Consider the following 230,686-nt stretch of genomic DNA (forward strand, 5'->3'; position numbering starts at 1 on the left):
CAGAACAGGTATTAAAATCTCCGTCAGCAACTGCTGTAGTCTTTGAAGATCAAAAGCTTACTTATGCTGAGCTTGACCAGCTTTCCAATAAACTGGCTCATAAACTGATTGGCTTTAGTATTAAAAGAGGTACACTCATCCCGTTATTTATAGAGCGGTCTCCTGAAATGATTGTGGGGATACTTGGAATCCTGAAAGCTGGTGCGGCTTACGTACCGATTCATCCGGATTATCCTGCTGAACGTACTGCTTTTATCCTTTCGGATATTGCAGCTCCATTAGTACTAAGCAGTCGTTTTAGCTCTGGGTTTTTACCTGAAACTGAGTTGCCTGTTGTATTACTGGATAACAAATTATTATCAGCAGGCAGTTCAAAAGAACCTGTTCTGGAATATTATCCATCAGATCTGGCTTATGTGATCTATACTTCGGGTTCTACAGGGCAGCCGAAAGGGGTACTGGTAGAACATCGCAGTGTCGTTAACCTGATCTGTTACCAGGGAGCTAAATTCGGTATTGATCAGACAGATAAAATTCTCCAGTTCTCGAACTATAATTTTGATGCAGCTGTAGAGCAGATGTTCCTTGCGCTGTTTAATGGGGCAACACTGGTTGTACTGGATGAAACTACCCGTTTAGATCCGTCTGCACTAGAGCATCTATTGTTACAGGAGCAGATTACACACCTTCATGCTACACCGGGTTTCCTTGACACCATAAACGCAGGTAACTACGGAGGTTTAAGGCGTGTAATTTCAGGTGGTGAATACTGCCGTGTTTCACTGGCTGAAAAATGGAAGCCGTTTGCAACGTTTTATAACGAATACGGGCCTACTGAAACTACAGTAACAGCCCTTGAATATCAATATCCCGTGTCTTCTGAAACGACCGGGCAGGATGGCGTGCCAATTGGCCGCCGCGGTCTGGGCAATATACGTACTTACTTATTGGATGCACAATTGCGCCCGGTTGCAGCCGGAGTTGCCGGAGAACTGTATATCGCAGGTGTACAGGTGGCAAGAGGTTATTTAAACCGTCCTGAACAAACAGCTCAGAGTTTCCTTGCAGATCCTTTTGTAAGCGGAGAACGCATGTACAAAACAGGTGATATCTGTAGATTATTACCTGATGGAAATATGACTTATGTAGGTCGTAATGATGAGCAGGTAAAAGTCCGCGGTTACCGTATTGAGCTTGGTGAAATAGAGAATGTGCTGGAACAAAGCAGTCATGTTTCACAAGGTGTAGTCCTGGCAAGAACTGATGAGCAGGGTAATAAACGCCTTGTGGGATATGTTGTGCCGGCTAATGCTGAGCTATTTGAGAAAGAAGAACTGATTACCTTCCTGAAAACCCGTTTACCAGAATATATGGTTCCGGGATGGTGGGTAGTTCTGGACAAACTACCGCTTACGGGTAATGGTAATGGTAAAATTGATAAAAAAGCACTGCCTGATCCTGATGCAGATGATCTGATCACAGAAGAGTATGTTGCTCCGGCAAATCAGCTGGAACAAACGCTGGCTGTGATCTGGCAGGAGTTATTGGGACTAACACAAGTAGGTGTTCATGATAATTTCTTTGAACTGGGAGGTGATTCTATTATTACCATCCAGGTAGTCAGCCGTGCCAGGCGTGCAGGATACGGATTAAATCCCCGTGACTTATTTACCTGTCAAACCATTTCACGTCTTGCGGCGTTCATGGATTTACAACAGGAAGCTAAAGTTGTTGCCGAACAAGGCATTTTAACAGGAAATAGTGGGTTATTGCCTATACAGCAATGGTTCCTGCAAATAGAAACGAACGCGTTATCACATTATAATCAGCATATAGTTTTAACTGTCGCTAAAAACATCAGTGCTGAGCAATTGCAAACTGCACTGGATAAACTGGTAAGTCACCATGATGCGCTGCGTTTGCATATCAGCTAACGGCAGAGGCCTGGGAGCAGACTTACAGTAATAGCCAGTCAAAAATCAGATTATTTGATTATATGCAAAATGCAGATGAATGGCCGGAAGCTATTCAAACCAATCTGGATCTTTTACAGGTTCAGGTAGATCTAACTCAGGGAAACCTTTTACAGGCAGCGTTATTAATTGCTCCGGCTGATGCGCTGGCTAATCAATTACTGCTTGTTGCTCATCACCTTGCAGTAGATGGTGTATCATGGCGTATTCTGACAGACGATCTTGAATTACTGCTTCAACAAAAGGATCAACCTGTTTTAGCCGTATTGGGTAATAAAACAAGTTCCCTCCGTCAATGGTATAACACCATGGCTACCTATGGCAAGCGTACAAATCTGTTGAATCAGGAAGCTTACTGGAAAAAAACGAAACAGGAATTGGTTCCGCTTCGTACCGATCATACATTTAATGAAGCTATTACTATAGCCGACATACAGAGTTATACTGTAAAACTAGGGGAATGATGCAACTTCAAACTTATTGAAGGATGTACCTAAAGCTTATCATACCGAAATTAATGATATTCTACTCAATGCACTGGCACTTACAATTGCATCACACAATAACAACAATAAAGTATTGGTGGGCATGGAAGGACATGGTCGTGAAGATTTAGCAGCAGATGCCGATACCAGCCGTACTGTTGGCTGGCTGACCAGTATGTTCCCTGTTTTACTCGAAGTAGAAACCGGAGCAGGCAAAGGACAGCAGCTTAAAAATATCAAAGAACAATTAAGAAAGGTACCAGGCAAAGGAATTGGCTATGGTTTACTGAAATACATCAATAAAACTGAATCCTTGCAAGGAAAAGATTCGTGGGAAGTGTTATTTAACTACCTCGGACAATCGGGGCATAACACAACTGACGGATTATATACGGTACCGCAATGGGAATTATTTGGTTCATCAGCAGGTAGTAATTTCCCGGTAGAAGGGAAACTGGCTGTGAATAGTATGATCATTGATGATGAGCTGGTCTTATACTGGAGCTATAGTAACCGTCATTTTAATGCAGAAACTATCCATAAACTGGCTGCTGATTATCTAGCCCATCTGGAAGACATTATCAAACATTGCGTTGCCAAAGGGACTGCTTCGTTTACCCCATCTGATTATGGATTGGGTGATGTGATCAGCTATAATGAACTGGATCAGTTCATGGATGATGATTATAACGGTAAACAAAGGAAATTGCAACTGGAAAGTATTTCACGTTTAAGTGGTTTGCAGGAAGGCATGCTGTTCCATAGTCTTTATGATCAGCAGGCAGGAGCATATATTCAGCAATTTACCGGTGAACTGATAGATGCAGATATACTGGCTTTTACAGAGAGCTGGCAACATCTTTTGAAACAACACAGCATTTTAAGAAGTGCATTTTATTATGATGTATTCCAGATCCCGGTTCAATGTGTCTACAAAGAGGCGCAAATCCCTGTGATTAAACTGGATTTACAGCATTTAAGTGTTCAGGAGCAGGAGCTGGCTATTCAGGAATAAAAAAAAGAAGATTTGATCAAAGGATTTGATTTTGTATCTGCTCCACTGATGCGCATTTGTCTGATTCAACTGGATAATAACCGTTATCAGTTCTGTTTAACCCATCACCATATTTTACTGGATGGCTGGTCTATGCCGGTATTGATGGAAGAACTGCTGACTAACTACGAATATCTGGTGAGCAAAAAGGCTATACCAGTTGCTACAGAAGACCGTTACGAAGATTATATCAGTTATATAGAACGTCAGGATAAAGACGAGGCGGTTGCCTACTGGCGTCATTACCTTGACGGATTGGAAGAAGCAACCTTACTTCCTTTTATCAATAACTTATCAGACCGTACCAAAGGTGACGGAAAATATAGTGAAGAAATCTTCCAGCTTGATGCTGAGTTTACAGCACGTTTAACGCGTTATGCGCAGCAAAATCGTGTGACGATCAATACCCTGATGCAGGGAATCTGGTCTTACCTGCTTTATAATTATACAGGAAGGAAAGATGTTTCCTTTGGTATTGTGGTATCGGGTCGTCCGGAGGATTTACCGGGTGTGGAAAGTGCAATTGGTATGTATATCAATACCTTACCGCTTCATGGTCAAGTTGATCTGTCACAAGATATCGCAGCAGGATTACAGAAAATACAGGAGCAGCAACTGGAAAGCAGAGCTTACCAATATACCAGCCTGAGCGAAATACAGAGACTAACTGGTATCACCGGAAACTTGTTTGATACTTTAATGGTCTATGAAAATTACCCGGTTAGCCAGGCTTTGGCCGCACAACCATGGAGTTTACAGATCAATAACCTGGATGTCGGAGAACAGCATACCAATTATCCGTTGAGTATTATTGTAATGGCCGGCAAAGAAATCGCTATCCATTTCAGTTATAATGACCTGTTAGATGAAAGCACTATCAAACTCATAGCTGGTCACTTTAAGCAGGTGCTGAGAGCCAGGTGGTTTCATCAGGAAAGCTGAATTTCGGCGATCTCAACCTGTTGACTATTGCTGAGCAAGAACAATTATTAATTGATTTCAATGCCAAAAGCATTTCACCATTACCTGATCAGACTGTTATTGCCCGTTTTGCTGAACAAGTGATGCTGCAAAATGACCGCCCGGCTATTATCACCGGAGCAGAGTCAATAAGCTACCGTGAACTCGATGAGCAATCATCCCGTCTTGCACACTGCCTTATTGAAAAAGGAGTAAAACATGGCGATTTCGTCCCTGTTTGTCAGGAAAGGTCAGCTAGTATTGTAATCTCTATGCTTGCTATTGTAAAAGCAGGAGGGGTATATGTTCCGATTGATCCGGGGTATCCGGCCGAACGTATTCAGTATATGTTAACAGATACTGGTGCGGGACTGCTGATCACTGACCAAAAAGCATTAGCAGGTTTACCGGCAGTTATTGCTGATCTGGAATTGATTAACCCTGAAAACCTGGGATTGGATTGGATTTTATCCGCCTGCAGCCCCGGTTATTTCTGTTGGTTTAGAAGATCTGGTTTATGTGATTTATACTTCAGGATCTACAGGTAAGCCTAAAGGTGTACAGAATACCCATGCCGGGCTTTCTAACCTGGTGAGCTGGCATCTGGAATGTTTCCAGCTGAACAGCGAAAGTAAAATGACCGCAACAGCGGGAATTGGTTTTGATGTTTTCGGCTGGGAAATATGGCCTGCACTGAATGTGGGTGCTGCATTGTATATGATCAGTGATGAACAAAGATTATCGCCATCAGATTTAGTCACTTATTATTTTGAGGAAGGAATTACACATAGTTTCCTTTCAACCGTCCTAATCCCTGAATTTGTAGCAGCAAGCAGAAATCGTTCATTGGCTTTACAATATTTGCTTGCCGCTGGAGATAAATTAGCAGTTATCAATCTGGATGGTTTAGGCTATCAGGTTGTGAATGCTTATGGACCTACAGAAAATAGCGTCATCACTACCAGCTATGTGCTCTCAGCTGCGGATGGAGAAACTTCTCCTCCAATTGGTATCCCGGTGAGCAATACAGAATTATATATTGTAAACGCAGAAAACAAACTATGTCCGGTTGGTGTAGCCGGAGAATTATGTATAAGTGGTATCGGTGTCTCTACAGGTTATCTGAACCGCCAGTCACTAACCAAAGAGAAATTTACGGTTAATCCATTCAGTAAGAACTGGGGAGCAAGAATGTACCGGAGCGGGGATTTGGCGCGATGGTTACCAGATGGAAATATCGAATTTCTGGGCCGTATAGATGATCAGGTTAAAATCCGTGGTTACCGTATCGAATTAGGTGAGATCGCAAATGTATTGCAGCAAAATACGGCAGTGAAACAGGCTGTAGTACTGGTTAAGACTGATGGCGGAGGCCATAAACAACTAGTAGGTTATATTGTACCAGAACATGTTTTTGAAAAAGAAAGTATCATCAGCTATCTGAAAGACAGATTGCCTGATTATATGGTTCCTGCACTCTGGGTTTCTTTAGAAAAACTGCCATTGAACAGTAATGGTAAGGTGGACAGGAAAAAGTTGCCTGAACCAGATCTGAACAGTATGCGTAGTTTGGACCTTATTGCACCGCGAAATGCAACAGAACAAATACTGGCAGAAATCTGGCAGGACTTGCTGCGTGTAGAGCAGATTGGTATCCACGATAATTTCTTTGAGCTGGGTGGTGATTCAATTATTACTATACAAGCTGTTAGCCGTGCAAAGAGGGCTGGTTTAGAATTTCAGCCTAAAGACTTATTTGTACACCAGACTATTGCCCGTTTAGCAGCACTTTTACAAGTTGCTAAAGTGCAACTGATCAAAGGAGAAGAAGGAACTTTATGTGGAAACAGCGGGATGCTGCCAATACAGGCATGGTTCTTTGAGGATGGTGCTACGGTGACTTCTCATTTCAATCAGCAGATTTTATTAAACATAGATAAAAACACAGATACAATATTACTTGCTGATGCAATTAAACAATTGGTGCAATATCATGATGCCCTGCGTTTTGTTTATCAGCAGACAGCAAATGGCTGGGAACAGCGTTATGGAGATTATGCAGGAGAATTGAAGATCACAGATCTGACGCAAACACCTGCTGATTTATTGGCCGATGCGATTACAACTGAAAGTAACCTTGCACAGCACAGTTTGAATATTGAAGAAGGTATATTGATCAGGGCTGTTTTGATGCAGACACCAGCAAATGAATCTTATAACCGTTTACTGGTTGTGGTGCATCACCTTGCAGTAGATGGCGTGTCATGGAGAGTCTTTTTAGAGGATCTGACCTTATTACTTCAATCGCCGCAACAAGAGTTAACTGCTGCTAAAAGTCATTCTTACAGACAGTGGCATGAATCGCTTGTGGCGTACAGCACCAGCCGTAGTTTGTTAGCTCAGGAAGCTTACTGGAAAACAGCTGCACAGCAGTATATTCCATTAAGAACCGAGAAAAATGATACGGGTGGAATCAGCGCTGCAGATACTGCAAGCCATGTAGTTACTTTAGATGCCAAACAAACACAGCGTTTATTACAGGAGGTTCCAAAAGCCTATCATACCGAAATCAATGATATCCTGTTAAGTGCACTGGCGCTTACTTTATCGGAGTGGAATGCGCAAGGTAAAGTATCGATTGGTTTAGAAGGTCACGGCCGTGAAGACATTGATGCAGATAGTGATACTGTTCGTACTATTGGGTGGTTTACTACGCTTTATCCAGTATTACTGGAAGTTGGGACAACAAGAGAGTCAGCTCACGTAATCAAAAATATTAAAGAACAATTGCGCCGCATCCCGGTAAAAGGTATCGGGTATGGCGTATTGAAATATATCAATAAATCCCCTTTCCTGCAAAGTAAAGACCCATGGGATGTGGTATTCAATTACCTTGGACAATGGGATAATGCTGCGGGTGGAAACGGGCATCTGTCAGCTGCTCAAGAAGATACCGGAGCTTCAGCAGGGGATGACTTCATTTTCCGCGATAAACTGGCGATCAATAGTTCGGTTCGCAATGGCGAGCTGGTTATTGATTTAGGATATAGTGCTAAACACTTTACCGCAGCAGGAATTCAGCAAATGGGTGAGTCTTATCTTTCTCATTTACAAACCCTGATTGATCATTGTGCGGCACAAATTACGGCGGTTTATACACCTTCGGATTATGGATTGGGCGACGCAGTTACTTATAAAGAACTGGATAGCTTCCTGGATGAAACTTATCTTCAAAAAACACGAAGAAACCAGGTAGAACGGATTTATCCTTTGAGCGGTTTGCAGTCTGGTATGTTATTCCATGGTCTTTATGACGGAGAAGCAGGTAATTATGTAGAGCAATTGAACTCAGGACTGAATGCTGTTGATGAAGTGATTTTCAGCAAGAGCTGGGACTGGGTTATGCAAAAACATACAATTCTGCGCAGTGCTTTCTATGCGAATACTTTTAATATCCCGGTGCAATGTGTTTATAAAGAGGTAGCCATGCCGTTAACGGTTTTTGACTATCGTCATATGGATGCTTCGGCACAAGAAACAGCGATTAAGGAATATGCTGCTGCCGATCGTTTAGGAGGTTTTGATTTTACAACAGCTCCGCTGATGCGTGTTTGTCTGTCAAAACTGGACGATAACCGTACGCATCTGCTTTGGACGTTCCACCATATTTTACTGGATGGTTGGTCTATGCCGATTTTATTACAGGAATTGCTGGAAGTATATGAAGCTTTGGCAACCGGACAGGCAACACCTGCATTGACCGAAGACCGTTATGAAGATTATATCCGTTATATCCAGCAGCATGATAATGGAAAGGCAGAAGCGCACTGGAAAAAATACTTACAGCACATTACAGAAGGCAGTTTACTTCCTTTTGTAAGCACTACGGCCGACCGTACCAAAGGAATCGGGGGTTCCAGTTTAAAACAACTGGTTGTCAATGCTGAAACAACGTCGTCGCTGTTAGCTGCTTATGTACAACGCAATCACATTACTTTAAATACCTTAATGCAAGGTGTATGGGCATATTTATTGTCACAGTATACAGGTCGTAACGAAGTTGCTTATGGCGTAACTGTATCAGGCCGTCCGGAAGGATTACCAGGAATAGAACATGCCGTAGGTATGTATATCAATACATTATTATTAACGGCTACGGTAACTGAATCCCCATTGGCAGACTGGTTACAGTCTATACAGCTGGATCAGCTGGACAACCGCGAATATCAGTTCACGCCATTAAACGAGGTGAAACGCTGGGCTGGTGCAGAAGGAGAATTGTTTGATACCTTATTGGTTTTTGAAAATTATCCTGTGAGTGAAGTGCTGACTGCACGTACCTGGAAACTACAATTGGATGATGCTGAAATTACTTCACAAACCAATTATCCTTTATGGCTGGTTATTATGACCGGAGCAGAGATTACAATCCGTTTTGAATACAATACCGGGTTACTGAATGAAAAAAAAACAGGTAAATATGATTGCTGGTCATTTCGATCAGGTCTTATTGCAACTGGCGAATCAGGATGTTGTTACACCAGGAGATCTTGTTTTACTAACGGATAATGAACGTGATGAACTGGCTTTATTTAACAGTAAGACCGTTCCTTATGCTGAGGAAGAAACCTTTGTCAGCTTATTTGCTGCGCAGGTTATCCGTACGCCGGGTGCAACTGCACTGGTTTATGAAAATGATTCAGTTACTTATCAGGAGCTTGATGGACGCACTAATCAGCTGGCTCACTATCTGCAAAGCAAAGGGATAGGAGCAGGATCGTTTGTGCCTTTATGTATTGAGCGTTCTCTGGATATGATTATCGGGCTTATCGGAATCTTAAAAGCAGGTGCTGCTTATGTCCCAGTTGATCCTGATTTTCCGCAAGACAGAATTAACCATATGCTAGCCGATACAGCTGCAAAGATGATCGTAACCAGCAGTACTTGTCTGAATTTGCTGTAGAAAGCAGTGCTGAGGCAATTACACTGGATACAACCAGCTTAGCAGATTATCCGCTTACAGCGATAAACGTAGTAGTTGAAGCTTCCAGCCCGGTATATGTAATTTATACTTCTGGTAGTACAGGTAAATCAAAAGGAGTTATCCTGACGCACCGGAACCTTGCAGATTATTTAGCAGGTTTACAGGATGCGCTTCCGATAGCAGAGTGTCTTTCATTCGGTCTGATGTCCAGTATTGCTACCGATTTGGGAAATACAGTATTGTTCACCGCTTTCTTAAATGGCGGAGCTTTACACGTCTTCTCTAAAGCTGCGATTACTGATCCATATCAGCTGAAAGCTTATCTTTCTGAACATCCGATAGACTGTATCAAAATTGTTCCATCACATTGGAAAGCACTCGCCATGCCTGATTTCCTGTTGTTGCCTGAAAAACTGCTCATTTTCGGAGGAGAGGCGCTTTCAGCAGAATTGATCAATAAAATCAGGGATTATGGAAAGTAATTGTACGGTCGTTAACCATTACGGGCCTACAGAAACTACCATTGGTAAATTATTACATATCGTGAAAGACGGTTATCCATACCAGGAAAACATCCCGGTGGGTAAACCGTTCTCTAATACAACAGTATATGTGGTGAATGCCAGCGGACAATTATGTCCGGTAGGTGTTCCGGGAGAATTACTCATTGGAGGAGATGGTGTTGCTGCCGGATATCTGAACAATACGGAGTTATCTGCAGAGAAGTTCATCAATGATCCATTCTCTGATACGAGTGGTATCCGTTTCTATCGTACTGGAGATACGGTGAAGTATTTAGCTGATGGTAATATCCTGTTTATCGGGCGTGTTGATGATCAGGTTAAAATCAGAGGTTACCGGATAGAACTGGGAGAGATAGAAAGTGCACTGGCCGGATGTATAGAACATGTTCATCAGGCGGTTGTACTGGCAAGACCTGACGATGCAGGCAATAAGCGTTTGGTAGGTTATATCGTTCCTAAAGGTGATTATAACAAAGATGCAATTGTCGCTTATCTGAAAAACAGGTTACCGGATTATATGATTCCACTACTTTTTGTGGAACTGAAAAAAATTCCGCTAACGGCTAACGGAAAGGTTGATAAACGCGGTTTACCAGAGCCTGATGTTAATTCATTATTGACCAATGATTATGTAGCACCGCGTAACGAAACAGAAAATACACTGATTGCGATCTGGCAGGAAGTATTACGTCTGGATAAAATAGGTGTACACGATAACTTCTTTGAACTGGGGGGAGATTCAATTATTACCATTCAGGTAGTAAGCAGAAGCAGGAGAAGCGGTTACGTGTTGTCACCTAAAGATATATTTACCTGTCAGACCGTTGCCCGTTTATCGGCGCAGCTGGCTGTACAGGAAAGCAATAAAGTAAATGCAGAACAGGAAACCCTTTCAGGAACCAGCGGACTGCTGCCCATTCAGCAAAAATTCCTGAATGGCGTTAATCCTGTCAATCATTCATTCTATAACCATCATATTACCTATGCAGTAAATAAAGACGTTGCGATTGAGGCGTTAACAGGAGCAGTCGCTGATCTTGCAGGTTACCATGATGCGATTCGTTTTGCCTATCAGCAGACAGCAGCAGGGTGGGAGCAGGTTTATACTGATCAGGCTGCGGTACTTGACATTGTTGACCTGCAAAAATATGATGAAGAACAATTCAGTCTGGCCCTGGCAGAGCACGCAGCAAGTTATCAGGAAAGCCTTGATCTTGAAAAAGGTATTTTATTCCGTGCGGTGTTATTTTTATCGCCAATGGCAGAACATCAGTTACTGTTTATTATCCATCACCTTGCAGTAGACGGGGTTTCATGGCGTATTCTTTCAGATGACCTTGAATTGCTGTTACAGCATCCGGGACAGCCGGCAGCTACGGTATTAGGGCCTAAAACAAGTTCTTACCGTCAATGGTATACAGCTTTGGCAGCTTATGGCAATAGCCGTGGTTTACAGCGTCAGCAGGATTACTGGGAACAGACTGTCAACGCTTATGTGCCTTTAAAGACTGATCATAAACAGGAAGAACCCGTTCGCATTTCGGATATGGATACCGCGATGGTTCAGCTGGACAGTTTAGCTACCGGCAAACTGCTGCATGAAGTCTCTTCGGTTTACCATACCGAAATCAATGATCTGCTGTTAAGTGCGCTGGCACTTACTTTAGCTGACTGGAACAAAACTTCGAAAGTTTCTATAGGTCTGGAAGGTCATGGGCGTGAAGAAATTACAGAAGAAATTGATACCAGTCGTACTGTGGGTTGGTTTACGACAATTTACCCGGTATTACTGGAAACTGGAAATGAGTATGGTCAGTTAATTAAACAGGTAAAAGAAACATTAAGACAAATTCCTGATAAAGGATTGGGCTATGGTGTATTGAAATATATCAATCAGCATCAACCTTTACAGGCTAATGATCCATGGGATGTGCAATTCAATTACCTGGGGCAAGGTGGTGCGGGTAAGCTTAGAGGGAAGCTTGCGCATCCGAAATGGGAAACATTTGGTTCGGCAATAGGTGATCAGACTCCTGTTTCGCAGCCGCTTTCTGTGTTAGGGATCATTCAGGATGATAAACTAGCGTTATACTGGAGTTACAGCAATAAACATTTCAACAGCGAAAGCGTAGAGGAAATGGCTGCGGCTTATCTGAAAAACCTGGAATCACTGATCAATCATTGCACTGCACAGCAACAAACAAATCATTATACCCCTGCTGATTTTGGATTAGCAGGATCGGTGAGTATTGAAGAATTAGACCAGTTCCTGGATCTGGATTTCGAAGGCAAGCCTCGCAGAACGCAAATAGAAAGTATTTATAGATTAAGTGGTTTACAGGAAGGAATGCTGTTCCACGGCATATTTGACGAGCAGACCAGCTCTTCATATGTAGAGCAGTTTTCAGGAGAGTTAACCGATCTGGATACAGATGCTTTCCTGCAAAGCTGGAATTATTTACTGAAACAGCATGCTATACTCAGAAGTGGTTTCTATGCCAATACTTTTGCAATCCCTGTTCAATGTGTTTACAGGGAAATTGAAATGCCGGTTACGCTGGTTGATTACAGCGATAAGACCGCTAAACAGCAACAGAAGGCAATCAGAGACTATGAAAAAGCCGATCTGAAACAAGGATTTGACTTTACCAGTGCTCCGCTGATGCGCATCTTCCTGATGAAGCTGAGCGAAACTAAATATCAACTTTGCTGGACGTATCACCACATTTTAGTGGATGGATGGTCGATGTCGGTATTGATGGGAGAATTGTTGAAAGCCTATGAATTACTATTAGCAGGTAAACAATTGCCTTTACCAAGAGCTGACCGTTATGAAGACTATATCCGTTATATCGAAAGTCGTGATGCAGATAAAGGAGAAGATTACTGGCGCAATTATTTAGCGAATGTGAGTGAAGGTACTTTGCTGCCATTTATCAGTGCAAATACAGATCGTAATAAAGGAGGAATAGGCGCATACAGTACGCATCATCTGGTGCTGGATACTGAAACGACTTCCCGTTTATCGGGCTATGCACAGCGTCACCGGATCACAATGAATACGTTGGTACAAGGTGTCTGGGCTTATCTTTTATACAGATATACCGGCCGTACTGAAGTAACTTACGGGGTAACTGTATCAGGAAGACCGGACAATTTACCGGGTGTAGAACATGCAGTAGGGATGTATATCAATACGTTGCCGTTCCATGCCCGTATGGATGAATTACAGGCTGTGACCGCATGGCTGCAAACCATCCAGGGAGAGCAGCTGGAAAGTCGTGAATATCAGCATATGGCACTGAATGAAATTCAGCGCAGGGCAGGTATTCCGGGAGATCTTTTTGATAGTTTACTGGTTTACGAAAATTATCCAAGCAACCCGGTTACTGATCAGTCGCTAAGTTTACAGGTTGATCATGGAAGAAAAGAAGAACATACAAATTACCCGCTTAGTGTAGCTGTAATGGTTGCAGAAGAAATCACGGTGTATTTCAGTTATAATACGACATTGCTCGCTGAGGAGTATATGAAGGTGATTTCCGGGCATTTTGAACAAGCTATAACGGGTATGACCAGTGCGGATAACCTCCTGCTGAAAGACATCGAAATACTTTCTGCGGGTGAAAAACAGCAATTGATCCATACTTTCAACGATACTGCTGTAGCTTTCCCTGAAACCAATACCATTATCGATCAGTTCAATGCACAGGTAGCGCGTACACCAAATGCTCCTGCATTCATTACCGATCAGGTTACGATGACTTATCAGGAGCTGGATCAGCAGGCAGGCCGTCTGGCAAATTACCTGCGTGACCAGGGGGTTGGAGCAGAAACACTGGTTCCATTATGTCTGGAAAGATCTCCGGAAATGGTCATCAGTATTATGGCAATCCTCAAAGCAGGTGCAGCTTATGTACCGATTGATCCTGATTATCCACAAGACAGAATCCGTTTATGCTTGAAGATACTACTGTGCTGCTGTCATGATCAGCAGCAGTCAGGTTGCAGGTTCATTACCGGCAGAAGGGCTTCAGGTAATTCAGCCGGATGCAGAATGGGAACAGATCAATAAATATGACACGGTTATTAATATTCCATTAAATGCAGATAACCTGGCTTATGTGATTTATACTTCCGGTTCTACAGGTAAACCAAAAGGTGTGCTGATAGCACATAAAGGTGTGGTTAGTTTGGCTTTAAGTCAGAAAGATACGCTATGTCTAACTGAAGGAACCAGGTGTTTGCAGTTCGCTTCTTTTGGTTTTGATGCCTCCTGCTATGAAGTATTTAATACCCTGCTGAGCGGAGGAATCCTGATTTTACCACAAAAAGAAGACTTGCTTTCTGAGGATAGTTTTGGTGCTTTTGTTCAAAGACATGGCGTAGAGGTGGTTCTTTTACCGCCATCTTATCAGCATATTGTTAAAGACGTTTTAGGGCCAATTACTACGATCATATCGAGGGGAGGGGAAGCATTAAACAGGGAAGATGTACGTTATATTAGTGCGACGGGGGTACGCGTGCTTAATGCTTACGGCCCTACAGAAAACACGGTAGTGACTACGCTGACCGATCAGCCAATACGGGAAGATAATGTAGTGGTGATCGGTAAACCGATAGCCAATGTACAGACTTATATCAGGTCTGAAAACGGACAATTATGTCCGGTAGGTGTTGCCGGTGAACTCTGCGTGGGTGGTATTGGTGTTGCCCGTGGTTATCTGAACCGTCCGGAACTTACAGCCGAAAAATTCATTGCAGATCCTTATTCAGCTGAGCCTGGTGCGCGTTTATACCGTACAGGTGACCTTGCGCGCTTCCTGCCGGATGGTAATATCGAATATCTGGGACGTATTGATGACCAGGTAAAAGTTAGAGGATTCCGTATTGAACTGGGTGAAATTGAATCCGTACTGCAATTGTGCAGTTTGGTTAATGCAGCGGTTGTTGCCGTTAAGCCTGACCTGAATGGAAACAGCAGACTAATTGGTTATATTATTCCTGAGGGTGATTTTGACAAGGAAGCTATTATCGCTTACCTGAAAGAACAGCTGCCGGAATATATGGTGCCTGCTATCTTGTTGCCAATAGCAAAAATACCTTTAACTCCTAACGGGAAGGTCGATAGAAAAGCCCTTCCACAGCCGGATAATAATGCTTTAACAACGGGTAATTATGTCGCTCCGCGAAATACACTGGAAGAAAAACTTGCCTTCATCTGGCAGGATTTACTTTCTGTATCAAAAGTTGGGATATATGATGACTTTTTTGAGCTTGGCGGTCATTCACTGCTTGCTATGCGTGTTATTTCAGCATTGCGTAAGACATTACAGGCCGAGATCACGGTTAAAACCCTGTTTACACATAAAACAATAGCAGAATTAGCTGTCTATATCAGCGGGCAGGCTCCGCATACAGTCAGAACGGCTATTGAGAAAAAAACAAGACCTGAAAATATTCCGCTTTTCTTTTAATCAGGAGAGACTCTGGTTTATCGATCAGTTAGAAGGAAGTATTCATTATCATATTCCGGCTGCACTGAGATTGAAAGGGCAGCTCAACAAGGTAGCTCTGGAACAGGCTATCCGTCAGCTGATCAATCGTCATGAGGTATTGCGTACCGTGATGCTGGAAGAAGATGGGAAAGCCCGTCAGCATGTGCTTGCAGAGTATTTATGGCATTTACAGGTAACAGATCTTACGCATCAGCAACAGGATTCGCTGCATGATGATATCCGTGAACTGGTGATGAAACCATTTAACCTGGCTACAGATCATATGCTTCGTGCAAATCTGATCTTGCTGGATACAGAGGTTTCTGTATTGGTATTGACCATGCACCACATTGCTGCTGATGGCTGGTCAGTGAGTATCCTCGTTAACGAGCTTGCAGCCTGTTATGAAGCCTTTACGTCTGGTAAATTGCTTGAATTACCTGAACTGGCTATCCAGTATGCAGATTTTGCGATCTGGCAAAGAGAGCAGATGACCCCGGTAATACTGGATCAGCAGCTGACTTACTGGAAAAAACAATTGAGTGGTACAGAACCTCTTCAATTGCCGGCAGATTTTCAACGCCCGGCACTGCAGAGTAAAAATGCCGCCCGGTATGCTTTTGTGATTAAACCTGAAATACTGGAGCAGCTTCATTTGCTTTCACGTCAGCAGGATGCCACGTTATTTATGACTTTGCTGGCTGTTTTCAAAGTATTGCTGTCGCGTTACAGCGGACAAGAAGATATTTGTGTAGGTACTTCTATTGCGGGCAGGGTACAGCAGGAAACTGAAAACCTGATTGGATTCTTCGTGAATACGCTGGCTCTTCGCAGTCATACGGATATGAATGTTTCTTTCAAAACATTTATTCAGCAGGTCAGGGAAACTACATTGGATGCTTATGAAAATCAGGAGCTGCCATTTGAAAAAGTAGTGGAAGCAGTCGTGAAAGAAAGAGATCTGAGCCGTACGCCTTTATTCCAGGTGATGTTTGAATTGCATAACACGCCTGAAATGCCTGAATTGATTTTGGGAGAGGTCATCGTTGCGCAAGAAGACATTGATGCAGTTACTGCTCAGTTTGATATGACTGTAAATATGCTGGAAAGCAATGGGGAGTTAAATGGGTATATCACTTATTGTACTGATCTGTATAGCGAAGCTACGATTGAACGCTTAAGTGTACACTTCGAAACTTTACTGAATGCAGTTATTGCCTCTCCAGATAGTCTTTTAGGACAGTTTTCTATGCTGACGCTTGCAGAAGAGCAGCAATTGCTGAATGTGTTTAATGATACGGAAACGGTTTATCCGCATGAGCAAACAGCAATTGGTATTTTTGAAGCACAGGTTTTAAGGTATCCTTCATCACCGGCATTGGTTTTTGAAAACCAGATTTATACTTATCAGGAATTAGATGAACGTTCTAACCAGCTTGCAGGCTATCTGCGCAGCAAAGGGGTTGTAACTGACGTCTTAGTGCCGGTTTGTTTAGAACGTTCGGCAGAAATGGCCGTAGCGATTCTGGGGGTTCTGAAAGCAGGAGGTGCTTATGTTCCGGTTGATCCGGGATATCCGGAAGAAAGGATCAGCTTCATGCTCGAAGATACGAATGCTTCGGTTGTGGTGACTACGAGTGATTTGAAAACAAGTATCGGAGCTTTTGCTTCAATAGATGCAATTTTACTGGATACTGATGTGGAGGAGATTAACAAATGGGCAATTACCCCACCATTGAATCCTGCCGCACCTGGAGATCTGGCTTATGTGATTTATACTTCTGGTTCTACCGGAAAACCGAAAGGAGTAATGGTAGAACATGCAGGTATGCTGAATCACCTGTATGCTAAAATCAATGATTTACAATTAACAGCAGAAACAGTAGTTGCTTTTACTGCTTCTTATACATTTGATATTTCAGTATGGCAGCTGTTCTCCGCTTTGCTTTGCGGAGGTAAAACCGTGATCTATTCTTCAGAAAGAATCCTGGAACCAGCGATGCTGATTGATGCAGTAGAAACAGATGGAATTACCATTTTAGAGTTAGTTCCTTCTTATTTGAATGCTGTATTACAGGAGAATACCTTAGCTCACCTAAACCAATTGTCTTACTTGTTGGTGACAGGTGAAGCGGTAAGCCAGCCTTTACTGGCACAATGGTTTGCGCATCCGCACTATGGCCGTATCCCGGTTGTCAACGCTTACGGACCTACCGAAGCATCAGATGATATCTGTCATCACATCATGTATGAAACGCCTTCAAGAATCAGTGTTCCTGTGGGTAAACCGGTGCAGAATATGCGCATTTATGTGTTGTCTGCCGGTGACCAGCTTTGCCCTGTGGGTGTACCTGGCGAGATCTGTGTATCAGGAATCGGGGTGTCCAGAGGTTATCTGAACAGACCTGATCTGACTGCTTCGCGTTTTGTGGATACCCCATTTGAATCAAGCGGTAAGATGTACCGCACCGGAGATTTGGGCCGCTGGTTACCTGATGGAACGGTTGAATATCTTGGCCGTATCGATGACCAGGTTAAAATCCGTGGTTTCCGTATCGAGCTTGGAGAGATTGAAAACGTGTTACAGCAGAACGATGCGATCGTGCAGGCTGCGGTAATTGTGAAAACTGACGAGAGTGGAAACAAACGTTTGGTTGCCTATGTGGTAGCCGAAGGTGTTTTTGACCGGGAAGCAACAGTGAGCTGGCTTAAAAATCATTTACCGGAGTATATGGTTCCTGGTCTTTTTGTCGCGCTTGATGAGTTGCCGTTAACAGGTAATGGAAAAATAGACCGTAAAGGTTTACCTGATCCTGATATGGGTTCTTTACAGACCGGTACTTATACCGCTCCGCGTAACGAACAGGAAATTGTTCTGGCTGGAATCTGGCAAGACCTCCTGCATATTCCGAAAGTCGGGATCTATGATAACTTCTTTGAACTGGGCGGAGACTCGATTATTACGATTCAGGTAGTGAGCCGTGTACGTCGTGCCGGTTTCAGTCTGCATCCGCGTGATTTGTTTATTCATCAGACCATAGCTGGTTTATCTGCCTGTATGGCAGCAGAAGCGGCAAGTGCTTCATCCGGTGAACAGGGGCTGCTGGAAGGGGAGAGTGGTTTGTTACCAATTCAACAACATTATTTTGAATCCGGAAGCAAGGAGCTTTCTCATTATAACCAGAGCGTATTCCTGAGTATTGATAAAAGCATCACTTCATCCAGGTTAAATGAAATCATCGGTCAGCTGGTCGCTGCACATGATGCCCTGCGGTTCACCTATGAGTACACAGGAGAGGGTTGGAGACAGGTTTATGGTATGTCGGCCGGATCGCTTGAGATAAACGATCTGAGAAGCTTAAAATCGTCAGAACTGGCACAAACTATTGCCGCACATAATGACAGGTACCAGGCAAGTCTGGATATCCTGAAAGGGACACTTTTACGTGCCGTGCTCATCCTGACTCCGGATACCACACCACAAAACCGCTTATTGCTCGTGGTTCACCATCTTGCGGTAGATGGCGTCTCGTGGCGTATCCTGCTCGAAGACTTTGAGCAGTTGCTGACACAAAAAGCACTGCCACAATTTAAGACTGCTTCTTACCGTCAATGGCACCAGGCACTATTGAATTACAGCACGAAAAAAAACAGCGTGCAGCAACAGCGCGGATACTGGGAAAATGTGGTGGCATCGGCTAAGCCAATGCGTACGGTTCATACATGGCCGGGAACGATTACCGGTGCGGAAATAAAGCAGCATACCACGAAACTGGATGCCTTGCATACCCGCCAGTTATTGCAGGATGTACCCCGTGCATACCATACGGTAATCAATGATTTATTACTAACTGCACTAGCACAAACTTTAGCCTCATGGAATAAACATTCCACTATAGTGGTTGGTTTAGAAGGGCATGGCAGGGAAGACTTTATTCGGGTGTTGACATCAGCCGTACCGTTGGCTGTTCACCAGTTTATACCCCGTGATGCTGTCTGTTGTTCCGGGTGCAGATGCTGGTTTACAGCTGAAACATGTTAAAGAACAACTTCGCTTAGTTCCTGATAAGGGTCTGGGTTATGGAGTTTTAAAATATATAGATAAGGTTTATGCCTTGCAGGGAACCGATCCATGGGAAGTTGAGTTCAACTACCTCGGACAAATGGATAATATGGTTAAAGATGAGGACAGTTCACTGCTGTCAGGTGCTTCTGAATCTTCGGGTAAAGCCATGTCGGACAGTCATCCTGTCAGGGAGCTGTTGTCGGTAAACAGTGTGGTACAGGATGGAGAATTGCAGGTGAAATGGAGTTTTAGCAGCCGTCATTTTACGCCGGATGCCATCGCAGAAATGTCATCAGCCTACCTGGAGAATCTGGAAAATCTGATTGCACATTGTATCACCGTAGAGACTCCGGTATTCACTCCGTCAGACTATAATCTGGGTGAAGAAATCACTAACGAAGAGCTGGATGAATTCCTGGATGCAGACCATCATGGCGCACCGCGGAAATTGCAATTGGAAAGTATGTCGCGTCTGAGCGGTTTACAGGAAGGAATGCTTTTCCATAGTCTGTATGATGATCATGCAGGTGCCTATATTGAGCAGTTTACGACAGTCATGACAAATGTTGACCCAGAAATTTTTGCTAAAAGCTGGGATCAGCTGCTGCGTAACCACAGTATTCTGCGTAGCGCATTCTATTACGATGAATTTAAAATACCAGTACAATGTGTTTACCGTGATGTGAAAATACCAATGAATGTGGTGGATTGCAGCGGAATGAGCAAAGAAGAACAGGAGCAGTTTATTCATAATTATGAACAGGCTGACCGTTTAAATTCCTTTGATCTGACAGCTGCACCACTGATGCGTATTTACCTGATCCGTTTAGAAGAGAACCGTTACAGGTTATTCTGGACTTATCATCACGTGCTGCTGGATGGCTGGTCGCTTGCCGTATTGATGATAGAGCTGGTTCGGGTTTATGAGCAACTGATTACCGGAAAAACAGCCTTGTCAGTCTCTGAAGACCGTTATGAAGATTATATCCGGTATGTCGAACGTCAGGATAAGGAAGAAGCAACAGCCTACTGGAAGAAATATCTGAATGGTCTGGATGAGCCTGGCTTACTGCCTTTCATCAGTGTGACCGCAGACCGTACCAAAGGAATTGGGTTGTATAAAAATGAAAAGCTGCACTTTGACCGTGAAGCGACTGCCGAAATTACCCGTTATGTACAGCGTAACCATATTACCGTGAATACGTTAATGCAAGGGGTATGGGCTTACTTGTTATCCCGTTATACCGGAAATAAAGATGTGGTGTATGGGGTGATCGTTTCAGGCCGCCCTGATGATCTGGCTGGAGTAGAACAGCGGGTAGGTATGTATATCAATACTTTGCCGTTACGTGCTTCTACAGAAACCTTACAATCTGTTTCAGGCTGGTTACAAGAGATACAGGCCGATCAGATCAGCAGTCGTAACTATCAGTATACCACGTTAAATGATATCCGCAGATGGTCTGCGGTATCAGGAGAGTTATTTGATACTTTGCTGGTATTTGAGAATTATCCCGTAGATAAAGCACTGTCTTCAGAATCATGGAAGCTTGAAACAGAAGATGTGAGCATGAATGAACAGGGCAATTATCCGCTTGGTTTGATCATAGGAAGTGGTGAAGTAACCAACATTACTTTTAATTACAACAGTACGCTGCTGGATACAACCTATGCAGCAGCTATTGCCGGACATTTTAAAACGGCATTACTATACATTATTGCGCAAGAAAATGCCACGTTAAACGACGTTGAAATACTTTCAGAGGCCGAAAAATCTAAGTTGTTGAAAGGTTCGTCCGGTAATTCATTTGCTTATCCTTCGGATAAAACACTGACTGATATTTTTGAAGAACAGGTAATCAAATTGCCTTCGGCAACTGCGGTAATTTTTTGAAGATAGAAAGCTTACTTACACTTACAGTGAATTGGATGAGCTTTCCAATAAGCTGGCTCATCACCTGATCAGCATGGGGGCAAAACACGAGACGCTGATCCCGCTGTTTATAGAAAGATCTCCTGAAATGCTGGTAGGAATACTTGCTGTGATGAAGGCGGGGGCAGCTTATGTACCGATTCTTCCGGATTCTCCGGCAGAGCGGACCGCTTATATTCTTTCGGATATAGGAGCGAAAATGGTACTGAGCAGTTCAGTAAGTGCAGCGCTGTTGCCAGATACAGATTTACCGGTTATCTTATTGGATCACAGTGAATCAGTATGGTCTGAATATGCCTTAACGGCACCACGGGTTGAACGTTCGCCTGCTGATCTGGCTTATGTGATCTATACTTCCGGTTCAACAGGCCTGCCAAAAGGGGTACTGGTAGAACATGGCGGAGTAGTCAACCTGATAAGTTATCTGAGTGAGATCAATAGTATGGACAGCAGGGATAAAGTTCTGTTGTTCTTTAACTATAATTTTTTTGATGCTTCGGTAGAGCAGATCTTCCTTGCTTTATTCAATGGGGCAGCAGTTGTACAGCTGGATGAAGCTACACGTTTAGATCCGTCAGCACTTGAAAATCTGCTGGTTAATGAAAAAATCACCCAGATTGCTGCGAGTCCCGGATTCCTGGAGACCATGAATGCAGGTAGCTATGGAGGGCTTAAACGTGTCATTTCAGGTGGAGAATACTGTCGTGTTTCACTGGCTGAAAAATGGAAGCCCTATGTAGCGTTCTATAATCACTACGGGCCTACAGAAACTTCAATTGCAGCGATGAGGTATGAGTATCCGAAAAATGATGTACCGCATCAGGAGGGAGTGCCGATTGGCCGTCCTGTAGCCAATACGCGGGCTTATCTGTTAGATGAGCAATTGCGTCTGGTTCCTGCAGGAGTAGCAGGAGAGCTGTATATCGCCGGTGTACAGGTGACCCGGGGTTATCTTAATCTTCCGGAACAAACAGCAGTGAGTTTCATGGCAGACCCTTTTGCAGGCGGAGAACGCATGTATAAAACAGGAGATGTTTGCCGGTTACTGCCCGATGGTAACCTGACTTATGTTGGCCGTAATGACGATCAGGTGAAAATCCGCGGTTTCAGAATTGAACTGGGTGAGATCATTAATGCGCTGGAACAGAGTGGTCTGGTGGCTCAGGGAGTTGTACTGGCAAGACAGGATGATTATGGCAATAAACGCCTTGTTGGTTATGTCGTTCCTAAAAACGGGGCTTTTGATCAGGATGAAGTAATGGCGTTCCTGAAAAGCAGGTTGCCTGAGTACATGGTTCCGTCCATATGGGTTGTATTGGATCAGCTGCCGTTAACCAGCAATGGTAAAATCAACAAAAATGCACTGCCTGACCCTGATATGAATGCGATGGTAGCCAATGAATATGTTGCGCCACGAAATGAACTGGAACAAAGTCTGGCTGTGATCTGGCAGGAATTGCTTGGATTACCACAGGTTTGGCGTTTCATGATCACTTCTTTGAACTGGGCGGACACTCGTTGCAGGTGATGCGTATGATTTCGGCTATCCGTAAAGAAATGCAGGTAGAAGTGTCTGTAAAGACATTATTTGAACTCACAACGATCGATGCACTGGCCAAATATATCCATATTAACAATGATGACCTGGATGATGAAGATTCCACAACAATAGAATTATAAACCTAAGAACCCTTACCTCATAAAAAATATAATTATGCCCAATTTTAATTTAATTGATGTAGTAGAGCTGCTAAATAAAGCGAATAATGTCGGTATCAAGATTACTTTAGATGACGACAAGCTAAAAATTAAGATGCACAAAGATCAGGTGATAGATAGCAGTTTGATGGATGAATTGAAACTGAGGAAAGAACATCTGATTACTTATTTCAAAAAGCATAGCGCCGCCACGGTTATTGCTGATGAAAATAAGATTGTACCCTTTGAAAGGGGTACAATCAAACATATTCCACTTTCATCTGGGTCAGGAACGTCTCTGGTTCCTGGATCAGCTGGAAGGCAGTACGGCCTATCATCTCCAAACGGTATTAAGACTGAAAGGAAAGCTTGATCAGGGGGCACTGGAATTTGCACTGAACGGGATTGTCAACCGTCACGAAGTATTAAGAACCGTAATACTGGGAGAAGATGGAAAACCATATCAGCATATTCTGCCTGAAAACGGCTGGAAACTAACCATTATCGATGATCTGATCCACAAAAATAGTCCGGAAGCCTTGCGTGCAGGGATCAAAGAACTCACAGATGCACCGTTTAACCTGGCTGCTGACCATATGTTACGCGCTTATCTGCTAGTGCTTGGTGAAGAGGAATATGTGTTGCTGGTTACGATGCACCATATTGCCTCAGATGGCTGGTCTATGGGGATTATCGTGAATGAACTGATCGAATTTTATAATGCCAGTACCGAAAAAAGGCAGGCTGAACTGCCTGCGCTTGAAATACAATACGCAGATTACGCAGTATGGCAGCGGGAACTGGTTTCTCCGCAGGTAGAAAAATTCCACCTGGATTACTGGAAAAAGAAATTAAACGGGGTAGCTACTCTACTTTTACCTGCTGATTACCCACGTCCGGCAGTACAAAGCTCAAAAGGAGCAGTGAGTGAGTTCAGTTTTGGCTTAGCACTGTCAGAAAAACTGCAAACGCTGGCACGCAGTCATGATGCGACTTTGTTTATGACCTTGCTGACCGCATTTAAAGTCTTGTTATACCGTTATACTGGTCAGGATGATATCTGTGTAGGTACGCCTACAGCGGGGAGGACACAGCAGGAATTAGAAGGCTTAGTTGGTTTTTTCGTCAATACACTGGCATTGCGCAGTGATCTGGGCGAAAATCCTTCGTTTGAGGCTTTATTGAAACAGGTAAAAGATACCACGCTGAATGCTTATCAGCATCAGGACCTTCCATTAGAAAAGATCGTGGAAGCGGTTGTCAAAGAGCGTGATCTGAGCCGTAATCCATTGTTCCAGGTATGTTTCACTTTGGTGAATACCTCTGGTGGCGGCGATTTGAAACTCCAGGATGTGGAACTTTCTGCAGAACCAATGGAGCTGACTAAAATACAGTTCGATTTTACGCTTACACTCAGGGAAACTGAAGAAGGCCTTTCGGGAGCGGTTGAATACAGTACTGATCTTTACCGGGAAGAAACGATTTCCCGTATGGTCAGTCATTTGGAGCTGTTATTGCAGGGAATAGTGGCTAATCCTGGCACCAGGATCTGCGATCTGGAAATGCTGAGTACAACGGAAGAACAGTTGCTGCTTTCTTTTAATGAAACAGCTGTTGATTATGAGCTTGAACCTGGGACTACTTTGCTGGATGCCTTTGCGATACAGGTTGAATATGCACCTGATGCGATTGCAATCGTGTTTGAAGAGCAGTCTCTGAGTTATAAAGAATTAGATGAGCGGGCTAACCAGCTTGCACATTATCTGACTATTAAAGGGGTGACCACAGAGACCCTTGTTCCTATCTGTTTAGGCAGGTCTCTGGAAATGATTATAGGGATTTTCGGGGTTCTGAAAGCAGGAGCGGCCTATGTACCTATCGATCCGGACTATCCCGCATCAAGAATCAGTTATATTTTGGAGGATACTGCAGCCAGCGTCATTATTACGGATGGGAACAGTAAACCAAAATTACCAGAGCTGGCAGATCACATTGAAGTGATTGCGCTGGATGAAGAATGGCATGAAATAGGTGCACATGCGAAAGGACCGGTTGGTACCTCGCTGACAGACGAAAACCTGGCTTATGTGATCTATACTTCTGGTTCGACCGGGAAACCAAAAGGTGTGCTGATTGAGCATAACGGGGTAGTTAACCTGGCTATGAGTCAGCGAAATGCACTGCGTTTAACCCACGGAACAAGATTCCTGCAGTTTGCTTCTTTTGGTTTCGATGCTTCCTGCTATGAAGTATTTAATACTTTGTTGAGTGGCGGGGTACTGGTATTGCCCAAAAAAGAAGATCTGCTGTCAGCTGAAAGTTTTGGCGTGATGGTCAAAAGGCATCAGGTCGAGGTAGTTACGTTACCACCTTCTTATCAGCACCTGGTTAAAGATGTACTGGGACCGGTTACCACCGTGGTATCCGCCGGAGAGCCATTAAACCGTGAAGATGCCCGTTATATTAAAGCTAAAGGAGTTCGTGTGATTAATGCATACGGGCCTACAGAAAATACAGTTTGTACCAGTTTGACGGACGAACCAATATTAGCAAATAATACAGTTGTTATTGGTAACCCGATAGAAAATGTACAGGTTTATATTCAGAGTGAGCAGGGGAGATTGTGCCCTGTAGGGGTTGCAGGAGAGTTATGTGTGGGTGGCCCGGGTGTAGCCCGTGGTTATCTGAACCGCCCTGAGCTTACTGCTGAGAAATTTATCCCGGATACTTATATCCCTAAACCGGGGGCACGTTTATACCGTACAGGTGACCTTGCCCGCTGGTGCCTGATGGTAATATTGAATATCTGGGCCGTATTGATGACCAGGTGAAAATCAGAGGTTTCCGTATTGAGCCCGGTGAGATTGAAGCAGAATTGCAATTGTGTGAGCTGGTTAATGCAGCTGTTATTGCTGTAAAGTCAGATCAGAATGGAAATAACAGGCTGATTGGTTATGTCATCCCTGAAGGTGCTTTTGACAGAGAAGGAATTGTGGCTTATCTGAAAGATAAATTGCCGGATTATATGATTCCTTCTATCTTGCTTCCGATAGAAAATATCCCACTTACCCCTAATGGTAAAATTGACAGGAAAGCCCTGCCTGAGCCTGGAGATGTAATTGTTTCTGCGAGTGATTATGTTGCTCCGCGTAACCCGATGGAGCAGACTTTAACTGCAATCTGGCAGGATTTATTAGGAGTATCAAAAGTTGGTATTCACGATAATTTCTTTGAACTGGGTGGTGATTCTATTGTGACTATACAGGTTGTAAGCAGATCAAAACGTGCTGGTTATGATCTTCATCCAAAGGATTTGTTTATTTACCAGACTGTAGAGAAACTATCTGCATTATTGCTGGCCAGAAAGAGTAATGAGGTTACTGCAGAGCAGGGACATCTGGTTGGAACAGCAGGTTTATTACCGATTCAGCAATGGTTTTTTGAGGCGCCCGGGCCAAATCCGTCGCACTTCAATCAGCAGGTATTATTGAGCATTGATAAAGATACTGAGCCTGCAACCCTGGTTGCAGCAGTTGAGCAACTGGTAACTTACCATGATGCCTTGCGCTTTGCCTATAAAGCCGGAGTACATGGCTGGGAGCAGCACTATGGTCAGCCTGCCGGTGCCCTGAAAATTTTTGATCTTCAGAAATTACCATCCCATCAATTGCCTGAAGAGATAGAAGCGATTTGCGATCAGACTCAGCGCAGTCTGGATATTGAACAGGGAATACTTTTTAGTGCGGTATTAATCCTGACGCCTGAAACAGATGCGTATCACCTTTTATTTGTTGGTCATCACCTTGCTGTGGACGGTGTATCGTGGCGTATTTTAATGGAAGATATGGGTTTGCTGATTGCACATCCTGATCAGCAGGCAACTATTGTTTTAGGACATAAAAGCAGCTCTTATCGCCAGTGGCATAGCGCATTGGTTAGTTATGGCCAGCGTCGCCGTCTACTGGATCAGCAAGGTTACTGGGAAAAGGTTACGGCTGCATTCCATCCGCTGAAAACTGAAAAAGAAGAAAAAGGAATAGTTACAATCGCAGATACAGTTAACCATATCTCCAAACTGGATAATGAAACTACCCGCAGGTTATTACAAGATGCAAACCGGGCTTATCATACCGAAATCAATGATCTTTTACTCAGTGCACTGGCGCTTACTTTAGCAGAGTGGAATGGTCATGGTCAGGTTTCTATAGGATTGGAAGGGCATGGCCGTGAGGATATTTTAAAAGATATAGATACCAGCCGTACGGTAGGATGGTTTACCAGTCTTTTTTTTCCCGGTATTGCTGGAAGTGAAAGAGAATCAGGATGCAGCTTCGCTGTTAAAAGCCGTTAAAGAGCAGTTGCGTCAGGTTCCTGATAAGGGAATTGGTTATGGCGTATTGAAATACATTAATAAAATAGCCACTTTGCAGGGAGCAGAGCCATGGGATATTGTCTTCAACTATTTAGGACAGATGGATAACCTGGGCAATGCAGAAGAAGCATTGGACGATGCGATCGAAAATACCGGAACTGCGATTGATGAGGCTTATCCGGTAAGAACGAATTTGTCTGTCAACAGTGTGATCCAGGGAGGGGTACTGCTGGTTACCTGGACTTATAGCAATAAACATTTTACAGCGGAAGGAATTGAAAAGTTGTCAGCTGTGTATATGTCTCATCTGGAAAGCCTTATTGAGCATTGTGTTAGCCAGATACACGTTTCTTATACGCCTGCGGATTACAACCTTAGCGGTCAGGTGACCAGCGAAGAACTGGATGCTTTTCTGGAAGAAGATTTTAATGGAATGCCGCGCAGAACGCAACTGGAAAGTATGTACCGGTTAAGCAGTTTACAGGAAGGTATGTTGTTCCATAGTATCTATGACGGTCAGGCAAGTGCTTATGTAGAGCAGTTTACAGGTGAGCTGACGGGGCTGGATGTGCCGGTGTTTTTGCAAAGCTGGCAATTTCTGTTAACTCATCACAGTATTTTGAGAAGTGGATTTTATTATGATGTGTTTTCAGTTCCGGTACAATGTGTGTACCATGAGGTTGAATTGCCGGTGACCATGCTGGATTATCGTCATTTGGATGAAGCTGCACAGCTACTGGCGATTCAGGAGTTTGAAGCGAATGCTAAACTGGATGGATTTGATTTTACAGTAGCTCCGTTAATGCGGATTACGCTGACACGTCTGGATGATAACCGTTACCGTTTACTCTGGAATTTCCACCATATGCTTTTGGACGGATGGTCTTCGCCGGTATTGCTTGAAAAGCTCTCTGCTTGCTTATGAGGCACTTATAGCTGGTAACCCATTGCCGGTAATGGCTAAAGATAATTACGAAGATTATATCCGTTATACGGAGCGTCGTGATAAAGAAGAGGAAGAATTGTACTGGCGCGGTTATCTGAAAGGGATCAGCGAAGGATGTTTGCTTCCGTTTGTCAGTACAACTGTCAACCGGAATAAAGGGATCGGTGAGTACCGTCAAAAGCATTTAAGCTTAAATACTGCTTTCTCTGCACAGCTTTCCCGTTTTGCACAAAGACACCGTGTTACAGTGAATACGCTGATGCAGGGGGTGTGGGCTTATTTATTGTACCGTTATACAGGTCGTCCGGATATAGTTTACGGGGTTACAGTATCTGGTCGTCCGGAAGATTTGCCGGGAGTAGAACGTGCGGTAGGGATGTATATCAATACTTTGCCTTTATATACCCAGGTAGACGGTTCTGCGGGCATTGTACAATGGTTGCAGGAGTTGCAGATCAGCCAGCTGCAAAGCAGAGAGAGAGTATCAGCATACACCTTTGAATATTACGCAGAAATGGGCAATGGCAGAGGGTGATCTTTTTGATAGTATCCTGGTGTTTGAGAATTATCCGGCCAGTAAAGTGGTTTCAGAATCTCAGGACAATGTCGAACTGCAAAATGTAGAGATGCGTGAGCAGACCAATTATCCGCTCAGTCTGATTGTTTCTTCTGGTGCAGTGATTAATGTGGTCCTGAGCTATAACAGTACCTTATTGGAAGATACTTACGCAGCTGCTATTGCTGCACATGTAGAACAGGTATTGAGACAATTGCTGGTACATGAAACAGGTACGCTGGCCGATATTGAATTGCTGACCAGCGCAGAGCAGGAGCTATTGCTGAAAACGTTCAACAATACAGAGACTGCTTATCCGCATGAACAAACAGCAATCGGTATTTTTGAAGCACAGGTTTTAAGGTATCCTGCATCACCGGCATTGGTTTTTGAAAACCAGGTTTATACTTATCAGGGAATTAGATGAACGTTCTAATCAGCTTGCAGGCTATCTGCGCAGCAAAGGGGTTGTAACTGATGTCTTAGTGCCGGTTTGTTTAGAACGTTCGGCAGAAATGGCCGTAGCGATTCTGGGGGTTCTGAAAGCAGGAGGTGCTTATGTTCCGGTTGATCCGGGATATCCGGAAGAAAGAATCAGCTTCATGCTTGAAGATACGAATGCTTCGGTTGTGGTGACTACGAGTAATTTGAAAACAAGTATCGGAGCTTTTGCTTCAATAGATGCAATTTTACTGGATACTGATGTGGAGGAGATTAACAAATGGGCAATTACCTCACCATTGAATCCTGCCGCACCTGGAGATCTGGCTTATGTGATTTATACTTCTGGTTCTACCGGAAAACCGAAAGGAGTAATGGTAGAACATGCAGGTATGCTGAATCACCTGTATGCTAAAATCAATGATTTACAATTAACAGCAGAAACGGTAGTTGCCTTTACTGCTTCTTATACATTTGATATTTCAGTATGGCAGCTGTTCTCCGCTTTGCTTTGCGGAGGTAAAACCGTGATCTATTCTTCAGAAAGAATCCTGGAACCAGCGATGCTGATTGATGCAGTAGAAACAGATGGAATTACCATTTTAGAGTTAGTTCCTTCTTATTTGAATGCTGTATTACAGGAGAATACCTTAGCTCACCTAAACCAATTGTCTTACTTGTTGGTGACAGGTGAAGCGGTAAGCCAGCCTTTACTGGCACAATGGTTTGCGCATCCGCACTATGGCCGTATCCCGGTTGTCAACGCTTACGGACCTACCGAAGCATCAGATGATATCTGTCATCACATCATGTATGAAACGCCTTCAAGAATCAGTGTTCCTGTGGGTAAACCGGTGCAGAATATGCGCATTTATGTGTTGTCTGCCGGTGACCAGCTTTGCCCTGTGGGTGTACCTGGCGAGATCTGTGTATCAGGAATCGGGGTGTCCAGAGGTTATCTGAACAGACCTGATTGACTGCTTCGCGTTTTGTGGATACCCCATTTGAATCAAGCGGTAAGATGTACCGCACCGGAGATTTGGGCCGCTGGTTACCTGATGGAACGGTTGAATATCTTGGCCGTATCGATGACCAGGTTAAAATCCGTGGTTTCCGTATCGAGCTTGGAGAGATTGAAAACGTGTTACAGCAGAACGATGCGATTGTGCAGGCTGCGGTAATTGTGAAAACTGACGAGAGTGGAAACAAACGTTTGGTTGCCTATGTGGTAGCCGAAGGTGTTTTTGACCGGGAAGCAACAGTGAGCTGGCTTAAAAATCATTTACCGGAGTATATGGTTCCTGGTCTTTTTGTCGCGCTTGATGAGTTGCCGTTAACAGGTAATGGAAAAATAGACCGTAAAGGTTTACCTGATCCTGATATGGGTTCTTTACAGACTGGTACTTATACCGCTCCGCGTAACGAACAGGAAGCTATACTGGCTGAAATCTGGCAGGACCTCCTGCATATTCCGAAAGTCGGGATCTATGATAACTTCTTTGAATTGGGTGGAGACTCGATTATTACGATTCAGGTAGTGAGCCGTGCGCGTCGTGCCGGTTTCAGTCTGCATCCTCGTGATTTGTTTGTACATCAGACGATTGCAGGATTATCAGTTTGTCTGTCAACTGAAGCAGAGAGCGGGGCATCCGGTGAACAAGGTTTATTGGAGGGAGAGAGTGGTTTACTGCCTATTCAACAGCATTATTTTGAATCGGGCGCTACCGAAATTTCTCATTACAATCAGGATATACTGCTTTCTATTGATAAAAGTGTGTCAACAGAGACTGTGTCTGCTGCTATCAGTCAGTTAGTTGCAGCACATGATGTATTGCGCTTTACTTATGAGCAAACAGCAGAAGGCTGGAAACAGGCTTATGGCAATTATACAGGGGGACTTGAAATCAGCGATTTGCGTCATGTATCATCCCAGGAGCTGCCAGCTATGATCGCTTTAAACAATGAGCAGTATCAAAGCAGTCTGGATCTGACTGCGGGTGTTGTTTTGCGTACTGTATTGCTGTTAACTCCTGATACCGAATTAAAAAACCGCTTATTACTCATTGTACACCACCTTGCTGTAGATGTGGTTTCGTGGCGTATCCTGCTCGAAGATCTGGAATTACTGTTGTCAAAAGAATCACTTCCACCTTATAAAACTGCTTCTTACCGTCAATGGTATCAGTCGCTGGAAAGCTATAGCCGACGCAAAGCTGTACAGCATCAGCGTCGTTACTGGGAAACAGCAGTCGCAGCGGCTAAACCAATGCGTAAAGTTCATGCCTGGTCAGGAACATTAACCATTGCAGACATTGAGCAGCATACCGCTGTTCTGGATGCTGCGCTTACCCGCCAGTTACTGCAGGATGTACCGCGTGCTTATCATACCGTAATTAATGACGTATTGTTAACTGCACTGGCATTGACTTTAGCTAAATGGAGCGATCATGCGCAGGTGGTTATTGGTCTGGATCATGGCAGGGAAGACTTTATTCCGGGTGTTGATATCAGCCGTACCGTTGGCTGGTTTACCAGCCTGTACCCGGTTATGCTGTCTGTTGCTCCTGATGCTGATTATGGTGCACAATTGAAACATGTTAAAGAACAACTTCGTCAGATACCAGATAAAGGTCTGGGATATGGTGTTTTAAGATATATAGATAAAGCTGATGCTTTACAGGGGGGGGACCCATGGGAAGTCGAATTCAACTATCTGGGCCAGCTGGATAACCTGGTTCAGGAAGAAGGAAATACACTTTTATCGGGTGCTGCTGAAGCTACCGGCCGTTCGACCGCCGAGAGTCATCCGGTTAGAGAATTACTGTCGGTTAACAGTTTTATACAGGGTGGGGAACTGCGGATGAACTGGAGTTTCAGCAACCGTCATTTCACACCGGATGCGCTGACAGAAATAGCTGCATCGTACCTTGAAAATCTGGAAAACCTGATTAAGCATGCAGTCACTGTAGAGGTTCCCTGTGTCTACGCCTTCGGATTATAACCTGGGCGAAGAGATCACGAATGAAGAACTGGACAAATTCCTGGATGCTGATTATAATGGTTCGCCGCGTCGTTTGCAAGTGGAAAGCATGGCACGCTTAAGTGGTCTGCAAGAAGGAATGTTATTTCATAGTATCTACGACGAGCAGGCAGGAGCTTATAGTAAACAATTTTCTTCTGAACTGATAAGGCCGAACATTGATGCATTCGTGCAAAGCTGGTATGGGATCTTAAAGCGTCACAGTATCCTGCGCAGCGGATTCTATTACAATGAATTCAAAATACCTGTGCAATGTGTGTATCATGAGGTGAAAATACCAGTGGAAATACTGGATTGCAGTCAGCTGAACAAAGCCGGACAAGAACAATATATTCGTGATTACGAAGAGGCAGATCTTAAAAAAGGCTTTGATTTTACGGCAGCTCCGTTAATGCGCATTTGTTTTATCAAACTGGATAACGAGCGTTATTACATGTTTATGGAGTCATCACCATGTGTTGCTGGATGGCTGGTCTATGCCAATTGTCATGCAGGAACTGCTGACGAATTACGAAAACCTGGTTAGTGGAAAACCAATGCCTGTGCTTCCGCCGGATCGTTACGAAGATTATATCCGTTATATGGAGCGTCAGGACAAAGAAGAGGCAACTGATTACTGGCGTAAATATCTGGATGGGCTGGATGAAGCTAGTTTACTGCCTTTTATCTCTAACTCAGCAGACCGCACAAAAAGCCATGGAGGATTCGGTGAAGAAGTCTTCCGGCTGGATGCTGAATTTACAGCACGCTTAACGCGTTATGCACAGCAGAACCGTGTCACTATCAATACGCTGATGCAGGGTGTCTGGTCTTATCTGTTGTACAGTTATACAGGCAGAAAAGATGTGGCATTCGGAATTGTTGTCTCCGGGCGTCCTGAGAATCTTGCAGGTGTGGAAAATGCTGTGGGTATGTATATCAACACTTTACCATTACATGGAAAGATAGATTTAGCACAGGATTTTGCCGCAGGATTACAACAGATCCAGACAGAGCAGCTAGAAAGCAGGGCTTACCAGTACAATAGTCTGAGTGAAATACAACGTCTTTCGGGTATAACAGGAGATTTGTTTGATACACTGATGGTTTTTGAAAATTACCCGGTAAGTGAAACGCTTAATGCACAGCCCTGGAAATTAAGGATGGAAAACACATCCTCCGAAGAGCATACCAATTATCCGTTAAGTGTGGTTATCATGGCTGGAAAACAAATAGATGTCCATTTCAGTCATAATAGCCTGATTGAACATCATTATGTAAAAGCAATAGCACATCATTTCAAAACTGTTCTGGAGCAGATTTCCTCATCGGTTAAATCTCTGAAATTTGGAGAGCTGAATTTACTGACTAAAGCAGAAGAGCAACAGATTCTAGTTGATTTTAATGCGAAAAACATCTCTCTTTTACCATCTGAGAATGTTATTGAACTATTTTCGGGAGCTGCGGCAGCACAAATAAACCGTCCTGCGGTTATCTCAGGAGTTGATTCATTAAGTTATCGCGAATTGAATGAGCAGTCTTCAGGTTTTGCGCATTATCTGCGTAAAAAGGGGGTCACTAAAGGTACTCTGGTACCGGTTTGTCTGGAAAGATCAGCTGGTATGATCATTACCATGATGGCTGTGATGAAGGCAGGAGGCGCGTATGTTCCTATCGATCCGGGTTATCCGGTAGACCGGATTCAATATATGCTTGCTGATACGGGAGCCACTTTATTGATCTGTAACGCTAAAATAGCTGCTGATTTAGGTACTGTTGAAGGTCTTGAACTGATTAATCCTGAGCATTTAACTGAAGAACTTAAACAGTATCCTGTAACAGCTCCGTTGATTCATATTGATCTGGAAGATCTGGTTTATGTAATTTATACCTCTGGTTCTACAGGTCAGCCTAAAGGTGTACAAATTACGCATGCCGGGCTCTCCAACCTGATTAACTAACTGGCACCATGAACGTTATCACCTGACCAGAGATAGTAAAACTACTACAGCGGCAGGAGTTGGTTTTGATGCTTTTGGATGGGAAGTCTGGCCAACATTAAGTACTGGAGCAATTCTGTATGTAATTGATGATGAACAAAGGTTGTCGCCATCAGGTCTTGCTGATTATTATATGGAGCAGGGGATCACACACAGTTTCCTTTCTACGATCCTGATTCCTGAGTTTGTTGAAGCGAGCAGAAACCGCGTGTCAGCATTGAAATACCTGCTTGCAGGAGGAGATAAACTGGCTGCTGTCAATCTGGATGGCTTAATTTATAAAATTATTAATAACTACGGCCCGACAGAAAATAGTGTGGTTACGACCAGTTATGAACTTTCGGCCGGATACAGTGAAACTGCACCTCCGATTGGTATCCCGGTAAGTCATACCCAGGTTTATATTCTGAATGCAGAAAACAGGATTAGCCCGGTAGGTGTGCCTGGTGAACTCTGTATCAGTGGAGCGGGGCTCGCAACCGGTTATCTGAACAGGGAGTCACTGACTGCGGAGAAATTTGTATCAAACCCTTTTAGTCCAAATTATGGAGGCCGTATGTACCGGAGCGGGGATCTTGCGCGCTGGTTACCTGATGGCAATATTGAATATCTTGGCCGTATCGATGATCAGGTTAAAATCCGCGGTTACCGTATTGAGTTAGGTGAGATAGAAAATGTATTACAGCAAAATGCTGAGGTGAAACATGCGGTGGTGCTGGTTAAATCTGATGAGCGTGGTCATAAACAACTGGTTGGTTATATTGTACCGGAAGGTTCATTTGACAAAGGGGTGCTGATCGCTTACCTGAAAGACCGTTTACCGGATTATATGGTTCCTGCATTATGGGTATCTCTTGAGCAGCTGCCATTAACCAGCAATGGTAAGGTAGACAAGAAAATGTTACCTGAGCCGGATATCAGTACTTTGCTAACCAATAGTTATGAGTCGCCGCGTACTGCGGCAGAACAGGCTCTGGTAGAAATCTGGCAGGATCTGCTTCGTCTGGAGCAGGTTGGTATCCATGACAACTTCTTTGAATTAGGTGGAGACTCCATCATTACTATTCAGGCGGTGAGCAGGGCGAAAAGAGCTGGTTATGAATTCCAGCCGAAAGACTTATTTGCACATCAGACTATAGCTGGATTATCTAAATTATTACAGGAAAGAGCAAATGTAGTTTCTTATGCTGAGGAGGGTTACCTTACGGGGATGAGTGGGTTATTACCTATTCAGCAATGGTATTTTGATTTGGAAACGCCTTCAGTATCACACTTTAATCAGCATGTGCTTTTAACAGTTTCGAAAAATATAGATCCTGCTGTAATCTCTGATGCTGTATTGCAACTGGCTAATTATCATGATGCTTTAAGATTTACTTATACTAAAAAGGAAGATAAGTGGGAGCAGACATACGGTATCTATACCGGAGCATTGGAAACTGTAGACCTGGGCGAACTGACCACAGCTGACGTACCTGCCACGATCAAACAATTTGGTCAGCAGGCACAATGCAGCCTGGATATTGAACAGGGAATCATCTTCCGGAGCCTGTTGTTTTTAACGCCGGAAGAAGATCAGGATAACCGTTTATTAATGGTTGTTCATCACCTTGCAGTAGACGGTGTTTCGTGGAGAATTTTGCTGGATGACCTTGCACTGCTGATCAGTCAGCCAGGTAAAAATGCAATAGCTGTGCTGGGGCATAAAAGTGCTTCGTACCGTCAATGGTATAACGCACTGGAAGGATATGGACAGACTATTTCCAAACAGCATGTTTACTGGACGGATGTGGTGAAGCATTATGTGGCATTGCCTGAAGACCACAACTATACAGCGCGTTTGACATTTGCAGATATGGGTACAAAAGTGACCAGATTGAATAGTGCAGATACACAGCGTTTATTACAGGAAGTGCCGCAGGCTTATCATACAGAAATCAATGATGTGCTTTTATGTACTGGTACTGGCATTATCGCAGTGGAGCGGTATTTCACGGATTTCCATTGGACTGGAAGGACATGGACGTGAAGATATTATGGCCGGTATTGATACCAGCCGTACCGTAGGCTGGTTCACGAATCTTTATCCGGTATCTCTGGAAACAGAAGCTGGCAGGGATAACGGTTATGCGTTGAGATCAATTAAAGAACAATTAAGAAAAATCCCGGCAAAAGGAATAGGTTATGGGGTATTGAAATACATAGAGAAATTGGCTGCTTTGCAACAGGATGGGGCATGGAATGTCATATTCAACTATCTTGGACAGCTGGATAATATGGTCAGTGAGCAGGGAGAAATAGGAATGGCTAATGAACGGGCTGGTGAAAGTGTTGCAGCTGATTATCCTTTCACGGATAAGTTATCAGTAAATACCATGATTCAGGGTGGAGAGCTGTTGATTGACTGGAGTTATAGTGTCAAACATTATGATGAGGCAAATATTGATGATTTAGCCAGCTTGTATATGGAGCATTTGCAAAACCTGATCAGCCATTGTGCGGAACAGGCTTCACCGGCATTTACTCCGTTTGATTATGGTCTGAATGGTTTGGTGACTGTAAATGAGCTGGACAGGTTCCTGGACGAAGATTATCAGGGTGCGCCAAGAAGGGCACAGCTGGAAAGCATTTATCGTTTAGGTGGTTTACAGGAAGGAATGTTGTTCCATGAGCTGTACAATGAGCAAGGTGCGTTTACAGAGCAGCTTTCCTGCGATCTGATGAGCTTACAAACGGATAAATTCATTCAGTGCTGGGAAATGCTGATTAAACAGCATAGCATTTTAAGAACAGGTTTCCATCATGATGTATTCTCTATACCAGTGCAATGCGTTTATAAAGAGGTATCGCTTTCGGTAACGCTGCAGGATTATCGCGGTATGAGTGTACAGGAGCAGGAACTGGCTATGAAGGCTTATGAAGATGCAGACCGGAGTAGAGGATTTGATCTGAAAGCAGCACCATTGATGCGGATCTGTCTGATTCAGCTTTCAGATGCTCAATACAAAATGTTGTGGAGCTTCCATCATATTCTGCTGGATGGATGGTCAGTACCGGTACTGTTAGCGGAGTTATTTGATAATTATGAACAGCTGGAAGCTGGTAAACCCGTAGAAGAACAGCCAGCAGATCGTTATGAAGACTATATCCGCTTTATCGAAAAGCAGGATAAAGATCAAACAGCAGCTTACTGGCGTAACTATCTGGCATCAGTTGAAGAAGGATGTTTGCTTCCTTTTGTCAGCGCAACAGCTGACCGTACCCGTGGTATTGGGATGAAAGAAAGTATCATCCCGTTTGATGCGGTAATGACCGAACAGATTTCAAACTATGCGAAACAACAGCATTTAACAGTTAACTCACTGATGCAGGGAGTCTGGTCTTATCTTTTATACAGATATACCGGGCGTGCTGATGTTGTTTATGGTGTTACCGTGTCAGGTCGTCCTGAAGATCTGGCAGGCAGGTATTGAAAGAAAAGTAGGAATGTATATCAATACATTACCTCTGTATATTCATGTGGATCAATCCGTTGATATCAGTACCTGGTTACAGCAAATACAGCAGGGACAGCTGGAAAGCAGGGAGTATCAATATACTACCCTGAATGATATTCAACGTTTGACAAGTATCAAAGGCGATCTTTTTGATACTTCTATTGTTTTTCAGAATTACCCTGTGAGCGAATCTGATCTGCAAAAAGGCGGAGAACTTGAAGTCAGTGATATTGTTGTACATCCGCAGACCAATTACCCGCTGACCATTAATGTGATCACAGGCAGAGAAATTACCCTGCTGTTTGTTCATAATGATGTGTTGCTGGATACACAGGCAGTGGAAATGATGATGGGTCATTTCAAACAAGTGCTCTTGCAACTGGTAGACAAAGGCGTGAAAACCTGGAAAGATGTCGAATTGATAACAGCTGAGGAGCAGGAGCAGTTGCTGGTCACTTTTAACAATAAAGTTGTTGTTGCTTATCCTGATGCACAGACATTGGTTGATCTGTTATTACAACAGGCCGTTCTTACGCCTGATGCTCCGGCAATTGTGTTTGAAGATACCACCTGGTCTTATCGCAAACTGGATGAGGCTTCCGGGAAACTGGCTAATTACCTGCGCAGTAAAGGCGTGAAAGCCGATACACTGGTTCCGATTTTCCTGGAAAGATCTGCTGAAATGGTTGTGGCTATTTTGGGTGTGATGAAAGCAGGAGGTGCTTATGTACCATTGGATACCACTTACCCGGCAGAAAGGATCAGTTATATCTTGGGGGATACTACAGCTTCAATCGTGATCACTACGGGAGATATCAGCGATCGGATCTATACAGTATCTGATGTACCATTGGTATTGCTTGATCAGGATATTGCTATAATTAACAGGTATCCATCTGCTATCGAAGCAGGAGCAATAAAACCCGGGGATCTGGCCTATGTAATTTATACTTCCGGTTCTACCGGACAGCCAAAAGGGGTAATGGTAGAACATGCAGGAATGCTGAACCATCTTTATTCAAAAGTGAATGACCTGCATCTGGATGCAGAGAGTGTGGTTGCTTTTACAGCTTCATATACCTTTGATATCTCTGTATGGCAGATCTTCTCGGCATTGTTAAGTGGAGGACATACCATTATTTATCCTTCACAACTGCTGTTACAGCCAGTAGCTCTATTGGAAAAAGTAGACGAAAACGGGGTAACCATTTTAGAACTGGTTCCTTCTTATCTGACTGCTGTGCTGCGTGAAGAGCTGACAACCAAACTGGAGAAACTGCAATATCTGCTGGTAACCGGAGAAGCGGTTAGTCAGCCGCTACTTGCTCAATGGTTCGGACATCCTGATTTTGGCCGTATCCCGGTAGTCAATGCTTATGGGCCTACGGAGGCTTCGGATGATATCTGTCACTATGTGATGTATGAAACTCCTGAGCAGATTAATATACCGCTGGGCAGTCCGATACAGAATTTACAGGTGTATGTACTGAACAATGAGCTGAATCTTTGTCCGGTTGGTGTGATTGGTGAAATCTGCGTAGCAGGTATAGGGGTTTCCAGAGGGTATTTAAACCGTCCTGATCTGACTGCTGCGAAGTTTATTTCTAATCCGTTCAGTGCAGCAGGTAAAATGTACCGCACGGGAGATCTTGGCCGCTGGCTGCCGGATGGAAATATCGAATATTTTGGCCGTATGGATGACCAGGTTAAAGTTCGCGGATTCCGTATCGAGCTTGGGGAGATTGAAAATGTATTGCAGCAATACGAAGAGATCAATCAGGCAGTTGTTCTGGTTAAAGATGATGCCAACGGGAATAAACGCCTGGTAGCTTATCTGACTACGAATACGGCTTACGATAAAGAATCAATGCAGAACTGGTTAAAAGGAGTTTTACCTGAATATATGGTGCCTTCGTTCTTTATCACTCTCAAAGAACTTCCATTGACTCCTAACGGTAAAATAGATAAGAAAGCATTGCCTGATCCGGATACCAATGAATTGCTGACTACAGCTTATGTTGCGCCACGTAATCATTTACAGGGGCAACTGGCAGAGATCTGGCAGAATATGCTGGGGATGTCAAGAATCGGGATCTATGATAATTTCTTTGAGCTTGGAGGACTTTCATTGCTGATCATTGGTCTGGTCTCAGTGATTAAAAAGGAAATTGGCATCAAAGTCCATGTTCGTGATATTTTCAGTTACCCAACCATCCATCAGCTTGCTGAAATTATTAATCAACGTATAGAAGATGTCAGATCAGATCTGGAAATACAACCGGATAACCAGGTTTTGAGTGATCACATTGTGTTATTGAACGATGGCCCGGTTTCATTCCCAGTGTTTATGCTGCCGGGAGCGGCTGGAGTTTGTGAAGTGTATAGTGCTTTAGGACTGGTGCTTAACGAAACCTGTGCCCTTTATGGATTACAGATGCCAGGTGTCTTTGAAGGAGAAACTCCTGAACAGGATCTGATCTGACTGTAATTGCTGCCCGCAATATTGGATGGATGAAAGAAGTACAGCCTGCTGGCCCTTATCGTTTTATCGGACATTCACTGGGAGGGCTCATGATTCACGAAATGACAAAACAGCTGGAAGCTGCGGGAGAAGAGGTCGAAGCAGGGATTGTTCTTGATAAAGATACTTCTACTGAACTTTCGCTTCCTGGAAGTGACGATGATGGAGAAGCACTCTTCAGGCTGGCCATGCTAGTATTTGAATTGGGAAGTATCGTGACTAAACCTTACCCGGAATGGATCTGGAAATTGAAAGAGGCGTTTTCTTTAACAGACAGAGAAAAAATAATGCCTGTAATTACTGCAATTGTCATGGAGAACATTGGAAATAATCAGCATTATGCTAGCTTTATTTTAAGGATCCTGAACCTGGTGATCAGCAATGCTTTTCTGGAATATACAGTTACGGATCAGACTAACGCCAGCCTATTAATTGTAAAAGCAGAACAGACCCCATGGGAAGCTCATAGTGAAAGCCTGGGCTGGGAAGCTTTTGCGGCAGAAACGCAGGGTATTACTGTACCCGGGGATCACGATTCACTGGTAGGGAATGCTCACGTACAGGTATTGGGAGATGAAATAACAGCGTACTTGCGACAATTTAAGGGATAAGAGGAATATAGCCCGCTGTTGCGGGCTTATCTATAAAAAATTATAAAAGCTTTTAAAATGCAGAATTCGACATCCGTTAAAGACAAAGAGAAAAGCAGTAGTTCTCTTAAACCATTATTCCGGTTATTACATTATGTAAAACCATACTGGCTGGAATTCAGTGCAGGTTTGTTCCTGTTACTCATCGCCAGCGTATCCGGCCTGGCTCTGCCTAAATTACTCGGACAATTAATTGATGGGGGTAAACAGGGGTTAGATTCAGGGGCAACAACCTATATTGGTTGGTTGTTAGCTGGTATTCTGCTGATACAGGCAATGTTCTCTTTTTTCAGAATACTGTTTGTGTCAATGTGACCGAAAAAACACTGGGTGCATTGCGTCAGACTGTATATAGCCATCTGGTGAAAATGCCGATGAGTGTTTTTCTCCATAAACGGGTAGGAGAGCTGAGCAGCAGGATTTCGGCAGATATTACCTTGTTACAGGAAATATTTAACAATACACTTGCTGAAATGGTCAGACATTCGGTTATTATCATTGGTGGGTTGGTCTTACTGCTGATCACTTCGTTTCAACTGACTATTTTTATGTTGCTGTTGTTACCCGTGATGGTGGTACTGGCCGAAGTATTTGGGCGGTTCATCAATAAATACTCGATGCAGGTACAGGACAAAGTCGCAGCTTCTAATACTATTGTAGAAGAAACATTACAAGGGATTTTCAGTGTGAAGGCCTTTGTAAGTGAGTTTTTCGAAATGAGCCGTTATCGTGAACAAACTAATGAAATGGCCAGACTGGGCATGAAGGGTGGTAAATACAGAGGTCTTTTCGACTCATTTGTTACCGTTGGGATCTTCGGTACCCTGGTCGCTGTGATCTGGCGTGGTGTGACTACAGGTGTAGCTTCAGGAGAATTGCTTTCCTTTTTATTGTACTCTATATATATTGTCAGTTCAATTACCGGTTTAGCAGCGGTTTATACTTCTTTACAGAAAAGTATTGGTGCCACTACTCATCTTTTTGATTTGCTGGAAGAACCAGTGGAGCCATTAACTGACTTTAAAACCATAGCACCGGAAAATCAGTTGCACGGAAAGATTAATTTCAATAATATTCATTTTCATTATCCGACAAGGGAAAATATTAATGTATTGCAAGGAGTATCATTTGAAGCAGCTTCCAATCAGAAAATCGCTATTGTAGGTTCTAGTGGCGCTGGTAAAAGTACGATTGTGTCTTTATTACTGAGATTATATGATCCTGTCAAAGGAGGATTGTTTTTTGATGGCAGAGATGCTGCGTCTATTCCTTTATCAGAACTCAGGGCACAGATCGCTTGGTTCCACAGGATGTTTTTCTTTTTGGCGGTACGATTGCCGAAAATATTGGTTATGGCAGAAAAGGGGCTTCTAAAGAAGAGATCATTGCGGCAGCAGAGAAAGCTAATGCATGGGAATTTATTCAGCGGTTCCCCTTAGGTTTGGATACGATAGTAGGTGAGCGCGGAATACAGCTTTCCGGCGGACAGCGTCAAAGAATTGCTATTGCACGTGCTGTACTTAAAGCCCCGCGCATTTTAATACTGGATGAAGCTACCTCTGCACTGGATTCAGAGTCAGAAAGACTGGTACAGGACGCATTGGATAGACTGATGGAAGGGCGTACTTCTATTGTGATCGCACATCGCCTGGCTACAGTAAGGCAGGCGGATAAAATTATTGTGCTTCATAAAGGTGAGATTGTAGAAGAGGGAACTCACCACGAATTGATTGGTGTTAGCGGAGGATTATATAAGAATCTGAGTGAAATGCAGTTTACGAATTAAATTTTTGTTTAAACAGGCGCTAAACAGCCTGTTTAAATTAAAATATTTACATTAGACGGAATAAATATCGAGATATAATATGGAGGTGAAAGTCTTTTTTGTTTCTGATGAAAAAATGAAGAATCAATGTTATTTAGTTTATGATCAGCAAACTGGGATTCTAATTGATCCGGCATGGGATTATGAGTTGATCAATGGTTTTTTACTGGAAAATAATATTGTATTAAAAGGGGTACTGTTAACACATTCACATCGTGACCATATCAATCTTGCGCCAGTTTTTGCAGCTGAGTATGGGATTCCGGTTTATATGTCAGCAATTGAGATTGAAGCTTATAATTTTAGCTGCCCGAATTTAATACCGGTACAACATTTAGAGGAAATCGTAATTGGTGACTTTGTGATCAATCCACTGGTGACGCCGGGGCATACCCTGGGCAGTACCTGTTACCAGGTTGGCATTCATTGCTTTACCGGAGATACTGTTTTTATGGAAGGGGTAGGAGAATGTAAAACCGTACAGGAAGCAGAAGCCCTGTTCGATTCTGTCCGGTTTTTTAAGAGTTATTTCCCTAAAAATACGCTGGTCTGGCCTGGACATTCATTTGGAATAACCGCTGGTAAAGACATGGAGTATCTTTTAGCGAATAATCTCTATTTTCAGATCAATGAAAAGGAGATGTTTATAGGTTTCAGAATGCGGAAAAATAGACCAAACCCTTTGGCATTCCATTAGAAAGAGACTAAAATTGAAATAGAAACCCGGTGTAAATCATTTTTACACCGTTTTTTTTTTTATTTAATATTTTTCTAAATAGAGTAGTGAAAATCGGGATCGCTGTACTCTATTAAGAAAAATAATTAAGCTGATGCAGAAAAAATATTTTAACGAATCATTGTTCGACGTAATATTTGTTAATTTTTATTTTAAAAGAAATTCATGTTGTGTTAACATTCAGCTACCTGATATTCTTCCTGGCAGAAGTTCTTAATGATTTACCAGCATCCTTTGCTGGCTATTAACTATTTCCATCTCTCATTTTTAAACTATTATTTATGCTACAGGAACTTGAAAAGTTGTCAGCCTATATTGGCGGGACGCCCCTTATTGAATTAAAAAATAGCAACGCAAACCTTTTTGCGAAACTAGAGTACAATAATTTTTCTGGCAGTTCAAAAGACCGTGCTGCTTACAGTATCATTTACAACGGTATCAAATCGGGAAAAATTACTGAAAATACGACAATTATAGCATCCAGCTCTGGAAATCTTGCTATAGCCGTGGCTTCTATCAGCAAAAGACTGAATTTGAAGTTTATCCCTGTAATCGATCCGAATATCAATTCATCTTACGAAACCCTGTTAAACCTGATGGCTTATAAAGTGGTGAAAGTAACTGAAAGAGATCATACAGGTGGTTATCTGTTGACCAGGATTAACGTTGTTAATGAATTGCACGCTAATACACCTGATTCTTTTATTGCAGATCAGTATGGTGATCCTAATAACTATAAGGGCTATTATATGGGGGAGAAGAAATTGTTTCCTCTTTCAGACAATTGGACTACATTTTTGTTGCCGTAAGCTCTAGCGGAGCAATTACAGGTATTTCTGATTTTATTAAGAAACAGAGACCTGAAGTGAAAATCGTAGGCGTGGATGTAGAAGGGTCAGTTATTTTTAATGCCAAACCGGTTAAACGTTATATCTCAGGAATAGGTGCCAGCCAGATTCCTCCGATTATAGAAAATGCTTTTATTGATGATGTTGTTATCGTTTCTCAACTGAGCATTATTAAAGGTTGCGCTGAACTGCTGAATGAACAGGCAATTTTTGCAGGCGCATCATCAGGTGCAGTTTACCTGGCTGCTAAGAACTATTTCAGGTTCAATGAGAGCACTTCCAAAAGCAATTCATTATTAATCTTCCCGGATAAGGGACACACTTACCTGGATACTATTTACAATCAGGAATGGGGCATTCAGCTTGCCGCCAAATTAAACGAACAAGAAGAAGAAAGTCCTTTCCACTAATTTTTAAGCCGTAAAACAAAAACAAAATCATGTTATATCTGAATGCAAATAATATTAAAGAGATCGGTTTTAACTGGGAGCAATTAACAGCCGTAATTAAAGGTGCTGTAGAACAATTGCACGTCAATAATTACTCACAGCCAATAAAGCCATATTTACGATATGGTGATCCTAAAAACAGGATTATTGCTATGCCAGCCTATATCGGTGGAGATAATCCATGGGCGGGTATCAAGTGGATTGCCAGTTTCCCTGATAATATTTATAAAGAAAAATTAAGGGCACATTCTGTGACCATTCTGAACGAACATGATTCAGGAGTACCCCGCTGTATTATTAATACTGCTACGATCAGTGCAGTGAGAACTGCGGCGGTTTCAGGTTTAATGGTTAAAGAATTTATCAAAGGCCGTCATTCTGACCAGAAACTCCGTGTTGGTATCAACGGTTTTGGCCCTATTGGTCAGATGCACCTGGAAAGATGATCCTTGCAATTCTTGGCGATTCTATAGAACAGGTATTCATACATGATATTAACCCGATTGATATAACTAAAATCAGCGGAGCTGCATATAAAAATGTAATCATTGCCAGGAGCTGGGAAGAATGTTATATCCATGCAGATATCTTTATGACCTGCACGGTATCGGCAGCACCTTACATTAGCATTGCCCCTAAAAAAGGCTCTTTACAATTGAATGTTTCTCTCAGAGACTATACCGCCGAGATGAAAGACTATATGGACACCATCGTAGTCGATAACTGGGAAGAGGTTTTGCCGTCAGAATACGGATATTGAAAATATGCATAAGCTGAAAGGATTACAGGAAAGTGATACCTATTCTATCGCTGATATCGTAGGTAAAGGTATTCTGAATGATCGTGCAGCAACAGACGTCGTGATGTTCAATCCTATGGGGATGGCCATATTTGATATTGCTGTAGCTGGATATTATTATCAGGAAGCCATGCTTGAAAGTGTGTTGCTCTGAAATGCCAGACTAATACCCCTTATTCAATACAAAGAATGACAGGATAACCGTTGTCATTCTTTGTATGTCTAATTTATTTCGTATCCCAATAAATCCAAGATATCAATGTCATACCAAGCTGTACCGCTGCATCCCTCTCAAAAAGATATATATATTGATCAATTAATTAATCTTGAAAGTCCACATTATAATGTTGGCGGTTATCTAAAGATAGCAGGTCCTATAGAGAAAAAAAAAAAATACTACTGCAAGCCATTAATACACTGCCAGAGGTATTTGATGCATTTAAACTGAGATTTGATCTGAACGATGCCGTTCCTACAGGTTACATAGATGATCAGTTTACTCGTCTGCAAGTTTCTGAAATAGAATTTAATGAAGAATTTGCCACAATTGAAGATAAAAGAAAATACTGCGAACAATGGGTGCTCGGGCAATTCTCGCTGACACATCAGTTAAAAAAGGATCTGATGCCAATCAGCATGTATCTGATTCAAATATCTGAGCAAGAACACTGGTTCTTTTTCAGATATCACCATTTGGTGATGGATGGATTTGGAATGTCCGCTGTAAGCCATTACGTAGCAGCTAAATATAAATCCATTATTGAAAATCAGGAAGTTTCTTTCAGTTATGCTTCTTATGCAGAAGATATCACAAAAGCTTCCGAATACCATGCCTCAGAAAGATACCAGGATGAAGGGGCTTACTGGAAAAAGAGATTTGAAGAAGCTCCGGGTAAACTATTACAACGAAAATACAGACAGGAAGGTGCTTCCGCAAATAAAGGAGAAGCAAGCCTGTTTGTCATCACGGGTCTTGCCAGACAAGAACTGGCAGATCTGGTGAGCAGTACCAATGCCAATTATCAGCAATTGACCATGGCTGCACTGATGATTTATTATTCAAGGATCAGCGACGAGTCAACATTTGTTTTTGGGATTCCACAAAGGAGAAGGAGCAAAAATGTTCGGAATATAGCAGGTACAGGTACATTTAGTGGTATTCTGCCTTTTATAGGTAGTTATGACCCCAGTATGAAGCTGGCTGATCTGATCAAAGGGATTGTCTCGGGTCAGCGCCATGACTATCGTTATCAGCATTATTTATTAGGAGACCTGAGCAGAGACCTGAACCTTAACTCAGCAGAAGATGCTTTGTTAGAAATCGTTGTCAATAATGCATCTATTGATTTTGATGTTGATTTCGGACCCGGAATAAAAGCAGCTATAAATCCAAGATTCAGTGGCAGTCTTTCTTTCCCGATCGAATTGTACTGGATGGATGCAGGGCCGCAACAGTCATTGGATATGCGTGTGGATTTCCAGAGCCAGTATTTTAAAAAAGAAGAAATTGAATTATGGGCGCAAAGACTGCTGTTTATTTTAAAGCAGTTCAGGGCAAATCTTGATCAGGATACTGCTGTTATTGAAATCCTGCCGCCTGAAGAAAAAGAACTATTACATAGTTTTAATAATCAGCAATTTGACCTGCCGGTTTTACCGAGAAAAAAGACAAAGGATAGGCCAGAAGGAAAACAATGTGATCGGCTTGTTTGAAAAATGGGCTGTAAAAACAGCAGACACCATAGCCGTGGTGTTTGAAAATCAAAGTTATACTTATCGTGAACTGAATGAAAAGTCCAATCAGCTGGCGCATTACTTGCGTATTAAAGGCGTAAAACCAGATCAGCTGGTTGGTCTTTGTATTGAACGGTCATTAGCAATGGTTACCGGTATACTGGGAATCTGGAAAGCGGGCGGAGCTTATGTTCCTATTGATCCGGCAAACCCAGAAGAACGTATCAGCTATTTACTGGAAGATAGCGGCGTAAATCTGATTGTCAGCAGTAAGCTGAGCAGAACGAGCCTTCCGGATTCCGTACAGGAAACGATAATCTCACTGGATGAATGCGAATTATTGGCGCAGCAACCAGTCACCTCACCAGAAAATATCGCAGCATCAAAGGATTTGTCGTATGTAATTTATACTTCTGGATCTACAGAAAGCCTAAAGGCGTATTGGTAGAACATCGTGGAATGCTGAACCATTTATATGCTAAAATCAATGAATTAAAGTTAGATCAGGATGCTGTAGTCGCTTTTACAGCTTCTTATACTTTTGATATTTCGGTATGGCAGATTTTCTGCGCATTGCTTACCGGAGGACGTACGGTTATTTATTCATCCAGTCTGATCCTTGAACCCAGCAGATTAATTGCACAGGTTGAAGCAGATGAAGTGAATATTCTGGAACTGGTTCCGTCTTATCTGGCTGCTGTATTACAGGAAAAGCCTAAAGAAAACCTGCATAAACTGCGTTATTTGCTGGTTACTGGTGAAGTGGTAAGCCAGGCACTGTTAGCCCAATGGTTTGCGCATCCGGATTACGGACGTATTCCGGTAGTGAATGCTTATGGGCCAACGGAAGCTTCGGATGATATTACACATCACTTTATGTATACGGCTCCTGAGGGAGTAAATGTTCCATTGGGCAGACCTGTGCAGCATTTACGTCTTTATGTATTGAATACCATCGGACAGCTTTGTCCATTAGGTGCGCCTGGAGAAATCTGTGTTTCGGGTGTTGGAGTATCCCGTGGTTATTTGAACAGGGAAGAACTCACCAGGGAAAAATTTATTGCAGATCCGTTTCATGAGGGAGAGCGGATGTATAAGACAGGTGATTTGGGCAGATGGTTGCCAGATGGTACTATTGAATACCTTGGCCGTATAGATGATCAGGTGAAAATCAGAGGTTACCGGATCGAATTGGGAGAGATAGAACATGTTCTGGATCAGCATCCTGATGTGATACAGAATACAGTTATTGCAAAAACGGATATGCATGGTATCCAGCGTCTTGTTGGTTATATCGTAGCTGTACCGGATGCAGACCGTGAAGTAATTACCTCTTATATGAGAGGAAAGTTGCCGGAATATATGGTGCCATTATTGGTCATCCTGGATAAATTACCGCTTACGGCCAATGGAAAAATATAGATAAAATGCTTTACCGGAGCCAGAAGGTGAGTTGTTAAAACACTACGGTTTATACAGCTCCGCGAAATGCAATAGAGCAGGGATTAGCTGATATCTGGCAGGAATTATTGAAAGCAGATCAGATAGGGATTTATGATAACTTTTTTGAACTGGGCGGACATTCTTTGCTCGTGATGAGGATGATTGCCGCAATTCGTAAAACACTGAATGCAGAGCTGGTTGTTAAAGATCTGTTTACGCATCCAACCATTGCCGGTTTATCAGTCTATATGCAGGGGAAAATTCATAAAAATAGTTTACCTGCGATTATGATACAGCCAGAACAAACACATATCCCTTTATCTTTTAGTCAGGAACGTTTGTGGTTTATTGACAGACTGGAAGGAAGTACCCATTACCATTTGCCGGCCGCGTTACGCTTAAAAGGTAAACTGGATAAAAACGCATTGCAATCTGCATTGCAGGAAATTATTAACCGTCACCAGGCACTGCGGACGGTGATGAAAAGAAGAAGAAGGAATTGCTTATCAGCAGGTGTTGCCTATAGATAGCTGGAAACTGTCCGCTATTGAAAAAACGAATGATACAGATGAAGCCATAGCTTCATTTATTCATCATCCGTTTGATCTTTCAGCAGATCATATGCTCAAGGCTGGCCTGATGGAGTTCAATAAAGAAGAAAAATCTGTTGGTGGTGGTCATGCACCATATTGCCTCAGATGGCTGGTCAAGTTCAATTATCATTCAGGAACTTTCTTTACTGTATGCAGCTTATCATTCAGGAAATACAGCGTCATTAAAACCGTTAACGGTTCAATATACTGACTATGCCATATGGCAAAGAACTCATATTGCAGGAGAAATATTACAGCAGCAGCAGGATTACTGGTCAGGTCAGTTAGCGGGCGCAGAAAGCCTGCAGTTACCAACAGATTTTCCAAGACCGGCTATACAAAGTACAGCTGGTGATGTCTTTATGATGAATATGGACCGCGATTTTTAACAGATGCGTTGAATCAGTTTAGCCAGCAGCAGGGGGTAACACTGTTTATGACAATGCTAAGTGCATTCCAGGTGTTATTGTATCGTTACAGTGGTCAGCAGGATATTACGGTTGGTACACTGGTTGCAGGAAGAACGCAGCAGGAAATAGAAGATCTGGTAGGATTTTTCATCAATACACTGGCTATTCGAAGTGATCTGAGTGGAGAACCATCTTTCAGCGCTTTGGTGCAAAAAGTAAAAACAACCTTACTGGAAGGATACGAGCACCAGGATATGCCTTTTGAAAAAGCACTGGAAACTGTAGTGAGCAACCGGGATCCTGGGAAAAATCCTTTATTCCAGGTGATGTTTGTTTTACAGAATATGCCTGAGATGCCTTCTTTTGAATTAGGCGATCTGACTATTGTACAGGAAACAGTAGTCTATAACCCTGCATTACTGGATCTGTATTTCACTGTTTTTGAGAAAAAAGAAGGACTGATCTTAAATATTGGATACTGCACTGATTTGTTCTGTGAAGAGACTATCGCCCGGATGGCAGGTCATTTTGAACAGTTGCTTCGTGCTATTGTGACAGAACCTTCTGCCGGAATCAGCATGTTACCGATGCTCACCACTGCTGAATCGGATTCTTTATTTGCAGAGCTGAGTGGTGAAGAAACGGCTTACCCGAAAGAAAGCAACGTGATTGCACTGTTTGAAGAATGGGCTTTGAAAACACCGGACGCTATAGCCGTTTTGTTTGAAGGACAGTCTTATACCTATTGTGCATTAAATGAGAAAGCGAACCAGCTGGCTCATTGTCTGATGGGTAAAGGTTTGAAAAAAAAGATGAACTGGTTGGTCTTTGTACCGGGCGTTCGCTGGATATGATCACTGGTATATTAGGTGTCTGGAAAGCGGGAGGTGCTTATGTTCCTATTGATCCGCAGTATCCGGCAGAACGTATTGATTACTTATTAAATGATAGTGGTGTAAACCTGGTGATCAGCGATCAGCAGAGTAGTTTAGCGCTTTCAGCTATACAGGCAGAAGTAATTTTACTGGATAAAATTGAAGTTCTGGCCGGATATTCCGTTAGCTCACCAGGAAATGAAATAACAGCTCAGGATCTTTCTTATGTTATTTATACCTCTGGTTCTACAGGTAAACCCAAAGGTGTACTGGTAGAACATGGTGGAATGCTGAACCATTTATATTCAAAAATAAATTCGCTGGAGCTTGATCAGGAGGCTGTGATTGCTTTCACTGCTTCTTATACTTTTGATATTTCTGTATGGCAGATGTTCTGCGCTTTACTGACCGGAGGCTGTACCGTGGTTTATCCGGCAGCACTGATTCTTGAACCATCAGGGCTGATTGCACAGGTAGAAGCTGATCAGGTTAACATTCTGGAGCTGGTTCCTTCTTATCTTGGTGCAGTTTTACAGGAAAATCCGGCGGCAAGACTTGAAAAGTTACGTTATTTACTGGTAACCGGAGAGGCAGTGAGCCAGCCAGTCTGTATTGGAACAATGGTTTGCGCATCCGGAATACGGACGTATTCCGGTGGTGAATGCTTATGGGCCAACAGAGGCTTCGGATGATATTACACATCACTTTATGTATAGTGCACCTGAAGGGGCAAATGTTCCCCTCGGGAAAACTATACAGAACTTACATATTTATATACTGGATGCTCAGGGGCAAATCTGTCCATTAGGTGTACCCGGAGAGATTTGTGTATCTGGTATTGGTGTATCCAGAGGTTATCTGAACCGGGAAGAACTGACCAGAGCGCAGTTTGTTGCAGATCCGTTCCGTAAAGGAAATAGAATGTACAAAACCGGAGATCTTGGCCGGGCATTATCCGGAGGTATCATTGAATACCTTGGGCGCATTGATGACCAGGTGAAAATCCGCGGTTATCGTATCGAACTGGGGGAGATTGAATATGTCCTTAACCAGCATACCGAAGTAGAGCAAAGTGTTGTCGTAGCAAAATCAGATGAGCAGGGAGTAAAACGTTTGATCGCTTATTTTGTGCCTTCAAAAGTAGTTGCTCAAGAAGGAACTACATTGCTTCATCAAGATGTTTTTGCAAACAATGAGGACATTATATCTTATTTGAAAATACAATTGCCAGAATATATGGTTCCTGTATTGATCAGGCTGGATGAGTTACCACTAACCGCTAATGGAAAAGTAGATAAAAAAGCTTTACCGGAACCAGAAGGTGAATTGTTATCCGGTAATGAATATGCTGAGCCCCGTAATGAAACTGAAAAAATACTGGTTAACATCTGGCAGGAATTATTAAAAGCAGGCCAGGTAGGTATTCACGATAATTTCTTTGCACTGGGCGGACATTCCTTATTAGTGATGCGTCTGATAGCGGCTATCCGTAAAAACCTGTCCACAGAACTCGCCGTAAAAGATGTGTTTAGCTATCCTACTATTGCAGAATTGACTGTACATATGCAGGGGCAGGTGAATCAGGTAAGTTTACCGGCTATTACAGTACAACCGTTCAGGCTTACACGCCATTATCATTCAGCCAGGAACGTTTGTGGTTTATTGATAAACTGGAAGGCAGTATACATTATCATATACCGGGAGCATTGCGTTTAAAAGGTAATGTAAACCAGGATACTTTACAATATGCCCTTCAAACAATTATCAGTCGTCATGAAGTACTGCGTACGGTGATCAGAGAGAAAAATGGAATTCCTTATCAGGAGGTATTATCACCTGATAACTGGGAGTTATCAATCATTGATATCACAGGTGACCTGCAAACGGATATGATCGGATTTATTGAGCAGCCATTTGATCTGGCCGCTGATTATATGCTGAGAGCAGGATTAGGTAAAATAGGCCCTGATGAGCATTTATTGGTTATTGCTACGCACCATATCGCCTCTGATGGCTGGTCAGCTACAGTAATGATCAAAGAAGTATCAGAATTATACAGTGCTTATATAGAAGGACATGCTGCTCAGCTTGCGCCATTACCTGTACAATATAGGATTATGCGATCTGGCAAAGAACTCATCTTAAAGATGAAGTTTTGCAAAAGCAACTGGATTACTGGAAAGGGCAATTGTCAGGAGTGGAAACACTGCAATTACCAACTGACTTTTTAAGACCAGTTGTACAGGGAACTCAAGGTGCTGTGATGCATTTCAATATCCCTTACGATTTAAATAAAGATCTTAACGTACTGAGCCAGCAGCATGGAACTACCTTGTATACGACACTTTTGGCTGCATTCCAGGTGTTATTATACCGTTACAGCGGTCAGGAAGATATCTGTATTGGTACACCGGTTGCAGGCAGAACGCAACACGAAATAGAAGATCTGGTTGGATTTTTTGTGAATACACTCGCCATCCGTGGTCAGCTGAATGCATCACTTTCATTTAATGATTTATTACAGCAATTACAGCGCACCTTACTGGAAGGGTATGATTATCAGGATGCGCCATTTGAAAAAGTAGTCGATGCAGTAGTCAAAGGTCGTGATAAAAAGCATAACCCCTTTATTCCAGGTCATGTTTGTTTTACAGAATACACCTGATGCACCAGAATTAGTACTGGGTGATCTGACACTATGTACAGAAAATATCCATCTGCCAGTAGCTAAGTTTGATATCACCTTTACGGTGGAAGAAGGGAAGGATGGATTATCGCTCGCTATAGAATACTGTACTGACCTGTTCCGTGAAGATACAATCGCCCGGATGGCTGGACATTATGAACAATTGCTTCGTTCTATCGTTCTGGAATCTTCAGCTCAGGTTAGTGTATTACCGATGCTGACCAATGGCGAGGCTGATCAATTGCTTTTACAGCTTAGCGGTGAGCAAACCATATATCCTGATTACAGTAATGTGATTGCTCTGTTTGAAGAATGGGTAGTCAAAACACCAGATGCAACAGCTCTTGTTTTTGAAGATCAGCAATATACCTATCAGGAATTAAATGAAAAAGCAAACAGGTTAGCATATTACCTGATCGGTCAGGGCATAAAAGCTGATGATCTGGTTGGTATTTGTATCGGGCGTTCGCTGGATATGATTGCCGGGATTTTAGGTATATGGAAAGCAGGAGGGGCTTATGTTCCGATTGATCCATCTTACCCTCAGGATCGCGTGGACTATATCATAGAAGATAGTGGAATAAGTTTGATGGTCAGCGATCAGCAAAGCCGTTCTGCTCTTCCTGAAAAAATGCAGGTGATCTTGCTGGATGAAACTGAATTTTTGGCTCAGCAACCAGTTTATTCACCGACAAACAGCATTGCTTCGCAAGATCTTTCCTATGTAATTTATACTTCAGGTTCTACGGGTAAGCCAAAAGGTGTCCTTGTAGAACATCGCGGAATGCTCAATCACTTATATGCAAAGATTAATTCGCTGAAAATGGATGAGCAGAGTATAGTTGCTTATATCGCATCTTATACTTTTGATATATCCGTATGGCAGATGTTTTGTGCACTGCTTACTGGTGGACAAACGGTTATCTATCCGTATGATTTGATTTGATTCTGGAACCGGCAGCACTGATTGATCAGGTTGATACCGATGGAGTTAATATCCTGGAACTGGTGCCATCATATCTTGCCACCGTATTACGGGAAAATCCTAAAGCAGATTTACAGAAACTTGATTATCTGCTGGTTACAGGAGAGGCAGTAAGCCAATCTGTGTTAGCACAATGGTTTGCACATCCAAAATACGGACATATTCCAGTAGTTAATGCTTATGGGCCAACAGAGGCTTCGGATGATATTACCCATCACTTTATGGACAGTACTCCCGAAAACAGCAATGTTCCTTTAGGAAAAACTGTACAGAATTTGTCAATCTATATTCTTGATGCCCATGGACAAACCTGTCCGGCGGGCATACCCGGAGAAATTTGTGTATCCGGTATCGGGGTGTCCAGAGGTTATCTGAACAAAGAAGAGCTGACAAAAGAGAAATTTATTGCAGATCAGTTCCGTCCGGGAAATAAAATGTACAAAACCGGAGATCTGGGAAGAAGTCTGGCTGATGGCGTTATAGAATACCTTGGAAGAATTGATGACCAGGTGAAAATCAGGGGTTACCGCATTGAATTGGGAGAAATAGAACATGTATTAAATCAGCATCCGGAGGTACAACAGAGTGTTGTTGTGGCGAAATCTGATGAACAGGGGATTAAACGGCTGGTTGGATATATTGTTGCCGATCTGAATGCTGACCGCGAAGATGTTTTGTCTTATCTGAGAGAACAATTACCAGAATATATGATTCCGGTACTGGTCAGGCTGGATCAGTTGCCATTGACTGCGAATGGAAAAACAGATAAAAAAGCCTTACCTGAACCAGATGGAGATTTACTTTCTAACCAGATTTATGTTGCACCACGGAATGATACAGAACAAAAGCTGGCTCATATCTGGCAGGAACTCCTACAGCTTAAGCAAGTGGGGATTTATGATGATTTCTTTGATCTGGGCGGGCATTCCCTGCTGATCATGCGCGTTTAGCATCAGCCGTGCTGGAACAGTTTAATAGAGTTATTTCTATCAGAGACTTCTTTGATCTGACTACTATTGATGCCCTGGCTCAATATATCGACAGCCGTCAGGCAGAAGAATCAAAAAAACGTAAGAGAGTAAAATTGTAATAACAAATCTTAAAATTATTAGAAATGCTGAGTCAGAATTTAACAGATATAGAAGGATTATTAAATAGAGCAAATGCAATGGGAATTGAAATATTCCTCGAAGACGATGAATTGATTGTCGAAACTTCGGAAGATGAAGAGATAGAGGAAGAGTTTTGGGATGAATTAAAGAACAGTAAAAGTCAGCTGGTTACTTATCTTAAAAATAATAGCCCTGCACAAAAGAGTCATCCTATTATCAAGAATGTAATACCAGTAAGTCAATATGCATCACATATCCCTTTGTCTTATAGTCAGGAGAGTTTGTGGTTTATAGACAGATTGGAAGGAAGTACACATTATCATATTCCTGCGATCCGCGTTTTTACATGGTCAGGTTAACCATGTGGCATTGGAGCTTGCTTTGCAAATGATAGTCAATCGTCATGAGGTATTGAGAAGTGTGATCAGAGAACAAGATGGAATTGCTTATCAGCAGGTACTGAAAGCTGATCAATGGAAATTGTCCATATTTAATAAAGAGGCGGGATTTAATCAGGAGCTATTAGTTAAAGAGTTCATAGATCGCCCTTTTGATCTGTCAGCGGATGCTATGCTGCGTGCTGGTTTGTTTCAGGTTACGGCAGATGAAGCATTGCTGGTTATTGTGATGCACCACATTGCATCAGACGGCTGGTCGTTATCTGTTATTGTGAAAGAACTGTCTGTATTGTATGATGCTTATATCAAGGATACGACCCCTGATTTAGCCCCAATGGCGATACAATTTGCTGATTATGCAATCTGGCAAAAAACATATATTTCAGGAGATTTACTGCACAAACAGCAGGCATACTGGAAGAAAAACAACTTGCAGGGCTGGAACCTTTGCAGCTAACTACGGACTTTACAAGACCAGCAATACAAAGTACCCGTGGTGCTGTTATAGAAAAAGTGTTCAGTAAGGAACTTTCCGGACAGCTGAATGAGCTGAGCCGAAAACAGGATGTAACTTTGTTTATGACCTTATTGGCTGCTTTTCAGGTATTATTACACCGTCACAGTGGTCAGGATGATATTTGTGTAGGTACACCAATTGCAGGAAGGCTGCGTCGTGAAGTTGAAGATTTGGTTGGATATTTTATCAATACACTGGCTATTCGCAGTGATTTGAGTGAAACTCCAACGTTTGCAGCATTACTAAAACAGGTAAAAAACACCTTGCTGGATAGCTATGATCATCAGGATATCCCTTTTGAGAAAATAGTGGATGTAATCGTAAAGGAAAGAGACATGAGCCGCGGACCTTTGTTCCAGGTGATGTTTGTTTTACAAAATACGCCGGATAGTTCTTTAAGTCTGGGCGATTTGCAGGTTTCTATAGAAGACCTGAACTGACTATACTACAGCCAAGTTTGATCTGACTTTTAACCTGCGTCAAAATGAGCAGGGGTTATCTTTATCCGCAGAATACTGCACAGATCTTTTTAAAGAAGAAACGATATTGACATTCATCGCCCATTATGAAGAACTGCTGCATGCGATTATCTCTAATCCAGAAGAGAATATCGGGTCGCTGCGGATGTTGAGAGATCGGGAAGAACAAGTATTGTTAGATGAGTTTAGTGGTCTGGCAGTGGGATATCCGCAGGATACGACCATTACTGATCTGATTGCTGCACAGGTGAAAAGAGTACCGGACGCAATAGCTGTAGTTTATGAAAATGAGCAATTAACTTATCGTGAACTGGATGAAAAATCTAACCAGCTAGGACATTATCTGCGTGGTAAAGGTGTTCAGGCAGAAACACTGGTACCGGTCTGTTTAGAAAGAAGCCTGGATATGATTGTGGCTATATTGGGCATTCTGAAAGCGGGCGGGGCTTATGTTTCCTATGGACCCGTCTTACCCCCCGAAGACCGTGTAAGTTACATGATTGAAGATACAGGTGCATCGCTGGTGATCAGTCATAGCAACACGCTTAGGGTATGTAAAAAGTTTAGCGGTGATGTGATTGAACTGGATACAGATCAGGAACTGATCGGTGCAGAGTCTGTAGCTTCATTTGAGTCAGGACGTTCTCCCGAAAATGCAGCCTATGTGATTTATACCTCAGGTTCAACTGGTCGTCCTAAAGGCGTAATCATCGAAGATTTCAATGTAGTCCGTTTATTTGAGACTGATATACCACTTTATGATTTCAACGGAAATGATGTCTGGACAATGTTCCACTCTTTCTGTTTTGATTTCTCGGTATGGGAAATGTACGGTGCATTGTTTTATGGAGGTAAACTGATTGTGGTGCCCAAAGCTGCCACACAGGACACGACCTTGTTTGGCAAGTTGTTACTGGATGAAAAAGTGACGGTTCTTAATCAGACGCCTTCTTCGTTTTATGTATTGCAGGATTACCTGACAAAAAATGCATCTGAAGTAGCTATCCGCTATGTTATTTTTGGCGGTGAAGCTTTGAACCCGAGTAAACTGAAACCATGGAGTGAGCTTTATAAAGCCTGTCGTTTAATCAATATGTATGGGATTACGGAAACAACCGTTCACGTAACCTTTCAGGAATTATTACCGGTTCATATTCAAAGCAGTCAAAGTGTAATTGGTAAACCGATCCCTACTTTGCAGGCTTATATATTTAACAGTAGCCAGCATCTTTCTCCAATTGGGGTAGTTGGTGAACTTTATATTGGCGGTGCCGGGGTAGCCAGAGGTTACCTGAACCGCGAAACGCTGACCGCAGAGAAATTTATTGAACACCCATTATTACCAGGAAACAGGTTATACCGTACCGGGGATCTTGCCCGCTGGAATGCCGATGGAACCCTTGAGTATCTTGGCCGTATTGATGATCAGGTGAAAATCAGGGGATTCCGGATTGAGCTTGGTGAAATAGAAAGTGTACTGGAACAAAGTGGGTTAGTGCGTCAGAGTGTCGTATTGGCCAAAACTGATAACCAGGGTAATAAACGTTTAGTAGGTTATGTGGTAGCGGAAGGTGTTTTAGATAAGAAAGAAATTCAGGAACACCTGAGAATCCATTTACCTGAATACATGGTACCTGCTTTATGGGTTTCACTGGAAGAAATTCCGCTGACTGTTAATGGTAAAGTAAACCGTAAAGCCCTGCCAGATCCTGATGTGTCAGAATTGAGCAGTAAAGAATATATTGCTCCGCGCAATGAAACAGAAAAGAAACTTGCTGGTATATGGCAGGATCTGTTAGGAATTGAGCAAGTGGGTATAGCTGATAACTTCTTTGAGCTGGGTGGAGATTCTATCCGGGTAATCAGGGTAGTGAGTAAAATAGCTGATGTTTTTGGAAAAGAAGTACGGGTTTTTGATGTTTACAGAGCGAATACGATTTTAGATTTATCGGCCCTGATTGATTGATCAGGACACCGCAGGTAACGCGGCTCAGGTAAAAATCTATAATGAAGTAAAGGAGGAACTGGAACAACTTAAAAACACGGCATTGCTTAATTTTCCTGATGCAGATCAGATCGAAGATATCTATCCAATGAGTGATATTGAGCGTGGAATGGTTTACATTTCTTCATTAAATCCGGAGGAGGCACTTTATCACGATCAGTTTGTGCTGAAAATGCCTAAAGAAATGGATGTTGTTGTGCTTAAACAAGCATTTACCCTGCTTATTCAAAAGCACAATATACTGAGAACTGCTTTTCCCCAGGCGCTGGAAGATTTGCATGTAGTTTATAAAAGCATTGAATTTGATATTGATTATTTCAATATTGAATATATAAACGGACAAAAATTAAAAGATACTATAGAAGAATACCTTGTTGAGGAGCGTAAAAACCCGTTTGATGTAACCAGGGCACCGTTATGGAAAGCCAGTGTTTTCGGACATAAAAAATATACATTCTTATCTTTCAATTTCATCATGCCATTCTGGATGGCTGGAGTGTAGCATCTTTAAATACAGAGTTATATAAGCTGTGTAAGCGCTTGCTTGCTGAGCCAGAAAACGTTAGTCTGGTTCCGCTTCAGGGTAGCTATAAAGATTTTATTATTGAGAGTCTGATCGCAAAGAAAAAGGATGTGGATCAAAACTTCTGGAAACAGGAACTATCCGGTTATAAACGACTGGATATCTTTTCGAAAGAACCAGATCTTCAACGTTGTCAATGGAGCTGTGAACCTGCCTATTTTGAGTTATTACAGGAAAAACTAAAGCAGGACAAGATCTCTCTGAAAGGTCTTTTCTTTGGTGCTTACCTGCTTTCGCTGGGGATGCTGACTTATGATGATGAATTGACGGTAGGATTAATTACCAATAACAGACCGATCCAGGAAGATGGGGATCAGCTTTTAGGCTGCTTTTTAAACAGTATTCCTTTTAGATTCCACAAAGGGGATTTAAAGATAACTGGAAGCAATATTTCGAAAGAATAGAGGATCAGTTATTTCAGCTCAAAGAAAGAGACCGGACAAGTATGATGGAAATTAAGCGGATCACGAGAGAATCATCTGCTGATGAAAACCCTTTCTTTGATGCTGTTTTCAATTTTATTAATTTTCACGTTTATGATCATATAGGTTTTGATGTATCTAAAGAAAATCAATACGAAACAGATGACCAGTCTTTAACTATTGAAGGGTATGAATTAACAAATACTTACCTGGATTGTACCACTAGTATCACTGCAAACACATTGGAAGTTAGTTTTAGTTTGCGGAAAGAATTGAAGTCAGGTAAAAGGCTGGAAGAGTTGCTTACTTATTTCAAAAACGTAGTTAATGCTTATGTGGAGGACTATGAATCGCCAATGGCAAACAGTATTATTTTGCCTGATTACGAGTTAAATAAACAATTAAAGCAGTTTAGTCATGCAGGAGGTAAACGTTTAGTCGAAGATCAGACTTTAGCGCATTTGTTTGAACAGCAGGCTGCATTGACACCGGATGCGATTGCACTGGTCTATGGAAATGAAGATTTAACTTACAAAGAATTGAATGAGCGTTCCAATCAGCTTGGGTATTATCTGAAAAGTAAAGGGGTTAACCCAGAAACGCTGGTACCCATTTGTTTAGACAGAAGTACTGAACTGGTGATCGCTATTCTTGGGATATTAAAAGCGGGTGGTGCCTATGTTCCGATAGATACCAATTATCCGGCAGAACGGATCAGTTTTATGCTGTCTGATTCTGGTTGTTCACTGGTGATTACCGCTGTGCGTTTTGCCGATCTTTGTGAAACGGACAATGCTGGAATTGAATTACTTTGCCTGGATGAACTGGAAATGATTTTACTGGCTTGTCCGGTAGTCAATGTTCCTAATGACGCACATGTTGGAAATCTGGCCTATGTGATCTATACTTCTGGATCTACTGGCCGTCCTAAAGGGACAATGAACGCATAAGGGTGTTCTGAATATGATAGACTGCCATGTTTTTTTTTATCTATAATGTAACCGCAGAGAGCAGTATGACCGTAATGTCAAGTATTGGGTTCGATGCTTCGGTTTGGGAGATATGGCCTTATTTAGGTTCGGGGGCAACTATACATTTATTAGATGATACCATCAGAGTATCACCAGAAGGTTTGGTGAACTACTATATTGATCAGGAAATCACCCATAGTTTTATTGCTACAGGTTTAGTTGTTGATGTGATACATATCCTGCGTAAATCTGTAACCAGCCTGGAATATTTAATGACAGCAGGAGACCGGCTTGGGGCTCTGGATGTAAAAGGTTTACCTTTCATACTGGTTAACAATTACGGGCCGACAGAGAATACAATTGTCGCTACTTATTATCCTTTGACAGATCAGGATGGGGAGACTTTACCGCCGATTGGAAAACCAGTTTCTAATGTAACTGCTTATATTTTAGATGGTTCTCTGAATGTTTCACCACTGGGTGTTGCAGGTGAATTATGTATAGGCGGGGTACAGGTGGCAAGAGGTTATCTTAATCTGCCCGAAATGACGGCAGCGAAATTTATAGCTGATCCTTTTGATTCCGGACAGCGGTTATACCGGAGCGGAGATTTGGTACGCTGGCTTGCGGATGGCAATATGGAGTTTTTGGGCAGGATAGATGATCAGGTCAAAATCCGTGGTTATCGTATCGAATTAGGTGAAATAGAAAATGTATTACAGCAATATCCGGGAATTAGCAATGGGATTGTCCTTGCCAAAGCGGATCATAACAATAACAAAAGGCTGATTGGCTATGTAGTGCCTGAACCGACCTATTCAAAAGCAGCAATTCAGGAATGGCTTAAAGAAAGGTTACCAGAATATATGGTGCCCGGATTATGGATAGAACTGGAAGAAATTCCTTTGACTGACAATGGTAAAATTGATCGTAAGGCTTTACTGGCAATCAACGAAGGAGAGTCAGCAACTGCTGGTTATATAGCACCACGTAATAAAACAGAACATTTACTGGCTGGCATCTGGCAAAATTTGCTGGGTGTAGAGCGGGTAGGAGTTTATGATAATTTCTTTGATCTTGGCGGACACTCGTTACTGGCAATGAGGCTGATGGCTGCAATCCGTAATGAGTTTGCTGTAGAAATGAGTGTACGGGATTTATTTGCACAGACTACAATTTCTGCGCTGGCAGATTATGTAGCAGGTAAAAAAGGGAAAACAGTGTTGCCGGATTTGGTTGTACAACCCAAAGGAGCACATATTCCGCTTTCTTTCAGTCAGGAAAGATTATGGTTTATAGATCAGTTAGAAGGCAGTAAGCATTATCATATTCCAGCTGTATTACGTTTGTATGGAGCGGTAGATCAGGGTGCGTTAACCAGGGCGTTTCAAACCATTATTAACCGTCATGAAGTATTAAGGACGGTGATCAGGGAAGAAAATGGTATCGCATATCAAAAGGTAATGGATACTAATCGTGGGAACTTTCAGCGCAGAGTAAGAGCTGTTGTGCCGAACAGACCGAAGATGTAGTTAAATTTATAGACCATCCTTTTGATTTATCGGCAGATCATATGCTTCGCGCAGCTATATTTCCTGTCGCAGAAAATGAAGAACTACTGGTGATTGTGATGCACCATATCGCATCAGATGGCTGGTCATTATCAGTGATTGTAAAAGAACTGACTGCGCTTTATCATGCTTATACACATGATCAGGTACCAGCATTGTCTATGCTGACTGTTCAGTATGCTGATTATGCGATCTGGCAGAAAACCTATATTTCAGGAGATTTGCTGGCTGACCAGCAAGCTTACTGGAAAAATCAACTGGCAGGACTGGAGCCTTTACAGTTACCAACCGATTATAACAGACCGGTAGTACAAAGTACACGAGGTGCTGTGATCGAAACTGTTTTAAGCCGTGATCTTTCCGAAAAACTGGATGAGCTGAGCCGTCAGCAGGATGTTACTTTGTTATGACATTATTGTCGGCATTCCAGGTTTTATTATACCGCCATACTGGTCAGGATGATATTTGTGTCGGAACACCAATTGCCGGCAGATTACGTCAGGAAGTAGAAGAATTGGTCGGGTTCTTTATCAATACCTTAGCTATTCGCAGTGATCTGAGTGATGCTCCGTCATTTACAGCGTTGCTGAAACAAGTGAAAAACACATTACTGGATAGTTACGATCATCAGGACATTCCTTTTGAAAAAGTAGTTGATGCTGTAGTGAGTGACAGGGACAGAAGCCGCAGTCCTTTATTCCAGGTATTGTTTGCTTTGCAAAATACACCGGATACGTCTTCACTGAACCTGGGAGATATTCCATTTTCAGTAGAAGAACCGGATTATAAAACGTCTAAGTTTGATCTTTCGTTTACCATGCAGGAAGGCGAAAAGGGATTATCTCTGTCTGTAGAATATTGTACAGATCTTTTTGCTAAAGAAAGTATTGCAACACTAATTGCCCATTTCAAGCATTTATTAGCTGCGATTGTAGCCAGTCCTGATGAAAATATTGCTGTATTGCAAATGCTGCAACCGGTGGAAGAACAGCAATTATTAGAAGAATTTAGCGGGATCGCAGCAGATTATGCGCACGATATAACCATTACAGATCTGATTGCTGTACAAGTCAAAAGAGTACCGGATGCAGTGGCTGTTGTTTATGAAGATGAACAATTAACTTATCGTGAACTGGATGAAAAATCAAATCAGTTAGCGGGCTATCTGCGTCGTCAAGGTGTAAAAGCTGAAACTCTTGTTCCGGTTTGCCTGGAAAGAAGCCTGGATATGATTGTTGCTATACTGGGTGTTTTAAAAGCAGGAGGCGCTTATGTACCGATGGACCCGTCTTATCCGGAAGATCGTGTAAGTTATATGCTTGAAGATACAGGCGCCTCATTAGTGATTAGTCATAGTAATTGTAGTGTTGTATGCGGAAAATTCAGTGGTCAGGTAGTAGAGTTGATACCGATCGGGAGTTGATCGGAGCAGAACCAATAACTGGATTTGAGTCAGGGCGTTCTCCTGAAAATGCAGCCTATGTGATCTATACTTCTGGTTCAACCGGTCGTCCTAAAGGCGTGATTATAGAAGATGTCAATGTAGTCCGTTTATTTGAAACTGACCAGCCGTTGTTTGATTTCAACGGAGATGATGTATGGACAATGTTCCACTCTTTCTGTTTTGACTTCTCGGTATGGGAAATGTACGGTGCGCTGTTTTATGGCGGTAAACTGATTGTTGTACCCAAAGCAGCAACTCAGGATACAGCTTTATTTGGCAAATTGTTACTGGATGAAAAAGTAACTGTACTGAATCAGACTCCGTCCTCATTTTATGTTTTGCAGGATTATCTGACTAAAAATGCTGCAACAGTAGCGATCCGCTATGTCATCTTTGGTGGTGAAGCATTAAATCCTGTCAAGTTAAAACCATGGAGTGAGCTTTATACATCCTGCCGTTAATCAATATGTATGGAATTACTGAAACTACTGTCCATGTGACTTACCAGGAATTACTGCCGGTTCATCTGGAAAGCAGTCAAAGTATAATTGGTAAGCCGATCCCTACATTACGTGCTTATATTTTTAATACCAGCCAGCATCTTTCCCCAATTGGAGTAGTTGGTGAACTTTATATTGGCGGGGCAGGAGTTGCCAGAGGTTATCTGAACTTACCAGTACTTACTGCTGAAAAGTTTGTTCAGCATGCATTATTACCGGGTGTAAGCTTATATCGCACGGGTGATCTTGCCCGCTGGAACCCTGATGGAACCCTTGAATATCTTGGTCGTATTGATGATCAGGTGAAAATCAGGGGATTCAGAATAGAACTAGGCGAAATAGAAAGTGTACTGGAACAAAGCGGGCTGGTGCGCCAGAGTGTCGTATTAGCAAAAAAAGATCAGTATGGTAATCAGTATTTAGCGGGTTATGTTGTACCTGAAGGCACTTTAAACAAAGAAGAAATTCAGAACTATCTGAGAATTCATTTACCTGAGTATATGGTACCTGCTTTATGGGTGTCTCTGGAAGAAATTCCATTGACTGTAAATGGCAAAGTAAACCGTAAAGCTTTACCAGATCCCGATGTAACTGCGTTGAGCAGCAAAAAATTTGTTGCCCCGCGTAATGAAACAGAGCAGATTCTGGCTAATATCTGGCAGGAATTATTAGGGATCCCACAAGTAGGAATACATGATAATTTCTTTGAACTGGGCGGACACTCCTTGCTGGTTACCAGGTTAACAGCAGCGATCCGTAAAGAACTTGCAATAGAACTTGCAATTAAGGATGTGTTTGTATATCCTGTAATTGCCGCGCTGGCAGCACATCTGCACACCCAGGTGGCCAGTGCGCTATTGCCGGCGATTGCCTTAAATGTCAGACCAGACTTAATTCCTTTATCATTCAGTCAGGAGCGTTTATGGTTTATTGATCAGTTAGAAGGCAGCTCACATTATCATATTCCTGCTGTGTTAAAACTGAAAGGAACACTGAACCGTGCTGCGCTACAGCAGGCTATACAAAGTATTGTTAATCGTCACGAAGTACTGAGAACAGTAATCAGAGAAGAAGATGGGGTTGGATATCAATTGATATTACCGCCAAATAACTGGCAAATGTCAGCGATGGATATCAAAGGTGATTCAAAAGATACTATAGCTGAATTTATTAATGCGCCTTTTAATCTTTCATCAGATCATATGTTAAGGGCCGGACTTTTAACGTCGGCAGAGGAGCAGCATTTATTGATTATCGTGATGCATCATATCGCATCAGATGGCTGGTCATTATCTGTGATTGTGAAAGAGTTATCAGAATTCTATACTGCTTATGCAGGAGAAGTGGAACCAAATCTTGAGCCATTAGCGGTACAATATGCAGATTATGCACTATGGCAAAGAACTCATATTGCGGGTGAAATATTACAATTGCAGCAGGATTACTGGACCGGTCAGTTAGCTGTGTGAAAGTAGAAAGTTTACAATTGCCAACCGATTTCCCAAGACCGGTTATGCAGAGTACAGCCGGAGATCTTTTATATTATCATATTCCTCAGGATCTTGCTGATGCGCTGAATCAGTACAGCAAAGAACAAAGCGTTACTTTGTTTATGACACTGTTAAGTACTTTCCAGGTATTATTATACCGTTATAGTGGTCAGGAAGATGTTACCGTTGGTACATTGGTGGCAGGCAGGACCAGGCAGGAAATTGAAAATCTGGTCGGGTTCTTTATCAATACGCTGGCTATCCGGAGTGACCTGAGTGGAGAACCATCTTTTGATACTTTGGTGCAAAAGGTGAAAACGACTTTACTGGAAGGCTACGGAAATCAGGATATGCCATTCGAAAAAGCATTGGAAACGGTGGCTGGTAATCGTGATCTGGGAAAAAATCCTTTATTCCAGGTGATGTTTATTTTACAGAATACCCCTGATGATGCAGCACTGGTATTGGTATTGGGAAATCTTACTGTGTCACAAGAACCGGTAACTTATAGTCCTTCGCAATTTGACATCAATTTTGTGGTCACTGAACAAAAAGACGGACTGATGCTGGAAATCGGGTATTGTACAGATCTGTTCCGTGAAGATACCATTTTAAGGATGGCAGGTCATTATGAGCAATTACTTCGTTCTGTTATTGCAGCATCCGCTACTGAGATTAACAGACTGGAAATGCTGGCTTCAGGAGAAGCTGCCGGATTAATCACACAATTCAGCGGGGCAGAAGTAGCTTACCCGAAGGAAAGTAATGTGGTTGCTATATTTGAAGAATGGGTGGTGAAAAGACCGGAGGCTGTAGCATTATTGTTTGAAAACCAATCTTATACTTATCGTGAATTAAATGAGAAAGCAAACAGGTTAGCCCACTATCTTCTGGATAAAGGGATGAAGGCCGATCAGCTGGTTGGTCTTTGTATCGGTCGTTCGCTTGACATGATCACTGGTATATTAGGTGTTTGGAAAGCGGGGTGGTGCTTATGTTCCGATTGATCCTTCTTATCCGGCAGAACGAATTGATTATCTATTGAATGATAGTGGTGTAAGTTTAATTATCAGTGATCAGCAAAGCAGGGGAGTACTTCCTGCTCAATTACAGGCAACAGTGATTTTACTGGGGCAAAGCGGGTTCTTAGCCGGGCAGAGGGTTACCTCACCAGAAAACAGAATCGCTGCACACGATCTTTCTTATATGATTTATACCTCTGGTTCTACAGGTAAACCTAAAGGTGTACTCGTGGAGCATCGCGGGATGCTGAATCATTTGTATTCAAAGGTTAATGAGTTGCAGCTGGATCAGAATTCTGTAATTGCTTATACTGCATCTTATACTTTTGATATCTCGGTATGGCAAATGTTCTGTGCTTTGTTAAACGGTGGCTGTACAGTTATTTATCCAACCGCATTGATTCTTGAACCAGCAAGGCTGATTGCACAGGCAGAAGCTGATCAGGTTAATATTCTGGAACTGGTTCCTTCTTATCTTGCGGCAGTCTTACAAGAAAAAACAGCGGTACGTTTACAAAAATTACGCTATTTGCTGGTAACCGGAGAAGCAGTGAGCCAGTCTGTACTGGCACAATGGTTTGCGCATCCTGATTATGGACGTATTCCTGTTGTGAATGCTTACGGGCCAACAGAGGCTTCGGATGATATTACACATCACTTTATGTATAGTGCACCTGAAAGCAGTAATATCCCACTGGGGAAAACTATCCAGAATTTACACATTTATATTCTGGATGCTTATGGACAGATCTGTCCAATGGGTGTGCCCGGAGAGATTTGTGTATCTGGTATTGGGGTGTCGAGAGGGTATTTAAACAGAGCGGAACTGACCAGAGAGAAATTCGTTGCAGATGCTTTCCGACCAGGAAATCAGTTGTACAAAACAGGAGATCTTGGCAGAACCTTACCCGAAGGTACCATTGAATATCTTGGCAGGATTGATGACCAGGTGAAGATCCGCGGTTACCGTATCGAATTAGGTGAGATAGAGCACGTTCTAAATCAACATCCTGATGTAACGCAAAGTGTTGTTATTGCAAAATCAGATGAGCAGGGGATTAAGCGTTTGATAGCTTATATCGTCACCTCAAAAGGAGAAACAGGTTTGGCTCTTCATGAGCCTGCCAAAACCAATGAAGCTATTATAGCTTATCTCAAAAAACATCTGCCTGAATATATGGTTCCGGTAGTAGTGAAACTGGATCACCTGCCGTTAACTGCTAATGGAAAAGTTGATAAGAAAGCGTTGCCAGAACCAGAAGGCGGATTATTAGCCGGTAAAGTCTATGTGGCCCCCAGAAATATTACTGAGCAGGCATTAGCAGGTATCTGGCAAGAGCTATTACAAATACAAAAGATTGGTATCCACGACAACTTCTTTGAACTGGGTGGTCATTCATTAATTGCTGTAAGATTGCTTTCGCGCATCAGAAATATCGGTTATAGTATACAGCTGATGATTTGATGACTTTCCCAACTATTGCCGGACAATCGGCTGTGCTGAACGGAGAAACAAATGAAGAAGATGCTCAGACTGATGAGTTTAATAAAAAACATATCATTTTATTAAACAAGGCAAAAGAAGGTACGCCATTATTTATTTTACCTGGTGGGGTAGGTCTGGTTGACGGATACGACAAAATGGCCAAAGAAATGGAGACGGTAGCTCCGGTATATGGCTTAAACATGGTGGGATCGCTTCAGGGAGAAACTCCTTTAAAGGATATGAAGGATATTGCTGCACAAAACGTTAAATGGATCAGGAAGATACAACCTAAAGGGCCTTATCGTTTTGCCGGACATTCCTTAGGCGGATGGGTTGTTTTTGAAATGACCAAACTTCTGGAAGCGAGCAATGAAAAGGTAGAGCTGGCAGCAATCATAGATGTATCTCCAAGAAGCATTATGCCTTCAGGTGCGGATGCTTTGATTAAAGATACTGTGGCCTATCTTGAAGTCTTTGAAATCATCAAAGCAGACCAGCCTCATACTGATTGGTTATTGAAATTCAAATCGGACATTAATTTACTGCCTGAACATGAGATGCGTGATTTTATGCTTGATTTTATAGTGACTCAATACCGCGATCTTAAAAAAGGTACTGAGTTTGATTTGAAGCTGGTTTATTTACTGGTTTTTAATTCCACGAACTATAATTATGTCACTTCAGGGAAAGTGAATACGCAATTGACGATTATCAGAGCTGATAATCAGAAATGGGAAAATGATGGATTTGGTGAAGATTTAGGTTGGCTTGCCCACTCAGATCTGATCGCAACCACATTAACTTCCGGAGACCATTTTGATATGACGTTTGGTGAAAACGGAATAGCAATGGGTGGTTATTTGAAAGGGCTTTTAGAAGCGTTAAAACAATAAGATTAAGCAGATCCCCCTCTCTGCTTAATAAGGATTTAGGGTTCGGAATGAACCTTAAATCCTTTTTTATTGGTAATATTATATAAATTTTAGAACCCTGCTGATATTCTGAACCCACTCGTACTTCGGCTACTCTCCATTTTACTCAGGTTCTCGTAATTAAAAGTCTTCACCAAATTCAATCTTAAGCCAAATCGCTGTATTCCGACAAATACTTCTGTGTAGTTTTTGATCACATCCGAGTTCAGATAATTTACACCAATTACTTCTTCCATTTTCAACTTCTTGAACAAGGGGATCTTGCTCAAAAACAGACCGCCAAAATTGTGTTCAAAATGTGCTTCTAAAAATTCTTTTCCAGTACTGAACTCATAAGGGCTCAGCATCATAAAACCATCAGTGAATTGCGTATAGATTACGATATCACTACCCGCAAAATGCTTATAATCCATATAATATATGCTGTTTCTATTGATAAATTTACCCGCAATGATACTATACTTAAATGCACCGAGTAAACCCAGTTTTTTATTGGAATCATAAACTTTTGCCCCGAGATAATCGAAATCCACATCCGAATTCAATACACCTTTTATTCCCTTACGGTAATCCAGCTGAAGTTTTGGATATTTAGAACCCTGTCTTATATTGAAGTCGGGACGTTCAATATAAGTTTGCGCAAAAGCAATATTAAGCGTTAAACCTACTGTAAGGGCTTTATTTGCCATGAAAGCGTAATCATTTCCCGCTGTAGGATAGGGGTTGTTGGCCGTAAACTCTTTATCAGGGAATTCTTTAACTGTTCTGAATGACGTATTTAATAAGGGAGTTCTATTTGCATATTCCAGGTTTCCGGAAAGATACAGTCCATTGCTAAGCTCTCTGCCGGAATTAATGTTGACGAAGTCCTTTTTATACAGCTTTAATATATTGTCCTTATCAAATAAGGTACTGATCGTATTGAAAAAAGCGGGTATTGCATCGAAATTACTGTTAAAGTCGGTATAGCTTGTTCCCCCACGAAGTCCAATATAGGCGTTTCGTTTAGGGTCATACCGATAAGATAAGTTTGCGTTTGCACTCAGTTTTTTGTTTTCGAAACCGTAACGTGGGGTAAGCTGCATAACCAGCGAAGTACTATCTTTTAATATCTTTCTATAACTTAGTTTAGGATTATATACCCAGCCCTCTACCGTATTATAGTTTACACTAAAAAGAGGGCCGGTAATTCCCCAGTATTCTTTGTTTTTGGTGTTTTGATGGGTATAACCTAAAGTTAGAATCTTTAAAGGCTTAATCTTATTCTCTTTTCTATCTATCGAATCACGATATTTATCAGATCCATGTACCAGTTTGATACTATCTTTTTTTACATAATCTCTGCTTTCTTCGGGGGTTAAGACCATCGGGCGGATACCAGCCCAGTAAGTTGAATCTTTTTTATTGGCACCAGCATTCACTTTCAGCACTCTGTTACTAAAGAATTTTGGAGGGAAACCAGGTTCAATATTATAGTTACTGAACACACCTGTATAGTTACCTATAAATTTGAAACCCAATATATCACCAGAATAGAATAGTCATAGCGCTGACTGGCCAGCATCCATTTATCGTTGTTGACTGGGATGAATTGTTGTTTGATATGTAAGGTATCAATACCCTCTATCATCGAATTGTTGGTGATAGTCAGATCTGTGCTATGAATACGCCAGCTATCATCAATGATATAGATATAACCATTAAAGATCTGGTCATATTTACGACGTGAAATCACCTTTATTTTGTTAACCCAGTTATTACCCTCTCTAAAAGTACCAATAAATTTATAGCGGTAAAACAGCATGGCATTATCCGCAATAGGCGAAATAAAACCTACACGGCTCAGCTCACTGATATCGACTGTATTTTGATAGAAACTGACCATAAAACCATTAGCCTGGTTAAAACTGAAACCATTGCTGTTGCCACTCACCTTTGAAGAGATCATTTCTTCATAGACTTTGCCAGGCTCCTGGTAATTGAATTTAGAAACTGATTCAGAAAGATAGAGTATCCCTCGTTTGCCAGAATCCAGTCCTATATTTTTAAGATCATCCTGGATATTTCTACCCAGGATTTTCTTTGGTGCATTTTTAAGTTTGGTTACTCCTTTGATGTAGGCGTCACAGGAATAAGCATTTACTTCGGTTAAGTGTTGTTTACGTCTTTTGATTGCATTTCTGATGATCTCGTAAGCCGGATCTTCACTGTTGGCCCTGATCACTACATCTTTTAACTGATATGCTTCTGCCTCCATGGTTACAGGCAGGTAAGTATCTGCACTGATGTCAACTTCTTTGATCAATTGTTTGTAGCCCACAGCTTTAAAAACTAAAGTATACCGGCCTTTTTCAAGTTTGAGCTGGAATTCTCCACTGGCATTAGCAGAGGTACCTTTACTGGTGCCCTGAATGTAAATACTAGTAAAGGGGAGCGTGCTTTGGTTGTCGGAGGTGACACCTTTGAGAATGAATTGCTGTCCAAAGGTTAGGGTTGCAGTTAACAAGAACAGGAGCGAGAGTAATAGTTTCTTCATGTAAATAGTATCAATGCACTAAGATGTTATATTTTGTGCGTAATATTATATAACAATAAGTTAAAAAAGGTTAAAGGGCTACACGAAAATTTTCTATCTTGATAGGCAGCGTAAATAGAAAGCCAGAGACTAAAGGAGGAAATTGTTAATGCATAACTTAGCTATCATCATTAAGAACAACGAAAAAGAACTCTTACAATCAGGGCTTTCTCCAGTTGATCTGCAACCCATAAATTTCATTTACTTCATTGAGCATGGAAAGACTTTAAGTAACGAGTTCTCCATCCAAAAACTGGCTCTGAGTCAGCAATTGTTTCTGGTGAAATTTATTGATGAACATTTTGCCGGACATCAGGATGTCTTAAAAACACATTTATTAAAGCAACTTAAATATGAAGTGATTTTTTCTTTGTCAGACAAAAAGAGACTTTCTGAGATATTAAATGATAAAATCATAGCTGATCTGCTTGTTACTGTGTTTCTGAAAGACTGTGAATATTTGATTAAGCTGCTGGCTTATGATGAAGAGGGCTTTGGTCAGGAAGAAATCAGGATGATGGTTGATCTGGTCATTGAGATCTTCCAGGTATCTGAAATTTTGTCTTTTGATACAAAAATTACGTTTGAAGATTTGAAAACTGAGTTGAAGAAAGCAATGAAACGTAAAAAATTCAAAGGTTTATTCAGGAATGAATATTTTGCTCTGTCCAATCAAAACAGGAATGAATTTTTAGAGGGAATTATTGGTTAGCGAAGAAGAAATCAATTTTTACAAATGTGTGGGATAACCTCTGCGCTTATGACTATTCTGCTATAGATAACTAAGTGTTTCTTGATAAATTGCAGTACTAATAATCTAAAAAGAGTTATCAATAGCATAAAAAGAAGAGAAATGAAAGATGAAACTGAAAAGCCAGAGTTTTGGGAATTGGCCTTTGACCAAAAACAAGAGATGTGGGGCTTCGAACCAGCTAATTCTGCTGTTTTGGTAAAGGATTTTTTTTTTCGCAGCAATCAGTAAAAAACATCCTGATACCTGGAATCGGTTATGGACGGAATGCGCACATTTTCAAAGAAAGCGGAATAGCTGTAACAGGGATTGAGATTTCAAAAACTGCTATTGAAATGGCGGCAAAACATTACGGAACCGCTATGGTAATCCATCATGGCTCTGTAACTGATATGCCATTCGATAAAAACCAGTATGATGGGGTATTTTGTTATGCTTTAATTCATTTGCTGGACAGTAATGAAAGAGACAAACTAATTCGTGACTGCTATAATCAACTGTCAGCGCATGGCTATATGATCTTTACGGTTATTTCGAAAGAAGCGCATACCTATGGACAAGGCAAGTTTGTCAGCGAGGATCGTTACGAGATATTTGATGGGGTTAAGATGTTTTTCTATGACAGGGAATCAATCAAATCTGAGTTTAGCAAATACGGATTGTTTGAAGTCACAGAAATCAGTGAAAGTCAGCCGTTTTTTTTAATCAAATGTAAAAAAGGAGATAACTACTAGTTAGTATCAGTCTCCAAAGGTATAGTTAATAAAAACGGGCTTCCGATTTTGATTGTAATCAAAGCAGGAAGCCTTTTTTTATTAATATTGAATATAAGAATTATATATTTTGAATGTAAGAACTAGTTCTTAGTCGTATTCAACCACGCTTTTCTCAATGCTTTTTGTTCGTCTGTTTGTTCAGAGAACTCTTTTAAAACATTGTATTTCTTTTCATCCTGAACTTCAACAGGCTGACTTAAGGTAACTTCATTCGCCTTACCAGTTCTGTCTTTTCTTGAGACCACGATAGTCAGTTTATCGCCTTCCTTTAAGTTTTCACGTAAATTATCCAGAAATAGCTTCACCTCAGAAATGTCAGGAATGCTTTTTCCATTGATACTGATAAATTCATCACCTTTCTGATAGCCCATCTTTTTACCAAAATCATTCATCCCGTTTATATCCGCTACGAACAGGTTTTTACCATTATAACCCATTCCCATTTTGCCCATACCTGCTTTTTTAACCGTAACTACTGGTTCAAAATCAACACCTATAGCAGCAAAGATCTCTTTGTAAGGGAGTTTTTTAGTTCCGGCAACATAAGTATTTAAGAACTCGCCAATTTCAGGGTATGTCAATTTGGTAATGGTTGCGAACAGCTCATCGTCTTTAAAAGACCTGGTTTTACCATAGGTTTTTGATAAGTCGGCCATCAGGTTCTGAGTTCCATATTTTCCTTTTGATAACTGTCTGAGTTTAATATCAAGACAAAGTCCAATCAGTGCCCCTTTTTCATAAACGTTTCCATACTGCTTTTCATAAGTATCTAAAACACCTTTAGACATGGTCGTGAAAGCCAGTGTATCATTATAGCGCATGGCATTATCCAGTTTATCGGTCTGAACTTTCAAGTATTCAGCGAAATCTATTAATCCATACTTTACCTGCATATGGTGAGCAGCGTATTCTGTAAGCCCTTCATACATCCACAGGTGTTCGGGATTTTTAGGATGATCATAATCAAATTCTCCAATCTCATGACTATGAATACTTAATGGAGTTACAATATGAAAGAATTCATGTGCACCGGTATTGTTAATCGTTTCGGCCAGTTTTGCGGGAGTGAACATTTCCGGAAGAAAATAGAAAGAAGAGTAAGAATGTTCTAAGGCACCATAACTTCTTATTTTTGGATTATCTGTTAAAGTGATGATAAAAGCATACTTATCAACTGGTAATTTTCCTCCAAGATATTCCTTTTGCGCTTCCACTGTTTTTTGAAGAACTTTCGCAATATCAGCAGATGTAGCCTTGTGGTTAGGTGAATAAAGAGAAACCAGGATTTCAGCACCGCCAATATTTAAAGTGGTCGTATCTGGCTTGTTATACATCATTGGTGCATCTGCCAGGCTATAATAATCAGCAACATTATACTGATCGGTAGTTGCATTTAAATGATGAGCCTTAAGAGATGTTGAACCATAGAATTCGGCTGGTTTAGTATTTGTGATCTCAAAAGGGGCACTTTTCGCGCCATCGAAATAGCCAAAGAAACCAAAATTATTAATCACAAATACTTTATCCTTATCAATATTGGTACCTGCCGGCTGAAATATTTCTGCCCCTTTAATCTCCGGGCTATCCCAGCTGTCATCTACCAGGTAAGTCACTTTTGCCAGTTTATCTGCATCAGCAATTTTCCATGAATTTGAATCTGTTCTTTCGTTTTTTAGAGGATTTCCCTTATGATCAAAAGCTTTCAGGTCGGAGATGTAACGTCCATAATCGGCAATTGCATAAGTACCGGGAACCATTTTAGGAAGATGAAAAATGGTCTCTTTACCTTTTAATTTTGGTGTAAGCAAGGTTACCTGGAGCTTATCATCTACAACATTATTTAAGTTGAGGCTATATTTATAATTTGAGTTGCTGTTCTGCGCAAAAGCTGAGCCAGCAGTTAACAGCAGTAAAAATGGGATAAAATACTTTTTCATAGAGTGTCTTTGAACTTTTGAATAGTGCTGATTAGTTAAGGTGCAGCTTGAATAAGAGTAGCTTAAAGGGAATAAGTTACAAAACTTATTCAAATAAATTAAGACAGGCAGATTACTTCTTCTTACTAAGGTTAAGTACTCCACTATACGTATAAAAGATAGATAATGGAGATTCAACCCTGATTTCTATGGGTTGTTCATATGAAATATTTATCTGGGTTTTTTCCGTATCCATAGGCTTTGTTTGCAAAGTAATTAAAATAATAGGATTACCTTTGAGAAACGGGCGATGACAGAACTTGAAAAATACATTGTAGCTTACTTTGGTAAGGTTGAGGCTGATGAATTGGAAGCAATTGGTTCTCTGTTCAAGCTGAGTACTATTAAAAAAGGCGACTACTTTCTGAAATCAGGTAAACCTGCTGATCAGTTGAGCTTTGTACAATCAGGGATGTTCAGAATCTTTGCTGAAACAGCAGATAAAGAAGTTACCCAATGGATTTCCACGCAAGGATATTTTGTAACAGATCTTTCGGGGTTCATCTTTGAAAAACCTGCCCGGTGGAATATCCAAGCCTTAACAGATGCCATTTTATTTACGATTAACAGGGCAGATTATAAACGGATAGGAGCATTGGTTCCCAGGTGGCAGGAGTTTGAAAAGTTATTTATCACCAGATGTTTTACTACACTGGAGGATCGGATTTTTACCCATCTTTCTATGAGTGCAGAAGAAAGATATAGTTTCTTCTTTGAAAATAATAAGGAGCTTTTTAACCAGGTTCCTCTTCAATATATCGCTTCCATGCTTGGCATGACACCGGAAACATTCAGCCGGATTAGAAAAAAAGCAGCTTTTATAAGAGATTTGAATTCTTGATTTTTATCAAGTGCGGATCTTTCCTGATTACTGACCTTTGTATCGTTAGTTAATAATGAAACCATATGAAGATATCAAAAGCCATTTATTTATTACTCGTATCAGGCTTTTTAATTCTCATTTTAAACGGTCTGCTCATGGCAAAAGAAATTAAAACAGGAATTATAATAAACGCGGCGCCCCAAAAGGTTTGGGTAGCATTGGTTGATTTTGATAATTATCCAAAATGGAACCCCTTTATCAAAATGCTCACAGGCGATGTTAAAGTTGGCCAGCAGATTACTGTACAAATCGCACCTCCGGAAGCGAAAGGCATGACTTTTAAACCAAAAGTTCTTGCTTTTGAACGCAATAAAGAGTTCAGGTGGATTGGTCACTTATTGTTTCCGGGAATCTTTGATGGAGAACATAAATTTGAACTGATCGATAACGGTAACGGAACCACCACATTGATACAGAGTGAAAAATTCAAAGGAATCTTAGTGCCGTTTCTAAAAAAACAACTGGATAACAATACGAAAAGTTTTTTTATACTGATGAATGAGAAGATCAAAGAAGTAGTAGAAAAGAGTTTGTAGAACTGCTGAAAATTTTTGATTAATACAAACGTAGGTGAGTGAGAATCCTGACAGCCTTGTCTATTTTGACAAGGCTGATCTGGTTTTAAGGGGGGTAGATGCAGAGGAAGGAATCGAACCTTCTGGTGCCGCCATCATTCAGCGCCCTGCGTTTGAGAGTAGCACTTGTACTTCGGTGCAAAGATAAGAGTCATATTAAGAAAAATGGGGTTTAAGCGGTTATTTAACAATAACTTAATATAAAAAATTGGAGCTCCGTCTTTTCTGCTTACCGGGCTTCCGGTTCCGAAAACAGAATATAAATTCAGTATTATTGAATTGTTAATTTATTGGATTTTTTGATGTGTTTTTTACATCTTTATTAGATCTAATGCATAACGTTATGTTTAATTTTTGATAATACTATATGCTGAATTTTGACTGCTGTAAACGTTGTTAATCAGCCAGGATGGAGAAGAAGACGGGTACATATGTTCATTCTATTTTATGACAATTGGTTCATGACAAAATAATTCAGCTAAACAGATCAGTAATGGAACAACAACAGATATAGAAGATACGGTAGCGCATATATTTAGTTTATATGAGGCTCATGGTACACAAGAATACGGAGAGCGTGTAAGCATGCTGATGCACATGATGCAATGTGCACAATTGGCACAGGCAGCGGGTGAAGATGACGAAATCATCCTTGCAGCATTCTTTCACGATATAGGACATTTCTTTGAAAATGCCGAACAGATGGATATTTATGGAACACAGAACCATGATGATCTGGGAGGTAAGTGTCTTCTGGATATGGGCTTCCCTCAAAAGATGGCCAATTTGGTTTCCAGCCATGTTGCTGCTAAAAAATACCTCATTTATGCTGAACCGGCATATTATAACGAGCTTTCGGAAGCAAGTAAGATCACGCTCGAATTTCAGGGGGGTAAAATGACAGCCGAAGAGGCAGCCGAATTTGAGAAAGATCCATTAGCACCTGTGTATGTTAAAATACGCAAATGGGACGATCTGGGGAAAGATGCAAATAAACTGGTACTTGCTTCCGAAAACCAGCAAATGAGGAGGGATCTGACGTATAATTATTTGCAGAAGATAAGTTCTTGAAGTTGTAAAATCAATAGCCTGCGAACATTCATTGGGATCATCATACTAAATAAGCAAGACCTTCCACTGTGAAAAAAGCGGAAGGTCTTCTATGAAAAAAAGAAGAATTTCTGGGACAAGAAGGCTTTTCAGAAAAAGAATAACCTAAAAATCACATCCCTCAGCAGGTTTTATGTTTTCTTTATCCTTTTCAAGCCTCGCCACTCCATCTTTAAAAGTCACAATCCAGATGCTGTCATAATCATTATCGGGCCATTTCAGGTTATCATCTTTGATTCCTAAACTCTTTACAATAGGGGCAATCCCTTTGTGTTCCCATAAAATTAACACCGTACCAGTTCTGTTTTTAAGATCGGCAGCTATTGCCAATGAGTCGCGTTCCTGATGGCTGCTATTGATTACTAAATTATATTTGGCAGCCATAGGGATGATTGTTTGAAACATTCTGGAATGTTTAGTTGACTCACCCAGTCCGATAGCAGGGACAAAAGTAAAAGACGGGACCCCGAATTTTTTGAACAGTACTGCTGGCAATTTCATTGACCTGTTTAGTCCCTGGCAATTCAGGTTATCGCCTTTCATGGGTTTTTTCACCATGACGTATAAATACAACTCTCAAGTCATTTGATTGAGCACTGGCAGTGTATGATCCGTACGCTGCGACAGCGATTAGAATGCTTAAGAATCTGATTGTTTTCTTCATTTTATAAGTTTATAAGTGTTGTTTTCTTTAATGCTGGTTTCCTACACCACTAAGCTGATAACATCCAAGATCTGTACCTGGCTGTGTGACTTCAGAAATACCATAGATACTATTTACAGGGACAACAATTAAGGGTTTGATACTTGTATTTCCTTTTCCAATCAGCGGTGAATTTGGCTGAATCCTGAAATTATAATTTCCAACCGCGCTATACTGTGCAAGCGGATGACCTGTAGTTGGCAAAGGAAGAAATTCAAGAACATCGGATTGTTTTTCTGTACCACATCGCTTCCATCATAAATTGCCCCGGGCGTATAATTAGGTGGCAGATAATTTGCAGATGCAGTGATAGAAGGAATATCAGTTGGCTGCGGTTTAGTAATATAGCCAGTAGGATAAAACTGGTTTGCTACACTGACAGAATCTGCCCACTGGTAATTGTTACCATAAGATAAATGGGCTATATCGGCCGTAGGGCTACTCACAACTCTATAGCCATATTTGCAATTGACGGCTACGTTATTGTAATACATGCCCATTGCACCTTCTTCATAATTAATTGTTCCGCCACGGCCGCTTTGTACCTGACGATATCCGCCACTTACAAAAGTGTTATTATACATTACAATATTGGTTTGCGGTGCTCCGGTTGCCTGTCCTTTATTGGATGCTTTCTGCCCATTGGTTGCTGTACCTAAAAATAAGTTATAGGCCAGCGTACCAACCGTACCACCTTTCATATTGATACAATCGCCGCCACCACTGACCCCATTTTTCTCAAATGTATTACGGAAGATTGCGACTTTACCAGCCGAGATCCGTACCGGATCATCCACACCACCATACAACCAGGAATCTTCCATAATAAAGTTTCCATTGTAATTGGCAAACAGGATACTGAACTGATTTCCTAAACCAGAACCCGCGATAGTAGCTGTTGCCTTACCTTCAGTTAAACCTGCATATTCTACATGTGTCCAGCGTAATACCATTAAATTACAGGTAGGGCCACCAATAATACCTTTCCATTTTCCGGCATAAGCAGGATCATTTGCAGGTAATAAGCCACCCGGCTGATCATTCCTGGTTATACCAGGTATGGTAATGAAATTTGGCTGATCTTTAGAACCATTGCTGACCAATGTGCCAAGGGCGATCAGGCTACTGCCAATTCCCATATTCAATTTTACTCCCGGTTGCATTAACAAGGTATCCCCGACATTGATGACCAGATCGCAGCCATCCGAAACCGTATATATTTTTTCCCGAAAGCATTGTTCCCTTGACAGGTACAACAGTACTGCCGCCGCTGCAAGAAAGTGGTTCTTTATCACTTACCGGGTTCGCTGCCGGAGGCGTATAGCTATAAATATCTGTATGTTCTTGTTTCCATTTCTGGCAAGCTGTAAATGATGCCGTTACGATCAGGAGCATCATTAGATTTAGTATTCTTCTCATTTCTCTGATTTTCTATTTATAGTTTATATCTGAACCCACCCATGAACATTGTTTTGTAATAACTGCTCTGCACTAAGGTCTGGTCGTAGATATCCTGCTTTCCTAAAAATTGCTGCTGTTTCGCATCAATACTTCCATGTGGGAATTTCAGATATAGCTTACCGGCAGCATTGGTAATATTGTTTATCTTTCCATAGAATGACAGCCTTTTAGCCAGCTTTTTTTCGAACGAAAAATCCAGCTGGTTGTAAGCTTGCTGATAGAAATCCAGCCCATAATAAGGAGATACCTGGAACAGGCAGGCGTTCTCCAGTGTAAACAAAGGCCAGTTGCAGATCTAAACCTATTCTGCCGCTTTTAAATAATACAGAAGCATTTCCAACATTATTTGCCTGGCCTTGCAATGAACGGGTTTCACTAACTACCGATTGCTGAAAACCTAAAACCGGATCATTGAAGTAAAGCAGTTTATCGGTTGTAATCCTGGAATGGGTATAGGTATAGTTCAGAGAGAAACCAATCTCACCAAAAAATTTAGTCACTAAAGCTTCGAATCCGAAGTTTGTAGCCGGATTGACATCATTCTGCGGTTTGATCACCTGTGAACTTGGCCCGCCATCTCTTACCACAAAGTATTCAATTGGATTGTAGATCTTTTTGTAAAATGAACCGATTAAGAGCTGATCGGAGCCACCCGGAAAAAGTTCATATCTGATATCTGCATTATCAGCAGTGATATGTTTTAACTGCGGATTACCTACCTGGCTGTAATATTCGCCATCCATTTTATAAGGCACTAATTCTCCAAAACCCGGTCTGCTGATTGAAGCAAAATAAGATGCCCGCAGATTCTGGTTATCAGTTAATGCATATTTTAAATGAAGACTCGGGAGTACATCTGTATAACTGATCTTTCCAGATCTCTCGGTCACTGTCAGTGGTGATTCAGTATCGTAACTCATTCTCGTGTTTTCGACTCTTACCCCACCTAAAACCTGTAATTTTGGAAATAAGTTAAACTTGAACTGAAGATATTCAGCATTGTCATCTTCGGTAACTTTATAATTGTTTTGCAGATCAGGATTATTACTTCCAATACCATCAGCAGCAGAATTGAAGGCAAAAGGAACAGTATTGAAATCGCCATTGAATAAAGTAGATTTCCCACCTGTAAGACCATAAGTAATATAATCAGCTTTACGGTTTTTATGGCGGTATAGACCTCCAATAGCAAATTCTACAGGTCTGCCGGCTATGGTATGGGTGAATATTAAGTTTGCATAACCTGCAATATCCTTGTCCGTATTATTTTCCCAGTGATGGGTAAGTTTAGTATTGTTATCAACTTCATTGACTATTTCCAGTTTGCTGTTTAAAGCCTGGTTTGCATCATATGAAAACTCTGTACGGTCTGGCATATGCCGGCTGGCTACCGAATAAACGCCATCCCAGTTGAAACGTAATTGATCACTTAGCAGGTGCTCACCATGAAGTGTTGCGTTGTAAATATCCTGTTTGGTTAAGGTATTTCTTTCGGCAATTGTGATCTGTTTGCTTAGTGCTGTAGAGTTTATACCTAAACCTAAAGTATCAGCACCTTTTCTTGATTCAAATTCATTCTGATGAATGTATAAGTTATACAATGATAATTTGTTCTTATCATCAATGACGTAATCAATTTTATTGTGTATCCCTAAACGCTGTGTCTGTGTCGAATAAGTTCTGTCATAAGCATCAGAGAATTGCGGTGAGTTGGATAAAGGAATCGCAGATGGCTGTGCATTTGGCGTAAGCTGCTTAAAAGTCTGAACCCCGATAAATGTTCTGGTAACTTGCAGAGACAATTACACCAAGTTTGCCATTTAAAAAGCGATCTCCAATGGTCAGTCCGGCTGTAGAACTCAAAGGACTGGACAAGTCTTTCTGACTGCTCAGTGCTTTGTTATTAAAGTCCTGGTACGTTGCAGCATAGCTATTGCCGTTAACACTTGCAGGAGAGTTGTTGCCTGGAGAAGGGTTGAAATGTGAAAAGGGTCTGGAATTAGAAAATAGCGTAGAGAGACCTCCTGAAATATTTGCACTAAATGTAAAGCGGTCTGGTGCACTTTTCATCACCAGGTTCATCGCACCACCAATTGCATCACCTTCCATACTGGGGGTTAAAGCTTTGATGACTTCCAATCGTTCCAGCATTTCTGATGGAAAAATATCCATTGGCACAAATCTGTACTGGTTATCCGGACTCGGAATCTTAATTCCGTTTACCAGGGTGGTATTGTAACGCTGATCCATTCCGCGGATAATCGCGTATCTGCCTTCTCCGCTCGACGAACGCTGGATAGTTACGCCACTTACTCTTTGCAGGGCATTAGCTACAGTAACATCAGGCAAAAGCTGAATTGTATTTGCCGAAAGGATGTTTTGAATCATCCCTGCATTTTTTTCCAGCCCGCGTGCAGAGTGGTCAGTTTCTTTATTGCCATGGCCAACAATGGTTGTCTCATTCATTTGGATACTGGCATCCTGTAAATTAACCACAATGAACCTTGTTTGTCCACTACTAAGTGTTCCTTCAAATACTTCTGAATGTTTGTAACCGACAAAATTTACTGAAAGTTTGTAGGCACCTAATTTCATATGATCAAGCAGGAACTTGCCTTGTAAATTAGTAGAGACTACTCTGGTCGATTTTCCTTGTGTCAGGCTAATGGAAGCTCCCATCAGTGGTTCGTCAGATCTGGAGTCTTTTACCTTTACATCAAGAGTTTGCGCGCTCAAACTGGTTGGGAAGAGCAATCCGGCAAACAGAAATAATAATAATTTGTAGAATAAGTAAGGTTGTTTCATGAAGGGGTGTTTGAAATTTTATGCAAAGAGAGCAGTTGAAATCTGAAGGAAATCTGTGTTAGGTAACCGTTAGGAAATCAGTAACATAATGATAATATTGAATTAATATTAAGCGGGAGATTTCTGTTTTTTATCCAGTGATTTTGCCTTTTTTAAACAGATTGATACGCTGCTGAGTTAACTACAAATTGTATCCAGAATTGACCTGTAACTATGCAGCATTTATAATTTAAATACATGCAGAAACTTTACGTATTCAGTTTTTTATTACTTTTTTCTCTTCCCTTATTTGTATGCGCTCAGCATAGTAGTTCAGTGTCTGGCACAGTAACAGATCTTAAATCCAAAACACCTTTAGAATTTGTCAATGTTGTACTGAGAAGCCAATTGGACAATGCTGTTAAAGGTCATGAGGTAAGCGGCTCCAATGGTTCTTATAGTTTTAAGGGAATTCCCGAAGGCAGTTATTATATACAGGCGAGTTATATAGGTTACGACGATACAAAAACTGTTTTGTTTACTGTGAGTAACCAGCATGTGAAGCAAAATATCGTATTGGATAATAGCAAAAGCACGCTTAAAGAAGTGACAATCAATTCTAAGAAAGCTATTTACGTTAATTCGATTGATAAGAAGGTATATCATGTGGATCAGGATATTATGGCTAAATCAGGATCTGCCAGCGAAGTTCTTCAAAATGTTCCCCTCGTGCAGGTCGATATAGACGGAAATGTGAGCTTAAGAAATTCGGCAGTGACTATTTTAGTGAATGGAAAGATATCACCATTAATGGGTAAAAATGCGGCTGCGGTATTACAGCAGTTACCTGCAAATAGTATCGAAAAGATAGAAGTGATTACAAATCCATCTGCAAAGTATAAACCTGATGGTACCGGGGGGATAATCAATATTATATTAAAGAAAGATGCTAAGCGGGGATTAAATGGTACACAGTGACAGGGAGTATTGGGAACAGGGAGCGTTACAATGCAGGTACTTCTTTGAATTACAATACAGGAAGGTTTAATTTATTTGGCTCTTATAGTGTTAAGCAGGACGATAGATTGCGCACCACGACTAATCAACGTGTGCAGACTGATCAGGTTAATCATGTGCAGAGTTCCTATACTGATCTTTTAACTGCGAAGACGAGGCCGTTTTCTCAGATAGCGAATCTTGGGTTTGATTATACGATTGATAAAAAGAATAGTTTTGGGTTATCAGGTAATTTCTATCTGCGGAATTTACATAAGGACGATGTAACTAATAAAATGGTTACAAGCACTTCCGGTAACCAGGATTACGATAGGTTCAGAAAGAATTTTGAACAGGAGAAATCTACCAGTGGTGCGTTTTACTTTGAGCATGGCTTTGCGAAAGAAGATCATAAAATCCGTTTAGAAGTTAATATTGCGCATTCTCCTGAAACAGAAGATAATCGTTATACAAATGTTTACAGGGTACCTGCAATAGCTAATCAAATGGATAATACGCTGATTATGCAAACCGCTGATACCAGGCAAGTGACTTTATCTTATGAAAACCCGATTTCTGATCAGATCAAACTCGAAGCGGGTTATGACGGACAGTTTAACAAACATGACCTTGATTTTTTCGGTGAAGCATTTAGTCCTGCTGTTCAGCAGTTTGTTCCAGATCTTCAAAAAACTAATCATTTTATATACAATGAAAATGTTCAGGCAGTTTATGGAACTTATACGCAAGCTTTTCAGAAACTGACTTTTATGGCGGGTTTAAGAGGAGAGTACAGTGCAGTTAACTCCAGGCTGATCACTACCGGTGAATCTATTCCCAATCATTATTTTAAGGTTTATCCGACACTGCATTTGAGTTATAAGTTGCAGGACAATAAAGAATTGCAATTGAACTATAGCCGCAGGGTCAGAAGGCCGGAAGCTGATGAGCTTAACCCATTTGCAGAATATGCTGATCCGACTAATATCAGGGTGGGTAATCCTCATCTTTTGCCAGAGCTTATCAACTCTGTGGAAGCTGGTTATTTATGGAGAAAGAACGGAATTAGTTTGATGCCGGGGATTTATTACAGATATACGATGAACAGATTTACGGCAATTACAGAAGCATTAAATGATTCTGTATTGGTTACCCGCCAGCAGAATTTAGCGAATGACAGGGCTTTTGGGGCAGATGTGGTTGTAGGGGTAAATTTACATGATAAGCTGGTGGTTAATTTTACACCTAATATTTTTTATAACGAGATAGATGCAACTAATTTAGGGTATGGCAATAAGAAGTCAACGGTAACCTGGAGCGCGAATTTAAATGCAAGCTATAGCTTAGGGCAATTAGCGGCCTTACAGCTTAATTCTATTTATAAATCAGCAAGGTTAACTCCGCAAGGTAAGTATTTGCCAAGTTTTGTCTTAAATTTAGGGGCAAAACGGGATGTGCTGAAGAAAAAAGGAAGCGTTTTTTTTACGTTACGGTTTCTGTTTTTTTAAAACACAGAGACAGGAAGCTGATTTGCAGGGGCCTTATTTAGTACAGCACGTTAAAACGGTGAGCAATTCGAGGATCTTCTATCTTGGTTTTAGCTATGGGTTTGGAGTGGTTAAGAAAAAGAAAGATCTGCAATTTGATAATGGCGGATAGTTTCTTTTGTAGTCAAACGAAAAAGCTTGTTATTGATTTATATTATAAATCAATAACAAGCTTAATGGCTTTTTTATAAAGCCTGTGTTATCTTGTGAATTTAATAAGCAACAGATCTAGAATCACTTACCCATGGGCTAACTTCTCCAGTACTAAGTTTTGTAATTCTGGCCCTAAATGAGTAGTAACCACCTTGTTGAAGAGATAGCTTAACACTATTCAGTTCATAAACTGTTACAGTCTGATCAGGATTTCTTACTTCTATTTCATATTTAACACCACCAACAGGACCTGCACCGATAAAACTGATAGCTGCAATTACCGTGTTCATGGGGGGGGTAATCTCCATTTTCATCTGGTAAATCCGGACTAGAAAGCGTAATTCTGATTTCAGAGGCACAGCTACCATATATATTTGCATTTTGCTGTCCATTGGCATTTAAGTCAGCGATAGCTAATGCATCTGCGGCTGCCTGAGAAGTAGTTGATGTATATTTATTTGCCGGGACGGTGTAAATAACAGCAGGACCAGGACGACCGTCGGAATTTGTACAGTCATTTTTAATGAAAGAACCCGATTGAACTGAACTATAATATTTTTTTACAGGTGGAGCAGGGTTAATAGTAACTGTGTATTTAAGATTAGTATTATAAGTCGCCGGATCTACTGAATTAGCCATTGTAACGTCCATAAAAGTGATTTTTACATCAATAGGTGCCGAAGAAGAATTCTCCATCTTGTACTTAAATCTACTCGGTACAGTTGGATTATTGCTCTTGAAATACGAGGTATAAGTCAAGCTGTTTGAAACTGTGCTATTGTAAGGCGTATAATCCACAGCGGCCGTTCTAGGCATACTTCCAATGTGGTATGCGGCGGTTTCACCAACAGCAGTGATTTCAAGTTCGTCACCTGAGTTAATTGTTGCCGGCCCGGAAAAGGTTACTTGAGCCCGAAGCTTATTTCCCATCATCATGGAAAATGCCAGGCAAAACATAAACATTAATTTCAATTTCATAATCTATTATTTTTTACTTAAAAGTACTTATTTTGTAATTAATTCCAAATAAAAAATATCGACCTAAGTTATTTGAATTTGAGTATTGTATTCTATCAATGTTTAATGAGGTAAATTGATTAACTTTATTATTGAAAATATTATTTAATTTAGCAAAAATATTATTATTTTTTTGCTTTTAAGTATTTTTTGACTAAGAACTATGTTGAGCAGATTTGAATTACTGTTGGAATTTAAATAGTTATAATATTTGGTTATATTCCAGTCAGCTGATACTTCAAAAAAATCCTTGATATTATACTTTAAATCAGGTTATTATCGACTGTGAGATTATCAGGGTAAATGTGATTGAGGTATTCTGTTTGGTTGAGCCGGACTGTATATTCTACATTTAAATTTTGAGTGGTTTTTTATAAACTAGGGAGAGATTATTATATAGTGAAACTGTATTGTTTGGTATTAGTAAATTTTTCGAAAGATACCCTGATTCATTATATTTTCCGCCTATATAATTGACTAGGATTATTTTGTTCTTAAACAAAGCTATATCGAAAGTTAGACCTGCAGATATGCTTTTCCTGTTTCCTGAATTGATATATTGTATTACCGGAGCCGTCTCTGAGGTGGTTATAAATACATTTTCAATTTTATTCGTATTGTAGTATGTGCCTAAATCAAAAGCCAGGTATTTTCTGAAATTATACTTAAAGTCCATACCGAACTTTTGCTCAGGTTTTATGTCTGAGTTTGGGAGTATTGCTAATATCTGTTGCTGACCAAAAGGGGAGATGCCAGTAATTTGCTGAATGAAGTAGGTAAAGTATAATCGCTATTAAAATTAAAACTAATCTTATGCTTATTCTTAAGCAGATGGCTATAGGTGATATTTGAAACAAAGCCGGGGACATTATATGATGCGTTAATATTAGACGTTAGGTTATAGGTGAAAGCTGATAAATCGACTGAAAATGCAGTCTGCTTCCTGTTTGTTGTGTATCTGAAGCCCAGATTGTTTTGCAGGCTTTTAACATTAGAATTTATTTTTTCAGGATTGATATATTCACCTGCGAAAAACTTAAGATCTGTATTAACATAGGCCTGAATGGATGAATATTTGTCCAGGTGAAAGTTTAGTCTGTATGATAATCCTAAATAATTATTTTCAACTTTTCTGTTTTCCAGGCTATCTCCAGCCATGTCCCTTAAATGATCTTTGTTTTCGCCATTATTACTGCCGGCCCTGAATTCAAAATCATAAAATTGTCTTTTTGTGGATTTCCTTAGTTTATCAAAAGTAAAAACTACTGATGCTCTTCTTTTCCTTTAAATGATCTTTGAGACTCGAATTTGACGGTGTCCACTTTTTCTTGTCTGTTAGCTATAAAGCTGGAAATGTTAATTGCATTGTTATCGGAAATTTGACTTTTAACCCTAATAGACATATTGGTGATGGAATCTATTTTATTTCTTATAATAAGATTCAGCATATGAGCTTTATCAATAGAATTGGAACCACTATTAAGAGCAGATTGCTCTTTTGAAATAAGATCAAGGATATTGCTGTTTTGTTCAATTTTTGACGCTTGTCTGCTGTCCTGATATTTCAAGTCAATTGAAGTGTGTTTACTTAGCTGATAAAAGCCAGATAATTCCAGTTTCCTGGTACTGATTAATCCAGGAAGTTGGTTGCCAGTTATTATAGCGGGTAGATCCCAGGCATCTGAAAGTTGATTAATGCTATTAGACTGCATTCTAATGCCAAGCTGATATAAACTGTCTATCCGGGCACTCGTAAAAGAGTTCCAGTTTGATGATTCAGTTCCTTTGGATAAGTTAGTATCAAACAGAAAAGCCTTTTTCTGGCTATCCCGCAAAACTATATTCAATTTCCTTGTCTTTTTCCCTGATTTATCAGCCTGCTCTATAATCTGTACTTTAGAAATGGTAAAACCGGGCAGGTTTTGCATTAAAAAACGACTATCAAAGACAAAATCTCTTTCGCCCACTTTTACATCTCCGATTTCTTCCCCATTATAAAAGACTTTTGAATCTATAACTTTAAGACCTGGAATGATCTCCAGTGCTTTTTCTGTCATGACGTACCGCTTAAAGTTTTGTTTGGAAAAGTCGGCCTCTAGTGTGTCTTTATTCTTTTTAAGAACCATCGCTGATTTGGCTGTAATGTTTACTTCATTGAGCCTGATAGATTTCTGCATTAGCTCTACGGTACCTAAGTTTACAAAGTTTTTATTTGTTTTGATAGCAATGGACTTATTGAAATAATTGAGATGGCTAAACTTCAGCATTGCTATTTTTGCCTTGATTTTAACAGCTATATCAAACGTACCATCATCATTAACTGTTGTCTGTGTGATCAGACTATCTTTTATATAGAGAGAAACTAACGCATTTTTAATTTTTGCCAGAGAAATCGTGTCGGACAGACGACCTTTTATATTTACATTATTTTGAGCGGAAACCGTACCTATTGAAATAAAAAGACAGAATACTAAATTATAAATCAGGCTTTTATTTTTCATAAAAGAATACCTGATAATAAATTAGAAATTTCATACTTACGATCATTAATCTTTATTTTTTAATCTTTAGTTCCCAATGTATTCAAATAAAGAAAATAAAACAAGAAATAAGGTGAATTATAAACGCAAAGCTAGATTAGTCGGGTAGTCAAATTGAGGTTCATCAGATTAATACTGAAGAGCTTTACTTTATTGTACCCTTTTCTTAAATTTAGCTGAATGCTGATGGGTAAGGTATCTGTATGATTAACCTTGGTTTAGCTATAACTATAACAAATTTGATATACTATATTTATAAGGCAGAGCAGGACAGTTAATAACAGTAGTAAAATTTTAAAGCGGTATAATAGCATAATTATTCTAACCAGATAAATATTATGCAGATCATCTTTGGGGTTATATTCCATTTTATCGGAGGGTTCGCCTCTGGCAGCTTTTACATACCTTATAAAAAAGTTAAAGGATGGGCCTGGGAAAGCTACTGGATTGTTGGAGGTATATTTTCCTGGCTGATAGTCCCTCCATTGGCTGCTTATCTGACCATTCCTGATTTTACTGAAATCATAAAACATACCGATGTTTCAACTATAGCATTAACCTATTTTTTTGGCATACTGTGGGGAATAGGAGGGCTTACCTTCGGTCTTGGTGTACGTTATCTCGGCGTCTCCTTAGGCAGCTCAATCATATTGGGAATGAGTTCAGTATTTGGCGCGTTAATGCCGTCCATCTATTACGATTTTTATCCTAAAACAGGTAAAGACACCTTTACTGACATTATCACCAGTTCATGGGGGCAGTTGGTGATTGCAGGCTTACTAGTCTGTATAATCGGGATTATTCTCTGTGGAAAGGCCGGAATGATGAAAGAAAAAGATCTGGCTACACAAAAAGAGACCAAAGAAAGTGCTGAATTTAAAATAGGATTAGGACTGACCGTTGCTGTTATTTCGGGATTACTAAGCTCCTGCTTCGCCTTTGGTATTGATGCAGGGAAAGATATGGCACACGAAGCTAATAACTTGTGGAAAGCCCTTCATCCCGGACAAGGGGAATTTCTTTTTCAAAATAACGTAACTTATGTCGTGATTTTATGGGGTGGTCTAACCACTAATTTTCTTTGGTGTATGCTGCTGAATGCGCGGAACAAAACATTTAAAGATTATACAAATAAAGAAACACCGTTGCTCTCCAACTATATTTTTGCTGCACTGGCAGGAACCACCTGGTTTCTACAGTTCTTTTTCTACGGAATGGGCGAAAGTAAATTAGGTAACGGAGCAAGCTCATGGATCCTGCATATGGCTTTTATCATTCTTGTAGCCAATGTTTGGGGACTTGTACTGAAAGAATGGAAATCAGTTACAAAGAAAACATTCAGGACAGTGCTGACCGGTATTGCATTTATTATCGCTTCTATCCTCATTGTGGGATATGGAAACTCAATTAAATAGAAACAATAAATATCAAATAATATGTTCGACGAAAGACACCGGTTTAAGCACGTAAGTTATTTATGGGATGAAACAGAGGCGGCTAAGTTAGCAGGAGATGAGGTCGCTTTATTACTTTACCGTTCAAATTTATTAGGTGCAGATTTACGCCTGACAAATTATGGCGGTGGAAATACTTCGTGCAAAGCACATGCAGCAGACCCGCTAACCGGTCAGCCTATCGAAGTCATGTGGATCAAAGGTTCGGGCGGTGATATTGGTACACTCAAGCGTACAGGTTTAGCTTCTTTATATGTAGATCGTCTGAGATCTTTAAAAAACATCTACAATGGTCTTGATCAGGAAGATGAAATGGTAGAGCTGTTTAACCACTGTATTTATGACCTGAACTCTAAAGCACCATCAATTGATACCCCCTTACATGGATTCCTTCCATTTAAACATATTGACCACTTACATCCGGATGCCGCTATAGCGATTGCAGCCGCAAAAGATGGAAAAGAAATTACCCAAAGCCTGTTCAAAGGAAAAATTGGCTGGGTAGACTGGCAAAAACCCGGATTTGACCTGGGGTTACAGCTCAAACAATGTCTTGATGAAAACCCGGGAATCCGGGGGATCATGCTTGGATCTCACGGATTATTTACCTGGGGAGATACCGCCTACGAGAGTTATCTCAATACCCTTGAAGTCATAGAGATCTGTGCCAGCCATCTCGAAGAAAATTACGGTAAAAAAGCACCGGTATTTGGAGGTCAGAAAATATCTGGCTCAGAATTATCCATAAGAAAAAGGCAGGCAGCCACCTTATCACCCATTTTACGTGGATTATGTTCTACTGAACGCCATATGATCGGGCATTTTACCGATGATCCAAGGGTGTTGGAATTTATTAACTCTAATGATCTGAACAGATTGGCACCCTTAGGTACCAGCTGTCCCGATCACTTTCTGCGGACTAAGATCAGCCCATTAGTCTTAACGCTGGATGCAGAAGCAGATTTGAGAGATCCGGAAAAAATTAAAGCAATACTGGAACCCGCATTTGCAGCTTACAGAAAAATGTATGCTGAATATTATCAAACCTGTAAACACGAAAATAGTCCGGCCATGCGTGATGCTAACCCGGTAATCATTCTTTATCCGGGAATCGGACTGTTCTCTTTCTCAAAAGATAAACAAACCGCACGTGTAGCAGCAGAGTTTTATATCAATGCAATCAACGTCATGAAAGGGGCGGAAGCGATTTCTTCCTATACCTCATTACCTCGTCAGGAAGCATTTAATATTGAATACTGGTTGCTCGAAGAAGCAAAGCTGCAAAAAGAATGCCAAAGCCCAAATTATTAACGGGAAAAATTGCCCTCGTTACCGGGAGTGCAGGGGGAATTGGTAAAGCCATTTCCAAAAGATTTGTAGACGAAGGTGCTGTGGTGATTATCAATGATAACGATGCCGGTCGTTTGGTGCAGGCAGATCATGAATTTAAAGCTCTCTACGGAAAAGACGCTTATACCACTGTCTTGCTGGATGTAACCAGTAATGACGATATTCAAAAAGCATTTGATGCCGCTGCACTTGCCTTTGGCGGAGTAGACATTGTGGTAAACTGTGCCGGATTATCAATCTCCAAACCCATAGAAGAACATACCGATAAAGACTGGGACCTTTTATATGACGTACTGGTCAAAGGGCAGTTCAAAATCACGCAAACAGCTGTAGCAACTATGCGCAAGCAAGGAATAGGGGGTGATGTCCTAAATATTGTCAGTAAAAATGCACTCGTTTCAGGGCCTAATAATGCAGGATACGGATCTGCTAAAGCCGCACAGCTTCTTCACCTGAGCAGGCTGAATGCAGCAGAATTAGGGAAAGATCAGATCCGGGTCAATGTAGTTAACCCTGATGCCGTCATCTCAGACAGTAAAATCTGGGAAGGAGACTGGGCTGCGGGCCGTGCAAAAGCATATGGTGTGAAAGTAGAAGATTTACCCGCTTTTTATGCTAAACGGACCTTACTGGATAAGATTATCCTTCCGGAAGATATTGCAAATGCCTGTTTGGTTTTTGTAGGCGGCCTTTTAAACAAGTCTACAGGTAATGTATTAAACGTAGACGGTGGCATAGCCACAGCCTTTGTCAGATAAATTGAAGAAAATGGAAATAGAAAAATATCAGATAGATACACACAATCAGGAGTCAGAAACTGAGCATCAGCGCAGATTCGATTTTGCGGCATCAGAAAACCCGCAGGTTGAAGACCTGATTGCTAAATTGATTAAATTCCAGATAGGAATTCCGAGCTGGGCACTGGGTACAGGCGGAACACGTTTGGACGCTTTTCTGGTGGCGGAGAGCCGCGCAGTCTGGAAGAGAAAATCCAGGACATCGGACTCCTTCATCAATTGAATCAATCAAGCGGAGCAGTTTCGCTTCATATTCCATGGGATAAAACTCAGGATTACGAAGGAATTAAGAAACTCGCCAGCCATCATGGACTTCGCTTTGATGCCATGAACTCCAATACTTTTCAGGATCAGCCCGATCAGGCTCATAGTTATAAATTCGGTTCGTTACAACATGTAGATAAAGCAGTCCGTAAACAAGCTATTGAGCATAATATTGAAGTAATCCGTCAGGGAAACGCTTTAGGCTCCGAGGCATTAACGATCTGGCTGGCAGATGGATCATGTTTCCCGGGACAATTGAATTTCAGAAAAGCCTTCCAGAACACCTTAGAAAGCCTGGAAGAAATTTATGCGGCTATACCAGAAAAATGGAAACTATTCATAGAATACAAGGCCTTCGAGCCTAATTTTTATTCCACTACAGTAGGAGACTGGGGGCAATCCTTGCTGTTTGCCAATAAACTGGGGCCTAAAGCTTATACCTTAGTCGATCTGGGCCATCATTTACCTAATGCCAACATTGAACAGATTGTTTCACTTTTACTGATGGAAGGTAAGCTGGGCGGTTTCCACTTTAACGATTCCAAATATGGAGATGATGATTTAACTGCCGGAAGTATAAAACCTTATCAGCTATTTCTTATTTTTAATGAATTGATAGAAGGTATGGATGCAAAAGGTATAGATCATGCCACAGGATTAGGCTGGATGATTGATGCCTCTCACAACGTAAAAGATCCATTAGAAGATCTGCTGCAATCTGTAGAAGCGATCATGATGGCCTATGCCCAGGCCTTACTGGTTGATAAAGCCGCGCTTACCGTTGCACAGCAGGAAAATGATACAGCACTTTGTCAGGAAATTTTGCAGCATGCTTTCCGTACAGATGTAAGAGCGATTGTGCAAGAAGCAAGACGCAGAAGTGGCGGAGCTGCAAAGCCTTTGGAATTATATCGCCAGCTCAGGGTCAGAGAAAAACTGATTGCAGAAAGAGGAATGAAAACTATAGCTACAGGTTTATAATGAGTGCAATTCCAGTTATTGTAGTTTTTGATGTAGGGAAGACTAATAAAAAGATTTTCCTTTTTGATGAAGACTATAAAATAGTTTTTGAACGCTCTGCCCGTTTTATAGAGATGTATGACGAGGACGGCGATCTGTGTGAAAACCTGGAAAGTTTAAGACTCTCCATTTTTGACTCTTTGCGCGAAATCCTGAAGCGCAAAGAGTTCGAAATTAAAGCAGTTAACTTCTCCACTTATGGAGCCAGTTTCGTATACATTGACGAATATGGAAAACCACTGGCACCCTTATATAACTATTTGAAAGCATATCCCCAGGAGCTTAAAACAAGTTTTTATGATACCTATGGTGATCAGGAAACAATCTCTGCTTCGACCGCATCGCCCGTATTAGGAAGTCTGAATTCAGGCATGCAGCTTTATCGGATTAAAAAAGAAAAGCCCGAACTATACAATCAAATCAAGTATGCGTTGCATTTGCCTCAATACCTTAGCTACCTGGTTTCTGGTGTTGAATATTCAGATCTTACCAGTATTGGCTGTCATACCCAGCTTTGGGATTTTAAACAGAACGATTACCATGAATGGGTGAAGAAAGAAGGGCTGGATCAAAAACTGGCACCCATAGTTGATGCTGATCATGTATTTCCTTCAGAATTTCCAGGTAATCAATACAAAGTAGGAGTTGGTTTACACGATAGTTCGGCAGCATTGATCCCATATCTGATTAATTTTCATGAGCCATTTGTCCTGATTTCTACAGGTACCTGGTGTATAACGATGAACCCATTTAACAATCTGCCATTAACTGCTGAAGAGCTCACAAAAGATTGTCTGAGTTACATGCAGTATAAAGGTAAACCCGTAAAAGCTTCCAGAATTTTTGCCGGGTACGAGCATGAGCAGCAGGTGAAACGGATCGCAGCTCATTTTAAGCAAAATATTGGGAGTTACAGGCATATGAAATACGATGCCAGCCTTACAGAACACCTGCTTCAGAAGATGAAACAAAGAAATGAATTAAACCCGCCAGTCAGTAAAGAATCTGTTTTTATGACAAGAGATCTTTCCGCTTTTCGCTCTGGTAAAGAAGCTTATCACCAGTTTATTCTGGATATCGCCCTGCAACAGCGGGCATCTGCCAGATTAGTCATGGAAGATGATCAGGTGAAAAGGATCTTTGTAGATGGGGGATTTAGCAAGAATATAATTTATATGAATATGCTGGCGATGCTGTTTCCTCAGCTGGAAGTATTCGCCGCCTCAATGGCGCAGGCAACAGCAATTGGAACGGCATTGGCTATACATCAAAGCTGGAACAGAAAGCCGATCCCAAATGATATTATCGAATTAAAGTATTACGCAACACATATGAATATGGAATTATGAAACCCAACCAACTCAAAAGTATTAGCTCCTCCCTGTTATTCATTCTTATTTTCATTTCCAGTCAGGCTATAACAGGCCGGACATTTTCGTTTAATCATACAGTTACGATCAGTCATACAGTCGCGGTGAGTCAAGCCCGCTTACCCGGTGTATCACCAGATAACTTACAGTGCGAACATTTAGTAAACCCGATAGGTATAGATGCGCCAAAACCGCGTCTTTCATGGCAGCTTTCAGACACCCGTCAGGGTGCCCGGCAAACCGCTTACAGTGTAACTATCGGTACAGATTCATCCGCGCTTACCCAACAAAAATCTGTGATCTGGAATACCGGTAAAGTAAACTCATCAGCCTCATTACTGATTTATAGCGGTGAAATGCTAAAACCATTCACCAAATACTTCTGGCAGGTAGAAATCTGGGATAAAGATGGGAAACCCGGCTCTGCTGTTAAAATTGCCAGTTTTGAAACAGGAATGGTAGCCATGTCAAACTGGAAAGGTACATGGATCAGTGACAGAAATGATATCAATCTATTACCTGCCCCATATTTCAGAAAAGTATTTCAAACCCCAAAAAAGATAAAATCTGCCAGAGCATATATTGCAGCAGGCGGATTATACGAACTTTACCTGAACGGTAAAAAAGTAGGGAACCACCGGCTTGATCCCATGTATACCCGCTTTGACAGAAGGAATTTATATGTAAGTTATGACGTGACCAGCAATTTGCAGGACGGTAAAAATGCCATTGGCGTTTTACTCGGAAATGGCTGGTACAATCACCAGTCTTTAGCCGTCTGGAACTTTGATAAAGCCCCATGGAGAGCAAGACCAGCATTTTGCCTCGATCTGCGGATTACTTATCAGGATGGTTCTGTGGAAACTATTACTTCTGATGGCAGCTGGAAAACACATAGCGGGCCACTGATTTTTAACAGTATTTATACTGCCGAACATTATGATGCGCGTTTAGAACAACCCGGATGGAATAACAATGATTTTGATGACAGTAAATGGGGGGAAGTCACACTTCGTGCAGCACCATCCAAAAATATTGTCAGCCAGGTGATGCACCCAATCCGGATTGTGGAAACCATTCCGGCAGTCACCATGAAAAAGTTTAACGATACAACTTACGTGTTTGATCTGGGCAGAAATATCGCAGGTGTATCGAAGATCAGGGTCAAAGGAGAAAGTGGAACTGTAATTCAGATCAAACATGGCGAAAGACTTTATCCGGATGGCAGGCTTGACCTCTCTAATATTGATGTCTATCATCGCCCGGCAGATAAAAAAGACCCTTTTCAAACGGATATCCTCATCTTAAATGGCAAAGGAGAGGAAGAATTTATGGCCAGGTTCAACTATAAAGGATTTCAATATGTAGAAGTGATCAGTAGTAAACCTGTTCAGCTTACTAAAGAAAGCATTACCGGGTATTTCATGCACAGCGATGTTCCGGCAGCTGGAAAAATCAGCTCCTCAAACCCTTTAATAGACAGGTTATGGTGGGCAACCAATAACTCTTATCTGTCAAACTTATACGGCTATCCAACGGATTGTCCGCAAAGAGAAAAGAATGGCTGGACAGGAGATGGACATTTTGCTGTTGAAACCGGCTTGTATAATTTTGACGGCATTACAATTTATGAAAAGTGGCTTGCCGATCATCGGGATGAACAGCAGCCTAACGGTGTATTACCAGATATTATTCCTACTGGTGGGTGGGGTTATGGAACCGCAAATGGCACAGACTGGACTAGTACTATAGCGATTATCCCATGGGATATTTATCAGTTTTACGGAGATCCCAAATTGCTTGCCGCCTGTTATGACAATATAAAAAGTTACGTCAATTACGTTACTCAAATCAGCCCTTCTGGATTAACAAGTTACGGCAGAGGGGACTGGGTTCCTGTAAAGTCATCCTCTCCATTAGAATATACCTCTTCAGTTTATTATTATGCAGACGCTAATATTCTCGCCAAAACAGCAAAAATGTTTGGTAAAACTGATGATGACGCTAAAAACTACGCCGCCCTTGCAGAGAAAATTAAGAAAGCAATCAATGATAAATATCTTAACCAGGCAACAGGGATCTATGGAAGTGGTTTACAAACAGAACTCAGTGTTGCCTTGCAATGGGGGATAGTACCAGAAGAGCTTAAAAGTAAAGTGGCCTCAAATCTGGCAGAAAGAGTAGCTGCAGACGGGATGCATCTTGATGTAGGCGTGTTAGGTGCTAAAGCAATTTTAAACGCCCTGAGTGACAATGGTCAGGCAGAAACAGCTTATCAACTGGCCGCACAGGATACCTATCCCTCATGGGGATGGTGGATTGTCAACGGGGCAACCACACTTTATGAAAACTGGAATATTCAGGCAGAACGCGACATTTCTTTAAACCATATGATGTTCGGAGAAATAGGAGGCTGGTTTTTTAAAGGGCTAGGAGGAATCAAAGTTGACGAAAAACAACCCGGCTTCAAAAATGTAATTCTTGCACCAAATTTGTCACTGGTTTAACTCATTTTGAAGCAAGTCATGATGGGCCTTTTGGAACCATTATCTCTTCGTGGAAAAGAAAAGGCAATGCTGTAATTTACAATGTTACCATCCCCGCAAATAGTACCTCTACGATTCATTTTCCCATATCCCGGACACAGGCTGTTTATTACGCAGGTAAAAAAATAAGCAAGATTTATGAAGCAGGAGCCGGTAAATATCAGTTCGAAATCAGGTAAATACCGATTCGAAATCCAGTAAGTAATTTCAAAACTCAGTATAGAGGGAGGCAATTGATTTTGTCTCCCTTTTTTTTATAAAACGTTTTAAATATAAATAAAAGCTGTTTTACAGGATAGAGCAGGTTGCCGATCAAGAGTGGTTGATCTATTTTAGTTCGACCAAATATAAACACATATGACAATGGAGAGAAATTTACAAAAGTTCTTTTCTGCTGTGCTTTGTGTACTCTTGTTTACATTTTACAATAGTACAACAGCCTACGCAGCAGAAAACTGTGACCGGTAAGGTAACAGATAAAAGTGATGGCAGCCCTTTGCCAGGAGTGACCATCAAGGTGCAAGGCTCAGCTGCCGGTACCTCTACAAACTCAAATGGAGAATATGCCCTAAAGGTTGCAGAAAATGCAATTCTGGTTTTTAGTTATATAGGTTATAACGAGCTCCAGCTAACCTATACAGGTAACGTTAACCTTAATGCACAACTGGTTTCCAACAACCAGAAGCTGGATGAAGTAGTCGTTATCGGATACGGAACAACGACGAAAAAAGATGCTACAGGTTCAGTGGCTACCGTTTCTGCTGCACAAATCAAAGATCTGCCCGTAAGTTCTGTTGATCAGAAACTAAAAGGCCAGATTCCAGGTGTACAGATCAGTACAACAACAGGTACACCAGGCGGTGGCACATCCATTAAAATCAGGGGATCGGGATCTATTGGTGCAGGAGATAACCCCTTATTTGTCGTTGACGGATACCCGATTTCAAACACCTCTCAGGGCAGGTTTCTAACCCCCTGAATGTGATTAATCCGAACGATATTGAGTCAATTACTGTTTTGAAAGATGCCTCTTCAACAGCTATTTACGGTTCCAGAGGTTCTAATGGAGTCATTGTAATTACCACTAAACAAGGCGTAAAAGGAATTCCGGCCGTGAATGTAAGCGCCTATACAGGTATCCAGCAGGTTCCACAAAAAGGAAGACCACAGATGCTTAACGGAACTGAGTTCGCGCAATTCAGAAAAGATATCATTGTAGATGATTTCGCTTCCAGAGGATTAGTTGCTACAGACGCTGATATTCCAGAAGCCTTCCGTAACCCCGCTCAATATGGAACCGGAACCAACTGGTACAACGAAATTATCCATGATGCACCGATGAGTAATCTGGATGCAAGCATTAGCGGAGGTTCTGAAAATACGAAATACGCATTCTCCCTTGGTTACATGAATCAGGAAGGTACAATCCGTTATACCGGGTTTGAACGCTATGCCATCCGGATGAATACAGAGAGTAAAATAGGCAAGAAATTAAGAGTAGGGATTAACCTTGCGCCAACCAACAGTGTTCAGAACCTCAATAATTTTGAGAATGAATTTGTGGATGTGCTGAGCAGAAGTCTTTGGTTAAGCCCATTGGTTCCTGTAACAGATGCTGCCGGGAACCGTACGCCTTATGTGATTTCTCCTAATATGTACGCCGGTCCTAATCCATTAAACAGTTTAGAATTTGGCGGCACAAAGTCGAAAAATTTCAGAGGTCTTGGAACAGCTTTCGCTGAATATCAGATCATTGACGGGCTTAAACTGAAATATAGTTTTAACGTTGATTATACCAATACTTCTTCCTTTGTCTTTAACCCTTCGTTTGTTGGTGGTGTAAATTCACCTCCGCCAACTGTACCAAACTCTACAACAAATAAATCAACAAGCTTTAACTGGTTATCTGAAGCCGTACTGACCTATGATAAAACATTCGGTAAAGACCATCGTATAAATGTTGTTGCGGGTTACAGTGCTCAGAAAGAACGCGCAGAAAGTTTATATCTGTTTGCAGATAACTATCCTGATGATAAGATACAGACCATCAATGCAGCCTCTATTATTAGCGGATATAATTCAGACGTGCAAAAATGGTCTATTATTTCATACCTGGCACGTGCAAATTATTCTTACAAAGACCGATATCTGTTTACCGCTACCGTGCGTATGGACGGTTCATCTCGTTTTGGCGGTAATAAAAGATATGGAACATTCCCTTCTGCTGCTCTTGCCTGGAGAGTTTCAGAAGAAGACTTTATGAAAAAAGCAAGCTGGATCAGCGAAATGAAACTGAGAGCGGCTTATGGTTTATCCGGTAACTTTAATATTGGAAACTATACCTATTTGACTAACATAGGTTCATCAAACTATGTATTTGGCGGACAGCTATCCAGCGGCCGTGTTCCTACTTCTTTGAACAATCCTGATTTAACCTGGGAAGAATCCTCACAACTGGATGCTGGTATTGATCTTGGGATCTTAAACAACCGTTTATCTTTCAATATTGACTACTATAAAAGGATCACTAAAGGAATGTTATATAACAGCGAAATCCCTTTATCATCCGGTTATTCAAACGCGATTATTAACTCCGGTAAAATTCAAAATCAGGGATTTGAATTTGGGGTGAACTCTAAAAATATCCAAGGTACATTTACCTGGAATACCAGTGCTAATATTGCTTTTAACAGGAACAAGGTACTCGCGTTAAATGAAAACAACGACCCTATTTTTAGTGGCCGTAGTGGTGAAGGATCTTATCAGCACATTACGCAAGTTGGCCACCCGGTTGGAGAGTTTTATGGCTACATCCTGGAAGGTATTTATAAAGATCAGGCAGACCTTAACAATTCGCCTAAACATGTGACCTCTGTAGTTGGATCAGTCAAATATAAAGATGTAGACGGTAACGGGATTATTGAGCCAGTCAAAGATTTTTGCGGTGATGGGGGTCACCACAACCTAATTTTACCTGGGGCTTAACCAACACATTTGGTTATAAAGGATTTGACTTAAACATACTATTGGTTGGTTCTCAGGGAGGACAGATCTTAAAAACAGCTAATCAGTACCTGCTTAATATTGATGGTATTTTCAATGTAGACAAAAAGGTGCTGAACAGATGGAGATCACCAGAAAATCCGGGGGATGGGTTTACACCAACCACCAATGGAGCAAGGGTAATTTATCGTGATGTAAACTCCTCATGGGTAGAAAGTGCTAGTTATATGCGTATCCAGAACATCACCCTTGGTTACAGGATAGGTGAAAAACTGCTGCAGGGTACAAGAGTAATCAAAGGAGCAAGAATTTATTCCAGCATTCAGAATCTGGCGACTTTCACCAAATATAGTGGTGCTAACCCAGAAGTCAGCCGAAATACGATTTCAGGAAATGCGGTAAGTAATGCACTGGTTCCAGGAGAAGACTTTACCAATTACCCATTGCAAGAACCTTTATACTAGGTCTTAACCTCACATTTTAATCTTTTCTCAATCATGAAGAATCATACAAAATATATAATAGCCGGGGTTCTGCTGATCAGTTTATCTGTATCAAGCTGTAAAAAGAACTTTTTAGACCAGACTCCCGAAGCCTCTTTGCCAGGCGTTAACTTTTACAAAACAGAAACAGATATTAAACAGGCCGTTAGCGGTGCTTATTCTTCTATAAGTGATATGGGAAGGGTAAATTACTGGGTATTTGGTGAATTGAGGTCTGATAATACTAGTTTTCAATATAATCCAGCAGACAGGGGCTCTGAGCAACGCGAGTTCATGGATCAATTTCTGATTGGAGCAACCGCAGAACCCTTACAGGGCTACTGGCAGCAAAACTATACAGGGATTTTACGCTGTAATGAGATCCTTGCGAGAATAGACAATGTACCGATGTCTGCTGAAATGAAAAATCAGTATACCGGAGAAGCTCTTTTTTTAAGATCTTTTAATTATTTTTCAATCTGGCCAGACAGTTTGGAGGTGTGCCTTTAAGACTTACACCAAGTCAGTCACCAGCAGATGCACGTTCCAAAGGCAGAGCATCTATTGAAGAGGTATATACACAAATCATTGGTGATCTGAATACATCGGCCGCTAAACTACCTGTTAAATATACAAGTCTCGAGGCTGGCAGAGCTACACAAGGTGCAGCATTGTCTTTACTGGCCAAAATATACATGACACAGAAAAAGTTCAGTGAAGCATTAGCTGCCTTGAGGAAAGTACAGCAATTGGGCTATAGCCTTATACCCGTCTATAAGGACATCTTTCTTCCTGCCAGTAAAAACAACAGTGAATCTGTTTTTGAGATTCAGTATCTTGGAGCTCAGCCAGGGTTGTCCAGTGATTTTCTCTATCAATTTGCTCCATGGAGTTCTGGTAGTGTCATAACCGGAGATCCTGCAACCTCTTTGAATGGAAGTAGTGGCTGGAATATCCCAACACAAGATATGATCAACAACGCTTATGAAACTGGTGATTTAAGAAAAGATGCATCCTTAGCAGAGGGCTTTACTGATGCGGGAGGGAAGTTTGTAAATATCCCTTACGTTAAAAAATACAACCATGGTATTGTAGACAGAGGCCGTACAAATGATAATTTTCCGGTGATCAGGTATGCTGATGTGCTGTTGATGATCGCAGAATGTTTAAACGAACAAGGTTTCGCAGCAGGTGGAGAACAATTTACACTACTCAATCAAATTCGTACAAGGGCTGGATTACCAGCTAAAACCCCTGGAAATGCTGTCGCAGCTTTAAGTGTAGATAGTCAGCAAGGTTTCAGAGATGCTATTTTACAAGAAAGAAGAGTAGAGCTGGCCTTTGAAAATCACCGTTGGTATGATCTGGTGCGTTCAGGAAAAGCTGTTGAGGTGATGACTGCACATGGGAAATATGAAATTGCACACCGAACAAACATCCCCTCTGGTTCTTATCTGATCAATGCCAATAAACTTTTTTGTTACCTATCCCTCAAAGAGAGGTGAATCTGGACAATCTAACTCAAAACCCTCAATAATCTATTATGAGAAGCTACTATTTAGGAATTGCACTAAGTTGCACCATCCTTAATTTATCGGCCACTGCCCAACAGTTAAGCGTTACCGATTTAAGAACAGAATACCAGAAAAACCCAATGGGAATAGACGGGTCTGCACCTCGTTTAAGCTGGAAGATTAATTCTTCGAAGCGTAATGTGATGCAGAGTGCTTATCAGATCAGGGTAGGTACCGATTCGGCTGGCTTGTCAGCTGGCAACGCATCAGTATGGGATAGCGGAAACCAGAAAAGTGATGCTTCTGTCTTTTTGCGTTATGCAGGTTCAAAGTTGAAATCTGATACACGTTATTACTGGCAGGTGAAAATAAAAGATAATCAGAATAATGAATCAGGCTGGAGTGCTATTAACTCATGGCATACCGGTCTGCTTAATCCAAATGAATGGTCAGCCCAGTGGATCACAATCACAAGTTCGCCTGCAGATACGGTTGAGGGGCCAAGCCCTATTTTTAGAAAGGTGTTTTCAACTGATGGGAAGGTGAAATCGGCGGTGCTATATATTACTGCACATGGCTTATATGAAGCGCAAATCAATGGAAAACGAGTTGGGCAGGATCATCTGGCACCCGGCTGGACAAGCTATCATAAACGTTTGCTCTATCAAAGCTATGACGTAACTTCTATGCTGAAGAATGGACAAAATGCAATCGGATTCACTTTGGGTGATGGCTGGTATCGTGGTTACCTGGCTTTTGAAGGTAAACGTGGCTTTTATGGTAAACAATTAAGCGGTCTGGTACAATTGGTGGTGGAGTACACTGATGGTACAAAGAAAGTTGTGAATAGTGACGGCAGCTGGAAATACACAACAGGGCCTGTTCGTTTCTCGGATCTGTATAACGGAGAAGTTTATGATGCCAAATTCGAGAAACCAGGTTGGGCAACAGCAAATTACAGCGATGCAGGCTGGAAAAATGCACAGGTTATAGTCGCAGGCAGTGAAGTTCTGGAGAGTAGCATCAGTCCGCTGGCACGCAGACATGAACAGTTTAGTGTAGTTAAAGTAATCAAAACACCAAAAGGTGAAACCGTTCTTGACTTTGGTCAGAATGTGGTAGGCTGGGTGTCATTTAAACTGAGTGGTAAAGCAGGTTCATTTATTCAAATGGAACATGGCGAAGTACTGGATAAAGCAGGGAACTTTTATGATGCCAATCTCAGGAGAGCGAAACAACATGTCAAATATATTTTTAAAGGAAGTGGTTTGGAAAGTTATGAGCCGCATTTTACCTACCAGGGATTCCGTTATGTGAAATTAACAGGAAATACAGCCAATATTGATCCTTCGTCTTTTAAAGCAATCGCGGTCTATTCAGATATGGACCCTACAGGTACATTTAATACCTCAAATCCATTGTTAAACCAATTACAGCATAATATACAGTGGGGGCAGAAAGGTAATTTCATGGATGTGCCAACAGATTGTCCTCAGCGTGATGAACGTTTAGGATGGACAGGAGATGCGCAGGTGTTTTTCCGTACGGCGGCTTTTAATATGAATGTAGCTGGTTTTTTCACCAAGTGGATGAAAGATGTGGCTTCAGATCAGCTGGCTAACGGCAGCGTACCTTTTGTGGTGCCTAATGTATTAGGAGATGATGCAACCGGTTCAACTGGCTGGGCTGATGTGGCCACGATAATTCCATGGAATATGTACGTCGCTTATGGCGATAAAGAAATTCTGTCTGCACAGTATCCAAGTATGAAAGGTTGGGTTGATTATATGACCGGTAAAAGTAAAAATGATCTCTGGAATACAGGTTTTCATTTTGGCGACTGGTTATTTTATCACCCCGAAGATGATAATGATGGCCGGGCAGCAATTACTGATAAATACCTGATTGCACAATCCTTTTACGCACATTCTACTCAATTACTGATTAATACAGCAAAAGTTTTAGGCAAAAAAGCGGACGAAGAAAAGTATACAGAATTACTGGACCGGATTAAGAAAGCATTCCTTAAAGAATATATCACACCAAGTGGCAGAATGGTTTCAGGATCTCAAACTGCCTATGTGCTTGCTTTGAATTTTGATATGCTGCCAGAAAATTTAAGACAGCAAGCTGTAGATTTCCTGGTTACCAATATAGAAAGTTACGGGAATCACCTGACAACAGGTTTTTTGGGTACGCCATATCTTTGCCATGTGTTAACCCGTTTTGGCCGTACAGATGTAGCTTATAAACTGTTATTACAAGAGACCTATCCTTCGTGGCTATATCCTGTAAAAATGGGAGCAACCACAATCTGGGAACGTTGGGATGGGATTAAACCTGATGGCAGCTTTCAAACTACTGGTATGAATTCATTTAATCACTATGCTTATGGCGCAATTGGTGATTGGATGTACAGAGTAATGGCAGGGTTGGATACCGACGAGTCAGAGCCAGGGTATAAGAAAGTAATTATCTCTCCGCAACCTGGTGGGAAAATTACCCATGCTAATGCACAGCTTGAAACCTTGTACGGCTTAACGGTAAGTGACTGGAAGATCGAAAACGGGCTTTTTAAATTAAAAGTTGTTATTCCTCCAAATGCTACTGCACAGATCAAGCTGCCGGGTGCTGCTCAGGCGGCAGTTACTGAAAGCGGAACCGAATTGAAAGATGTTAAAGGGTTTAGTAAGATCTCCAATCAAGGTAATGATGTTGAGTTGAGTGTGGGTTCAGGAACTTATCAATTTGAATACGCGGTGAAATTATAGATTTTAGAATCCTTGTTTTTGCCCGTTTATGGCGCGTGTTTTACGTCATAAACGGGTACATGGATTAGCCGGGAGATTAAATAAATGGGTAAGTGTTTTAATATAGCTAAAAGGGTTTATATTTATTTAATACAATGATGAAGACATCCGATTTTTTAAAGTTCATACATATTGACGAATATTCTGCCACCCAAAATATTTACAGCTTAGTGATTCTATTATTGAAGCGATAGAAGATGGGAAATTAAATAGAAATGATATCCTGCCTTCTATCAATGAGCTTAGCTGTGAGCTGGAAATCTCCAGAGATACCGCAGAAAAAGGGTATAAATATCTGAAGAAACAGGGAGTAATCATATCTGTACCCGGCAAAGGCTTTTATATTGGTAATACAGAGTTCAAGAAAAAGATAAAAATATTTCTGCTCTTTAATAAGCTGTCTTTTCATAAAAAAATTATCTATGATTCTTTTGTGGCTGCTTTAGGTGGGGATGCATTGATTGATTTCTATATTTATAACAATGACTTTTCGATCTTCAAAAAGTTGATCCTGAATAAACGGACCGAATATTCTCATTATGTGATTATTCCGCATTTTGTAGAAGGCGGAGAGGATGCCTATAAAATTATCAATACAATCCCGGCCGAAAAACTAATTATGCTTGATAAAAAAGTACTGGGTGTGACAGGTAATTATTCGGCGGTTTATGAGAATTTTGAAAAGGATATCTACAGGGCATTGGTTCAGGCCAAAGAGCAACTGGAGAAGTATCATACTATTAAGTTGGTCTTTCCTCAAAAGAGCTATTTCCCAGGTGAAATCATTGAAGGGTTCAAAAGGTTTTGTCAGCAGTATGCTTTTAATTATTTTGTAGTTAGTGATATAGCCAGTGAAGTTATTCAATCTGGTGAAGTTTATATCAACCTGATGGAGGATGATCTGGTTGTGCTGATTGAAAAGATCTTTTCTCTGGGCTTGCAAATCGGGAAAGATGTGGGCGTAATCTCTTACAATGAAACTCCACTTAAAAAGATTTTATTAAACGGAATAACGACGATATCAACTGATTTTAAGATGATGGGAACTATGGCAGCAGAAATCATTAAAAGTCAGAACAGGCAGGATATAGAGGCTCCGTTTTATTTGACGCTGAGACCTTCGATTTAGTATTTTTAATGGATATAGTTAGCTGATCCAGGCAGATAGCTATATCCATTCTTTCCATTGGCCGTTTTTCTTTTTATAAACGGATTGGCTCCAATTGCCACATTTATATCCACAATAATAGCCCTATTCAAGTATATCGTTTGATCATTGGAAGGTGCATTTTTAACTTAAAAATTAATCTGTAAACAGCCGAAGTGTTTAAATGCTTTACTTATCATTATAGGTTATAAATGAATTAATTTGTGGATTTTTAATGATAATTGTTTTCTGTTTTTAATTTTAAATAAATATAAAACTATTATTTGGATAATATTAATTGCTATTTTCTTAGTTTTGAAAATATTAAAAATTAATATTAATTAGCTCACTCTCTTCAATGACTACATGTTTACATTGTCTACGGCCCGGTGCAACATATTACTATCCCGTTATCACAGGTGTGTCTAATAACCACTGGCGGGGAAGAAGCTCTTCGGGAGTAAATACCCAAACCTATTATGGAGCAGGATATCTATGTTTTCAGTGTGATTCAAAGCTTAAAATCAAAAAGATAAAGTCTGTTTGCCTGGTTCTCTTCCTGGTTGCTTTGTTTTTTTTAAGTTTTATTTTAATAGGTATACTATGAGTAATCACTATGATACATTACGTATTCCCAGAGATGCAAGCCCTGATGAAATAAAAAAAGCATTCATAAAGCTCAGTAAAGAACTACATCCTGATCTCAATGGGGAAAATAGTAAGAATAAAGAAGAGCATCAGCAAGTTAACCATGCTTACGAAATATTAGGAGATAGTACCAGGCGTGATGAATATAATAAATCACTCTCTGATTTGCTTCCTGTTATAACAGCAGCTGCTAAATCTAAGGAAAAGAAAAGTTATAAGTCATGGGGAAGAAATGGTACTAAAAGCGGAGGTAAAAAGTATACATCCCAGGGAAACCAGCAATTCCGTTACCAGTCTTCAGAAGAACAATTACAAACCAGGAACGGAGACTGGACCGAATCCGAAACAAAAAAGCGGCTAAAGTCTTTGGTATTGGAAAAAAACCATCCTGATCCTGGTTAATATAGTGTTGTTCGCAATGATATTTAATAAGGCTTCTAAACTTTCATGGAAACCACAAAATGTGATAGCTGAAAAGACAGTAGTCAAAGAAAAAAAACATAAGAAGATCAGAAAAAAACGGTGGAACAGGCCAGTCAATAAAAATATTCCTGTTACCAGTCAACCTCAAAAAAATAATTCTGATAGCCTGAGGCTTTTAGAACGTTCAAAATCAATTGAAGGACTTAAAATAGCAGATACTTTACGTATTGAAAATAAGAAAGATAACGACCAAAATCCAGCATATCAATAAGTAATTTTTATTCGGATTTGACAAGGAAAAAAATCATGACAAAAACTCAAAATATATCCTCACAGGCACTTATTGCCCTGAAAGATGCTTTAGCCAAAATCTATTGGAAAAAAACAGATTTAAAGCAGTTCATCGAACTGACCATTGATAATTCGGTCATTGTTTCAACAATAAACTGGAAGGATAACCAAAAATATGATAGTGTCTCAGAACTGATTGACCGGATGGCTGCCAGAAAGGATATATACATGACCGATTTACTGAAATTACTGAAAGAAACTTCAGATTTTAATGATTTCAGCCATCTTGAATATTGGAATGAGAAAGGTGATTTAATTATGAAAGCAGAAGAAGCCGTGACCAAGCTCCGCAATCAGACAAATGGCTATTTTTCAGCGTTAGAAAATTTAGCAAAAGGCCATGAAAACAGGATCAATAACCTCGAAAGATTAAAGAAGACAATCGATTTTTCTGAAAGACTTGAAGGGTTAAACAAGAGATTTTCTGAAATTGCTATCGGGTTAAGTCCGCAAAATAGGGGATTTGCATTTGAAAAGCTGTTGAATTCTTTGTTTGAGCTGTTTGAATTAGATCCTAAGGGACCTTTCAAGACTCAGGGAGAGCAAATTGATGGTTCATTTACTTTTGATAGCCAGGATTTTTTATATTAGAGGCTAAATGGCAGACGCCACTAGTGAATGCCAGTGATCTGTATGCATTTGGTGGCAAGATCTCGGGTAAATTAAAAAACACTTTAGGACTGTTTATTTCTCTGAATGGCTATTCAAAGGACGCTACGGAAACTGGCAGTACGACTCTTAAATCTATGATATTAATGGACGGCCAGGATCTGATGCAAGTACTGGAAGGCAGAATTAGTCTGAGCCAGCTGATCTTTCTCAAGAGAAGACATGCGTCCGATACAGGTGAAATTTATCTCAAGATCAGGGGGTAAGTCATTAGATGTAGGCGGTGAAAAATAACCGCAAATAGTCCTATCATTACGCCGAAGCCTCTATTTCACCGGCCTTAAAAAGCTGGTTTCTTTGCATCGTTTAAAAACAAGATGCATGGAAACAGGTTTCAGAAAATGGATTATCGTAGCTACAATCATCACTTCAACTATCATTGAACTGATTGATACTACCATCGTTAACGTATCCATCAATACGATGAGTGGTAATCTAGGCGCTCCGTTAGAAGATACTGCATGGGTGATTACATCCTATGCGATTGCAAACGTAATCATTATCCCCATGACCAGTTTTTTAGCTGAGAAGATTGGGAGAAAGCAATATTATATAGGTTCAATCATCTTATTTACCGTAGCATCGGCCATGTGCGGGTTCTCGGATAGTTTATGGGAACTGGTAGCGTTCCGGTTCTTTCAGGGGATTGGCGGTGGTGCATTGCTTTCTACATCGCAATCTATTTTGTTTGAAACTTTTCCTGCTAAAGAACGTGCTACAGCAAGTGGGATATTTAGCCTGGGCATCATTATCGGCCCTTCCATTGGACCGGTAATGGGTGGTTTTATTGTAGATAATTTATCCTGGCAATGGATCTTTTATGTCAATATCCCTATCGGAATTCTAGCGGCCCTGTTGTCTTACATCTACCTTAAACCAACTAAAAAATCAGATGATGGGCGAAGTATCGACTGGCTTGGTATTTTTCTGCTTGCAGTAGGGGTAGGCGCGCTACAGGTAGTACTGGAACGCGGCGAAACGGATGACTGGTTCTCGGCCACTTATATTGTTGTGCTCACTATGTTCTCGGTGATTTCATTAGCTACCCTGGTCTGGTGGGAGCTTAAAATCCCTTTTCCGGTGATCAACCTGCGGGTATTGAAAAGTGCAACCTTGTCCATTTCAGCTATTATGACGTTTGTGCTGGGCTTCGGATTGTTCAGCGCAGTATTTGTTTTTCCGCTGTATGCGCAACGGATTATTGGTTATTCAGCTTTCCAAACCGGAACCATGCTCTTGCCGGGTACTTTAATAGCAGCTATGATATCGCCGTTTTTAGGTAAAATGCTGCAAAGTGGCGTTCGCCCGCAATACCTGATCATCCTGGGTTTCGGTATGTCGGCGGTATTCGGTTATATGATGTCGGGGTCGAACCTGGAAACTGGTACCGATTACTTTTTTATCCCTTTAATTTGCAGGGACTCGGCGCTGCGTTATTGATTGTTCCGCTGACAGCACTCGCAGTATCAGAACTCAAGCCTTCTGAGATCCCGCAAGGGGCTGCTTTGAATAATATGATGCGGCAGATGGGCGGATCTTTCGGTATTGCTTTAATTAACACTTATATCGCACATCGCGAGGCCGCTAACCGCACCGCATTAATTACACATGTTACTGCTTCAGACCCACAGACCATGATGCGGCAGGAAATCTTTATCCGCAATTTTATGGCACATGGCTCCACTTACCTGCGCGCGGTACAGCAATCTCTCGGTGCGCTGGAAAATACTGTAGTTAAGCAAAGTTTCTTGCTCAGCTATATGGATGCATTTTTACTGTTAGCCCTGTTAAATGCCTGCTGTATCCCACTGGTTATGATTACGATTAAAAAACGGGCAAAAGTAAAAACCGGGAAAATAGTTTTACCTGATGCCCACTAGTTAACTATTTTAAAATAATCTTAAATACAAAGAACGATGTATACCATCAACTGAAATCAAAAAGCCAGGGTCAGTATGTATGAATGCACTGGTTTGTGCTATTCAGGATACAACACCTCATTTAAGGCGGATTAGCCTAAAACACGAATTACTCAAAGAGATTGGCCCGCTGATTCCGGGCGGCCACTTTAAAATTTTCATTCCGTCTGTTCAAGGTGCACAAGCAACTTTGCCGGAATTGTTAAGTGGCAGACCATTCTTGCCCGATGAAAAAACTAAGCCCTATGTTCGTACCTATACAATAAGAAGTATAGATCAGGTCGCAGGGATTTTGGATGTCGAATTTGTTCTTCATGGAGATAGCGGCCCTGCATCTGCCTGGGCAGAAAATGTTTCGATCGGTAATCATGTGGGGATAGGTTTGAAAAAGTCGGGTAGAATACCTATACAGGCCGATTGGCATTTATTTGCAGGCGATGAAACGGCTACACCCGCTATCACAGCTATGTTAGAGGCATTGCCGGCAACAACAACGGGAATCGCTTTTATTAGAAGTGGGAGGTTCAGCAGAAACTTTTCAGATCAAAACTGAAAGTGCTGTTGAAATACGCTGGTTAATCAGGAATGGGAAACCAGCTGAACAATCGGATCTGATATTGAATGCTGTAAAAGAAGTAACGTTGCCCGATGTTTTGTTCAAATCGCGGTTTGTCTGGATTGCCGGAGAGGAAAAAATGGTGAGGGCGATGCGCAAATATGCATCAGAACAGCTTGAATTGAACCGCGAAGAGCTACGCGCTACGGTATACTGGACGGCTGGACTGAGTGAAGATGATTATCAACAAATCAGAGTAAACATAAATGATTAATTTTGAGTAATGAAGAATATCCCTTTACATATATTACAGGATAACACAAGCCTGGGTTTGCAGATTGAAAAATTTGTGGAGGATGAGCCTTATGTTGATATGGTGGGGCCTCTTGGTGCACACCGTGATGATCATTATATTTTCTTTTTGCTGAAGAAAGGTTCGGGGATGTTGATGATCGATCGATTTCAATGAAATTCAATTATTGGAAGGGATGCTTTATTATGTTTTGCCAACGCAGGTACACCACCGGCTCCGTAATGTGGGGGTAGATGGCTGGTTCGTTGCCGTTGATGTCGCACTGATTCCTCAGCAATGCAGAGATGTATTTGAAAGCGGCTTATTGCTTCAGCGGCCTTATGAACTCAATGAGGTACAACTTGAACAATACCATAATCTGATGCTGCTGTTCTATGAAAAATATAAAGAGACCGATACCAATTCGTTTTATGTACCAGTTATCCACGCATTACTGCAATCGTTTTTAGCAATTGCTGCGGGTTTTTTCAACGAACACTCTGGTCTTAATTTAAAAGTATCAAGACGCGCCGAAATCTCTGGTCAATTCAAAAATCTGTTAAAAGCAGAATTGCGCACTATGAAAAGCCCTAAAGACTATGCAGCCAGGTTAAATGTTTCAGAATCTTATCTGAACGAAGTGCTCAAAAAAACTACAGGATTTCCTGTAAGCTACTGGATACAACAGGAAGTGGTGACCGAAGCGAAACGCCTGTTGTATTATAGTCAGCTTACCGTTAAAGAGATTGCCCATGATCTGGGTTATGCCGATCATTCTTATTTTTCCCGTTTATTTCGCAAACTGAGCGGCGCTTCTGCGATCGCTTTCCGTGATCAGTACCGTAAGTAGTCCTATTCTTACCGCGATGCAGCTATTTTATATGGGTAAGAAAGGCGGTTTCTTTGTGTCAGTCAAATATACGCTACATCAGCGAGCTTTCCTGTTGGCTCAAAGAACATGGCTATTGCAATACACATACCTGGTTTTATGTGGCTGGAAATCAAGAGCGGGTTGCTGAGCTGTGCAGATTGTTAAAAAGTATGGGATTACTGAACATGCAGGTAAAGGGTTTTTGGTCATGAGTATTGCAGGTATAGAAGAGAACCTTTATTACATAACTCAGAATCCGTAGTAACGATGCCACGGATTCTGAGTTTATCAAAAAGGGATTTTGTAATTTTAAAGAGTGATTTCTTCAGTGTAAGCTGAACCGAAGCGATCAGTAGCTACTACTTTAAACTGGCGGGTTCCAGGAGCAGGGGTAGCAAAAAACAGATGATCTGTTAAGGTCGGTTCCACCCATTTATGTTTTTTAGGAACTAACGGGCCACCATATAGTTTGTAAGCGATCGGGTCCATTGCTGTTCGCTGTTTCATTTCTCCTTTATTTACTCCGTCTTCGAAGTATTCCACTTTCCATTTTGGGTCCCAGTTCCAGATGTTGACACCGATTTCTTGTTGGTTGGCAGGGGTGGTTTCTGGTGAATTGCCTGAAGTAGTTCCTGAGGCAATTTCTGAGAAAGAACCTTTAGGATAAATCCTGAACTGATGATCTTTAGCTTTTCCAGTAGACTTGTAAAACCACTTGATTTCACTGCCGTTTACCTCGTAAACACCGTATCCGTTAGGGCAGCCGTCACTGCAAACCGGCCCTGTCCACCATGCATGCGCCACATACCGTACCATGTACGTGTTCGATCATGTTGCGGTCTTCCCATTTCTCATTCATGTGTGTATGTCCGGATAGGATATGAACCTGATAACCTTCCAGTAATTTGTATAAACGTTCTCTGTTTGATAACACACCACCCAGTTCATCATCTTTCAGTTTATTCCTTCTGGAAGTACCCGTATTGGTAGGGATATGTACAGAAACTACAACTGTGCTTCCCGGTTTAACGGTCTTCAAATCCTGTTCTACCCATTGCAACTGGGTTTCTGTTAAATAACCAATGTATTTTTTTGCGACGCCTAAAAAGAATACATTATCTAATGATATGTAATGGATCTCACCCCGGTTATAAGAATAATAAGCAGGGCCGAATTCGTCTTTAAAAGTACGGGTTGATAATTCATCAGATCTTGCATCCAGATCCATATCATGGTTACCTGGCAGGTTGAAAAATGGGATACCTGTTTCTGCTACTGCATCTTTATAATCAGCTATCAGCTCAAAATGATCCCAAACCAAATCGCCACAGCCAATTCCATGAAACAAGGTTCCCTGAGGATAAGATTTTACTAATTCCTGTACATCAGGAACGGTCTGAGCTTTTAACAAAGCCGCGTCTTTTTTAGAGATTATCTGGGGATCAGCCCAGACTAAAAAGTTATGTTTCTGATCAGATACATTCAGTTTTTCCAATACAAAATCAGCTTTGAAACCAGCACTGTCTTTTGGTATAGCTTTATAAAAAGCGGTAATGCCTCTCTTTTGATTAAACTGATAACCAGCCGGAGAACTGATATAAACATAGTCGGCAGTGTGGTTACTCAGCAGTTCGTAATTACCACGTTGATCAGTCAGGGTAATATTGATCCCATCTGTTACCGCAACACCAGCAATGGGGTTACCTCCCGCACTGATATTGCCTTTTAAATTAACTGTAGTCAGGTCAGTTGGTTTTGCCGGGAGTGGCAGGATTGCTGCCTCGATTAAACTAGCAGGGGGCTACAATTAAAGTACCTGATAACCCTAAGTTTCTTAAAAAATGTCTTCTGTTTAACATCAGTATATTATTTAGTTTGCGTAAATAGCAAAGTCTTCAATGCTTAGTCTTCCGTTGTTAATGGATGTATTATTTGTTGTTCCCAAGCCTAGTTTTTTAACTCTAAATCGTACAGGCCCGGTAATGTCCATCAGGAATGTTGCTGTTTTGGCAACGGCCGATGCATCATTAATTACCTTTCCGGTTTGTACCCATGTTAAACCGTCATTTTTCGAATATTCTAATACAAAAGAACTGGTCGCATCATTGTAGTAAGCACCATATAACAAGGAAACTTTTGATGCCCCGTTAGGCACATTAAAGTTCATTTGCACATAACCCGGTACAGCCAGGTTTTGTTGCATCCTGATACATTGAAATCCAGTAGGATTAAAACGGTCACGGCCAGATGTATTAGCCAGAATAGCCTGATCCAACAACCAATTGCCCGTTTTTAAGCCAGCAACTGCCGCTGCATAAGAAGCCTTTAAACTCTGATCCGGAAACTCAAAAGTTTCGGGGAAACCCGTATAAATTGGCCCGCTTGCATCCAGCATGTCGAGTATATTACGAGGCCACAAACTAGGTACAGCATCGCTTTTTCCGTCAGCCTGATACATTAGCGGGATACCTGTAAAAGTAGCACTTGCTGGTAATCCCCTGCCCGCAAAAGAAGCACCCTTTTCTGTGTGTAAAACCATTGTTCCACCATTGTCTGCTAAACTTTTATCGCCTGCATATAACTCTCCGGCAACAGGAACAGGAGTAATGCTTCCAGAAAATACTCTGACCAGACAGCCTTCATAATCATCTGGTTTGGCTTTAAATAAAGCCGTAGTTACGGTAATTGGGTTTCTTGCATTTCCACTGGAAACCTTTGTCACTGAAGCTGCGTTTAAACCAGTAACCTGCAAACTTCCATTCACTTTTTTAAGTGTTGTCCCGTTCAGGTCTACGACAATAGAATCTCCCGTTTTCAAAGCTGCAGCGTTTTCTACGGCTAGTAAAATCCCCCTGGTTTTATTCCTTCTGTTATTCTGCATCGCTACAGTTCCAGCGGGCATATTCCCAGACTGGACATCAGAAACCACGATTCCGATAAGCTGATGTGCGCCGGCTAAATTGCCTGTGTTTAAGTCAACAGCTGCACCCTGATAGATTGCACGCAGATCTTCTATGGCGATAATCGGACTTGGATCGCCCAAAGCAGAATCATGCTTTTTACATCCGGCCAGGCCGATTAATAAGAACCAGCAACCTAGAAATTGAAATATATATTTGTTCATGATTATTGAGTGATTAAGGTTTTTGCCACCATACTTTAGTGTATAAATCATCTGCGCCCTGTATCGCTACAGCAGCAGAATAATTTGCACCATTTGTAGATTGCAGATAGACAGGGTAATTTAAGCGGGAAGGCATCTGACCGCTATTAGGTAAACCAAGACCTTTAGGTAACTGAGGATGATGACCTGTCCGGCGATATTCAAACCATTGTTCCAGATCAGTCATAAACAGACTGTAATATTTCTGCACATGGATCAGCTCCAGTTTATCCTCCAAAGCTAAATTGTCAGCCCATTTTATATCTGCACCCAGCAGATAGTTTTCAGGAACTGCATAACCCCAGTAAGTAATCCCGTTAGTTACCCCGTTTTCATAATAACCTTTAGCTGTTCCGGTAGTAATCCAGCCTTTCGAAGACGCTTCAGCTAGCAGAAACTGGAGTTCTGCATAGTTCAGGATATTACCTAATAAAGGCTCGGACTGTAAGGCAACGGGCAAAGTGGACTTTCCTTCAGGGGCTTGCCCTACAGGATAACCACTTGGAATTCCCTCATATTTTCCATTGTAAATCGTAGCCCATTTCGCGATTCGCGGATCGCCCCATTCCTTTAAATTGTTGACAAAGAAATCAGCCAGTTTGGGTGTGTACCAATCGGCAGGTCGCCAGGTGGAAAAGGTGAAACATAAGGTGCAGTACCTGACCATCTCAAAGCTGCCGACTCTGCGTTACTGCTGATAATCGGGTAATTCGAACTGTTTACATCTACAATATCCTTAATTTTTGCTACTGCTACAGCTGGAGATTTAGCAGAAATCCGCATCAGCAATCTCAAATAAAGCGTATTGCCAAACTTGCGCCAGTTAGCTGCATTTCCTGCATAGAGCGGATCACTTGAAGAAGGGATATTGGTGCCAGTTTTTAACAGCTCATTAGCCATTTCCAGCTTTTTAAACAGCTCCGGATAAATTACTTCCTGACGATCAAATTCAGGCATGAAAATACCTTCTTTGGCTTTTGTCGCATTGAAATAGGGGATGTCGCCATAGGTATCGGTCAGTAACGAAAACACATAAGCCTGGCAGATCAGCGAGATCCCTTTGAAACTATTGCTGCTCAATTGTTCAGCACCTTTATAAATATCATTGAAATTGGAAAGTTCCAGATACCAGCTGTTCCAGAGGTAATCACCCTCAGATTTACGGATGTCGTAACGGAAAACTTTCCCGTCTGTATCACCCATATCTACGGTTACCTGCATCAGTTCGTTAGCGAGCCTCTGGCTGCGGCTCATATTCGCTTTCACAATATTTGTAATTGCAGGAGCAAGCAAAGCCTGCGGTAAAGCCTTTTCACTCGTATTAGGATTCACATTCAGCTCCTGAAAACCTTTTTTACAAGAGGTCAGCGCTAAACATAAAATCAAACAGATTGTATACTTTGTAAGTCTCATATTCTTTAAATACCTATGTTTAAATTGATTCCAAAAGTTCGGGTAGAAGGGAACTGACCCAGTTCAAAACCCTGGTTAATGGTACCATCGTTTAGTGTTCCAAACTCAGGATCAAAGCCCGGCCATTTTGTGATTGTCATCAAATCACGGCCATAAATACCAATTGTAGCTCTTTGTAAACCAAGTCTTCTCAGTGTTTTTGGTTTAAAGGTGTAGTCAACCGGGCTTCGCGGAGTTTGATGAAATCAGTAGAATAGGTAGCTCCTTCAATATTATCCCGGCCATAATGGGTGGTATAATAGGTGGTCATATCCTGCGCGATTACCGTGTTTGGGCTATAGCTGCCATCCGGATTTTGAACTACGCCTTTACCAATAATCCCGTTGTATCGTCCCGGAAGGGTGTTTGTTGTTTTTCCTTGTTCAGCTAAAACGGCTGCGGTGAGCGAATAACCTACGGCACCATATTGGGCATCCACCAGGAAACTCATTCCGAAATTCTTATAACGGAACTGGTTACCCAAACTCGCTTTCCATTTAGGGTTGGTATTGCCGATATAAAGCTGATCATCAGGAATGACCGGGTAACCGTTGTTATAGACAATCTGCCCGTCTGGTGACCGCTTGTAACCACGACCATACAGATCGCCCATACTCCCTCCAATTTTAGCTACAATTGCACCACGGCTGGCAGGCCCGGATTGTAAAATCAGGTTATCCAGACTATCTGTTAAAGCGATTATCTTATTTCTGTTAGCGGTAAAAGTTCCGAAAACTGTCCATTTGAATCCGTCTTTCTGGTCTATCGGTGTACCATTCAATTCTACTTCTATCCCTTTGTTACGCACTTTTCCGGCGTTTACATAAGCGTAGCTTACGCCCGAAGAACGGTCTACGGTAGTTTTCAGGATCTGATCTTTGGTGTCACTTTTATACAGGGCAATGTTGATCCCCAGGCGGTTTTTTAAGAATCTCAAATCGGTACCGACCTCATAACTCGTGGTATATAAAGGTTTCAGATTGGTATTGGTTAATACGGTTGGATTTTGGAGTCCGCCGGGATAATTATCGGCTACATCATAAGTGAAAGAAGTGATATAAGGGGTTTGCTGACCACTACCCACACCTGCTACCGAAGCTCTTAATTTGGCATAAGAGATAAATTTTGGCAGTTTAAACATTTCAGAAAGGATGCCACTCAGGTTTACCGAAGGATAGAAAAAGGAAACATTATCGGTAGATTTTGCAGTCGCGAGTACGCTGTTCCAGTCGTTACGGCCTGTAACATCTATAAATAAGTAATCTTTATAACTTGCTGTCGCGACACCATAAAAGCTGTTAATCCCATATTTACCACGGTAAGGTTTTGGCGTTAATACCCCTGCACTGTTAGCCAGGCTGTAAATACCCGGGTAGGTAAGCGAATCTGCACGCAGTTCGTCTTTGTTATAAGTATTTCTTAACATGCTGCCTCCGGCAGAAACCGAGATTTTAAGATCTTTGTTCAGGTCTTTGTTGTAGCGGACTAAAAAGTCGTTGGAAATCTCCTGAGAGAAGATGTTTTGGGTTCTGAACATTCCTTTTTTGAACTTCTCGGTATCAAATGGGCGTTGCTGAGAACGGGCATCGTAAGAGAAGTCCATCGCACTGCGAATCATCAGACTTAAATTCTTAGAAAAATTATAAGTGGCCTGTACGTTTCCGGTTAGTGCATTGCGGTTAGATTTGTTGAGCATTTCCTGGGCAATCAGGTAAGGATTGTCAGGATAACTGCTAAAAGGATAGCTCTGCGCCACATTTTCTTTTCCGGGAGCCCAATAGTCTTTTAACCATCCGGCATCCGCGCTGGGTAACCAGAACATGTTCCAGTACATGATAGACTGGTTATTGTAGCCGGTAGAAGGCAGGTTATCGCTAAACTTGTTGGTATAGTTAACTTTGGTCGCGACCTGAAGTTTCTCGTTTACTTTATGAGTGGCAGACAGGGCGACGGTGTTTCGGCCGTAACCTGTATTGGGAATGATCCATTTGTTATCTACATTGGTCAGCGAAAGACGGAAAGTGGTCTGGTCATTTCCACCATCCAGGGTTACACTGTTGGTGAAAGTACGGCCGCTTTGAAAGAAATCTTTTCTTGAGTTTTTATAGGGAAGCCATGGGGTTCTCTCTTTGCCTGTGGTTTTAGTGATCGGGTCATACTGGAAAAAGGATTGTCCGTTAATTTAGGCCCCCAGGCAGAACTTGTACTTCTGGTACTTGGGCCATCTTCTGTTGCGCCAAAGGAGTAAAAGTTGGCGCCATCGTTTCCTTGTCCGTATTCGTACTGGTAATCGGGCCAGCGGGAAATAGTTTCCATAGCGGTATTGGAATTGACAGTTACCCCGATACCGTTTCTTTTTTTACCGGATTTAGTGGTAATGATGATTGCACCATTTGCACCTCGCTGTCCGTATAAAGCGGCTGCTCCGGGACCTTTTAAGACGGTTACATTTTCTATGTCGTCTGGGTTGATATCGTTTAAACCACTGCCAAAGTCAATAGGGGACTCGCCTTGTAAATAAGCAGAGCTGCCACTTCCTGTTGTCCGGCCGCTGCCGTGGTTGATCACGACACCATCTACGACAATTAAGGCATCGTTTTCGCCGGTCAGGTTACTTTCTCCACGGAGGATGATTTTGTTTGAACCAGCCGGGCCACCGTTAGATCTGATCAGGTTTAAACCGGCAACTTTACCGGAGAGGGCGTCTGTCCAGTTGTTGGACATGGCATCGGTCAGCTGTTCGGTTTTTAAGACTTTGGTTGAATAGCCAAGTGCTTTTTCTTCTCTTTTGATACCGAGGGCTGTGACTACGACTTCATTTAAGGCGTTTGTGGATTCCTGCAGATGAAGGTTTAATAAGGTGTTATGATTCGCTGTGATCTTTACCTTTTCGGTACGGGTATCATCAAAAGAGATGTATTTGGTGATGATGGTATAGGTGCCCGGATCAAGGTTGATACTGTAGTTTCCGTCGTTGCTGGATTGGATAGTTTGTGCAGTTTCGAGTATTTTGATGGATACACCGGGAATTGGTTCTGCATTTTGATCGGTTACTTTTCCTGTCAGTTTCCCTTTTACACTGTTTACGAGCAGGATGTTTTTAGCATCTGTTTGTTTGACGGTTAAGGGTTGGTTGCGGAGTAACAGGCGCAATGTTTCCGCTACTGTTCTTTCTGCTTTTGGCAGGCTGACTTTTTGCTGGTCGTCTAACTGGCTGTTGTTATAGCTGATGGTCATGCCACTCAGTTTTTCGAGCTCGTTAAAGGCTTTTTTTAAGGTAATACTGGTTGCGCCAAAGGTAATCACCTGGTTTGTTTGTGCGTTTGCTGTACTGATAAACAGGTTTAACCACAACAAAATTGCTGTACAGCTAAGCCATCGAATAGTATTATTCATATCTTTACTAAGTTTTGTACTTTTTTAATCGGGAGTTTAAAACATTATCTAAGGGCCGGGAACGTTACAGCGTTTTCCGGCTTCTTTGTTTTTTATGGGAGCGTAAATTTTTAGTTCATCGTGGTTTCCTTTTTATTTATAAAATATAATGGTGTTGTTTGATTTGGTGTAATGTGATCCGGTGAGGGTAGCCAGTGTTTTGAGCATCTGGTCTATGGGTGTTTTATTGAATGACGTGGTTACTTTGATGGCTGCCAGTGTTGGGTCTTCAAGTTCTATGTCGAGTTTATAGGTTCTTTCTATGGTAGAGGTGATTTCTTTGAGTGAGGCATTGTAGAAAACCATTCTGTAGTTTCTCCAATCGCAAATGGCTTCTGCGTTGATCTCGTTTTTATTCGTTTTCCCGGTTTTGGTGTCTATCTGGAGCTGCTGATCGGGTAAAAGGAAGTTGGTAATAGCGGGGTGGTTTTTTTCTTTGAATACGACACCTACTTTTCCTGTTTTTACGGTTACGGCTATGTGGCTTTCTTTAGGGAAGGCTTTGACATTGAAGGATGTGCCGAGAACGGTTGTACTTACTTTTCCTGTTTGGATAATGAAGGGCTGGGTGGTTTTGTGTTTGACGTCGAAAAAGGCTTCTCCTTCGAGTGTGACCAGTCTTTTGTTAGTGGCAAAGTGTTTTGGGTATTTGAGTTTACTGCCTGCGTTGAGGTAGACGATAGAGCTGTCGGGAAGGATGAAACTGCTTTGCTGGCCGTATGGGTTGGTGATTTCGGTGAGCTTTTTTGAGGGTTGGATTTGTGGCTTTTGTAATGGGTAACTCCAATGGCCATGATGATGATTAGCGAGGCTGCCATGGCCAGTTTGGCAAATGGAAATTTACGCTTGACAGGTTGTTTGTTTTGATTGATGTGGGCGGTGATTTTAGCCCAGTTGTTTTGTTGGTTGACCGGATCTTTGTAATAGAGTTTTGAAGCATCCAGGATCAGGATGACTTCTCTGAACTCTGTTTCGTGTGCAGGGTTGCTGGCTACCCATTTTTGCAGGATAGTCAGATCTCTTTCTGTAATCGTTTGATGATAGTATTCAGTAATCAGCTGATAGTATAGTTCTTCCATTTCGTTCTTATCTGTAAGACAAGATTGATGGGGTGGTTTACGTAGTGTGAAAGGTTAAGGTTATGTTATTAGTGTGTTAACTAGATTTTCTTTCCTGAAGTGGATAGGAGGGTACGCAGGGATTTTATAGCCTGGTAAAGGGTAGTTTCTACGGTGCGGACAGTAATGCCCAGGAGAGGGGCGATATTGGTTTTATCGATTTGCTCAATACGGCTCATCAAAAGGACTTCGCGCTGTCTTTCAGGGAGCAGGTTGATGAGGGACAGGATGCGTTGTTGCGATTCGCGGTTGGTCAGGATTTCAAATGGGGTAAGATGCTCGGAAAGGAGTGTTTCGTGGTTTTCAAGGGGTTCAAGAAGGGGTTTGTGTTTTTTCAGGTGGTTTAAGGACAGGTTTTTAGCGGACTGGAACAGGTAGGGTTTGAGTAAACGGATTTCCAGTTGCTTGCGGTTGTCCCAGAGTTTGATGAACAGGTCTGAGATGAGGACTTCACTGATGGTGATATCTTTGGTGAATATGGTTGAGAATTGGGTCAGTGAGGTATAGTAACGGTCAAAAATAGTTTGTAAGGATAAGGTGTTGTCCTGGTGGAGCAGGGCAAGGAGTTCTTCGTCAGAAAAAACGTTGTAGTTCTGTGTTTTCATCGCGAGGCAAAGGTACAGGTCTAGTGTTGTTACGGGGGTGTTAAGTTTGAAGGGGAAGGTAAGTGTAAAATATTTGTAGTCGGAAATCTGTCTTAGAGCATAAGGTTTTTATGAAGGATTTGGGGTAGACCGACTTTCTGTCTATATTAGATGTCTAAAGAATAGGATCTGGTTTAGTATAATGTACAAGGGAGAAGATAATATTTACTGGACTTTTAGTTCTTCAGCGCAGGCCATTGCCGCGCTAATAGGCTTTCTGGCAGCGGGGTTTTTCTTTATCCATGAAAGAATGGACAGAGAAGTAGAAAAAGATGAAACCCTTATTGAAATTTATGCCGATATTAAAAAGCAATATTTTTCACGGTTAACCTTTTTATTATGGCTTACCGGTCTTTCCATAACCTTTAGTTTGATTCTAGTCTATCTTAATGGATTTGATTTAGGCGTGTTTTCAATATTGCTGGTAATAACCGTAGGAGCCCTTAATATTTTTACAATTTTCCATGCAATGTTATTTGTAATCTTTATTGTAAATCCTTCAAAAATTGAAAACACAGCGGATAAATTAATTGAAACTGATAAAGAATCATTTGATGTTAAAAATTCTCGTACGGTATCAAGAGAAGAGTTCCTGGAAAAATTTATGCTATTGGAAAAAACAGTGCAAAACATTTTGGCCAAAAATCAAGGTTTTGGTGTTGACGCTGGCCGTGCTCAACAATTTATGCCTTTTCAACGGGCCGTCAGTGAGCTTCTTCAAAGAGGAATATTAACCCGGGAGCAGGTTATGAAATTGAATCGGGTAACCAAAATAAGAAATCTGATTTCCCATGGAGACGTTAAGGTTGTTGATTCGAGGGCCCAAATGATTGTCGATGACCTAAATAATCAGCTGAGAAATAAGGCTTAATGAAACTGCTTTGCTGTCCGTATGGGTTGGTAATTTCGGTGAGCTGGTTTTGAGGGTTGGATTTGTGGCCTATGTAATAGAGTTTTGAAGCATCCAGGATCAGAATCACTTCTCTGAATTCTGTTTCGTGTGCAGGGTTGCTGGCTACCCATTCTTGCAGGATAGTCAGATCTCTTTCTGTAATCGTTTGATGATAGTATTTAATAATCAGATGATAGTATAGTTCTTCCATTTCGTTCTTATCTGTAAGACAAGATTGATGGGGTGGTTTACGTTGCGGGAATGGTTAAGGTTATGGTATTAGTGTGTTAACTAGATTTATAGCAGCATACGTAGTGATTTTATGGCTTGGTAAAGGGTAGTTTTCTACGGTACGGACAGTAATGCCCAGGAGCGTGGCGATATTGGTTTTATCGATTTGCTCGATACGGCTCATTAAAAGGACTTCGCGCTGTCTTTCAGGGAGCAGGTTGATGAGGGACAGGATGCGTTGTTGCGATTCGCGGTTGGTCAGAATTTCAAATGGGGTAAGGTGCTCGGGAAGGATTGTTTCGTGGTTTTCGAGAGGTTCAAGAAGGGGTTTGTTTTTTTTAGGTGGTTTAAGGACAGATTTAGCGTACTGGAACAGGTAGGGTTTGAGTAAGCGGATTTCCAGTTGCTTGCGGTTGTCCCAGAGTTTGATGAACAGGTCTGAGATGAGGACTTCACTGATGGTGATATCTTTGGTGAATATGGTTGAGAATTAGGTCAGTGAGGTATAGTAGGTCAAAAATAGTTTGTAAGGATAAGGTGTTGTCCTGGTGGAGCAGGGCAAGGAGTTCTTAGTCAGAAAAACGTTGTAATTCTGTGTTTTCATCACGAGGCAAAGGTCTAGCGTTACGCGGGTATTAAGTTTGAAGAGGGAAGGTAACCAACAGCAATTATTGAAATTTCTGTTGGTTCTTATGTTAAATTACGTGTTTATATGAATTGTGTTTTTTTTTTGGTAATTTACCTCTTTTAATAGCTCTGCAATTTTTCTATAGGTATTACTCTCTTTATTTGTATGATCAGTATAAATAGGTTTAAATAAAAACCACATAATAGATGAAAAGATGATAGTGAGTGCTATATTAATTATGTACTTTAAAATTTCATCTTTATGAATTGGAAGTATTATTGCCATAAATAAACTTGCTAGCGCGATTATGACTGCTAAAAATGCGAGGAATGAAAGTTTTGTAGCTTGTATATTTCCTTTTTTTTCACATTCTTCTGTTAAGTCCCGAATGCCATTATAATCCAGTTGTAGAACATTTTTACAGTATAAAATGAGTCTTTCACTTCTGCTATAATCTAAGGTCTTTCCATTTAGTGATTCAGCTTTTTTAAATAAATTTGTAATTTCCCGTCCTACTATTCCAAGCGTTATAAATAAAATAAATAATATTGTAAAAGGGAGATAGTTAAAATTTGCTGTAATTCCAGTTCCGATAATAATTATGCACGGGGAAGATAATATGGCTAAACAAAATAAGTATTTGGTTAGACGTTTGTATTTCTTTAAAATACTTGTATCCTCAGGGTGATCCATGAACTCGTAAATCATTGCTTTAGTTGATACTGAGTTTTCATAGTAGTATTCTTTAATATCTTTAATGGTCATTTTTTTCATAATTGTTTTTGTGTACAATTACGATATTATTTATCTTTTAAAAGGTGTAGGAGTCGTTTTTATTTTAACTATTATAGTTTTTATTTAAGTAACGGCCTGGTAAAAAAAAAGCGAGTCAAGAATATAACGAATGCTAAAATGATACAAATAAAAACTAAAATTAAACCTTGTTAAAAAAATGTTCTTAACTTTCTCTAAAACAATGGTTAAAGTATTATATGTAGACATTGTTAAATTTCCATGTGAATAATCTCTTAGCTTTAAAATTGGCGTTATGATGGAGTTAAATAAAAAAGTCGATGAATATATTGCAAAGTCAGAAGGTTTTGCAAAGCCAATCCTGGAACATTTGCGACAAATAATTCACGACACTTGCCCAGAGGCAGGAGAAGATATTAAATGGGGGATACCTCATTATTCTTACAAGGGCGATCATTTAGTAATGATGGCCGGTTTCAAAAATCATTGTTCATTTAGCCTGTATAAAGCAGAATTTATGAAAGATAAAGCCATTCAGGATAGTGTGAAGTCGGGAAAAAAGTTTGGCTATATGGATAAACTTAAAGACATATCAGAATTGCCTGCAAAGGAGATTTTAGTTTCGTACGTTAAAGAAGCAATGACGATAAATGAAAAGGGAATAAAAAAAGAAATTCCAAAATCTGACAAACCAAAAGTTATTGAAACGCCTGACTATTTTAAAACAATGCTGGCGACAAACCCAAAGGCGAAAGATGTTTTTGAAAACAAGTCAGACTCTTATCGTAAAGATTACTTAGTTTGGATAACAGACGCAAAAACCGAAGCCACAAGACAAAAGCGAATGGAACAATCATTGGAATGGATAGCAGACGGAAAAGGTAGGTTTTGGCAGTATGACAAGAAATAATTGACATACATAAACGCCCCGAAACGAAGGCCACCGATCAGGTCTGTATTAGCTCATCCATCCTTCGATTAATATCCATGCATGCTTTCCATTCTCCGTTTTCCTTTTTATAGATGTAAGTTGTTCCATTGCCACATAAATCAAAGCAATGGTATTCTTCCTCAAAAATACAGAGCGTGTTGTTCCTGAAAAAAATCGGTTTTTTAAAACTGTAGTAACGGTGGATGCCCATCTTGTGAAGGGGACCCCACCCGTTAGACCGGTTTAAGAAAAGAAGATCTATTGTTTTCCTTTTTATAGCGCTGTGATGTCGTAATAATTTCCTGGGTATATTTTGGATTTTTGATTCTTCTAATTGTTCGTTAATGATTTTTTTGTCTTCTTCAGTTAAAATAGCAAAACGAATGCTGCCTTTTTGGTATGAGGAGAGTTGTTGATCAAAGATAGTATCAGCTTTAAGTGTAGTTTTTAATTCCTGTGATTCGTATTGTCTATAGCTATCTATATATGCTGTTTGCTTTTCCGTTTTGTCTTGTCGTTTAGTAAGATACCATGTCATGAATTCAGTCTCAACTTTTGAACTTTGTGCCTTGGTTGTGTTAAAGAGACATAAGATGCAAAACGAAATGATGTATGTTTTAATCATTTTGTAAGATTTCTTTATAATTATAAATTTGTTGGTAAAAGGTAGGGATAAACTTAGAAATAAATCGAGGGATGTATTGAGGAGATATATTTGTTGAGGTACTGCATGTTAATTTTTATATAAGATCGAACTCTAAAATTATTCTAGTAAAAAGACTATTTGCAGAATGAATTAGTAATTTGTGAATGATTAATAATTAATTATGCTTTTAGAGCAATTTAGACGTAGTTTCTCCTCTTATCAGAATAAAACTCTATCTGGAGGGATAATTGGTAAGAATTTAAGAATAATTGATAACGGTTCTGGTCAGCTCACGCTTACAGGTGATATATCTTTACATTAAAAGTTTTGGATCTCACTTTGGCAGGAGCACCACGGATAAATAGCTTAATGCGGTTATCTGAACAAGCGATTATGAGCAAACTAAGGGGGGTGCATACGGTGATCAGGCAATTTTTTATGAATTCAACTCTGCGAAAAATGCCTTTACAAATAAGCAGCATACATATAGCCTCAGATATAATTTTAATTATACAGCCAATCTTGTTCAGGTCAATAGTATAAGCCAAATTGCGGGTAATGATTTTGTCCTCGCATTGGTTGACGAGATTGGGCATCGCTTTACTGATATTTATGGGCGAAAGCATGTTTCAGGTGGTTTGGCACAAAAGACCGGTGGGCCTGCAACTGTAATTTACAGTGAATGGGAAAAGGACTATCTAATTGGCGTACATGAATTTTTTCATACTTTGGGTCTTCCTGATTTGGAAGCTAACGGCTTTGAAAATCGGTTAATGTATCATCTTGGTAAGGTAGGGAGTAACGTTACGAATAGTGAAAGGGCTATAATGAACAAGTTTATTATGTACGACCTTAGGGATATGACCAAAGGATCTTATTCAAATCCGGGTAATAATATGGTTAATCAAATTGAGAACCTTTTTAAATGATAAATCCAATGGTTTCAAATATAATAAGGCTAAGTTTAGGTAGTTTCATAATTTGTTTGTTTTTGTCTTCTTGTAATAGTCAAGAACCAAAGCATATCGACGATGTCACATATACTAAAAATGATACTTGTAAATTAGATTTATCAGGAGGGGAAGCTGTTATACTAAAGCTTGGTGAATGCCGTTACTGCCATTTGATCAATGACGTTCCAAGATTTAAGAAGAATATCCCGATTTTTAAAGAATTGGCTACTCTCGACAGTCTAAAGTTGAGTAATTTTATATTTGTTGGTAAACACAATGGCATGTACAAAAAAGTGTTTCCACAAGTTGTTAAAAGAATTGACAGTTTAGATGATTGCCAGAAGAGAAACCTGATTCATTTCATTAAGAATGCCGGTCGGAATCAAGTAATGCACTAATGTAATACGAAGATCTTATATAGCTTAATTTTCATGACCGTTTTTCCTTGTATTCTCTATATACAGCCGATCCTTTAGTTTGAATGCCTCCAGTTTTTCTTTCAAAGCATTAACCTTCTGAGAATATTGAATGGCCTCATTCATGATTTGTTTTTCTCCAGCTGCAATACCCGAAGATGCAGGTCTGATAATTGTGTTCTCAAGCAGTTGATCAATGTCATGATTGCATAAAGCGTTCGAATTGTAATACGCCTCAAATTCTTCAGGTGTCCACCATTTACCGGTAGGTTTGTGATACAACCATGCATTAGCAAGTAGTGCATCCTTTATCAATGGCCTTAATCTGACCCAATCACCTTTTTGTTGACCATAATGACTTATTCCCATAGCGCAAAGCTAATGACTAATATTCTGAATTACTAAAAATATTAGTAAAATGTTTTAATGGAATATATTATAAACTTTAGAGAGGTGGAATTTTCACAAACAACTCATGGTAAACTATTTATTAAAGCAATAAATCGCGTTTCTGCTGCGGATAGATATTTGTTATCTATTTGAATATTAGCTATATATTTTAGTAAAGATGCAGAGCCATTCATTGTTGTAATAAGTACTAATAATTCCATTTGTTCATGAAAAATACTAGAATGATGAATCAAAAAGTAGAAAAGGATTATGGGAAAATTATTCTGGCTTTCATAATCATCTTCGTCCCCATGTTTTACGCAATAATATATTTGTGGTTTTTTTTACTAATTCCTCTGATCCATCCATTATTCTGTAACTGGTATATTTAGTACTCATCTAGTTGCACTAATTTTGTGGCCAACAAATAAACTGCATTTGCAGGATATCGTGTCATGACTTCCTTACACACCGGTAATATAATTTATATTGATGATTTGTGTACACTGGAAGCTTACAGAGGGAAGGGGCTAGGTTCTCAATTATTGAAATATGTGAATGATGTTGCGGTATCAAATAATCTTGATGCAGTGGTACTGGATACAGATTTCACTAACAATACAGCACAGAAGTTGTATTTGAAGAGTGGGTATAAGCTTGCTTGCTGCGGTCCATCTGGCATGTAGTTTAGGCCAAAGGAGTTAATGTTAGAATTTTTTTTGGCAAAGAGGTAGGGAGGCAGTATTCAATAAAAAACCATCTCGTAAACTTGATATTTTAGTAGATATAGATGGAAGAAGCGATGTCGGGTTTTTATTTAATATAAGCAAAGAAAGTTTTGTGGTATGTTGGTTTGATATCAAAATATACTTGGGACAATCTCTTCAGATCGGGACTTTCAGTCTGAGCGGATAAGTTAAAACTGACAAATAATAGCAGGCCAGATATAATTTTAATTTTATTGTACATATTTAGTTTTACTTTTTAATAATTGTATTATTTCTTCTTGATTATCCCAGAATGATGGTACGAAATATAATTTTTTATTACCATCAAATTTAAAGGTGAATATTTTTTCATCTTTAAATATCTTCTTTGGATTTAATTCTTCAGCAATTAGAATTTGATCTAAAGTAGTTTGAAAACTGGATTCATGTCCTCTTAATAATCCTTTAGAACAAAAAAAAACTACTGTGTCATTTATTACTGTAATCTTCGTAATAGTTTTCCTTGCTATTGATAGAAGTTGTACCCCTCTAATAATAAATATTTTTGTAATAAGTATAGTTCCTATAAATGCACCAGGTAAGTAATGCCTTTCTCCTCTAACTACGGTTAGAGAATTTATATATACTACAATTCCAAGCAAGCAAAATATCCCTGGGACAATAACAAAGAAGTTTTTTTTATCTTCTGAATAAATTCATCAAGAAAAATAGCTCCATTATCTCTTATTGTGAAATTAGACATGACTTATTGATTCTTAAAATATTGATAATCGCTGTTATTTGTATTAATAGCTTCCACTATATAATAGACACCAGCGCCATAATGTTTGACATTAATAGCTTGTCCCGCCTCAATTGCGCTTCCAACTGCTCCAACACTAAAATTGGCAGTCACTCCATCATTAATTAGTTCCATCTATCACAAAATGTAGCATGTGGTTTTGAATGAGTATATAAGATTATACAATTTACTTTTATCTGACAATCCCCTTTCATTATTCTTTTCTAACAGAATATCTCTTTTAATTCTTATGTCCTGATCATCAGGATGTCTAACTAACCATAGACTACAAACTTCAATTTGCTTTTTCAATGCATTTGATTCGGCATCGTAAGGTTTCTGATTCATAGATTTCAAACAATCCAGTAAATTCAAATACGATCTTTTATAGTTTGGGTCGAGTTGAATAGCATTTCTTAAGTCCTTCTCAGTTGACAAGCAAAATCAAATAATATAAAGGTCAGAAAAGGAATAAATAAATTTTGCTTAATTACACGCAACATAATTGTTTTTTATAAAGCTGTCAAAGGACAAAGTCAGTAGCTGTATAGGGAGCAATATACAGCTTCTTAAATCATTTACATATTCTGCGAATGAAAGACTATGGACATGCTTATATGGTTCTTGTTGATTTCCCTGATCAGTTAAAAACCAACTATGGGGAAACAACTGGATTTTAGGGCGGAAGCTAAAGGCTCGGCAGAAATTATTACGAATGACAGGCGTCTGGTTCAAAGATTTTTTGATAACTTGAAATATGTGTTAAATAAGTAGAAGTTTTAGAATGTCAATAAATAAAATAGTGAAACTTTATATGATGAATCGGGTTAGAATTTTTATAATTATTCCTTTATCTATTGTTGTTATTTCTATAACTAGTAAGAATGCAAAAGCACAGGTTTCAAAGAACTTAGACTCGCTTTTTCAAACTTTAGTTCAACGAAATGCCTTTAGCGGAAGTATTCTAATAGCAGAACATGGAAAACCGATTTACGAAAAAACCTTCGGCTACGCCAATCTTGATACCCAAAAGCCAATAGATAAAAACACCATGTTCGAGCTGGCCTCTAACGCTAAACAATTTACCGCTATGGCCATTATACAGTTACACCAAAAAGGAAAATTGAAATATGAGGATAACCTGAAAAAATATTTCCCAAAATTTACCTTATAGCGATATTACTATTAATGACTTAATACATCATACCTCCGGAATACCTGATTTTTTGGGATGGGGAGCAAAAGAAATCGACGTTACAAAAATCAATTTTAATAAGGATATTTTAGAATCCTTACAAAAAGGTAGTGCAAAAACACTTTTTGGTCCAGGTATAAATATGGCCTATTCCAATACAAATTATGTATTATTAGCACTGATTGTTGAGAAAATTTCGGGAATAAGCTTTGCCAGTTATCTGCACAAGAATATTTTCGAACCGTTAGGGATGATGCATACACAGGTTTATGGTCAGCGTTATTTCAAAAAGAAAATTAATAACTATGCCTATGGATATATTTATGACGGAATTAAGGACAAATATCTTCTAAATGACAGTACTGAAAGATATCAGTATTTTTTTGATGGAGTTGCGGGGCCATATGGAATTAGCAGTACCGCAGAAGATTTATTGAAATGGGATCAGGCATTATACACAAAAAAAAACTAGCAAATAAGCAGGAAATTAAAAATGCCTTTACCCCATATCTATTGAAGGATGGTAAACCAGTAGAATTGATGGGGTTACCTTATGGCTTCGCGTGGATGATCAATGAACCTCAGAAATTTTATATTCATACGGGCGGGTATCCAGGCTATGCTTCTCTAATTGTAAGGTACTTTGGTAAAGGCCAGACCACCATTGTTTTAATGAATAATTACAATCGTATTGATGTCTATGAGTTAGGCTTTAATATAGAAAACATCATTAATAATCGGGAGTTCTCTACTCCAACTATAAAGACCTTTGCCAAGGTTGTTATTTTATCGGCCGAAAAGCTGATGAAATTTACGGGAGAATATCAATTTAAGGATAGCCCTGATTTTAGATATATCGTTACTAGTAAAAATAATCAGCTATTTGTTCAGCTTAGTGGTCAAATCTCCCGCGAAGTTTATCCTGAAACACAAAATACTTTCTTTTACACAGCGGTAGATGCCAAAATTGTCTTCACTGAAGATGAAAATGGCAGGGTCACAAAATTAACGTTAAAACAAAATGATAAAGAATTAGATTTTATTAAGATATAAGTAAAAGCCGACCAGAATAACCTTGACTTATAACTATTAGTGGAATAATAACTACTGATGGAAATTTGTTCAATATATTTTTGCTTCCAATTCTGCGATCAATACCGACTTTACAAGGGTAAATGCATAGTCTTTGGCTTCAGCAAATGAAATATCATATTTACGGGCTATATTCTGCATGTTTTCTGGAAAGCGGGATAACAGTTTATCATAATACTCATCTAAAACGTTAGATGAGGGCATTTGAAAATTTATTCTTAGCTGAAAACGTCTCAAAAGTGCAGTATCAATAATTTGAGCATGATTAGTGGCACATAGCAACAGGGCGTCTTCCGGATAATAATCTATCAATTGTATAAGCGTATTGACAAGTCTTCTCATTTCCCCTACATCTTTATCATCATTGCCACGGGCTTTGCCTATCTGATCAAATTCATCCAGGAAAAGAACTGCTTTTTCTTTGGCTGCTTTGTCAAAAATCACTTTGATATTTTGTGATGTCTCCCCGATCCTTGAGCAGACAATGTTGCTCAAATTGAGTATGAGAATGTCTTTTCCAAGTGCATTTGCTATGGCTTTAGCAGTTGTGGTTTTACCACAGCCCGAGCTTCCCTCCAGTAGTATCTTATTATTGACAGGCAACCCATATTTGTGCAACTCGTCGATATAGCCGTGTTCTTTGATCAGTTGTACAAATTCTTCCCGGTTGGCATGATCAAGAAATAAATCGTTCAGTGATACTTGTTCTTTGTCGTTAATAATAAGGTCGTATATGTTCATTGTCTAATATTTTCTTTATGCTTCTCCTGTTTTTGTTTGCTTAGCTAAGAAAGCCCTAAATTTTGCCCGCAAGGTACAAATAGTTAGGGCTATGGGATTATGGTTACTTCAAATCTTCTATGGAAGCTCCAAAATTAATGTGCAGCACATTCCCGTTAGGCGTGACTAAGGCAGGAACAGATTTTACACCTGCGCTTTCTGCATCTTTAACTTTTGCTTTTTCTGTTCCTAAGTGAACTACTTCTACTTGTTCTGAAGGAATAAGATTTAAAATATCCTGTTCTGCACTTATACATACCGGACAGCCTGCGTGATAAAAAATTGATTTTGCCATTTTAATCGTTTTTAATTTATGGATTGTTAATGATTGGCCTTTTTGACAGTGGATCTGTCGCTTTTGCTTAATTGTTAGACAAAGGTATTGCCTGTTTGGATTGTTATAATGGTACAGTTTATATAAAAACAGATGGTCCAGATGCTGTTATCCTGAAGTTAGAAATACATTATGTTTTAGGAATTCGTTACGAAAAAAGAGATGTAAAAATTAACTTTATGTTTCAAACAAATAAACCAGACGAGGATGGAGATACCAGCTAGTTTCATTAAGATATTTCCCGAATATCAAGATGTTTTTTTTATGACGATTTGGATAATCACAGAAAACATTTCCTGCCATTATGCTCTATTAACCTGAAGTTCTTTTCAGAAGATAAAGATCAATGGTTACATTTTGTATCTGTAAAAGAGATATATGACGGCCGGGTTGGTGAAAATACAACAGCGTTTCACACAGACTACACCAAGTGTGATATGTTTGGCTTTGATATCATAGATGGAAAATACAAATTCGATGGGAAGTGGGAGTACTTTACCGTTTCTACTGAAATTTTGCCGGAAAATTACCATCTGGAATATACCGACGAAGAGATACAATATAATTTTAACGAAGCGATGTATCAATTGAAGAAGTCGTACTATAAAAAGTTTGGGCAACTGTATGCGCGTGATTTCTACAGGCCTGGTTTAACGGTAGAAGGGATCAGGAAATTAGAACGGCTGCTTCAGCTTACTGCCGAAGATATACACAAAGATGAACCATCAGACTATTTCTCGGAGACTATAAGTAAGAAAATCAATGGAGTTATAGATGAAATTAATGTAGATAATCTCCCTCTTGATGAATGTGAGTGTTCAGGGGGGAATTTGATGGACAAACCTGTCAGAGCTGATGGAAATCTTTTTAACTATATTGCCTGTATGGAAGGGTACAATTTTCAGGAAAATGCCGCCGACCAGATCTACTTATTTCATGATGCTCAGATGAGCAAAGCTGTGATCTGCCTGGAATATACATGATAATAAATTTTTAATATGACAGGGATATCATCCAACAAGATTGTTTACAGAAAGGTAATTGCCAATGAAGTTGAACAATATCATCAAATAAGACTTCATTGTTTAAAAAATTCCCCTCAAAACTTCGGTACACTTTATGAAGAAGAATTAGGTTCATTAAATTTTAAGTTTGACAGAATAATAAATGAAAAATCTGAAACCGACTTCTTAATGGGTGCATTTATAAAAGAAAAACTTGTAGGAATTTGTGGTTTTATTCGGGAGAGAGAAGAGACAAGGCATACAGGAGAAATTAGCAGTATGTATGTAATGCCAGAATTCATAGGACAAAGAATTGGGTTTGGGCTTTTAAATGCTACAATTGAACTTGGTTTTGACGATCCCATTTTAGAAAACATTATTTTGTCAGTGGTAGACAAAAATCAAGCGGCTAAAAATCTCTATAAGAAGCTTGGATTTGTTGAATATGGAAAACTAAATAATTATTTTAAGTATGGCGAAGAATATGAAAATCTGGTATTCATGACCTTGACAAGAGATGAAAAGAATAATTTGTAATGATATTTATTATGAAAAATTTCTGATTTTATTTAGATAAGAATGATTCTAATTAAGAATGTTTTCTATATTTGGATATAAAAATAAATTATATGAAAAATTCATTCTCATTTATTGACTACAAAATTAAACTTATGGTTTTGTTTGTTTTCTTTTTTGGCTTAGTATTTTCTTCGTGTAAGCGGGATTTTGCTGAGCCAGCTCAAAATAGTGATAAAATCAGTTGTGTGGATGCCAGGATTAATGCACTTGAAAAACGGGGTTATTCTTTGGCTAAACAACTTAGCACATCAAATAGGGCATGTTATAAATTAAATGATACTACCGTTTTTATAAATAAGTAAATTAAATTGAATGCGAGGAGAGGAAGCTATGGTAAGTCTTCTATTGTTGCTGGAAATAATGGAGTTGATGAGATGGACTTTGCAAGTTACAGAATGTACAGTGATCAAAGTATACAATCTGGACTGATGAGTGTCGAAGCCCCTGATTTAATTGATGATGAGGATGTCGGAAATGATATTGCTTTTAATATTGGAAGTGACTTATTTTATGAATGTTCTTTTGTTGGGAAAACGATTTTTAAAAGTAATCAAGGGCCTGGGGATCTTTGGGGGATGCCTGGTGAACGTGTAGTAATAATCAATGTTACAGGGATGTCCTCTGCAATATGGCTACTTAATACTGCGACAACAGTCGATCCAGTTGGATCATTTGAAGAATTTGTAATTTGAATCTTGTTCACTTTGCTAATAGAGACGTACTATTATGACATGGAGCCTTTCAGAGATGAAGGGCTCCTTTATTTATCTGGATTTTCAAAAAATCGGGTTATATGTACTTCCAGAGATCTGGCAATTTTAGACAAGGTCTTTAAATTTGGCCAAACTTTATCTCTTTATTATCTACTTTTTCGCGTTTAATAAACTGTTTGTTTTTCATAGATGATAGATTCTATATATCCGATATATAAAATTTACATAACTATACTCATTATTAGGTGAATAATAAAACAAAAAGAAGCCCTTCATTTCTGAAAGGCTCTGTAACGGTGATGTGGTAATGGCGTTTCCCAATCTATGGCCAGGTTTGTGGAGGAGAAGTCACAACAATACTGGAAAGCTCTCCATTCAATGAATTTCTACCCTCTGAATAAAACACTACTCTGATATAGGCATCTTCATATGTGTGTTCTAAGCTAGTAAGTCTATAACAGCAAAGTTTTGTTTTACATAAACAATACATCGTCCTCTCGAATAATCAGCATCCGCATTTTTATAAAATGTTATTGTTGTACCAGCATCTGCACTAATCATGGCGTTATTGGCTTTATCGTTTAGATTTCCTCCAGTAGCGGCGTCATAATCCCTCATATTAACAATCTGACCATAGTTCACATTCCTAACATTAGGTTGACCAAAGTTCATTCCCGCAAACCCTGCTAGGAATCCACCATCTTTATAAAGGTATACTTCGAAATTATGCTTTAATTGAGCATTCGCATTAAATGTGGAGACCAGACAGAAGAATAGTGTCATTAGCATAGCAAATTTAAAATTTTTCATAGATTAATCAATTAAGTAAATATTTGTTTTTAATTACAATGTAAAACAATATGTTAAATTTTACAACATTTTATTAACTATCGTTGCTTTGTAAGTCCTGATAATTGTTAAATGAAATAATTATCTGATTGAAACTAATCAAGTTCATCCCACATGGAACTTCCGGCACCACTCATAGGAGGAGAACAGCCTAGAGGATTTACATTAACATATACCATGTTACGGCATACCGTAGTCCAGGTGCAAATATATTCCGTATGGCATTGCATGGTTATGCCTTCTGTCTTTTCGCAGATCCTCCATTGTTATAGTTTAATTCATTTTGTTTTTATCAGCTTCTTTAACTGTAGGAGAATATGTTACTCTAAAATATTCTTTGTTGTTTCTGATCATCAGATAAGTCCTGTTTCTTACCTCATTCGCCGTCATATCTTTATTGTTTTGTTCCATATGAGGAGTAAGAGGGATGAAGATATAAGATGTATCATTTGTTAATGAGCTTCAATTCCGGCTTGCAATTTCCCATTTCGGTAACCAGCTCATTTTTATCTGTGCATTAAATTGAGTTGTTAATTTTTTCTGTATTTTTAAAGCATAGAACTGATCTTTAACTTCAGTAATGTTGATCGTATTAATAGCATTTTTTTGATCATCATCATGAGATGAAAGTTTATCCTTCACAAACCAAGGGATCATGAGCAATAGCATCGCTCCGAGAGCAATAAATTTAGTAGCTTTTCCTTTCATTATTTTTTTTATTACGTTAATTACTTTTAAAGAATATCTCATGGCTAGTTAGTGTAAAAATCCGGCAATCATATTATTAGATAGATTCAAACATACAGGTCGTGATAACGAATAGGGTTGTAGCTGTCCGTCCCTGAAATGAGTTTACATAAGGAAGTTTTTCAAAACAGAAAAATGAGTATAAAAAACGAAAAGCCCAACAAGGGTAAAGGTGGTAGAAAAGCTATCCATTCAGAGAGTTTTAAGGTTCAGGCGGCTTTAGAATATTTATCAGGATCTTACAGTTATCCTCAGGTAGGGAAAAAACACGGATTAGCAGAACATACTGTATTATGGTTCGTATCTTGGTACCGAAAGAATCAAGATCTTATGATAGCGGATGAACCTATTGAAGCAGAATATTCGGCATTAAACCCTTCCCAGATCAGAGCACTTGAAAAACGAGTGGCTTTAGCAGAAATGAAAGTAGCAGTTCTTGAAAAAGTGATTGCTATTGCTAATGCCGAATATGGTACAGATCTTAAAAAAAAGCTCCTACCAAGTGATCGCAGAGCTAAGAGGCACCCGCAAGTATTATAGTATAGCTAATCTTTGCTGGGTAAATGGTTATACCAGGCAAGCCTGGTATAACCATTTACAAAGTGTTCAACTACAGTTACTAGAAGAACATATTGTACTGGAAAAGATTCAGCAAATCAGGAAAGATCTTCCAAAAACTGGATGTGTAAAGCTACATAAAGAGCTCAATAATGGGTTTTTACAGGCTCATGGGATTAGTATGGGTAGAGACGCTGTATTTGATTTGGTGCGTGCACATGGCCTGCTGATTAAGACCAAAAAGAAATGGGTTTATACGACTAATTCTTTTCACCGCTTCAAAATACACCCTGATCTGGTTCAACGAAGGCCGGCAATCCAGGCAGAAGAAATATGGGTCAGTGATATTACTTATCTGCGTACAGACAGTTGTTTTCTTTATCTTTCTTTAGTGACCGATGCCTATTCCAGAAAAATTGTGGGCTACCATTTATCAAGTGATTTAAAGGCTATTGGATACATTAAGGCTTTAAAACAAGCTTTAAAAAAAAACAGAAAATATCCTTCCAGACCGCTTATTCATCATTCTGACAGAGGAACTCAATATTGTTGTGATGACTATGTGACTCTATTGAAGGATAGTGATATTCAAATCAGCATGACTCAGACAGGAAGCCCTTATGATAACGCTATTGCTGAAAGAATAAATGGCATCTTAAAAATGGAATTTGATCTTGAAAAAACTTTCAAAAACATGTTGCAGGCAAAAACACAAGTTGATCTGGCGACTTATAAATATAACAACATCACAATACATGCTAGTTGCAATTTCCAAACACCACAAACCACTCATTTATTAGAGAATGTAACCCCAAAAATCAAAAAAGAAGCTATTTCCATCCTACTGTAAACTAAGAGTAGGAAAATGTAATAAACTAGGTAAACACAAATCAGTAATCTACTTTCTACTGTTAACTAATCTCAGTATAGGACAGGTCGGGTTGTCATCTATGTTGGGAAGGGGTTGGTAAGGCCTATGGCCTTACCAACCCCTTCCCAACATAGATGACTGACGCATCTTGATCTCTTTCTCTTCTTTTCTTAACTTATTAATGATAATGTTTATTGTAAAATAAAATACTTATCTTGTTGGAAACAAAAGGGCATTTATGTAATAATTATAATCATGGCAATATTAAAGGTTGAATCAAATAGAGGTTTTATAGGCAGGGTAGGTAACACGGTTACTTATGTTTTAAATGGACAAGTTGTAAAGCGCAAAATAGGGAAGAGTTCCAAAGAGCCTACTATTGCTCAACTTTCAGTAAGGCAGAGAACAAAAATTATTACCGAATTTTTAAATCCGGTCAAAGAATATTCAAGTTGGTTTTGAGTTTGAAGCCAGGTTAGAGCAGAAAAAAAATTCGCATAATATTGCCACCTCTTATAATTGGTTAAATGCCTTTACAGGAGTATATCCTGACCAAAAAATTGATTTTTCTAAAGTTTTGTTGAGTAGGGGAAACCTGCCAGTTACAAATAATATTGATGTAAAGCTTGTTGATAACAGAATAGAGTTTACCTGGGATAAAACCATTGCAACTGATAGAATAAAAGGTAGTGACAGGGTAATGTTACTGGCTTACTTACCTAAAGAAAATCGTGCAGTATCTTTAATTGGCGGTGCAGAACGATTAGAGGGAGGTGAACATTTAATCATCCCGGAATATAAACAGGGAATTCATATGGAGACTTATGTTTCTTTTGTTTCAGCAGATTATAAAAGAATTTCTAATAGTGTTTATGCTGGTAAGATTTGCAGTACTTGCAAAGGCGTATAATTGTTATTATCATTATTATTATACAATGATAATATGGTGAAATTTATATTTCATAATTATAAATAAATTACATATATTGTTGGTGAAGGGAAGATCTGCTAAATGTTATTATTAGCTGGCGATTCTTAGGCATTAATAATATGGCATGCTGCAAGAAAACAATGACAAGCTTGATGTTTTAATTAATCTGATCCACCAAATCTTAAAAAGGCTGGAACAGTTAAAACCCGTTGAAGAATTTGTTTTTTTGAATATTGTTGAAACTGCCAGCATGCTTAAGGTTAGTGAAAAGTCTATAAGACGGTGGCACAACGATGGGACTATCAAAGGGGTTTATATTGGTGGTTCTATGTACTTTTCAAAAAGCGAATTGGTGGAAAATGCCAAATTAAATAAGTTGAACAAGAGGTCAAAAGACACAACCCGCGAAAATTTTGAATGATAAATCCGATCAAAGCAATGACAAAAAAAAAAACCGATCGATAATTTTATTATCCCAATTGAAAATACTGGAGATTTGGTTTTTATTAAAAGAAATGAGTTCTTGAACTATCAAATTTCTGGATTGCAAAAGGAATGGAAGGACAAGGAGTCATGTTTTATAAATTTTGCTAAACGGACTGATTTAAAAGTAAATCTTTAACTAACTGATTTTAACAGAAAGGATGTTTTACGCAGCTGGATAATTTTAACTGATGGGAAGGGTGGATATTCTGGCGATACTGGTTCTTCGTCACTTTTGGTGAATTATGCTGACTTTGTGAGAACCATTTTTCTCAACAACTGAAAGCCTGCCCTGCCGTACATTTTTCTTTTGATGTTTTTGATTCGGTTTACCTGTCCTTCAACTTGTCCGTTACTTATAGTTGTTATCACTGCATTATTTACCGCCTCGTAGTCCTTCATTAGATTTTTGGCAAAGTTCTTCAGTCCACACTCAGATTTTAGCGCCTCCTCAATCCATTTTTTCAGCATTCCATCCTCCTTGGCAACAAAGAGATGTTTAAAGCCTTTTACCAGTTGCTCCATTTGTTTTATATCTGTGGTAGTTTTTCAAATAGTAATTTCAAAAAGTCTTTGTCATCATTTCCCTTAAGCTGGTCTGGTTCCATATATAGCATCAGAGACAGCCTGGTAGGCGACCAAGTCTTAATCGGCACCGGATAAAGAGGTTTTAATCGAGGGAGCGATTGGGTGTTATAAAGATCATTCATCTTAGCGCAAAACTGCGTGTACTTTCCGTTAAATCCCATCTGCATTATGGTTTTATGCAGTTCCCGGTACGTTTTATTCCTATTATGTTCCTGCAAAAGAAAATCTAGGAAAGCTTCCAGATTGGTTGAAGTCCTGGATTGTCTTTTCCCAAGCTGTTCCATGAGTATGTACTTCCTGACCGTTCCTCGTGCCAGTTTTGTGGTTCTAGCAATTTGCTTTATAGCAACACCATTGCTGCGTAGCTCTTTAACTTTCTCGAACTTATGTAGCCTGTCAACGCTAATATTAGCGGTTGAGACGTTCGGTTCTGTAATTTCCAGCGTACCTGGAGCTGGTTGTTCAAGTTCAACTGGTGTAGAAGTTCCTCTTTTCGGATCATTATAAAGGGTAAATATTTCCCTCAATTCTTTTCCTTTTGATTGAAAGATCCTCTTGGTTGCTTCTCCAAGGTTCATCAGCAAATGAAAGCGGTCTGCAACCTGGCTGGCAGCAGGTGCGCCAGTTTTCACGCCTAAAGCGTATGGACCGTACCGGTCTCTCGAAACTATTTTTATTTCCGGATGCTTCCTGAGCCATTCTGCAAGAGTACCTGACTCTCGGTCAGGCAGCAAGTCTATTACTTCTTTTCTTTCTAGATCAACAATAACAGTTCCGTAAGTCTTTCCTTTTTTGAATGCCCAGTCATCTACGCCGATTATACCAGATGTTAATGCCTTAGGCTGGATCTCAATCCTTTTGATCACACGCAATATAGTGGTTGGGCTAACAGGTACGCCAACATAGCGACTGATTGCAGCACCTGTATTTCCACCCAGCTCAAGTGCCATCCGCTTAAGAAGGTCATTCGAACGAACCATTCTTCTGTAGTAAGGTCTGATTTCACAATCGAAGCGTTCAGTAAATACTTTTCTCGGGCATACCGCATTATCACAAAAGTATTTCCTCGCTTTGAGCTTAACTTTGGCCATGTGTCCGGAAATAGGTAGATCTAAAAGGGTTCTGGAATACCTGCTATGGATTCTATTGCTTGTTTTGCCACAAATGGGACAAGCCGAATATTTTTGACAAACAGAAGTATGAATATAAAGTACTCCTGGTTCTGAATAGATTGTTTCAGCTTTTAGCTGTAAATTAGAAGGAAGGATAAACTGTGATATCATAAGACAATAGTATATTATAAAATTACACATATATTATACTTATATTTGTCTTTATTAAAAGAAAAATATAGTGGGAAAATCTGTATTAAAAGTTCAGCGATCGGAAGCTGGAGAGATAAAGAAACTATTAAATACAAATGACGCTTACACTGTAGGTGTAATAAGGTTATATTTGGTATACCTAGTTGCTTTAGGTCATTCAAGTAGGAAGCTATCTGAACTTCATAATATAAGTTTCAAGCAAATAACCAATTGGGTACATAGATTTGAACAAGAGGGAATTGAAGGCCTAAAAGATAGAAAGGGACGTGGCAGACGTAGTGCACTATCAGATGAACAGTTAGACAGGATTAAAGAACTGGTGCTAAAAGAAGCTCCGGAGAAATACGGCTTTCAATCAGAAAAATGGACAGGACCGCTATTGGCGCAATGGATCAAGAAGGAATACGGCTTGGAATATCAAAAAGCACAGATATACAATCTTCTAGAAAAAGCGGGAATCGCCTTTAAAAAAAGATCTGGACTAGTTTTAAAAGTGTAATTATTTAATAAACTTTCACCAAAAGTGACGAAGAACCAGCATCGTCCAGAATATCCAGGAAGGGGATAGATGTTTAGGATAGCGTTTATTTTTGGGTTCTGTCAGTATTCGTAGAGAGCCTGGGCTTATCGCTCACTTTTGATGATTGTTTTGAAGTTTTCAAATTCTTCGTTTGAATAGTTGGTCCGATTTATTACTGTCATGCCATTTAGGATTTGTGCAAATACCGGTGCGACATATAGAAGTCGGTTGTCAAGAATGAATGCAAGTTGTTTTCCGATTGCCTTCTTTGTTGCAACAGCCCAAAGTTTTGAACCTGGTCCGTCAAGTTGCATAAACAACCGATAATATTCTGCGCCACCCACATTGTTTTCTTCAATTGAAAGGTTGATGGGTGTAACAATTGGATGCCTGTCAATAAAATAGATCTCCTTCGATTTATCCAATTGCCGTTTAATGCCTTTACCGCTATCGACAACATAATACCAACCTGTATAGAGAGTTGTGCCTTTTTGTTGCGCAATTTCGGGGTTATCTTTTATGTGGTGCTCAGGGTCACTGATCAATCTATCTTCGGGTTTTGTTTGTCTGCCAGTTGATTCACTGTCAAAACAAGCCGTTAATATATAGCAACATCGATAGAATTAAAGTCGTTGTAGTTTTCATAGTTTGTCTTTTCGTAACGTATGGGCAAAGGAAGTGCAAAAGCTTTGTTGGCAGAAGTTTTTATTCTATTTTTTCAAGGTTAATATTTTTTTCGATTAATGTTGAAATCGATATTTTACTTCCTTCAATAAGTTTAGGGTTCATTTTCCCAAACCTTGTTGCCGTAAATTTTAATTCAAAACCACTAACTGTCCATTTCGGATCGAAATATTCAGATTTCGATATTGTATATTCCCCTTTACTACTTATTTGTTTTACTATAACATCCTTGCTTGAATAGTTCTTGTCATTGCTATTTGGTGTTTTTAATAAAGTTGATGTATAAATTGTAAGTTCGTTTATGTTTTTTAACTCTTTCCATTTGATAACCGTATTTTTATTCAAATCGCCTTGTTCGGCACATTCTATATTTTCAATTTTTTCTTCACTCAAGGAGTTAATACTTCCAAGGAAATATTTTTTCCGTTAGATAGTTTTATTTCAAAATTATAGATTTGGTTTGTAGGTGCATTTTCTGAATAATACCTTGATTCATCAATATAATATAAGCCTTGACGATGTTGTAGTGCGGTTTCAATACCATTTACTATTATTTTTATAGAATCGTTCCTAATGCTTTTACTATGTTTATCAAATAAATTGATAGTCATCCAACTATCCTTTCCGTCAGTAGGTTTTTGAGTAATCTCGATAGTTGCACCTATTAATCCAATATCTTCTACCTTTTCTGAGGAAAGATTTGAATTACAAGATGTCAATACGAAGATGCAAAGTAAAAATGATATTGGATGTTTCATAAGTCTCAGTAGTTTATCTGGTCAGATCCGTTTTACAAAATTACCACTAACGTTTTTGGACTTGGAGAAGTGGCGATGATTTGTCTGTGTATCGATTCATTTTCTATAATGATTTCATGCACAGGATCTATTTTTCTTAGTGCATCTATAATTTCCAGATAGGTTAAATCGTGAAAATTCATTATTAACCTCCCTTTTCCCAGGAACCTTTTTCGTTAAGAATTTTTAAATAGCTGTCATATGGTTCATTAGCGTGATAAAGTTGATATAGCTGATCGGTTAGTTCTGTGAGAAAGTTAAAGAAAATTGAAAAGTCTTCTTTTGAGTTGTAAAGCCCGCCCCACTCATTCAACACCCAATTTAACGTTTTTCCATCACCAATTGTGATTGAAAATAGGAGATTTGGAGTATCAACATCGGTTTGTTTATAAAAGTCGTACTGTAATCCCCCTAACAATGCTATTTCCCGAACAGGAATCTGGATGGAGCGTATTTCCGAAAATAAAGCCGAACCGAAACAAATGCTGGTAAAGCCTTTTTCACTTAGTGATACTATATCTGTCGACTGCCTTTCGAAGAAAACCTTAAACAGCCTGTAAATCGATACTAGCATTAAAGGGAAGAAGATCAGCAATAGCCATGCAGGGAAAAGCGGGTGCGAATCTGAATCTGCCAGTAAAAAATTAACGGCTGTTAATGGAATAGTCAGCAGGGTGGTAAAAAACCAAAACAGAAGGCTTGAGTTTTTTTGGTTATTATTAAAACGGAAGCGATAGGTATTCATAGCCAGTTAAATTACTCATAATTTAACTTTTATTTCTAAAACACCTGGACAATTACGGACAATCCCGGACAATGCCGGACATCAGCCTCTGATTATTAGTTTGTTATCCTTTTCTATTCTACATTCGTTCAACGAGTCCAAAAGCTTGCCGGCACGCAACGACTTGAATTAACAGATTTTTTAACATTTCAATAATTCAATTTATGGCAATTTTAGAACAGGGCCTAATAGGCACTTTTACAGGGAAAATGGGATCGTTAGTGGTTTCAAAATGGAAAAACAAGTATGTTGGAAAGGCTAAGCCTAAACCGTCTTCAAAACCGGGATCTGATATCCAGCTTGATTACCGCTCCAAATTCACACTAATGGGGAAATTCTTACGCCGCTTTAGTGAACATATTCCAATCGGATATCAGAACCCGCAGATTGGAACAACAAAAATGAATGACGCAATGAGCTATAATCTGCTTAATTCTATTACTGGTGTTTATCCAAACTACAAAGTGAACTATGCAAATATAAAGCTTAGCGAGCCGGGGTTTAAGGGCGATATTGATGGGATGGAGAGTTTTGTATTAACAGCATTGCCTCAGTCAAAACTCAAATTTACCTGGAAGAATCCTGCTGTGTTTAATTCGAAGAGGACACAGGACACGGATATCGCTTATGTTGTGTTTTATCATGCAGATAAAATGATCACGATTGATCCACCGCGTCCATTAAGAAGCAAACTGGAACTTGATATTACTATGCCAAGAATATTCCTTGGCGAAGTTCATGGCTGGGTTTTCTTTGGCTCCGCAGATCGCAAGTTCGTTTCCCATACTCAATATCTGGGTAAGGTAACTGTGATCGAGTAATCTTAAAGATCCCCTGATTGATTATGAGATCCTTCGGGGGATCTTTTTAACAAATTCAATTATTATTCATGTTTTTTAAAGAATTACGTTATGGAAACTAAAGACATAAAGTTATACAGGTTACCTATAATCCCATTTTCTAATTCCCCGGTATTTAAGGGGATAAAACAGCATCTTCTTTTTCTGTTTTTATTGTTTATATGGTGTTTTGCTCCGCCTTTACTGCGCGGTATCGATGAAACCGCAGGAAACATTGATCAAAGTATCTGGCTATTGATTTTATTAAGCTTAATCAGCTTTTTATTAGTGGCAGGTTTATGCTGGTGGTTATTACAGCGGGTTTGGGCAATGTCTGGCCTTCCTTCTTTCTCAATAATGGTTTCACAGTTTAACAATTTGGCATTATGGCAACAATTAAGCTTTTACTGGGCATCTTTTGCTTTGCTATTACTGGCAGCATCGGTTTGCTTAAGCGCGATCTGTTAGTACAGAATGTGTCTGGGCGAGCAGTAGCTTCGGTTGATGAGGTGGTGAAAGAACGGTTACGATTAGTTCAGTTTGCTGTGATGGAAATAGGGGTTAGGGAGAAGACTGGTCAAAATGATGGGATAAGAGTAGAAGTATATCTGGCTAGTGTGGATCTTAAAAAAGGATTGCCCTGGTGCGGGGCATTTATTAGCTGGGTTTTTAAAAAAGCTGGTTATGCCGCCCCCCGGACAGGGTGGACTCCGGCTCTTTTTCCATCTTCAAGGTTAGCAAGATCGGCTTTGCCGGGAAATTTACTGGGGGGGTGTATTTTCCTAAACTGAAACGGATAGCTCATGTGGGGCTGATTGAGAAATTAGATGGTGAGTGGTGTTTGTCGGTTGAAGGGAATACAAATAGTGAGGGTAGCAGTGAAGGGGATGGCGTTTATCGTAAACGCAGACATGTGAAAACTATTTACCAAATGGCAGATTGGGTGAAAAAAAACGGAAGGCGGGTACCGTGAAAGGGAGTTGTTTTTGGCTGATTTTTTTCCTGTTTTACTCCTGTTTTCTTTTTGTGGTTGTGGTTTGTTGAAGAGTTCTAAGGTCATGACTGGGCAGTCGAATCAGGGTCATAAAAGTAAAACTGATTTGGCATTCTTTGAAAAGAAAGATGTGACTAGAAAATCGACGGACTTTGTTCATTATTCAGATGCTATGGATCGTGATTATAGGATTCAGTTCTGGCCTAAAGGGGTATTTACATTTTCTGCGGAAAAAGGGTTTATTGGTGAGGCCGATAGTGTTTCGATTAGTGGGAGTAACAGGAGCAGGTTGTCTTATTCGGGAATGGCTCAGCTTGAGGAAAGAGATATGAGTAAGGTGGAAGGTAAGTTCAAGCAAAGTGATCAGGTGGTTTCGAATCAGAAAACTAAGGTTAAAGCGAGTTCTGTTTCCTGGCTTTGGGTATTTGGAGGTTTATTAGCAGTAGGTATCTGGTTATGGAGATACAAAAATTAACAAATCAATTTTACATTAAAATTTGAAATTATGGCAATTATAAAAGGTGGATTAGCGGGCGTAATAGCGGCTTATCAAGCAAGTGATAAAAGGACTAGTTTATATAAAATACTTAATAATATTAAGACAGAACGGAAGAAATCATTAAAACCGCCTACAGAAGCTCAGCAAAAATATCGTTTGAAATTTCGTTTAATGGGTTTATTTGTTGCACGTTTAAATGATCTGGTTGGTATTGGTAATTTGTTCAGGAAAAGAAAAGATGGACTTACGGCCAGGCACATAATTGCCAGAGCGATTTTAAATGAGGGGATTGTTGGAGAGTATCCTGATCTCAGGATCAATTATGAAAGTATAGCGTTGAGCAGGGGCAAGTTGGGATCTGTAGGGTATCCGGAATTGATAATCAAAACAAAGAAGAAGATTCGGGTGAGCTGGAAAAATTTCGGGGGAGACGATCAGGATTCAGTTGTCGTTTTTATTTACAATGAAACTAAGGATAAGGAGTCCTGTTTTAAAGATGTGGCTAGACGGAGTGATTTGAAAGTTGAGTTGAGCTACAACTAACTGATTTTAACAGAAAGGATGTTTTACATGGGTGGATAATTTTAACTGATGGGAGGGGGAAAGATGTTTCTGATAGTGTTTATATGAGTAGTTTGAAGGGGTAGGTGGGGGAAGAGCGTACAAAAAATGGTTTTGTATGCTCTTTTTTTTGTGGTTAATGAGGATTATTTATATGTGGATATAGAACCTCAATAGGTATTTCGCGTAATTTCTTAGTTAAACTGTCTTTAAGGTAGTATTTAATACCTGACTTTATTGACCCCTTGGTATTAAACTCGATGGTATACACATTAGGGAAATGTCTTCCTTCATTATAATAATGACGATTGTAAGTGAAATCCAGTATTTGATATTTATAAAATTTAGATTCACCCGGAGATTCAAGATCCAGTTTTGTGAAATCAATCATACCGTGAGCTTTTTTTAATTTAGCTGTATCAGGTAAGCTTGAATTGTATTTTAAAAATCTATAGCTATAATATCTGTAACTAGTATCAAAAGTGATGGTATCCAATATCTTCAGTAATTGCTTAAGATCGGTGTCTTTATAGTTAAAAACGTAATAAGCACCAGATATTGCGGTTCTGTTTTTTACAGTATCAGGTTCTTTGTCAGAAATAGGGCCATCGTAAACTTTAACAAAGTTGACCGGTTTTTTATTCTCACATCCAAATAAGCATATTATTAACAACAATAAATAAATAAATACTTTTTTCATTAGAATATCACTTTAAGATTATGCTCGTATTTAAAAAGATTAATAAATGGCTTATAACCTCGTTGATGTTGCAATACCCATAGAGCTGCCAGTGGTTTTCTTGCAAACAAAGCTGCTGGTCTAAAATTTGTAAAATCAGATTCATCTACTCCGTACCAATCTTTAATCAACACTTCTAACGAAATATTAGCAGTGTGTGGTTTATTAGTTCCTTTTCCGTATCGGTCAAGGGAACTTTGTTCAAAGTTCTCTCTGATCACGTTATTTTTAATTTCCCTTCCCTGAACCCCTCCAATAGCAATCATTTCTGATAAATTGGTTGGTGAAACTCTAAAATTTGGCATATTTAATTCAATAGATTTTGATACATCTATTCTTCCACCTCTACTATCATGAAACATAGTATGATTAGCTTTAATATCTCTTGCTATAGACTCAAATAAGGCATTTTTATTAGTAAATTCAGAAACCCATCTTTCCATTTTCATCTCATTAACCTGGCCAAGTCTGGTCATGAAATAATTTTTTATTTTAGGTCCATAATCAGAATTATTCAAGGGTTCAAATGCAAGGTTTAACAGATTGTTATCTGTCATTTTTGTTAAACCCCATGTTAATAAATAAGCTTTAGCAGCTTTGTCTTTTGGTTCCAGATTTTTATGACTCTGCGTTTCTTCCTCTTTGCCTCGTCTAGACTCCGTATTTCCAAATCTCCCATAAATCGTTACTGCTCCCATTATTAATTGACCCGATTTTTTAGTTTGCGATATTTAAATATATGTATAATAAGCACTTTTTCTTAAGATATTTAAACGATATTAACATTTATCTAAATTACTGCGCGATAAAAGAGCTTGTTTGACCCATTTGCCCAATTCTAAATTTCTTGTAAATTATTAGAATTCTAAGAGGAAATTTTTTTGATTTTTGGTGAAATGAGTAGTTGACTCATGATTTTTCCAATTGACAGCAACATATCTTCTTTAAATTTCAAATTGAATTATCTTTAGGTATAATCATCAATAATTATAAACTACATTTTAATTATTTACCTTAGCAGGTATCTCTCGTTGTGAGAAGATTTAATACCATTTCATATATAAGACTGAATGAAGTTAACCTCTTATCATGCTAAATATTTTGCTCATGAACTCACTCGGCAATTACCCTCTAATGATGTAGGTAAATTTACCGCTTCGTTACAAGATGCGCAGGTGGATTTAAATCCGCACCAAGTAGAGGCAGCTTTATTTGCTTTTCAGTCCCCCTTATCTCACGGAGCAGTTTTAGCTGATGAAGTTGGTTTAGGCAAAACAATTGAAGCGGGTATAATTTTATCTCAGCAATGGGCGGAACGTAAAAGAAAATTGTTAATTATATGTCCGTCCAACTTGCGAAAGCAATGGAATCAGGAACTAGCAGACAAATTTTTTCTTTCTTCTACAATCTTAGAAACTAAATCTTTTAATCAATCAATAAAAGAAGGATTTTTAAATCCTTTTAACAGAGAAGATAGTATAATTATTTGTTCTTATCAATTTGCGAAAAATAAGGCTCCTTATTTGGAACAAACAAAATGGGATTTAGTGATTATAGATGAAGCACATCGATTAAGAAATGTTTATAAAGCATCTAACAAAATTGGTAATGCCATAAAGGAAGCATTAGCAGACAGGAAAAAGGTATTGCTTACAGCTACGCCACTGCAAAATTCTATATTGGAGCTATATGGTTTAGTGAGTATTATAGATGATTATATATTTGGCGATTTAAAAAGTTTAAAAGTCAATACAGCAAACAGTTGGATGAAGAAGATTATGATGAACTAAAAAATAGATTACGACCTATCTGTAAAAGGACACTTCGCCGCCAGGTGTTAGAATATATAAATTATACAAATAGAAAAGCAATAAGAGAAGAATTCTATCCATCAGACGACGAGCAAAAATTATATGATTGGGTTTCTGAATACTTACAAAGACCTAAATTATATGCCTTGCCATCTAGCCAAAGGCAATTAATGACTTTGATACTACGAAAATTATTAGCATCATCAACTTATGCCATCTATGGTACTTTAGACACCTTGGTTATAAAGCTAGAAGAAATTTTAATTAGTAATACGCCAAATTTATTTGATGATGTTCAAGCAGATTACGAAAGTTTAGAGGAACAAGAGGAGGAATGGCAAGAAGAGGATGAAGAAGATGATATTATAGATATTATTAATTATTCTGATGAAGATTTAGAGGATATTAAGATAGAAATTGAAGACCTAAAAAAAAGTTTAGAACACTAGCTCAAGTAATAAGCAAAAACAGTAAAGCCGAAAAACTTTTTGAGGCTTTAAATAAAGGTTTTAAAGAACTAGAACGATTAAAGGCAAATCAAAAAGCTTTAATATTTACTGAATCAAGAAGAACACAAGAATTTTTAATCAATCTACTAGAAGCTCGCGGTTATAAAGATAAAGTTGTTCAATTTAATGGTTCTAACAATGATCATAAATCCAATGCGATTTATAAGACATGGGTGAAAGAACATAAAGACACCGATAAAATAACAGGTTCGCCTACTGCGGATAAAAGAGCAGCCATAGTTGATTATTTCAAGGAAGAAGCAACTATAATGGTAGCAACGGAAGCGGCCGCTGAAGGAATCAATCTTCAATTTTGTTCACTTGTTGTAAATTTTGATTTACCCTGGAATCCTCAACGTATAGAACAAAGAATAGGTAGGTGCCATCGTTACGGTCAAAAGTTTGATGTGTGTAGTTGTGAATTTTCCTCAACCTTGCAAATGCGGCAGACATTAGAGTTTACGAATTATTAGAGCAAAAATTTCAATTGTTCGAAGGAGTTTTTGGTTCTAGTGATGAAATATTAGGCGCAATTGGTAATGGTGTTGATTTTGAAAAACGTATTGCTCAAATCTATCAAAACTGTCGTACTACGAAAACCATAAAGCAAGCTTTTGACGATTTACAAAGAGAGTTGCAACCAGAGATATCGGAAAAAATACAAGCTGTAAGAACTACCCTTCTAGAAAATTTTGATGAAGAAGTAAAAGAGAAATTAAGGGTGAATTTTGCAGAAACTAAAGCAAACCTAAATAGATTTGAGCAAAAACTTTGGGATACTACTCAATTCTATTTAAATGATAATGCGACATTTAATAGTGACGATTTTTCCTTTAGTTTAAACCAAAACCCATTTCCTGACGAGAATATACATCAAGGACCATACATGATTTTACGACCAGAAGAGGGTAAGAGAAAATCAGACATATATGTACCCGATGATACAAATATTTATCGAATTGGCCATAAATTAGCAAAACGTATTTTAAAGGCTTGTAAAGAACAAAATACGCCAGTAAAGGAAGTTGTTTTTGATTATAGCAATACCCCAACTAAAATAACACTATTGCAAAATCTGATCGGTCAATCAGGATGGTTACAGGTTCAAACTTTAAGTATCAATTCTTTCGAGCAGGAAGATTATTTATTGCTTTCTTGCTTTACAGAAAATGGAGAACTGATAGATAGAAAGACAGCGGCGAGATTCTTTTCTATAGATGCTAAGGAAGGCGGTACGGTATCCATACCTATCAAAATAGAAGATACTTTCAAAGAACTTATTTTTAAAGAAAAACAAGGAGTATTATCAGAAAATGCCAATCGAAACAGAGATTTCTTTGACGTAGAAATGGATAAGCTAGACCAATGGGCAGACGATATGAAAATTAGTTTGGATAGGGAAATAAAAGACTTAGATGCCGAAAATTAAACTTCGTAAAGCAGAAGCTAAAAAAATGCTGAATTTAGATGCTAAAGTTAAAGCCCAACGTCAGATTAAAGAGTTAGAAAAAAAACGTAGCGAAAAACGCCAAACACTTTTTGTGGCTCAAGACCAAATAGATAATAAAAAGGAAAACCTTTTAATAAATATTGAAAAAATGCTTAGCCAGAAAATTGATCAAAAAGAACTATTTACATTTAAATGGAGGATGATTTAATAAGTGAAAACAACTAAACACAAAATTGAAAGTGAAAAAGTAACTATCCAAAAGATATTTAAAGATTTTTGGTTTCGAATTCCTGAATACCAACGTTCTTATGTTTGGCAAACTGATAATATTACTGAGCTTTTGGAAGATATTTTCTATGCCGCAGAAAATAATTCAGAATCTGAATATTTCCTTGGATCATTAGTCCTCCAAAAACGAACTATTGTTGATTCTATAAACGGAAATGAGATAACATTTAATGAGTATGATCTATTAGATGGTCAACAAAGAATGACAACAATTTTGCTGATTTTAGCAGTTATTAGGGATATCGCAGAAAAAGAAGGGCTTGTAAAAAGCTGTTCAAACTTCATTTATCAGCAAGAAGATGAATTTGAACAAATACCAGAGCGTTTAAGGATGGTTTATAAAATCCGGGATAAAGTTGAAACTTTTATTCAAAAACATATTAAAGAAAAAGGTGGAACCCAATTACGTAAAGAATTAGAGGCTGAAATGGAGATAAAAAATCTTTCTATTTCAAATATGTCTAGTGGCATTTTAAGTATTCATGAATATTTCGGCACCAAAACTCAGGCTGAAATAGAAAAGTTTGCAAAGCATTTATTCAATAATGTAATTGTTATATATGTTTCTTCAGAGGAATTAGAAGACGCTTTTAGATTATTTACTATCCTAAATAGTAGAGGGGTACCCTTAACAAATGCCGATATTATAAAATCTTTAAATCTTGGTGAAGTTACTGAGGTTGATGTCAAGATGGCAGAAGAGTGGGAAGAGTTAGAGGGTTCAATGGGTAATGAGGATTTCAATCGCCTATTATCTTTTTTTAGAACTATTTATGTGAAAGAAAAAGCAAGGGAAAATCTTGTTAAAGAATTTGAGGATAAAATATATAAAGCCAAGCCACCGTTATTAAAAAAAGGCAAGGAAACTTTTGATGCTATTTTTAGTTATGCTGAAATATATAAGAAGGTGATCTTTCTGGAAGACCTGCCTTCTACAGTTCCAATTAAATTTCAGAATTTGATAATGATTATGTGGTATGGCCTCCCATCTAATGATTGGATACCACCTATATTGGCTTATTATAAGAAGTTCCAACATCAAGATTTGTTGCCTTTTACAGTGAAATTGGCAAATAAATTTAGTGCAGATTGGATTTCGCAATTAGGCCCATCATCTCGTATAAATAATATGGCAAATATATTGAAGGCAATAGAGAAGTATAAAAATAGTGAAGAATTATTGACTGATCAACTTGTTTTTGACTATTCTTTGGAGATAATTAAGGTAAATGTGAACTCGCAATTGTATAGAAGGCGATTTGGGAAATATATCTTGTTATTACTAGAATACTTAATGCATGATCAAAATTCAGTATTTCCTGATTTTGAAAAGCTTTCTGTAGAGCATATTTTGCCTCAAAATCCTTCTGCCAAAAGTCAATGGGTTAAAATATTTACTGATGATGAGAGAAATCAAAATACCCATAATTTGGGAAACTTGCTTTTAATATCAAGGAGTAAAAATTCTTCATTGGGTAGAAAAGATTTTGCTGAAAAAAAGGAAACTTATTTTTCAGCATCTGTAAGTGTATTTCCTAATTCTGTTAGAGTAATGAAACATACTGAATGGACACCAACATTATTACAAGAACGACATAAAGATTTATTAGATAAGGTAACTAAGCATTATAGTTAATATATAAATGCAAAAAAAAAAAAACTACAAAAACTAGAACTTACCTGGATTGGCAAAGGCGATGAGCCCAAGTTAGAACCTCGTATTTTAATAGAAAACCCTGAATACAGTTTCGGTGACACCAAAACAGAAAACATACTTATACATGGAGATAATCTTTTGGCGTTAAAATCTTTAGAACAAAATTATGCCGGTAAAGTAAAATGTATATATATAGATCCACCATATAATACCGGTAATGCCTTTGAACATTATGATGATGGGATAGAACATTCTCTTTGGTTGAGTTTAATGAAACCTAGATTGGAATTACTTCATAAATTATTAAGTACTGATGGTTCAATATTTGTTTCAATTGACAATAACGAAGTTGCTTATTTGCAAGTAATGATGGATGAAATATTTCAAAGGAAAAATAGAAAGAATATAATCATTATTAAAAGAGGGTCTGTTACTGGAGCAAAAGTTATCAATCCTGGGCTAGTTAATATTTCTGAATTTATCTTAGTTTATTCAAAAGATGCATCAAAGTGGAATCCGAATAGGTTATCAAGAAAAAAAGATAGGGATAGTAGATATGGTACATTTATTGAAAATTTTGATGAACAATTCTCTAAATGGCGCTTTATACCGTTAGCAAATGCTTTGAGTTTAAAATTTGGAGTAAAACCTAATCTTCTTAAAAAACAGTTTGGTGAAAATTATGAAAACGTTGTGGACGAATTTGTTTATGAAAATTGCGAAAGAATTATTCAATTTGCAACACTAGACGAAAAAAGTATTAGTAAAGCTGCCCTTGAATTAAAAAAAGAGTCTCAACAAAATCAGGGAATTACATTTGTTTTAGAAAGAGAAGGCAAAAAACCTTATTTTATTCACAATGGCAAGTTAATGCTTTTTGTGAAAGACCGTCTTCAGGTAATTGATGGTGAGTTAAGTTTTAGTGAGCCATTGACTGATATTTGGGATGATGTTCTTCCAAATGATTTACACAATGAAGGGGGAGTTGATTTTAGAAAAGGAAAAAAACCAGAAAAATTAATTCAAAGAATTTTCGATTTAGCTTCAAACGAAGGTGATATAGTATTAGATAGTTTTTTAGGTAGTGGTTCAACTGCAGCAGTTGCGACAAAAATGAACAGAAAGTGGATTGGAATCGAACTAGGAGAACATGCAAAAACACATTGCTTTACACGACTTAAAAATGTTATTGAAGGAGAACAAAGAGGTATCAGTAAAGCAGTTCAATGGCAGGGCGGTGGTGGTTTTAAATTCTATAATCTTGCGCCAAGTTTATTAAATAAAGATAAATTTGGCAATTGGGTTATTAGTAAAGAATTTAATCCAACTATGCTGGCCGCAGCTATGGCAAAACAAGAAGGTTTTACCTATCAGCCCAGTGAGCATAAGTTCTGGCAACAAGGTAACTCCTCTGAAAATGATTTTATTTTCACCTCTACTCAATTTTTAACAGTAGAAGCTTTAGATAGTATTGCAGCAGAAATGCAAGATGGGCAAAGCCTGTTAATTTGTTGTAAAGCATTTCAAAAAGAATGTAAAAGTAAATTTCCCAACATCAGCATTAAGAAGATACCGCAAATGTTGTTAAACCGTTGTGAGTTTAATAAAGATGATTATAGCTTAAACATAATAAACTTACCAAAAGAAGAAGATCAAGAAGAAACTCTGAACGAAGATACTGATGCAATACATAGTGTGCAGGAAATTAGAGATAGCCAAGAAAAAAATACCCCCCAAACTTCTTTATTTTAAACCTTAACGTCATACTCATCAATGGATAACATTGCCAATAATATCAAACTACGTCTATCATTAAGAGAGCCTTTACAAGATTCTTTAGATATTTTAGTACAACTTAGTCAGCAATTAAACCTAAGTAAAGCACCAAACGAACAAGAAGAAGCGAATGCTTTTTTAGCAACAGAACTAGATAAAGTAAAACTACTTTTTCCTACCTGTACCAATTTCGAGCGTGATTTTGCTTCAATTGCATTTTCAATAGCCACAGGGGTTGGTAAGACTCGTTTAATGGGGGCATTTATTAGTTATTTATATTTGAGTAAAGGCATAAAAAACTTTTTCATTTTGGCGCCTAACCTAACCATTTATGATAAACTGATAGAAGATTTCGGCAATCCATCTTACTACAAATATGTGTTCAATGGTATTTCAGAGTTCGTACATAATCGTCCAGTAATTATTACCGGGGATAATTATGCGCAACAGGGTGGTTTGTTTAGTGATGGTGAAATACGTATCAATATATTTAATATAGCTAAATTTAATTCAGATAATCGTGGTACTAAACAGGGTGGGGTAAGTTTAGCACCAAAAATTAAACGCCTATCAGAGTATTTAGGAGAATCGTATTGGCAATACCTATCAAGTTTAGATGATTTGGTCATTTTGATGGATGAAGCACATCGTTACCATGCAGATGCTTCTAAAAATGCAATTAATGAGTTGAAACCGATTTTAGGTTTAGAGCTTACCGCTACTCCTTTTGACGAAAAAGGAAAAGCATTTAAAAATATTTTTTATGAGTATTCCCTGGCGCAAGCACTAGCAGACGGTAAATTTGTAAAAGCACCAGCCATTGCCAAGCGTAAAAACTTTCTAAAAGGGTCATTAAACGAAAAGGAAGTTGAAATCATCAAACTTGAAGATGCTGTAAGTATTCATTTAGATACCAAAACTGAATTAGAAATTTATGCTAAAAACAATGATGTAAGGCTTGTTAAGCCTTTTATTTTAGTGGTTTGCAAAGATATTAATCATGCTAAAGAAGTATATGATTACATTAATTCAGAAGACTTTTACGATGGTGTTTTTGTAGATAAGGTATTACAGATAGATTCATCAACCCGTAAACAGGAAGAAGTAGAACAGCAATTTATTGCCTTAGAAAGTCCCGAAAGTAGTATTGAAGTGGTGATACACGTAAATATGCTTAAAGAGGGATGGGACGTAACCAATTTATATACAATTGTACCATTGAGAGCAGCTAATGCTGCTGTATTAGTAGAGCAAACCATTGGTAGGGGGTTACGTTTACCTTACAACGGTAAAAGAACAGGAGTTGATAAAATAGATAAATTAACCATAGTAGCGCATGATAACTTTGATGCAGTTATTGAAGCGGCCAAAGACCCTAACTCTATTTTAAACAAAATCAGCTTTATAGAAATTCCTGAAGAAGATTTAAATATAAAAACAGAAGTAATTACATCAAAACCCAAAACAGAAATTGCTTTTGAAAAGGAACAAAAACAAATTGATGTAATAATAGATACTACTTCGAAACAAAAAGCTCAAATTGGTTTAGATGCTAAAAAAGCAATCGTCTATGCACTTCCAACATTTAATTCATTACCAGAAGTTCGTAATGTTAAAGATTTAAGCAAGCCAGAAGTAAAGCAAAAAGTAATCAAGCAAATAGAGGCGGATTTAAATAGAGGCCAAGCTAATTTATTTGCCCTGCAAATTTTAAAAGAAGCAGAAGCAGCCTATGAAAAAATTGTAACTGATTACCAAAATAACATCATTGAAATACCAAGGATGGATTTGGTGCAGGGAGAAGTAAAAGCAGGTTTTAACAACTTTGATTTAGATGTTACAGATTTCTCATTTCAAGCCTTAGAACAAGAAATCATAAGAATAGGTTTAACCGACCAAAAAGTAGAGACTATCAAAGCTAAGGCTAGCGGTTCTTATGGCAATCCAATTAATAATATCATCGCTTCATTAATAGATTATCCAGAAGTAGATTACGACGATAATGCCGAACTACTTTATCATTTAGCCACGCAAGCTTTTGATGCTATAAAAGATAATATGTTAGAAGTCGAACATTTATTTGAAGCTATTTTTCAATTCAAAACAGCTATTGCATCTAAAATTTACGAACAAATGAAAGCACATTTTGTGGTTGAGGTACAAGATTATGTAGCACCAAAGGTATTGGCATTTGTAAATATAGAGCCTTGGAATTTCTCGGCTTTAATTAACGCTGGGTATAGAGATTACAAGACGTAATAACACCGGTAAGTTTCATACCAAAATTTGTGTTTAGAGGTTTTGAAAAAGCTTGCCATTTTGAATATAAATTTGATTCTAAAACCGAACAAGATTTGGCATTTGTTTTAGAAAATGATAATTCTGTATTAAAATGGTTGCGCCCAGCTCCAAGGCAATTCCGTATTTATTGGGACAATAACTCTAAACAATACCATCCAGATTTTATTGTAGAAACTGCTGATTGTATTTATATGATTGAACCTAAAGCATCAGATAAAATGAAAGATTCAGATGTTTTAGCAAAAAAAGTTGCAGCAGAAAGATATTGTAAATATGCTATAGAATACACTTCTCAAAATGATGGTAAATCTTGGAAGTATATCTTAGTTCCACATGATGAAATAAGCAGAACAATTAATTTAAGTTATTTAATTGCAAAATTTGGATAATTGATATAATGACAATACACAATATCTTAAATGAATTACAAAGAGGACTCTGGTACATATTTGTTTCTATGCCAACTCAAATTAGCGAAACAGGTACAAGTAGGGAATTATTGGTGCTCTTTAGTCTTGTCATTTTTTTTCAAATTGGTTTTTGGTACTCAGTGGATATACCAATTAAAATGGTTCTTCGTCACTTTTGGTGAATTATGCTGACCTTGCAAGAACCATTTTTCTCAACAACTGAAAACCCACCCTGCCGTACATTTTTCTTTTGATATTTTTGATTCGGTTTACCTGGCCTTCAACTTGTCCGTTGCTTATGGTTGTTATTACTGCATTATTCACTGCCTCATAGTCCTTCAATAGATTTTTGGCAAAGTTCTTCAGTCCGCACTCTGATCTTAGCGCCTCTTCAATCCATTTTTTTAACAGTCCAGCATCGTCCAGAATATCCACTTTCTTCTGAAAGCAAGTGGCCGGGTATAAACTATATTTTATATTGTCTTTTAAACACTAGTTCTCTTTTTTATATAATTTATAAGTTGTTGCTGCCAATTACTTTCTTTTATTGTGATATAACGGTAATCTTGTAATAATGGGGGGATTTCTGAATGATCTAGATCCAATATTAAGCAGATGAAATTAGAATTGTCTTTACCAATTCGCTGTTGAATAAAGTAATTCATTTCTGATTTTGCCCAGTTAGATGATAAAAAACTTCTTGATAGGCATAATATTCCAAGCTTGGCATTGTTTAATCCTTCGTTTATTTTATCAGAGATACTATCACCAAGATCAATTTCAAATTTGTCAAACCATACATTAAAATCTTCCTTTTGTAACTCTAAGAATATTTTTTCAACTAAGGGTTTGTCTATGGAGGAGTGTGATAAGAAAATACTTGAAGTATTATTTTGTTCGGTTTTGCCCCATATCTCTTCCATTATTTTTGAAGTAGGAAAGATAAATACTTTATTTTTATAATCAGTTAGAACGGTTTTTAGCTGTTCAAGAGTACTAAATGAATAAGCGTTGTAACTTTTATTATTAATTTGATTCGCGACTATTTCACTTAAAGAGTAATTGAATTTTAGGTTATTTTTTTTTTGAGGATATGTCTCAATAAGCCACTTGTCAAATATTTCTGATTTTTTTTCAAACACCAGTAAAAGCAAAAACTCCAATTTATAAATATTGTTATTTGCAAGTATAGTAATGCCAGTTAAAGTGTTGGTGTCGAATCTTTTAAGGATGTCAGAAATAAAGTTTAATTCTTCTGTTCTTTCTCTGTAAGAAAATTCAAATAAATATGTCTTGTGGTTTATCATACAGTTTTTTTAGTATCTATCTTTATATTTTTGATGTGAATTGTAAATCTCATTTTCATGGGTTACTAGTTGTTGAATTTATTTAGGTTAAAATTTCACCTTATACCTTTAATCTTATTTTTTCGAATAAATCATCATTCAGAGTCGTTCTACTTTTACTGAAATGTGCTTCTCTATGACAATTAGGACATAGTGCTGCAACATTCTCAGGAAGATCAGGGCCGTCATCAGCCAATCTGAAAATATGATGTACTTCCAAAAAAGGGACGCCTTTTTCTGTAATAAAAGGAGCAGGTTTCTCACATAGTTCACATATACCTTGAGATCTTAAAAGCGCATAAGTTTTTACCAATAAACTACGTTCCTTATACTCTTGGACTGTGATTTTTTTCTTTCCTGTGTTTGCAGATTTTTCCTTAGCACTTATTTTTAAAGCTAGCTCAGTAAGACTTAATCCTTTTGAAGGAGGGGCAATGGATTCTATTTCAAAATCATTAAATATGTTACTAGCGGGGATTAATCGGTAAATAACTAAACTATCACCTTGCCGATTTCCAGATTCAGCCACCACAGTTCCCCATGAAAGAACTGAGAATATTCCTTCAAACCTATATTTTTTTTTGCGATTTCCTTGTTCCTTGATTTCTTTTGCATTTCGCTCCCTAGTGCTAAATAAAAGTATACTTGCTTTTTGATTAGTTAAGAGCGAATTTGAAGACGTATGAGCATTTTGATCACCTTTACTACCTTGTCCATAGTAATCCCATGAACCATCTTCATGTCTGTAATCATGATAACCCGATTCCTTTCCGGAGCTTCCACCCGAAGTTATTATTACACAATCCGGATCTTTAGTTTTTGAGTTATATATTATACCAGAATATCCTTGTTTACTTCCAACGAACTCAAGTAATTCATCACGGAAATATTCATCATTGACTTTGAATTTAAACATAATGTTTTCAGAGATTAATAATTAGGGAATTTAATTCTAGACAATTCACCAAGCTCAAGAACTTTTGTCTTCATGTATTTGATCTCTTCCTTATTATGATTAAATATATCATTATCGATATCTAGCGAAATGGCTGTTCCTGCCATACAAACCATTAACATACCTTTTCCTCCACCTACCTCAGAGTAATCTATATCAGTAGCTAAAATAGCATTACCACCAAGTTGAGCAGTTTGAAGCCTAAGTTTTTTTCTGCAAATGTCTTCACCAGATGAAATTTTTCCAGCCATTGTATTTGATTGTCCACCTGTAAAGTCTGCCCAAGACCCAGATAATTCTGACATGAAACCGGTTCCAGATATTGATTGAGTACTAACCATTCCTATGGTTGAATAAACCCAACCTAACGGGCTATGACTTGTGATAATGGGTATTAAGTTAATAAGCTTTAAAATATCATTTAATATCGCTTCCTTTTTTTGAGTTATCTCAGATTTGTAATTAGTTATTAAAACTCCTGCGCAATCATTACAATAGGCTTCTGAATTTGGAAAATGGAATGAATTTATAAATTTTGATACATTAGGCTCCATAATGTATTTTGAAACAAGAATTCCATTAAGCTTTTTATTACAATTAGGACAGTTTTTATATTCCATTTTTTGAGAGGGTAATTTTATTCATACGTATTTGTTGCTTTGATTATACAGTTGTAAAATTGATTTTTTAGGGAGAAAGTCCTTAGAAGACAATCCAAAATGATCTGCAAGCTTATTGATAGATATTGTATTTTGCTCTTTTTCTAGGATTTTTGACGTTTGTTATGAAAGATTGGGACATTCCCATTACAAAACCAATATCAGCTTGATTTAAGTTTTTTTCTGTCCTTAATTTAGTAGTATAGTCAATAATATATTGTTCAATAGGAGATAAGGTTATGTTTTGCAATATCCTAGAGTTAGAATTTTCAATTTCTCTTTTAGGAAGTTGATTCATTTTTAAAACACTCTAACAATTTCGTAGGTTCGATTTCTAATCCTTTAGCAAGCGAAATAATCGTTGTTAAAGAAAGATCAACCCTTCCTTTAGATATTCGTTGAACGTGACTATGTTCCAACTCTGCTCGTATCGCTAGCTTTCTAAGTGAGGGAGTTACACCGTTTTTTTTTTTTTTTCCGTATTCAGCTAACAATTCAATTAAATTTTCGGCGAATTTCAACTTTATTTCCTCTTTCCAGTCCATGGGACGAAATTTCCATTAAAATGAGAAACTAAATGCCATACGATCATATGGCATATTCAGATTTATTCTTATATTTGATTAAGTATTTAATTATTAGACAATGATATTAATGCAAAGTGCATTGGTATAAATAAAAGTCTCTCGTAAGAAAACCGCTATTAGATCACGAGAAGACTAGTGAAAATGCCCTTTCCAAAGGATTTTATATATATTTGCGTATATGAAAAATCAATAAGGAGGGGCTTCACTTAAGTCTTTTGTGGTCAATTAGGTCTACGACTTAAAGGTTCTTAGCGGTACCTCTTGCAAAAGATGTGAAGTCTCTCTTTATTGATTTTTCATCCTTCCCGAGACTCATTTAAATTTTTAACCAATTAAAAATGAGTATGAAAAAGCCAAATAATCCCATTCCTCCAAAAGAGCAAAAATCCATTGATTCGCTCAACGCCAAATACACTTACAACGAAGTTTGCGTATTCCATGAAACAATCTTCCGAATCCTCGGAAGCAGTGACTTATCCTGTTTAAAAACGGCCGATCTAAAAAGCATCGAACACTTTGCGCGTACCATAGTCAACTTACTCGATTCTCCGCAAATATCAGACAGCGTAAGAAACAAATGTCAAACCCAAATTGCTAACAACATCTCTAAAATCAAGAAAAGCATCCCTCAAAAAACAAGTGATTACCAATCCAAAAAAAGCCTGTACGATCTCATCAACTGGATCGATTACATGAATCACAAACAAAGGCTCACTTTAGAAGTAATCCTTGATGATTACTACTACCGTTTCCCATTTTCCCAGAGCGCTATAATCATGGAAGATTATATCCTCCAGCAAACTACTTCCGCTTAAAAAGCAACGCAATACCTGCTAAATAAGCACCCACATTCCCAATACCAGCCTCTGATCAGAGTTAACACCAATACCATCACCTCATCTTGATACCAAGATATCAGTATATCAATAAAACTAACCAATAAAACCAGTATCTCAAAAGCCGTATGAAACACGCGTAAAACTATCACTGACAACTTGATACTGCTTAAAACAATGCAGGATTCACAAACCAATTCACATGAAAAAAACGATCTCAATTATCGCCATGGCCGCGCTTTGGCTAAAATTCAGGAATCCTTACCAGATCAAAACCTTTCTTTTGCTGGTAATAACCTTGCTCAGCTTACCTGAATACAACCTGTTCGCCCAAACAAGCGGACAGCTCATTAATGGAACAATAACCGACAGCCACGGTAAACCATTACCGGGAGCAACTGTAAGAATAACCAATACGAATACCTCTACCTTAACAGACAAGGAAGGACATTTCACTATCAAAACCGCCACCCAATCCGGCACTTTAACCATAACTTTTATCTCTTTCAAAACTCTCGAAATCCCGTTTAATCCTTCCATCAAATACCCCTTAAAAATCATCCTGGAAACTGGTGAATCTACCTTAAACGAAGTCCAGGTAATAGGTTACGGACAAACCACAAAAAAGCTCAATACAGGGAGCATATCTGCCATAACTGCTGTACAAATTGAAAAAAAACAGCCCGTAGCAAATATCCTGTCTGCTTTATCTGGTAGAATGCCAGGGGTATTTGTGCAAACCACAAATGGCCTGCCGGGTGGTAATATCAATGTCCAGATTAGGGGTAAAGGATCTATTGCTGCGGGCACAAATCCTTTATACATTATTGATGGCGTACCTATGGATGCAAACGCTGCCGGATTAAGCGCAAGCATTGGCGCATCAAATATTGCTGGTGTCACTAGTCCTTTAAACAGTTTAAACCCTGCTGATATTGAAAGTATCACCGTTTTAAAAGATGCAGATGCAACCGCAATATATGGGAGCAGGGCAACAAATGGAGTCGTTTTAATCACAACTAAAAAAGGAAAATCAGGTAAAACCCAAATTGAACTCAATGTTTCGCAGGGGATTAATCAGGTTGCCAATTATCCGCGGCTGCTTAATCTGGATCAATATTTACAAATCAGAAGAGAAGCTTTTGCTAACGATGGCAAGATTCCTTCCAGTGACCCTAATTCTGCAAACTATGCGCCCGATTTAACGGTATGGAGCCAAACGGAATCAACCGATTGGGCTAAACACTTTTTAGGCAATACCGGGCAGGTGACTAATATGCAGTTGAGCATATCGGGAGGTGATGAAAACACCAATTTCAACTTTGGCGGTAATTACCGTACCGAGGGTACTATTTTGCCGGGGAACAGCAATTATAAACGTGGTGGTTTACGGGCAACTTTCCAACATACCTCAAAGAATAAAAAGTTCTATCTCCAGTTTGCTAATTCTTTAAATCTGGACGATAACAGTTTGTATAACCCAAGCCTGAGCTTTTCGGCGGGCTTGCTCTTGCCACCAAACTATCCTGTTTACGAAGCTTCGGGAGGATTTAACTGGTATGCGGGTACAAACCCGGTTGCAGAGATCAATGCGCGTTCAAAAACAAGAACTGACAATACGATTAGTAATGTATTGATGAGGTATACGGTTTCGGCCGGTTTAGCATTCAGGATTAGCGCGGGTTACAATAAAAATAACCTGAATCAGATACAGCTTTACCCGACAAGGTCGCTGTATCCGGGAACGGATAACTACTCGGTTTTTGGGACAAACAGCAACCGCTCAGTAATTTTTGAACCTCAGGTTGACTATGTTAAATCTTTCAAAAACAGCCGGGTTTCGCTCTTGCTTGGCGCAACGTACCAGAATAAATTGACCGAAGGACAGCTGATCAGGGGGACAAACTTTAGCAATGAAGGGTTGATGGAGAATTTATCTTCGGCCGGGACTATTACTGCCCGGTCAAACACTTATACACAGTACAAATATGTTTCTGTATTTGGCCGGGTTAATTACGCGCTGAAGGATAAATATATTGTGAATGCGACAATCAGGCGGGATGGGTCATCAAGGTTTGCAGAAGGCAATCAGTTTGGCAATTTCGGTTCTGTGGGTGCTGCATGGTTATTTGCAGACGAACCCTGGATGAAAAAGAACCTGAGTTTTTAAGCTATGGCAAGTTAAGAAGCAGTTATGGGCTGACGGGGAATGATCAGATTACGGATTATCAGTATCTGTCTGCATATGGCAATGCGAGCAGTCCGTATCAGGGAGTAACCGGGTTAATGCCTTCGCGGATTTCGAATGCGAACTTTCATTGGGAAACCACGCGGAAGTTGGAATTTGCTGTTGAACTGGGCTTCTTAAAGAACAGGATCTTACTGAACGTAAATCATTATCGCAATAGCAGTGATGACCAGCTGGTGAATTACGCGATCCCGCGGATGACTGGTTTTTCCAGCTATCAGGCCAATTTACCTGCTGTGATTAGCAATACGGGTTGGGAAGTTGAGTTAAACACGAGAAATATAGAAGGGAAAAGGTTTAGCTGGACAAGTTCTTTTAATATCACGATGCCGAGAACGCTGTTAAAGAGTTTCGAAGGATTTGAGACTTCAAGCTACGCGCAGACTTTGCAGTTGGGTTATGATATTTCGAGGGTTTACGGGACAAGGTTAACGGTTGATCCGGCAACGGGGAAAGCGGTGTATGAGACTGCTCCGGGATCAACAAGTGTTTATGAGTATTTCACGATAGGGAAGCAGACGCCCGATTTTTATGGTGGCTTAGGGAATACTTTCCAGTATGGGAATTGGAGCATGGATGTTTTCTTGCAGTTTGCGAAGCAGATGGGGCGGGGTGGGCTACGTAATTTACCCGGGAGATTGACAAATAACTATATAGCAGTTTTGGAAAGGTGGCAAAGTACCGGACAACTAACCGACATTCCAAAATCGTCAACAGTTAATGATGGCTATTTCCAATATAGCTCAAGCAATTATTTCGATACTTCATATTTAAGGCTTAAAAACGTAGGGCTTTCTTACAGTTTCCCTAAAAGTCTTTTGGAACGCATCAATCTGCAACAATTAAGAATCTATGCTCAGGGGCAAAACCTACTGACTTATTGGAACAAGAACTCGGCTATTCTTGATCCTGAATCCGGAGCATTTAATAACACCCAAAAGAATATTCCACCTGTAAAGTCTTTTGTGATCGGTTTACAATTAACTCTTTAAACAAATTATTATGAGAAATATAAGTATGGCAATCATGCTGTTTTTACCAGTCCTGGTGATTTACGGTTGTAGGAAAATGATCATGGTAGAATCACCAAAAAATCAATTAACTACTGATAAAGTTTTTGCTGATTCTACATCGGCATCTGCTGCTTTGTTAAGTGTTTACACAAATTTTGAAAGTCAGTTTGAGCCAAATTATAGTACCTATATGAACTTGTATACTGACGAAATGGGATATGTAGGTATAGATGTGACTAATAGCGAGTATTATACTGGCAGATTAACTTCTGGCAATGCAACCAATAAGAATACCTGGTCTTATCTGTTTACCATTATTTACCAGTGTAACGATATCTTATCGCAACTACAGAATAATAGGTCTTTATCAAAATCATTGGTTAAACAATTATCTGGTGAAGCCAGATTTTTAAGGGCATTTGCGTATTTCTATCTGGTGAATTTATATGGCGATGTTCCGTTGTTACTGCAAACGGATGTAGAGTTTACGAGAAAGGCTAAAAGGGATGATCAAGCTCTTGTATATACTCAGATGATCAAAGACCTGACAGAATCAAAAAATGAGCTCTCGTCTTCTTATATAGGGGCTGGTAAGGTGCGTGCCAACAAGCTTGCAGCGTCAGCTCTGCTATCACGAATCTTCCTATACCAAAAGAATTGGAGCATGGCTGAAAAGGAAGCAGATGCTGTGATAGAATCTAATCTTTATACGCCATTAGAAGTATTGGGAAATGTTTTTAAAGCTAATAACAGGGAGGCTATTTTACAGTTTTGGAATGAAAACGGATTTATAAGAAATAGTAGTAGCATCTTCAATCCATCGTCTACAGGAGTTCCTCAATATATCATTACAACTGATTTATATAATGCTTTTGAGATGGGGGATATGCGCAAAAGCAATTGGGTAGGTCTAAAAAATGTGATTACAGGTGGAGTGGGGAAGATCTGCTATTACAATCTTAAGTATAAAAATAAGACTGCGAATACTAGTAATCCTGAATATTTAGTGGTTATGCGTATTGCTGAACAGTTCCTGATCAGGGCAGAGGCTCGTGCTATGCTTGGCAATATTAAAGGCGCGGTTGATGATCTCAATGTGATCAGAAAAAGAGCTGGATTAAGCCCGTTATCTGATTCTTTACATATCCAGGAATGTTTAAGTGCGATAGCCAAAGAAAGAAGGGTAGAGCTATTTACTGAAAATGGGCAACGCTTTTTTGATCTGAAACGAAGCGGTCAGCTGAATACTGTAATGGGTAATTACAAACCCGGGTGGGAAAATGGAACGAGCTCATTGTTACCTGTCCCTCAGGACGAAATCACTAACAACCGGAATTTACTTCAAAATCCGGGATACTAAAATTCAATTTTAAAAACACATATGATGAATAATAAATGGTTTAAAACAATAGCAGTTAGTTTAATTTGCATTTCTGTAACCTTTTTGGTTCCAAGGGCAATTGGTCAGACTATTGAAAACAAAATACCCGATTTAAAAATTGATGGTGCTTTCATTAATGGAGATCAAAAATCGTCTTTACCTGACTTGTATAAGAAGGGTGGTCTGATAATTAATTTCTGGGCAACCTGGTGTGCGCCCTGTATAAAGGAGCAAAAGGTTCTGGATTCTTTGATGCAGATTTATCCGGAATTATCTGTTTTATCTACTACTTATCAGGATTCTGTATTAGTCAGAAAACACTTTGAAAAGGTTGGACTACCTAAATCCAGATCTATGATCATTACTGCTAATGATAAAGTACTTCATAATTTGTTTAAACACAGGTCACTTCCTCATAATATTTGGATAGATAAAACCGGCACAATCAAAACAATAACTGGTGGTGATGAGATCAATGAAAAGAATGTAAAGGACTTTTTAAAGGGTAATTCGCCCAAACTTGATTTAAAGATGACGATTTGACTTTTGATTCAAGAAAAACTTATCATGTTCCGGATAGCATGATCCTGTTTCGTAGTTATATATCGGGAATTAATAATCGGATAACCAGCGGTCTAATTTATGGAGGTTATGATGAGAATAGAAAATTTGATCGTCTTTTTGCCTGGAACAGACCTATAACCCAGTTTTTCTGGCTTGGGTATACCAACCAGCAAAATCATAGAATGAATTGGAATTTAATTGAGCTGGATTCTTCTGATTCTACGAGATTTATTCAGCCGGCACTCAATAAACCGCTATTTGAAAGGTCGAGATACAACAATGGATATGATTTTTTAACAAGGGAAAAAAAATGGGATAATGACAATATTTACTGTTATGAATTAATACTGCCACGAAAAATTAGTTTTGACGAATCTTCTGAAAATATGTTTCCTGATCTTGAAAAATTCTTTAATGTAAAGGCTTCAACAAGAAAAAAGAGGATAATCTGCAATGTAGTTACTCTAGACAGGTCAAAATTGATGAAGTTACCAGTTTCAAATGGAGAAAGATCAACTTTAGGCTGGAATCATGAAAGTTTAACAATAAGTAGTCTCTCCATCAATAAGATTTTGAATGTTTTATTAGAAAAATTTACTGATAATGTACCTTACATCAATGAAACAGGGTATGAAAAGTTACTTAGTTTTAAAATTACAAGTAAAAAAGGCAAATTAACCTTGGAGGATGTATGGGCAAAGCTAAATGAGTTTGGCATACATAAAGTGGAGAAGAAACGATCCTACCGGATTTTAGTACTGAAGGACTTAACTCACCCCGGGAAAAAATAATCTTGTTTATAATGTTCAATGCAGCAATAGCTGCATTGAACTGTTAGGGCTTAGTGGTGATTACCTGAAGAATTAATTATTGATGTAAATTACTTCTGTGGGTAATCCTGTTCCTGATGAAAGTTCACCAGATGCACATTCATTTACCTTGCCCTTGCAACCATAGGTATCTTGTGCCTCCATAGCAGTTTTGTCATTGAGTATACCGGAATAGCCCGGTCCTGAACCGAACCAATTATACCGTGGCTCATCAACTCTTGGCGTGTTTGCAACTTTTGTAGCGAATGCTCCGCTTATTCCAGCCACTAATGCAATGGCCAGCATGGTGTTTTTTATTACGAACATGATTTAAAATTTTAAGTGAGAAATTCTGTTAATTGTATTCTATTCGTGGGACCCTGAGAATATTCGAGATTTTGGTTTATAAATAGTTGGCAGTATGGAGATAATCATAAATACTGCGTTAAAAACAAGATGTGTTTTCCAGCCCATTTGTGAAATGATGCCTCCACAAGTACAGGGTAGTTTTTCTCCGGAGAGCAGCATGATTGCGATATAGATCTCAAATGTGAAGAGCAGTAGGAAAGAAGCATAGAATCCTTTTAGCCTTAAACTGTTCTTGAATAACATCCATACAACAACTAGTTCCAGAACAGGTAATAGAATGCTAGTAAGGGAGCTAACGAAGCAATGATTGGCATTTGCGCCAGCTTCATCTGAAATACAAACTTGTTATATTCTAAGATTTTAGAAATTGCTGTATATCCGAATAGCAAAATGAGGAGCACAGCTGCGATCAGGGCTAAATTATTTAATTGGAGCGTTTTCATATCCGGCTTGTATTTGGTTATACTAAAGGTCGGATGATTTGTAAAAGGAAATGGTAAGAGTTCTTACCATCGGAGGGAAGAATTCTTACCATTTTATATGATAAACCCGGAATTATCTTAATTCCTTTTTCTAATCACGGAAAGGTGTTTGGGATGTATATTCAAGAAAGAAGCCATAATTTTATTGCTAACCTTATTACTCAGATGTTTGTATTCCTTTAAAAAAGAAATATATCTTTCATCGGCATTTTTTTTTTATTCTGATCATCTTCTCTCTTTCATAACCAGCAGTTATAATTTCTTCATAAATTTCAATTAGCATTAAAGGTAAATGAGGATCTGAATGATGAAGATGCGGAGCTAAATTTATGGACCAGCCTCTGGTTTCCGCTAAGAATCTGATATACTCAACAGGAGGTCTTTGACGGGAGAAAAGAAGATAGGGAATGATAAATCCATCTGTTGATAAGTATGCTGTCATTTCTTCTAGTTCATGAATGAAAATTCCCTGGACAACGCCTGTTTCTATATAATATAGTTTATCAATAGAATGGGACATCGTATGGATTATTTCATTTTTTTTAAAAGAAACAGGGTTACATAGCTCTTCAATTACCTGAACGGAGACTGGGTTCGAGTTTTTTAACCCGATAAGTTTTTGGTTCAGGCTCTTCATAGCAGAATGCGTTAAGAAGCTCTTTTATGTAATTGAAGTTTTAGAAAAACCTGAAAGTCTACCGCCATAGTCTATTTGTGATTAATTTGTAATATACTTAATTTTAGTTAAATATATTATCATTGAAATTATATATTCCAACGAATTAATCTCATTCTTTTTAATGAGATTGTAAATTGCAATTAAAATAAGCGGTTTTGACTTGTAGATTTTACTGTAGAATGTTGCTCAGATCCTTACCAAAAATAACCACCGGCACCGTTCGAATCTGCTGGTTTTAACCCTTCGGTCTTCTTTAAATACTCGAGTAACTTATTGAAATGACCCATCCTGAGATTGATTCTCAAAATTATTATATGCTGTTTAAAGTCTGGATGATCACTAAGAATAATTGTATCATGAGGATATCGCAATAAGTTTTTCATGCCATGTGTTCTTGTCGTTAAAGAACCATAAAAACCTCTTCCAAAGTCCAGGTATTTATAGTTTTTCAGATCAACCGTTTTGTTCTTGTTCCAGGGCATAAGATACCTGATCTGCATCACGCTATTTTCATCTACGGCTAACCGGCAACTATATCTTGATAGAAAGAAGTAAAAGGCAATTACGATAAGAACAAGATAAAACAGAAGCCCAAACGTGTGCGCTTGAAGGGAAGCTACATTGAAGGAAAATATAGGCTATTAAAAAAAACTATAATAAAATATATAGTCAGTGAATAGGAGAGCTTTAATCTCATTATTTAATTGTTTCCCCAACTGGTGGTGGATTCCCGGTTCCTCCAATTCTTTGAAAGCTTATAAAGTCAATTTTATTATCCTGATCAGTGCTGAACTGAAATTCAGCACTAATTCCCTCAATTTTTGCCTTCAAAAAATAGTTGTAAACTCTGTATGATCTTGCCAGAAAACTTGCGGATCTGAATCCTCCGGTCATACCTTTAATTTGCTTTAAATAAGATACGAGCTCTTTTTTAGTGATTTTCTTTTGATACTTAGAAGAAAAGGAATCAAAAATATCATCATACTTTTGACTATTGAATTGTGTTACAAATTTCTTTGCGATATCTTCTGCATATTTATCTTGTGCAATTGCTGAAAATGAGAATAATGATACAATAATTAATAAGATTGATAATTTCATTGGCATTTTATTTTGTGGCAATCTAATCATTAAAATTACAGAACTTCCTGAGAAATATTCTCCAATGCTGAAGAAACTATCTTGCTCCAGGTAAACAATAAAACCCTCTTCTAAAAAGTATCAAAACTATTTCTGTTTTTCAGGGTTCTAGCCTGAACTTATCGACATAGTATTTGAGATAAGAAATTAATTGATAGTGTTATTCCACTTTGAGGATTTACAGTCACAGAAGTCGTTTCACTCACTGATTTCTTAATTTCTTTACCCATACGCTCAAATGCTTTAATCAAATCAGGACTTGCTTTTTCTTTATTCATCTCTATATTTAGTTTTTGAATTTTTAAAGTAACCATATAAGAGTTCTTTGCATTCCATAATGAAAGGTTCTTATCACCTTCAGAAGGTATTCCCAGTTCTTTTACTATTATTTTTTTTAGCTTTTCCATTTTGTTTTTCCCAAAAACAGCAGTTAAAGAATAGTGGTCATCACTATTTGTAATGGTGACGGTTGCACTTTCGTGTGTGGTATTTGTTTTTTCTCTGGTCTGAGCTTTTAACGTTAAAAACTGGGCAAGGATAAAAATTGCGATAAGTAATGTTTTCATAAAAATTGGTTTTAATTATTACACTAATTTAGGAAGGAGAAAATCAATTTACGGTTAATGAAAGGTTAACGAAGGGTTAATGGGTGATCATTGAAATAAATGAGAATAAATTATTATGTAAGTTTGAAATATAGATGGATGTAACTCTGAAGATAAAGACCCTGATTATTTCGTGCATACTAACGATAGGCACGTTGTCATATATTCAGTTTTATTTGGTTAGGAATACTTATCTGATCACCAGAGATAAGTATTATACTGAAATAAAATTGGCTGTCAAGAGTGTTTCAGGCAATCCAACTGTAGATTCTTTAAACCAGGAATCATTGGCATACATGTTGCAAATGGCGGATTTATATGCGCATAATCAACTAGACAAGGAAACTTTTTTTAAAGAACTCAAAGAGAAATATAAGAAGACCGACAATTATATGAATTGAAGGGGAGAAGAATGCACGTCAATTATTGAAAAACTTGCAATATAATGAGCAGTACGACGAGATTCTTATTAGTCTTAATGGACATAGAGATACGCTGCTATCGGCTCTGGATAAACCATTTGTATATATTGGGTCATCAATCAGAACAATCCCCCGTGTCTCAAAATTACCTCTGGACAATTATTCCAGTGTAACGACAAAACAAACTAGGGACAGCGATGGTAATGGATTAACAACCGATTTACAACTGACTGTTAAACGTTCTCAGTATATTGATGTATCAAACTGGGAATATGAGATTTTTAAACGCATGGCTGGTATTCTTATTCTGGCAACGGCGCTGATTATAACAGTAATTCTATTGTTTTATCTGATTTTTCGTGCACTGATCAAACAAAAGAAAATAGCTGACATGAAAGCTGATTTTGCCAATAATATTACGCATGAATTAAAAACCCCGCTCAGTTCGATGAGTCTTATCTTGAAGACTTTAAAAAAAAATGAAAGAAGTTCTTGTTGATCATGGGAAATTAACTGAGCTTTTCGATATGATAGAAAGACAGCATGCTAAAATTCAACGGACTGTGGATAGTGTGCTGGAAAGTTCCATGTACGCTGAAATCACTCCTGAATTAGAGGTACATAATATCAAAGAATACTTAATCAATTATAGTAAGAATTTAGATTTCGTTTCCGATCGTCTGGAAGTGAATATAGAAGAAAAGGTCTGTTCGGTATTGCTAAATCCGGGGCTAATCGAAAAGGCATTGAATAACCTGATTGATAACGCTGTTAAATACACTGAAATAGGGACTGAAATCAGGTTGAAGTCCTATTTAGAAGGACGAAGCTACTGTATTGATATCACAGACATAGGTTCGGGGATTGACCCTCAGTATATCCGGTATATTTTTGATAAATTTTATCGGATTCCCGAAAAGGATAAACACACGATTAAAGGGTTAGGATTAGGGTTATACCTGAGTAAGCAGGCGCGATAGAACTTATGAAAGGTAAACTTCTGGTCAGAAATAACCAGGGGCCGGGCTGCACATTTACGATTATACTGCCGTTATATGAAAATTAGAATTTTAATCGTAGAAGATGATCCTGATCTTGGACATTTGCTCAAACAGTATCTTGAATTAAATGATTTTGATGCTGTTCGTGTATTTAATGGGGAAGAGGCGAGAGCAGAACTTCAGAGAGATAAGTATGACATCCTTATTTTAGATGTGATGATGCCTAAGGAAGATGGTTTTACGTTAGCGGCGAAAATAGCGCAGCTTTATCCGGCTTTACCATTCCTGTTTGTTACGGCAAGAAAAATGAAGGAGGATGTACTAAAAGGTCTTCAATTAGGGGCGGATGATTATATTCTAAAGCCATTTGATGCTGATGAATTGATTTTACGTGTAAAGAATATATTAAAGAGATCTGTCAAAGTAACAGATGGTCCTTTAAAAATCGGCAGCTACTTATTTCATCCGCGCAGAATCTGCTGCTTTTAATTTCTCCGGTTATGGAGAAGGTATTGACGGAAAAGGAATCAAATCTGTTGCTTTACTTTTATAACCATCAAAACCAGGTGATCAAAAGAACAGAAATCCTGAACCAAATCTGGAATGATGCTGATTTCTTTACTGGCCGGAGTATGGATGTATTTATAAGCCGTTTAAGAAAATATTTGGGCGAAGACCAGTCTGTTCAAATTGAAAGTATACGTGGAATTGGGTTCCGGTTTATAATCAGATGATTATTATTGTTTAAGGACCCATTGATGGTGACGGGTCATAATAACCATCTCCTTTGCCAGGAAATATCACCATAGCAATTGCAAATAGTATGATAGCGAACAGGATTAGAAAGACTATAAATCGAATCACGCGCCCGGTAAATTCGGGATCTTTTGGTTTAGGTGGTCTGTTTTTTATTTCTGACATAACAATGAAGTCATATATAGAATTTCATGTTCTATTTCTTTTATTTAAACTTAACTATTTCAAATTTCTTGTATTGACTAATTTTAGTCCCGCCATCGTAATAAACTGTATTGCCTGTTAACGCACCCCAATCATTATATGTGTATTTATTAATAATATTAAAACCTTCCATTTTAAATTGATCAACTATGGTCTGTCCCTTAGCATCCAGCTCTTGCTCCCGTACACTTAAAACCTTATCAGTTCCTTTTATAAACAGTAGTGATAGTATGATATTTATCCTTTTTAACGATTTCAGCTCTGTATATTATTCTATCATTTTGATCAAATGTTGTTGCGCCAGTATTTTCACCATTTACGTATATATTTAAATTCCTGGAAATAAGCTCGCCATTTTTATCGTAAGAAATATACTCTGCAAATTTGCCGTCCGAATTAAATTTGTATTTGATTTTACTTTCTAATTTGCCGTCTCTGTAAGTGTAAGATTCACTTTTTTTGTTATTCACGTATATATTTTCAAAAACTTTTACATAGCGGATAACAGATTTACTCGAATCCCCGGGATAATTCATGTTTTATCTGAGTCCATTTTATTAGATTACCATTTGCATCAAAAGTATTTATAGTGGAATCTGTTGGAGGATAGGCTGTAGAATCTTTGCGATGATAAATTAATTGAGCTATTAAATTTCCTTTGGAATCATATTCATCAGAACTAGCCAGAAATCTTGTAGTCGAATCAACTGCTCCAGACTTGTACTCGTATTCATAAGCTTGAATAAAATGCACCTTATTTTGAACTATATTCTGTTTGAGCAAACTATCCTTATCATTTTTTTTGATATCAGCTTTGCAGGCAGCGGAGCATAAAACGGCAAGTAAAATATAACAGTATCTTTTCATTCTGGTTAATTGTATTTAGCCAAATGTACTAATGTCTGTCTGAATATACATTTGATTTCTTTGTAGCCGGAATAATAGCTATCTATGCAAAAAGAATTATTATTTATCGACCTCTTTAAGCCGGAGATTTTCAGGCTGTTATTCATCAATGGGGTATTCGAAATTTTCAGATCAGCAATTACTTGGCTTATTAAAAGAGGGTGATGAAATTGCTTTTACTGAGATTTATGACCGCTACTGGAAGGTCATGTATCTGCATGTTTTTCGGATGGTCAGAGATGAGGAAGAATCGAAAGACATTATTCAAGAGCTTTTCAGTACGTTCTGGCAAAAAAAAAGAGACGATACAAAGTACCAATATTGGCGGTTATTTATATGTTGCAGCAAGGAACAAAGTCCTTAACCTGGTTCAGCAAAATAAAGTCCGCAGTGATTATTTAACTTCCCTTGGCAAGTTTAGCCACGAAATGAGCAATGTTACGCTTGAGCAGATAGATGAGAAAGATCTGGCGCAGTCTCTGGAAAGGGAAATTGCAAAACTTCCGGACAAAATGCGGATCATCTTTGAGTTAAGCCGTAAAGAGAATCTCTCTCATAAGGAAATTGCATTGAAACTCGGATTATCGGATAAAACGGTTAAAAAGCAGGTTAGTAATGCTTTAAAACTAATTCGTAATAACCTTGGGGTAACAGGAGCCAGTATTTTATGGCTGATATTTTTAAGATGAAAATTATTTTAAATTCATCTACTACCATGGCTTCTTTCAACTGTCTCTCTATTATACAAGGATCATTCTGAGTAATTAGCTATGCAAAAAGAGGAAGCACTTTATTTACTGGAAAAATACAAAAAAGGTACAGCAACGGCTCAGGAAAGGGCTATTGTTGAACACTGGTATTCAAATGAAGTTAAAGCGCAGCAAAGCGTTGTTCTGGAACAGGAGGTGGATCACTTGAAAGCGGAATTATGGTCTGGGATATTGTCTAAAACTGGGTTACAAGCAGCACCATCCCGTAAAATGAACTTTACACTTTGGTCTGGTCTGGCGGCAGCGGCAGTTTTTATCTTAATCGGGGCTGGGGTATATTTGTTTAATTATAATACTAAAACTAATCAGCAGGTTGAGCAATTGGCTAACGATGCAAAACCTGGTTCTGCTAAAGCTTTACTGACGCTGTCTAATGGACAAAAGATCAATCTTGATGGAGCTGCGGATGGTAAAATTGCAGAACAACAAGGAGTAATTATAGCTAAAACCGCTGATGGACAACTGATCTATGCACAATCATCAGAAACTAAAAAAAAATAACCTCAGAAATTTTATATAATACAGTTGAAACTCCAAATGGAGGAGAATACGGCGTCAAACTTCCTGATGGGACTAAAGTTTGGTTAAATGCAGGATCTTCTTTAAAATATCCAACAATTTTTGCCGCTCATGAACGTAAAGTTGAACTGACCGGTGAAGGTTATTTTGAGGTGAAGCATGACCAGAGTAAACCTTTCAGAGTAATTACACCAGGTACTGGCGGTAACGGACAGCAGGTAGAGGTATTGGGAACGCATTTCAATATCAATTGCTACCCGGATGAAACGACTATTCATACCACACTGCTTGAAGGCGCTGTCAGAATTTCTGAGCTGGACGGCAAAATCCAAACTGCTTAAACCTGGTGAGGAAGCACTTAAACAAGCAGGTAGTTTCAAGATACAACCCGCCGATCTGGATGAAGTGATGGCCTGGAGAAATGGAAAGTTCAAATTTAATGATGAAGATATTGTCAGCATCATGAAAAAGATTGCCCGCTGGTACAATGTCAGTGTGGAATATCAGGACGAAAAAATTAAAAGCGAACGTTTCAGCGGTACTATTTCCCGTTCTGAGAATGTTTCGGAGTTATTGAAAAAACTAGAGCTGACTAATACCTTTCAGTTCCGGATTCAGGGGAATAAAGTGATTCTCTCGAAACCCAAAACAAAAAATCAACCAACCAACCAAGAACCCTAAACTAAATTAACGAACCACATGAAAATTCAAAAAAGAGATCCCTGAACGCCAGTTCCAGAAGCAATAAAAGTCAGGGCGGGTGCAACCGCTACCTGACTAAATGCTTAGGTCTTTCCTGTTAAAAAAATTAAGCCAATAGTCTTAACAAACCTAAACTAAACAAATGTATAAAACTTATACTTGGTTATGTATCCCCTTGGGCTACAAAATTAATTTTGCTGGTCACCACCCCCTTATCCAATTCAAGATAAGCCAGGAACTTAAAAAACGAATTATTATGCGTTTTAATTTTATTGCGCTCTTGTTTTGCACTTGCCTCGTTCAGGTTAGTGCGGGCTCCTTTGCTCAAAAAATCACACTCCGGAAAAAGAATATCACACTGGATATTGTCTTTAAAGAAATCACTAAACAAACAGGTTATGATGTAATCTGGCAACAGGACAAGCTCAAAAGCAGTCATGCTATTGATGTTTATTTTAATAACGCACCGCTCAATGTCGTGCTTGACGCGATCTTTAATAAAGAGCCCTTAACCTATGCGATTGCGAATAAAACTATTGTCATCAAGCTTAGAGAAGTGCCGGAAAACCAATCTGGCTTTAATGCCATCGCCCCTGGCGAGGTCAGAGGAATAGTAAGGGATGAAAAGGAGAGATCTGATCAGCGGGGCTTCGGTAGTCGCTATCAATAAAAATACAAATGGCAGGGCGGTTACGGCTACGGGAAAGGATGGAACATTCCGCTTTCTTAAATTACCGGCAGGTGCTTATAGTTTTACGATTACTTATGTGGGATATGCTCCTAAAACTGTAACGGGAATGGTCAGAAATGATCAGCCGCTTATGCTGTCAGTGACGATCAAAGAAACCACCATCACACTCGACAACGAAATTGTGGTTACCGGAACCGGGATTACCCGCAAGAAAGACAGCTTTACAGGTGCTACTGTGACTTTTACGGGCGATCAGCTAAAAGCTATCGGCAACAATAATATTATCCAGAGTTTGCGAACGATGGACCCGTCTTTTTTGCTGATAGAAAATAACCTGACAGGTTCTAATCCGAATAAATTGCCTCAGATAGAAGTACGTGGAAAAACAAGTATCCCAAGTGCGACTTTAAAAGATCAGTTTGCGACAGATCCAAACCAGCCTCTTTTTATTCTGGATGGATTTGAAACTACGCTACAAACAATAGTCGACCTGGATATGAACAGAGTTGCCGCTGTAACCATTCTTAAAGACGCGGCTTCCACCGCATTATATGGTGCCAGAGCATCTAATGGGGTGGTAGTCATACAAACTTTAAAACCAAAGACAGGAGAATTGCAAATCACTTATACCAATGACTTCAGATTGGAAAATCCTGATCTCTCCGGATACAACATGATGAATGCGGCTGAAAAGCTGGAGTTTGAACGTTTATCAGGGAGATATGCAAGTAGTTATCCCACTGCTGATAGTCAATTTTATCTGGATCAGTTATATAACAATCACTTAACTCAAGTTAAACGGGGAGTGAATACCTATTGGTTAAATGAGCCGATTCAAACTGGTATCTCTGAAAATAACTCTGTTTATGTAGAAGGAGGTTCTTCTGAATTTACCTACGGTGTCGGGGCTAATTATAAAAACCAGAAAGGAAAGATGAAAGGTTCAGGCAGGGATACCTGGAGTGGGAGTATTAATCTCTCTTACCACAAATCTAAAGTGAGTGTGAATAATATTTTGTTTGTCAGAGGATTCAAATCGAAAGAGTCTCCCTATGGATCTTTCTCCGATTTTGTTAATGCAAATCCCTACTTTTTAAAAGATGCCTCTCAAAGGTATCTCGAGGTAAGCCGGACTGTAAATAGTGATTCACTGCGTATTAGCAATCCGCTGTATAATGCCCAGCTTCCTTCAAAAAACAGCAGCAGTAACCTGGAAGTGCAGAACAATTTACAGATTAATTATAAAATAATGCCAGAACTGCAATTGCAGGGTGGTTTGCAATTGATTAAGGGAAGTACAACGGCTGAGATCTTTAAATCGCCGGAAGATAGCTTTTTTGATAATGTCTCCGTATTAAAACGCGGGTCTTATAGAAATGCTAAAAGTGATAACTTTTCCTACCAGGCAAACGCGCTGCTAACCTATGGAAAAGTTTTGGAGGGAAGCATTCGGTAACGGCAAATGCCCGTGCAGAGGTTAATAACAGAGAAGATCGTCTGGTTGCTTTTCAGGCAGAAGGATTTCCTCCCGGAAGTCTGGGCAACCCTGCCTTTGCTTATGGTTATGTTGCTAATAGTGCCCCTTCGGCCTCTTCCAGAGTATATAGAACCATAAATGCGACTTTATCTGCGAACTATTCTTATGATACCCGGTATCTGTTTGATTTTTCTTACCGTCTGGATGGATCTACAGCCTTTGGAAGTAATAAGCAGTTTTCTCCTTATTATTCAACTGGTTTAGGTTGGAATATACAGAATGAGGCTTTTATGAAAGGCTCAAAATGGGTAAACAGGTTAAAGTTGTATGCAAATATTGGGATCACTGGCAATCAGAATTATGGAAATATAACTTCTGTTTCAGTTTATGATTATAACAGTAATGCTAATTATAACCAGTTTGGGCAAGGCTTAACACTTAACACACTGGGAAACGAACCTGGATCCGCAAAAGACTACTCAGATTAGTGGTGGGCTGGATTTTTCCCTGTTCAATAACCGCCTTACCGGATATATAAATGCGTATAATAAATACACAGATCCATTAGTGGTTTCGGCCAATTTGCCATCCTCCACTGGGGCATTTAGTTACCCTTTAAATATTGGTAATTTAAATACAAGAGGCGCAGAAATCAAATTAGGATATTCCCCAATTTATAACATGGAAAAGGGCATCGTATGGAGCCTGAATATTACGGGTAGTCTGTATAAAAGCAAGTATGGGGGATTTGGTAATGCTTTAACTGGTTTAAACAAGCAGCAGGAGGTAAGTCAATCATTATTACGTTTTACGGATGGCCATAGCCCTGATGATATCTGGGCGGCAAAATCACTGGGAATTGATCCTGCAACAGGAAGGGAAGTATTTTTAACCAAAGACGGGCAACATACATTTGACTACAATGCAGCAAATGTTCAGTCAGTTGGAAAAATACGCTCCTACAGTTGAGGGCGTATTGAGTACCAATCTTTTCTATAAAGGGTTTAATTTTGGTATTTATGTCCGTTACAGACTCGGGGCTGATATTTTTAATACTGCTTTATATAATAAAGTAGAGAATATTTCCTATTCAGATATTATTAATAATCAGGACAAAAGGGCTCTATATGACCGCTGGCAGAATCCAGGCGATATTGCCAGGTTTAAAGCTATTTCTCTGACCAGTACAACACCTATGTCTTCACGTTTCGTGCAGAGGGAAAACAGTATTAGTGGAGAGTCTATTAATGTGGGGTACACTTTTGATCATAAAATTTGGTTGAAGCATATAGGGATGAGTTCACTCAATCTTACCGCTATTGCAAATGATATTTTCAGGGTGTCGACAGTACTAAGCGAGCGGGGTATTGATTATCCCTTTGCCAAAACAGTATCATTTAGTTTAAGAGCTTCATTTTAAATCAGCAAATTATGAAAAGACAATACTTTAAGTTGATGCTGTTTATCAGCATTTCAGCCTGCCTGTGCGCCTGTAAGAAATACCTGGATGTAAAACCTGAAGATAAAATTTTGGAAGAGCAGGTTTTTTCCAATAGAACTGGTATTAATAATGCCCTGAATGGACTATATATTAATCTTTCTAAGAATAGTTTGTACGGTGACAACCTTACCCTTTCTACTGTTGAAATATTGGCGCAGCGTTACAATATCAATCAATTAAACTCTCTTTATCAGATGAGCCTTTATGCCTATACTGATAAAACGACAGCTGCAAAAATTGATGAGATATGGACAAATGCTTATGCCACTATACTTAATGCGAATACATTTATAGAAAATTTAGATAAATACAAAGGTGTATTAGATGCTAATTCGGATTCTCTTTATCATGGAGAGGCGACAGGCATAAGAGCAATGCTGCACTTTGATCTCCTGCGTTTATTTGGCCCTGTGTATAACACTTCAGATTCTGTTAAGGCTTCCATTCCTTATTATCAACATAGTAAAACGACTATAAATGACCTGCTTCCTGCAAATAAAGTATTAGATCTTATTACAGCAGATCTGGCCAGGGCTGAGCGTTTGTTGAAAAATGATCCGGTAATTAAAAGTGGAGTATTACCCGGTAGTTTACAGGATGGTAATGACTTTTTGCGCAACCGGAATTACAGGATGAATTACTATGCTGTCAAAGCATTACAGGCAAGAGTAAATATTTACCGTGGGAATATGCCAGCAGCATTGCAAGCGGCACAGATACTGATCAGTAATGCAGATAAATTCAAGTGGACAACTGTTGCCAATGCTTTAAATGAAAAAGCCAATCCAGACAGGGTTTTTAGCACGGAGATTATTTTCGGTTTGCAAAACACGCAGTTATATACAAACTATGCGAATGAGTTTGATCCTGCACTGGAAGACAGCAGAATATTTTCAGCTATCCCGGACAGGCTGGCTACAGTTTTCGAATCAAACGAGAATGACTATCGTTATAAAACCTGAATTGGGTAGTTCCATCAAACGGTGGTAAGGTCTATCGTACTTTTTATAAATATGCAGATGTATTCGATAAAACCAAATCATTCCGGTTTACTATTCCATTAATTAAAATAAGTGAGTTGTTTTATATCGCTTCAGAATGTACTCCAGACCCGGTTCAGGCATTGACTTATTTAAATAAAGCACGAAATAATCGTGGGTTGTTAGATCTTACGGATGCTGCCACACTGAGTGAAGAGTTGAAAAAAGAGTATCAGAAAGAATTTTTCGGGGAGGGGCAGCTCTTTTTTTTACTATAAAAGAATGAATATCAATTCAATACCAAATGGATCTTCAGGAAGTGGAGATATAACAATGAGCGCAGCTACTTATGTTTTGCCTCTTCCGCTTTCAGAAACACAATATCGCTAAATCACAGAAACATGAAGAAAATTACTTATAGCATTTCCGCATTGCTGATTTTAATAACAGTTGTTTCCTGTAAAAAGCAACTGATGACTTATGAAGGAGGATTACCCGACATCTACTTTAACGAACCGGCGAGGTTACCCGCTTATAGTGGAGAGGTTCTGACTGATTCGACGGACTTATCTTTCTCCTTATCTACAGTGACAGATTCTATCAAAAAGATAGTAGTTGCTGTAACAGGTGCTCCTGTTGACCATGACAGAGCATATACCCTGGTGGTCAATCCCGTATCAACGGCTGTTGAGGGTACGCATTATACGGCATTGCCCAAAATGCTGACTATCAAAAAAAATAAACTCCTGGATACTATTCCTGTTAAATTTTTCCGTACCGCCGGTTTGCGGAGCCAAACCGTTACCCTCGTCCTGGATCTTCAGGCTAACTCAAATTTCATTAACCAGATGAAAAATAAAGTTTTAAACCAGTTGACAGGAAAGGCGTTGAGTTTCATCACTTATAGGATATATGTTAATGATATCCTGAAAAAACCGGAGTTATGGTTCGATGGGTATTTAGGCGAGTTTACCCAAAAAATTATACTTAATTCTGGAAGTTTTAAAGGTAACACCCGCCTATTTGGATACAACCGCCTCTTTGGGCGAACAGGGGGCTTATGGAAGTTATTTGCAGAGATATCTTAACGATAAAAAAGTTGCTGGCCAAACTATATACGAGGATGACGGAACCGAAATGATGATGGGGCAATATGTACAATAGTTTTATTTATCAAAATCAAACGATCATGTTTAAGACAAAATATATTTACCTACTTATTATTGCTGCTGTAGCACTCTCTGCCTGTAAAAAGGATCCGGGGAATTATGTTTACACTGAAGTCAATAAAGTGGAATTCAGCACTCTGGGGAGTCAGGATACGGTTACGGCCACTTATGGTGTCAGATTTATCCTGAAACCTGAAGTTAAATTTACAGCGGATCAGGGAACTGATACCACCAGGTATAGCTATTTGTGGATCTATGAAGGGCCAAATGGGCTTGGAGGGAGTACCAACTACACTTACGCTAAAAAAAAAGATCTGGACGTAATGATGGCACTGGCTCCTATGAACTATGCTTTTTTGTATAGCATTACTGATAAAACTACAGGAATCAAGTTTACCAAAAGATTCCAGTTAAATGTGAAAAATGAAATTAATGAAGGGTGGTTGTTAAATACTGAGGTAGGGGGAACAGCCCGCCTGGATATGCTTTCTAAAAAAAAGGATGGAAGTTTTAGTCTCATTACCGACCTGCTGAAGACAACGACCTCTGGGCTGGTACTGAATGGGAAACCGATAATGGTTTATACCTATAGTACGGGGCTGCTCATTGGCCCTGATGAAATTTCATATGGACTGTATATTGGCACAGATCAGACCACAACCAAAGTAAATCCAGAATCGTTTAAATGGACGAAAACAATGGATCTTAAATGTGAGATGTTTGGGGCTATACCTGATGGATTTTATGCTGATGTCATTAAACAGGCTTCGGGGGGAGAGTCCTATATGCTTGGCAAAGGAAATGTTTATTTTATTACCGCGCTTATAATCTTTTTTATGCTACCCCGATAAATTATATAGATGTTGAAAAAAGGGCATTTACAGTTGCCCCTTTTATTGCTAATGATGAGACTTCTTTTGATGTTCCGGCTATTTTTTATGATCAAACGAACAGAAGGTTTGTAAAACATACTCTACCGGCGGGTTCTTGTACTACCATTCCTGAATCTGCTGATAAATTATTTAGTTTTTCTACAGGTATGGATCTTTTACATATGGACTGGGTTAAGTTTAATGGGGGAGAAGTTTTTGCCATTTTAAAAGATCCCAATTCTTCTAAAAAATACCTGGCCCGGTTTAACAGTAAAACTAATTCCCAATCCTATTACGCAGAGATTACAGGAACTGATTTTGCGCAGGCGGAGCAGTATGCGGTAAGCCCTGATATGGGATACTTGTTTTATACTGTAGGCAGTAAGGTTTATGAGTACGATATGTCTTTAAAGACAACCTCGCTGATGCTGGACAAAGGGAGCTCTAAAATTTCTTTGTTAAAATTCCAGGTATACAAGTCCTATCGCAAATATAAAGATGGCAACAAGCTGATTGTTTGCAGTTACGATCCGGCGGGTACGGAGGGTGCAAATGGTAAAATGGAGCAATTCATTGTGCCTCCTCTTAATGGTGGTCTGCAACTATTTCAATCCTATACAGGCATGGGCAAAATACAAAGCATAAACTACAGAGAACGTTAAACCACTAAAATCAAAATTATGAATATGATCAAAGTATGCAGCATGATGCTGTTGTCTCTGTCGGCCTGTGCTGCAGTGGCCCAACAACCAGTTGAAATTACTGGTTTAATTAAAAAACGTACTGACAAACCAGTAAAACTTTTTAAAGTATTAGAAGGTGAAACTATTGAAACATTCACGGCGAAGCCTGATAAAGATGGCAGGTTTGGTTTTGTTTTCTATCCTGAGTATGAAGGATTGTATGCGGTTGGCACAGGTAATGAAATGATGAGTCCTAAATGATAACTATAAGTTCTATTTTAAAGGTGGAGACAAACTTTCTTTGACTTTGCTGGATTCAAGTTATGTACTCAATGGTAAGCTCAATTCTAAAGAAAATGTGATACTTACTCAATGGCATGATCTGGTAGATCCACTAGAGCAGAAGGCTATTAACTTTAGCAAGACCCAGAGTACTTACGTTGATTTTTTTCCTCAGCTGGAAGCTACAGCGGTGAAAGCGAAAACGTTCTTAAAGGGTAAGACGACTGGGAATAAAAGATTTGATTATGCTGTTCAAGGGATTATGAATTTAGATATGGCCTCTTATGCGACTAACTTTTTGAATACTCCGCGCAGTGCTCATCCTTCGGTAGAAGAATACAGCCCCTATTACAGTATGATGAAAACCATTGATTTTTCAAAAAATACGAAGCAGGTTTACAGCTATCCATGGGGGCAGCGGGTATTATCGGGTTTAATTAGTGTTGATATGAGAAAAGATGGTGTCAAATATAAAAAGGGGGTGGAAGGTATGAAAGATTTCTTTGCTTATTTAGCAAATGATACTTTAAAGGGTGATATGGTCTTACAAACAGCATCGGGCTACAAGAGTTTTATAGATTATCAGGGACTAATGGCTGCTTATGGTAAATATGTGCTGACTAAAGAACAGAAACTGAAAAATGAAAAGATTATGTCTCCTTTACTGACTTATAAACCTGGAGAAGCGAGTCTTAATTTTTCTTATCCTGATCAGCAGGGAAAAATGGTAAGTATGAAAGACCTGAAAGGTAAAGTGGTTCTGATTGATGTCTGGGCAACTTGGTGTGGTCCGTGTAAGGGCGAAATTCCTCATCTTAAAAAATTAGAAGAGGAAATGAAGGGTCAGAATGTGGAGTTTGTAAGTATTTCTGTAGACGAAGCTAAAGACAAGGATAAATGGCTGAAAATGATTGAAACTGATCAGTTGGGCGGTACGCAATTATTTGCTTCTGGATGGAGTGAGATTGCTAAGCATTATAAAAAATTACCGGAATTCCACGTTTTATGGTTTTTGATAAAGCAGGGAAGATTGTAACGGTAGATTCTCCAAGGCCGTCGAGCCCTGAATTAAAAGCTTTATTGGAAAAAACATTGCTTGATTAATGAGTTATTTCTGTTCTACACTAAAAAAAGCGTGCTTTTCCGGTCTTTTCTTTTGTGCTGCCTTTGTTTATCCATCGGCGGCACAAAAGAGTGCTGTGGATGCCGGACTAATAAAAAATGCGGGGCTGTTAAAAGTAAAATTGCCTGTTGAAGTGAGTAATGGCTCTATTATTATCACGCTTAAACTGAATGAGACCAGCAGGCCGCTACGGTTATTATTTGATACTGGAGCTGATGGGATGGCTGTTTCACAAAGGCTGGCCGATTCGCTCGGACTGAAGGTAAGCCGTAAACAGCAAACGTCTGTTGTTGGTGGAAATCTGGAGATCTCAGTTTCTGAAGGTAATACTGTACATCTGGGGGGCTTTGCTGTTGAAAAAAAAATCAGAGCATAGCGATTTTCAAAGAACTGGATCATGGTACTGATGGTTTGATCGGCAATGCGATTATCAAAAGATATATCACAAAAATTGATTATGATAAAAAAGAACTTTCATTATATGAGCCGGAAGGTTATCAGTATGAGGATGCGGGGCAAACGATACCAATAACTTCTCCCAATGGACTATTTATTCTGCCGGGAACAATAAGTGTTACTCAGGATAAGCCTAAAAGTGGCTCTTTTGCCTTTGATACGGGTGCATCTTATAGTTTGATTTGTTTCAGGCCATTTGTGAAACAGAATCGTTTGCTGGTTGATGGATTTAAGTCTGATTATAATGCCAGCACCACAAGTATGGGGGTAAATACGCCTACTTTTACTGGAAAAGCATTTTCTTTTTCGTTTGGAAAGGTGATGGAGGCGAAAAACCTACTGGTCACTTTAATGTCTGGTGGCGGAACATCAGAAAACTGGAACCCTAGTTTTGATGGTTCTTTGGCGCAAGACTGATTAGTAAATATAATTTCACGATCAATGTGCGGAAAATGGAAATTCATCTGACGCCAAATCATTCTTATGGCTATCCTGCTGATTTTGTGCTGGGTGAATACCTGGTAGGGTTTAATGAAGATGGAAAACTTCAGGTGTTTGATAATATTAAGTTCAATGCGCAGGCAACGCTTAAAAAGGGATGTATTCTGGAGACTGTAAATCGGGTGAAGAGTATAGATATGATCAGTGATCCTGTAAAAATTGAGCGGTTAATTTTATCTTCAAAAGGGGATCAGTATTCTGTTGAATATTTTAAAGATGGCAGGTTACAGCAGGACTTAATCCGGAAGTAGATCTGTTGGGCCCCGAAACTGTTATTTCGGGGCCTTTTTATTTCAAACAATAGATGATAAAGATTTGTTCTTGATTAAACGGCTGTTTTACAGGAGGTTTAAAATGAGAGCGCTCAATCTTTATTTGTCTTGCAAGTGTTTTATAGTGGGAGCTTTTATTGTGCTTGTAGCCAGCTCTTGTGGGGTTAGACGACCTGCGGCTAACAGTATTGTTAAAGATAATCCCCGTGATTTTAAAACCCAACTCTCCCGTAAAGATAGTCTTGCCGATTATAGAGATAAAAAAGCTTTAAAAGCGGCTCAGCAGGAAGAAAAATTACGTGCAGCTTTCAAAGAGATTTTAGAAGCTAAGTTAGCTGACTTGCCTTATCCTGAACAAATTAGCAGTTTTTATGAAAAAGGGGGATATCAGCTTGTCATGGTGCCAAGGTTTCTTCCGGATCATCAATTGCAAAATTTACTGGAATATTTGAATAGTTCTGATCAGCATGGATTGGATGCCAAACGGTTTCTTGTAAGCGATTTTAAAAATGAAGTGGATGACGTGAGTGAGTATAAATCGTCGGATACGGTTAAGATTCATCGCCGGCTGGCAAAGCTGGAACTGGCTTTCGTGAATTCTCTGCTCAGGTATAGTATGGCCCTGCAATATGGGGTTACTGACCCCTCCAAAATTTATGAGCATTATGCTGTACCAACTTTATTGCCTGATAGTAGTTTTGTTATGAATGTTCTTGATATACATAACCTTAAAAACTATCTGGATAGTATACAGCCAAAAGACAGGACTTATCGGGCCTTACAGAAAGCGTTGGTTAAGTTAGAACAGGATACTGTAACTGCAAAACCGTTAACGGTTAAAAATAAAGTGGATGCTAAAGAGCGGCTGAAAGCAGAAACTAAGTTGAGCCTTAAAGAAGAAGCGAAAAAGAACGTTAAAAAAGTGACTAAAAAAGGTGTCAAAGAAACGGTAGTGAAGCCGCTTAGCAAAGAAACCAGGGATAGCATCAGAGAACATACCCGGCAAACCCTTGTGGTCAATATGGAAAGGTTAAGGTGGAAAAATAAGCCTGCTGAACAAAAATATGTATTGGTAAATATTGCGGATTTTAGCCTTGATGTAATGGATATGGGGAAATCAGTATTACATATGAATGTTTGTGTTGGAGAGCCGGGTGATAAACAGACTCCGCAGATTGGTAGTATGATCAAACTTGTACAGATCAATCCGGTTTGGAACATCCCGCAAAGTATTGCGCGGAACGAGATTTCGAAGTATGCTGATGATGACCGGTATTACTTAGCTAATAATAATATCAAAACTTTCAAAAAAGGCAAGCTGGTCAGAGATACGGAGTCGATAGACTGGGCAACTGCTGATATCAGTGAATATTCATTTCAACAGCAGCCGGGATCGAAAAATTCATTAGGCAGGATCAAATTCCTTTTCGCGAACGCTAGTAGTGTTTACCTCCACGATACACCTGTCAGGACTGTTTTTAAACAGAAAAACCGGGCAATAAGCCATGGTTGTGTGCGTGTAGAAAAGCCGCTGGATCTGGCTTCTGCATTGTTTGGGAAAGATGATAAGTATAATCTGATCAAAAGCGGAATGGAAAGTGGTTATCCGCGTGCAAAATTTATTGGTTTACCTCTCAGCAGGTTCCAATCCGGTTGTTTTATTATACAGTATGGCTGAATGATAAGGGTGTTGTCCAGTTTGCTAAGGATATATATGGCCTTGATCAGGTGGTCTATGAAGGCATGCAAAATGTCAGATAGCCGACTTTGTTGTTGAGTATCAATAAGGATAATTATTATTTTTTGAATTAAAGGTTCTTGTTTATATATTGACTGGTATCTTCGGGCGGGTTGCCCATTTTTATAAGATAAACCAATTGATAATTTATATGCCAGAGAATATTGCTGTTGAGAAATTTGTTTTGCAAAGAGCGGGGGGCTGTTTCCTGCTGCTATAGCTGTGGTGAACCAGCCCCTTGTTGTATTAAAAGAATTAAGTCGTTCATTTTTGCATATGAATGAGCTTAGTTTTTTTGATACACTAAAGGTATCTAAGGTACAGCATAGTTATTTATTGGGAAGGTACGCGGCTAAAAGAGCTTTAGGTGCTTTTACTGATAATCCTGTTTTGACAGATGCACAGGTGTCTTCAGGAATATTTCAGCAGCCCGTATTATATTTAGCTAATGGTGGTAATATACAACTTAGCATTGCGCATACCAGTGAAATGGGGATAGCGGTAGTTTTTCCGGAAGGCCACCCAATGGGGGTAGATGTTGAGACTGTTGATGAGAAACAAAGTGAAACAATCAGAGAGGTTTTAACTCCCGGTGAGCTGAATAAACTTGGTTTGATTCATATCGATGTAAATAACAGTCTTACTTTATTATGGACGATGAAAGAGGCACTGTCAAAGGTGTTAAGGACAGGTTTGATGACTCCTTTCCAGTTGTATGAGATTGAAAGTGTTGAGCATAAGGGTGATGTTGTTATTTGCAATTTTATAAATTTCCCTCAGTATAAGGCATTGTCATGGTTATCAGGGAATCATGCCTGGTCTATCGTTTTACCCAGGAAAAGTACCCTGGATCTTGCTGTGATTAAGCGATTATATATTTGATGTTTAATTCATGTGCTCTGGTATTTATTTTTTCGGCGACAAGGCATTAAGGGCCTGTTTAGATATTTCTAAGCAAAAAATATGTTTACTTTTGAAATTGTTCTTTCAGAATTGGCAAGATTGCTGAGTTTAATGGGAATGAGGGGTAAATTTGAGTGATAATGAAAAAGAATAATATAGCATTAATTGTACATGCTTGTGATAGATACGAATTGCTTTTTAAAGGTTTTGAATATTTCTTTTCAAAGAACTGGGATTTCGATATCCCTGTAAATTATTATTTCGCTACTGAAGAAGTATCAGCTGACATCGCGAATTTTAAAAATATTAAATCGGGAAAAGGAGAGTGGAGCAACCGTCTTTCCAATCTTTTTGATCAGGTAGAGGAAGATTATGTCCTTTATTTTCAGGAAGATATGTGGCTAAATAAGCCGGTTGATAAAGAAGTGTTTGCTGAGCTTTTTAAGCTGACTTTAGAAAACCATTGGAAGCTTGTTAAACTCAACTCGTCAGAAGTTTTTAAAACAAACAGCACGGAGGTGTTTATTAATGGATTTAATGTTTCTATTCTGGATAACAAGGAAAGTAACTTCTTAATGTCTCACCAGGTGTCGCTTTGGAATAAGGCCTTTTTTAAACAACAATTAAAGCCTGATGAACATCCCTGGAGGAACGAAAGAAAAGGAACTAAAAGATTAAAGGAGCTGAATCCTGAAATTTTTCACATAGATTATTTTGCCGAAAATGGGAATGTTGCTATTAATAAAAATGCCCCCGGTATTGTTAGAAGTGAATATCAGAGTATTTCTATGAATGCGACTCTTAACCATAATGTGGCTCCATTTTTAGAAGAACTGAAATCTGCTCCGCATTTAGCAGCCTATACTGAGAAACTTGTGTATAATTTTGCTAATGGAATAACGCATGACGGAAAAGCTAAACCACTTAAAAAAGATCTTTTTAAACGGATCAAGGATTGGGTTAAAGGAAAGAAATAACTACAGGACTCCTGTAGTTATTTCTTCTATATCTTTTAGTTCAATTTGCCATTTATATAAAAATTCCATCTCATCAATTTTATGGAAATTATTTTTGATAAGCAATGTATATGATGCCTGATTGCTTTTCAGTGTATGCGCTATGATGGATCTTACTTTATCCTGCTTTACTGCCCATTGAATCATGCCGCTTATCGCTTCTTTCATATATCCTTTTTCTCTGAAGATCTGGTAAGTACCATAACCAATTTCTATTTCTCCTTCGTGGTTAGGCTCTCCGATAAAGCAAAGATCACCAATGATGTGGTTTGAATCTTTTGTGATGATTGTCCATAATGTATAATAGAGGTAATTATTATTACCTATCATATTGGGAAGGATCGTATGCTCAAGTGCATCTCTAAGTTCAGGAGAGATTTCTCTTGGGATATATATACTTTGTAGTTCTTCTTCTAAAGATCCATCAGCTAAAATGTATTTTTTAAGTTGACTAAGTGTTAATGGTTTGATAATTAGTCTTGCTGTACTTATCATTTTTTTATTTGTTGGTCTCAGCAGGGAAGCCTCTTTGGCCTTTTACCGATGTTTTGCAGATCTGTTGCTTAATTCAAATTTATTCTTTCAAATAATTTAGCCCTGATGACCTGAGATATATCTTGTAATGCTGCTGTGATAGCAAAAGAATGATTCGTAAAGAAAGCCTTTTAGAAAAATGAAAGAATAGGTGGCCTGCTATTGAATTGAATAGTTGGTCAATTTTCTTTTTATAAGCTATACAGAAGAACATCTCCCGGAATTTAGGGAAAGATATATATGCCGTCAGAGTGAGGCTATGTGATGTTCGGTGTTACAAAATCATAATAGCAAATATATAAAAACAAAATTAAGATGGTTATCTAAATTGATAATATTTTTATAAAATAAACGGAAGCACTTATTATGCCTGCAAGGTGACAGCTGTTATATCACATTTAGGAGAATGTGGGGTGTCGGTATAGCGCGAATGTTTACCACGAATCTACTTTATACAACTCAGTCCTATGATTCAGTTACTAAGCTTTTATCTGCTTCCAGTGCTTTGGATAATTCATATCTATTGGTCACAGCAGCCTTTAAAAATATATTTTGTACATGTTTAGTCACTGTTCTTTCGGAAATAAAAAGAAGGTCTGCTATGTCTTTGTATTTCAGTCCTTTGCTGATGAAAATTGCAACATCTATTTCCCGCTTGGTTAATTTGTAATAATGGCAGTTTTGGGTAAATATTAATTCTGGTGTTTTTTGCTGCGCCCGGCTTTCTGGTGATAGTAAGCGGTTCAGGTGTTTATTGTTCTCTCTTGTTTCTTTTACCTGTTGCCAAAAGAACAGGATAGAGGTAATCAGAAAACCGCCATTCATAATCAAGACTTCACCGGTTTGCTGCACCTTTAAATAGCTCAATAAAGGCATGGATATCCACGGGAAAATAGAAATAAACATTAAAAGCATTTCTGTTTTATTGGTATCATCATCTTTGTACTTAAGCCTGATTGCCCTGAATATTGCAGCCATTGCTATTACTGCATAAATGAAAGGGAGAATCAGTGCATGACCAAGGGCTTTATCAATATCTTTGTAAATGCTGTATTCTACAACCAGAAAGAGTAGAAATGGAGCGATTAAAAATAAAGCTACCCCATAATGAGCATGGAATTTCAATGACTTTAAATCATAAGCTTTATAAAAATAATACGGAAAATAACAGGCAAGGCCAAATCCACTGCCATATGCCAAAATGTTTTGGAGTACAATAGGAACATTTTGATTTGGGTCTGGAAATAATCCGCCGAACAGGTTATAAACGACAAACAGGAAAAGAAGAATCAGGTAGTATTTTAATTTTTTGTCATTAGGTTTTTGAAGATAAAAAAGTAACTGGTAAAGAAACATAATTGTTTCACTAATCAGGAAGATCAGTGTGATTAGTTCCATGTCTGAATTGAGAATTTTCATTGGAATATAATTGTTTTTTAACGGGAATGAAGCTATCATGTGCTACCTGATTTTTATGCACTTCGGTTTCTGTTGTGCTGCACATGATGGTTTCATGAGGTAAATGCGTTATATCCCGCTTAAGCATATATAATTGGTAACCAAAATCAATTTCTTTGTAGATTTTGAAGTTAAATTTGTTATACCATGGTATATTTTTAGTGGTTGAGGTTTCCAGGTAAATTTCCCTGTTTTGTTTTTGACTGTCCTGAATAAGTTCTTCTAATAACCTGGTTCCGGTCCCTTTATTTTGTTCCGAATTGAAAACGCCCAAAAACCATAGGTAATAAAATGCTTCTTTAGGATAATTGCTCTTAATAAGACTTTCTCGGCTCATTGCCTTGCCGGCTCTGTCTATGCCTATTGCTTTGAAAACCAGGGTTATGTCTAGTAATATTGCTTTTAGTGAAAATTTCTTATGATCAGGAAAAAGGATCAGGGCGCAAGCCTGTCTGTTATCTGAAAGGTAAACTTCGCCAAACATAAAACAGGTGTCAAATGAATAAGACATTAATGCCCTTATTCTATTAATACGCTGACTATCTTGCTTTATGATATAATTCACACTCTTGTTGTCATCAAAAGAGTTTGTTAAAATATCAATCACAAGCGTCTTGTCTTTGATGGTTGCTTTAATCATATTATACGGGTTTTTTCTGCTTTATAAAGAACAATTGGTAGCAAAATAATAGATGTATATGTATTTGTGGTGTAAATATGCCATTAATTCTTATTATTGTTAAATCTAAAATAGAAAAATGAAAATTATTTAAATTGGTATGAGGAGAATAAAAGCTTTATGGTTTTTTTACAGGAAACTTCTCATTCCTTCATTTGGTATGTCTATTTTGATTTCATTGTTTGGAATGCCATTGAAGAACATTTATGCTGGAATTGGAATTTCATTCATGATTATCACACCGCTTTTTCATTATTTTATTTACGAAGTCAATAATTCCGGTGAATATTATTTCTACTATAATCTTGGGTTGAGTAAAATTGTGCTGTGGGCTAATACTATAGTGACAAGTGCGGTAATAGGTTTGATCTTCGTTTTATTATGAGTGGTTTACATGTAGATAGTGTTAGAAAACACATTGGATTAAGGCAAATTCTGAACGATGTTTTTATCTCCTGTCAGCAAGGAGAAATTGTTGGTCTTTTGGGCAGAAACGGTTCTGGAAAATCTACTTTACTAAAGATTATTTTTGGCTCTTTGGATTCGGAAAACAGGTTTGTATCAATTGATGATGTATCAATAAATAGCTTATCTGAAAACAGGAGGCGGATTGGGTATCTTCCACAGGACAGCTTCTTGCCGAAACACCTAAAAATAAGTAGTATAATATCAATCTTTTGTACAAGAAATCAGGCCGCTGTTTTAGTAGAAAATGATTTGATTAAACCATTTCTTAAAAAGAAGAGTGGACAGCTGTCAGGTGGGGAAATAAGGTTAGTCGAGATCTTATTAATGGTTCATTCTCTGAGGCTAAATATTTATTATTTGATGAACCGTTTAATGGAATTTCACCAATTTTTGTAGAAAAGATTAAGGTGATAATTCAAAGTCATTCTAAAACGAAAGGATTCATTATCACTGACCATGATTATCACCATATTGTAGATATCTCATCAAATATTGTTTTGTTGTATGAAGGCGCAATTAAACGGATTAAAGGTGTACAGGAATTGGTGGATTGGGGTTATTTGCCTGCACATAAAAATCGATCACACACTTAATTGAACATATTAAGAAAAAAGGAAATAGCTTCAGGAGAGTGCAATGCGTCTGTTGAGACCATGGTGTCTTTTGCAGTTTCAGCAGCTCTTAGGCGCATTTGTTTTTCATAAGCAGCAATGGCAGTTTGTGTATCTGGAAAATCATCGTTCAAAAGACATTGACTTAATTCTAATGCATCCAGCATAGCCATATTTACACCTTCGCCGGCAAAGGGTGGCATCAGATGTGCTGCATCACCTAGATCGTCAGGTTTGGTAAAGCTTCCCATGTTTGGTCAAAAGGCATGCAATATTGAGGACGAGGTACAAATTTAGACGCTGCGTTTTCAAATAATTCATCCCATATGTTATCCCAGCCTGAATATTCTTTTTTGAACCAGGCCAGTACTTGTTTTTTATGAGAAAAATCTATACCGATATTTTTGCTCCAGTTTTCATCTGTTTTACATCCGGTATAAAATACAAGACTTCCATCTCCTTTTGAACTTACTATCAGGGTTTTTTCATCGCCCATGGCAAAGATTTTTCCTCCATTTAATAGTTTATGCACTTTCGGACTTGCTGTTTCAGAATTGTATACTGCACCTTCAATCACTGTCACTCCTGCATAAAAGGGCTTAATAGGGGTAAGGTAAGGGCGGATTTTTGAATTTGCTCCATCTGCGGCAATCACTATATCTGCAAAAGCAGTCTGTCCGTTTTTAAATTCTAGTTTCCAGGAATTACCTTGTGGGAAAAGGGATACAAAATGACTGTCCCAAACAACAGTATGGGGCTGCAGTGAATCAAGCAGGATGTTTTGTAATGGCCCGCGGTCTATTTCCGGGCGGGATCTTTTATCTTCTTCGTCGGCGTTATCTTCGTATAAAATGTTCGCTTTTTTATCGGTAATACACATCCTGTCAGCGCCAGGACGATAGTTTTCTTCGAATGCGCTCATCAATCCTGCCTCCTCAAGAGCTTTTAGTCCTGATTCTTCATGCAGATCTAGCGTTGCACCCTGCACTCTTGCATCTTTATTGATATCTCTTTCGTAAACTTTTACATCTGCACCGTTCATTTGTAAAAGTCTTGCAAGCGTTAATCCGCCGGGACCTCCACCTACGATGGCTATTTTTTTATTTACAATCAGGTTCATTGTATTTGTTTTATTTTAATATTCCTTTAATTACTGCATCGCAACATTCTGATAGTACTTTTTTCGTGATGATTTGTTTTGGTCTTTCCTGATAATCAAAATATTCATTGACCAGATCAAGAATTGGAGAAAATAGCAGGGCCCGGTGTACTTCCTGAGGAAATTTCTTAATCACCCCGTTCGCTGCATTAAGCTCTAGAAATTGATGGATAGGAGCAAAAAATTGTCCTTCCTGTATGTTTGCCTGCTGAAATGCCTTATTCAGCAGGGGTGAAGATTTTCCGTATTGAAGCAATACAAATGAATGTCTATTGTTTTTTAAATATTGAAATGTATTCTGCCATATTTTTTTTACTCCTTTAGCAAAATCCATGTCCGGATTGAATTTTTCCAGCACTGCTTTTTCATACGTACCCAATACTTCTTCAATGAAAAGTTTGATTAAAAGATCTTCTTTGTTTTCGTATTTGATATAGATAGTACGTGGGGATACGTTGGCTGCTTTAGCTAATTTCTGCATACTCAGGTTTTCCAATCCTTCTTCTGCAATGATCTGCAATGCTATAGTTCGAATGGCTTCCTCTTTTTCTAGATTTTTAGGTCTCATGGCAATTTTTTTATTGTATAATCTTCCAATACAGACACGAAGTAAGTAAATGTTTATTTACTTATGAAATATTTTTAGTATTATTATTTTGCTGTGACGAAGGATGGTTTACACCTTTTACCAGCTCATCTTAAGTTTAATTGAAACCTTCATGTGTAGCAGTACACAAACCGAAATGAATAAAAATTGAGTAGCACATGATAGCTTCATTACAATTAAAAACAATTATATTCCAATGAAAAATATATTTATATTCACGTAAGATATACAGGAGTTGACGTAATAATCATAAACTTATAATAGGATAAGTCTATAATTGCAAATCTAAAAAATGCCTGTTTTAACCTCCTTCACTATGAAAAGACGTTCGTTCGTAAAAGCCTCCTTATTAACCGGAGCAGCTGCAATGGTTACCCCGGTTGTAACTCATGCTATGGTCGCGGCTACATCTGCTGAATTTTATGAGCTTAGGGTTTATACGTTAAAGAATAGTATTCAACAGGGGCTGGTAGAGGATTTTTATAATAAAGCAGCTATCCCGGCATTCAATCGTTTAGGTATTCAGCATGTTGGCGTTTTTACGGAGTTAAAACCTGCCGGACAAACGAAGTTATATGTATTGATCCCATACCATGATCTTTTGCATTTCAATGATATAATTGTTAAGCTGGATCAAGACAAAGTATATCAGCAAAACGGAGTGGCTTACCTGAAAGCACCAGCAACAGAACCTGCTTATGAGCGGATAGAGAGTTCTATCATGAAGGCTTTTACACATGCTCCAAAAATGATTGTTCCTGCTGCTAAGACCCGTATTTTTGAACTGCGGCAATATCAAAGTGCCAGTGAGGCCGCAGGGAAAAAGAAAATTGAAATGTTTAACGATCAGGGAGAGATTGATATTTTTAAACGTCTGGGTTTTGAACCTGTATTTTGGGGTGAGACTGTAATCGGGCCATTGAGACCGAATCTGACTTATATGGTCACTTTTAATGATCTGGCTGCTAAGGATACACACTGGAAAGCTTTCGGGGCTGACTCACAATGGAAAAAGATAAGCACTGTAGATGGATATGCTGACTCTTTACTGGTTAACAAGATCACATCGACACTGTTATTACCTGCTCCTTATTCACAAGTATAATCAGGAGTAAAACTTTAATTGACAAATACCTTATAACAATAATTTTAACAGCCTAAACCTGGCGTAATAATGAAACTAAAAGCAATACTATTTTTTCTGTTCATAAGCGGAAGCTTATTTAAAGCGAATGCACAAGAGAGCCAGATCAAGGTTAGTCAAAGGATTAATGACGACAGATCTGTAAATTTCAGCTATGATAAAAGTGATCCCGGCAGCTTTACCATCGTTATTAAATTTACGGAGTTGACTAATTCTTCGGGACCAATGGAGCGTGAATTTACACTTAAAGGAACTTCAGGAAGTTTTATGAATTTAAGACCTGAAAACAAAATGCTGAATATTGGTTTTAATTATAGCTCTTATTATATCAGAGGGAAACTGAATCCGAAATTTGATGCTGATTTTGTATACCTTCTTCCTTACAAAACCGGAACTAAAGTCAGAGCTGCCGAAAGCAATTATGTAATGACACAATATTTTGGTAAAACAACCCCTCAGGACTGGAAAGCGTATCGTTTTTATACCAAAGAGGAAGATACAGTTACTGTTGTCAGAAAAGGTATAGTTGTGGAGTTAAAGGATGGATATGATCCTGAAAAACCGGATGAGGTGAAGTTCACGACGAAAGTTAATGAAATAACTATAGAGCATGCTGACGGAACGATAGCCAGGTATACGGGTTTCAAGAAAGGAAGCTTTGCTGTTAAATTAGGACAGACAGTTCTTCCAGGAACAGCTTTGGGACTGAATAGCAGAGCTAATGGAAATGATTATTTTAATGTTTCTCTTGTTGTTATGTACCTTAATTCTAAGGACTTTGAGAATGCAAGAAATGAAAACTATAAAAGTTTGTATGGCTTTATAACTCCTCATTTTCATTCGGCTGGTATTGATAATGCAGTGCTGGTTTCAAACCAGGATTACATTGCTGGAGATACTCCTGAAATTATCAGAAAAGAATTTACAAAGAAGGAATTGAAACAGTTAAATAAATAATCACCCGGCTCAAAGGGCAGGATTATTTGTAAACAGGGGGATGTTCGGAAAGCTCAGAATAATAAAGAAGGAATTCCGAAGAATTATAAAGAGAATGTATGGGAGCTGTATAATCTGAATGAGGACTTACTAATCATTTAAAGGCCTATAATCATAAAACCCAAAGGAGTAATAATGACTCTTTTGGGTTTTATGATTATTAGGCTGCTTGCAGGTGATTCTTAATTTTTAATATGGAGTGGGGCAGGCGATGACCTCACCAAAAAAAAGAATAAATATTTTTTTGTGTTGTAAGCGTATCACCCATGAAATCACAAATCTGCTGAATTGGTTTCAGGGTTGTAGTGATGCTGTTTGTGTTATGAAATCTATGATTTAAAGCGTATTGTTTATTTTTTAATTATTTGATATACAGTTTTTGTTGTGATATTATTTTCTTGTTTATATCAATAAAACTCCTTTAAATTTATAGCAACCAAATATTTATCTTATGAGAAAACAATCTAACAAAAGACAGTTAATGACTGGTCTGGTATTACTTGCAGTTTTATTCGGCGCTTCTTGTAAAAAAGAGGTTAGCCAGGAAGTTTCAAATACTCCTGACAATGATGGGTCAAAAAAAGAGGTAAGTGCTGTTAATGCTTCGTTAAATTTAAACTGGGAAAACAGAACCAACGGATCTACTTACACCAATTCGCAAGCTTCTGCGGATTTTGGAAATGTTTCAGGATGGCAGGATTCAAGAGCTTTTATTACCAATGGGAAAGATGCAAATGGATTAAGGATTACTTTATTACCAAACGCGCTGTCAGCTGCCGGTGGGATGGTTGGTAATGTAAATATTAATCAGGGTTCTGCTACGAAGTAGATTATGATGTGAAATTTCATAGTAACTTCAACTTTAGCAGAGGTGGAAAGATTGGCTTTGGCTTTGCAATTGGTGAAGGTAATACTGGGGGAGATCCAGGATGGGATGGAAATGGTGGTACTTTAAGATTAATGTGGTATTCTCCAGGTGCAGACAGAGTGTTTTTCCAACCTTATGTTTATCATAAAGATCAGCCTACTAAATTTGGTGATACTTATACCAAAAGGTTCCCTGCAAGCGGATCACTTCAAAAAGGAGTATGGTATCATGTTCACATGTATATTAAGAGTAATACTGGTTCTAGCACTAACGGACATGCTCAAATCATTATCGATGGTACAACTATACTGGATAATGATATTCGCTGGACAACAAATGATAGTCAAAGGCTGATTAATAAGCTTACTTTCCATACTTTCAGAGGTGGAAGTCAGGAAGAATGGAAAGCAAATACTACAGATTATATCTATTACGATAATTTAAAGGTCAACAAAAAAATCAACTAATGCGCTGAAATGGCCCGGCTGCCGTTTGCCGGGCCATTCATTTGGTGTTCTGCTGCACATGATGGTTTCATTGTAATTGATTATATTTAGTAATCCTGTGATCAATAGCTGTATAATTTTTAATGACTAAACCTGTTTTTACCTCTATGATCGGCTATTTGGTTAGAATCCTTATGGTTCTATGCTTATCTTTATTGTTAACCATTAATCTGACTTTTGCGCAAAAGGTTGTTTTTGTTAATGACAAAGTTCCTCATCATATTTTCTCTTATAGAGAAATTGAATATCTGGAAGATAAAACGAACGTTTTAACGCTGTTTGATATTTTAAAGCCTTCAGTAAATTCAAAGTTTCTGGTCAATACGAAGTATACCAAAAAAAAAACTATCGTACAAATTCTGCCTACTGGTATAAGTTTAAGATCAAGCATGCCGAAGCATCCGGGAAAAACTGGATTCTGGAGTTTTTTGATCAGTCTATCAATAATTAGCTTATTTGTACCTGATAGCAATAGTAATTATCATGCGTATCATTCTGGTACAGCTTACCCTTTTAACAAAAGAGAATATCAGCATAAAAACTTTATCTATGAATTGAGTAATGATTCTAATGCAGAGCTAACTTATTATGTAAGAATAAAATCTTCACAATCAGTTTCTGCAATTATTGTGCTGAGGGACATTCGCTGGTTTATCAAATATGCATTGAATGAATACCTGATTTTTGGATTGTTCTACGGGATGGTTATTGTTTTTTTTTAGTCTGTATAATTTACTGATGTTTTTTGCATTCAGACAGATGCAATACCTTTATTATGTCTTGTATAACCTGAGTATTGGTTTATATGAGATGAGTATTGATGGTATAGCCTTTCAGTATCTGTGGCCCGACTGGCCTTTGTGGAATGCGTATGGTATCGGCTTTGCATTATATTTAAGCAGCTTTTTTGGCTTGATGTTTACGCTTAGTTTTCTTCATACAAAGATGAAAGCTCCGAAATTATACCAATTGATTATTGCTGTCATTGTTTTGCGCACCCTGTTCTTTGTAGTCAGTATTTTCAATACGCATCTTTTTAACTATAAACTGATTGAATTTATTCCATTGCTGGTGGCTTATGGAACGGGTATTTATATATGGAAGAAGGGATATCGTCCGGCTATGTTTTTTGTGATTGGTTATAGTTTTCTTGTTATTGGTTTTCTGATTAAAATCCTGTTATTACTGGATGTAAGCTGGATGCCTTACGGACCGTTTACTTATTATAGTTTAAGTTTTTGTTTTGTATTTGAAATGATCCTGGTGTCTTTTGCTATTGGCGAAAGCGTACGGGCTTTAAAGGATACGCTGAATAATGAATTGACTAAATTAGTGGATGAACGCACGCGGGAGGTGAGTTCCAAGGCTGCGATCATTGAAAAGCAGAATGAAGAAATCTCTTCAATGAATGTGATGCTGGAGAAGGATAATCAGGAATTGCATTTGAATATAAAAAAAGGTGACAAAAGCGCGGGTAATGTCGCATGAGGTTGATTTTGCTGAGTTCAGTAAGATCTATCCGGATAGGGAAACTTGTTTTAAATATCTCTCTGAATTGAAATGGGCTAAAGGGTACACCTGCCGTAAATGTACCAATACATACTTTCTTGCTGGCTTTTTACCGTATAGCAGAAGGTGTACAAAGTGTGGTTACGATGAATCTGTAATTGCCTGTACGATTTTTCAAAACAGTAAAATTCCAATTAATAAGGCTTTTTATATGCTTTTTCTTGTGTATTCGACTAAAGGGAAGATTTCTTCCCATAAACTTTCAGGATTATTGCTAATCAGGCAAAGTACTTGCTGGGCTTATAACAGTAAAATGCAGAAGATTCTGGAGGAGCGGAAAAAAGAATTAAAGAATACTGGTGAGGGTGGATGGAGTAAACTGGTTCTGGATTGTAATACCATATAAATATAGTTAATATATTGAATTATAGTTTTACTTGTCTGATAATGTTTTTAATATTTAATTCTACAATATCCGTCATAGTCCTGCATTCTAAGTAATGCTGGTCAGCAAAATGATCGGCCATACCTTGTTTTAAAGTTTCTATGTTTTCTGGCGTAGTCAGGATTTCTGAATTTGATACATCGCGTAAATCAGCAAGACGATGACGTTCGCTACGGACACGATGTAATATGGAGGACTTTTCCTCCTGCTGATATTGCAGGTATGTTTTATCTGTTAACTGGTCCATGCACATTTTTACATAAGGAAGGTTCTCTTTGAAGAACTGTGCGAGATATACTTTGATATTCCCTTCGTAAAATTGCTGATCAAAGTCGATAGCCCGGATTCTAAACTGGATATCGTCAAAATCTGGGGTGATCTGGACAACGAAATTATAGGCTCTCATATCGCCTAATAACATGACTAAGCAGCGTTCGTTAAATTTTACAAATTCTTTCGCGATACGGGTGGGGTTATAGTCTGGATTATGCAAATACATTTTTGCAAAAACATCTCCAGGAATCCCGGCTACATGTTCTTCAATGAGGGTTTCTCCGTCAACCAGGTAGTTTACCTGGTTTGGGGACAGAATTTCTTCCAGTTCCAGTCCGTATATTCTTGATGCATCTGCTTTTTTAACATAGAAATAGTCGTACACATCATTTAACCGGTTTACAATTTTGATCCGGAAAGGGTGTGTATTACCAAAAGTGCAATATTCAATTTTCTCAATATACTTATGCTGTACAATCCGCAGGTTACCGGAGGCTTTTAAATTGGCGTAAATGACTTTCAGGCCGTTATGTAGCTGTTCAATCCGGTCCGCAGGATATATGGGGCCTTCCCAAAGTGAATCTTTCCCGTATTTATCCATGATCGGATAAGCTTCATTAAATACTAGCAAATCGTTATATGTAATTGGAAGTTTTGAATCGCGCTGATAGGTTCGCAGATACTTCTGCAATGCAGGTGTGACTGGGAAAATAGGTTTCTTGCTTGCGATATTTTTTTTACATCATTAGGTTCCATGTACAGACAATTTATGCGTAATGTAAGCTTCTATTTTTAAAAGGAACTGTTTAACCACTTTTTTAAACTTACAGATTTATCCCGGCTCACTAAAATACTGTCTTCATTAGCAGGAATCAGTTCAATTTTCAATTTACCATTGAAGGATTGATAAATTTTATGAATGGATTTGACAGAAACAATGTATTGACGGCTTATCCGGAAAAAATCCTGTGGGTTTAATTCATGCTCGAGTTCTTCAAGTGTTTGATCAATCATATACCGTTGTCCCTGGTGAGTTGTCAGGTAATTCTTTTTGTTTTCTGAAGTGAAGTAGGCTATATCCGTTGTGACCACCGGCACAAACATATCGCGGTAGGAAACCAGAAAGCGGGAACGATACACATTTTCTTTGATTTCTATCTTTTGAAGGATTTCCTGCATACCAGAATGATCAGCTTTACCTATCATATTTTTAACCTTGCGGATGCTATTTTCAAAGTTTAGCTGCTTCAAGTGGTTTTAACAGGTAATCAATTCCATTTACTTCAAATGCTCTGAGTGCATATTCATCGTAAGCGGTAATAAAGATGACTTGTGATTCAATTTGAACCTGGTTAAATAGTTCAAAGCTTAATCCGTCTGTTAAACGGATATCCATACAAATCAGATCGGGATGCTTATTTTCACTAAGCCATTGGATGCTGGCCTTAATGGTTTGCAGTTGTCCGGTAATCTGTATGGTATCATCCAGCTTCATCAGCATTTCTTTTAACCTTAATGCATTCGGGATCTCATCTTCTATAATTAAAACACTGAGCATATCGCGTGGGTCAATAATAATGATTTAAGTATTGTGAGGCATTGATTTGGGTTTAATCGCCCAGTTTCAGTGACAACGGTTTAAATTTACTGTTTAGTAATAATAAAGGTATTTTGACTTCAAAGAAGTCTTCCTCATTATTGATTACGGGTTCTCCGTCACCTAACAACAAGTATCGTTCCCTGATGTTTTTTAATCCTAATTGCGAGCCTGGTTCCCTGGTCAGTTTGAGAGATTTATTATTCTTTACTACGATCCATTTATTATCTTTTGAAAAGATATCAATTGTTAAAGGGGATTCAGCAGAGAAGGAGTTATGTTTAATCGCATTCTCTATTAGCAATTGCAGTGTTAAAGGAGCAATTCCTTTTTCACTTAATTCTTCAATGTTTGAGATGTTGATACATATAGCTTCTCCGTAACGGGTTTGGTATAAAAACAAATATGCATTGATAAACTCAAGTTCGGCTTTGATAGAAATGATATTCTGTGGCCGGTTGGTGAGCATATAGCGATAAATTGATGACAGTTTGATCACATAATCGACTGACAAGACCGGGTTGTCTGGAATAAGAGAAGCAAGTGTACTTAAATTATTAAACAAAAAATGGGGATCTAATTGAAGTTTAAGGGCATCCAGCTGAGCCTGCGTAGCATGCTGTCTCATAATCGAGGTTTCTAACTGATTGTCTTTCCACTTATGGAAAAAATGTTCAGCGGCAAATACAGCTGTAGCCAATAGGGAAAAGATAAAGCTAAAGATTATGATTTGACGAAACAGAAGCTGGTCGGCTGTAAACTTGCTGGGAAGTTCAATCTGGAAAATAGGGATCAGGGTAATCGAGATCAAAGAAATATGCAGCAGGAACTGGACGACAAACCTTGTCATAATCTTCCTTTCCCAGGGAAGTTTTTTATTGAGCCTTAAGGTCAGCTGTATCCCGGTCTCAAAGAGAAGGGCTGCATAAGACATCGTCAATAACACATCAACAAAAATAAAGTCCAAAAAGGAAAATTGTCTCCAGCTATGAATTGACCTCTCGTAGGGATTAATTAAAAAAAATAGCAGGATAAGGATTAACCCGAAACTGGGATATCCGTATAACCTGAAAGATCTGTAACTTGAAGTTGACATCTAAACAAAAATAGGAGTAAGCATTTAAATAAATGTCATTTCTAAATATTAATCCTATTTGAATCTGCAAATCCGGTTAGTAACGGGGATACCCGGATTATAAATTATACCGGAATATCCGGCTTATAAAAATATCAGTCCGCAGGATAATAATACAACCAAAACTATCAATATGACAGGTGCTAATTTAATCAGATCATATATTTTTCTTACCGAGGATGTTGTTCTTGCTTTTAGGGTCATGTGATTTCTCCTTATTATTTTAATGAGACAAAGATCAGCTTAAACTTACCTGGATTTCTTTTGAAGCGACCCACTTCACAAAAAACCGGGCTGAAATTACAAGAATCGCGACTCAATTTATGTTGACTATAAAGAGAGATTTTATCTAAAACCTATTTAGACTGAATACAAATAATGTCTTATATTTGCCTGTGTAACGATTACAATACTCATACAAATTATTTGATGAAATTTTTATTCACTTCACTTTTATTATTAGGCTTTTATAACAGTTTCGCTCAGACAACCGGGAATATAGACGGAAAAGTTTCTTTAGTTGATGGTCAGCCGGCCGGATCGGTTTCAGTTTCCCTGATAGAACTTCATAAAAATACACTGACTGATGACCATGGTAATTATACATTTAAAAAAATAATCCCGGGAAAATATACAATCAGGATACAAATGCTTGGGGCCGCACAAAAAGATCTGCCTGTAACTGTTATTGCAGGACAAACAACAAATACAAATTACCAGCTTGCACAAGAAAATGTACAGGCACTGCAAGAGGTTACCATTGGTGGTACTGCAAACAGGTTTTCTAAAAAAAAGAGAGTGTATATATTGCGCGTCTTCCTTTGAAAAATCTGGAAAACCCTCAAGTCTATATTTCTATTCCTAAAGCGCTCATTCAAGAGCAGTTGGCTGTTGATTTAGGGAGTATCTCTAAAAATGTTCCTGGTTCGGGTATCCCCATGCTTGCAAACCAGGGGAGGGTAACCTTCCGCTCCCGTGGTTTTGAAACTGAACCAATGGTTAGAATGGGGGGTTGCTGGTTTTGCCTATACAGCTATTGATCCGGCAAATCTGGAGCGTATAGAGGCAATTAAAGGCCCTTCCGCTACCTTATTTGGAACTAATTTGTCTAGTTATGGAGGCTTGTTTAACCGTGTAACTAAGAAACCTTATAACGGAGTTGGCGGTGAAGTCTCGTTATTTGGCGGGAGCTGGGATTATAAACGAATGGCTTTTGATATCAATACACCTTTAAATGCTGATAAAACTATTTTGTTCCGTTTAAATAGCGCTGGTACTTATGAGAATAATTTCCAGGATGCAGGATTTACGAAGAGCTTTAGTGTTGCTCCAAGCCTTTCTTATCAGATCACGGATAAACTCTCTATGTTATTTGATGTAGAATACGGGCAGGCTGAAGGAACTTCTGTGGTACGCTTTAATCCTTATACAAAAAACACGGCTAAAGATGGAACTGTTAAGGTTCAGAATATCAGGGATATGAAGTTTCCTTATGATAAAGTTGTTTGGAAATAATGACCTTGCTTACAGAACACAAATGGTGAATGTATTTGCGCAGTTTAATTATAAAATATCCGAAAAATGGACTTCACAGACAGTAATGTCCAGAGCCAGCACAACTATCCGAGGGTATATTTCAGCACTGAACGGCATATCTGATACCGAGATTAATGCTTTAGTGATGAGAGGATATACTTCATTTATTGCAACAGATATCCAACAGAACTTTACAGGAGACTTCAAGATTGGTGCTCATCGTAACAGAGTAGTTATTGGTCTTGATTTTTATAATAATACCAATACTTTTGACAGGATTCATATAACCGGACCAAAGGTGAATTTTGTGAATCCGGGTGCTGATTCAGGAATCAGCAAAAAAAAAACTATTGATGATCTGGCGTTTAATCCTAAATCTACAGTTGTAAGAAATGAATCTAATGCTGATAACAGTTATGCTGTCTATGCTTCGGATGTATTCAATATTAATGAAAGGCTTTTAGCCATGTTAAGTCTTCTTCGTCTGGATCGTTTTCAGGCTGACGGGGTGACAAATAATATTAATGTTGTGAATAAGGGGGCCTATGGTCAGACTGCGCTTTCACCTAAATTAGGTTTAGTTTATCAGTTGCTTAAAGATAAAGTCTCCCTTTTTGGAAGTTACATGAACTCTTTTACAAATAAGCCGGGTTCTGATGTGAATGGAAATGTTTTTAAACCTGAGCAAGCCAATCAGATTGAAGCAGGAATTAAAGGAGATATTTTTGACCATAAACTAGTAGGTACAATCAGTTACTATAATATTAAGGTGAAAAATATGGTCCGTGATGACGTGGCTAATCCTACTTATCAAATCCAGGATGGAAATCAAAAAAGCAGTGGGGTTGAATTTGAGCTGACAGCAAATCCATTTCCAGGTTTCAATATTATAGCCGGATATGCTTATAATGACAGCAAATTTATAGACGCCGCTCTATCAGTTGAAGGTTTAAGACCAGCTTTGTCAGGCCCTGATAAAATGATTAATTTCTGGCTTAGTTATAAATTTCCCAAGGGACAACTGAAAGGTTTTGGAGCTGGTTTTGGTGGGAATTCCGGAAGTTCGTCATATCAGACAAATACAACAACCTCCAAAGTAATTATCCCTGGTTATACGATGTTTGATGCCACTGTATTTTATGATCAGCGCCGTTTTCGGATTGGTGTTAAAGTTGATAACCTGACCAGTGAAAAAGCCTGGTCTGTGCGTTTAACACCACAAAGCCCAGCTCGTTATCTGGCCAATTTAACAGTTAGATTCTAATCAACTAATAAACAGTAATTACAGCGGTGACGGATACTCGTATAGGGTAATCCTTTAAAAGTTCCTGCAACTGGTACGGTGAAGTCTTGTCTGATGATGTATAGTCCCTTCATTGTTGGCATAAAAACGGCTTCACCATGTTCATCAATTTCAAGTGATTTCTCCCGGTTCTCTGGGTTGAAAACACGTAGTTTTGTAGAACTGCTTGCCGGGGTTATTGTTATTGAAAGCCTTTACCACTATAAGTTTTTCTCTTGTCGCTGTAACTATATCTAAAAACTGAACAGGTTTTGATACATATCCGGTATGTTCTACACGATAGGCTGCGCATAGATAGTCGATTGGGCGTACATTTTTTCCTCCGGTTTTTGAGCGGTCTACTACTGGAAGCGATTCATTTATCCCCAGAATCTGGTAAATACCTTTTTCTTTAGGAATAAAAGTTCCTTCCCAGCAATCTGCTTTAGGATGAATCTGTACAATGGTGCTTTTACCTTTCTCATCAATAACGGTGATCTTAAATTCGCCCAATTGTGAAAGATCTGACCCTGTTTCACGGTGACGTACACTGTACTCGTCTATTTCACCAAAACAGATTTGAATTTTAACGGGCTGATTTACTTTCCCTGAACCTTTAATATCAAACCAATAGCCATGAGCCAGGCTTATGAGCGGAAAACCAACAAAGAGCAAAAGGAGATAAACTGTTCTTCTCATAACTAAGGCAAATGTAAAATATTTCCTATCAGAAATAGGGGTATTGATACTCAATGGCGTTTACACAACTATAGAAAAGCCTGAATGGCTCATAAACTTTAAAAAATAATTTATATGAAATTAAAAATCCTGTTATCATTGATTGTAACAGCGCTCTTATTCAGTTGTAACCCTTTCAAAAATAATGAGATTAACAAAGTGATCAATGCTTTTTATACAAAGCATAAAGGGCCGCTTGAAGATGCAGACAAAAATTTACTATCTGCCTCCTTATCCTCTTTGGTAGACAAAGCTATCGCAGAAGAGGTGAAATCTGCTGAAGCACTTAAAGTCTTAAAATCAACAGATAAGCCGGCGATGATTGAAGGTGATATTTTCACCAGTCTGTCCGAAAGCTTCACCTCTTACGAAATAGGAGAGACTAAAATTTATGATGACAAGGCTGCAGTATTGGTTGAGTTTACCAATAACAAATCTGGTACTGAAACCTGGAAAAGATGAAATTGAATTGATCAAAGAAAACGGCGCATGGAAAATTGATAATGTCCGCTTTAAAGGAGAGCGTTCTGTAGGCAAGAGTACTAAAGATGTGCTATCACAATTTTTAACCCCGATTACTTTAGTGAATTCGGATGCTGATGATCAGCGTTGCAGATTGTCTGCCGGTAATCAATATCAATGGAGTAATATCAAAAAGGGATGTATCCGTGTTTTTGAATTGCCCTTTAAATTGAGAAGTATGGATAGAACATCAATCGCCAGTGTTATCTTTTCTGATGATCAGAAAAAGGCAGAGGTATTTACACAAAAGACGAGTTGGGTATTGAACAAGAAGTCATTAACAGCTTATGAAACTGAATCTGCTGATGGAGGTGTGTTTTTAGAGAAGCGAAATAATGTGTGGAGACTTGGAGAGTTAAAAAATGGAAGAACTATTTATTCAGGAAACATGGAGTAGTATATGAAAATCAAAATCTTATTATCAATAATTGCAGCTGTAATCTTATTTAGCTGTAACAATTCTAAAAGTAATCAGGTAGCTAAAGCTGTAGACGTATTTTATAAAAATTATAAAGGCCCCTTCGAAGATGTTGACAAATCTTTATTGTCTGCAGAACTGGCTTCTCTTATTGATCGGGCAATTGCATTGGAAGATCAATCGGCAGCAGAGTTAAAAGCTGCTAAATCAACAGATAAACCCGCATTGATTGAAGGGGATATTTTTACGAGTATGTACGAGAGTTATACCTCTTATAAAATAGGACGTGTAAAAACTGATGAAGACAAAGCTACAGTTCGCGTAGAATTTACGAACAGCCGTGAAGGAAATAGGACGTGGACTGATGAGATCGATCTTGTCAAAGAAAGAGGTGTCTGGAAGATTGATAATGTACTTTATAGAATGAAAAACGCGCCCCGTGATAACCTTAAATTGATTCTTTCTGGATTTTTAGTGCAAGAACCAATTGCACGGAGCAAATGATAAGCTTTGTTGCTGTAAGGATATTTTCTTATATTAGGTATGGCAATTTGCCCAAAAAACCAAATATAAATTTATGAAAACCAAAATTCTATTATCGTCTCTGATTGTTGTCACACTTTTTTTTGGTTGCAGCAATTCTAAAAGTAATGAGGTCACTAAAGTGGTTAACTCATTTTACAAATATTATAAAGGTAGGTATGTTGGTGCGGACAAAGGTTTACTTTCTGCCTCTTTGTCTGTTCTCATTGATAAAGCCCTTGCAAAAGAGGCTGAATCGGCCGAAAAAATTAAGGCTTCGAAATCAACAGATAAACCAGATATGATTGAGGGTGATATTTTTACCAGTTTACATGAAGGTTATACTTCTTATAAAATTGGAGAGGTCAAAAGGGAGGGGGATAAAGCCACTGTTTCTGTGGAGTTTACAAATAAGAATTATAACAACACAACGTGGAAAGATGATGTGGTGCTGATTAAAGAGAATAAGGCGTGGAAAATTGATAATGTAAATTATAAAGGTGACGCCGGTGCTGGTAAAAATATTAAAGATGTATTAATGCAGTTTTCGTCGCAAACGTCGTCGGCAGCCCGGGTTGGTATAGTAGGGGGAGATTCTGATGCTCATGGTTGTAAGGCTTCTGCTGGTTATACCTGGAGTACGCTTAAAAAAGCTTGTATCCGTGTATTTGAATTACCTTTAAAATTATCAGATCCTAAAGGGAGTATGATGGCTGGAGTTGTTATTTCTGACGACAAAAAGCAAGCTGAGGTATTTGCTAAGGAAGGTGATTTTATCTTAAACCAAAAATCTGAAACTTCTTATGCAAGTTCTGCATCTGATGGTGGTATGTTTCTGGAAAAAAGAAATGGCATATGGGAATTTGGAGCATCAAAAGACGGAAAAGCGTTGTATGCTGAAAGCAAAAAATAGTATTGTATATCACTTTAAAATATGATTAGTCCTCAAAACTTTTATTGTTTAACAGATATTCGAAAGTATAAACAGGTTGATAACCGAGTATTCTTTTAGCTTTATCTGATACATAAACTCTATCAATACTATCAGGAAAAACCCATCCTTTTTCCTGATAGATTGATGGAGCAAGCGGGTAATATTTCTCGATAACTTCTATTGGAGAGGTTTTTAGCAAAGCCAAATCCTCCTTTTTGAACGGAGAACCACTGGAGATATTAAATATCTCAAACTGATCAAATCTTTTAGATAGAGCTAGTCTTAGTACTTCGGCTCCATCTCTTTCATCCAGCCCCCTGTAAATCCGGTGATTGATTTTTAAGTTATCTGTTTCTGGCAAAAATCTTCCTACTCTGTAAACTGATACTTGCAGGCCTTCTTTCAAAAAAAAATATTTACACAACTGTTCTGCGCATTGTTTGGTTATATCGTAGATATCTCTTGGTTGCTCAGTTAATGTCTCATCTACCCAAACTGCTTGATCAGGACTGGTCATTGCAGCTCCGTAAATGGAAGTGGTACTGATATAAAAGAACTGTTACATTGTTTTTAACAGCGGCATTCAGGAGGTTTAATGTACCCTTGATGTTCACATTGATAAAATTTTCTCTGGGATATTTTAGTTCATAATGTTTACCGTGAATAGCTGCCGTATGAATAATTACATCTATATTTTTGGTGATTTGGTCTACTTCAGAAGCCTTTAGTATGTCCGTCAGCTGATTAGTTGAGGGATGAGGGGTCAGATCAATTCCTGTAACTTCATGACCATGATTTTTGAGGTGACTTACTGTTACTGAGCCTAACTGTCCTGATGATCCTGTGACCAAAACCCGCATAAAATTGATTTAGATGATGAATTTCTTGATAAAAATGCTTAATTTTTCACAAAAAACAGCAATGGGCGAAAAGATCATATCAAAGGTAATAGGTACATTAACTGAAGATGATAGTCTTTCAGACTGGTGGATAGGGGAAGAGATTGAAATCCCATTTTTTGATGATGAGAAAGTAGGGATCAGTTTTACTGATTATAATCAGGAACATGATGAGACTTTTTTAGCTGAGGCTGATGATGCTTTACAACATTTTTTAACTCTGAATACTCAGGATAGAGATGCAGTAACCCATCTTGTCTATAAAAACTGTGTAGATTTTCTGGAAGCGGTGGAGGTTGATGAGGCAGACGAGGACCTAAGAGCAATTACTGATGAAAATGAGATTTGGAAACATGTACAGCCTACCGAAATCTATGTGACAAGACGGCTGTATGAACAAGAAGATCTTTATATTCAGGTTGCCTGTGCATGTGACTGGGATCAGGAACATGGTTTGCAGTTAGTTTTCAGACAAGGAAAAAAACTAACCAGAGTAAGCGGACAGGATGGTCATTTAACAGAAGCCGATGCTTATGGTAAACCAGATAGTGAAGATCTCCTGTTATCTCAGTTTTAGAGATTTAATAACCTTATAATAGCCTAAAAAAAGGGGATAGAATTACTGGTCCCCTGTCTTTTTTATATATCCTTTTTCTACCTGTCATCGATAAGTGTTTCAGTGAAATCCCATAACGACTCAGAACCATATTGGATTTTCCTGGTTTTCTCCATGACAGTATCGTAAGGTACGTTATATTCTGTCCATGTGCCGCCCTGGTTGGAGACATTCTGTAAGATAGGTTCAAACCTGTCCATAGAACGTGCAAACCTGGCTTCTGGAGTATCTCCGGTTTCGAATTCTTCCCAGATTGCAATAAACTCTTTTGCTTGTTCTGCGGGTAATAAACCGAATATTCTTTCAGCAGCTTTGCGTTCGGCAATTGTATTGTCATGGTTTACAATTGTATCATATAGAAAAACATCACCCGAATCAATTTCTACCAAATCATGGATCAGCAGCATCTTTAAAACTTTTAAAGTATCTACCGGCTCATTAGCATGTTCTGCAAGGATAAGTGCCATCATAGCAAGATGCCAGCTGTGCTCAGCATCATTTTCTCTCCTGTCACTATTAAAAAGACGTGTTTTTCTTTGAATATATTTAAGCTTATCAATTTCATGAATGAAAGCAACTTGCTGAAGTAATCTGTCTGAACTCATAAGGATATAAAATGATTCTCAAATATAAAAATGGAAACTGGTTATCATTGAAGGATTATCAAATATTACAAATCAATGTAAGTCTGGGGATTTGTCTAATTCTTTTGTCATTCAATAAAAAATTGCTTAACTAACAGATATTGTTTAACTTATCTCTTAAATTATCCTTTTAGCTAAGTATTAAACCTTAATCAAATTGAAATGACGCCTCTGACTAAACCATTAAATAATAAATCGATATTTACCTATTTGCTGCTGACCTTTCTGATCAGCTCCGTGTTTTATTTTTTAATTATTTATAATGGAAAACTCAGTGGGGCATATGGTCGTTATACAACTGGTTTAATGTGGTCCCCCGGTTTTGCAGCTTTCTTAACCTGTAGTATCCTGAAGCTGGATTTCAGAAGTTTGGGCTGGGAGTGGGGAGAGACTAAATACCAGGTACAAAGTTATTTTTTGCCACTTTTATATGCGCTGGTTACTTATCTGTTTGTTTGGTGTACAGGGCTGGGAGGGTTCTATAATCATGAATTTGTAAACGAAACTATGCTTGCGCTAAGGCTTGGTGTTTTACCGCCATGGTTAACAATCTCTATTTTCTTTTTGCTGACTGGTGGTGTCAGCATTTTTAGAAGTATGGCTAATGCAATTGGTGAAGAGATTGGGTGGAGAGGGTTTTTAGTACCAAGGCTTTATGTTCGTTACGGATTTACAGTTACCTCTGTTGTTACCGGTCTGATCTGGAGTTTGTGGCATTATCCGATATTACTTTTTGCAGATTACAATAGTGGAACCCCATCATGGTATGCATTGAGTTGTTTTACAGTAATGACCGTAAGCGGAAGTTTTATGTATACCTGGTTTAGAATGAGGTCTGGCAGTTTGTGGACAGCAGTTTTACTCCATGCAAGTCATAACCTGTTTATTCAATCCATTTTAGCCCCCTGACAACTGATCATGGGAAAACTGCTTATTATATAGATGAATTTGGTATCGTTTTGCCAGTAGTTTCTGTGGTTATAGCTATATTTTTCTGGAGCAAAAGAAAAATGTTAATACCGGGGATTAACAACAATATTCCTGAAATATCGTCTGGTAACATAGTTTAACATAACTGTTTTTTTTGTGTTAACTTTTGTTAAAATAATAGATATATTTGACATTCAGCGTCGGAAAACAGCGTATGGATTTCTATGAATTTTCAGATTACAGTAAATTATCAGATGATGAACTGGCGGGTTTGCTCAGGTCTGGCGATCGGTTGGCTTTTACTGAAATCTACGAACGTTATAAATCCTTACTTCACAGACATGCATATAAATGGACACGGGACAGAGATGATGCGAAAGACATCATACATGAAGTGTTTTCTAATTTATGGACTAAGCGTGAAACTCTTTCTTATGCCGGGAATCTAGGCCCTTTTCTATATACTGCGGCGGTACGCAATAGAATATTTAATTTAATCTCGCATAAACGTATTGTTTCCACTTATGTGTCTTCTGTACAGCAGATGATTCATAAAGGTGAATATGTCACTGATCAGGCATTAAGGGAAAAAGAACTGCGTCTGATTATTGATAAAGAAGTCTCTGTATTACCTCAAAAAATGCAGGCAGTCTTTAAACTTTCCAGGAATGAAAGTTTCAGCCATCGTGAAATTGCTGAAAAACTGGATTTATCGGAACAAACTGTGAGAAAACATATACAGCATGCTTTGAAAATATTGAGAGTCAAACTTGGTGTTTTCATCCTGATATTTATATTTCTGGCTTCAAGAAATTTATTTTAATCTTTTTTACCCCCTAAGCCGTCTTCACCTGTATCTTATTTAATAGCTAAATCTATTTATTATTTAGCGGAGAGAATATGGATGAAAAAGAACTTCAATCGCTTTTAAAGAAATACGTTGCAGGTCAATGTACAGATAAGGAAAAAGCGCCTTGTTAGAAACGTGGTTTCTAAAAGATGAGGTTAACGATATTCCCGGACTTACTGAAGAGGAAAGAGACGAAGATTTATCTGCTGTATGGGTTCGTCTGGAAACAGGCTTGGAGAAACCTGTAAAAAGGTTTCGTGTGCTGAATTATGCAGCAGCAGCTGCAATTCTACTGGTGGCTTCATCTGTACTGTTTCTCTACCTTTATAAATCTCCTGTGGCAACTGTTGCAGGCAGTACCTATGTGAATGATGTCCCTTCCGGAAAAAACAAAGCTTTTTTAACTCTTGGAGATGGAAGGCGTGTATCACTTGATGATGCTGTAAACGGCAATGTCATTCAGCAGGAAGGTGCAGTAATTACTAAAACCAGGGATGGTCAGCTGGTTTATAATGCCGGTGATCAAAAAAACGGAGATAATTCTTCTGTTCCAAATACGATTGAAACACCACAAGGCGGACAATGGCAGGTAAACTTGCCTGACGGAACAAAAGTCTGGTTAAATTCAGCTTCTAAACTAACTTATCCATCATCTTTTTCAGGACTCAAAACACGTAGCGTAATGTTGAGTGGTGAAGGTTATTTTGAGGTAGCCCATGATCGGTCAAAGCCCTTTATAATTGTTACTGATAAGCAGGTCGCTGAGGTTTTGGGGACACATTTTAATATCAATAGTTACGGTGATGAACCTGCAATAAAGACAACCTTGCTGGAGGGTTCAATCAAAGTTACTGTCAATAAAAAGTTCGAAATTCTTAAGCCCGGACAGGAGGCTGCTGCATCTGAAAAAATCAATGTAACGAATGTGGATACAGATAATGCTGTGGCCTGGAAAAATGGTGATTTTAATTTCGGACAGAATGATTTTCGTACAACTATGCGTCAGTTGGCAAGATGGTATAATGTAGAAATTGTTTATGATGATTCTGCGCCGGGCGATGTAAAGTTACATGGCTGGATATCACGTAGTAAAAGTGTTGTATCTGTCTTAAAAGTAATGGAATTAACTGGGGAAGTTCATTTTAAAGTGAAGGGAAGGAGGATCGTGGTGACTAAGTAGTAACAAAAAACCAGAAGCTATACACTCCTGGTTTAAGCCTGGCAATTAATAAAAAGAACAATTAACCCGCGAAATGCCTCAGCTTCGAAACATGAAGGCAAATCGTGAAACCGACCTAAACAAATGTATAAAATATATACCAAGAAAAATGGTGTGGGCTTTCCTCATGCCCGTAAAATCCTACTATTTATGAGACTGACCATCATCATATTAATAGCAACTTTCATGCAGGTGAGTGCCGCTGGTTATGCGCAGCGGGTATCCCTGAATGAGAAGAATATCCTGATTGAGAAAGTTTTTAAAGAGATCCGTCATCAAACGGGTTACGATTTTATCTTTAATCCGGGTATTATTCAGCAAGATAAAAGGATCAATATAAAAGTCAGCAATGTAACTCTTGAAGAGGCATTGAATATTTGTCTTGAAGGGTTGCCACTAACCATAAAATTGAAGAAAAGACAGTTATTATTAAACGTTCAGAGCGTTATACGCCCAATCTTACTGCGTTAAGTGCAGATTCTGTTGTTTATCGGGGAAGAGTAACTGATGAGACTGGTTTACCTGTTATAGGGGCTACAGTACGGATTAAGGGAAAAAATAAAGGTGCAATCACGGATGGAGATGGAAAGTTTCTGATCTCCGGTATCCCGGGTGCTCAGGTATTGGTTTTCTCTTATCTGGGCTATGAAACAAGAGAGATTCCTGCTACATCAGGTTTGATGAATATAGTTTTGACCAGCACACCTGGAGAGTTGAATGAAGTACTTGTGGTTGCTTATGGAACCGTAAAACGATCAAGTTTTGTAGGGTCATTATCCCAGATTAAGGGAGAACAATTGGAAAACAGACAGGTCTCCAATATTGGGAAAGCATTACAGGGATTGGCTCCCGGCGTACAGGTTGCTTCATCCAGCGGACAGCCAGGTACTGAAGCCACAATAAGAATAAGAGGTATAGGATCTATTAATGCTTCAAGTGCTCCATTATATGTGGTTGATGGTGCTCCATTTCAGGGTGATATCAATGCTATCAATGTAAATGATATTGCCTCTGTTAGTGTCCTTAAAGATGCATCTTCAAGTGCCTTATATGGATCAAGAGGGGCTAACGGTGTGATCATTATCACGACAAAAACCGGGAAGATCTCTGATGAACCAAGAATTAATGCCAGCTTTAGTCGCGGAATTTCAAACCGTGCCGTAAAAGATTATAAGCAAATGAATACTGATCAGTATTTCGAGAGTTTCTGGCTTGCTTTAAGAAATAAACAATTGACCAACGGTTTAACAGATGCACAGGCGAGAGAGAGTGCGAGTAACAGAGTGGGCAAAAATCTGGGTATTAATCCTTATGGAGAAAATTATCCAAAGCCTGTGGGTTTAGATGGTAAAATTGTTCCAGGTGCAGTTCTCTATGGGATGATAAATGGAGTGATTATTTAGAAAGGAATGCAAGCCGCACACAAGCAGATTTGAGCTTTAGCGGAGGAAATGAAAAGAGCCAGTATTTTATCTCTGGTGGTTACCTCAATGATAAAGGAATTGCAATCGGTTCTGGTTTTAGAAGATACAATGCTAGAGTAAATTTAACCACTAAGGCTAAGAAATGGCTTACTGCTGGATTAAACTTATCTGCTTCTAATTCAAAACAGGATTACCCTCAATCTGAAGATAGCAATACAGCAAATATTATTCTCGGTTCCAGAACTATGGCTAGTTTTTATCCTGTATATGAGCGCAATCTTAATGATGGTTCATTTGTATTAGATGATAATGGCGAAAAAGTGTTTGATTTTGGAGACTACAGGCCAGCTTCTGCAGCGCCAAGGTCTAACCTTGCGGCGACAGTAGATCTCGATAAAAATGAGATCCTGACAGATAATGCATCTGCGAGGGCCTTTCTGGAAGCAAGTATTTTGCCTGGACTAAAGTTTAAAACTCGTATAGCGGTGATTATAGAAATATTAACAGAAATTTCTACACCAATCCTTTGTTTGGAGATGATGCACCTATCAGAGGAACGGTTTCAAGAAATAATAACCGTCAGTATAACTATACATGGAATAATATCTTTACTTATGAAAAAACTATTAATGAAGACCATAACCTGAGTTTATTGGGTGGTCATGAGTTTTATAGCAGAAACATCAGAGAGATTTCAGGAAGCCGTCAGGGCTTTGTACTGCCAGAATTTTATGAACCTGATGCGGCAGCTCAGTTAAACGGTTTCAATGGATTTGCTGATAATTACAGATTGTTAAGTTTTTTTGGCCGGGCTGAGTATAATTATAAAAATAAATACTTTTTCTCCGGATCTTTGCGTACTGATGGTTCTTCACGATTCTCTCCTGAAACCAGGTGGGGTACATTCTGGTCTGTCGGTGGTTCATGGAGAGCTACTAAAGAAGATTTTCTGAATGATTCACCGTGGTTAAACAATCTTACTTTCAGAGCTAGTTATGGTGCGCAAGGGAATGATGATATTGGTACTTATTATGCTTATGAAGGGTTATATGCTATCTATAATAATCTGGGAGAAAATGGTCTGGTAACCAAGCGTATCTCCACCCCAGATTTAAAATGGGAAACCAATCTTAACTTTAATGTCGGGGTAGACTTTGGGGTCTTTAAAGATCGTATATCCGGAACAATAGAGTATTTTAACAGAGCTTCCCAAAATCTATTGTTCAGTTTGCCGAAAGCACTTTCAACTGGCTTTAAATCTATTGACGCAAATATTGGTGCATTAAAAAATACGGGAATAGAAGTACAGATCAATGCGATTCCTGTCATGACACGTGATTTTAAATGGACTTTCAGCATTAATGCAACGCATTATAAAAACAAAATTACTGAGTTGCCTCAGAACAACCAGATAGTTGGCAATAAATTGTTAAGGGTTGGCGGTTCTATTAATGATTTCTACATTAAAGAATGGGCCTGGTGTAGATCCTGCAAATGGAGATCCTCTTTGGTATACTAATAATGATAATGGGGAAAAGGTTACTACAAATAATTATAGTAAAGCTGCGTTTTACATTCAAGGTTCTTCTCTGCCGGATTTATTAGGCGGTATAACCAATACTTTCAATTATAAACAATTTGAACTATCGGCTATGCTGGCTTATAGTCTTGGTGGTAAGGTCTTAGATCGTGATTATGCATCTTTATTACATAATGGGAATCGTACCGGAGGAACGTGGTCAACCGAAATGCTAAATCACTGGACACCTGAAAATCCAAATACTGATGTACCGAGATTAACTACAGATAACCTGGGCTGGACTCAAACATCCACACGTCTATTGTATAGTGCTACTTATGCACGTTTAAAAACCGTAAGCCTGGGTTATAATTTGTCGAAAAAGCTGTCAGCCAGAATGGGTGTTCAAAACCTGAGACTTAATCTGACCGGTGAAAACCTGCTTACTTTTTACAGGCATAAAGGGATGGATCCTGAGCAGACTATAAGTGGTTCAACCTATTTCAGATATCCGGCGATGCGTACTTTTTCCGCTGGAATTAATGTGACTTTTTAATTATGATTTTTAATTATTTCAATATGAATATCAAGATAATTACTTCAATACTAGTTAGTACCCTGCTTTTATCCTTTATGGGTTGCAAGAAAGAACTGACTACAAAATCGAGTCAGGATGTACCAGAATCTGCAGTATATAAAGATGTTGCAAATATAGAGGCGGTTTTAAATGGGACCTGGGCCTATATGAATGAGGATGGATCTAGTTATGCGACGATTGGCTATTCTACCATTCTGAGAACATGTGATGCAATGGGAAACGATGTTGCTGTGAATCCTAATAAATATGGTTTTTCTGATGCTTATTCTTTTAACGGAGCCAATAATCAAGATCGTTTAGAGACTATTTGGACTATTTTATATAAGGTAATTAATAATTGCAATAATATCATTACCAGGATTGACGAGCAGCAAGCGGGTCTAAAGATAAAAAAGATCAGGTTAAAGGACAGGCACTAGCACTCCGTGCCAATAGTTATTTGAACTTAGCTACGTATTATCAATTTTCTTATCTTAAAGATCCACAGGCAAGAGCAGTACCTATTTATACAGAACCTACTGTTGGATCAACTCAGGGTAAGGGGAAATCAAGCCTGGAAGATGTCTATAAATTAATCACAGCAGATTTAACACAGGCCGAAACTTTGTTAGCTAAATATTCAAGAGAAGTGAAGTATAAGATCAATCTTGATGTGGTACATGGCTTGCAGGCCAGAACCTATTTGAATATGGGGAAGTGGGACCTTGCTGCAAAAAAAGCTGGGGAAGCGCGCGGAGATTATGCTTTTATGGCTCCAGCCGATTATTATACCGGCTTTAATGATCTGAAGAATAGCGAGTGGATTTGGGGACAGGGACAGACACCTAATCAAAGCAGTGAAAGTTATGCTTTTCATTATCTGGATGTGAGTGAGTTCACCATCATCTTATTATTATAGTTTTATGGCTGATCCGAATTTTAAAACTTTATTTGATCAGAATGACATCCGAACCAAATTGTTTTCCTGGGACGGTTTGCCTGGCAGAGAAGGCTTTCTGCGATATGCCAAATTTAAATTTCGTGCAGACCAGACTGGAGACATTGTATTCATGCGTTCAGCTGAAATGGTTTTAATACAAGCAGAAGGATTTGCAAGAAATTCGGACCTGAGTACTGCAATTCAGTATTTAAATGAATTACGTACTGCCAGAAAAGCTGATCAGTTTGTTTTGGGCAGTAATACTAAGGATGATGTAATCAATGCGATTCTGATAGAGAGAAGAAAAGAATTATGGGGTGAAGGTTTTTCTCTTTCTGATATACTGAGAACTCAGGGCTCTGTACAACGCGCTCCTTATGTGGATGAAAATGGACAACCTAAGCAAGTAACAATTGTTACGCCTGATGGAAATACTAGAGTTGTCCAGGCAGAACAGCATACTACGCTGAGGTTCCCTGATAAATCGAACTTTAAACCTAATAGTCCTTACTATTTGTTTAATATACCTCAGCTTGAATTGAATGCTAATCCGAATCTTACCAATTAGTTTTAATTAGCTTTTAGTATAAATATAAAGTGACCGGAATTTAACCGGCCACTTTTTTGGCATCTATTTAAAGAATGTTTTAGTAAGTATTCCTTAAAATCGTGTAATTTACGGGATGAACAAAACTATCCAGCGCGATCATCAGACAACAAATAAAATATTTGATAACAGAAGTTTAGAGAAGGATTATGCTACATTAATCCCCATTCTGAAAAATGGTCTGCGCGTGTTGGATATTGGCTGTGGAACTGGTGCTATATCAAAAGATATTGCAGAACGGGTAGGGCCAGCTGGTTCTGTCATCGGAATTGATAATACGGAGAAGTTTATCGCCAGTGGCAAAGAAAGCTATCAAACATTTTTGAATCTTGAATTGATCCATCAGGATCTGTTTAGTTATGAACCGGAAGAAAAATTTGATCTGATTGTTTCTGCACGTACTTTACAGTGGTTAAGTAATCCAAAGGAAGCCTTCTTGAAACTGAAAACTTTGTTAAAACCCGGCGGGCAGCTTTCTATTCTTGATTATAACCATGAACAGCTCAGCTGGGAGCCTCAACCACCAGAAAGCATGCTGACTTTTTACCAAACCTTTTTAAAGTGGCGTGCTGATGCAGGGATGAATAATCATATCGCCGAAGATCTTGCTGATTATTTTGCCGAAACTGGTTTTCATACTATTGAAATATTCAATTCCGATGAGGTTTATCATCAAAATGATGACAACTTTTTACAGCGCATTGGAATCTGGTCAAAAGTTGCGGGTTCAACGCAAATGGTTGAAGAAGGTTATCTTACAGACGAATTAAGGTTAAAGGCTATTGTAGAATATGATCAGTGGATTGTGACTGATGCGGTACAAATGATCATGAAGTTAAAGAAGTAAGTAAGAGGCAAAATCTGAATTTAAACAGTATTCAGAAGAATTAATTTATAAGTATACAACATTGACAGAATTCCCAAAAAATATCCGGTTTAAGTATAGCTGGAGAAAATATCAGCAACGTGTTTTTGATAAACTAGATCAGTATTTAACAGACGGACATCTTCATGTTATTGCACCCCCTGGTTCTGGAAAGACAATTCTGGGATTAGAGGTGGCTTTAAGGCTCAATAAAGCTGTTTTAATTCTGGCGCCAACTATAGCGATCAGAGGGCAATGGATTCAAAGATTCAGTGAATTGTTTTTACAGTCTGACCAAAGACCTGACTGGATTTCAATAGATATCCGTAAGCCAGGATTTATGACAGTTGTAACTTATCAGGCTTTACATGCAGCTTGCAACAACCTGCGTATCAATGAGCCAGAAATTGAAGCTGAGGAAGAAATTGAAGAAGAAGTTGAAAGTGAACATGGCAGTAATAAGAATCTTGATCAGATTGTTAAAAGGACTAATTGCACAAAATGTCAATACAGTTATCGTCGATGAAGCGCATCATTTAAAAAATGAGTGGTGGAAGACTTTAACAAAAGTTAAAGACAAGATTAAACCGATTATTGTTGGTTTAACTGCAACGCCTCCATACGATGTTACTGTGAATGAATGGCAAAGGTATCTAGAGCTTAACGGGCCAGTTGATATTGAAATTTCAGTACCTGAGCTGGTAATCGAGAATGATTTATGCCCGCATCAGGACTATATTCATTTTACTTTGCCAACTCATGAGGATGAACGAAATATACAGGCTTTCCGGCAAAATGTCTCTAACCTATATATAGAAATCAAAGCAGATAAAACCTTCATCAATGCTTTAGAGAGCTGGCCTGTCTGGATAGAACCCAGGGAGCACCTGGAATGGGTTTATAGCAACTTTTCTTTTTATGCTGCCTGCCTGATTTTTCTGAAAGCTAGCGGAAGTAAAATTTCAGACACACATCTCTGAGTGGTGGGGTGGGGGATTCCAAATTTAAAGTTCCAATACTGGATTACACCTGGATGGAAACCATATTACAGTTCTATCTTTTTAATAGTGAATTTTTTAAGGAATTTAAAGAACATCGTGTAAAACTTGAAAACCGGTTAACACATTACGGTATTATTGATGGCCGGCAGATTAGTTTATGGCATAATAAGAAAGTAACTGGTTTTTTAACATCAAGTACTAATAAATTAAACAGTATCAAAGAAATTGCTGACTTTGAGTATCAGCAACTGGGCACAGCACTTAGAATGGTTATCCTTTCGGACTATATCAGGAAAGAGTTTTATGTGAATGCTCCCAATAATAGTATGGAGCTGAACAAGATTGGTGTGATGCCAATTTTTGAGAAGTTAAGACGGGATAATCCTGCCCAAATGAAAATTGCTGTATTAACAGGCTCTATTGTGATCCTTCCTAAATCCGCTTATACTGCATTTGAAGCCTTGCCAAAAGCTGTTGGATTTTACAGGTTAATATATCGGCTGTGCCATTCGATGAACATTATATACTGATTCAAGCCGACGGAAAACTGAGAAATTCAATTATACAACTGGTGACTACAATTTTTCAGGCCGGTGGTATCGAAGTGCTGATTGGTACTAAATCTCTGCTGGGAGAAGGATGGGATGCGCCAGCAATCAATTCGCTGATTCTGGCAAGTTTTGTCGGTTCTTTCGTCCTGTCTAATCAGATGAGAGGGAGAGCGATAAGAACGCAAAAAGGTAATCCTGAGAAAACAGGGAACATCTGGCATTTAGTTTGTATCGATCCGACTTCGGCTACAGGTGGTGACGATTTTGAGCTGTTAAAACGAAGGTTCAAAGGATTTGTGGGTGTTTCATTCAAAGATAAATCTGGTATTGAGAATGGTATTAGCCGTTTAAACATCCCTGAAAGAATAAATAGTTCAGAGGGAATTGCACTCAGAAATAAAGAGACTTTTACCTATGCGCGAGATCGGAAATCCTTAAAAGAAACCTGGAATGTAGCTTTAAAAGCAGGTGTAGAGCTTGTCGAAGAGATTAAAGTCCCTTTCTCAGAAAAGAAGCCTTATCAAAAGCTGAAAAAGATGTACCTGAATAAAACAATTGCTTATCTGTTCGCGGAATTGTTTTTTGGCCTGATAAGTTTTGGAACAGATATGATCCAGTTTTTCTTTCAGTCGATCCGGTATATGAAAACCCCGGATGCTTTTTTTAACTGGATCATGCTTGCCGGGATTTTAGGGTTTATTTACTTTGGAAAACAACTTTATACCGCTTCGCGATTATATTTAAAATATAGTGATATCTCAAAAGATATTTTCCAGATCTCTAATGCTTTGTTAAAAGCACTGATCAAAGCGAAAGCAATCCATTCCGATCCTTCAAAACTAGAGATTATTGCCGTAAATGATCATTATGGTGCAGTTTATTGTCATTTGAGTGGAGGGACGACCTTCGAGAACGCTGTATTTATAGTTGCTTAAAAGAAATTATTGAGGTAATTGATAATCCACGGTATATAATGGTAAGAGAAAGCTGGTTGTTTTCTATCTTTCGTCAGAAAGATTATCATGCTGTACCAGAAATATTGGCGAGAAATAAAAGTCTTGCAGAATATTTCAGCGTACAATGGAGAGTTCATGTTGGCCCATGTAGTTTGATATTTACACGGACTTTAGCAGGCAGGAAATTTCTGCTGGAATCAAGAATGCAATCTTTATCTTCTGAATTTGTTGAAAAAAGCGAACAAGTGAATAAATGGAAATGATAAAAACCCCTGTGATTCTACATATTAAAGTAGAATTTGCAAATTGTTGCATCTATTTTTGCAATATATGACGGCATAGAATTTTTTTAAATTAAATTTGCGCCATAAAAACATACCATGATTTATTTCTTCTCCAACGAGCTTAATACTGTTTTTGCTTTACAATCAGAGCAAACTCTCTCATCGTCAGATATTTCAAAGTTAACTTGGTGTTTGGCGGGGCCCAATTTAAACAAGAAACCGTTTTAACGGAGTTCTTCATTGGTCCTCGCGCTGCAATGGTAACTCCATGGAGCACGAATGCTGTTGAAATTACCCAGAATATGGATATTCACGGGATCATCAGAATTGAAGAATTTAAAAATACAACGGCTGATTTTACTGGTTTTGACCCGATGCTGTTCCAAAAGTACAGCGAGCTTAACCAGGAAATCTATACGATCAGTCTTAAACCAGAGTCTATCCTGGAAATTGAAGATATCGCAGCGTATAATAAACAAGAAGGACTTTCATTAAGTGAAGAAGAAGTAGATTATTTAAATAAGTTATCAGAGAAATTAGGACGTAAGCTAACAGATTCAGAAGTATTTGGTTTTTCTCAGGTAAATTCAGAACATTGCCGTCATAAGATTTTCAACGGTACGTTTGTGATTGATGGTAAAGAGCAACCTTCATCTTTATTCAAACTAATCCGTAAAACATCCGAGGCTAATCCTAACGGGATTGTTTCAGCATATAAAGATAACGTAGCCTTCGTTAAAGGACCTAGAGTTCAGCAATTTGCTCCTAAAAGAGCTGATGTGCCGGAATACTATGAACTTAAAGATTTTGACTCAGTAATTTCACTGAAAGCAGAAACGCATAACTTTCCTACCACTGTAGAACCATTCAATGGTGCAGCTACAGGTTCTGGTGGTGAAATCAGAGACAGGTTAGCAGGTGGACAGGGTTCATTGCCTTTAGCAGGAACAGCTGTTTATATGACTTCTTTTTCTCGTCTGGAAGAAAATCGTCCATGGGAAAAAGCGGTGAACGAAAGAGACTGGTTATACCAGACTCCAATGGATATTTTAATCAAAGCTTCAAACGGAGCTTCTGATTTTGGTAACAAATTTGGACAACCATTAATCACAGGTTCAATTTTAACTTTTGAACACGAAGAAGACGCAAGAAAGCTTGGTTATGATAAAGTAATCATGCAGGCAGGTGGGTAGGTTACGGAAAAGCTGATCAGGCTCAGAAAGCAAAACCTTCCCTGAATGATAAAATCGTAGTTTTAGGCGGAGAAAATTATAGAATAGGAATGGGGGGTGCTGCGGTATCATCTGCTGATACAGGAGCTTTAGGTTCTGGTATCGAGCTAAACGCGATTCAGCGTTCTAATCCTGAAATGCAGAAAAGAGTTGCCAACGCAGTACGTGGTATGGTAGAAAGTGATCACAATACGATTGTATCTATCCATGATCATGGTGCAGGTGGTCACCTGAACTGTCTTTCGGAACTGGTTGAAGAAACTGGTGGAAAGATTGATCTGGATAAATTGCCGGTTGGCGATCCAACCCTTTCAGCAAAAGAAATTATCGGTAACGAGTCTCAGGAACGTATGGGATTAGTGATCAGCCAGGAAAACATCGATACCCTACAAAAAATTGCAGACCGTGAAAGGGCTCCAATGTATACTGTAGGTGATGTGACAGGAGATCATCGTTTTACTTTTGAATCAGCTACCAACGGGTCTAAACCAATGGATCTGAAAATGGAAGACATGTTTGGCAGTTCTCCAAAAGTAATCATGCAGGATAAAACAGTAGACAGAAAATATCAGCCGGTAACTTATAATACTGCTGAACTCTCTACTTATTTAGAGCAGGTATTACAATTAGAGGCTGTTGCAAGTAAAGACTGGTTAACAAATAAAGTTGACCGTTGTGTGGGCGGACGTGTTGCTAAACAACAATGTGCAGGTCCTTTACAATTGCCATTGAATAACTGTGGTGTAATGGCACTTGATTTTCAAGGTAAAGACGGTATTGCAACTTCAATTGGGCATGCACCGCTTTCAGCATTGATTGATCCGGCAGCAGGTAGCAGAAATGCAATCGCAGAATCTTTATCCAACATTGTATGGGCTCCTTTAAAAGACGGTCTGGAAAGTATTTCACTTTCTGCCAACTGGATGTGGGCTTGTAAAAACGAAGGTGAAGATGCCCGTTTATATATAAAGCAGTAAAAGCTTGTTCAGAGTTTGCAATCAGTTTAGGAATTAATATTCCTACTGGTAAAGACTCTTTATCAATGAAACAAAAATATAAAGACGGTGAGGTTATCGCGCCAGGTACAGTGATTATCTCTGCTGCTGGTCATTGTGATGATATTACCGCAGTCGTAGAGCCTGTTTTACGCAAAACCGGTGGGGCTATCTATTATATCAATCTTTCAGGAGACCGTTATAAATTAGGTGGTTCATCATTTGCTCAGATCTTAAATAAAGTTGGTACTGAAACACCTGATGTTTTAGATGCAGGTCAATTCAAAACTACTTTTAATACTTTACAAGAGTTAGTTAAAGCAGGTAAGATACAAGCAGGACACGATATAGGCAGTGGTGGTTTAATCACTACACTTTTAGAATTGTGTTTTGCAGATCGTAACCTGGGTGCTACCCTTGATCTTTCTGCTTTAGGAAACCAGGATATTATAGAAACACTTTGCTGAAAACATAGGTATCGTATTCCAGGCTGATGTGGCTGCTGAGGCAGTTCTTGAAGCTAATGGAGCAGCTTACCATAAAATAGGTACTGTAACAGAACAAGCTGAGTTAACAGTTAAAAATGCTTCTGGTAACTGGAGTTTTGATATTGATCATTTACGTGATGTATGGTTTAAAACTTCTTACCTGTTAGATCAGAAACAGAGCGGTCCGGTTAAAGCTAAAGAACGTTTTGATAACTATAAAAATCACGTATTAAATTATAGCTTCCCATTAAATTTTGATGGAAAGAAACCAGTTATTGATCCATCTAAACCAAGACCTAAAGCGGCAGTTATCCGTGAAAAAGGAAGTAACTCTGAAAGAGAGTTAGCTAATGCGATGTATTTGGCTGGTTTTGATGTTAAAGATGTACACATGACTGATTTAATCTCAGGCAGAGAAACACTGGAAGACATTCAGTTTATCGGTGCTGTAGGTGGATTCTCTAACTCAGATGTGTTAGGATCGGCTAAAGGCTGGGCAGGAGCGTTCTTATACAATGAGAAAGCAAAGAATGCACTGGAGAATTTCTTTAAGCGTGAGGACACCTTGTCTGTTGGTATTTGTAATGGTTGCCAGTTGTTTGTCGAGCTTGGTTTGATTAACGAAGATCACGCAGAGAAACCTAAGATGTTACATAACGAAAGTGCTAAACATGAGAGTGGTTTCACTTCATTAACAGTACAGGAAAACAACTCTGTAATGCTTTCTACCCTGGCAGGAAGTACTTTAGGTGTATGGATTTCACATGGTGAAGGTAAATTCCAGCTTCCATATGCAGAAGATCAGTACAATATCGTATCTAAATACGCTTATGAAAGCTATCCTGCTAATCCAAATGGCTCTGATTATAACACAGCGATGATGTGTGATAAAACAGGAAGACATTTGGTGATGATGCCGCATATAGAGCGTTCATTGTTCCAATGGCACTGGGCTAATTATCCACAAGGACGTAAAGATGAAGTTTCTCCATGGATGGAAGCATTTGTGAATGCAAGGGAATGGATTGAGAAATTAGAGAAATAGAATATTTAGAGTCTGCGGATTAAGCAGGTTCATCATTACGGCCCGATGTACTATCTTTGTATAGTAATCGGGCCGTATTTATATCAGGAGATTTTATGAAAAGGGGTTTGTTGTTATTTCTGCTGTTATTTGTTTACCGTGTACAGGCACAGGAGATCGTGTATGATGTGAAAATTGGTACAGCAAGTAAATATAAGAAAGACCCTACACCCAGGTTAGCCATGTACCTTGCTTTTGATCTGATTTTCCCGGATCGTTATCTGCCTTTACAGCTTTTTAAACTTACAGGAGTTAAAGTGATGAAAATAGAAAGTCCGGCAGACCCTGCCAGAAACTTTGTAATCGTTTTTAACAGAAAGGGACAGTGGATTGAGATGCGTACTGTAAAAGATACGTTATCAGTTACTTATAAAGATGGTGCGCCTCATGAATTTATAAGCCATTCGGGCAGATTTAATCAATTTTATTATTCGGGTGATACGGTGATTTCTGTAAGAGGGAAAACAACTGAACGCTATATTCGCAAAGGCAGAATTTTTCATAAAGTGAATGAACAGGGTGATAAGCTCGCTCTACCGGTAACCATTTATTCTAATACGAACTGGGACTTGCCCTTAACGATTCATTATAAGGAGCATCCTGATGATGACGAAATGAATTTCATGACAGACAGCTTTTTTAAAGATGAACATGGAAACCTGATTCTGGATAAAACACTATATACTCGTCGGGCCCACCTCGTTTTTCAAATGGAAAATGGATTACCTCTAACACTCAGTACCTTCAAACAGCGTTTATCTGGCGTTGACAAATCCGTAAAAGAGTCTGATCAAAAGCCCGATTTGCTAAATTTTAGCTACGAATATTTTGAAAAAGAAAAAAAAAAAAAAAAATAAAATATCGTCCTTGTGAGAGGTGATGTTTTTACCCCATATCCCAATAGGCTGATTTGCTACCAGAATTGTCTGAAATCATTATCCCTGAATCCCGAAAACAGAGCTTGTTGATATTTATGAATATCGGTAAAAATCAACCTTTACGTTTACTGACACCCCCTTTTTTGTTGATCATTTATAATTACCCTTACCTGATTTTCTCTGTTAAATCCGGTAAGAATTATGTGCCTTTTTTGCGCTGTAAAATCGCCTGAAATATCCACGTTTTTTTCTTGTTTTTTGACGGCCAAATCCGGCTGATTCTAGTCGCATATCCGCCACAGGGGCTAAAAACCGATAAATTTTGCTTACCTTTGCAATAGTTTTAGTTTAAACGTCCGCTGTTAAAGACGCCATCTGAGCGTTAAATTCTAGAAAGAAACAGCACAATTTCTGTTTAAATATTCAGGGTATTTACACCCTGAGCATTTGTTAATTAATGTTTTATTTAAAGCATTTTATGGTATGCGGCAATTAAGCCTGCATATATAAATTATTTATATATGAAAGTAAGATTACAGCACATATTAAGCTGTATAGTATTTACCGTTATTTTACCTTTAACACTAATAGCGCAAGACTCTATATCAATAAAAAAGGACACCACGACAGTGCCTCTAAAAAGGGCTAACACAACTCCTTCGCGTCCGGATAAACCAGTTCTGAAAATTGGCGGCGCATTAAGATTCAACTATAATCTTTCTTCATGGAAAAAAGAACAAGTTAAAAGAGGCGGCGATTTTGGTCTCGATATGTTTCGCGTTAACGCAGACGTTTCTTATAAAAAACTGGATTTTCACGCAGAATACCGTTTTTACTCCAAAGATTTTGGTGGGAGCTTCCTGAAAGAAGGATATGTAAGATATCTTTTCAATGATAGTACCCATATGGATATAG

General features: G+C 38.9%; 259 protein-coding genes and 16 pseudogenes (2 of these 275 only partly in view). 202 read left to right on the forward strand and 73 right to left on the reverse strand.

From position 1 onward, the window contains the following. From ACWYN3_RS03455 to ACWYN3_RS03775, 65 genes and pseudogenes are all read left to right on the forward strand, one after another. Nucleotides 1-1,691: pseudogene (locus ACWYN3_RS03455) on the forward strand (non-ribosomal peptide synthetase); its annotated part reaches 1,352 nt to the left of the window's first position; the annotation flags it as partial. A gap of 12 nt (nt 1,692-1,703) precedes the next feature. Further along, entirely contained in the window at nt 1,704-1,934 is a 231-nt protein-coding gene (locus ACWYN3_RS03460) for a condensation domain-containing protein (protein ID WP_456222872.1), read from the forward strand. Nucleotides 1,935-1,966: 32 nt separating this feature from the next. Next, nucleotides 1,967-2,437: pseudogene (locus ACWYN3_RS03465) on the forward strand (condensation domain-containing protein); the annotation flags it as partial. A gap of 13 nt (nt 2,438-2,450) precedes the next feature. After that, nucleotides 2,451-4,454, forward strand: a pseudogene (locus ACWYN3_RS03470) (condensation domain-containing protein); the annotation flags it as partial. Continuing rightward, the gene (locus tag ACWYN3_RS03475) at nt 4,433-5,020 is read left to right on the forward strand and encodes an AMP-binding protein (protein ID WP_456219876.1); all 588 of its coding nucleotides are present in this window, start codon (nt 4,433-4,435) and stop codon (nt 5,018-5,020) included. The pseudogene ACWYN3_RS03470 and the gene ACWYN3_RS03475, both read left to right, overlap by 22 nt. Next, on the forward strand, nt 4,992-9,041 hold the full coding sequence (locus ACWYN3_RS03480; RefSeq protein WP_456219877.1) for a condensation domain-containing protein: 4,050 nt from the start codon (nt 4,992-4,994) through the stop codon (nt 9,039-9,041). The genes ACWYN3_RS03475 and ACWYN3_RS03480 overlap by 29 nt, the downstream gene beginning before the upstream one ends. Further along, on the forward strand, nt 8,953-9,435 hold the full coding sequence (locus ACWYN3_RS03485; RefSeq protein ID WP_456219878.1) for an AMP-binding protein: 483 nt from the start codon (nt 8,953-8,955) through the stop codon (nt 9,433-9,435). The genes ACWYN3_RS03480 and ACWYN3_RS03485 overlap by 89 nt, the downstream gene beginning before the upstream one ends. Further along, nucleotides 9,417-9,938 carry an AMP-binding protein gene (locus ACWYN3_RS03490; protein ID WP_456219879.1) on the forward strand — a complete coding sequence of 174 codons (522 nt, stop codon included), beginning with the start codon at nt 9,417-9,419 and terminating at the stop codon, nt 9,936-9,938. Before ACWYN3_RS03485 ends, ACWYN3_RS03490 begins: the two co-directional genes overlap by 19 nt. Further along, nucleotides 9,928-14,055: a condensation domain-containing protein gene (locus ACWYN3_RS03495; RefSeq protein ID WP_456219880.1), complete on the forward strand. Its 4,128-nt coding sequence runs from the start codon at nt 9,928-9,930 to the stop codon at nt 14,053-14,055. The genes ACWYN3_RS03490 and ACWYN3_RS03495 overlap by 11 nt, the downstream gene beginning before the upstream one ends. After that, nucleotides 13,967-15,457, forward strand: coding sequence for a non-ribosomal peptide synthetase (locus ACWYN3_RS03500; RefSeq protein ID WP_456219881.1), 1,491 nt, complete (start codon nt 13,967-13,969; stop codon nt 15,455-15,457). The genes ACWYN3_RS03495 and ACWYN3_RS03500 overlap by 89 nt, the downstream gene beginning before the upstream one ends. Then, entirely contained in the window at nt 15,414-19,520 is a 4,107-nt protein-coding gene (locus ACWYN3_RS03505) for an amino acid adenylation domain-containing protein (protein WP_456219882.1), read from the forward strand. Before ACWYN3_RS03500 ends, ACWYN3_RS03505 begins: the two co-directional genes overlap by 44 nt. Then, a complete protein-coding gene (locus tag ACWYN3_RS03510; RefSeq protein ID WP_456219883.1) occupies nt 19,468-21,438 on the forward strand; it encodes a condensation domain-containing protein in 1,971 nt (656 codons plus the stop codon). The genes ACWYN3_RS03505 and ACWYN3_RS03510 overlap by 53 nt, the downstream gene beginning before the upstream one ends. Nucleotides 21,439-21,457: 19 nt before the next feature. After that, nucleotides 21,458-23,005, forward strand: a pseudogene (locus ACWYN3_RS03515) (non-ribosomal peptide synthetase); the annotation flags it as partial. After that, a complete protein-coding gene (locus ACWYN3_RS03520; protein ID WP_456219884.1) occupies nt 23,005-23,157 on the forward strand; it encodes a phosphopantetheine-binding protein in 153 nt (50 codons plus the stop codon). The pseudogene ACWYN3_RS03515 and the gene ACWYN3_RS03520, both read left to right, overlap by 1 nt. A 34-nt stretch (nt 23,158-23,191) precedes the next feature. Then, the gene (locus ACWYN3_RS03525; protein WP_456219885.1) at nt 23,192-23,548 is read left to right on the forward strand and encodes a TubC N-terminal docking domain-related protein; all 357 of its coding nucleotides are present in this window, start codon (nt 23,192-23,194) and stop codon (nt 23,546-23,548) included. Beyond that, a complete protein-coding gene (locus ACWYN3_RS03530) occupies nt 23,490-26,006 on the forward strand; it encodes a non-ribosomal peptide synthetase (RefSeq protein WP_456222873.1) in 2,517 nt (838 codons plus the stop codon). Before ACWYN3_RS03525 ends, ACWYN3_RS03530 begins: the two co-directional genes overlap by 59 nt. Beyond that, the gene (locus ACWYN3_RS03535; protein WP_456219886.1) at nt 25,958-27,526 is read left to right on the forward strand and encodes a condensation domain-containing protein; all 1,569 of its coding nucleotides are present in this window, start codon (nt 25,958-25,960) and stop codon (nt 27,524-27,526) included. The genes ACWYN3_RS03530 and ACWYN3_RS03535 overlap by 49 nt, the downstream gene beginning before the upstream one ends. After that, the gene (locus ACWYN3_RS03540) at nt 27,483-28,472 is read left to right on the forward strand and encodes a condensation domain-containing protein (RefSeq protein ID WP_456219887.1); all 990 of its coding nucleotides are present in this window, start codon (nt 27,483-27,485) and stop codon (nt 28,470-28,472) included. Before ACWYN3_RS03535 ends, ACWYN3_RS03540 begins: the two co-directional genes overlap by 44 nt. Then, a complete protein-coding gene (locus ACWYN3_RS03545) occupies nt 28,447-29,028 on the forward strand; it encodes a condensation domain-containing protein (protein WP_456219888.1) in 582 nt (193 codons plus the stop codon). The genes ACWYN3_RS03540 and ACWYN3_RS03545 overlap by 26 nt, the downstream gene beginning before the upstream one ends. Further along, nucleotides 29,015-29,476 (forward strand): condensation domain-containing protein, encoded by a 462-nt coding sequence (locus tag ACWYN3_RS03550; RefSeq protein WP_456219889.1) that lies wholly within the window; start codon nt 29,015-29,017, stop codon nt 29,474-29,476. Before ACWYN3_RS03545 ends, ACWYN3_RS03550 begins: the two co-directional genes overlap by 14 nt. Beyond that, nucleotides 29,439-30,467 carry an AMP-binding protein gene (locus ACWYN3_RS03555; RefSeq protein ID WP_456219890.1) on the forward strand — a complete coding sequence of 343 codons (1,029 nt, stop codon included), beginning with the start codon at nt 29,439-29,441 and terminating at the stop codon, nt 30,465-30,467. The genes ACWYN3_RS03550 and ACWYN3_RS03555 overlap by 38 nt, the downstream gene beginning before the upstream one ends. After that, nucleotides 30,464-32,491: a condensation domain-containing protein gene (locus ACWYN3_RS03560; RefSeq protein WP_456219891.1), complete on the forward strand. Its 2,028-nt coding sequence runs from the start codon at nt 30,464-30,466 to the stop codon at nt 32,489-32,491. The genes ACWYN3_RS03555 and ACWYN3_RS03560 overlap by 4 nt, the downstream gene beginning before the upstream one ends. Beyond that, entirely contained in the window at nt 32,469-33,056 is a 588-nt protein-coding gene (locus ACWYN3_RS03565; RefSeq protein WP_456219892.1) for a condensation domain-containing protein, read from the forward strand. Before ACWYN3_RS03560 ends, ACWYN3_RS03565 begins: the two co-directional genes overlap by 23 nt. Continuing rightward, the gene (locus ACWYN3_RS03570) at nt 32,989-34,470 is read left to right on the forward strand and encodes a condensation domain-containing protein (RefSeq protein ID WP_456219893.1); all 1,482 of its coding nucleotides are present in this window, start codon (nt 32,989-32,991) and stop codon (nt 34,468-34,470) included. The genes ACWYN3_RS03565 and ACWYN3_RS03570 overlap by 68 nt, the downstream gene beginning before the upstream one ends. A 22-nt stretch (nt 34,471-34,492) precedes the next feature. Beyond that, a pseudogene (locus tag ACWYN3_RS03575) lies at nt 34,493-35,656 on the forward strand (non-ribosomal peptide synthetase); the annotation flags it as partial. A gap of 63 nt (nt 35,657-35,719) precedes the next feature. Further along, nucleotides 35,720-37,982 (forward strand): annotated as a pseudogene (locus ACWYN3_RS03580) (condensation domain-containing protein). Then, complete coding sequence (locus ACWYN3_RS03585) at nt 37,933-40,488, forward strand: non-ribosomal peptide synthetase (protein ID WP_456219894.1); 2,556 nt, start codon at nt 37,933-37,935, stop codon at nt 40,486-40,488. Before ACWYN3_RS03580 ends, ACWYN3_RS03585 begins: the two are co-directional and overlap by 50 nt. Before the next feature lie 29 nt (nt 40,489-40,517). Then, entirely contained in the window at nt 40,518-41,138 is a 621-nt protein-coding gene (locus tag ACWYN3_RS03590; RefSeq protein ID WP_456219895.1) for a thioesterase domain-containing protein, read from the forward strand. Nucleotides 41,139-41,195: 57 nt separating this feature from the next. Further along, nucleotides 41,196-41,492, forward strand: a complete 297-nt coding sequence (locus ACWYN3_RS03595; protein ID WP_456219896.1) for a hypothetical protein — start codon at nt 41,196-41,198, stop codon at nt 41,490-41,492. Continuing rightward, nucleotides 41,489-42,963 (forward strand): annotated as a pseudogene (locus tag ACWYN3_RS03600) (ABC transporter ATP-binding protein). Before ACWYN3_RS03595 ends, ACWYN3_RS03600 begins: the two are co-directional and overlap by 4 nt. 115 nt (nt 42,964-43,078) lie before the next feature. Further along, nucleotides 43,079-43,699: an MBL fold metallo-hydrolase gene (locus ACWYN3_RS03605; protein WP_456219897.1), complete on the forward strand. Its 621-nt coding sequence runs from the start codon at nt 43,079-43,081 to the stop codon at nt 43,697-43,699. 320 nt (nt 43,700-44,019) lie between these two features. Then, complete coding sequence (locus tag ACWYN3_RS03610; RefSeq protein ID WP_456219898.1) at nt 44,020-44,547, forward strand: pyridoxal-phosphate dependent enzyme; 528 nt, start codon at nt 44,020-44,022, stop codon at nt 44,545-44,547. Beyond that, nucleotides 44,523-44,996 carry a pyridoxal-phosphate dependent enzyme gene (locus ACWYN3_RS03615; protein ID WP_456219899.1) on the forward strand — a complete coding sequence of 158 codons (474 nt, stop codon included), beginning with the start codon at nt 44,523-44,525 and terminating at the stop codon, nt 44,994-44,996. The genes ACWYN3_RS03610 and ACWYN3_RS03615 overlap by 25 nt, the downstream gene beginning before the upstream one ends. Before the next feature lie 29 nt (nt 44,997-45,025). Further along, entirely contained in the window at nt 45,026-45,481 is a 456-nt protein-coding gene (locus ACWYN3_RS03620) for a hypothetical protein (RefSeq protein ID WP_456219900.1), read from the forward strand. Then, on the forward strand, nt 45,478-45,795 hold the full coding sequence (locus ACWYN3_RS03625; protein ID WP_456219901.1) for a hypothetical protein: 318 nt from the start codon (nt 45,478-45,480) through the stop codon (nt 45,793-45,795). The genes ACWYN3_RS03620 and ACWYN3_RS03625 overlap by 4 nt, the downstream gene beginning before the upstream one ends. Nucleotides 45,796-45,799: 4 nt before the next feature. Beyond that, nucleotides 45,800-45,988: a hypothetical protein gene (locus tag ACWYN3_RS03630; RefSeq protein WP_456219902.1), complete on the forward strand. Its 189-nt coding sequence runs from the start codon at nt 45,800-45,802 to the stop codon at nt 45,986-45,988. Nucleotides 45,989-46,233: 245 nt separating this feature from the next. Beyond that, complete coding sequence (locus tag ACWYN3_RS03635) at nt 46,234-47,547, forward strand: condensation domain-containing protein (protein ID WP_456222874.1); 1,314 nt, start codon at nt 46,234-46,236, stop codon at nt 47,545-47,547. Beyond that, entirely contained in the window at nt 47,531-48,016 is a 486-nt protein-coding gene (locus ACWYN3_RS03640) for an AMP-binding protein (protein ID WP_456219903.1), read from the forward strand. The genes ACWYN3_RS03635 and ACWYN3_RS03640 overlap by 17 nt, the downstream gene beginning before the upstream one ends. A gap of 11 nt (nt 48,017-48,027) precedes the next feature. Next, nucleotides 48,028-48,990, forward strand: a complete 963-nt coding sequence (locus tag ACWYN3_RS03645; protein WP_456219904.1) for an amino acid adenylation domain-containing protein — start codon at nt 48,028-48,030, stop codon at nt 48,988-48,990. Between the two features lie 92 nt (nt 48,991-49,082). Beyond that, on the forward strand, nt 49,083-49,541 hold the full coding sequence (locus ACWYN3_RS03650) for a condensation domain-containing protein (protein ID WP_456222875.1): 459 nt from the start codon (nt 49,083-49,085) through the stop codon (nt 49,539-49,541). Nucleotides 49,542-49,678: 137 nt separating this feature from the next. Then, on the forward strand, nt 49,679-49,993 hold the full coding sequence (locus ACWYN3_RS03655) for a condensation domain-containing protein (RefSeq protein ID WP_456219905.1): 315 nt from the start codon (nt 49,679-49,681) through the stop codon (nt 49,991-49,993). Nucleotides 49,994-50,001: 8 nt separating this feature from the next. After that, nucleotides 50,002-50,868 (forward strand): condensation domain-containing protein, encoded by an 867-nt coding sequence (locus tag ACWYN3_RS03660; protein WP_456219906.1) that lies wholly within the window; start codon nt 50,002-50,004, stop codon nt 50,866-50,868. Continuing rightward, nucleotides 50,865-51,581, forward strand: coding sequence for an AMP-binding protein (locus ACWYN3_RS03665; protein ID WP_456219907.1), 717 nt, complete (start codon nt 50,865-50,867; stop codon nt 51,579-51,581). The genes ACWYN3_RS03660 and ACWYN3_RS03665 overlap by 4 nt, the downstream gene beginning before the upstream one ends. Further along, nucleotides 51,502-52,605, forward strand: coding sequence for a non-ribosomal peptide synthetase (locus tag ACWYN3_RS03670; RefSeq protein WP_456219908.1), 1,104 nt, complete (start codon nt 51,502-51,504; stop codon nt 52,603-52,605). Before ACWYN3_RS03665 ends, ACWYN3_RS03670 begins: the two co-directional genes overlap by 80 nt. Further along, the gene (locus ACWYN3_RS03675; RefSeq protein WP_456219909.1) at nt 52,542-53,120 is read left to right on the forward strand and encodes a condensation domain-containing protein; all 579 of its coding nucleotides are present in this window, start codon (nt 52,542-52,544) and stop codon (nt 53,118-53,120) included. The genes ACWYN3_RS03670 and ACWYN3_RS03675 overlap by 64 nt, the downstream gene beginning before the upstream one ends. After that, the gene (locus ACWYN3_RS03680) at nt 53,045-53,554 is read left to right on the forward strand and encodes a condensation domain-containing protein (protein WP_456219910.1); all 510 of its coding nucleotides are present in this window, start codon (nt 53,045-53,047) and stop codon (nt 53,552-53,554) included. Before ACWYN3_RS03675 ends, ACWYN3_RS03680 begins: the two co-directional genes overlap by 76 nt. Further along, complete coding sequence (locus tag ACWYN3_RS03685; protein WP_456219911.1) at nt 53,529-54,521, forward strand: AMP-binding protein; 993 nt, start codon at nt 53,529-53,531, stop codon at nt 54,519-54,521. The genes ACWYN3_RS03680 and ACWYN3_RS03685 overlap by 26 nt, the downstream gene beginning before the upstream one ends. Then, complete coding sequence (locus ACWYN3_RS03690) at nt 54,518-55,510, forward strand: non-ribosomal peptide synthetase (RefSeq protein WP_456219912.1); 993 nt, start codon at nt 54,518-54,520, stop codon at nt 55,508-55,510. Before ACWYN3_RS03685 ends, ACWYN3_RS03690 begins: the two co-directional genes overlap by 4 nt. 8 nt (nt 55,511-55,518) lie before the next feature. Beyond that, complete coding sequence (locus ACWYN3_RS03695; RefSeq protein ID WP_456219913.1) at nt 55,519-55,650, forward strand: hypothetical protein; 132 nt, start codon at nt 55,519-55,521, stop codon at nt 55,648-55,650. 24 nt (nt 55,651-55,674) lie between these two features. After that, complete coding sequence (locus tag ACWYN3_RS03700) at nt 55,675-56,031, forward strand: hypothetical protein (RefSeq protein WP_456219914.1); 357 nt, start codon at nt 55,675-55,677, stop codon at nt 56,029-56,031. 4 nt (nt 56,032-56,035) lie between these two features. Continuing rightward, nucleotides 56,036-56,527, forward strand: coding sequence for a condensation domain-containing protein (locus ACWYN3_RS03705; protein ID WP_456219915.1), 492 nt, complete (start codon nt 56,036-56,038; stop codon nt 56,525-56,527). Continuing rightward, nucleotides 56,518-57,027 (forward strand): condensation domain-containing protein, encoded by a 510-nt coding sequence (locus tag ACWYN3_RS03710; protein WP_456219916.1) that lies wholly within the window; start codon nt 56,518-56,520, stop codon nt 57,025-57,027. Before ACWYN3_RS03705 ends, ACWYN3_RS03710 begins: the two co-directional genes overlap by 10 nt. A 16-nt stretch (nt 57,028-57,043) precedes the next feature. Continuing rightward, nucleotides 57,044-57,232, forward strand: a pseudogene (locus tag ACWYN3_RS03715) (condensation domain-containing protein); the annotation flags it as partial. Continuing rightward, entirely contained in the window at nt 57,212-59,032 is a 1,821-nt protein-coding gene (locus tag ACWYN3_RS03720) for a non-ribosomal peptide synthetase (protein WP_456222876.1), read from the forward strand. The pseudogene ACWYN3_RS03715 and the gene ACWYN3_RS03720, both read left to right, overlap by 21 nt. Further along, a complete protein-coding gene (locus ACWYN3_RS03725) occupies nt 59,025-59,573 on the forward strand; it encodes a condensation domain-containing protein (protein ID WP_456219917.1) in 549 nt (182 codons plus the stop codon). Before ACWYN3_RS03720 ends, ACWYN3_RS03725 begins: the two co-directional genes overlap by 8 nt. Then, nucleotides 59,555-60,058 (forward strand): condensation domain-containing protein, encoded by a 504-nt coding sequence (locus ACWYN3_RS03730; RefSeq protein ID WP_456222877.1) that lies wholly within the window; start codon nt 59,555-59,557, stop codon nt 60,056-60,058. The genes ACWYN3_RS03725 and ACWYN3_RS03730 overlap by 19 nt, the downstream gene beginning before the upstream one ends. A gap of 41 nt (nt 60,059-60,099) precedes the next feature. Next, nucleotides 60,100-61,026 (forward strand): AMP-binding protein, encoded by a 927-nt coding sequence (locus ACWYN3_RS03735; protein WP_456219918.1) that lies wholly within the window; start codon nt 60,100-60,102, stop codon nt 61,024-61,026. Between the two features lie 26 nt (nt 61,027-61,052). Further along, complete coding sequence (locus ACWYN3_RS03740; RefSeq protein WP_456219919.1) at nt 61,053-62,579, forward strand: AMP-binding protein; 1,527 nt, start codon at nt 61,053-61,055, stop codon at nt 62,577-62,579. A 41-nt stretch (nt 62,580-62,620) separates the two neighbouring features. Then, nucleotides 62,621-63,028, forward strand: coding sequence for a condensation domain-containing protein (locus ACWYN3_RS03745; protein ID WP_456219920.1), 408 nt, complete (start codon nt 62,621-62,623; stop codon nt 63,026-63,028). Beyond that, on the forward strand, nt 63,025-64,041 hold the full coding sequence (locus tag ACWYN3_RS03750) for a condensation domain-containing protein (protein ID WP_456219921.1): 1,017 nt from the start codon (nt 63,025-63,027) through the stop codon (nt 64,039-64,041). The genes ACWYN3_RS03745 and ACWYN3_RS03750 overlap by 4 nt, the downstream gene beginning before the upstream one ends. Continuing rightward, the gene (locus tag ACWYN3_RS03755; RefSeq protein ID WP_456219922.1) at nt 64,038-64,523 is read left to right on the forward strand and encodes an AMP-binding protein; all 486 of its coding nucleotides are present in this window, start codon (nt 64,038-64,040) and stop codon (nt 64,521-64,523) included. Before ACWYN3_RS03750 ends, ACWYN3_RS03755 begins: the two co-directional genes overlap by 4 nt. 5 nt (nt 64,524-64,528) lie before the next feature. After that, complete coding sequence (locus ACWYN3_RS03760; protein ID WP_456219923.1) at nt 64,529-66,031, forward strand: condensation domain-containing protein; 1,503 nt, start codon at nt 64,529-64,531, stop codon at nt 66,029-66,031. Continuing rightward, nucleotides 66,028-67,059, forward strand: coding sequence for a condensation domain-containing protein (locus ACWYN3_RS03765; protein WP_456219924.1), 1,032 nt, complete (start codon nt 66,028-66,030; stop codon nt 67,057-67,059). The genes ACWYN3_RS03760 and ACWYN3_RS03765 overlap by 4 nt, the downstream gene beginning before the upstream one ends. After that, entirely contained in the window at nt 67,022-68,539 is a 1,518-nt protein-coding gene (locus ACWYN3_RS03770) for a non-ribosomal peptide synthetase (protein ID WP_456219925.1), read from the forward strand. The genes ACWYN3_RS03765 and ACWYN3_RS03770 overlap by 38 nt, the downstream gene beginning before the upstream one ends. Continuing rightward, complete coding sequence (locus ACWYN3_RS03775) at nt 68,539-69,453, forward strand: thioesterase domain-containing protein (protein WP_456219926.1); 915 nt, start codon at nt 68,539-68,541, stop codon at nt 69,451-69,453. The genes ACWYN3_RS03770 and ACWYN3_RS03775 overlap by 1 nt, the downstream gene beginning before the upstream one ends. 89 nt (nt 69,454-69,542) lie before the next feature. Here the strand turns inward: ACWYN3_RS03775 and ACWYN3_RS03780 are convergent, their stop codons facing one another. Together ACWYN3_RS03780 and ACWYN3_RS03785 are read right to left on the reverse strand one after the other, a co-directional pair. Next, complete coding sequence (locus ACWYN3_RS03780) at nt 69,543-71,012, reverse strand: DUF5686 family protein (protein WP_456219927.1); 1,470 nt, start codon at nt 71,010-71,012, stop codon at nt 69,543-69,545. Then, the gene (locus ACWYN3_RS03785) at nt 70,994-72,028 is read right to left on the reverse strand and encodes a DUF5686 family protein (RefSeq protein ID WP_456219928.1); all 1,035 of its coding nucleotides are present in this window, start codon (nt 72,026-72,028) and stop codon (nt 70,994-70,996) included. The genes ACWYN3_RS03780 and ACWYN3_RS03785 overlap by 19 nt, the downstream gene beginning before the upstream one ends. Before the next feature lie 148 nt (nt 72,029-72,176). On the opposite strand from ACWYN3_RS03785, the gene ACWYN3_RS03790 reads away from it, so the two are divergent. From ACWYN3_RS03790 to ACWYN3_RS03800, 3 genes are all read left to right on the forward strand, one after another. Next, complete coding sequence (locus ACWYN3_RS03790; RefSeq protein WP_456219929.1) at nt 72,177-72,779, forward strand: hypothetical protein; 603 nt, start codon at nt 72,177-72,179, stop codon at nt 72,777-72,779. A 141-nt stretch (nt 72,780-72,920) separates the two neighbouring features. Then, on the forward strand, nt 72,921-73,049 hold the full coding sequence (locus tag ACWYN3_RS03795; RefSeq protein ID WP_456219930.1) for a hypothetical protein: 129 nt from the start codon (nt 72,921-72,923) through the stop codon (nt 73,047-73,049). Nucleotides 73,050-73,093: 44 nt separating this feature from the next. Further along, on the forward strand, nt 73,094-73,552 hold the full coding sequence (locus ACWYN3_RS03800) for a class I SAM-dependent methyltransferase (RefSeq protein ID WP_456222878.1): 459 nt from the start codon (nt 73,094-73,096) through the stop codon (nt 73,550-73,552). Between the two features lie 122 nt (nt 73,553-73,674). On the opposite strand, the gene ACWYN3_RS03805 is transcribed toward ACWYN3_RS03800, so the two are convergent. Beyond that, the gene (locus tag ACWYN3_RS03805) at nt 73,675-75,531 is read right to left on the reverse strand and encodes a M61 family metallopeptidase (RefSeq protein WP_456219931.1); all 1,857 of its coding nucleotides are present in this window, start codon (nt 75,529-75,531) and stop codon (nt 73,675-73,677) included. Between the two features lie 289 nt (nt 75,532-75,820). Here ACWYN3_RS03805 and ACWYN3_RS03810 point away from each other — a divergent pair, with 289 nt between their 5' ends. The 4 genes from ACWYN3_RS03810 to ACWYN3_RS03825 all read left to right on the forward strand — a co-directional run bounded on the left by ACWYN3_RS03810 (nt 75,821) and on the right by ACWYN3_RS03825 (nt 78,099). Next, nucleotides 75,821-76,411 carry a Crp/Fnr family transcriptional regulator gene (locus ACWYN3_RS03810; RefSeq protein ID WP_456219932.1) on the forward strand — a complete coding sequence of 197 codons (591 nt, stop codon included), beginning with the start codon at nt 75,821-75,823 and terminating at the stop codon, nt 76,409-76,411. A 65-nt stretch (nt 76,412-76,476) separates the two neighbouring features. Next, nucleotides 76,477-76,989, forward strand: a complete 513-nt coding sequence (locus ACWYN3_RS03815) for an SRPBCC family protein (protein ID WP_456219933.1) — start codon at nt 76,477-76,479, stop codon at nt 76,987-76,989. Nucleotides 76,990-77,023: 34 nt separating this feature from the next. Next, nucleotides 77,024-77,176 carry a hypothetical protein gene (locus tag ACWYN3_RS03820; RefSeq protein WP_456219934.1) on the forward strand — a complete coding sequence of 51 codons (153 nt, stop codon included), beginning with the start codon at nt 77,024-77,026 and terminating at the stop codon, nt 77,174-77,176. Nucleotides 77,177-77,619: 443 nt separating this feature from the next. Continuing rightward, on the forward strand, nt 77,620-78,099 hold the full coding sequence (locus tag ACWYN3_RS03825; RefSeq protein ID WP_456219935.1) for an HD domain-containing protein: 480 nt from the start codon (nt 77,620-77,622) through the stop codon (nt 78,097-78,099). 144 nt (nt 78,100-78,243) lie between these two features. Here the strand turns inward: ACWYN3_RS03825 and ACWYN3_RS03830 are convergent, their stop codons facing one another. From ACWYN3_RS03830 to ACWYN3_RS03850, 5 genes are all read right to left on the reverse strand, one after another. Beyond that, nucleotides 78,244-78,711 (reverse strand): histidine phosphatase family protein, encoded by a 468-nt coding sequence (locus ACWYN3_RS03830; protein WP_456219936.1) that lies wholly within the window; start codon nt 78,709-78,711, stop codon nt 78,244-78,246. 252 nt (nt 78,712-78,963) lie between these two features. Then, on the reverse strand, nt 78,964-79,980 hold the full coding sequence (locus ACWYN3_RS03835; RefSeq protein ID WP_456219937.1) for a hypothetical protein: 1,017 nt from the start codon (nt 79,978-79,980) through the stop codon (nt 78,964-78,966). After that, a complete protein-coding gene (locus ACWYN3_RS03840) occupies nt 79,964-80,260 on the reverse strand; it encodes a hypothetical protein (RefSeq protein ID WP_456219938.1) in 297 nt (98 codons plus the stop codon). The genes ACWYN3_RS03835 and ACWYN3_RS03840 overlap by 17 nt, the downstream gene beginning before the upstream one ends. Nucleotides 80,261-80,469: 209 nt before the next feature. Beyond that, the gene (locus tag ACWYN3_RS03845; RefSeq protein WP_456219939.1) at nt 80,470-82,104 is read right to left on the reverse strand and encodes a TonB-dependent receptor domain-containing protein; all 1,635 of its coding nucleotides are present in this window, start codon (nt 82,102-82,104) and stop codon (nt 80,470-80,472) included. Then, the gene (locus ACWYN3_RS03850) at nt 82,058-83,107 is read right to left on the reverse strand and encodes a TonB-dependent receptor plug domain-containing protein (RefSeq protein WP_456219940.1); all 1,050 of its coding nucleotides are present in this window, start codon (nt 83,105-83,107) and stop codon (nt 82,058-82,060) included. Before ACWYN3_RS03850 ends, ACWYN3_RS03845 begins: the two co-directional genes overlap by 47 nt. A gap of 237 nt (nt 83,108-83,344) precedes the next feature. Between ACWYN3_RS03850 and ACWYN3_RS03855 the strand changes: the two genes are divergently transcribed. The 3 genes from ACWYN3_RS03855 to ACWYN3_RS03865 are packed head-to-tail and all read left to right on the forward strand — an operon-like array spanning nt 83,345 to nt 85,741. Next, nucleotides 83,345-84,064 (forward strand): carboxypeptidase-like regulatory domain-containing protein, encoded by a 720-nt coding sequence (locus tag ACWYN3_RS03855; protein ID WP_456219941.1) that lies wholly within the window; start codon nt 83,345-83,347, stop codon nt 84,062-84,064. Next, nucleotides 84,061-85,590: an outer membrane beta-barrel family protein gene (locus tag ACWYN3_RS03860; RefSeq protein WP_456219942.1), complete on the forward strand. Its 1,530-nt coding sequence runs from the start codon at nt 84,061-84,063 to the stop codon at nt 85,588-85,590. Before ACWYN3_RS03855 ends, ACWYN3_RS03860 begins: the two co-directional genes overlap by 4 nt. 22 nt (nt 85,591-85,612) lie before the next feature. Further along, nucleotides 85,613-85,741, forward strand: coding sequence for a hypothetical protein (locus tag ACWYN3_RS03865; RefSeq protein ID WP_456219943.1), 129 nt, complete (start codon nt 85,613-85,615; stop codon nt 85,739-85,741). 100 nt (nt 85,742-85,841) lie between these two features. Here ACWYN3_RS03865 and ACWYN3_RS03870 read toward each other — a convergent pair whose 3' ends face one another. The 4 genes from ACWYN3_RS03870 to ACWYN3_RS03885 form a co-directional block, all read right to left on the reverse strand. Next, complete coding sequence (locus ACWYN3_RS03870; RefSeq protein ID WP_456219944.1) at nt 85,842-86,072, reverse strand: hypothetical protein; 231 nt, start codon at nt 86,070-86,072, stop codon at nt 85,842-85,844. Beyond that, a complete protein-coding gene (locus tag ACWYN3_RS03875; protein WP_456219945.1) occupies nt 86,014-86,760 on the reverse strand; it encodes a DUF5977 domain-containing protein in 747 nt (248 codons plus the stop codon). Before ACWYN3_RS03875 ends, ACWYN3_RS03870 begins: the two co-directional genes overlap by 59 nt. Nucleotides 86,761-87,519: 759 nt before the next feature. Then, a complete protein-coding gene (locus tag ACWYN3_RS03880; protein ID WP_456219946.1) occupies nt 87,520-87,957 on the reverse strand; it encodes a hypothetical protein in 438 nt (145 codons plus the stop codon). A gap of 104 nt (nt 87,958-88,061) precedes the next feature. Then, nucleotides 88,062-89,300 (reverse strand): hypothetical protein, encoded by a 1,239-nt coding sequence (locus ACWYN3_RS03885; protein WP_456219947.1) that lies wholly within the window; start codon nt 89,298-89,300, stop codon nt 88,062-88,064. Between the two features lie 377 nt (nt 89,301-89,677). Between ACWYN3_RS03885 and rhaT the strand changes: the two genes are divergently transcribed. From rhaT to ACWYN3_RS04005, 24 genes and pseudogenes are all read left to right on the forward strand, one after another. Further along, entirely contained in the window at nt 89,678-90,754 is a 1,077-nt protein-coding gene (gene rhaT, locus ACWYN3_RS03890) for an L-rhamnose/proton symporter RhaT (protein WP_456219948.1), read from the forward strand. Nucleotides 90,755-90,775: 21 nt separating this feature from the next. Next, nucleotides 90,776-92,901, forward strand: a pseudogene (locus tag ACWYN3_RS03895) (bifunctional aldolase/short-chain dehydrogenase). A gap of 10 nt (nt 92,902-92,911) precedes the next feature. Beyond that, nucleotides 92,912-94,185 (forward strand): annotated as a pseudogene (locus tag ACWYN3_RS03900) (TIM barrel protein). Next, nucleotides 94,185-95,573, forward strand: coding sequence for an FGGY-family carbohydrate kinase (locus tag ACWYN3_RS03905; protein ID WP_456219949.1), 1,389 nt, complete (start codon nt 94,185-94,187; stop codon nt 95,571-95,573). Before ACWYN3_RS03900 ends, ACWYN3_RS03905 begins: the two are co-directional and overlap by 1 nt. Beyond that, the gene (locus tag ACWYN3_RS03910) at nt 95,570-98,101 is read left to right on the forward strand and encodes a family 78 glycoside hydrolase catalytic domain (protein ID WP_456219950.1); all 2,532 of its coding nucleotides are present in this window, start codon (nt 95,570-95,572) and stop codon (nt 98,099-98,101) included. Before ACWYN3_RS03905 ends, ACWYN3_RS03910 begins: the two co-directional genes overlap by 4 nt. A gap of 41 nt (nt 98,102-98,142) precedes the next feature. Continuing rightward, a complete protein-coding gene (locus tag ACWYN3_RS03915) occupies nt 98,143-98,319 on the forward strand; it encodes an alpha-L-rhamnosidase C-terminal domain-containing protein (RefSeq protein WP_456222879.1) in 177 nt (58 codons plus the stop codon). Nucleotides 98,320-98,597: 278 nt separating this feature from the next. Further along, a complete protein-coding gene (locus ACWYN3_RS03920; RefSeq protein ID WP_456219951.1) occupies nt 98,598-99,119 on the forward strand; it encodes a carboxypeptidase-like regulatory domain-containing protein in 522 nt (173 codons plus the stop codon). 2 nt (nt 99,120-99,121) lie between these two features. Then, nucleotides 99,122-101,125, forward strand: coding sequence for a SusC/RagA family TonB-linked outer membrane protein (locus ACWYN3_RS03925; protein WP_456219952.1), 2,004 nt, complete (start codon nt 99,122-99,124; stop codon nt 101,123-101,125). A gap of 41 nt (nt 101,126-101,166) precedes the next feature. Beyond that, complete coding sequence (locus ACWYN3_RS03930; RefSeq protein WP_456219953.1) at nt 101,167-101,607, forward strand: hypothetical protein; 441 nt, start codon at nt 101,167-101,169, stop codon at nt 101,605-101,607. A gap of 33 nt (nt 101,608-101,640) precedes the next feature. Then, a complete protein-coding gene (locus ACWYN3_RS03935; protein ID WP_456219954.1) occupies nt 101,641-102,135 on the forward strand; it encodes a RagB/SusD family nutrient uptake outer membrane protein in 495 nt (164 codons plus the stop codon). Then, complete coding sequence (locus ACWYN3_RS03940; RefSeq protein WP_456219955.1) at nt 102,126-103,130, forward strand: RagB/SusD family nutrient uptake outer membrane protein; 1,005 nt, start codon at nt 102,126-102,128, stop codon at nt 103,128-103,130. Before ACWYN3_RS03935 ends, ACWYN3_RS03940 begins: the two co-directional genes overlap by 10 nt. A gap of 38 nt (nt 103,131-103,168) precedes the next feature. After that, complete coding sequence (locus ACWYN3_RS03945; RefSeq protein WP_456219956.1) at nt 103,169-105,910, forward strand: family 78 glycoside hydrolase catalytic domain; 2,742 nt, start codon at nt 103,169-103,171, stop codon at nt 105,908-105,910. Nucleotides 105,911-106,139: 229 nt separating this feature from the next. Then, nucleotides 106,140-106,235 (forward strand): annotated as a pseudogene (locus ACWYN3_RS03950) (hypothetical protein); the annotation flags it as partial. 147 nt (nt 106,236-106,382) lie between these two features. Continuing rightward, on the forward strand, nt 106,383-107,078 hold the full coding sequence (locus ACWYN3_RS03955) for a hypothetical protein (RefSeq protein WP_456219957.1): 696 nt from the start codon (nt 106,383-106,385) through the stop codon (nt 107,076-107,078). A gap of 621 nt (nt 107,079-107,699) precedes the next feature. Beyond that, on the forward strand, nt 107,700-108,146 hold the full coding sequence (locus ACWYN3_RS03960) for a J domain-containing protein (protein ID WP_456219958.1): 447 nt from the start codon (nt 107,700-107,702) through the stop codon (nt 108,144-108,146). 16 nt (nt 108,147-108,162) lie between these two features. After that, the gene (locus tag ACWYN3_RS03965) at nt 108,163-108,438 is read left to right on the forward strand and encodes a hypothetical protein (RefSeq protein WP_456219959.1); all 276 of its coding nucleotides are present in this window, start codon (nt 108,163-108,165) and stop codon (nt 108,436-108,438) included. A 35-nt stretch (nt 108,439-108,473) separates the two neighbouring features. After that, complete coding sequence (locus ACWYN3_RS03970) at nt 108,474-109,109, forward strand: hypothetical protein (RefSeq protein WP_456219960.1); 636 nt, start codon at nt 108,474-108,476, stop codon at nt 109,107-109,109. 23 nt (nt 109,110-109,132) lie between these two features. Next, nucleotides 109,133-109,393 carry a hypothetical protein gene (locus ACWYN3_RS03975; protein ID WP_456219961.1) on the forward strand — a complete coding sequence of 87 codons (261 nt, stop codon included), beginning with the start codon at nt 109,133-109,135 and terminating at the stop codon, nt 109,391-109,393. A gap of 115 nt (nt 109,394-109,508) precedes the next feature. Then, nucleotides 109,509-110,627: a DHA2 family efflux MFS transporter permease subunit gene (locus ACWYN3_RS03980; RefSeq protein WP_456219962.1), complete on the forward strand. Its 1,119-nt coding sequence runs from the start codon at nt 109,509-109,511 to the stop codon at nt 110,625-110,627. Then, a complete protein-coding gene (locus ACWYN3_RS03985) occupies nt 110,600-111,067 on the forward strand; it encodes a hypothetical protein (RefSeq protein WP_456219963.1) in 468 nt (155 codons plus the stop codon). Before ACWYN3_RS03980 ends, ACWYN3_RS03985 begins: the two co-directional genes overlap by 28 nt. Nucleotides 111,068-111,146: 79 nt before the next feature. Continuing rightward, entirely contained in the window at nt 111,147-111,659 is a 513-nt protein-coding gene (locus ACWYN3_RS03990) for a siderophore-interacting protein (protein ID WP_456219964.1), read from the forward strand. Then, nucleotides 111,622-111,936 carry a siderophore-interacting protein gene (locus ACWYN3_RS03995; protein ID WP_456219965.1) on the forward strand — a complete coding sequence of 105 codons (315 nt, stop codon included), beginning with the start codon at nt 111,622-111,624 and terminating at the stop codon, nt 111,934-111,936. Before ACWYN3_RS03990 ends, ACWYN3_RS03995 begins: the two co-directional genes overlap by 38 nt. Nucleotides 111,937-111,945: 9 nt before the next feature. Beyond that, nucleotides 111,946-112,131 (forward strand): hypothetical protein, encoded by a 186-nt coding sequence (locus ACWYN3_RS04000; RefSeq protein ID WP_456219966.1) that lies wholly within the window; start codon nt 111,946-111,948, stop codon nt 112,129-112,131. A 19-nt stretch (nt 112,132-112,150) separates the two neighbouring features. Further along, on the forward strand, nt 112,151-112,804 hold the full coding sequence (locus tag ACWYN3_RS04005) for a helix-turn-helix domain-containing protein (RefSeq protein WP_456219967.1): 654 nt from the start codon (nt 112,151-112,153) through the stop codon (nt 112,802-112,804). A 330-nt stretch (nt 112,805-113,134) separates the two neighbouring features. Here the strand turns inward: ACWYN3_RS04005 and ACWYN3_RS04010 are convergent, their stop codons facing one another. The 3 genes and pseudogenes from ACWYN3_RS04010 to ACWYN3_RS04020 form a co-directional block, all read right to left on the reverse strand. Beyond that, nucleotides 113,135-113,641: a calcineurin-like phosphoesterase C-terminal domain-containing protein gene (locus ACWYN3_RS04010; RefSeq protein ID WP_456219968.1), complete on the reverse strand. Its 507-nt coding sequence runs from the start codon at nt 113,639-113,641 to the stop codon at nt 113,135-113,137. Beyond that, a complete protein-coding gene (locus tag ACWYN3_RS04015; protein ID WP_456219969.1) occupies nt 113,592-114,320 on the reverse strand; it encodes a metallophosphoesterase family protein in 729 nt (242 codons plus the stop codon). The genes ACWYN3_RS04010 and ACWYN3_RS04015 overlap by 50 nt, the downstream gene beginning before the upstream one ends. Nucleotides 114,321-114,377: 57 nt before the next feature. Beyond that, nucleotides 114,378-114,542, reverse strand: a pseudogene (locus tag ACWYN3_RS04020) (metallophosphoesterase N-terminal domain-containing protein); the annotation flags it as partial. Between ACWYN3_RS04020 and ACWYN3_RS04025 the strand changes: the two are divergent. Then, complete coding sequence (locus ACWYN3_RS04025) at nt 114,490-114,636, forward strand: hypothetical protein (RefSeq protein ID WP_456219970.1); 147 nt, start codon at nt 114,490-114,492, stop codon at nt 114,634-114,636. The pseudogene ACWYN3_RS04020 and the gene ACWYN3_RS04025 sit on opposite strands and share 53 nt — an antisense overlap. Before the next feature lie 59 nt (nt 114,637-114,695). Here ACWYN3_RS04025 and ACWYN3_RS04030 read toward each other — a convergent pair whose 3' ends face one another. The 9 genes and pseudogenes from ACWYN3_RS04030 to ACWYN3_RS04070 all read right to left on the reverse strand — a co-directional run bounded on the left by ACWYN3_RS04030 (nt 114,696) and on the right by ACWYN3_RS04070 (nt 122,598). After that, nucleotides 114,696-115,949, reverse strand: coding sequence for a DUF5689 domain-containing protein (locus ACWYN3_RS04030; protein ID WP_456219971.1), 1,254 nt, complete (start codon nt 115,947-115,949; stop codon nt 114,696-114,698). A gap of 13 nt (nt 115,950-115,962) precedes the next feature. After that, nucleotides 115,963-116,655, reverse strand: coding sequence for a SusD/RagB family nutrient-binding outer membrane lipoprotein (locus ACWYN3_RS04035; protein WP_456219972.1), 693 nt, complete (start codon nt 116,653-116,655; stop codon nt 115,963-115,965). Continuing rightward, nucleotides 116,559-117,401 (reverse strand): SusD/RagB family nutrient-binding outer membrane lipoprotein, encoded by an 843-nt coding sequence (locus ACWYN3_RS04040; RefSeq protein ID WP_456219973.1) that lies wholly within the window; start codon nt 117,399-117,401, stop codon nt 116,559-116,561. Before ACWYN3_RS04040 ends, ACWYN3_RS04035 begins: the two co-directional genes overlap by 97 nt. Nucleotides 117,402-117,406: 5 nt before the next feature. Continuing rightward, entirely contained in the window at nt 117,407-117,544 is a 138-nt protein-coding gene (locus ACWYN3_RS04045; protein WP_456219974.1) for a hypothetical protein, read from the reverse strand. A gap of 47 nt (nt 117,545-117,591) precedes the next feature. Further along, nucleotides 117,592-119,274 (reverse strand): TonB-dependent receptor domain-containing protein, encoded by a 1,683-nt coding sequence (locus ACWYN3_RS04050; protein WP_456219975.1) that lies wholly within the window; start codon nt 119,272-119,274, stop codon nt 117,592-117,594. A 215-nt stretch (nt 119,275-119,489) separates the two neighbouring features. Beyond that, nucleotides 119,490-120,836 carry a TonB-dependent receptor plug domain-containing protein gene (locus tag ACWYN3_RS04055; RefSeq protein ID WP_456219976.1) on the reverse strand — a complete coding sequence of 449 codons (1,347 nt, stop codon included), beginning with the start codon at nt 120,834-120,836 and terminating at the stop codon, nt 119,490-119,492. A gap of 132 nt (nt 120,837-120,968) precedes the next feature. Continuing rightward, nucleotides 120,969-121,181 (reverse strand): DUF4974 domain-containing protein, encoded by a 213-nt coding sequence (locus tag ACWYN3_RS04060; RefSeq protein ID WP_456219977.1) that lies wholly within the window; start codon nt 121,179-121,181, stop codon nt 120,969-120,971. 204 nt (nt 121,182-121,385) lie between these two features. Beyond that, nucleotides 121,386-121,715: pseudogene (locus ACWYN3_RS04065) on the reverse strand (FecR family protein); the annotation flags it as partial. A 319-nt stretch (nt 121,716-122,034) separates the two neighbouring features. Continuing rightward, nucleotides 122,035-122,598: an RNA polymerase sigma factor gene (locus tag ACWYN3_RS04070; protein ID WP_456219978.1), complete on the reverse strand. Its 564-nt coding sequence runs from the start codon at nt 122,596-122,598 to the stop codon at nt 122,035-122,037. 181 nt (nt 122,599-122,779) lie between these two features. Here ACWYN3_RS04070 and ACWYN3_RS04075 point away from each other — a divergent pair, with 181 nt between their 5' ends. Next, nucleotides 122,780-123,508, forward strand: a complete 729-nt coding sequence (locus ACWYN3_RS04075; protein ID WP_456219979.1) for a hypothetical protein — start codon at nt 122,780-122,782, stop codon at nt 123,506-123,508. Here ACWYN3_RS04075 and ACWYN3_RS04080 read toward each other — a convergent pair. From ACWYN3_RS04080 to ACWYN3_RS04090, 3 genes are all read right to left on the reverse strand, one after another. Beyond that, nucleotides 123,438-123,740: a hypothetical protein gene (locus ACWYN3_RS04080; protein ID WP_456219980.1), complete on the reverse strand. Its 303-nt coding sequence runs from the start codon at nt 123,738-123,740 to the stop codon at nt 123,438-123,440. The genes ACWYN3_RS04075 and ACWYN3_RS04080 overlap by 71 nt on opposite strands. Before the next feature lie 60 nt (nt 123,741-123,800). Then, nucleotides 123,801-124,241, reverse strand: a complete 441-nt coding sequence (locus tag ACWYN3_RS04085; protein ID WP_456222880.1) for an RNA polymerase sigma factor — start codon at nt 124,239-124,241, stop codon at nt 123,801-123,803. A 219-nt stretch (nt 124,242-124,460) separates the two neighbouring features. Then, complete coding sequence (locus tag ACWYN3_RS04090; RefSeq protein WP_456219981.1) at nt 124,461-125,162, reverse strand: hypothetical protein; 702 nt, start codon at nt 125,160-125,162, stop codon at nt 124,461-124,463. A 274-nt stretch (nt 125,163-125,436) separates the two neighbouring features. Here ACWYN3_RS04090 and ACWYN3_RS04095 point away from each other — a divergent pair, with 274 nt between their 5' ends. Continuing rightward, nucleotides 125,437-126,051, forward strand: coding sequence for a YdeI/OmpD-associated family protein (locus ACWYN3_RS04095; RefSeq protein WP_456219982.1), 615 nt, complete (start codon nt 125,437-125,439; stop codon nt 126,049-126,051). A 37-nt stretch (nt 126,052-126,088) separates the two neighbouring features. On the opposite strand, the gene ACWYN3_RS04100 is transcribed toward ACWYN3_RS04095, so the two are convergent. After that, nucleotides 126,089-126,697 carry a hypothetical protein gene (locus ACWYN3_RS04100; RefSeq protein WP_456219983.1) on the reverse strand — a complete coding sequence of 203 codons (609 nt, stop codon included), beginning with the start codon at nt 126,695-126,697 and terminating at the stop codon, nt 126,089-126,091. A 596-nt stretch (nt 126,698-127,293) separates the two neighbouring features. Here ACWYN3_RS04100 and ACWYN3_RS04105 point away from each other — a divergent pair. Further along, the gene (locus tag ACWYN3_RS04105; RefSeq protein WP_456219984.1) at nt 127,294-127,647 is read left to right on the forward strand and encodes a hypothetical protein; all 354 of its coding nucleotides are present in this window, start codon (nt 127,294-127,296) and stop codon (nt 127,645-127,647) included. Nucleotides 127,648-128,093: 446 nt separating this feature from the next. On the opposite strand, the gene ACWYN3_RS04110 is transcribed toward ACWYN3_RS04105, so the two are convergent. Continuing rightward, nucleotides 128,094-128,456 carry a hypothetical protein gene (locus ACWYN3_RS04110; protein WP_456219985.1) on the reverse strand — a complete coding sequence of 121 codons (363 nt, stop codon included), beginning with the start codon at nt 128,454-128,456 and terminating at the stop codon, nt 128,094-128,096. Nucleotides 128,457-128,926: 470 nt separating this feature from the next. Between ACWYN3_RS04110 and ACWYN3_RS04115 the strand changes: the two are divergent. Then, nucleotides 128,927-129,163 (forward strand): annotated as a pseudogene (locus ACWYN3_RS04115) (GNAT family N-acetyltransferase); the annotation flags it as partial. 272 nt (nt 129,164-129,435) lie between these two features. On the opposite strand, the gene ACWYN3_RS04120 reads toward ACWYN3_RS04115, so the two are convergent. Together ACWYN3_RS04120 and ACWYN3_RS04125 are read right to left on the reverse strand one after the other, a co-directional pair. Then, nucleotides 129,436-129,846, reverse strand: coding sequence for a hypothetical protein (locus ACWYN3_RS04120; RefSeq protein ID WP_456219986.1), 411 nt, complete (start codon nt 129,844-129,846; stop codon nt 129,436-129,438). Between the two features lie 104 nt (nt 129,847-129,950). Next, the gene (locus tag ACWYN3_RS04125; protein ID WP_456219987.1) at nt 129,951-130,121 is read right to left on the reverse strand and encodes a hypothetical protein; all 171 of its coding nucleotides are present in this window, start codon (nt 130,119-130,121) and stop codon (nt 129,951-129,953) included. A 667-nt stretch (nt 130,122-130,788) separates the two neighbouring features. Here ACWYN3_RS04125 and ACWYN3_RS04130 point away from each other — a divergent pair. Genes ACWYN3_RS04130 through ACWYN3_RS04140 form a run of 3 tightly spaced genes read left to right on the forward strand, consistent with a single transcriptional unit; the run spans nt 130,789 to nt 132,234 of the window. Next, the gene (locus tag ACWYN3_RS04130) at nt 130,789-131,160 is read left to right on the forward strand and encodes a serine hydrolase domain-containing protein (protein ID WP_456219988.1); all 372 of its coding nucleotides are present in this window, start codon (nt 130,789-130,791) and stop codon (nt 131,158-131,160) included. 52 nt (nt 131,161-131,212) lie between these two features. Further along, nucleotides 131,213-131,653, forward strand: a complete 441-nt coding sequence (locus ACWYN3_RS04135) for a serine hydrolase domain-containing protein (RefSeq protein ID WP_456219989.1) — start codon at nt 131,213-131,215, stop codon at nt 131,651-131,653. Continuing rightward, nucleotides 131,620-132,234: a DUF3471 domain-containing protein gene (locus ACWYN3_RS04140; RefSeq protein ID WP_456219990.1), complete on the forward strand. Its 615-nt coding sequence runs from the start codon at nt 131,620-131,622 to the stop codon at nt 132,232-132,234. Before ACWYN3_RS04135 ends, ACWYN3_RS04140 begins: the two co-directional genes overlap by 34 nt. 69 nt (nt 132,235-132,303) lie before the next feature. Here ACWYN3_RS04140 and ACWYN3_RS04145 read toward each other — a convergent pair whose 3' ends face one another. Continuing rightward, entirely contained in the window at nt 132,304-133,014 is a 711-nt protein-coding gene (locus ACWYN3_RS04145) for an AAA family ATPase (RefSeq protein WP_456219991.1), read from the reverse strand. 103 nt (nt 133,015-133,117) lie between these two features. Continuing rightward, nucleotides 133,118-133,348, reverse strand: coding sequence for a thioredoxin family protein (locus ACWYN3_RS04150; RefSeq protein WP_456219992.1), 231 nt, complete (start codon nt 133,346-133,348; stop codon nt 133,118-133,120). A gap of 71 nt (nt 133,349-133,419) precedes the next feature. Here ACWYN3_RS04150 and ACWYN3_RS04155 point away from each other — a divergent pair, with 71 nt between their 5' ends. The 5 genes from ACWYN3_RS04155 (at nt 133,420) to ACWYN3_RS04175 (ending at nt 135,662) form a co-directional block, all read left to right on the forward strand. Then, nucleotides 133,420-133,611 (forward strand): hypothetical protein, encoded by a 192-nt coding sequence (locus ACWYN3_RS04155; RefSeq protein ID WP_456219993.1) that lies wholly within the window; start codon nt 133,420-133,422, stop codon nt 133,609-133,611. 48 nt (nt 133,612-133,659) lie between these two features. Beyond that, on the forward strand, nt 133,660-134,370 hold the full coding sequence (locus ACWYN3_RS04160; RefSeq protein WP_456219994.1) for a hypothetical protein: 711 nt from the start codon (nt 133,660-133,662) through the stop codon (nt 134,368-134,370). Between the two features lie 15 nt (nt 134,371-134,385). Then, the gene (locus ACWYN3_RS04165; protein WP_456219995.1) at nt 134,386-134,928 is read left to right on the forward strand and encodes a GNAT family N-acetyltransferase; all 543 of its coding nucleotides are present in this window, start codon (nt 134,386-134,388) and stop codon (nt 134,926-134,928) included. Nucleotides 134,929-135,020: 92 nt separating this feature from the next. Next, nucleotides 135,021-135,272 carry a hypothetical protein gene (locus tag ACWYN3_RS04170; RefSeq protein ID WP_456219996.1) on the forward strand — a complete coding sequence of 84 codons (252 nt, stop codon included), beginning with the start codon at nt 135,021-135,023 and terminating at the stop codon, nt 135,270-135,272. A gap of 6 nt (nt 135,273-135,278) precedes the next feature. After that, entirely contained in the window at nt 135,279-135,662 is a 384-nt protein-coding gene (locus ACWYN3_RS04175) for a hypothetical protein (RefSeq protein WP_456219997.1), read from the forward strand. A gap of 459 nt (nt 135,663-136,121) precedes the next feature. Here the strand turns inward: ACWYN3_RS04175 and ACWYN3_RS04180 are convergent, their stop codons facing one another. Together ACWYN3_RS04180 and ACWYN3_RS04185 are read right to left on the reverse strand one after the other, a co-directional pair. Continuing rightward, nucleotides 136,122-136,493, reverse strand: coding sequence for a hypothetical protein (locus tag ACWYN3_RS04180; protein WP_456219998.1), 372 nt, complete (start codon nt 136,491-136,493; stop codon nt 136,122-136,124). 501 nt (nt 136,494-136,994) lie between these two features. Beyond that, nucleotides 136,995-137,240, reverse strand: a complete 246-nt coding sequence (locus ACWYN3_RS04185) for a hypothetical protein (RefSeq protein WP_456219999.1) — start codon at nt 137,238-137,240, stop codon at nt 136,995-136,997. Between the two features lie 174 nt (nt 137,241-137,414). On the opposite strand from ACWYN3_RS04185, the gene ACWYN3_RS04190 reads away from it, so the two are divergent. The 5 genes from ACWYN3_RS04190 (at nt 137,415) to ACWYN3_RS04210 (ending at nt 140,060) form a co-directional block, all read left to right on the forward strand. After that, nucleotides 137,415-137,819, forward strand: a complete 405-nt coding sequence (locus ACWYN3_RS04190; RefSeq protein ID WP_456220000.1) for a transposase — start codon at nt 137,415-137,417, stop codon at nt 137,817-137,819. Beyond that, nucleotides 137,782-138,687, forward strand: a complete 906-nt coding sequence (locus ACWYN3_RS04195) for an IS3 family transposase (RefSeq protein WP_456220001.1) — start codon at nt 137,782-137,784, stop codon at nt 138,685-138,687. The genes ACWYN3_RS04190 and ACWYN3_RS04195 overlap by 38 nt, the downstream gene beginning before the upstream one ends. A 276-nt stretch (nt 138,688-138,963) precedes the next feature. Further along, nucleotides 138,964-139,170 (forward strand): hypothetical protein, encoded by a 207-nt coding sequence (locus ACWYN3_RS04200; RefSeq protein WP_456220002.1) that lies wholly within the window; start codon nt 138,964-138,966, stop codon nt 139,168-139,170. 40 nt (nt 139,171-139,210) lie between these two features. Further along, nucleotides 139,211-139,618, forward strand: coding sequence for a DUF6266 family protein (locus tag ACWYN3_RS04205; protein ID WP_456222881.1), 408 nt, complete (start codon nt 139,211-139,213; stop codon nt 139,616-139,618). Between the two features lie 145 nt (nt 139,619-139,763). Beyond that, nucleotides 139,764-140,060, forward strand: coding sequence for a helix-turn-helix domain-containing protein (locus ACWYN3_RS04210; protein ID WP_456220003.1), 297 nt, complete (start codon nt 139,764-139,766; stop codon nt 140,058-140,060). A gap of 305 nt (nt 140,061-140,365) precedes the next feature. Here the strand turns inward: ACWYN3_RS04210 and ACWYN3_RS04215 are convergent, their stop codons facing one another. Further along, the gene (locus ACWYN3_RS04215; RefSeq protein ID WP_456220004.1) at nt 140,366-140,647 is read right to left on the reverse strand and encodes a transposase; all 282 of its coding nucleotides are present in this window, start codon (nt 140,645-140,647) and stop codon (nt 140,366-140,368) included. Between the two features lie 5 nt (nt 140,648-140,652). After that, entirely contained in the window at nt 140,653-142,023 is a 1,371-nt protein-coding gene (locus ACWYN3_RS04220; RefSeq protein WP_456220005.1) for an ISL3 family transposase, read from the reverse strand. A 40-nt stretch (nt 142,024-142,063) separates the two neighbouring features. Here ACWYN3_RS04220 and ACWYN3_RS04225 point away from each other — a divergent pair, with 40 nt between their 5' ends. Next, nucleotides 142,064-142,534, forward strand: coding sequence for a helix-turn-helix domain-containing protein (locus tag ACWYN3_RS04225; protein ID WP_456220006.1), 471 nt, complete (start codon nt 142,064-142,066; stop codon nt 142,532-142,534). A 125-nt stretch (nt 142,535-142,659) separates the two neighbouring features. Here the strand turns inward: ACWYN3_RS04225 and ACWYN3_RS04230 are convergent, their stop codons facing one another. From ACWYN3_RS04230 to ACWYN3_RS04250, 5 genes are all read right to left on the reverse strand, one after another. Further along, nucleotides 142,660-143,100 carry a SecDF P1 head subdomain-containing protein gene (locus tag ACWYN3_RS04230; RefSeq protein ID WP_456220007.1) on the reverse strand — a complete coding sequence of 147 codons (441 nt, stop codon included), beginning with the start codon at nt 143,098-143,100 and terminating at the stop codon, nt 142,660-142,662. Between the two features lie 160 nt (nt 143,101-143,260). After that, nucleotides 143,261-143,632 carry a hypothetical protein gene (locus ACWYN3_RS04235; RefSeq protein ID WP_456220008.1) on the reverse strand — a complete coding sequence of 124 codons (372 nt, stop codon included), beginning with the start codon at nt 143,630-143,632 and terminating at the stop codon, nt 143,261-143,263. After that, nucleotides 143,629-143,997: a hypothetical protein gene (locus tag ACWYN3_RS04240; protein ID WP_456220009.1), complete on the reverse strand. Its 369-nt coding sequence runs from the start codon at nt 143,995-143,997 to the stop codon at nt 143,629-143,631. Before ACWYN3_RS04240 ends, ACWYN3_RS04235 begins: the two co-directional genes overlap by 4 nt. Nucleotides 143,998-144,029: 32 nt before the next feature. Continuing rightward, nucleotides 144,030-144,179: a hypothetical protein gene (locus tag ACWYN3_RS04245; RefSeq protein WP_456220010.1), complete on the reverse strand. Its 150-nt coding sequence runs from the start codon at nt 144,177-144,179 to the stop codon at nt 144,030-144,032. Nucleotides 144,180-144,181: 2 nt separating this feature from the next. Next, the gene (locus ACWYN3_RS04250) at nt 144,182-144,610 is read right to left on the reverse strand and encodes a hypothetical protein (RefSeq protein ID WP_456220011.1); all 429 of its coding nucleotides are present in this window, start codon (nt 144,608-144,610) and stop codon (nt 144,182-144,184) included. Nucleotides 144,611-144,984: 374 nt separating this feature from the next. Here ACWYN3_RS04250 and ACWYN3_RS04255 point away from each other — a divergent pair, with 374 nt between their 5' ends. From ACWYN3_RS04255 to ACWYN3_RS04280, 6 genes are all read left to right on the forward strand, one after another. Next, a complete protein-coding gene (locus tag ACWYN3_RS04255) occupies nt 144,985-145,641 on the forward strand; it encodes a DUF6266 family protein (protein WP_456220012.1) in 657 nt (218 codons plus the stop codon). Between the two features lie 90 nt (nt 145,642-145,731). Continuing rightward, nucleotides 145,732-146,127 carry a hypothetical protein gene (locus tag ACWYN3_RS04260; RefSeq protein WP_456220013.1) on the forward strand — a complete coding sequence of 132 codons (396 nt, stop codon included), beginning with the start codon at nt 145,732-145,734 and terminating at the stop codon, nt 146,125-146,127. Nucleotides 146,128-146,135: 8 nt separating this feature from the next. After that, on the forward strand, nt 146,136-146,450 hold the full coding sequence (locus ACWYN3_RS04265) for a hypothetical protein (RefSeq protein ID WP_456220014.1): 315 nt from the start codon (nt 146,136-146,138) through the stop codon (nt 146,448-146,450). After that, nucleotides 146,432-146,632, forward strand: coding sequence for a hypothetical protein (locus ACWYN3_RS04270; protein WP_456220015.1), 201 nt, complete (start codon nt 146,432-146,434; stop codon nt 146,630-146,632). The genes ACWYN3_RS04265 and ACWYN3_RS04270 overlap by 19 nt, the downstream gene beginning before the upstream one ends. 151 nt (nt 146,633-146,783) lie before the next feature. Further along, nucleotides 146,784-147,128 (forward strand): hypothetical protein, encoded by a 345-nt coding sequence (locus ACWYN3_RS04275; RefSeq protein ID WP_456220016.1) that lies wholly within the window; start codon nt 146,784-146,786, stop codon nt 147,126-147,128. A gap of 30 nt (nt 147,129-147,158) precedes the next feature. Further along, on the forward strand, nt 147,159-147,695 hold the full coding sequence (locus ACWYN3_RS04280) for a DUF6266 family protein (RefSeq protein ID WP_456220017.1): 537 nt from the start codon (nt 147,159-147,161) through the stop codon (nt 147,693-147,695). A gap of 154 nt (nt 147,696-147,849) precedes the next feature. Here ACWYN3_RS04280 and ACWYN3_RS04285 read toward each other — a convergent pair whose 3' ends face one another. Further along, the gene (locus ACWYN3_RS04285) at nt 147,850-148,413 is read right to left on the reverse strand and encodes a hypothetical protein (RefSeq protein WP_456220018.1); all 564 of its coding nucleotides are present in this window, start codon (nt 148,411-148,413) and stop codon (nt 147,850-147,852) included. After that, on the reverse strand, nt 148,413-149,150 hold the full coding sequence (locus ACWYN3_RS04290) for a hypothetical protein (protein ID WP_456220019.1): 738 nt from the start codon (nt 149,148-149,150) through the stop codon (nt 148,413-148,415). Before ACWYN3_RS04290 ends, ACWYN3_RS04285 begins: the two co-directional genes overlap by 1 nt. A gap of 372 nt (nt 149,151-149,522) precedes the next feature. On the opposite strand from ACWYN3_RS04290, the gene ACWYN3_RS04295 reads away from it, so the two are divergent. The 9 genes from ACWYN3_RS04295 to ACWYN3_RS04335 all read left to right on the forward strand — a co-directional run bounded on the left by ACWYN3_RS04295 (nt 149,523) and on the right by ACWYN3_RS04335 (nt 158,633). Continuing rightward, nucleotides 149,523-150,242: a DEAD/DEAH box helicase gene (locus ACWYN3_RS04295; RefSeq protein ID WP_456220020.1), complete on the forward strand. Its 720-nt coding sequence runs from the start codon at nt 149,523-149,525 to the stop codon at nt 150,240-150,242. Beyond that, complete coding sequence (locus ACWYN3_RS04300) at nt 150,215-150,712, forward strand: hypothetical protein (protein WP_456220021.1); 498 nt, start codon at nt 150,215-150,217, stop codon at nt 150,710-150,712. Before ACWYN3_RS04295 ends, ACWYN3_RS04300 begins: the two co-directional genes overlap by 28 nt. A 137-nt stretch (nt 150,713-150,849) precedes the next feature. Next, nucleotides 150,850-151,245, forward strand: coding sequence for a helicase-related protein (locus ACWYN3_RS04305; protein ID WP_456222882.1), 396 nt, complete (start codon nt 150,850-150,852; stop codon nt 151,243-151,245). A 14-nt stretch (nt 151,246-151,259) separates the two neighbouring features. Then, nucleotides 151,260-152,201, forward strand: a complete 942-nt coding sequence (locus ACWYN3_RS04310; protein ID WP_456220022.1) for a hypothetical protein — start codon at nt 151,260-151,262, stop codon at nt 152,199-152,201. Further along, entirely contained in the window at nt 152,188-152,430 is a 243-nt protein-coding gene (locus ACWYN3_RS04315; RefSeq protein WP_456220023.1) for a hypothetical protein, read from the forward strand. The genes ACWYN3_RS04310 and ACWYN3_RS04315 overlap by 14 nt, the downstream gene beginning before the upstream one ends. A gap of 3 nt (nt 152,431-152,433) precedes the next feature. Then, nucleotides 152,434-154,146 (forward strand): DUF262 domain-containing protein, encoded by a 1,713-nt coding sequence (locus ACWYN3_RS04320; protein WP_456220024.1) that lies wholly within the window; start codon nt 152,434-152,436, stop codon nt 154,144-154,146. A gap of 159 nt (nt 154,147-154,305) precedes the next feature. Beyond that, nucleotides 154,306-155,919 (forward strand): site-specific DNA-methyltransferase, encoded by a 1,614-nt coding sequence (locus tag ACWYN3_RS04325; protein ID WP_456220025.1) that lies wholly within the window; start codon nt 154,306-154,308, stop codon nt 155,917-155,919. A gap of 21 nt (nt 155,920-155,940) precedes the next feature. After that, the gene (locus tag ACWYN3_RS04330) at nt 155,941-158,202 is read left to right on the forward strand and encodes a DEAD/DEAH box helicase (protein WP_456220026.1); all 2,262 of its coding nucleotides are present in this window, start codon (nt 155,941-155,943) and stop codon (nt 158,200-158,202) included. Between the two features lie 29 nt (nt 158,203-158,231). Beyond that, nucleotides 158,232-158,633 (forward strand): hypothetical protein, encoded by a 402-nt coding sequence (locus ACWYN3_RS04335; RefSeq protein WP_456220027.1) that lies wholly within the window; start codon nt 158,232-158,234, stop codon nt 158,631-158,633. 204 nt (nt 158,634-158,837) lie between these two features. On the opposite strand, the gene ACWYN3_RS04340 is transcribed toward ACWYN3_RS04335, so the two are convergent. From ACWYN3_RS04340 to ACWYN3_RS04360, 5 genes are all read right to left on the reverse strand, one after another. Beyond that, nucleotides 158,838-159,089: a transposase gene (locus ACWYN3_RS04340; protein WP_456220028.1), complete on the reverse strand. Its 252-nt coding sequence runs from the start codon at nt 159,087-159,089 to the stop codon at nt 158,838-158,840. 50 nt (nt 159,090-159,139) lie between these two features. Then, nucleotides 159,140-159,961, reverse strand: a complete 822-nt coding sequence (locus tag ACWYN3_RS04345; protein WP_456220029.1) for a toll/interleukin-1 receptor domain-containing protein — start codon at nt 159,959-159,961, stop codon at nt 159,140-159,142. Between the two features lie 100 nt (nt 159,962-160,061). Further along, nucleotides 160,062-160,916 carry an HNH endonuclease gene (locus ACWYN3_RS04350; RefSeq protein ID WP_456220030.1) on the reverse strand — a complete coding sequence of 285 codons (855 nt, stop codon included), beginning with the start codon at nt 160,914-160,916 and terminating at the stop codon, nt 160,062-160,064. 14 nt (nt 160,917-160,930) lie between these two features. After that, nucleotides 160,931-161,575: a heavy metal-binding domain-containing protein gene (locus ACWYN3_RS04355; protein WP_456220031.1), complete on the reverse strand. Its 645-nt coding sequence runs from the start codon at nt 161,573-161,575 to the stop codon at nt 160,931-160,933. 320 nt (nt 161,576-161,895) lie between these two features. Next, nucleotides 161,896-162,159 carry a hypothetical protein gene (locus ACWYN3_RS04360; protein WP_456220032.1) on the reverse strand — a complete coding sequence of 88 codons (264 nt, stop codon included), beginning with the start codon at nt 162,157-162,159 and terminating at the stop codon, nt 161,896-161,898. A 386-nt stretch (nt 162,160-162,545) separates the two neighbouring features. Here ACWYN3_RS04360 and ACWYN3_RS04365 point away from each other — a divergent pair, with 386 nt between their 5' ends. The 6 genes from ACWYN3_RS04365 to ACWYN3_RS04390 all read left to right on the forward strand — a co-directional run bounded on the left by ACWYN3_RS04365 (nt 162,546) and on the right by ACWYN3_RS04390 (nt 169,034). Then, the gene (locus ACWYN3_RS04365) at nt 162,546-163,016 is read left to right on the forward strand and encodes a hypothetical protein (RefSeq protein ID WP_456220033.1); all 471 of its coding nucleotides are present in this window, start codon (nt 162,546-162,548) and stop codon (nt 163,014-163,016) included. A gap of 223 nt (nt 163,017-163,239) precedes the next feature. Further along, nucleotides 163,240-165,207 carry a SusC/RagA family TonB-linked outer membrane protein gene (locus ACWYN3_RS04370; RefSeq protein ID WP_456220034.1) on the forward strand — a complete coding sequence of 656 codons (1,968 nt, stop codon included), beginning with the start codon at nt 163,240-163,242 and terminating at the stop codon, nt 165,205-165,207. Next, nucleotides 165,159-166,277 carry a hypothetical protein gene (locus ACWYN3_RS04375; protein ID WP_456220035.1) on the forward strand — a complete coding sequence of 373 codons (1,119 nt, stop codon included), beginning with the start codon at nt 165,159-165,161 and terminating at the stop codon, nt 166,275-166,277. The genes ACWYN3_RS04370 and ACWYN3_RS04375 overlap by 49 nt, the downstream gene beginning before the upstream one ends. Before the next feature lie 10 nt (nt 166,278-166,287). Then, entirely contained in the window at nt 166,288-167,658 is a 1,371-nt protein-coding gene (locus ACWYN3_RS04380) for a RagB/SusD family nutrient uptake outer membrane protein (RefSeq protein WP_456220036.1), read from the forward strand. Between the two features lie 21 nt (nt 167,659-167,679). Continuing rightward, complete coding sequence (locus ACWYN3_RS04385; RefSeq protein WP_456220037.1) at nt 167,680-168,222, forward strand: TlpA family protein disulfide reductase; 543 nt, start codon at nt 167,680-167,682, stop codon at nt 168,220-168,222. A 203-nt stretch (nt 168,223-168,425) separates the two neighbouring features. Further along, complete coding sequence (locus ACWYN3_RS04390) at nt 168,426-169,034, forward strand: hypothetical protein (protein WP_456220038.1); 609 nt, start codon at nt 168,426-168,428, stop codon at nt 169,032-169,034. 72 nt (nt 169,035-169,106) lie between these two features. Here the strand turns inward: ACWYN3_RS04390 and ACWYN3_RS04395 are convergent, their stop codons facing one another. The 7 genes from ACWYN3_RS04395 to ACWYN3_RS04425 all read right to left on the reverse strand — a co-directional run bounded on the left by ACWYN3_RS04395 (nt 169,107) and on the right by ACWYN3_RS04425 (nt 172,288). Next, the gene (locus ACWYN3_RS04395) at nt 169,107-169,379 is read right to left on the reverse strand and encodes a hypothetical protein (RefSeq protein WP_456220039.1); all 273 of its coding nucleotides are present in this window, start codon (nt 169,377-169,379) and stop codon (nt 169,107-169,109) included. A gap of 39 nt (nt 169,380-169,418) precedes the next feature. After that, nucleotides 169,419-169,664, reverse strand: a complete 246-nt coding sequence (locus ACWYN3_RS04400) for a MauE/DoxX family redox-associated membrane protein (protein ID WP_456220040.1) — start codon at nt 169,662-169,664, stop codon at nt 169,419-169,421. A gap of 11 nt (nt 169,665-169,675) precedes the next feature. After that, a complete protein-coding gene (locus tag ACWYN3_RS04405) occupies nt 169,676-169,864 on the reverse strand; it encodes a hypothetical protein (RefSeq protein ID WP_456220041.1) in 189 nt (62 codons plus the stop codon). A gap of 238 nt (nt 169,865-170,102) precedes the next feature. Further along, on the reverse strand, nt 170,103-170,540 hold the full coding sequence (locus ACWYN3_RS04410; RefSeq protein WP_456220042.1) for a hypothetical protein: 438 nt from the start codon (nt 170,538-170,540) through the stop codon (nt 170,103-170,105). A 236-nt stretch (nt 170,541-170,776) separates the two neighbouring features. Next, a complete protein-coding gene (locus ACWYN3_RS04415) occupies nt 170,777-171,082 on the reverse strand; it encodes a hypothetical protein (protein WP_456220043.1) in 306 nt (101 codons plus the stop codon). A gap of 196 nt (nt 171,083-171,278) precedes the next feature. After that, on the reverse strand, nt 171,279-171,683 hold the full coding sequence (locus tag ACWYN3_RS04420) for a DUF3887 domain-containing protein (RefSeq protein WP_456220044.1): 405 nt from the start codon (nt 171,681-171,683) through the stop codon (nt 171,279-171,281). A gap of 158 nt (nt 171,684-171,841) precedes the next feature. Next, nucleotides 171,842-172,288, reverse strand: coding sequence for a hypothetical protein (locus ACWYN3_RS04425; RefSeq protein WP_456220045.1), 447 nt, complete (start codon nt 172,286-172,288; stop codon nt 171,842-171,844). A gap of 465 nt (nt 172,289-172,753) precedes the next feature. Between ACWYN3_RS04425 and ACWYN3_RS04430 the strand changes: the two genes are divergently transcribed. The 4 genes from ACWYN3_RS04430 to ACWYN3_RS04445 all read left to right on the forward strand — a co-directional run bounded on the left by ACWYN3_RS04430 (nt 172,754) and on the right by ACWYN3_RS04445 (nt 174,484). Then, nucleotides 172,754-173,248: a histidine kinase dimerization/phospho-acceptor domain-containing protein gene (locus tag ACWYN3_RS04430; protein ID WP_456220046.1), complete on the forward strand. Its 495-nt coding sequence runs from the start codon at nt 172,754-172,756 to the stop codon at nt 173,246-173,248. Beyond that, nucleotides 173,229-173,729, forward strand: coding sequence for a sensor histidine kinase (locus tag ACWYN3_RS04435; protein ID WP_456220047.1), 501 nt, complete (start codon nt 173,229-173,231; stop codon nt 173,727-173,729). The genes ACWYN3_RS04430 and ACWYN3_RS04435 overlap by 20 nt, the downstream gene beginning before the upstream one ends. A gap of 75 nt (nt 173,730-173,804) precedes the next feature. After that, nucleotides 173,805-174,239 (forward strand): response regulator transcription factor, encoded by a 435-nt coding sequence (locus ACWYN3_RS04440; RefSeq protein ID WP_456220048.1) that lies wholly within the window; start codon nt 173,805-173,807, stop codon nt 174,237-174,239. Between the two features lie 11 nt (nt 174,240-174,250). Beyond that, on the forward strand, nt 174,251-174,484 hold the full coding sequence (locus ACWYN3_RS04445) for a winged helix-turn-helix domain-containing protein (RefSeq protein WP_456220049.1): 234 nt from the start codon (nt 174,251-174,253) through the stop codon (nt 174,482-174,484). Between the two features lie 10 nt (nt 174,485-174,494). Here ACWYN3_RS04445 and ACWYN3_RS04450 read toward each other — a convergent pair whose 3' ends face one another. The 3 genes from ACWYN3_RS04450 to ACWYN3_RS04460 all read right to left on the reverse strand — a co-directional run bounded on the left by ACWYN3_RS04450 (nt 174,495) and on the right by ACWYN3_RS04460 (nt 175,577). Next, nucleotides 174,495-174,671 (reverse strand): hypothetical protein, encoded by a 177-nt coding sequence (locus ACWYN3_RS04450; RefSeq protein ID WP_456220050.1) that lies wholly within the window; start codon nt 174,669-174,671, stop codon nt 174,495-174,497. A gap of 239 nt (nt 174,672-174,910) precedes the next feature. Continuing rightward, the gene (locus ACWYN3_RS04455; protein WP_456220051.1) at nt 174,911-175,246 is read right to left on the reverse strand and encodes a hypothetical protein; all 336 of its coding nucleotides are present in this window, start codon (nt 175,244-175,246) and stop codon (nt 174,911-174,913) included. Further along, a complete protein-coding gene (locus tag ACWYN3_RS04460; protein WP_456220052.1) occupies nt 175,221-175,577 on the reverse strand; it encodes a hypothetical protein in 357 nt (118 codons plus the stop codon). Before ACWYN3_RS04460 ends, ACWYN3_RS04455 begins: the two co-directional genes overlap by 26 nt. Before the next feature lie 203 nt (nt 175,578-175,780). Between ACWYN3_RS04460 and ACWYN3_RS04465 the strand changes: the two genes are divergently transcribed. From ACWYN3_RS04465 to ACWYN3_RS04570, 22 genes are all read left to right on the forward strand, one after another. Beyond that, nucleotides 175,781-176,305, forward strand: coding sequence for a sigma-70 family RNA polymerase sigma factor (locus ACWYN3_RS04465; RefSeq protein WP_456220053.1), 525 nt, complete (start codon nt 175,781-175,783; stop codon nt 176,303-176,305). Nucleotides 176,306-176,386: 81 nt separating this feature from the next. Beyond that, the gene (locus ACWYN3_RS04470) at nt 176,387-176,887 is read left to right on the forward strand and encodes a hypothetical protein (RefSeq protein ID WP_456220054.1); all 501 of its coding nucleotides are present in this window, start codon (nt 176,387-176,389) and stop codon (nt 176,885-176,887) included. 8 nt (nt 176,888-176,895) lie between these two features. Further along, nucleotides 176,896-177,246, forward strand: a complete 351-nt coding sequence (locus ACWYN3_RS04475; protein WP_456222883.1) for a FecR family protein — start codon at nt 176,896-176,898, stop codon at nt 177,244-177,246. Further along, the gene (locus tag ACWYN3_RS04480; RefSeq protein WP_456220055.1) at nt 177,194-177,586 is read left to right on the forward strand and encodes a FecR family protein; all 393 of its coding nucleotides are present in this window, start codon (nt 177,194-177,196) and stop codon (nt 177,584-177,586) included. Before ACWYN3_RS04475 ends, ACWYN3_RS04480 begins: the two co-directional genes overlap by 53 nt. A gap of 277 nt (nt 177,587-177,863) precedes the next feature. Then, nucleotides 177,864-178,277: an STN domain-containing protein gene (locus ACWYN3_RS04485; RefSeq protein ID WP_456220056.1), complete on the forward strand. Its 414-nt coding sequence runs from the start codon at nt 177,864-177,866 to the stop codon at nt 178,275-178,277. Further along, complete coding sequence (locus ACWYN3_RS04490) at nt 178,228-179,754, forward strand: carboxypeptidase regulatory-like domain-containing protein (RefSeq protein WP_456220057.1); 1,527 nt, start codon at nt 178,228-178,230, stop codon at nt 179,752-179,754. Before ACWYN3_RS04485 ends, ACWYN3_RS04490 begins: the two co-directional genes overlap by 50 nt. A gap of 311 nt (nt 179,755-180,065) precedes the next feature. Further along, the gene (locus ACWYN3_RS04495) at nt 180,066-180,263 is read left to right on the forward strand and encodes a hypothetical protein (RefSeq protein ID WP_456220058.1); all 198 of its coding nucleotides are present in this window, start codon (nt 180,066-180,068) and stop codon (nt 180,261-180,263) included. A gap of 19 nt (nt 180,264-180,282) precedes the next feature. Continuing rightward, complete coding sequence (locus ACWYN3_RS04500; protein ID WP_456222884.1) at nt 180,283-180,744, forward strand: hypothetical protein; 462 nt, start codon at nt 180,283-180,285, stop codon at nt 180,742-180,744. Further along, on the forward strand, nt 180,719-181,195 hold the full coding sequence (locus ACWYN3_RS04505; RefSeq protein ID WP_456220059.1) for a hypothetical protein: 477 nt from the start codon (nt 180,719-180,721) through the stop codon (nt 181,193-181,195). Before ACWYN3_RS04500 ends, ACWYN3_RS04505 begins: the two co-directional genes overlap by 26 nt. An 11-nt stretch (nt 181,196-181,206) precedes the next feature. Next, nucleotides 181,207-182,238 (forward strand): RagB/SusD family nutrient uptake outer membrane protein, encoded by a 1,032-nt coding sequence (locus tag ACWYN3_RS04510; RefSeq protein WP_456220060.1) that lies wholly within the window; start codon nt 181,207-181,209, stop codon nt 182,236-182,238. 116 nt (nt 182,239-182,354) lie between these two features. Continuing rightward, complete coding sequence (locus ACWYN3_RS04515) at nt 182,355-182,534, forward strand: hypothetical protein (protein WP_456220061.1); 180 nt, start codon at nt 182,355-182,357, stop codon at nt 182,532-182,534. Nucleotides 182,535-182,657: 123 nt separating this feature from the next. Further along, nucleotides 182,658-183,344 (forward strand): DUF4843 domain-containing protein, encoded by a 687-nt coding sequence (locus ACWYN3_RS04520; RefSeq protein ID WP_456220062.1) that lies wholly within the window; start codon nt 182,658-182,660, stop codon nt 183,342-183,344. A gap of 101 nt (nt 183,345-183,445) precedes the next feature. Continuing rightward, the gene (locus ACWYN3_RS04525; RefSeq protein ID WP_456220063.1) at nt 183,446-184,276 is read left to right on the forward strand and encodes a PKD-like family lipoprotein; all 831 of its coding nucleotides are present in this window, start codon (nt 183,446-183,448) and stop codon (nt 184,274-184,276) included. A gap of 188 nt (nt 184,277-184,464) precedes the next feature. After that, a complete protein-coding gene (locus ACWYN3_RS04530) occupies nt 184,465-184,959 on the forward strand; it encodes a hypothetical protein (RefSeq protein WP_456220064.1) in 495 nt (164 codons plus the stop codon). An 18-nt stretch (nt 184,960-184,977) separates the two neighbouring features. Continuing rightward, the gene (locus ACWYN3_RS04535) at nt 184,978-185,241 is read left to right on the forward strand and encodes a hypothetical protein (protein WP_456220065.1); all 264 of its coding nucleotides are present in this window, start codon (nt 184,978-184,980) and stop codon (nt 185,239-185,241) included. Nucleotides 185,242-185,281: 40 nt separating this feature from the next. Then, a complete protein-coding gene (locus ACWYN3_RS04540) occupies nt 185,282-186,298 on the forward strand; it encodes a TlpA family protein disulfide reductase (protein ID WP_456220066.1) in 1,017 nt (338 codons plus the stop codon). Between the two features lie 67 nt (nt 186,299-186,365). Next, the gene (locus ACWYN3_RS04545; protein ID WP_456220067.1) at nt 186,366-186,761 is read left to right on the forward strand and encodes an aspartyl protease family protein; all 396 of its coding nucleotides are present in this window, start codon (nt 186,366-186,368) and stop codon (nt 186,759-186,761) included. A 35-nt stretch (nt 186,762-186,796) separates the two neighbouring features. Then, the gene (locus tag ACWYN3_RS04550; RefSeq protein WP_456220068.1) at nt 186,797-187,258 is read left to right on the forward strand and encodes a hypothetical protein; all 462 of its coding nucleotides are present in this window, start codon (nt 186,797-186,799) and stop codon (nt 187,256-187,258) included. A 35-nt stretch (nt 187,259-187,293) separates the two neighbouring features. After that, a complete protein-coding gene (locus ACWYN3_RS04555; RefSeq protein WP_456220069.1) occupies nt 187,294-187,593 on the forward strand; it encodes a hypothetical protein in 300 nt (99 codons plus the stop codon). A 145-nt stretch (nt 187,594-187,738) separates the two neighbouring features. After that, nucleotides 187,739-189,292 carry a L,D-transpeptidase family protein gene (locus tag ACWYN3_RS04560; protein ID WP_456220070.1) on the forward strand — a complete coding sequence of 518 codons (1,554 nt, stop codon included), beginning with the start codon at nt 187,739-187,741 and terminating at the stop codon, nt 189,290-189,292. 285 nt (nt 189,293-189,577) lie between these two features. Further along, nucleotides 189,578-190,234 carry a 4'-phosphopantetheinyl transferase family protein gene (locus tag ACWYN3_RS04565; RefSeq protein ID WP_456220071.1) on the forward strand — a complete coding sequence of 219 codons (657 nt, stop codon included), beginning with the start codon at nt 189,578-189,580 and terminating at the stop codon, nt 190,232-190,234. A gap of 161 nt (nt 190,235-190,395) precedes the next feature. Continuing rightward, nucleotides 190,396-191,232, forward strand: coding sequence for a hypothetical protein (locus tag ACWYN3_RS04570; RefSeq protein WP_456220072.1), 837 nt, complete (start codon nt 190,396-190,398; stop codon nt 191,230-191,232). Here ACWYN3_RS04570 and ACWYN3_RS04575 read toward each other — a convergent pair whose 3' ends face one another. From ACWYN3_RS04575 to ACWYN3_RS04585, 3 genes are all read right to left on the reverse strand, one after another. Then, a complete protein-coding gene (locus tag ACWYN3_RS04575) occupies nt 191,233-191,766 on the reverse strand; it encodes a GNAT family N-acetyltransferase (protein WP_456220073.1) in 534 nt (177 codons plus the stop codon). Nucleotides 191,767-192,270: 504 nt separating this feature from the next. Continuing rightward, entirely contained in the window at nt 192,271-193,224 is a 954-nt protein-coding gene (locus tag ACWYN3_RS04580) for a response regulator transcription factor (RefSeq protein ID WP_456220074.1), read from the reverse strand. Then, complete coding sequence (locus tag ACWYN3_RS04585; RefSeq protein ID WP_456220075.1) at nt 193,172-193,903, reverse strand: GNAT family N-acetyltransferase; 732 nt, start codon at nt 193,901-193,903, stop codon at nt 193,172-193,174. Before ACWYN3_RS04585 ends, ACWYN3_RS04580 begins: the two co-directional genes overlap by 53 nt. A gap of 139 nt (nt 193,904-194,042) precedes the next feature. Here ACWYN3_RS04585 and ACWYN3_RS04590 point away from each other — a divergent pair, with 139 nt between their 5' ends. Genes ACWYN3_RS04590 through ACWYN3_RS04600 form a run of 3 tightly spaced genes read left to right on the forward strand, consistent with a single transcriptional unit; the run spans nt 194,043 to nt 195,003 of the window. Further along, nucleotides 194,043-194,327: a hypothetical protein gene (locus tag ACWYN3_RS04590; RefSeq protein WP_456220076.1), complete on the forward strand. Its 285-nt coding sequence runs from the start codon at nt 194,043-194,045 to the stop codon at nt 194,325-194,327. Next, nucleotides 194,324-194,806, forward strand: a complete 483-nt coding sequence (locus ACWYN3_RS04595) for an ATP-binding cassette domain-containing protein (protein ID WP_456220077.1) — start codon at nt 194,324-194,326, stop codon at nt 194,804-194,806. Before ACWYN3_RS04590 ends, ACWYN3_RS04595 begins: the two co-directional genes overlap by 4 nt. A gap of 11 nt (nt 194,807-194,817) precedes the next feature. Then, entirely contained in the window at nt 194,818-195,003 is a 186-nt protein-coding gene (locus ACWYN3_RS04600; protein WP_456220078.1) for a hypothetical protein, read from the forward strand. Here the strand turns inward: ACWYN3_RS04600 and ACWYN3_RS04605 are convergent. From ACWYN3_RS04605 to ACWYN3_RS04615, 3 genes are read right to left on the reverse strand one after another with little or no spacing between them, the layout of a single operon-like run. After that, complete coding sequence (locus tag ACWYN3_RS04605) at nt 195,000-195,272, reverse strand: FAD-dependent oxidoreductase (protein ID WP_456220079.1); 273 nt, start codon at nt 195,270-195,272, stop codon at nt 195,000-195,002. The genes ACWYN3_RS04600 and ACWYN3_RS04605 overlap by 4 nt on opposite strands. Further along, complete coding sequence (locus ACWYN3_RS04610; RefSeq protein ID WP_456220080.1) at nt 195,242-196,141, reverse strand: FAD-dependent oxidoreductase; 900 nt, start codon at nt 196,139-196,141, stop codon at nt 195,242-195,244. The genes ACWYN3_RS04605 and ACWYN3_RS04610 overlap by 31 nt, the downstream gene beginning before the upstream one ends. A gap of 10 nt (nt 196,142-196,151) precedes the next feature. Continuing rightward, the gene (locus tag ACWYN3_RS04615; protein WP_456220081.1) at nt 196,152-196,748 is read right to left on the reverse strand and encodes a TetR/AcrR family transcriptional regulator; all 597 of its coding nucleotides are present in this window, start codon (nt 196,746-196,748) and stop codon (nt 196,152-196,154) included. 355 nt (nt 196,749-197,103) lie between these two features. Between ACWYN3_RS04615 and ACWYN3_RS04620 the strand changes: the two genes are divergently transcribed. The 7 genes from ACWYN3_RS04620 (at nt 197,104) to ACWYN3_RS04650 (ending at nt 202,216) form a co-directional block, all read left to right on the forward strand. Next, complete coding sequence (locus ACWYN3_RS04620) at nt 197,104-197,892, forward strand: NIPSNAP family protein (protein ID WP_456220082.1); 789 nt, start codon at nt 197,104-197,106, stop codon at nt 197,890-197,892. A 69-nt stretch (nt 197,893-197,961) separates the two neighbouring features. Then, nucleotides 197,962-198,888, forward strand: a complete 927-nt coding sequence (locus ACWYN3_RS04625; protein ID WP_456220083.1) for a hypothetical protein — start codon at nt 197,962-197,964, stop codon at nt 198,886-198,888. A gap of 490 nt (nt 198,889-199,378) precedes the next feature. Further along, entirely contained in the window at nt 199,379-199,756 is a 378-nt protein-coding gene (locus ACWYN3_RS04630; RefSeq protein ID WP_456220084.1) for a hypothetical protein, read from the forward strand. Between the two features lie 8 nt (nt 199,757-199,764). Next, nucleotides 199,765-200,262 (forward strand): polysaccharide lyase, encoded by a 498-nt coding sequence (locus ACWYN3_RS04635; RefSeq protein ID WP_456220085.1) that lies wholly within the window; start codon nt 199,765-199,767, stop codon nt 200,260-200,262. 122 nt (nt 200,263-200,384) lie between these two features. Next, nucleotides 200,385-201,023 carry a 7TMR-DISMED2 domain-containing protein gene (locus ACWYN3_RS04640; protein ID WP_456220086.1) on the forward strand — a complete coding sequence of 213 codons (639 nt, stop codon included), beginning with the start codon at nt 200,385-200,387 and terminating at the stop codon, nt 201,021-201,023. Nucleotides 201,024-201,060: 37 nt separating this feature from the next. Then, entirely contained in the window at nt 201,061-201,789 is a 729-nt protein-coding gene (locus ACWYN3_RS04645; protein ID WP_456220087.1) for a 7TM-DISM domain-containing protein, read from the forward strand. Next, a complete protein-coding gene (locus ACWYN3_RS04650) occupies nt 201,779-202,216 on the forward strand; it encodes a hypothetical protein (protein WP_456220088.1) in 438 nt (145 codons plus the stop codon). The genes ACWYN3_RS04645 and ACWYN3_RS04650 overlap by 11 nt, the downstream gene beginning before the upstream one ends. Before the next feature lie 19 nt (nt 202,217-202,235). On the opposite strand, the gene ACWYN3_RS04655 is transcribed toward ACWYN3_RS04650, so the two are convergent. From ACWYN3_RS04655 to ACWYN3_RS04670, 4 genes are all read right to left on the reverse strand, one after another. Next, nucleotides 202,236-203,159 carry a hypothetical protein gene (locus tag ACWYN3_RS04655; protein ID WP_456220089.1) on the reverse strand — a complete coding sequence of 308 codons (924 nt, stop codon included), beginning with the start codon at nt 203,157-203,159 and terminating at the stop codon, nt 202,236-202,238. Between the two features lie 161 nt (nt 203,160-203,320). Then, a complete protein-coding gene (locus tag ACWYN3_RS04660) occupies nt 203,321-203,734 on the reverse strand; it encodes a LytR/AlgR family response regulator transcription factor (protein WP_456220090.1) in 414 nt (137 codons plus the stop codon). A gap of 25 nt (nt 203,735-203,759) precedes the next feature. After that, a complete protein-coding gene (locus tag ACWYN3_RS04665) occupies nt 203,760-204,086 on the reverse strand; it encodes a LytR/AlgR family response regulator transcription factor (protein ID WP_456220091.1) in 327 nt (108 codons plus the stop codon). A 52-nt stretch (nt 204,087-204,138) separates the two neighbouring features. Beyond that, nucleotides 204,139-205,092: a sensor histidine kinase gene (locus ACWYN3_RS04670; protein WP_456220092.1), complete on the reverse strand. Its 954-nt coding sequence runs from the start codon at nt 205,090-205,092 to the stop codon at nt 204,139-204,141. 597 nt (nt 205,093-205,689) lie between these two features. On the opposite strand from ACWYN3_RS04670, the gene ACWYN3_RS04675 reads away from it, so the two are divergent. The 3 genes from ACWYN3_RS04675 to ACWYN3_RS04685 all read left to right on the forward strand — a co-directional run bounded on the left by ACWYN3_RS04675 (nt 205,690) and on the right by ACWYN3_RS04685 (nt 208,060). Beyond that, nucleotides 205,690-206,085 carry a carboxypeptidase-like regulatory domain-containing protein gene (locus ACWYN3_RS04675; RefSeq protein WP_456220093.1) on the forward strand — a complete coding sequence of 132 codons (396 nt, stop codon included), beginning with the start codon at nt 205,690-205,692 and terminating at the stop codon, nt 206,083-206,085. 156 nt (nt 206,086-206,241) lie between these two features. Further along, nucleotides 206,242-206,775: a hypothetical protein gene (locus ACWYN3_RS04680; protein WP_456220094.1), complete on the forward strand. Its 534-nt coding sequence runs from the start codon at nt 206,242-206,244 to the stop codon at nt 206,773-206,775. Next, the gene (locus tag ACWYN3_RS04685; RefSeq protein WP_456220095.1) at nt 206,753-208,060 is read left to right on the forward strand and encodes a TonB-dependent siderophore receptor; all 1,308 of its coding nucleotides are present in this window, start codon (nt 206,753-206,755) and stop codon (nt 208,058-208,060) included. Before ACWYN3_RS04680 ends, ACWYN3_RS04685 begins: the two co-directional genes overlap by 23 nt. Here ACWYN3_RS04685 and ACWYN3_RS04690 read toward each other — a convergent pair. Continuing rightward, on the reverse strand, nt 208,057-208,182 hold the full coding sequence (locus tag ACWYN3_RS04690) for a hypothetical protein (RefSeq protein WP_456220096.1): 126 nt from the start codon (nt 208,180-208,182) through the stop codon (nt 208,057-208,059). The two genes, ACWYN3_RS04685 and ACWYN3_RS04690, sit on opposite strands and share 4 nt — an antisense overlap. A 28-nt stretch (nt 208,183-208,210) precedes the next feature. Continuing rightward, nucleotides 208,211-208,777, reverse strand: coding sequence for a hypothetical protein (locus ACWYN3_RS04695; protein ID WP_456220097.1), 567 nt, complete (start codon nt 208,775-208,777; stop codon nt 208,211-208,213). Nucleotides 208,778-208,891: 114 nt separating this feature from the next. Between ACWYN3_RS04695 and ACWYN3_RS04700 the strand changes: the two genes are divergently transcribed. The 4 genes from ACWYN3_RS04700 to ACWYN3_RS04715 all read left to right on the forward strand — a co-directional run bounded on the left by ACWYN3_RS04700 (nt 208,892) and on the right by ACWYN3_RS04715 (nt 211,191). Further along, nucleotides 208,892-209,278 carry a hypothetical protein gene (locus ACWYN3_RS04700; RefSeq protein ID WP_456220098.1) on the forward strand — a complete coding sequence of 129 codons (387 nt, stop codon included), beginning with the start codon at nt 208,892-208,894 and terminating at the stop codon, nt 209,276-209,278. Further along, on the forward strand, nt 209,232-209,735 hold the full coding sequence (locus ACWYN3_RS04705) for a hypothetical protein (protein ID WP_456220099.1): 504 nt from the start codon (nt 209,232-209,234) through the stop codon (nt 209,733-209,735). Before ACWYN3_RS04700 ends, ACWYN3_RS04705 begins: the two co-directional genes overlap by 47 nt. Before the next feature lie 3 nt (nt 209,736-209,738). Then, on the forward strand, nt 209,739-210,260 hold the full coding sequence (locus ACWYN3_RS04710) for a DUF3828 domain-containing protein (RefSeq protein ID WP_456220100.1): 522 nt from the start codon (nt 209,739-209,741) through the stop codon (nt 210,258-210,260). A 73-nt stretch (nt 210,261-210,333) separates the two neighbouring features. Further along, nucleotides 210,334-211,191, forward strand: coding sequence for a DUF3828 domain-containing protein (locus tag ACWYN3_RS04715; protein WP_456220101.1), 858 nt, complete (start codon nt 210,334-210,336; stop codon nt 211,189-211,191). Nucleotides 211,192-211,216: 25 nt separating this feature from the next. On the opposite strand, the pseudogene ACWYN3_RS04720 reads toward ACWYN3_RS04715, so the two are convergent. Beyond that, nucleotides 211,217-212,072: pseudogene (locus ACWYN3_RS04720) on the reverse strand (NAD-dependent epimerase/dehydratase family protein). Between the two features lie 13 nt (nt 212,073-212,085). Between ACWYN3_RS04720 and ACWYN3_RS04725 the strand changes: the two are divergent. After that, entirely contained in the window at nt 212,086-212,688 is a 603-nt protein-coding gene (locus ACWYN3_RS04725; RefSeq protein WP_456220102.1) for a DUF6985 domain-containing protein, read from the forward strand. Nucleotides 212,689-212,765: 77 nt separating this feature from the next. Here the strand turns inward: ACWYN3_RS04725 and ACWYN3_RS04730 are convergent, their stop codons facing one another. Then, nucleotides 212,766-213,332: an HD domain-containing protein gene (locus ACWYN3_RS04730; protein ID WP_456220103.1), complete on the reverse strand. Its 567-nt coding sequence runs from the start codon at nt 213,330-213,332 to the stop codon at nt 212,766-212,768. Nucleotides 213,333-213,533: 201 nt separating this feature from the next. On the opposite strand from ACWYN3_RS04730, the gene ACWYN3_RS04735 reads away from it, so the two are divergent. The 19 genes and pseudogenes from ACWYN3_RS04735 to ACWYN3_RS04825 all read left to right on the forward strand — a co-directional run. Next, nucleotides 213,534-214,280 carry a CPBP family intramembrane glutamic endopeptidase gene (locus ACWYN3_RS04735; protein WP_456220104.1) on the forward strand — a complete coding sequence of 249 codons (747 nt, stop codon included), beginning with the start codon at nt 213,534-213,536 and terminating at the stop codon, nt 214,278-214,280. Between the two features lie 235 nt (nt 214,281-214,515). Continuing rightward, entirely contained in the window at nt 214,516-215,124 is a 609-nt protein-coding gene (locus ACWYN3_RS04740) for an RNA polymerase sigma factor (RefSeq protein ID WP_456220105.1), read from the forward strand. Nucleotides 215,125-215,275: 151 nt separating this feature from the next. After that, nucleotides 215,276-216,331, forward strand: coding sequence for a FecR family protein (locus ACWYN3_RS04745; RefSeq protein WP_456220106.1), 1,056 nt, complete (start codon nt 215,276-215,278; stop codon nt 216,329-216,331). A gap of 123 nt (nt 216,332-216,454) precedes the next feature. After that, the gene (locus ACWYN3_RS04750) at nt 216,455-216,841 is read left to right on the forward strand and encodes an STN domain-containing protein (protein ID WP_456220107.1); all 387 of its coding nucleotides are present in this window, start codon (nt 216,455-216,457) and stop codon (nt 216,839-216,841) included. 74 nt (nt 216,842-216,915) lie between these two features. Next, nucleotides 216,916-217,773: a TonB-dependent receptor plug domain-containing protein gene (locus ACWYN3_RS04755; protein ID WP_456222885.1), complete on the forward strand. Its 858-nt coding sequence runs from the start codon at nt 216,916-216,918 to the stop codon at nt 217,771-217,773. Nucleotides 217,774-218,320: 547 nt separating this feature from the next. Next, nucleotides 218,321-219,313 carry a hypothetical protein gene (locus tag ACWYN3_RS04760; RefSeq protein ID WP_456220108.1) on the forward strand — a complete coding sequence of 331 codons (993 nt, stop codon included), beginning with the start codon at nt 218,321-218,323 and terminating at the stop codon, nt 219,311-219,313. Further along, nucleotides 219,246-219,869, forward strand: coding sequence for a hypothetical protein (locus tag ACWYN3_RS04765; RefSeq protein ID WP_456220109.1), 624 nt, complete (start codon nt 219,246-219,248; stop codon nt 219,867-219,869). The genes ACWYN3_RS04760 and ACWYN3_RS04765 overlap by 68 nt, the downstream gene beginning before the upstream one ends. Nucleotides 219,870-219,892: 23 nt before the next feature. Then, the gene (locus ACWYN3_RS04770) at nt 219,893-220,330 is read left to right on the forward strand and encodes a hypothetical protein (RefSeq protein ID WP_456220110.1); all 438 of its coding nucleotides are present in this window, start codon (nt 219,893-219,895) and stop codon (nt 220,328-220,330) included. A gap of 20 nt (nt 220,331-220,350) precedes the next feature. Continuing rightward, nucleotides 220,351-220,809: a hypothetical protein gene (locus ACWYN3_RS04775; protein WP_456220111.1), complete on the forward strand. Its 459-nt coding sequence runs from the start codon at nt 220,351-220,353 to the stop codon at nt 220,807-220,809. Nucleotides 220,810-220,813: 4 nt separating this feature from the next. Continuing rightward, the gene (locus ACWYN3_RS04780) at nt 220,814-221,398 is read left to right on the forward strand and encodes a RagB/SusD family nutrient uptake outer membrane protein (RefSeq protein WP_456220112.1); all 585 of its coding nucleotides are present in this window, start codon (nt 220,814-220,816) and stop codon (nt 221,396-221,398) included. Between the two features lie 115 nt (nt 221,399-221,513). Then, nucleotides 221,514-222,284, forward strand: coding sequence for a class I SAM-dependent methyltransferase (locus ACWYN3_RS04785; protein WP_456220113.1), 771 nt, complete (start codon nt 221,514-221,516; stop codon nt 222,282-222,284). 61 nt (nt 222,285-222,345) lie between these two features. Continuing rightward, nucleotides 222,346-222,828, forward strand: a complete 483-nt coding sequence (locus ACWYN3_RS04790) for a DEAD/DEAH box helicase (RefSeq protein ID WP_456220114.1) — start codon at nt 222,346-222,348, stop codon at nt 222,826-222,828. Next, nucleotides 222,746-223,282, forward strand: coding sequence for a DEAD/DEAH box helicase family protein (locus ACWYN3_RS04795; protein ID WP_456222886.1), 537 nt, complete (start codon nt 222,746-222,748; stop codon nt 223,280-223,282). Before ACWYN3_RS04790 ends, ACWYN3_RS04795 begins: the two co-directional genes overlap by 83 nt. Nucleotides 223,283-223,290: 8 nt before the next feature. Further along, nucleotides 223,291-223,833, forward strand: a complete 543-nt coding sequence (locus ACWYN3_RS04800) for a hypothetical protein (RefSeq protein WP_456220115.1) — start codon at nt 223,291-223,293, stop codon at nt 223,831-223,833. Continuing rightward, nucleotides 223,806-224,789: a hypothetical protein gene (locus ACWYN3_RS04805; RefSeq protein WP_456220116.1), complete on the forward strand. Its 984-nt coding sequence runs from the start codon at nt 223,806-223,808 to the stop codon at nt 224,787-224,789. The genes ACWYN3_RS04800 and ACWYN3_RS04805 overlap by 28 nt, the downstream gene beginning before the upstream one ends. A gap of 38 nt (nt 224,790-224,827) precedes the next feature. Next, entirely contained in the window at nt 224,828-225,073 is a 246-nt protein-coding gene (locus tag ACWYN3_RS04810; protein WP_456220117.1) for a hypothetical protein, read from the forward strand. Nucleotides 225,074-225,190: 117 nt separating this feature from the next. Then, a pseudogene (purL, locus tag ACWYN3_RS04815) lies at nt 225,191-228,854 on the forward strand (phosphoribosylformylglycinamidine synthase). A gap of 95 nt (nt 228,855-228,949) precedes the next feature. Beyond that, nucleotides 228,950-229,750, forward strand: coding sequence for a hypothetical protein (locus tag ACWYN3_RS04820; RefSeq protein ID WP_456220118.1), 801 nt, complete (start codon nt 228,950-228,952; stop codon nt 229,748-229,750). Between the two features lie 650 nt (nt 229,751-230,400). Beyond that, on the forward strand, nt 230,401-230,686 hold the start of the coding sequence (locus ACWYN3_RS04825; protein ID WP_456220119.1) for a hypothetical protein. It continues 602 nt past the right edge of the window; only the first 286 of its 888 coding nucleotides appear in the window; the start codon lies at nt 230,401-230,403; its stop codon lies off the right edge, out of view.

This window comes from Pedobacter sp. NJ-S-72 (assembly GCF_053890575.1).

Excerpts from the sequence above, each read along its gene's own strand:
- ACWYN3_RS03810 (WP_456219932.1), top strand. The coding sequence starts at position 75,821 with ATGACAGAACTTGAAAAATACATTGTAGCTTACTTTGGTAAGGTTGAG.
- ACWYN3_RS04695 (WP_456220097.1), bottom strand. The coding sequence starts at position 208,777 with ATGAGAAGAACAGTTTATCTCCTTTTGCTCTTTGTTGGTTTTCCGCTC.
- ACWYN3_RS04415 (WP_456220043.1), bottom strand. The coding sequence starts at position 171,082 with ATGCAGATCAGGTATCTTATGCCCTGGAACAAGAACAAAACGGTTGAT.
- ACWYN3_RS04580 (WP_456220074.1), bottom strand. The coding sequence starts at position 193,224 with ATGAAAATTCTCAATTCAGACATGGAACTAATCACACTGATCTTCCTG.
- ACWYN3_RS04030 (WP_456219971.1), bottom strand. The coding sequence starts at position 115,949 with ATGAACAAATATATATTTCAATTTCTAGGTTGCTGGTTCTTATTAATC.
- ACWYN3_RS03460 (WP_456222872.1), top strand. The coding sequence starts at position 1,704 with ATGGATTTACAACAGGAAGCTAAAGTTGTTGCCGAACAAGGCATTTTA.
- ACWYN3_RS03665 (WP_456219907.1), top strand. The coding sequence starts at position 50,865 with ATGATCACTGGTATATTAGGTGTCTGGAAAGCGGGAGGTGCTTATGTT.
- ACWYN3_RS04575 (WP_456220073.1), bottom strand. The coding sequence starts at position 191,766 with ATGATAAGTACAGCAAGACTAATTATCAAACCATTAACACTTAGTCAA.
- ACWYN3_RS04355 (WP_456220031.1), bottom strand. The coding sequence starts at position 161,575 with ATGGAATATAAAAACTGTCCTAATTGTAATAAAAAGCTTAATGGAATT.
- ACWYN3_RS04295 (WP_456220020.1), top strand. The coding sequence starts at position 149,523 with ATGAAGTTAACCTCTTATCATGCTAAATATTTTGCTCATGAACTCACT.
- ACWYN3_RS04735 (WP_456220104.1), top strand. The coding sequence starts at position 213,534 with ATGACGCCTCTGACTAAACCATTAAATAATAAATCGATATTTACCTAT.
- ACWYN3_RS04545 (WP_456220067.1), top strand. The coding sequence starts at position 186,366 with ATGAGTTATTTCTGTTCTACACTAAAAAAAGCGTGCTTTTCCGGTCTT.
- ACWYN3_RS04185 (WP_456219999.1), bottom strand. The coding sequence starts at position 137,240 with ATGAAAGGAAAAGCTACTAAATTTATTGCTCTCGGAGCGATGCTATTG.
- ACWYN3_RS04525 (WP_456220063.1), top strand. The coding sequence starts at position 183,446 with ATGTTTAAGACAAAATATATTTACCTACTTATTATTGCTGCTGTAGCA.
- ACWYN3_RS04005 (WP_456219967.1), top strand. The coding sequence starts at position 112,151 with ATGCTTTATTATGTTTTGCCAACGCAGGTACACCACCGGCTCCGTAAT.
- ACWYN3_RS04330 (WP_456220026.1), top strand. The coding sequence starts at position 155,941 with ATGGATAACATTGCCAATAATATCAAACTACGTCTATCATTAAGAGAG.
- ACWYN3_RS03520 (WP_456219884.1), top strand. The coding sequence starts at position 23,005 with ATGCGTATGATTTCGGCTATCCGTAAAGAAATGCAGGTAGAAGTGTCT.
- ACWYN3_RS04140 (WP_456219990.1), top strand. The coding sequence starts at position 131,620 with ATGGGATCAGGCATTATACACAAAAAAAAACTAGCAAATAAGCAGGAA.
- ACWYN3_RS03595 (WP_456219896.1), top strand. The coding sequence starts at position 41,196 with ATGCAGAATTCGACATCCGTTAAAGACAAAGAGAAAAGCAGTAGTTCT.
- ACWYN3_RS03805 (WP_456219931.1), bottom strand. The coding sequence starts at position 75,531 with ATGAAAAAGTATTTTATCCCATTTTTACTGCTGTTAACTGCTGGCTCA.
- ACWYN3_RS04590 (WP_456220076.1), top strand. The coding sequence starts at position 194,043 with ATGAGGAGAATAAAAGCTTTATGGTTTTTTTACAGGAAACTTCTCATT.
- ACWYN3_RS04630 (WP_456220084.1), top strand. The coding sequence starts at position 199,379 with ATGAGAAAACAATCTAACAAAAGACAGTTAATGACTGGTCTGGTATTA.
- ACWYN3_RS03720 (WP_456222876.1), top strand. The coding sequence starts at position 57,212 with ATGTTGAGAGATCGGGAAGAACAAGTATTGTTAGATGAGTTTAGTGGT.
- ACWYN3_RS04620 (WP_456220082.1), top strand. The coding sequence starts at position 197,104 with ATGAAAAGACGTTCGTTCGTAAAAGCCTCCTTATTAACCGGAGCAGCT.
- ACWYN3_RS03590 (WP_456219895.1), top strand. The coding sequence starts at position 40,518 with ATGAAAGAAGTACAGCCTGCTGGCCCTTATCGTTTTATCGGACATTCA.
- ACWYN3_RS04000 (WP_456219966.1), top strand. The coding sequence starts at position 111,946 with ATGAAGAATATCCCTTTACATATATTACAGGATAACACAAGCCTGGGT.
- ACWYN3_RS03980 (WP_456219962.1), top strand. The coding sequence starts at position 109,509 with ATGGAAACAGGTTTCAGAAAATGGATTATCGTAGCTACAATCATCACT.
- ACWYN3_RS04150 (WP_456219992.1), bottom strand. The coding sequence starts at position 133,348 with ATGGCAAAATCAATTTTTTATCACGCAGGCTGTCCGGTATGTATAAGT.
- ACWYN3_RS03550 (WP_456219889.1), top strand. The coding sequence starts at position 29,015 with ATGGCAGAGGGTGATCTTTTTGATAGTATCCTGGTGTTTGAGAATTAT.
- ACWYN3_RS03645 (WP_456219904.1), top strand. The coding sequence starts at position 48,028 with ATGCTGAACCATTTATATGCTAAAATCAATGAATTAAAGTTAGATCAG.
- ACWYN3_RS04425 (WP_456220045.1), bottom strand. The coding sequence starts at position 172,288 with ATGAAAACATTACTTATCGCAATTTTTATCCTTGCCCAGTTTTTAACG.
- ACWYN3_RS03965 (WP_456219959.1), top strand. The coding sequence starts at position 108,163 with ATGATATTTAATAAGGCTTCTAAACTTTCATGGAAACCACAAAATGTG.
- ACWYN3_RS03835 (WP_456219937.1), bottom strand. The coding sequence starts at position 79,980 with ATGGGAATTGGCAGTAGCCTGATCGCCCTTGGCACATTGGTCAGCAAT.
- ACWYN3_RS03495 (WP_456219880.1), top strand. The coding sequence starts at position 9,928 with ATGGAAAGTAATTGTACGGTCGTTAACCATTACGGGCCTACAGAAACT.
- ACWYN3_RS04075 (WP_456219979.1), top strand. The coding sequence starts at position 122,780 with ATGTACAAGGGAGAAGATAATATTTACTGGACTTTTAGTTCTTCAGCG.
- ACWYN3_RS03750 (WP_456219921.1), top strand. The coding sequence starts at position 63,025 with ATGACATTATTGTCGGCATTCCAGGTTTTATTATACCGCCATACTGGT.
- ACWYN3_RS04675 (WP_456220093.1), top strand. The coding sequence starts at position 205,690 with ATGAAATTTTTATTCACTTCACTTTTATTATTAGGCTTTTATAACAGT.
- ACWYN3_RS03485 (WP_456219878.1), top strand. The coding sequence starts at position 8,953 with ATGATTGCTGGTCATTTCGATCAGGTCTTATTGCAACTGGCGAATCAG.
- ACWYN3_RS04060 (WP_456219977.1), bottom strand. The coding sequence starts at position 121,181 with ATGGTTTTCTACAATGCCTCACTCAAAGAAATCACCTCTACCATAGAA.
- ACWYN3_RS04615 (WP_456220081.1), bottom strand. The coding sequence starts at position 196,748 with ATGAGACCTAAAAATCTAGAAAAAGAGGAAGCCATTCGAACTATAGCA.
- ACWYN3_RS03875 (WP_456219945.1), bottom strand. The coding sequence starts at position 86,760 with ATGAAATTGAAATTAATGTTTATGTTTTGCCTGGCATTTTCCATGATG.
- ACWYN3_RS04685 (WP_456220095.1), top strand. The coding sequence starts at position 206,753 with ATGATAAAGTTGTTTGGAAATAATGACCTTGCTTACAGAACACAAATG.
- ACWYN3_RS04110 (WP_456219985.1), bottom strand. The coding sequence starts at position 128,456 with ATGGGAATAAGTCATTATGGTCAACAAAAAGGTGATTGGGTCAGATTA.
- ACWYN3_RS04315 (WP_456220023.1), top strand. The coding sequence starts at position 152,188 with ATGCCGAAAATTAAACTTCGTAAAGCAGAAGCTAAAAAAATGCTGAAT.
- ACWYN3_RS04420 (WP_456220044.1), bottom strand. The coding sequence starts at position 171,683 with ATGAAATTATCAATCTTATTAATTATTGTATCATTATTCTCATTTTCA.
- ACWYN3_RS03760 (WP_456219923.1), top strand. The coding sequence starts at position 64,529 with ATGTATGGAATTACTGAAACTACTGTCCATGTGACTTACCAGGAATTA.
- ACWYN3_RS03970 (WP_456219960.1), top strand. The coding sequence starts at position 108,474 with ATGACAAAAACTCAAAATATATCCTCACAGGCACTTATTGCCCTGAAA.
- ACWYN3_RS03905 (WP_456219949.1), top strand. The coding sequence starts at position 94,185 with ATGAGTGCAATTCCAGTTATTGTAGTTTTTGATGTAGGGAAGACTAAT.
- ACWYN3_RS04390 (WP_456220038.1), top strand. The coding sequence starts at position 168,426 with ATGAATTGGAATTTAATTGAGCTGGATTCTTCTGATTCTACGAGATTT.
- ACWYN3_RS04410 (WP_456220042.1), bottom strand. The coding sequence starts at position 170,540 with ATGAAGAGCCTGAACCAAAAACTTATCGGGTTAAAAAACTCGAACCCA.
- ACWYN3_RS04180 (WP_456219998.1), bottom strand. The coding sequence starts at position 136,493 with ATGAAAAATTTTAAATTTGCTATGCTAATGACACTATTCTTCTGTCTG.
- ACWYN3_RS04240 (WP_456220009.1), bottom strand. The coding sequence starts at position 143,997 with ATGAAACATCCAATATCATTTTTACTTTGCATCTTCGTATTGACATCT.
- ACWYN3_RS04595 (WP_456220077.1), top strand. The coding sequence starts at position 194,324 with ATGAGTGGTTTACATGTAGATAGTGTTAGAAAACACATTGGATTAAGG.
- ACWYN3_RS03840 (WP_456219938.1), bottom strand. The coding sequence starts at position 80,260 with ATGAGAAGAATACTAAATCTAATGATGCTCCTGATCGTAACGGCATCA.
- ACWYN3_RS03745 (WP_456219920.1), top strand. The coding sequence starts at position 62,621 with ATGCTTCGCGCAGCTATATTTCCTGTCGCAGAAAATGAAGAACTACTG.
- ACWYN3_RS04530 (WP_456220064.1), top strand. The coding sequence starts at position 184,465 with ATGGATCTTTTACATATGGACTGGGTTAAGTTTAATGGGGGAGAAGTT.
- rhaT (WP_456219948.1), top strand. The coding sequence starts at position 89,678 with ATGCAGATCATCTTTGGGGTTATATTCCATTTTATCGGAGGGTTCGCC.
- ACWYN3_RS03740 (WP_456219919.1), top strand. The coding sequence starts at position 61,053 with ATGTTTTTTTTTATCTATAATGTAACCGCAGAGAGCAGTATGACCGTA.
- ACWYN3_RS04035 (WP_456219972.1), bottom strand. The coding sequence starts at position 116,655 with ATGGTCAGGTACTGCACCTTATGTTTCACCTTTTCCACCTGGCGACCT.
- ACWYN3_RS03605 (WP_456219897.1), top strand. The coding sequence starts at position 43,079 with ATGAAGAATCAATGTTATTTAGTTTATGATCAGCAAACTGGGATTCTA.
- ACWYN3_RS03990 (WP_456219964.1), top strand. The coding sequence starts at position 111,147 with ATGAATGCACTGGTTTGTGCTATTCAGGATACAACACCTCATTTAAGG.
- ACWYN3_RS04055 (WP_456219976.1), bottom strand. The coding sequence starts at position 120,836 with ATGAATAATACTATTCGATGGCTTAGCTGTACAGCAATTTTGTTGTGG.
- ACWYN3_RS04780 (WP_456220112.1), top strand. The coding sequence starts at position 220,814 with ATGGCTGATCCGAATTTTAAAACTTTATTTGATCAGAATGACATCCGA.
- ACWYN3_RS03870 (WP_456219944.1), bottom strand. The coding sequence starts at position 86,072 with ATGAACACGGTAATTGCAGCTATCAGTTTTATCGGTGCAGGTCCTGTT.
- ACWYN3_RS04280 (WP_456220017.1), top strand. The coding sequence starts at position 147,159 with ATGGCAATTATAAAAGGTGGATTAGCGGGCGTAATAGCGGCTTATCAA.
- ACWYN3_RS03790 (WP_456219929.1), top strand. The coding sequence starts at position 72,177 with ATGCATAACTTAGCTATCATCATTAAGAACAACGAAAAAGAACTCTTA.
- ACWYN3_RS04645 (WP_456220087.1), top strand. The coding sequence starts at position 201,061 with ATGCAATACCTTTATTATGTCTTGTATAACCTGAGTATTGGTTTATAT.
- ACWYN3_RS04350 (WP_456220030.1), bottom strand. The coding sequence starts at position 160,916 with ATGTTTAAATTCAAAGTCAATGATGAATATTTCCGTGATGAATTACTT.
- ACWYN3_RS04460 (WP_456220052.1), bottom strand. The coding sequence starts at position 175,577 with ATGAAAAGATACTGTTATATTTTACTTGCCGTTTTATGCTCCGCTGCC.
- ACWYN3_RS04810 (WP_456220117.1), top strand. The coding sequence starts at position 224,828 with ATGGTAAGAGAAAGCTGGTTGTTTTCTATCTTTCGTCAGAAAGATTAT.
- ACWYN3_RS03510 (WP_456219883.1), top strand. The coding sequence starts at position 19,468 with ATGCTGTCTGTTGTTCCGGGTGCAGATGCTGGTTTACAGCTGAAACAT.
- ACWYN3_RS04375 (WP_456220035.1), top strand. The coding sequence starts at position 165,159 with ATGGTTATTTGCAGACGAACCCTGGATGAAAAAGAACCTGAGTTTTTA.
- ACWYN3_RS03620 (WP_456219900.1), top strand. The coding sequence starts at position 45,026 with ATGTTATATCTGAATGCAAATAATATTAAAGAGATCGGTTTTAACTGG.
- ACWYN3_RS04625 (WP_456220083.1), top strand. The coding sequence starts at position 197,962 with ATGAAACTAAAAGCAATACTATTTTTTCTGTTCATAAGCGGAAGCTTA.
- ACWYN3_RS04080 (WP_456219980.1), bottom strand. The coding sequence starts at position 123,740 with ATGGAAGAACTATACTATCATCTGATTATTAAATACTATCATCAAACG.
- ACWYN3_RS03525 (WP_456219885.1), top strand. The coding sequence starts at position 23,192 with ATGCCCAATTTTAATTTAATTGATGTAGTAGAGCTGCTAAATAAAGCG.
- ACWYN3_RS04370 (WP_456220034.1), top strand. The coding sequence starts at position 163,240 with ATGAAAAAAACGATCTCAATTATCGCCATGGCCGCGCTTTGGCTAAAA.
- ACWYN3_RS04585 (WP_456220075.1), bottom strand. The coding sequence starts at position 193,903 with ATGATTAAAGCAACCATCAAAGACAAGACGCTTGTGATTGATATTTTA.
- ACWYN3_RS04210 (WP_456220003.1), top strand. The coding sequence starts at position 139,764 with ATGCTGCAAGAAAACAATGACAAGCTTGATGTTTTAATTAATCTGATC.
- ACWYN3_RS04510 (WP_456220060.1), top strand. The coding sequence starts at position 181,207 with ATGAAAAGACAATACTTTAAGTTGATGCTGTTTATCAGCATTTCAGCC.
- ACWYN3_RS03700 (WP_456219914.1), top strand. The coding sequence starts at position 55,675 with ATGCTGAGTCAGAATTTAACAGATATAGAAGGATTATTAAATAGAGCA.
- ACWYN3_RS04255 (WP_456220012.1), top strand. The coding sequence starts at position 144,985 with ATGGCAATTTTAGAACAGGGCCTAATAGGCACTTTTACAGGGAAAATG.
- ACWYN3_RS04100 (WP_456219983.1), bottom strand. The coding sequence starts at position 126,697 with ATGATTAAAACATACATCATTTCGTTTTGCATCTTATGTCTCTTTAAC.
- ACWYN3_RS04570 (WP_456220072.1), top strand. The coding sequence starts at position 190,396 with ATGAAAAAGAATAATATAGCATTAATTGTACATGCTTGTGATAGATAC.
- ACWYN3_RS04145 (WP_456219991.1), bottom strand. The coding sequence starts at position 133,014 with ATGAACATATACGACCTTATTATTAACGACAAAGAACAAGTATCACTG.
- ACWYN3_RS04125 (WP_456219987.1), bottom strand. The coding sequence starts at position 130,121 with ATGGAACTAATTAATGATGGAGTGACTGCCAATTTTAGTGTTGGAGCA.
- ACWYN3_RS04290 (WP_456220019.1), bottom strand. The coding sequence starts at position 149,150 with ATGGGAGCAGTAACGATTTATGGGAGATTTGGAAATACGGAGTCTAGA.
- ACWYN3_RS04730 (WP_456220103.1), bottom strand. The coding sequence starts at position 213,332 with ATGAGTTCAGACAGATTACTTCAGCAAGTTGCTTTCATTCATGAAATT.
- ACWYN3_RS03785 (WP_456219928.1), bottom strand. The coding sequence starts at position 72,028 with ATGAAGAAACTATTACTCTCGCTCCTGTTCTTGTTAACTGCAACCCTA.
- ACWYN3_RS04605 (WP_456220079.1), bottom strand. The coding sequence starts at position 195,272 with ATGGGAAGCTTTACCAAACCTGACGATCTAGGTGATGCAGCACATCTG.
- ACWYN3_RS04365 (WP_456220033.1), top strand. The coding sequence starts at position 162,546 with ATGAAAAAGCCAAATAATCCCATTCCTCCAAAAGAGCAAAAATCCATT.
- ACWYN3_RS04650 (WP_456220088.1), top strand. The coding sequence starts at position 201,779 with ATGTCGCATGAGGTTGATTTTGCTGAGTTCAGTAAGATCTATCCGGAT.
- ACWYN3_RS03935 (WP_456219954.1), top strand. The coding sequence starts at position 101,641 with ATGAAGAATCATACAAAATATATAATAGCCGGGGTTCTGCTGATCAGT.
- ACWYN3_RS04470 (WP_456220054.1), top strand. The coding sequence starts at position 176,387 with ATGCAAAAAGAGGAAGCACTTTATTTACTGGAAAAATACAAAAAAGGT.
- ACWYN3_RS03795 (WP_456219930.1), top strand. The coding sequence starts at position 72,921 with ATGAAAGATGAAACTGAAAAGCCAGAGTTTTGGGAATTGGCCTTTGAC.
- ACWYN3_RS04070 (WP_456219978.1), bottom strand. The coding sequence starts at position 122,598 with ATGAAAACACAGAACTACAACGTTTTTTCTGACGAAGAACTCCTTGCC.
- ACWYN3_RS04715 (WP_456220101.1), top strand. The coding sequence starts at position 210,334 with ATGAAAACCAAAATTCTATTATCGTCTCTGATTGTTGTCACACTTTTT.
- ACWYN3_RS04170 (WP_456219996.1), top strand. The coding sequence starts at position 135,021 with ATGAAAAATTCATTCTCATTTATTGACTACAAAATTAAACTTATGGTT.
- ACWYN3_RS03735 (WP_456219918.1), top strand. The coding sequence starts at position 60,100 with ATGATGGAAATTAAGCGGATCACGAGAGAATCATCTGCTGATGAAAAC.
- ACWYN3_RS04765 (WP_456220109.1), top strand. The coding sequence starts at position 219,246 with ATGATTTCTACATTAAAGAATGGGCCTGGTGTAGATCCTGCAAATGGA.
- ACWYN3_RS04395 (WP_456220039.1), bottom strand. The coding sequence starts at position 169,379 with ATGTTCGTAATAAAAAACACCATGCTGGCCATTGCATTAGTGGCTGGA.
- ACWYN3_RS03960 (WP_456219958.1), top strand. The coding sequence starts at position 107,700 with ATGAGTAATCACTATGATACATTACGTATTCCCAGAGATGCAAGCCCT.
- ACWYN3_RS04405 (WP_456220041.1), bottom strand. The coding sequence starts at position 169,864 with ATGAAAACGCTCCAATTAAATAATTTAGCCCTGATCGCAGCTGTGCTC.
- ACWYN3_RS04535 (WP_456220065.1), top strand. The coding sequence starts at position 184,978 with ATGAATATGATCAAAGTATGCAGCATGATGCTGTTGTCTCTGTCGGCC.
- ACWYN3_RS04050 (WP_456219975.1), bottom strand. The coding sequence starts at position 119,274 with ATGTACTGGAACATGTTCTGGTTACCCAGCGCGGATGCCGGATGGTTA.
- ACWYN3_RS04040 (WP_456219973.1), bottom strand. The coding sequence starts at position 117,401 with ATGAGACTTACAAAGTATACAATCTGTTTGATTTTATGTTTAGCGCTG.
- ACWYN3_RS04190 (WP_456220000.1), top strand. The coding sequence starts at position 137,415 with ATGAGTATAAAAAACGAAAAGCCCAACAAGGGTAAAGGTGGTAGAAAA.
- ACWYN3_RS03825 (WP_456219935.1), top strand. The coding sequence starts at position 77,620 with ATGCACATGATGCAATGTGCACAATTGGCACAGGCAGCGGGTGAAGAT.
- ACWYN3_RS04690 (WP_456220096.1), bottom strand. The coding sequence starts at position 208,182 with ATGCCAACAATGAAGGGACTATACATCATCAGACAAGACTTCACCGTA.
- ACWYN3_RS04245 (WP_456220010.1), bottom strand. The coding sequence starts at position 144,179 with ATGAATTTTCACGATTTAACCTATCTGGAAATTATAGATGCACTAAGA.
- ACWYN3_RS04445 (WP_456220049.1), top strand. The coding sequence starts at position 174,251 with ATGGAGAAGGTATTGACGGAAAAGGAATCAAATCTGTTGCTTTACTTT.
- ACWYN3_RS04770 (WP_456220110.1), top strand. The coding sequence starts at position 219,893 with ATGAATATCAAGATAATTACTTCAATACTAGTTAGTACCCTGCTTTTA.
- ACWYN3_RS03585 (WP_456219894.1), top strand. The coding sequence starts at position 37,933 with ATGGTGTTACCGTGTCAGGTCGTCCTGAAGATCTGGCAGGCAGGTATT.
- ACWYN3_RS04385 (WP_456220037.1), top strand. The coding sequence starts at position 167,680 with ATGATGAATAATAAATGGTTTAAAACAATAGCAGTTAGTTTAATTTGC.
- ACWYN3_RS03630 (WP_456219902.1), top strand. The coding sequence starts at position 45,800 with ATGCATAAGCTGAAAGGATTACAGGAAAGTGATACCTATTCTATCGCT.
- ACWYN3_RS04360 (WP_456220032.1), bottom strand. The coding sequence starts at position 162,159 with ATGGACTGGAAAGAGGAAATAAAGTTGAAATTCGCCGAAAATTTAATT.
- ACWYN3_RS04820 (WP_456220118.1), top strand. The coding sequence starts at position 228,950 with ATGAAAAGGGGTTTGTTGTTATTTCTGCTGTTATTTGTTTACCGTGTA.
- ACWYN3_RS04380 (WP_456220036.1), top strand. The coding sequence starts at position 166,288 with ATGAGAAATATAAGTATGGCAATCATGCTGTTTTTACCAGTCCTGGTG.
- ACWYN3_RS04200 (WP_456220002.1), top strand. The coding sequence starts at position 138,964 with ATGGCAATATTAAAGGTTGAATCAAATAGAGGTTTTATAGGCAGGGTA.
- ACWYN3_RS04455 (WP_456220051.1), bottom strand. The coding sequence starts at position 175,246 with ATGAATTATCCCGGGGATTCGAGTAAATCTGTTATCCGCTATGTAAAA.
- ACWYN3_RS04090 (WP_456219981.1), bottom strand. The coding sequence starts at position 125,162 with ATGAAAAAAATGACCATTAAAGATATTAAAGAATACTACTATGAAAAC.
- ACWYN3_RS04555 (WP_456220069.1), top strand. The coding sequence starts at position 187,294 with ATGGAAATTCATCTGACGCCAAATCATTCTTATGGCTATCCTGCTGAT.
- ACWYN3_RS04495 (WP_456220058.1), top strand. The coding sequence starts at position 180,066 with ATGAAAGGCTCAAAATGGGTAAACAGGTTAAAGTTGTATGCAAATATT.
- ACWYN3_RS03880 (WP_456219946.1), bottom strand. The coding sequence starts at position 87,957 with ATGGCTGGAGATAGCCTGGAAAACAGAAAAGTTGAAAATAATTATTTA.
- ACWYN3_RS04465 (WP_456220053.1), top strand. The coding sequence starts at position 175,781 with ATGAAATTGCTTTTACTGAGATTTATGACCGCTACTGGAAGGTCATGT.
- ACWYN3_RS03855 (WP_456219941.1), top strand. The coding sequence starts at position 83,345 with ATGCAGAAACTTTACGTATTCAGTTTTTTATTACTTTTTTCTCTTCCC.
- ACWYN3_RS04220 (WP_456220005.1), bottom strand. The coding sequence starts at position 142,023 with ATGTGTAATTTTATAATATACTATTGTCTTATGATATCACAGTTTATC.
- ACWYN3_RS04700 (WP_456220098.1), top strand. The coding sequence starts at position 208,892 with ATGAAATTAAAAATCCTGTTATCATTGATTGTAACAGCGCTCTTATTC.
- ACWYN3_RS04435 (WP_456220047.1), top strand. The coding sequence starts at position 173,229 with ATGAAAGAAGTTCTTGTTGATCATGGGAAATTAACTGAGCTTTTCGAT.
- ACWYN3_RS04010 (WP_456219968.1), bottom strand. The coding sequence starts at position 113,641 with ATGGTACGGTATGTGGCGCATGCATGGTGGACAGGGCCGGTTTGCAGT.
- ACWYN3_RS04250 (WP_456220011.1), bottom strand. The coding sequence starts at position 144,610 with ATGCTAGTATCGATTTACAGGCTGTTTAAGGTTTTCTTCGAAAGGCAG.
- ACWYN3_RS04785 (WP_456220113.1), top strand. The coding sequence starts at position 221,514 with ATGAACAAAACTATCCAGCGCGATCATCAGACAACAAATAAAATATTT.
- ACWYN3_RS03910 (WP_456219950.1), top strand. The coding sequence starts at position 95,570 with ATGAAACCCAACCAACTCAAAAGTATTAGCTCCTCCCTGTTATTCATT.
- ACWYN3_RS04165 (WP_456219995.1), top strand. The coding sequence starts at position 134,386 with ATGACAGGGATATCATCCAACAAGATTGTTTACAGAAAGGTAATTGCC.
- ACWYN3_RS04725 (WP_456220102.1), top strand. The coding sequence starts at position 212,086 with ATGATGAATTTCTTGATAAAAATGCTTAATTTTTCACAAAAAACAGCA.
- ACWYN3_RS04215 (WP_456220004.1), bottom strand. The coding sequence starts at position 140,647 with ATGGAGCAACTGGTAAAAGGCTTTAAACATCTCTTTGTTGCCAAGGAG.
- ACWYN3_RS04710 (WP_456220100.1), top strand. The coding sequence starts at position 209,739 with ATGAAAATCAAAATCTTATTATCAATAATTGCAGCTGTAATCTTATTT.
- ACWYN3_RS03850 (WP_456219940.1), bottom strand. The coding sequence starts at position 83,107 with ATGAAACAACCTTACTTATTCTACAAATTATTATTATTTCTGTTTGCC.
- ACWYN3_RS03500 (WP_456219881.1), top strand. The coding sequence starts at position 13,967 with ATGATCAGCAGCAGTCAGGTTGCAGGTTCATTACCGGCAGAAGGGCTT.
- ACWYN3_RS04665 (WP_456220091.1), bottom strand. The coding sequence starts at position 204,086 with ATGCTCAGTGTTTTAATTATAGAAGATGAGATCCCGAATGCATTAAGG.
- ACWYN3_RS04400 (WP_456220040.1), bottom strand. The coding sequence starts at position 169,664 with ATGTTATTCAAGAACAGTTTAAGGCTAAAAGGATTCTATGCTTCTTTC.
- ACWYN3_RS04640 (WP_456220086.1), top strand. The coding sequence starts at position 200,385 with ATGACTAAACCTGTTTTTACCTCTATGATCGGCTATTTGGTTAGAATC.
- ACWYN3_RS04260 (WP_456220013.1), top strand. The coding sequence starts at position 145,732 with ATGGAAACTAAAGACATAAAGTTATACAGGTTACCTATAATCCCATTT.
- ACWYN3_RS03685 (WP_456219911.1), top strand. The coding sequence starts at position 53,529 with ATGTTTGTTTTACAGAATACACCTGATGCACCAGAATTAGTACTGGGT.
- ACWYN3_RS04345 (WP_456220029.1), bottom strand. The coding sequence starts at position 159,961 with ATGATAAACCACAAGACATATTTATTTGAATTTTCTTACAGAGAAAGA.
- ACWYN3_RS04750 (WP_456220107.1), top strand. The coding sequence starts at position 216,455 with ATGTATAAAATATATACCAAGAAAAATGGTGTGGGCTTTCCTCATGCC.
- ACWYN3_RS03885 (WP_456219947.1), bottom strand. The coding sequence starts at position 89,300 with ATGAAAAATAAAAGCCTGATTTATAATTTAGTATTCTGTCTTTTTATT.
- ACWYN3_RS04740 (WP_456220105.1), top strand. The coding sequence starts at position 214,516 with ATGGATTTCTATGAATTTTCAGATTACAGTAAATTATCAGATGATGAA.
- ACWYN3_RS04285 (WP_456220018.1), bottom strand. The coding sequence starts at position 148,413 with ATGAAAAAAGTATTTATTTATTTATTGTTGTTAATAATATGCTTATTT.
- ACWYN3_RS03775 (WP_456219926.1), top strand. The coding sequence starts at position 68,539 with ATGACTTTCCCAACTATTGCCGGACAATCGGCTGTGCTGAACGGAGAA.
- ACWYN3_RS03625 (WP_456219901.1), top strand. The coding sequence starts at position 45,478 with ATGATCCTTGCAATTCTTGGCGATTCTATAGAACAGGTATTCATACAT.
- ACWYN3_RS04660 (WP_456220090.1), bottom strand. The coding sequence starts at position 203,734 with ATGATAGGTAAAGCTGATCATTCTGGTATGCAGGAAATCCTTCAAAAG.
- ACWYN3_RS04610 (WP_456220080.1), bottom strand. The coding sequence starts at position 196,141 with ATGAACCTGATTGTAAATAAAAAAATAGCCATCGTAGGTGGAGGTCCC.
- ACWYN3_RS04485 (WP_456220056.1), top strand. The coding sequence starts at position 177,864 with ATGCGTTTTAATTTTATTGCGCTCTTGTTTTGCACTTGCCTCGTTCAG.
- ACWYN3_RS03815 (WP_456219933.1), top strand. The coding sequence starts at position 76,477 with ATGAAGATATCAAAAGCCATTTATTTATTACTCGTATCAGGCTTTTTA.
- ACWYN3_RS04095 (WP_456219982.1), top strand. The coding sequence starts at position 125,437 with ATGATGGAGTTAAATAAAAAAGTCGATGAATATATTGCAAAGTCAGAA.
- ACWYN3_RS04520 (WP_456220062.1), top strand. The coding sequence starts at position 182,658 with ATGAAGAAAATTACTTATAGCATTTCCGCATTGCTGATTTTAATAACA.
- ACWYN3_RS04440 (WP_456220048.1), top strand. The coding sequence starts at position 173,805 with ATGAAAATTAGAATTTTAATCGTAGAAGATGATCCTGATCTTGGACAT.
- ACWYN3_RS03610 (WP_456219898.1), top strand. The coding sequence starts at position 44,020 with ATGCTACAGGAACTTGAAAAGTTGTCAGCCTATATTGGCGGGACGCCC.
- ACWYN3_RS04450 (WP_456220050.1), bottom strand. The coding sequence starts at position 174,671 with ATGTCAGAAATAAAAAACAGACCACCTAAACCAAAAGATCCCGAATTT.
- ACWYN3_RS03945 (WP_456219956.1), top strand. The coding sequence starts at position 103,169 with ATGAGAAGCTACTATTTAGGAATTGCACTAAGTTGCACCATCCTTAAT.
- ACWYN3_RS04490 (WP_456220057.1), top strand. The coding sequence starts at position 178,228 with ATGAAAAGGAGAGATCTGATCAGCGGGGCTTCGGTAGTCGCTATCAAT.